Genomic DNA, 230,686 nt, shown 5'->3' on the forward strand with positions numbered 1-230,686 from the left:
CGTGGTGATCGCCCTCAAGGCGCCGGATTTTGCCATCCCCTGGGACGAGGTGGCCGCCCGCATCACCCCGCGCACCCGCATGATAGTGCTCAACACCCCCCACAACCCGACCGGCACCGTCTGGCAGGCGGCGGATCAGGAGCACCTCGCCCGCCTGGTGCGCGGCACCGACATCCTGATCCTCTCGGACGAGGTGTATGAGCACGTGGTGTTCGACGGCGCCCTGCACCAGAGCGTCATCCGTTACCCGGAGCTGGTGGAGCGCTCGGTCGCCGTCTTCTCCTTCGGCAAGACCTTCCACGTCACCGGCTGGCGCGTGGGCTACTGCGTGGCCCCCCGCCCCCTGATGGAGGAGATCCGCAAGGTGCACCAGTTCGCCATGTTCGCCGCCGACACCCCCATGCAGTACGGCTTCGCCCACCTGTTGCAGCAACCGGCCCACTATCAGGGGCTGGCGGCCTTCTACCAGCGCAAGCGCGACTTGCTGACCTCGGCCCTGGCAGAGTCGCGTCTGACCCTGCTCCCCTCCGCCGGCAGCTTCTTCATGCTGGCGAGCTACGAGCGCATCAGCGACGAGTCCGACAGCCTGTTCGTGCAGCGGCTGATCCGCGATCACGGGGTCGCCACCATCCCCGTCTCCGCCTTCTATCACGACGGCACGGATCAACGGGTCATCCGCCTCTCCTTCTCCAAGGATGACGACACCCTGCTGGCGGGCGCCGAGCGCCTGTGCCGCGTCTAGGAGGCCACATGGACAGCGTACGCGTCGCCGTGCTGCAGATGGTCTCCGGGGATGACCTCGACCACAACCTGACCCAGGCCGAGGCGCTGCTGCGCCAGGCGGCGGCCGAGGGGGCCGAGTTCGCCCAGTTGCCCGAGTACTTCTACCTGATGCCAGAGGATGAGCGGGCGCGGGTCGCCCTGGCCGCCCCCGTCGGCGATCACCCCCTGCTGGCCTGGGTACAGGGGCTGGCCCGGGAGCTCGGGATCTGGGTCCTGGCCGGCACCCTGCCGCTGGCCAGTCACGAGCCCGGCAAGATGCACAACAGCAGCCTGCTCGTCGACCCCGAGGGCCGCCTGGCCTGCCGCTACGACAAGCTGCATCTGTTTGGCTTTTGCACCGGGCAGGAGCAGTATGACGAGGCAGCGACCATGACCCCGGGGGAGACGGTGGTGAGCCATCCCCTGCCCTGGGGACTGCTGCGCCTCGGGATCTGCTACGACCTGCGCTTCCCGGAGCTGTTCCGGCTGGGGCCGGCCCCCGACGTCATCGCCCTGCCCGCCGCCTTCACCCACACCACGGGGCTCGCGCACTGGGAGCTTCTGCTGCGGGCCCGGGCGGTGGAGAACCTGGCCTTCGTGTTGGCCTCGGCCCAGGGGGGACACCACCCCGGCGGGCGCCGCACCTTCGGCCACAGCATGATCATCGACCCCTGGGGCCGGGTACTGGCCCGGGTCGAGGAGGGTCAGGGCATGGCCATCGCCACCCTGGATCTGGCAGCCCAGCGCACGGTGCGCAGCCAGCTGCCGGCCCTCGCCCATCGCAAGATAGCCGTCGGCCCCTAGGCCGACACCCGTTACGACCATCGACATGACGCCACACTCAAGGGACTGATTATGAAACTCAACACCGCAATGATGCTGGTGGCCCTGGCCACCACAGGCCAGGCCGCCGCCAAACCCCTGGTGATCGCCACCGACGCCACCTATCCCCCCTTCGAAATGGTCGACAGCAGCGGCAAGCTCGGCGGCTTCGAGGTCGAGCTGGCCTACGCCCTGTGCGAGGCCATGAAGACCGAGTGCGAGGTGATCAACCAGCCCTGGGATGCCCTGCTCCCCGGCCTGCAGGTGCGCAAGTACGACGCCATCATGTCCTCCATGAACATCACCGACGAGCGGCGCCAGAAGGTGGACTTCAGCCAGGTCTACTACATGATGCAGAACCGCTTCGTGGGGCGCAGCGACAAGGCCGCCGACTTCGCCGACGAGCCGGCGCACTTCAAGGACAAGGTGATCGCGGTGCAGGAGGGCACGCCCCAGGACAACTTCGTCACCGCCCGCTACGGCGACGTGGCCAAGATCAAGCGCTACGTCAACGCCCAGTCCCCCATGCTGGATCTGCAGTCCGGTCGCGCCGACTACACCTTCGGCAACATGGTGCAGTTGAAGGTGGGCTTCCTCGACAAGGATATGGGCAAGCAGTTCGCCTTCGTCGGCCCCCAGTTCAACGGCACCCAGGACAAGATCCTGGGGGAAGGGGTGGCGGTGGCGCTGCGCAAGCACGACGACCAGCTCAAGAGCCAGTTCGATGCCGCCATCGAGAGCGTCAAGGCCGACGGCACCTTCGAGCAACTGCTCAAGAAGTACCAGCTCGAAGATCTGCTCTAAGCGCTCAACTGGCGGACCCTAGGCCACAACTTGCCATGCCGGTCGGGCAACCCGACTGGCATGGTCTTTTTGGGAGTGCTCACCGCCCCTCAATGCCGTGGCAAGCGCAAGACATGCCCGCAGGCAACATTCGCCGTTGCAGATGGTCAGGACGCCCTGCCTGCCGACACTCCCAAGTACCTCCCCCATTTTCCCCCTGCCGATTAAACCAGCGGACAATTCCCCCAAGCTTCGCTCTGGCGGCACTATGGTTTACCATGCAGGCAATTGTGGTGCCTGGCACCGCCCACCCTGGCGCCAGGCGCCGCCGTCACCGGATACCCCATCTCGAACAACATGAGCAAGACAGCGCACCCGGGCAGCGAGCCCACCTTTTACTTTCACGATTACGAGACCTTCGGCATCAGCCCTGCCAGGGACAGACCGGCGCAGTTTGCCGGCATTCGCACCGATGCGGATTTCAACCTCATCGGCGAGCCGCTAGTGATTTATTGCAAGCCACCGGCGGACTATCTGCCGCAACCAGAGGCTTGTCTGGTGACCGGCATCACGCCGCAAAAGGCGATGAAGGATGGGCTCTGCGAGGCGGACTTCATCCGCCAGATCCACGAGCAGTTTGCCACCCCGGGCACCTGCGTGCTGGGCTACAACAGTATCCGTTTCGATGACGAGGTGACCCGCTACACCCTCTATCGCAACTTCTACGACCCCTATGCCTACAGCTGGCAGAACGGCAACTCCCGCTGGGACATCCTCGACATGGTGCGGGCCTGCTATGCCCTGCGCCCGGAGGGGATCGAGTGGGCCTTTGACGAGGAGGGCAGGCCGAGTTTCCGACTCGAAAAGCTGACGGTGGCCAACGGCGTGGCCCACGCCAACGCCCACGACGCGCTCTCGGATGTGCTGGCCACCATAGAAATGGCCAAGCTGGTGAAAAAAGCCCAGCCCAAGCTGTTTGGTTATCTGTTTGACCTTCGCAACAAGAATAAGGTCAAGGCGCTCATCGACGTGGTGACCATGAAGCCGCTGGTCCATGTCTCCGGCATGTTCTCCCCCTGGCAGGGCTGCGTGAGCTGGGTATCGCCGCTCGCCTGGCACCCCACCAACCAGAACGCGGTGATCATGGTGGATCTCACCCGTGACCCCACCCCGCTCATCGAGCTCTCCAGCGAGGAGATCCGTGAGCGGCTCTACACCAAAAAAGAGGAGCTGGGGGATCTGGCCGGCATTCCGGTCAAGCTGGTGCACATTAACAAGTGCCCTGTGCTGGCACCGGCAGCCACCCTGACGGCAGAGCGCGCCGATGAGTTGGGCGTCAATCGGGAGCAGTGCCGCAAGAGCCTGGATCTGCTGCGCGCCCACCCCGAGGTGCGGGAAAAACTGGTGGAGGTGTTCAATCAGGAATTTGCCAGCAGCAATGACGGCGATCCGGATACCCAGCTCTACGCCGGTTTCTTCGGCCATGGCGACAAGTCCACCATGGATCTGGTGCGCGCCACCCCGCCGGATCTGCTGGGGGAACGGGAGTTCGCCTTCAGCGACGCCCGTCTGCCGGAGATGCTGTTCCGCTACCGCGCCCGCAACTGGCCCCATACCTTGAGCGAAGCGGAACAGAAGCGCTGGCGTCTGCACTGCAGCGACTACTTCAACCATCATCTGCCTGATTACGCCCCTCGCCTCGAAGCGCTGGCAGAACAAAATCAGGGTAACGAACGGAACTTTGCGATTCTCAAGAGTCTCTATCGCTATCTGGAAGAGTTATGAGTTGTGAGTGATTTCACATAAATCTCCCCCACGGTTCCCCTTCATCGCGCAATAATGACGAAGGGGAATTTTCCTCAAGTACCAATATCTTGTGAACGTCTCGCCTTGATGGCGAGGCACGGTCAACCGGATACCTGTCTGCCTATGCCTTCTTTGCGCACGCTGTCTGGATTACTGGCTCTGCTGCCCCTGTTTGCCCAGGGCGCCTATCGCTTCGAGATGCCGGACTACCTTGCCCGACTGCCGGAGCAGACCTATCAAATCGTGGCCCACAGCTTCAACACCCTCTACGAGAAGACCGATTTTACCCCCCAGATCACCAACAGCTACTTCAACGACTCCCCCCTCTACAAGTTTGTCGGGGTGCCGCTGGCCATCAGCGCTCACTCGGGCTTCCAGCTGGAGGTGTTCGGGCAGGCCTACAACCGTGCCTCCCAGGCCTATGTGCACCTGAGCGAGGACATGTCCCTCTATCGGGTGATGCGGGTGGATTTGATCGGCAACCCCAACGATCAGCTGGCCATCGGCTTTGGCCTCGGCGTGCCATTAAGTTCGCAACTGACCCTCAAGGCCATCGTCTCCAACAACGATATTCCGGGCTATGGCTCCGCCAATTACGCCGTCGGTTTTGAGTGGCATTACTGACCCCATTGCAACCCTCATAGGCAAATCAGGCTCCGTGAGGAGCCTGATTTGTTTGTCACTGCGTCTTGATCAGAGGTAGCGGATCACCCGCCCCTCGCCCCCTTGCAGGATGATCGAGGTGCCAACCGGTTGTTCATCCCAAAAATCCACCCCGCCTTCTGGCAGCAAAAACTCCTGGGGCAGTGCTTCCCAGTTGAACAGGCAGAGCAAAGTCTCGCCACCTGGCAGGCTCACCTCGCCGCAGGCAAAGTCCATCGCTTCGAAACGGGCGGAAGGGGCGCAGGCCGCACACAGGGCCAGCAACTGCTTGAGCTGCGCCGCCTGCGCCTCGTCGAGATCCTGCAGCCTGTCTCCCGCCAGCATCATGCCGCCGCTTGCCACCAGCGCCGCCAGATGGAAGTGGTAATCGGTGGCGCTGGCCTGCTGACTCGGCAGATCCCGCAGGCAAATGCAGTCGGGATCCAGCGCCCACAGCCGGTCGTTTTGCCAGGCACGGCAAAACGCCTCGCGGGCTATCTGGCGAAAACGGGGGCCGTGGCGCTCCACGTCATCGCTCACCCGCATGCCGTGCACCAGCCCCAGACTCGGCCAGATGGGGGCGTTGCAGCCGAGCAGGAAGGCCCCCTCGCCCGCCCCGCGCAAGATGGCGGCCATGCCGCGCCGATAGGCTTCAACCCGGGTGGCGGACGGGTCGTGGAACTGGCCGCCGTGAATGGCGCCCCAGAAGTTCGCATCGAGCTTGAAGTAGTGGATGCCCCACTGCTCGCGCAGGGTACGAAACACCCGTTCGAGATGGGCCTGCACCTCGGGATGGGTGCCGTCCAGCACATACCAGGGAGTGCAACGCCAACCGCCGTAGGTGACCCGCTCGGAAGGCAGCGGCAAGCCGTCATCTCCTTTCACGAACCAGTCGGGGTGATCCAGAAAGACCTGCGAGGTGGGCTCGGCGATAAAGGGGGCGACCCAGAGGGCTGGCTCGCAGCCGGCGGCGCGGATCTCTGCGGCCAGCGCCGCTACCCCTTGTTCGAATTTCGCGGAAGGGGTGAGCCAGTCCCCCATTTTGGCCTGATAGCCATCGTCTATCTGCACGTGGCGCAGGGCCGGAAAGCGCTCGGCGCGCACCGCCAGGTTCTCGCGAATGTCGGCGGCGCTCACATCGCTGTAGTAGTGATACCAGGAGCACCAGCCGCTGGGGCGAGTGGTGACCTGGCCGATCAGCGATCCATGCTCAGCCTCGATCAGAGTCGCCAGCTCGGCCAGCAGATCCTCACGCTCCGGCCCTTCCAGGCAGATCAGCGCCTCGCTCTGCCAGTGCTGGCCGGCAGGCAGCAGACGGTCCTCGCAGTTCATCAGGATCTGCAGGCGACCATCGGGATAGAGGCGAAACTCGCCGCCAAAGCGGTGGCAGCTGGCAAAGGCGAGCAGCAACCAACCCTTGCCGTGCTCTACCAGCAGCAGGTTGTGCACAGTGTGAAAGCCTTCGTCATCGGTGATGCGATAGACGCTGGCATCGGGGCAACGCCCCACCGGCTGCGGCGATTGCCAGCTGCCCATGGTCTGGGCCAGCATCTGGAATCCCTCCCCATAGATGGAGACATCGGGCGAGAGGCCGAGCTTGCCGTCAAACAGCACCCAGCGCCCCACCGGGGTATCGTCACGCCCCGTGTTGTCGAGGCGCACCCGGCACAGGGGGCCATCCCATTGGCGGGTTTGCAACAAGTGCGCGGGCAGATCATTATCGGTCGCCAGCTGGCGGATACGGGACAAGAGGGATGTCATCACTACTCCTTGTAGTTCGAAAAGGGTTCTATCAGACAATTTTCAAAAACGAAACTTCAATTAAATCAGCTTCAAACGAACTGATTTCAGCTGTTATTGTTTTAATGCCGCGACCCGGCCTCTCTGGTAAACTGCGCTTTTCTTCACAGTTACCAAGAAGGGGCTCACGTGATCGCGCAACGTGCCTTGCTATACCTTCGTGACTTTATGGTCATCGTCGCCTGCCTGCTGGCAGGCAAAACCGTGGCAGCCATCCTGCCCTTCGCCTTCCCTGGCAGCATCATCGGCATGCTGCTGCTGTTCGTGCTGCTCTCGCTGCAACTGGTGAAGTTGCAGTGGGTCGAGCTCGGTGCCGGTCTGCTGCTGCGCCATATGGGGGTCCTGTTCGTGCCGGTGGCCGTGGGCCTGGTGGCCTGGCTGGAACCCCTGCGCCAATCCCTGGGCCTCATCATGCTCTGCATCGTGGTGGGCATAGTGCTGATCCTCGGCACCGTCGGGCACCTTTATCAGAGGATGAACAAATGATCTTCTGGCTCGCCATTCCTCTGACCCTGGCACTCTATTTTGCCACCCGGGCGCTTCATCGCCGTCTGCCCTGGCCCATCATCAATCCGGTGCTGGTGCCCACCACCGTCATCATCGGTCTGCTGCTCTGGCTTGACCTGCCCCTTGAGCAGTACGAAAGCGGCACCCGCCCCATCACGGCGCTGCTGGAGCCCGCCGTGGTGGCGCTGGCCCTGCCGCTCTATCAGCAGGCACGCCAGATCCGGGCCAGGCTCGAGCCCATCCTAGTCTGCACCCTGGCCTCGGTATTGATCTCGGTATGTACTACCTTGCTGATCGGTCATTTTATGGGCGCCGACCCGGCACTACTTGCGTCCCTGATCACAAAATCCATCACCACGCCACTGGCCATGAGTGTGAGCCAGTCCCTCGGCGGCATTCCCGCCATCGCCGCCGCCGTGGTGGTGGTGGTCGGGATCATCGGTGCCCTGATTGGTTATCCGCTGCTCAAGCTGATGCGGGTCACTGACCCCGAGGCCCAGGGGCTGGCTGTGGGCGCCTGTGCCCACGCCATCGGCACCGCCACCTCCGCCGAACAGGGCATAGTCCAGGGGGCCTTCTCGTCGCTCGCCATGGTGGTGTGCGGCATTCTCACCGCCGCCGTCGCGCCACTCCTGTTCACCCTCTATCACTGGCTGAGCTAAGCCTTCATCAGGCGGGCCTGCTGGCCCGCCCGTGCGACCTGCCGCACAATTTGCACAAGACAAACGTTTCCATTACTATCCCGCTCCGTTTGCCCGTCAGGGCGTGAGCAAGCTCACACAATTCACCGCGCTTGCTCCCTACAATGGCCCCCCAATTGGCCTTTGAGGACACACTATGCATCCCCGTTTTGCCAAGCCACTCGATACCCTGCCCGCCCCGCTCAAAGCGGCGCTGCTGCCCATGCTAAACCCTGCCGACGGCAGTGCGTTCAATGCCCGTTTTACCCCGGATCAGGTCGCTACCCTGAAAGCCGCCAGCGGCCTTGATGATCGCGCCCTGCGCCTGGTTCTGCTGCCACTGGCCGCCGCCTGCTCGGTCGCCCCTATCTCCAAGTTTTTTGTCGGTGCCATCGCCTGCGGCCTGAGCGGCACCTGGTATTTCGGCGCCAACATGGAGTTCGCAGGCCAGGGGCTGTTCCACTCGGTGCATGCTGAACAGTCCGCCATCTCCAACGCCTGGCTGGGTGGCGAGACCGGGCTCTCTGAAATCACCGTCAACTACACCCCCTGCGGCCACTGCCGCCAGTTCATGAACGAGCTGAGCACCGCCAAGACCCTGCAGGTCTCTCTGCCCGATGATCTCAGTGCCCTGCAATCCTTCCTGCCCCACTCCTTCGGGCCGGCAGATCTCGACATCACAGATGCCCTGATGAGCCCGCAGTCCCACGACGAGCTGGCCCTTGAGAGTGAAGATCCGCTCTGGCAGGCCGCACTGGCTGCTGCTCGCCAAAGCTATGCTCCCTACAGCCAGGGTTATGCCGCGGTGGCACTGCAATTTGCCGATGGCCGCCTCTTCTGTGGCCGCTACGCCGAGAACGCCGCCTTCAACCCCAGCCTGCCGCCGATGCAGATGGCCTGCGCCCATGCGGTGCTGAACGGTGCGGATCTCGCCACCATCCGTCGCGCCGTGCTGCTGGAGAGCAAAAACGGCCAGATCAGCCAGCGCGATGCTGCCCAGTCAACCCTCAAGGCACTGGGATCGGTCGAGCTGGAGTACCTGGCTGTCTAACCGGCTACCTTGACCTCTATTGCCAAGGCCCCCGCATCCCGGATGCGGGGCTTTTTTTATCTCGATCCGCCCCCTTTGATACTCAACGAACTCCGTTGATCCTTATGCCCGGAGTTCAACTTAATTGCCGCCACGGCGGGTATCGCACGCCTGTTCCGGCCACTTGCAAGTGACGCCATGCAAAGGCACCCAACTTGTCGCACTAAATGCCAGAAAACCAACAATCAGCAACATTGAAAACCAGTTAAATAAATGTAAATAGATATTTATACCAATTATATCTTACCCAGTTGAATATACTGTGGCGGCTGATTAAGGTGGGGGCCTTATCAAGGCATCAGTCAAGGAAAGACGTATGGAGATAGTGGTACTCGGGGGTGGCGTCATTGGTGTAACCAGCGCTTGGTATCTGGCAAAAGCGGGCCATCAGGTGACCCTGCTGGAGCGGCGAGAGGGGGTGGCGCTTGAAACCAGCCACGCCAATGCCGGCCAGATCTCCCCCGGTTACGCTGCCCCCTGGGCGGCCCCCGGCATTCCCCTCAAGGCGGCCAAATGGATGCTGCAAAAGCATGCACCCTTCACGGTGCGTCCCACCGCCGACCCTTTCCAGCTGCGCTGGATGCTGAAGATGCTGGCTAACTGCACCCCGGCGGCCTATGCCACCAACAAGGGGCGCATGGTGCGCCTGGCCGAGTACAGCCGCGACTGCATGAAGGTGCTGCGCGATGAACTGGCACTCGACTACGAGGGGCGCCAGCTCGGCACCCTGCAACTGTTTCGAAGCCAGGCCCAGCTGGATGCCAGCAAGCGCGACATCGAGGTGCTGGAAGAGTATGGCGTCCCCTACCAGTCGTTGGATGACAGCGGCTGCGAGGAGGCCGAACCGGCCCTGGCACGGGTGCGCGGCAAGATAGTGGGCGGCCTGCGCCTGCCTGGCGACGAGACCGGCGACTGCTTCCGCTTTACCAAAGCGCTGGCGCTGGAAGCACAGAAACTCGGGGTCAAATTCGTCTTCAACTGCGATATCGACGAGATTGAGCTGGGCCGTGGTCGTGAGAGTGGCCGCGCCGTGGCGGTGCGGGCGGGCGAACAGCGCTACCGTGCCGAGGCCATCGTCTGCGCCCTTGGCAGCTACGGCACCGGCTTCCTGCGTCCGCTGCTGCGCCCGCTCGGGCTGGAGCTGCCGGTCTATCCGGTCAAGGGCTACTCCCTCACCCTGCCGATGACCAATCCGGATGCGGCCCCCCGCAGCACAGTGCTGGATGAAACCTACAAGGTGGCCATCACCCGTTTTGACGAGCGGATCAGGGTCGGCGGCATGGCAGAGCTTTCGGGCTACAACCTGGTGCTCAACCCCAAACGCCACGACACCCTGGCCATGGTGGTGGGGGACCTCTTCCCCGAAGGGGGGGACATCAGCCGCGCCGAGTTCTGGACCGGGTTGCGCCCCATGACGCCGGACGGCACCCCGCTGGTGGGCCCAAGCCCCATCCCCGGGCTCTGGCTCAACACGGGCCACGGCACCCTGGGCTGGACCATGGCGGCAGGTTCTGGCCAACTGCTCTGCGATCTGATTAGCGGCAGTGCAACCGCCATCAGCGACGAAGGGCTGACCCTGGCTCGCTACGCCTGAGTCGCCCCAGGCTCCATCGGCAGGCCACCTTATGCAGGTGGCCTGCCTGTTTTTTCATCTCCGCCTCTCCCACCTCTTTTCTGCGCCGCTTTTTCCGCCTCCCTACGGTGTTCGCGCCGCTGGATATTGCAGCGAACGACACAGAATATTGCGCAATTCGACTTGCGCCCGCCGCCACAATCCGTAATGTGGACAGACACATTTTTCGCAACTCGTATTTTGTAACCAGCTTGTAAATGGCCGGCGCCATACAAGGGGTCACGGGATCCACAACGCATTATTAAGCAGCTATCCAGGGTAGGACATTATGAAAAAAGTAGGTTTGGTCGGTTGGCGTGGCATGGTGGGATCGGTTCTGATGAGCCGGATGCAGGAAGAGCAGGATTTCGCCCATATTCAACCTACCTTCTTCACCACTTCCCAGGCCGGTGAAGCCGCCCCCAACTTCGGCGTCGATGCCGGCACTCTGCAGGACGCCTTCGACATCGAGGCACTGGCCAGGCAGGATATCATCATCACCGCGCAAGGCGGCGATTACACCAAGGATGTCTATCCGCGCCTGAAGGCCGCCGGCTGGCAGGGTTACTGGATTGACGCCGCCTCTTCCCTGCGCATGGAGCAGGACGCCGTCATCATCCTGGATCCGGTCAACGGTGACGTCATTGAGCAGGCGCTGAACGATGGCATCAAGACCTTTGTTGGCGGCAACTGCACCGTCAGCCTGATGCTGCTGGCCCTGGGCGGCTTGTTCAAGGCCGATCTGGTGGAGTGGGTGAGCGTGGCCACCTATCAGGCCGCCTCCGGTGGCGGTGCCCGTCACATGCGCGAGCTGGTGACCCAGATGGGGATCCTGCGCGACGAGGTGGCGGTAGAGCTGGCAGACCCTGCCTCCGCCATCCTCGATATCGAGCGCAAGATCACCGAGAAGACCCGCTCTGGCACCCTGCCGGTGGACAACTTCGGCGTGCCGCTGGCCGGTGGCCTCATCCCCTGGATCGACACCAAGCTCGACAACGGCCAGAGCCGTGAAGAGTGGAAGGGCCAGGCCGAGACCAACAAGATCCTTGGGATCCAGGATGCCGCCATCCCGGTGGATGGTCTGTGCGTGCGGATCGGCGCCCTGCGCTGCCACAGCCAGGCGTTCACCATCAAGCTGAAGAAGGATGTGCCGCTGGCAGAGATCGAATCCCTGCTGGCCTCCCACAACGACTGGGTCAAGGTGATCCCCAACGATCGCGACATCACCGCCCGCGAGCTGACCCCGGCCGCCGTCACCGGTACCCTCAGCATCCCTGTGGGTCGTCTGCGCAAACTCAACATGGGCCCCGAGTACCTGGCCGCCTTCACCGTGGGTGATCAGCTGCTGTGGGGCGCCGCCGAGCCCCTGCGCCGCATGCTGCGCATCCTGCTGGCCCGCTAATTCGCCGCGTCAATACCAAAAGGGCGGGGAGTCACACTCCCCGCCCTTTTTTACGGCCTCTTGCTGGTGGTTTCTTTGTCTGTCAGTCGCACCAGATGGCACAGGGCAAGCCGCGCCCATCACGTCTTAGCATTATCCCTGTGGGTGTATCCCAGTTCTGTGCCACCCACTCAACGCCAATGTCAGCGCTGAATGTCACTACTGATTCCTGTGCCCATCCTGGCGAAGTGGTCCAGCCCCAAGCCCGCACCTATGCCAGCACGATACGCTGGCAGCCGCTGTAGATCTCGGCGCGTCCCGGACGGCAAAACCCCACCAGGGTGAGACCGGTCTGCTCGGCCCGCGCCACCGCCAGTTCGGTGGCAGCCGAGATGGCGAGCAAGATCTCCACCCCGGCGCTGGCGGCCTTTTGCACCATCTCGAAGCTGGCTCGACTGGTCACCAGGATGGCGCCATCACACCGACCGGTACGACACAGGTGGCCCACCAGCTTGTCGAGCGCAATATGGCGCCCCACGTCCTCGCGAATGGCGAGGATGTTGCCCGCTCCGTCCACATGCACGGCGGCGTGGGTGGCGCCGGTGCACTGCCCCAGCAACTGCAGGGGGCGCAGCCCATCCAGCACCTTGTCGATAAGGCCTATCGCAAAGCGCTGGCTGTCCGGCAAGGGTGGCAAGGTGCGCACCACCTGCTCCAGGCTCTCGCTGCCACAGATGCCGCAACCGGTGCGTCCCGCCAGGGTACGCCGCTTCTCTTTCAGGCGATAGATGCAGCGGTTGGCCAGGGTGATGTGTAGCTCGATGCCCTGACAGCCATTGACCTGCTCGATGTCGTGAATGTCGTGCAGGCCGTCGATGATCCCCTCAGAGAGGGAGAAGCCGATGGCGAAATCTTCGAGATCGGCGGCCGAGCACATCATCACGCTGTGGGCGATGCCGTTGTAGACCAGCGCCACCGGGGTTTCGCAGGGCAGCTGCATGGCGCTGTCGGTGGTCACCTCACGCCCTTGATAGTGCACCACCTCGCGCGGTGCCGCGCACCGGAACACGTCACTCTCTTGCCACATCTTGTTGCCGCCTTATTCGATGATCCTGGGATCCTTTGCCGAAATACCGAGCCGCTTCATTTTCGAGAGCAGGGTGGTGCGCTTCATGCCAAGACGCTGGGCCGCCCCCCGGGCACCGGCGACGATGCCGTTGCTCTCCTTGAGCGCCGCGATGATCGCCTCGCGCTCATCCTCCGGCCCCTGTCGGAACAGGGGGGCATCGGGCTCGTCATAAACCAGGGTCTCAATCTTGTGATAGCCCTTGAGAGGCAACAGCTCGTCGGGGGAGAGATTGAGCACCTGACCGCGGGTCATCACCACGGCCCGCTCTATGATGTTCTCCAGCTCGCGAATATTGCCGTACCAGGGGAGCGACACCAGCATCTTCATGGCATCTGCCGGAATGGCGGTGATGGTGCGGCGCATCCGCTTGGCGATCTTCTTGATAAAGAAGTTGACCAGCAGCGGTATGTCTTCGCGCCGCTCGCGCAGGGGTGGCAGCTCGATGGGAAAGACGTTGAGCCGGTAGTAAAGGTCGCTGCGAAAGCGCTTGTTCTTGACCATGGAGAGCAGATCGCAGTTGGTGGCCGCCACCAGCCGCACGTCCACGGCGATCGGATTGCTGTTGCCCACCCGCTCCAGCTCGTGCTCCTGCAACACCCGCAACAGCTTGGGTTGCAGATCGATGGGCATGTCCCCCACCTCGTCGAGAAAGAGGGTGCCCTTGTGGGCCCGCTCGAAGCGGCCGATGCGCTGGGTCAGGGCGCCGGTGAAAGCCCCCTTCTCGTGGCCGAACAGATCGCTCTCGATAAGGCCGGTGGGAATGGCGGCGCAGTTCACCTTCACCATCTCCCGGCTGCTGCGGGCACTGAGTTGATGAATAGCCTGGGCGATCAGCTCCTTGCCGGTGCCCGTCTCCCCCAAAATCAGCACGGTGCAGTCGCTCTCGGCCACCAGCCGCACCTTCTCCATTACGCTCTCCATCACGGGGCTCTGGTAGATGATATGGGAGAACTCTCCCCGCACGGCGGGTTCGCCAATGCGAAGGGTCTTCTCTTTCGCGCCGTTGGTGTTGGAGATTTCCTGCTGCGACTGCACGTTGTTCATGGCGATCGCCGTGCGCGCCGCCACCTGTTCGAGCAGAGAGATGTCGATATCGACGAAGAAATCCACCTCCGGGTGGGAGAGGATCAGCACCCCCAGCAGGTTGCCCCGGTAACGCAGCGGCAAGATGCAGGAGCTGTTGGCCTCGGGGGGCAGGATCTGGGTGGCGAAGCGGCAGTGGGCATTGCAGCCGTGACCATGCTCGCGATAGATGAAATAGGGTTCGCTGTGACCCAGGGCCCCCTGCAGGCAGTTCTTTTCGAAACAGGAGTGGTCGATGATGCCGGGCTGCTCGCTCTGGCTTTCGTTCACCAGATAGCTCTTGAAGCTGTCGGAGGTGGCATTGTATTCGGCAAGACAGAGGCTGCTGATGGCAAAATGGTGCTGCAGGATGGCAAACAGGCTTCTTGGCAGCTCGGCAATGCGCACCTGTTTGATCACCGCATTGGTCACATCCACCAAAATCTTGCAGCTGTCGCGCTCAAGGCGCAGGGAGTGGGCCTGCTCCAAGGTGCGCTCCTTGTCCTGCACGTTCTCCAGCGCAATGGCGATGATGGCCGCCAGCTGGGTCAGTTTGGCCAGCACCTCCATGGGAAAGGCGCGAGCCTCGCGGCTGATGAACTCCACCCCGCCCAGGTGGCTGCGAGCGGTGGTGATGGGCAGTTGGCAGTAGGATTGCAGGTCATCATAGACGGGGGTGCTCGCCAACAGGGCGCAGCGGTTTTCAAAGCGGGCGGCGGGCAAGATGATCGCCTGCTCCCTGGAAAAGTGAAGGTCTGCCTTGCGGCAGACGAGGTGCCTTGGGCCCCTCTCCCCCATGTAGCAGAAGATGGCCTCCTCCCCCGTCCCCTGGTTGAGGATCAGGTTGACCCGGATCACGCCGTCGAAACAGACGTCTATCTTGTTGAGTTTCTTGATGAAGTCATCGAGCGTCACGGCCGACAGCAGGCTTTTTGAGAGCAGGAGGAAACCGTCATCCCAGATGGGGGAGATCTCGTCCAGCGGGATGGCACTCACATTCAGCATTACGGCCTCACATTGGATCAGTGTCAGTCACAGAGCCGGCCTGCCATGCCGTGGCATACTGATTCGCCATAGCGACCGGATATAACAACAAGGGGTCGCCCTCATGCTGCTGACAAATATTGAATGGCATGATGCTTTATCAAATGTTGCAATTCAAAACGGGCACGTAACGAACAATAACAAAAGATAACATCGTCAGCGTCGATATATTCAAAGCTGGCGTGCCATCATAATGAAGCGGCGGGTTCATTACAAATCAGGCTGAATATTTTCTCGCGCATTCGTCCACATTTAATCAAGCCCGCGATTAAATAACTGATAATTAATTCAAGAGTGCCGCCCGAATTATTTGACGCAGAACAATCTGGCTCACTGGCACTGATCACCCTGGCCCTGCTGCCACTGCAGATGTCCGCTTTTCAGCCCACCCAGGATAAAGAGCGCCGAACAGCCCTGAAAGGCCATCAGCAGCCAGCTGGCGTTGTCGGCCATCTCCTGCGCCACCGTCCGGTGCGTAAGGTAGACCAGCAAAGTGATCAGCCCCAACAGCATAGCGTTGATCAAGGTGGTCGAGACGAAGGCGATCAGCCAGGCGATGGTGGTACTCAGTGCGGAAAATACCCCGAGCATGGCCAGCCGCGCCGCCATGAAACAGCCGAAAAAACCAAAGCCCAACAGAAATATCATCTCGTCTTGCCAGATATAACAGCCAATACCCAGCAATATTGCGACGAAATAGCCGCAAATATAAAAGATACCGAATAACCGGTTGATATCATGTTGCATGATCTCACCCATATTGAAATTTAACCAAGACAAGGGTGACCGACTCACAAGATGAGTCGGTCCCTTATTTTTTATCTCCCCGAAGAGAGTGGTTGCCAATTACCCTTTGGCGGCGCTGCGCAATTTTGCCTTGAGCGCGCTGTACTCGGTCTGGACGTAGACTTCTGCCTCGGCCTGATCCGCGATGCGCTCAATTTTTACCGCGCAGTACTTGTACTCCGGGGTGTAGGAGACGGGGTCAAGGTGCTCGATGGTGAGCTCGTTACAGGCCCCGATCCACCACTGGTAGGTCATGTAGACCACCCCGGCGTTGACCCGGTCGTTGTAGTTGGCCCGGGTAATGACCTTGCCGCGCCGCGACGAGATCCAGACCAGCGCCTGATCCTTGACCCCGAGTTTTTGGGCATCGCTCGGGTGGATCTGCACATAGCCCGGCTCATCGGCCAGGGTCTGCAGCGCCGAGCAGTTGCCGGTCATGGAGCGACAGGAGTAGTGGCCGACTTCGCGCACGGTGGAGAGCACCAGCGGGTACTCGGCGCATGGCTGCTCCCGCGGCGGCCGCCACTCGGAGGCAATCAGCTGGCCCTTGCCGCTCGGGGTGGTGAACACATTCCCCTCGAACAAGGTGCTGGTGCCCGGGTGATCCTCGGTCGGACAGGGCCACTGCACGCTCTTGAGATCGGCCATCTTGTCATAGCTGACCCCGGCGTAGATCGGGCAGAGTCCGCGCAGCTCGTCCCAGATCTGCTCGGTGTCGCGATACTCCATGGGATACCCCATGGCGGTGGCCATCAGCGAGAAGATCGCCCAGTCGGGCTTCACGTTGTCAGGCGGCGTCACCGCCTTGTAGAAGCGCTGGAAACCGCGATCCGCCGAGCTGTAGACCCCCTCGTGCTCGCCCCAGCTGGTGGCGGGCAAAATGACATCGGCCATCTCGGCCGTCTGGGTCATGAAGATATCCTGCACGATCACCAGCTCCATCCCCGCCAGGGTACGGCGGAACTGACCGAGGTCTGCCTCGGTCTGGGCCGGATCTTCGCCGAAGATATAGAAGGCCTTGCACTTGCCCTCCTCCACCTTGTGGCCCAGCTCGGTCAGGCGATAGCCGGGCTTCTGGGAGAGCGCATCAACCCCCCACGCCCTGGCGAACTTGGCGCTGATGGCAGGATCGCTCACCGACTGATAACCCGGGAACTGGTGGGGCAGCATCCCCATGTCGCAGGTGCCCTGCACGTTGTTCTGGCCGCGTACCGGCCCGCAGCCAGTGCCACGGCGACCGAAGTTGCCGGTCAGCAGCGCAATACCCGCGAGCCCCTTGACCACGTCCACCGCCTGACCGTACTGGGTCACCCCCATGCCCCACAGGATCATGGAAGCAGGCGATGCGGCATAGGTGCGAATGGCGGCGCGGATATCGGCGGCTTTGAGGCCGGTGATCCCCTCCACATATTCCGGGGTGTACTTGGCCACAGTCGCCTTGAAGGTGTCGAACCCTTCGGTGTAGTTGGCGACGAACTCTTTGTTGTAGAGGCTCTCACCTATCAACACGTTGGCGAAGGCGTTGACCAGCGCCATGTTGGAACCGTTTTTGAGCGGCAGCCACTGATCGGCGATGCGGGCGGTCTCCACCATGCGGGGATCACACACAATCACCTTGGCCCCGTTGGCCTTCGCCTTGAGAATATGGCGGGCGACGATGGGGTGAGAGTCAGCAGCGTTGTAACCAAACACCAGCAGGCATTGGGTCTCTTGAATTTCGGGAATGGCGTTGCTCATGGCGCCGTTGCCTACTGTTGTCTCCAGACCGGAGACTGAGGGTGCGTGTCACACCCTCGCGCAGTGGTCGACGTTGTTCGTCCCAATCACCGCGCGGGCAAATTTCTGCATCACATAGTTGGCTTCATTGCCGGGGCCACGGGCAGAGCCGGTGGTCATGATGGCGTCCGGGCCATATTTCGCCTTGATGGCAGAGAGGCGGCTGCTGGCGAACTCGATGGCCTCGTCCCAGGAGACGGCTTCGAGCTTGCCACCGCGCTCGCGGCGGATCATCGGGCTCTTGAGACGGGGGGTCAGCAGGTTGGTGTCGTTCAAGAAATCCCAACCGTAATAGCCCTTGAGGCAGAGTTGCCCCTCGTTGGTTCGGCCGTTGGCGCCTTCGGCCCCCACCACCTTGTCGTTTTCAACCAGCAGGTTGATCTTGCAACCGGTGCCGCAATAGGGGCACACGGTAATGACTTTTTTCATGACTCACACTCTTTTATTAACGAAAAATGTTCGGTAAAGCCCGCTCAGACCAGCGCCGGAACATGGCCTGCCAGCAGCGCCTCAGCACTGGCCAGCTGCTTTTGCCGGTTGAGGGTCTCAAGACTCTCCGGGGTGACCAGTCGCAGTGCCTGGGTCGGACACACCTCGACACAGGCCGGGCCCGCCTCGCGGTGACGGCAGAGATCGCACTTGAGCGCCTGCGCCTTGGTCTGCGGCCGCTTGAAGAGCGAATCGGCAGCGGGGGCCACCTCTTTGACCACCACCGCCATGGCGCCGTAAGGACAGGCCACCACGCAGGACTTGCAGCCGATGCAGCGCGCCTGCAGCACCTTGACGCAGCCATCCTCGGTGACGATGGCGTTGTTCGGGCAGGCCATGGCACAGGGCTTGTCTTCACACTGGCGGCAGAGCACCGGCGTGGTCACCTTGCTGCCCACGATCACCTTCAAGCGCGGCTGAAAATGGCTGTCCTTGGAGACCAGATGTCCATCCTCGATGGCAAGATGCAGGCCGCCCTCCCGCGCAAGGGTCCCGCTGCAGGACCCTGACTGGTGTGAAACGGCACACGCCACCTCACAGGTACGACACCCAATACAGAGACTGGGATCTGCAATCACGAAGCTGTTCATAGAGAGGGATCCTAAATGGTTCGTTACACCCGACCGCCCTCACCCACCTGGCGGGCAAAATGCGGCCAGCCCCCACTAGGCATTTATCAGGCCAAAACGGGCCAATGGTGCGATAAAAACTCGCAAGCAACTGAAAATAAAAGATTAATTAGAAATAGCTGTGTGCTGTTGATCACCTCTGACGAGGGTGATGAAGGGGTGGGAAGTGTGATCGACACGACAAAAGTGACGAGCTCGACACTTGGTTGTATGGGAGCGATTCTCTTGCCCGATACGCAAAACGACTCTCAATGACTAGTTTGTTGATTTAGGGCAGATTTTTCTTCGATGACTCTTCTCTCAACTAATCCAACTGGATATCATGTTCCAGTTGGCAACCAGCTCCGCTGGGGGGCATTCACATGCTGCCAAGCAATGAAATCATGCAGGTTAAAAACAGTACATTAGGAGCTGTAACCTAGGGGCGGTAGCGTGGAAAAGATCTTACAACAACCAACTCAAGAATGTTAATTCATATAAATATTCCAGCCTTTTGATTATTACTTATGTTAAAAACATAATATATATTGTACACCACAATATTAAGCTAACCATTTACAAATAAATAATTTTAATGTTACGTTTTAGGAGTTAAAGGGAAATTTAATGAAAACCTCAACGATTAATTACGTAAAGATAGAAAAACTATATGGCCATAAGAGCTTCAATGTTGAATTGATTGACAACCAACTGATTATTGTTGGTGAAAATGGCTTGGGGAAAAGTACAGTTATTAACATACTTTTTTATACCTTAACAAGCCAGTGGCAAAAGCTTCTTAAATATCAGTTTCATAAAATTGAGGTAGGAGTTAATGGTAAGAGCTACTCATTTACCATGGATGATATAAATAGTGTTTTTGATAAAGTAAATGAAAACTCTTACATTAATCTTTTGTTTAAACTAAAGAATCATAATTTAACGGCCAAACAAGCATATCTTAGCTTTAGCTCGGATATATATAGAAAACTTAGAAATGATAGTTTTAGTGAGCCGGCAAGGTTACGAAGAGCACTAATGGAACTTGCTGATAATAAACTCACTCTTGACCATTTACCAAAAAGCTTACTTAAATTAGAATCGGCATTAAATTTTCATGTGTTATATCTACCAACATATCGAAGAATTGAAAGAGACTTAAAGCAAATTTTCCCTTCACTAGAGGAAGATCTTCAAAAATACAACAGATATCACTCCAGCATTAGTAGAAATCGAGAGCATGTTGAGCTTGTTGAATTTGGAATGCAAGATGTCCAGTCGATGATTTCTTTAAAAATGAATCAGCTTGAGAATGAATTCAGATCATCTTTAGAACGTCTAACAAGTGGTTACCTTCGAGTAATATTACGAAAAGAATACAAAGAAGAGAGTGCATTACCAGAATATAAGTTCAATGATCAGGAACTAGATTCTATATTTGAAAAGATAGAACGAGACGGATCATTTTTCTCTAGGGATGATTTAAAAAACCTTCGAAATACTGCGCATGCACTAAACGAAGGTAACTTATCATCAGATATCGACATGTTGTCAGCTCACTTGATTAAGCAATTATTAAACCTTCACAAAAACCAATTAAATAAAGAAGACAAAGTCAGAACGTTTGCAAAAATAACTAACAGCTACCTTAAAGGCAAAAAGTTTGATTTTAACAGCAAAGAATTTAGACTTCCATTAGTACCAGACTTTGAAAATGAAGATTATGTATTATGTAATTCCACTGATGAAATCGACTTGAGCCAATTATCATCAGGAGAAAAGCAAATTGTCTCTCTTTTTGCACATATGTACTTGTCTGATTTTGACGACTTCCTAGTCATCATTGATGAACCAGAGCTGTCACTCTCAGTTCCTTGGCAAAAAAGGCTACTCGTTGATATCACCTCCACAGAAAACTGCAACGGATTAATTGCAGTTACACACTCACCTTTTGTTTATAACAACAGCTTAAAAAGCAAAGCTAAATCATTAATGGAGTTCTATATTTAAGCCATGGACCTTCTCGCATATCTTAATGATGAGCTCTCAAACAACAACATTGAGCACCACCATTTTTTAATAAGCTACAACCCTCAAAATAAAATAATTCATTGTTTTTTTGAGGGTAAAACCGATGAATCTTTCTATGGCACAACTATTCGCAACCTGCTACCTGATGGCTATAAACTAAAAACTTATACTTGTGGTAAAAAAGATAACGTTTTATTTCACTATAACGAATTAGGGAATAGAACGAGTAAGAAACAACCTCTTTTATTTTTCATCGATAAGGATATTGACAACATAATACCCGTCGAGATAGTGAAATCAGAATCTATATATGAGACTGATTATTACTCTATAGAAAATTATATTGTAACAAGTTCTAGCCTCTTGCAACTATGGGCGGAAGTTTTCAGACAATCATCGGGTACAGCTGTTGCTGAAAAACTAGAGACGCTTTTCGAGCAAGCCCACAATGAATATAATAAAATTGCATTACAATTTATGGCATGGGTTCTTCATCATCGGAGAAAGGGAGGGGGAAGACTAAACCTAGACTGTATCAAAACCAATGAGTTATTCACAATTGATGATAATTTAAAATTAACACCATCTTTTACAGAATTATCTGATTTATATAATTATTTACTCCAAAAAACAAAAGTTGAAACTCAAGCCAATGAATATGAAAACATTCAGAAGTGTCTACATGAATTATCTTCTTTTGAAATAAAGAAGATATCAAGAGGACATAATGAAATGGACTTTTTTATTGAATTTTGCAAAGCTCTGAAAAAAATATCCACTAACGTTGAGACAGTTAAGATAACAACTCAAGTAGATATTAATTGTGCGAACGCTATAGATATTATGGGTCCGAGAATTAAACCCCATCAATCTCTGTTGTCATTTTTAATGACTCATTTTGAAAACACATCCATATCCACAGGGAAAACCATAACTGTATAATACATTTGATGGATCATGTCTGGGGTTTTAAATACCAACTATACAATACCAAGCCTTTATATTTAGTGGCCCTTTCAAAGGGCCATTTTTTATACAATTAACTCTCGTTTAAAAAAACCATCGCTGCCTAATCCCCTCCCCTTTGCCACCCTGCCAGCAATTAATTAGTCACTATTTTATCGTCTGTTTTTCACCCGCATCGGTAAAAATAGTGGCCAAACCGCTTCCCCAGATAAAACAAACGGTTGTCTGCAGAGTGCGTGGATATTTCAATCGGTGTCTAATTAATAATTTCGTTATCCACCCCTTTTTGATTATTTATACCTGAGCATAAACCCACGATGGGTGTGTCATTATACCCTTAATGGCAGATGAACAGACTGTGTCCCATGATGAGCCTCTTTATATCCAGTTAGCTCCCTTTCCCATCGCAATCCATTTATGCGTTCCTGCGGCACCTGCCGCACGCCCGATAGACGGGGGCGGCCCGTGCTGGCCAATCGTCACCATCAAACTGACAGACAACTTCATGAACGGTAATCACAAACAAGCCCTGTCCGGCGTTACGCTGGCGGCGATCGGCGTGGTCTATGGCGACATCGGCACCAGTGCCGTAGGGTGCAATAAGCGCAACGCATTGCACCGCTTGAAGATCTTTTGAGAAAGGGTGTAATTCACTTCGTTCATTGCACCCTACCCTTATCTCCCGTTTCGCTATCAGTCCCACGCGCAGACCCTTCCTATTGAGACTCCCTGTGTCGATCACTGCTTTTTCCCTTCGTCACAAGTGACGAACGTCACAGTTCGACATCTACCAGCCTTCTTGCTGCGCTCTCACCTAAAAATAAATTTATTTAAAAACATAAGCTTATAGTGATAATTCACGCCAAATCCATATTGGCCCGCATTTTGCCATCCAGCGCCTACTCCATTCCTTCGCGACACGACAAGGTAGGCTATGAACCGCTTCGTTATCGCTGACCCCAAGCTTTGTATCGGCTGTGGCACCTGTATGGCGGCCTGCAGCGAGGTACACAAAGCGCAAGGTTTGCAACAAGCCCCCCGTTTAACCGTTATGCGACACGAGCAGGCAACCATGCCGGTTCAGTGCCGTCACTGTGACGATGCCCCCTGCAGCAAGGTGTGCCCGGTCGAGGCAATTCGCCAGACCGGCGATTGCGTGCAACTCAACGAGTCGCTCTGCATCGGCTGCAACCTCTGCGCCGTGGCCTGCCCTTTTGGCGCCATCCAGAGCGGCGGCAGCCGTCCGGTGGCCGTAGCCACCAGTTACGACACCTATATCCCCTGCTCCATCCGCTCCAGCAACCCCTCCACCTCCGCCGGCCTGCGCTGCTTTGGCGAGGATCTGCTGAGCTGGGAGCCGGGGGTGCGCAGCATCGCGGTCAAGTGCGACCTCTGTGAATTTCGCGCCGATGGCCCGGCCTGTGTCGATGCCTGCCCCTCCCAGGCACTGACGCTGGTCAATGACGGCGACACCGAACACGCTGCCCGTATCCGTCGCCAGCAAGCGGCCGACACCAACCCGCAAGGGGCCTCTGCCTTCTCGGCGCCCGCCAAGGCAACCCCAGCCTCCGATCTATCCACCACAGAGGGAACGTGCTGATGTTGTCCCCCCTTGTTATGGCCACGCTTCTGCTCTTTTTGCTGGGCGCTGCCGCCGGTTTGCTGCTGCAAAAGCTGCCCGCACTGGCCAACCGCCTCAACAGTGGCTTTGCCCTGCTGGGCTCGCTCGCGGGCCTGGTCGCCGCCATCCAGATCTTTGCCCAAGGCACGCCCGTCGACGGCCAGCTCTGGCTGCTGGGCTCGGTTCATCTGGATATGCTCTCCGCGCTCATGCTGCTGGTCATCAGCACCGTCGGCGTCGCCGTTGCGCTCTACTCCTTTGCCTATATCCGCGAATATCAGGGCAAGGGCGATGTAGCCATCGGCGCGCTGATGAACCTCTTCCTGTTTGCCATGGTGGGCATGGTACTGGCCGACAACGCGCTCGGTTTCTTGCTCTGCTACGAGCTGGTGACCCTCACCACCTACTGGCTGGTCAAAACCAACCCGGAAGCCGCCAAACAGAGCCGGCTTTACCTGGTGATGAACCATATCGGCATGGCGCTGGTGCTGATCGCCTTCTGGCTGCTCTGCCGCGACAGCGGCTCGCTGGAGTTCGCCGCGCTGCGCGAGCACCATCTGGCGGGTGCATTGGCCTCTCTGGTGTTCCTGCTCGGCTTCTGCGGTTTTGGCCTGCGCGCCGGTTTCGTGCCGCTGCACGGCTGGCTGCCGGTGGCCGAGCCCGTCGCCCCCTCCCATATCTCGGCGCTGATGTCCGGCGTGATGGTGAAGCTGGGTCTCTTTGGCATCTTGCGGGTCAGCATCGATTTTCTCGGCGCCAGCCAGCTCTGGTGGGGCTATGTGGTGCTGATCTTCGGTGCCTGCTCGGCAGTGCTCGGGGTGCTGTTTGCGCTGGCCGAGCACGATCTCAAGCGGCTGCTCGCCTACCACACGGTGGAGAACATCGGCATCATATTGATGGGGATGGGGATCGGCATGATCGGTATCGCCAACCAGCAACAGGCGCTGGTGGTGCTGGGGCTGCTCGGTGCGCTTTATCACCTGCTCAACCACGCCATCTTCAAGAGCCTGCTCTTTATGGGCACCGGCTCGGTGATGTTCCGCCTGCACACCCGCGACATGGACAAGATGGGGGGCCTGGCCAAACTGATGCCCTGGACCGCGCTGGCGTTCCTCATCGGTGCCATGGCCATCTCGGCGCTGCCGCCGCTCAACGGCTTTGTCAGCGAATGGTTTATCTATCAGTCGCTCCTTTCCATGACCAGACTCGGCACCTCTGTCGTTGCGCCGCTCGCGGTAGTGATGCTGGCGGTAACCGGCGCCATGGCAGTGATGTGTTTCGTCAAGGTGTATGGCATCTGCTTCTGCGGCGCACCGCGAAGCGAGAAGGCGAGCCACGCCCGCGAAGTGCCGCTTCCCATGATGGCAGGCACCCTGCTGCTGGCCGCCGTCTGTCTGGTGCTGGGTCTGGGCGCCCCCTGGATTGCCCCCCATATCGCCAGCTATGGCCAAGCCTTGGTAAGCGGCCAAATGAACGTGGCCACTGGCGCCACCCTGCTGCCACTGGATAGCAGCCAAGCGATCCTCTCCCCGCCCGTTATCGCCATCACCTTGCTGGGGCTGTTCCTCATTCCGCTGCTGGTACTGGCCATCTTCAAGGGGCCCAAGCTGGGTCGTCGTCACGCCGGCACGCCATGGGCCTGTGGTTATGTCTATGAGGAGCGCATGAGCCTCACCTCTGGTGGTGTCACCCACACCTTGCGCCAACTCTGCGCGCCGCTCTATCGCAAGCAGCCGCAGCTCGATCTGGCCAGCGCCCTGCACGGGGTGAGCGATGCCCCCGGCAACACCGGCTGGCTGCTGCTCTCTTTAATAAATGGCATTGTGCTGGCGCTCTTTATCCTGATGGCTGTAGGAGTCTGATATGCCTGTTCTTGAAATGCCGAGCTGGGGCATGGTTGCCCTCGCCCTGACCCAGGCCATCGCCATGCTGGCGCTGGCGCCGCTTGCTACCGGTTTCAACCGGGTGTTGCGGGCCAAGATGCACTCCCGTCAGGGGCCGGGCCTGCTGCAGGATTACCGGGATATCGCCAAGCTCCTGCGCCGTCAGGAGGTGACCCCCGAGCCTGCCGGCATCCTCTTCAACCTGATGCCTGCACTGCTCATTGCCGCCCTCTTGCTGGTGGCGATGGCGCTGCCGACCCTGACTCACGAGTCCCCCTTCCCCATCGCCGGGGATCTCATCACCGACATCTATCTGTTCGCCATCTTCCGCTTCTTCTTTTCGCTCTCGGGGCTGGACAGCGGCAGCATGTTTGCAGGTATTGGTGCCCGCCGCGAGTTGACGCTGGGCATTCTGGTGGAGCCCATTCTGGTGCTCGCCTGCTTCATCATGGCGATGATGGTGGGCAGCTCGGATCTGGGCAACATCAGCAGTTATGTGGCGATCCAGCCGCTGGCCGCGCCGATCGCCACCCTGCTGGCGGGTGCTGCTTGCGCCTTCGCGGTGTTTGTCGAGATGGGCAAGCTGCCCTTTGACTGCGCCGAAGCCGAGCAGGAGTTGCAGGAAGGGCCGCTCACCGAGTATTCCGGTGCGGGCCTGGCCCTGCTCAAGCTCAGCATGGGCCTCAAGCAACTGGTGGTGGTGCAGCTCTTTCTGGTGATTTTCCTCCCCTTCGGCAAGGCGGCCAACTGGAGTCTGCCGGCGCTCATCGGCGCGGCGCTGATCCTCGCCTGCAAGCTGCTGGTGGCCTTTTTGCTGGCAGGCATCATCGAAAACGCCATGGCCCGTACCCAGTTCGTGCGCACCCACAAGCTCACCCGCTACGGGTTGGGGCTGGCCCTGCTGGCGCTGCTCGCCTATCTGGTCGGGATCTGAGCCATGCCCGCCAGCACAGCGACTTTTTCCGATTTTATCATTTTCGAATGCTCATTCCCGAACATTAAAGTGAGAACTGCATGACCATCGCCATTTCGGATCGCATCGGCTGCGACTACATCCAGCAGGTGCGAGCACAACTGCCCCACGCCATTGTCGACGAGGAGTGGCAAACCGCCGATCAGGCCACCATCACCGTCAAGCCCACCAGTCTGGTCGAGACGGCCAGCCTGATCTTCCATCAGCTGGGGGGCTGGCTTCCGCTCTCCTTTGCCAATGACGAGCGCAGCCTCAACGGCCACTTCGCCGTCTACCACGTCTTCTCCATGGAGGGTGACACCAAGTGCTGGCTCACAGTCCGGGTGCTGGTGGATGCCGATACCCAGGAGTACCCCTCCATCACCCCGACCATTCCGGCGGCGGTGTGGGGCGAGCGGGAGATCCGCGACATGTACGGCCTGCGTGCCGTCGGCCTGCCGGACGAACGCCGTCTGGTACTGCCGGATGACTGGCCGGAGGATATCCACCCGCTACGCAAGGACGCCATGGATTATCGCCAGCGCCCGATGCCCACCACCGACACCGAGACCTACCCCTTCGTGAACGACTTGGGCAGTGATGCCAACCGCATCGTGCCGGTCGGCCCGCTCCACATCACCTCCGATGAACCGGGCCACTTTCGTCTGTTCGTCGATGGCGAAGACATCATCGATGCCGACTACCGCCTCTTCTATGTCCATCGCGGCATGGAAAAGCTGGCAGAGACCCGCATGGGCTACAACGAAGTGGCGTTTCTGACCGACCGGGTCTGCGGCATCTGCGGCTTTACCCACAGCGTCGCCTACACCACCTCGGTGGAGAACGCCATGGGCATTGTGGTACCCGAGCGGGCCAAGATGATCCGCGCCGTGCTGCTGGAGGTGGAGCGCCTGCACAGCCATATCCTCAACATCGGCCTGTCGAGCCACTTCACCGGTTTCGACACCGGCTTCATGCAGTTCTTCCGGGTGCGGGAAAAATCCATGACCCTGGCCGAGCTGCTGACCGGCGCCCGCAAGACCTACGGCCTCAACCTGATTGGCGGGGTGCGCCGCGACATCTTCAAGGAAGATCGCATCAAGGGTGCCCAGCTGGTGCGGGAGCTCCGTGATGAGCTCAAACCCCTGGTGGCCATGCTGCTGGATACCGCCAACATCTCCTCCCGCCTCATCGGTATCGGCAAGCTCGACCCGCAAATTGCCCGCGATTTCAGCTGCGTCGGCCCCATGGTGCGGGCGAGCGGCTTCAAGCGCGACGTGCGCCGGGTCCACGACTTTGCCGGCTACCGCGAGCTGCCGATGGAGATCCAGACCAAGGCGGGTTGCGACGTGCAATCCCGGGTGCTGGTGCGCATCCACGAGCTCTACGACTCCCTCGACATGATTGAGTTCGGCCTGGAACACCTGCCACAGGGGCCGCTTTTGACCGAAGGGTTCACCTACCAGCCGGGCAAGTTTGCGCTGGGCTTTACCGAGGCGCCCCGCGGCGAGAACGTCCACTGGAGCATGACCGGGGACAACCAGAAGCTGTTCCGCTGGCGCTGCCGCGCCGCCACCTACGCCAACTGGCCTGCTCTGCGTTACATGCTGCGCGGCAATACCGTGGCGGATGCGCCGCTCATCATCGGCAGTCTGGATCCCTGCTACTCCTGTACCGACCGGGTCACCCTGGTCGACCCCAAGAAGGGCAAATCCACCGTGGTCTCCTACAAGGAGATCGAGCGCTACGGCATCGATCGCAAAAACTCTCCGCTGAAATAAGGGGTCATCATGATCAAGCTGTTCAAGACCATCCTCAAGGCTGGCACCCCGACCGCCAAGTACCCCTTCGCCCCTTACGAGGTGAACCGGGATTTTCGCGGCAAACCGAAATATCAGGCGGATCAGTGCATCGCCTGCGCCGCCTGCACCAAGGCCTGCCCGGCCAATGCGCTGGTGATGGAAGTGGACATGGAGACCGGCGAACGCCGCTGGGAGATCTCCATGGCGCGCTGCATCTTCTGCGGCCGCTGCGAGGAGGTCTGCCCGACCCGCGCCATCGCCCTCTCCCCCGAGTTCGAGCTGGCGGTGACCAACAAGGCCGACCTTTATGAGGAGGCCCGCTTCGCGCTGGCCCCCTGCACCCTGTGCGGCACCTACTTTGCCCCGAGCAAGCTGGTGGCGCTGGTGGAGGACACCCTCAAGCAGGCAGGCACGCCGCTCGCTACCCCGGAACGACTGCACCACTGCCCCGACTGCAAACGAAAACAGAGCATGCTGAGCCAGCCTGACTCGGCCCTGAGCACACCGGTAGCCACACCGATGGCCGCACAAAAGGAGTGGATGTGATGAGCAAGATCAAAGGCATAGAACCGGTTGTCGGCCATGCCCATACCCGCGCCGTGCCGCTGGCACAGGATCCCGAGATCACCAAACTTAAAAAAACTCTGCTCAAAGACATTCGCCGCTCGGCCTATGTCTACCGGGTCGATTGCGGCGGCTGCAACGCCTGCGAGATCGAGATCTTCGCCACCATCACCCCGCTGTTTGATGCCGAGCGTTTCGGCATCAAGGTGGTCGCCTCTCCCCGCCACGCCGATATCCTGCTCTTTACCGGCGCGGTGACCCGGGCAATGCGGGTACCGGCCCTGCGCGCCTACGAGGCGGCGCCCGATCCCAAGATCTGCATCGCCTACGGCGCCTGCGGCTGTGACGGTGGCATCTTCCACGACCTCTACTGCGTCTGGGGCGGCACCGACAAGATCGTGCCGGTAGATGTCTATATCCCCGGCTGCCCCCCCACACCGGCAGCCACCATCTACGGCTTTGCGGTGGCGCTCGGTCTGCTTGAGCAAAAACTCAAAGCCACCAGCCACGAGGTGCAACCGGGTGAGCGGGTCGAGCTGCGCCACACCGGCATCCCCAACGAAATTCGGGTGATGATCGAGCGCGAAGCGCGCCGCATGGCCGGTTACCGGCAGGGGCGGATCATCGCTGACGAGTTCATGGCCCTGCTCGAAGGGGCGACCCGGCAGGATGTGGATCTGCGTATCCAGAGCTACCTCGATCAGCACGAGGATCCGCGCCTGGCGGAGATCGTCAACAACCTGGCAAACGCCTGCCTCAACCGGGCGGCCGGCAAGGGAGAGGCGGTGCATGGCTGACGAGGTTTTCTTCTATCGACTCTCGCGCAAGTTCGTCGACGAGCAGTTCGACGTGCCCCCCGCCTCAGCGAAGGAGATGGGGCAAGCCAAGGAGGTGATCTACTACAGCCTCGCCATCGGCCACCACCTCGGAATCGTCGATTGCCTGCGAGCTGACCTGGTCTGCTCGCTGACCGGTTATCGCGACTGGGTAGCCAAGCTGCCAGAGGGGAGCGAAGCGCGCCGCAAGATGGAGGGGTTTCTCACCTTTGGCGAGATCACCATCTATCGCGAGCACTGCCATATGCTGGCCTGCGCCTTCGACCGACTGCGCAAAACCGACAATCTGCTCGATGAGCAGGAGCTGGGCTGGACCAATACCTTTATGGATCAGCTCACCGCCCTCTTTAACGACCCCCATATGTACCTGATGGTAAGGAGCCGCTGATGGGCTGCAATCTCGTGTTGACCGTGGGCAATGCCATGATGGGGGACGACGGTGCCGGCCCCTATCTCGCCGACAAGCTGCAGGCCGCCCCTCTGCCCGGCTGGATCCATATCGACGGCGGCATCGCGCCGGAAAATGTGGTCTACAAGGTGCGGGAGTTGCAACCGGAGCGGGTGGTGCTGGTGGATGCCGCCGAGATCGGCGAGAAGGCGGGTACCCTGCAGGTGATCCCCCCCGAGACCATCGCCGAGATGTTTATCTTCTCGACCCACAATATGCCGCTCAATTTCCTGATCGACGAGCTCAAGACCTTTGTCCCCGAGGTGATCTTTGTCGGGGTACAACCGGCCATCGTGGCGTTCTCTTTCCCGATGACCGAGATGGTGAGCGAGGCGATGGATTATCTTTATCAGCATCTTGATTGCGCCCGGGATAGCGGTTTGTTAATAAATCAACTGGCTCAGTGGAATATGGCACAGGATACCGCTTGAATATTTAACGGAGTGTTAAAAGACACCTGCCACAATATTTAATCAATGCCCGATGTTAAATGAATGACATCGGGCTAATTGTCCTGTTTTTGATATAAAACAATTCAATCTGAAATTTGCAAAATATTGTCTCACCACGACCAGAAAAGCATTGCCAGCACGTACAGATTGGCACAGAATGGCGGCCGACGCGGAAGTTGATGGGGTCTGGTGGCCCCCTCGGTCTTCAAAACCGATGTGAGCCGAGAAGGCTCTGGCAGGTTCGATTCCTGCCTCTTCCGCCACTCTCATATATTAAAATCATATATTAGGTAAATCGAATCAACACCGCTTGCCAATATCATTCCGGGCAGCTTCAATTTGACCACCCATTAATTTGTCAGAATATGTCGCATCATTAATATTCTGAATCATTTGGCTGCGTCAATATATCCATCTTGCCTGGTTCCCCTATCGGTGAAGCGTGTGTATCCCAGCCACGCACTCTTCGGGGGACTCCCATGCTAGACCATGCTTTGACTCATGCCGCCTTCGACGATTCGTTACCACGCCATCAGCAGCCGACCCATCGCCTGCCCCAGGTGGAGCAACTGCTGCAGCAAGCCTTTCTCGTCCCCCATATCGCCTGCTTGAGCCGGCCACTGGTGACCCGGGTGGTGCGCGAAACCTTAAACGAAGTGCGCCAGAGCGAGGCATTTCGCCAGCACGGGGTGACCCCCGCCCACCTTGAGACACTCATTGCCAAACGCTGCCAGCAGCAAGTGCGCCGGCGCCAGACCCGGGTGATCAACGCCACCGGCACCCTGATACACACCAATCTGGGGCGCTCGCCGCTAAGTAGCGAACTGTGGGACGAGGTGCGCGATCTCAACACCGGTTATAACAATCTCGAACTGGAGCTCGCGACCGGCAAGCGCGGCGGGCGCAAGGGGCTGATCGCCACTTTGCTCACCTGCCTCACCCAGGCCGAGGACTCCTTGGTGGTCAACAACAACGCCGCCTCCCTCTTCTTGCTGTTGCAGGAGGTGGCTCGCGGGCGCGAGGTGATCGTCTCCCGTGGCGAGCAGATCCAGATTGGCGGCGGCTTTCGCATTCCCGATATTCTGGCGCTCTCGGGCGCCAAACTGGTGGAGGTGGGCACCACCAATATCACTACGGCCAGGGATTACCTCAACGCCATCACCGATGAGACGGCCATGGTGCTGATGGTGCACAGATCGAATTTCGCCATTCGCGGCTTCACCGAATCCCCCGATATCGGCGAGCTGGCCCGCGCCCTGCCGGATCATGTGGTGCTCGCGGTGGATCAGGGCTCGGGCTTGACCTGCGAGGAGTTTGCGCCGGATGAAACCCCGGTGCGTCAATACCTCAAGGCGGGGGCGGATCTGGTCTGCTACTCCGGCGACAAGCTGATGGGCGGGCCCCAGTGCGGCATCATCAGCGGCCGGGCAGACCTTATCAAGCGGCTGGAAAAACACCCCATGATGCGCACTTTCCGCCCGAGTCGCATCATCCACTCCCTGCTGGAACGCCTGCTCATTCACAAGCTCAACAAGTCTCCCCTTGGCGAAGGGATAGCCCAACGCACCCTTGCCGATCCTGCCGCCATGCAAGTTCGATCCGACCGGCTGATGGCCGCCCTGCCCGATTGTTTTGACGCCCTGCCCGCCCAGCTGGTGGTGGGGGGCGGCACCCTGCCGGACGAGTTCTACCCCGCCCCTGCGCTGGCCTGCCGGGATCCCCGTCCAGCCCAGCAGCTGCTCGATGCCCTGCGGGAACTCCCGGTGCCGGTGATTGCCACCGTGCGCCAGCAGAAGGTGCTGCTCAATATGGCCACCCTGCTCGAAGAGGACATGGGGCCCCTGATTGCCCAGCTGACCGATCTGCTCACCCCTGCACCACGGGAGTCCTGATCCCATGACCTCCTATCGCGCCGTCATCGGCCTCGCCGGTCACGTGGATCACGGCAAGACCCAGCTTATCAAGGCCCTCACCGGCATTACCACGGCCCGCGCCCACGAGCAGGCCATCGGCATGACCCAGGATCTCGGTTTTGCCCATTTTGACGATGGCCAGGGCAACACCATAGGCGTTATCGATGTGCCGGGTCATGAGCGCTATATCCGCAACATGGTGGCGGGGCTCTGGAGCCTGGATCTGGTGCTGCTGGTGATCGCCGCCGACGAGGGGTGGATGCCGATGACCGGCGAACACCTGCGCCTGCTCAGGGCCATGGGGGTACCACGCCTTGTTGTCTGCATCAACAAGTGCGATCTGGTGAGCGCCGATGAACTGGCGCTGCTGGAAGAGCACCTGCTGGAGCGAGTGATGGACGAAAGCGGCATGGTGCCCGATATCGTCAGCGTCAGCGCCAAAACCGGTGCGAACATGGCTGCCCTGCACGCCGCCATCCTGCGCCAGCTTGCCGATCTGCCAGCATCGCACGCGGCTCACGATCAGGATGCCCCGCGTCTGTATGTAGACCGGGTCTTTACCGCCAGCGGCACCGGCACTGTGCTTACCGGCACCCTGCAGCAGGGCAGCCTCAAGGTGGGGGAGAAGCTCCTGCTCCAGCCTGCCGGCCGCGAGGTGCAGGTGCGATCCCTGCAGGCCTATCACCAAAACCTTGATGAGATCGGCGCCGTCTGCCGGGTAGCGGTGGGCCTGAAAAAGGTTCCCCACAAGGAGGTGGCCCGCGGTCACTGCCTCACCCGTGCCGATGGCCAGTGCGAGGCGGCCACTCATCTTATCGTGCGACTTGAAGAGGTTGGCACCGATATCCGCGAGCTGCGCTCCCCTCTGCACAACAAAGAGGTGGAAGTGGCTCTCGGCAGCTGGCATGGCCGGGCCCGTTTCGTTCCAATCAAGGATACTCGGCTGGCGCGGCTTATCTTCGCCGATCCCATCCCCTGTTTCTTTGGCCAGCCGCTCGCCATCATCCGCCACGGCAGCAGCGAGTTGCTGCACGGCGGCCGCATCCTCTGGTGCGGTGATATTCACCCCGCCAGACGCAAGGCACTGCACGCCCTGCTGGGCAACCTGCCGGATGAGCTGACCGACTATCACCCCGCCAACCTTGAGCTCGGGCTCAGCGGCTATGTGGCAGCCAGCCGTTTTCGCACGCTTCCCGTCGATCTTCCTGCCCATCTTGTGCAACTGGGCGACTGGGTATTGGAGCGCACCTGGCTGGCCCAGCACCGTGACAAGCTTCTTGGCACCCTGGCAAGCGAGCCCTTGAGCGCCGCCGAGCTGGCGACCCGCTTTGGCATCGCTCAGCCGGTTATCCAGGCCCTGTTGCAACAACTCAAAACCGGGCAGCTGGTGCGCCTTCATCACGACAAGTGGCAGCCGGGCAGCGGTGAGTCGGAAGATGATCTGGAAGAAGAGGCACAGTTGGTGCTCAAACTGGTGCGAGATCAAGGCAAGGAGGGGTATGAGCCCGGTAAACTGGGTCCCGGCGGCGTGACGGTGGATCCACTGCTCTCCCTGCCAGCCAGTTTGCGCCAGCGCCTGCAACAAAAGGGAGCGCTGCAAAAACAGCTGCGCAATCTGGCCAGACTCAAGTATCTGGTGCAGCTGGAAGGACCCATCTACTACGACGCTGCGCTTTACAACCAAATGGTAGAAACCGTGCTGGCTGGCCAGCAGGTGGGAGATCTGATCGACATGGCGTCACTCAAACAAGTCACCGGATTGTCGCGCAAATACGCCATCCCGTTTTGCCTGCGCATGGAGATGGACGGCTGGGTGCGCCGGGAAGAGAACGATCGCCGGGTATTGCGCATGCCAGCGCGTGCTCACGAGGTGCCGGCATGACGGCGCAACCCGACATCCAGACCACCGCCCGCCAGCGCCTTGAGTTTCATCTCGACGGTATCGTGCAGGGGGTCGGCTTTCGCCCCTTCGTCTATGGCCTGGCCCTGCGCCACCGCCTCACCGGCTATGTCTTGAATGACGCAAGCGGCGTCACCATTGGCGCCGAAGGGTCGCCCGAGCAACTGGCCGCTTTTGCCCGCGAACTGCGGGAGTTGGCGCCGCCGCTCAGCCGGATCGATCACTTCAGCAAGCGAGCCCTGCCCCTTGACGATGACCCCGACCATAATTCCGACTACGACGGCCAGTTTCATATCAAGGCGAGCGAGCAGCAGAGCGCGGCCACAGTCGCCATCTCACCGGATCAGGGGATGTGCGAGGCGTGCGCCCGGGATGTGGCCAACCCCCTTGATCGCCACCACCGCTACCCCTTTACCAACTGCACCCACTGCGGCCCGCGCTACACCATCATCCGTCGCCTCCCCTACGACAGGCCCCATACCGCCATGGCGGGCTTTGCCATGTGCCCGCGCTGCGCGGCAGCCTACGAAGATCCGCTGGACCGGCGCTACCACGCCCAGCCGGTAAGCTGCCCCGAGTGCGGCCCGCACCTGACTTGGCGCACCGGCACGGGGGATGCCCTGGCCGAGCGCGAGGATGCCCTGCAAGCCGCCGCCCGCGCCCTGCAAACGGGGTCGCTAATTGCAGTCAAGGGGATGGGCGGCTATCACCTGATATGCGATGCCCGCGATGAAGGCGCCGTGGCACGGCTTCGCCGGCTCAAGCTGCGCGAGCGCAAGCCCCTGGCGGTGATGATGGGCTCCCTTGCCGAGGCCCAATTGCATGTCACTGGCAGCGAAGAAGAGTGGAACCTGCTCGCCTCCCAGGCCAGGCCCATTACCCTGCTGCGCAAGCGCACCAAGGATGATCGGCCATCCCAACAACCAGCGGTGCCGCTGACCGAGGGGATAGCCCCCGGCATCCCCTATCTCGGGGTCATGCTCTCCTATACCCCGCTCCACCAGCTGCTGCTCGATGCGTGCGCCATCCCGCTGGTGGCCACCAGCGCCAATGGCCGTGGCAGCCCCATCCTTGTCGAATGCGTGGCGGTGGTGCGCGAGCTGGGGCATCAGATCGACGGCATCCTGGATCACAACCGCCCCATCCTGCACCCCTGCGACGACAGCCTGGTGCAGTGGGCGGGTGGTCGGCGCCAGACTCTGCGTCTGGCGCGGGGCTATGCCCCCTGCACCCCCAGCCTGCAGGAGGCGGTAAAGGTGCCGATGCTGGCGGTCGGGGCCCAGCAGAAAAACCAGCTGGCGCTGGCCTTCGCTCGCCAGCGTATCTACAGCCCCTATATCGGCGATCTGCACAGCCTGCCGATGCAGGATCACTTCGAACAGACCCTCGCCACCTTTCAGGGGCTGTACGATCTCGTACCCGAGCTGCTGGTCTCGGATCGCCACCCCGGTTATCTCAGCCACCAGTGGGCCAGGGAGTATTGCCGCGAACACAACGCCACTCACCTTGAGGTGCAGCACCACCACGCCCACTTGCTGGCGGTGATGGCCGAGCACAACCTGACCGGCCCCGTACTGGGCTTTGCCTTCGATGGCACCGGCCTTGGTGATGAGGGGGCGCTCTGGGGTGGCGAGTTGCTGATCGCAGACGTGCAGGGATTTGAACGGGTGGCACACCTCAAGCCATTTCGGCTGATCGGCGGTGAGGCTGCCATCCGCGAGCCGGTGCGCCAGCTGCTGGGGCTGCTGTTTGAGTCGTATGGCGTGGATGAGATCAGACAGCTCGATATTCCGCAGATCAACAAACTGCCCATAGAGCGGATCAGCAACCTGCACCAGCTCTGGCATCTCGGTCGCAATGCGCCCCACACCAGCTCCATGGGACGGCTGTTCGACGCCGTCGCGGCGCTGCTCGGCCTTGTCGATACCCCGGATTACGAGGGGGAAGCGGGACTCCTGCTGGAGGCGGCGGCGCTAAGGCTTTCGCCGCACGAGCAGCCTTGGCCGCTCCATTTTAAGCTGACGGAGCAGCCCGATGGTCCACTTCTGATCGACTGGGCGCCCCTGGTCGATGCGCTGATCAAGGCCCGGGAGCGCACCACGATTGCCAACCTAGCCGCCGGCTTTATCCGGGCCATCAGCGAGCTTGTCGTCGCTCTTGCTAAGCGCTTTGCGGGCTACCCGGTGGCGCTTGGCGGCGGCGTGTTTCAAAACCGGGTGCTGATGGATGCCCTCATTCCCCGTCTCGAAGAGGCCGGATGCGAGGTGTTGACCAGCGAGATCCTGCCGCTCAACGACGGCGGCATCGCCGCCGGTCAGCTCTGGTTTGCCATCCACCACAGGGCGGCGCAAACCGGTGTTGCCAGCCCTGCCGAAGGCGCCGCCCGCCCTGATAAGTGAGATCCGAGAACGAGCACCCGATGCGCCTTTTCCTTGTTCACCCCCCTCTTCACGACAAGCGCGAGCCCGACGCGCGCACGGCCCGCATCGCCGTGCCGCGGGCCCGTCGCCTTGCCTTCACCCGTTGCATTTCGGAGTCCTGATATGTGCCTTTCCATTCCCTCCCAGGTGGTGCAACTGCACCCCGAAGACAACTGTGTCACCGTCGACACCCTGGGGGTACAGCGCCGGGTCAGCTGCATGCTGCTCGATGAACCCCTCGGGATCGGGGACTATGTGCTGCTCCACATCGGTTTTGTGATGAGCAAGATTGATGAAGAAGAGGCGCAGGCGAGCCTCGAGAGTTTCCGCCAGATGGTGGCCCTGATGCCCGAGCAAGAGACGCTGCCATGCTGACCTTGAATGATCTGTTCCAAGGCTTTCGTCAGCCCCAGGTGATCCGCGCCCTCGCCGCGCAAATTACTGAACTCGCAAAAGATCTGCCCGAACCGCTGCGGGTGATGGAGGTGTGCGGCGGCCATACCCACACCATCATGAAGTACGGCCTGCACCAGCTCTTGCCGGCGAACATCGAGTTCGTTCACGGCCCCGGCTGCCCGGTCTGCATCATGCCCAAGGAGCGCATCGATCAGGCCATGGCGCTGGCCCGTGAGCCCAACGTCATCCTGGTCACCCTGGGGGACATGATCCGGGTACCGGGCTCCAGGGGTTCCTTGGCCCAGCAGCGGGCCAAGGGGAGCGATATCCGCCCCGTCTATGACCCCCTCGATGCCCTGCGCATCGCCAAGGAGAACCCGGACAAAACCGTGGTCTTCTTCGCCATCGGGTTCGAGACCTCCACCCCCATGACCGCCGCCTTGCTGGCGGCCGCTGAAGCTGAGGGGATTGAGAACCTGCTGTTTCATATCAACCATGTGCTGGTGCCCCCCGCCATCCACGCCGTGATGGCCGACGGGGTGGCCCGGGTCAACGCCTTTATCGGCCCCTCTCATGTCAGCGTCATCACGGGCGCCGATATCTATCTGCCCATCGTGGAGCGCTACCGGGTGCCGGTGGTGGTGAGCGGTTTTGAGCCGGTGGATGTGATGGAGGCGCTCTTGATGATGGTGCGCCAGAAAGTGGAGGGACGCTGCGCCCTGGAGGTGCAGTACAGCCGGGCAGTGACCGCCAGCGGCAATCAGGCAGCCCAGCGGCTGGTCGAGCGCTATTTCGAGACCCGTGAGCACTTTCGCTGGCGGGGTCTTGGGGATATCAACGCCTCCGCCCTGCGTCTGCGCGATGCCTTCACCAAGCGTGATGCGGAGCGTCATTTCCAGCTCGATCAGACCCCCATCGACGATCACAAGGCGTGCCAGTGCGCCGATATCCTGCGCGGACTGGCCAAGCCAAGCCAGTGCAAGGTCTTTGGTCGTGGCTGTACCCCGACCCAACCCATGGGCAGTTGCATGGTGAGCTCGGAGGGGGCCTGCAATGCCTATTACCGATATATGGGGATCCAATCACGATGAGAGAGAGTCAGTTAAGCCACGGCGGTCGTGTGAGCGGTCGAGATGATCCCGTCTGTTTCGTCAATCTTGTAGAGAGCCAGCCCCGATGAGAGAAATTCAACTTAGCCACGGCGGTGGCGGGGTGGAGATGAATCAGCTGATAAACCAGCTCTTCTTCCACCACTTTGGCAACGAGATCCTGCTGCGCGGCGAAGATGCCGCCCTGCTGCCGGTAGAGGGTCCCGTTGCCTTCACCACCGACAGCTTCACCGTCTCGCCGATCTTCTTTGAAGGGGGGGATATCGGCAAGCTGGCCATCGCCGGTACGGTCAACGATCTGGCCATGATGGGGGCCAAGCCGGAATACCTCAGTTGCAGCTTTATCATCGAGGAGGGCCTCCCTTACGCCGACCTCGTCCGCATCGTGGAATCCATGGCCCGGGAGCTTGCCAAGAGCGCTGCCCGCATCGTCTGCGGCGACACCAAGGTGGTGCCCAAGGGGGCGGCGGACAAGATCTTTATCAACACCAGCGGGGTCGGCAGCTTCCCGCTGCCAGAACAGAGCCGGGGCATCTCGGTGCGCAATATCAAGGCCGGTGACGCCATCCTGGTGTCGCGGGATATCGGCAGCCACGGCGCCTGCATCCTGATGGCCCGTGACGCCCTGCAGCTGGGATCTGATCTCAAGAGCGACTGCACCACCCTCTGGCCGCAGGTAGAAGCGCTGCTGAACGCGGGCCTCACCCCCCACGCCCTGCGCGATGCCACCCGGGGCGGCCTCGCCGCCGTGCTCAACGAATGGAGCAGCGCCTCCCAGGTGGCCATCGAGCTGGAAGAGTCCGCCATTCCGGTGTGCGATCCGGTGCGCGGCCTGTGCGAGCTCTACGGCTTCGAACCCTATGATCTCGCCAACGAGGGGACCATGGTGCTGGCCCTGCCAGCCGAGCAGGCGCAAGACGCCCTGGCCATCTTGCAGCAATTCAACCCCTCCGCCAGCCAGATTGGTGTGGTTCAGGCAAGCGAGCAGCACAAGGTGATCCTGAGCAACCCCTGGGGCAGCCGCCGTTATCTGGAGCTGCCGCAAGGGGAACTGCTCCCGCGGATCTGTTAAGGAATCCCTATGCACGAAATGTCTCTGGCCATGGCCGCCATCGATCTGGCGGCCGAGCAGGCTACCCAGCGGGGCTTTCACAAGGTCACCGCCCTCTGGCTCGAGATCGGCAGCTTCTCCTGTGTCGATCAGAGCACCATTGCCTTCTGTTTCGAGGCCGCCGCCAAGGGGACCGTCGTCGAGGGTGCCCGCCTGCATTTTCAGCACAAGACGGCAGAGGGCTGGTGCTACGACTGCAGCAAGACGGTGCAGCTCACCGAGCGGGGCCAGCCCTGCCCCGACTGTGGCGGATACAAGTTACGCGTCGCGCAGGGCGATAGCCTGCGCATCACCGATATCGAGGTAAGTTGAAATGTGTAGCGTATGCGGATGCGGCCAGGCGCGGATCGCCGGTCACGAACATGAACACGACCATGAGCACCATCACGACCATGCTCACTCCCATCACCATGAGCACGATCATCACCCTGCCCACGGCGACCATCACGAGCATGATCACGGACAAGATGCACCGCGCACCCTGATCGTTCACCACCACTACCACCATCAGGGGGATGTCCATCACCACTACCACGGTGTGCGCTCCCCCATGGAGCCGGTGCCTCATGATCATGGCTACGGGCACCCTCATGATCACGACTATAGCCATCACCATGATCATGCCCATCTGCACCATCATGCTCACCCCCATCAACATCACAGTCACTCTCACGAACATGAGCATGAGCATGAGCATGAGCATGAGCATGAGCATGAGCAGGGTGATCTGCACTACGGTAAGGGGGAAGCGGGGCTGTCAGTGCCCGGCATGGGACAGCGCCAACTGATCGCCATCGAGATGGATGTGCTGGCCAAGAACAACCTGCTGGCGGCCCACAACCGCGAACACTTCGAGGCCGCCAACCAGCTGGTGCTGAATCTGGTGTCGAGCCCGGGCTCGGGCAAGACCACCTTGCTGTGCGAGACCCTGCGCCAGCTGGCGGACAAGCGCCCCTGCGCCGTGATCGAAGGGGATCAGCAGACAAGCGCGGATGCCGATCGCATCCGTGCCACCGGTGTGCCCGCCATCCAGATCAACACCGGCAAGGGTTGCCACCTGGATGCCAAGATGGTGCACGACGCTTGCCACCAGCTGCCGACCCTGGATGGCGGCCTCCTCTTTATCGAGAACGTGGGCAACCTGGTCTGCCCCGCCAGCTTCGATCTCGGCGAGAAGTACAAGGTGGCGATCCTCTCCGTCACCGAGGGGGAGGAAAAGCCCCTCAAGTACCCGGACATGTTCGCCGCCGCCCAGCTAATGGTGATCAACAAGATTGACCTGCTGCCCTACGTGAGCTTCGATGTGGCCCGCTGCATCGAGAACGCCAAGCGGGTCAACCCCTATATCCAGGTGATCCAGGTGAGCGCCACCACGGGCGAAGGGATGGAAGCCTGGTTAAGCTGGCTGGCCAGCGCCTGAGTGCTAGTCGGTTAAAAACCGCCGATAAAAAAGAGAGGGAGGCTAATGCCTCCCTCTCTTTTTTATCGCGCTGCCAGTAGTCCTCCCTCACCCTGGCCCTCTCCCCGGGGAGAGGGAACCCTTTTGTGGATGCCAATAATGCCCTGCCATTATCCAAATACGCCGAGGCAAATCTTGCTGGCGAATCGCATATTTACGCCCTTCTCCCCTTGCGGGAGAAGGGCCGGGGATGAGGGGGAACGCGGCCACTCAGGCTGCCTGATGGGCTCTTTGTTCTGCCAGCGGCTGCTCCTCGCCAACCCGGATGATGCGATGGCAGATCTGGCGCAGCAGCGCTTGCTGATGGCTGAAGATCAGCATGCCGAGCCCCCGGTTCTCGCACTCGCGTATCAGCTCACGCCAGATCTGGCGTTGCAGCCTGGGATCGAGCTGGGCGGTCACTTCGTCGGCGATCAGCAGCCGGGTTCGGGGATCGAGGGCACGCAACAGGGCGATGCGGGCCAGCTCACCGCCTGAGAGCTGGCCGGGTTTTCGGCCAAGCCATTCGGGGTTGACCAGAAAACGGGCCAGCATGGCCTCGTCGGGGCGCCACACATCCCACAGCGCCTGGCCCGTGCTGCGGTGGGGATTGAAGGTGAGCTCGGGGTGCTGGGGCACCAGCTGGATGGGGTGGTAGCCCTTCCATTGCCGGGGAAGCACCTTGCCATCGAGCAGCAGGGTCCCCTCACTCGCCGGCTGCCAACCCGCCAGCACCCGCCCGAGGGTGGTCTTGCCATGGCCGCTCGGGGCGGAGATCCCCACTCTCTCCCCGGCCTGGATGGTGAGCGTCATATCCTGCCAGAGCGCGCGATCCCCCTGTCGCACGGTCAGGTCTCGTACTTCAAACATCAGGATGCCTCCGGCGCAGAAAAGAGCGCGTTGAACTCAGGCAATGCCTGCCAGTGATCCCGCAGCATCTCGCTCCCTTGCCCCTGGCGCAGGTGGTGGCTGCTCAAGGTATCGCTCACCCGCCCCCGATGGAGCGCCACGATGCGATCGGCAAAGCGCGAGGCCAGCGCCAGATCGTGGGTAACCCAGAGGATGCCGCTGCCTTGGCTGGCGATCTCCCGCAACTGTGCCAACAGCTGACAAGCCAGCTCCTCGTCGAGCCAGGCGGTGATCTCGTCCGCCAGGATAAAGCGGGCGCCGCTCAAGGCCGCTGTGCAGGCCAGGATGCGCTTGGCCATGCCACCGGATAGCTGGCGCGGATAGCGCGCCAGGGTCGCGGGGGGCAGCTGGTAGCGCGCAAGCTGCGCGCCAAGCTGCTCACGGGAACCGCGCTGGCCGCACAACCTGGCCGCACGGCCCAGCTGGCGCTCCACCGTCAGCAGCGGATTGAGGGCACTCACCCCCTGCGGTACATAGCAAAGGGTGTGACCGCGCAGGCGGGCCCGACTCTCGTCGCACAGGAGATCGCCGTCGAGGGCAATGGTGCCGCGCATGCGCAGGTTGTCCGGCAGCAGGGTGAGCGCACTTTGCAGCAGCAGGCTCTTGCCCTCGCCGCTTCCCCCCACCAGCGCGACGATTTCGCCGGGGGCCAGTTGCAGGCTGATATCGGTCAGCAGCGGCCGCCACTGGCGCCGCCCCCACCAGGAGTAGTGGGCCGCCTCTATGGTCACCTTGTCGAAGGTCAGCATCGTTTACTCCCAAAAACAGTTGGATGGTTGCCCTGCCACCCTTTGATCAGGGCGAGGTCGCACAACGGGATCAGCATCCCTCCCCCCCGAACCAGAGCCGCTGCAGGGCGCGGGTAGCTTGATCAAACAGCAGCACCAGCAACAGCAGCATCAGACCGGGGAAGAGGGCCAGCCACCAGCCGCCCCCGGCGAGATAACGCAGGGCATCCGCCAGCAGCAGACCCAGCGAGGCCTCGTGAGCCGAGAGGCCAAACCCGAGAAAACTCAGGGCGGCGCTGTGCAGCACAGCGTGGGGGAACATCAACAGGGTGCCGATAAACCACTGGGGCAAGAGTCCCGGTAGCAGGTGGGCCCGCCAGCGGCGCCAGGGCCCCATCCCCTGACAGCGAGCCAGGATCATATAGTCGCTGCTGGCGATGCGCCGAGCCTCAGCGCAAAGAATGAGCGCCAGTTTGGGCCAGTGGGTCAGCGCCACCGCCAGGATCACCCCGCGCATGCCGCCCCCCACGGTGAAGCAGATAAGGATCAAGAGCAGCATATGGGGCAATGCCAGCATGGCGTCGATGATCATCCGCACCGCCACATCGCATCTGGGGTGAATGAGTGAGAGGCTTGCCGCCACCATGGCCAGCAGGCCGCTGCACAGGGCCGTGCCAAGACCAAGTTCGAGACTGGTGAGGGTGCCCTGAAAGGCGCGTTGCCAGAGATCCCTCCCCATCTGATCGGTCCCGAACCAGTGGGTCAGCGACGGCGGCTGATGGCGGGCCAGCAGATCCATGGGCACCTCGTGGGCCGAGAGCCCCCAGCCGTAGCCGGCCAGCAGCGCCAGGGCGACCAGCGCAAACCCCAGACGCAGCAAGGAGGGAAGCGGATTAAACAGCATGTTCCCCCTCCCAGCCGACATTCATGCGTGCCACCAGCAGGCGGGCGGCACTGTTGCCCAAAAAAACCAGCAGGGTGCAAAAGAGCACTATCCCCATCAGCAGGGGGATATCCCCCCGCAACCCCGCATCCACTGTGGCCTGACCGAGCCCCGGGTAAGCGAAAACCTTCTCCGCCAGCAGCGACCCGCCAATCAGCTCGCCGAGCGAGGCAAACTGCAGGCAGAGGGCCGGGGTCAGGGCGTGGCGCAGCACGTGAAAGCGCAGCATGGGCCAGCCGCCATCCCCTTGCGCGCGGGCATAGCGGATAAAGTCGCTCTCCAGCACCTCGGCCACCCGCCCCCGGGTGTGCAGGGCGATATTGCCCATCCCTAGCAGGGTCAAGGTCGCCACCGGCAGCACCAGATGCCGGGCTCGCATGGCCCAGTCCACCTCATCAGCCGACAGACCCGGCGACCAGGCGCAGCAGACCGGAAGCCAAGGCCAGTGCACCGCAAACAGCGCCAGCAGCAAGAGACCGACCCAGAAGGTAGGCAGGGAGGCGAGCAGGTAAGCAAAACGGCAGATGAGGCGATCCGGCCAGCGGTTGAGGTAACGACCGGCACACAGACCCAGCAATATGCCCAGCGAGCCCGACAGCAACCAGGCCCCCCCCAACAGCAGGAAAGAGGCGGCAAAGCGGCTGCCGATCACCTCACCCACAGGCGCGTTGTAGAGCATGGAGTAGCCCAGATCCCCCCGGAGCACCTGGGTAAACCAGTGCCAGTAGCGCTGCCACAGGGGCTGATCCAGCCCCCAGCGGGCGGCGATGCGGGCGTACTGCTCGGGGGGCACGTGCAACAGATCATTGCCGATATAGGCCTTGACGGGATCGATGGGGGAATAGCTCAGCAGTACGAAGGTCCCGAGCGATACCAGACACAGGAGCCCTGCCAGACGCAACAGGGCTTTGCTCGCCATTTTCAGCATGGCAAACGAACTTAGCGGCACGTCCACCGCCAATCTTGCAGGTTGCCCAGCAAAGACCAGCTGCCGTGGATCTCCGGCGCCCCCTTGCCAAGGTCGATGCAACTATTGGCGAGATAGGTGTGCTGCACATTGAGCAGCCAGGCCCAGGCGGCATCCCCCTGCACTCCGGCGCCGGTTTTGCCATCCCACTCCACCTGCTGCCAGAACGGCACCGCCGCCTGCCAATCGGGGGCATCCAGCGCCTGTTTGAGGTGAGCATCCACCACCGGATTTTGGTAATAACCCGGGTTGTAGAACTCCACCCCGGCAGAGGCGCTCTGGTAGTGGTGATAGAGCTCCATGGGATCCAGACTCCCCCACCCCATCAGCACAGGATTGGCGTGCATCTCGCGCTCCACCTGCTCCCAGCTGCCGGACTTGAGGCTCACTTCGAGGCCGATGGGTTTGAGCATGGCCCGCACCGCCTCGGCCAGATCCCGGCGGGTGCTGTCGCCGCTGGTATACCAGAGAGTAAAGGCGGCGCGCTGGGAGCCCTTGCGGCGAATGCCGTCTTCTCCTACCTGCCAGCCAGCCTCATCCAGCAGGGCGTTGGCTCGGGCGACATCCCCATCCTTGAAAGCGGTCGCCTTGCCCTGCCAGGGCAGCCCCTCCACCGCGCTGTAGGCAGGGATGGCGTGCCCTTCCAGCAACTGATCGGCGAGCAGCTGGCGATCGATGGCGTAGTTGATGGCGCGGCGCACCGCCACATCCGAGGTCACGTCGTTGCCGACGGGGTTGCCATTGGCATCCTTGCTACCCGCAGGCGGAATGGGGAAGACGATGCCGCGGTTCTCCACGCTCGGGCGCACCCAGAGCTTGAGGGTGTCGGGCACGGTGGGGGCCAGCGAAGGAGCGATGCGCACCAGGTCAAGCTGACTGCTCCGGGCGGCGGCATAAGCGCTCTCTTCATCGATAAAGACAAACACCAGCCGTTTGAAGTCGTTGTTGCCACCGGCGTAATAGGGGTTCGCCTCCACCACCAGCTGCTGGCCGGGCAGGAAGCTCACCAGCCGGTAGGGACCGGCGCCGACGGGATGGCGGGCGTAAGCCTTGGGATCGTAATCCTTCTTCGAGACGATACCCAAAGAGCCCAACACGTTGACGAAGGTACTCTGGGGGGCGCTCAAAGCAATCTCCACCTGGGTGGGCGACACCACTTTGGCCGAGACGAAGTTGCCCATGTCGATCTTGCCGCCGCCTTTGGCCGCGCTGTTGTAGGTGAAGGCCACGTCCTCGGCGGTGAGCGGCGCGCCGTTGGAGAATTTCAAGTTGGGTTTCAAGGTGACGAGCCACCCCTTGCCATCCTTGCTCGGGGTCACCGACTCGGTCAGTACGCCCTGCCAGCTCAAGTCCGCATTCTGTTTGAGCAGCGGGCTGTGCAGCAGCAGGTAGCTGCCGTGGCTCCAGCCAAGCAGGGGGTCAAACCCTTCGGTTGGCTCAGCCCCGATAGCGAGTTTGAGCTCGGCGGGGACGGGTTGTGAGGCAGCCAGGACGGCCTGAGAGCCAACCCCCAGCAACAGGGCCAACAGGGCGGCTGCGCCGCGACGCAAACCGCTGACCTGACTATAACCTTGCATTGTCATGTGATCCCTTCTCTGTTTTGTCACTCATCGCGGGCAACAATTCGCCGGCGAAAGATGCGAGTGAGGGGCCAAAACGGCCCCTATTCTAAACCTGATGACGGATGAAACCTAACGCTCGGCGCCAGCGGCACCCGGCAGGCGCCGGCCACCAAACAGCCGTCGGCGCCCCAGATCCACGGCGCCACCGCCCTGTTGTACCGGCAGCGAGAGCAGCATCTTGAGGGTGCTGCTCACCAGCGCCTGCCCCTCCTCGGCCCCCAGGTGAGGATCGAGGGGGGACATGAGCGAGCAGGCCAGCAGCTGCCCCGTCTCGGGCAACTCCCCCACCATAAAGGTCATGTTGCCGCAGGGCAGTTGCAGCGCCAGGCGCGAGGCGACGGGGCGCAGCGGCCAGAGCTGTTCGGGCCCGGGCAGCACCACCACGCTCAGCATCCAGGGGGTGAGCACGCAGCCGAGCCACTGCCCCTCAAACGCCACGCACTCGGCCACAACCGGTATGCCCTGGCGATAAAAGGGCAGTGTCTGCATCTCGTCCCGGGCGATGCGCTGGTACTGGGCCACCAGCAAGGGAGCCGGGTTTTCGGCAAAACCGGCAAACTCGGCCACGTCGGCGGGCGCCTCGCTTATTAAATGGGACTGCGCCATAGGCCCTCCTTGTGCATCTCTGCCCGCTCCTCTTCAGATAGCGCTATGGCCGGGGTACCGAGCTCGGCCAGCAGGGTCAAAATCCGCCCCTTGGCCTCCTCCATCGCGGCCGTCACCACAGGGGTGAGGCCGATATGGGGTTCGAGGGACTCTGGTTCGACCCCGATCAGGGTGAGCCGCTTGGGCGACTCCCCCGTCATGTGCAGTGCCGAGAGCACATCCGCCAGCCCCAGCTGATGGGGGGAGATCTTGCGACCAAACAGGGTCGGGATCTCCTCATCCTTCAGGGTCACCACGGTGCCGGGCGGATTGCCGCTTCGCACCGCATCCGCCAGTATGATGTGATCGCGGCTCGCCATGGCCTCCAGCAGCTCCATGCCGGCGGTGCCGCCGTCGAGCAGCTCGATGCCGGGGGCGAAGCGGTATTCGCGCCCCAGCGCCTCGACGATGCGCACACCCACCGCCTCGTCGCTCAAGAGCAGGTTGCCCACTCCCAGGATCAGGGTATTCATCACAGCACCTTCACCCGGGTCACGTCGCCATTTTGGGCATCCACTACGTGGACCGCGCAGGACATGCAGGGGTCAAAGGAGTGGATGGTGCGCACCACCTCGAGGGGCTTGGCGGGATCGGCCACCGGGGTGCCCACCAGGGACTGCTCGTAGGGGCCGGGCTCATCGTTGAAGTTGCGCGGCCCCGAGTTCCAGGTCGAAGGCACCACCGCCTGATAGTTGGCGATCTTGCCCTCCTTGATGACCACCCAGTGGGAGAGCATGCCACGCGGGGCCTCTTCAAAGCCCACGCCACGAAACTCCTTGTCCGCCGGGATCTCCGCCTTGATGTAGGCGGTGGTATCCCCCTTGCCGATGTTCTCCACCAGCGCCTGCCACTGGTGGGCCAGGGTGTCTTTGAGCACGCAGCAGCGCACCGCCCGGCCTATGATGCGGCCCATGGTGGAGTGCAGTTGCTCGGGCTTGATGGCCGCCCCGGTGAGGGTCTTGTAGACACCATTGAGCTGATCAAAATGCGCCACTGTGTCCGGGTGCTTGGCCGCGAGTTTCACCAAGAGGTCTGCGAGCGGCCCTACTTCCACCACCTTGCCGTAGAAGGTGGGGGATTTGACCCAGGAGTACTTGCCGTCATCCTGCCAGCCGGTGTAGTTCGGCTCGGTCTTTCCCTCCCAGGGCTTGAGGGGTTCGTCATCCTGGTACCAGGCGTGCTTGTTGCTCTCGGCGATGCCATCCATCAGCCAGGCATCTTGGTGACTCTCGATGGGGCGATAGTTCGCCAGATCGCCGTTCTCGATGTAGCCGCCCGGCATCAGGAAGCTGCCGCCGTTGCCGTCGGTGGGGAGCTCAGGCACGCTCAGGTAGTGCTTGGCCCCCTGCCCCAGGGTCAGCCACTCGGGATAGTGGGCGGCGATGATGGCGGCGTCCACCTTGTAGACCTGCTCGATAAACTCGCCGAGGCGATCGATGAAGCTCTTCACATACATGAGGCGCTCGAGGTTGAGCACACTCGGCGCATCCAGGTTGATGGGGTTGGCGACACCGCCCACCGCCAAGTTCTGGATGTGGGGGGATTTGCCCCCCAGGATGGCGACGATGCGGTTGGCATCGCGCTGGCACTCCAGGGCTTGCAGGTAGTGGGCCACGGCGATGAGGTTCACCTCCGGGCTCAGTTTCATCTCCTTGTGACCCCAGTAGCCGTTGGCAAAGATGCCGAGCTGGCCGCTCGCCACCAGGGCGCGGATCTTGTCCTGCACCTTGGTCAGCTCATCGGCGCTGTTGAGGGACCAGGTCGATACCCCCTTGAGCATGTCCGCCGCCTTCTGCGGGTTGGCCTGCAGGGCCGCGGTGATGTCCACCCAGTCCAGCGCCGAGAGCTGGTAGAAGTGGACGATATGGTCGTGAATGTTGTGGGCCGCGATGATGAGGTTGCGGATGTACTGGGCATTGACCGGCACCTTGGCGCCGATGGCATTCTCCACCGCCCGCACCGAGGCGATGGCGTGGATCGAGGTGCAGACCCCGCAAATGCGCTGCACTATCATCCAGGCGTCGCGCGGGTCGTTGCCCTTGACGATCTCTTCCATCCCGCGCCACATGGTGCCGGATGACCAGGCTTTGGTCACTTTTCCGCCTTCGATTTCACAGTCGATACGCAGGTGCCCCTCGATGCGGGTGATGGGGTCTATGGTGATACGTTGGCTCATACGTTGGCTTTCCCTCGGGCCTGATAATCTTGGTGAACACGTTCAAGTGATGGCAGTACCGGCAACAGCCGGATCAGCAGCAAATAGGCACACACTTCGATGGCAACGAAGCCAAGGGAGATCAGCACCTCCTCGGTGCTGGGGAAGTAGTGATAGCCATTGCCGGGGTTGAAGGCGAGCAGGGAGTAATCCAGTCGCCAGAGGGCCGAGCCCAGCAACATGCTGAGTGCCCCCAGGAACAACATGCGCGAGTCGCGGCGGCTCTTGTCCCAGTGGAACACCAGCAGCGGGAAGATCATCAGCGCAATCTCGCTCCAGAACATGATGGAGTAGCGGCTCCACTCGGAGAGGTACTCCGACTTGTCGTGGATGACGATCTCCGCAAAGCGCAGGGCCACAAACAGGATCAGGAAGATGTCGATCACCTGGGTCAGTTTGTAGAAGAGCGGCTTCTCGTTGGGGCCCCGCCCCGCCAGTCCCGCCTGCACCAGGGATCCTTCAAACACGACGATGGAGAAGCCCATGATGAAGGCGGTCAGAAGCGAGAAGACCGGCAGCAGCTCGTAGCTTTGCCAGAGCGGATGGATCTTCTCCCCCGCCACTATCATCAATGACCCCATGGAGGACTGGTGCATGGTGGGCAGCAGGGCCCCGAGCGCCAGGATGAAGAACATGATCTTGTTAAGCCGCGCCATGGAGGTCTTCCAGCCGAACTTCTCCAGCAGCACGGGGGCGAACTCCAGGGCCATCACACCGATGTAGATGGTCATGCAGACCGCCGTCTCGAACAGCACCGAGGAGGTGTTGAAGTGACCCGGCAGGTAGAAGTACGGCAGGTTCCAGTAACGTCCCACGTCGATGGTGATGGAGAGCCCCCCCAGGGAGTAACCAAAGAGGCTCGCCAGCAGCGCCGGACGCACCAGAGGGTGATACTCGCCCCGGTTGAAGACATAGACGGCCCAGGCCAGCGCCCAGCCACCGCACGCAAAACCGGTGCCGATCAACAGGTCAAAGGAGATCCACAGACCCCAGGGGTAGCCCCCGTTGAGATCGGTAACCGAGCCCAGCCCGAAAAACAGCCGCTTCAAGATCAGCATGCCGCACAGCACGGCGAAGGGCGCCAGCACCAGCACCGGCCAGCTGACCAGCTTGCCGCCGAGCGGATGCGCCTTGTGATTACTCATGATCCTTGCCTCCCTTGTCACTACCCTGATCGTGGCCTGCATCATGGTGGTGATCGTGGCCGTTCTTCTTGGTATTGCGGCGGATCAGCACCGAGAGGCCGGTCAGCACCACCATCGGCAGCACCATCCCCTTGTAGAGGGTGTGCTGGATATGTTCGGAGCGGGCGCCGGAAGAGAGCTCCGGTAGATCGGGCATGTCGAGCTTGGTGTAGGGCACGCCGGCCAGCACCAGCACCTGGGTGCCGCCGCCCTCTTTCTCGCCATAGACGTAGGGCTGGTAGTTGGGCACTTCATGCAGGTAAGGGTCATTGGCCTGCAGGGTCTGGCGCGGATAGGCGTATTCGCTGCCGGGGGGCGCCAGCAGACGGCGCTTGGCCTCGGCCAGCAGCTCTTCACGGGTGCCGAAGATGACGGCGCCGGTGGGGCACACTTCGACACAGCCGGGCAGTTTGCCCTGATCGATCCGCTCAAGTCCCTTCTGGTTGCACAGCTCGCACTTGTGAATGGCGCCCAGGGGGTTGTCGTACTCGTATTTGGGTACGTCGTAGGGGCAACCCACCATGCAGTAGCGACAACCGGTACAGACGTCCGGGTCGTAGTGGACGATGCCGGTCTTGGGGTCCTTTTTCAGGGCCTGCACCGGGCAGACGGAGACACAGTTGGGATCGACGCAGTGCATGCACTGCTTCTTGATGTAGGCGTAGCCATCCACCAGTTGATCCTTGTGCTCGCCGGTGCCGCTTCGCCACACCTGAATGATGTTGTTGGTGTAGGGGGTCAGCTTGTCGTTGTTGGACCAGATCTGATCGCCGGCCGGATTGGCCGGGTTGCCGTTCAGGCGCTGGCACTCCGCCACGCAGGCCTGACAGCCGACGCAGAGGGTGGAGTCATACAGCATGCCCAGCGCCCCGGGTATGGGCGGGTTGTTCTGGGCGCCCGCCAGAGCGTTGCCGGAGACGGTTGTGCCCGCCGCCAGTGCACCGACGGAGGCAAATTTGAGGAAATTGCGTCTGTTCACGGTTACTCCTCCCGTGATGGGTGCTGCCCGGCTTCGTGGCGCTTCTGCTGGCGACCGAGTTCACGCACCGTCATCAGACTCACCCCGACCAGCACCCCGAGGGCGCCACCGATGAGACCGCTGGCCGTCGGGGTGATGTGTCCCCCTTCCTGGATGGCCACATCGGGCTTCTCTGCCCGCGGAGTGGGATTTTCCACCTTGGCGAGCTGGAAGATCCCCTTGCTAAAACCCACCCCCTGCTCGTTGCAGCCGTAGCAAGGGTGGCCGATACCCACCGGCCAGATGCCGCCGCCGATGTCGCAAAACTCCAGGGTCGAGCAGTTGCCGTAAGTTTCGGGGCCCTTGCAACCCAGGTGATAGAGGCACCAGCCCTGACGGTGACCCTCGTCGCCAAACTCCTTGGCAAAGCGGCCGGCATCGAAGTGGGGGCGACGCTCGCAGTTCTCGTGGATGAGCCGCTCGTAGGCAAACAACGGGCGCTTCTTGGCATCCAGCGCCGGCAGCTTGCCGTAGGTGATGTAGTAGGCCACCGTGGTGAGGAAGTTGTGGGGATTGGGCGGGCAACCCGGAATATTGATGATGGGAGTGCCGATATTGCCGAGGGCCTCTTCCAGGCTCACGGCGCCGGTGGGGTTGCCACCGCTGGCGGGTACCCCGCCCCAGGCGGAGCAGGAGCCGATGGCGATGACGGCAGCCGCGTCGGCTGCGGCGCGGCGAATGTGATCGACGATGGGTTCACCGGCCACCATGCAGTAGATGCCGCCATCCTTGAGCGGAATGGAGCCATCCACCACCAGCACGTACTTGCCCTTGTAACGCTCGATGGCGTTGTGCTTGTTCTGTTCCGCCTGATGACCGAAGGCCGCCGAGAGCACCTCGTGATACTCGAGCGAAATGGTGTTGAGGATCAGGTTCTCTATGGTGGGGTGAGTGGCACGGAGCAGCGATTCGGTACAACCGGTACACTCCTGCGCGCCGATCCAGATCACCGGTGGCCGCTCGGGGCTGGTGAGTGCCGTGGCCATCTGGGCCACCGCATGTTGACTTAATCCCAGGGTTGCGGCCATCCCGGCGCACAATTTCATAAAATCACGGCGACTAATTCCATGAGCCGATAAAAAATTATCCTCGACCATTCTTCTTATTCCCGTTTGTGAGCACTTGTTTAAATGCTTAGTAACGGAAATGCTAAGGATTCACTCCCCCTGCTATATTGATCTCCATCAATTCCCTTGGGGTTACCCATATATTCCGGGCGAGTTACATCACAAATAACCTTATTTACCCCCAAAGGGATACTCAATGCCTCGTGGTTTTTATAATTTTAATTGGATATTAATTAATTAATCAAAGAGGCAAAACCTATTCTTTTTTATTTTATTTAACACATCGTGAAGTGGTTCAAACAGGCTTATTTAACAGACTGTTTTCTTGCCATAACTGGCTACTGATATATACCTTTAGCCATTATGCTGCATATATGCCACCGCCCCCAGTCAGGGCTTGCACCGCCTCACTCCATGACTGAAGGACAGCGCCGCAGACCTTGCCAAACCTGGCGTTTATAGCATCCTGGCACGACTTCCCTCCCTCTAACAAACTGCTCAAGATGAGGGCGACAACCATGAATAGTAGATATTAAGAGGCAGCCACAAGGGATCTCATCGGCAATAAAATGCATCAACATTCAAATTTTCAGTGTGAATAAAGGCTGGCCTGCGGGAGATCAGACAATCATTTAAACTGATTTATAACCTGGTCGTTAACCATTGAAAAACACTGATGTTAACACCTGAAACAGAAACATTTACCTTCACGTCACCTTGCCGGATTGACCAGGGCGTAAATAGATAGAGCGCCCCTCATGATATTGATAATAATTCTTGTTTCATGGGGCATACACTATTAGCGGATTGCACTTGCGCCCCCTTTAAATATGTTGCGCAACAGCACGCTGATTGCTTTTTATCAGCGAAGCAACCTCTCCCAGCCGTCCACCACGCTGGCGTAAGCCTGCCCCGCGCGATAACCGGCACCTGCCAGCTGGCGGGCATTGGCACCAAGGGCGCTGACCCGCGCCGGATCCGCCTGCAGGGCACCAAGGACCCGGGCCAGATCCTCCGCATCTCCCGGCAGGTATTTGCAGCAATGGATGCCATCACCAAGCTGCCTGTCCCACCAGGCCCCGTCGGCGGGGATCACCACGCACAGGCCGGCAGCCATCGCCTCCAGAATGGAGAGACCGAACGGCTCCTGATGGCTGGTCGAGACGAAGATGCCGCAGCGGGCGCGGATCTCGTCCAGATTGGCGGGATTGGCATGCCAGCGGGTATCGGGCAGATCCGGTCTCGGCTGGCTGCAGGGCTGCAAGGTTCCCTTGGGCTGCAGGTAGCAGACCTCCAGTTCGGGGCGCCGCCCGCTCATGGCCTGATGGGCCGCCAGCATGGTCTCGAGCCCCTTCCAGCGCAGCAGGGAAGCCGCCCACAGGATGCGGGGACCGCCCCGGGTGGCCGTCGGCCACTGCTCATCACTGAGGCCATTGGTGAAAGATTGCCAGTGAGCGGGAAACGCCGACTCGCCGAGCCGGTTCAATAGTGCCCCGAGGGAGGGGCGGCAGCTCTCGAGATAGCAGACCTGACTGGCTCGCCGCAACGCGCGCGCCGAGAGGCCGGAGCAGCCCACCGGGCCGTGGATAAGCTGCACCACGGGAATGCCGAGCACCCGGGCCGCCCAGTAGCTGCACAGATCCACCCCGGGGCCGGAGGCCGCCAGCAGGCAGCGCACCTGCCCCAATCGCCAGCAGAGAGCCAGGATCATCAGGGTCTGCCAGCCCTGCTTGAGCAGATAACCGGCCCCGGATTCGCGCCCCCGCAGCCAGGAAGGGAGCCAGAGCCTGTGGTGCCGGCAACGGGGCCAGGAGTCGGGATCCAGGGTCAGCACATGGCAGGTCAGCTCAGAAAATCGCCCGGCCAGCTCATCCAGCATCACCTCGGTGGCCACCTTGGAGCCGCCGCGAAAGGAGATGGGATCCACCAGCACTATCTTGCCGCCCTTGCCAACCTTGCCCTCTTGGTTACCCTTGCCGGCAGCCGCATCCTGGTGCTGGGTCATGATTGCACTCCTTCGTCCGATTGGATGGCCGCGGCCCGGCCCCCGGCCAGCGCACCTTCCCCCGCAAGGCCCACCCTGGCCAGCAGCCGCTGGCCGAGCCAGCGCACCATGCGTCCGTAGGGGGGGAGCTCGGGGCTATCCCAGCGCCCCGCCAGCGCCGCCGACCAGAGCTCGCTCACCTTCTCCACATAACGCCGGACAGTGAACAGCTGGTTAGCCCGAGTCTGCCCTGCCCTCCCCAATCGGCTGCGCAGGGCGGGATCGCCAAATCGCTGCCAATGAGCCGCCATCTGGCGCCAGTCACCGGGATCGGCCAACAGGCCCGTCACCGTGTGTTCCACCACCTCGGGGATCCCCCCCACCCGATAGGCGCTGACCGGCAGCCCCAGCATGCCCGCTTCGGCCAAGGTCAAACCAAACACCTCCTCACGGGCGCCGGAGACCAGCAGATCCACCCCGCCGCGCAGGATGGCGGCGCTGTCGGGACGCTCCCCGAGAAAGTGCACCCGCCCGGCCACTCCCAGCTCAGCGGCCAATGCAGTGAGCGCTGCCAGCTCGGGGCCGCTGCCAATCACCAGCAGCTGTGCCTCCTCCCCCTGTCGGGTAATTTCTGCCAGGGAACGGATCAGCAGGTCCACCCCCTTGCGCTTGATCAGCGACCCTATGGTGGCCAGGATCAGATCCCCCGGCGGCAGCTCCAGCATGCCGAGCACGGGCCAGTGGCGCCCCTCGCTCAGGCGCGCGCCGTCCACCCCGTTGGCGATATGAACCAGCCGGCTGTGCTCGCAGCCATCTTCCCGCCAGGGGGCCAGCACCGGCTGGCTCACCCCGATCAGCACGTTGGCCTGATGCACCCGGAGGGTAAACCTGTCTCTGGGCTGATAACGGGCGTGCAGATGGCACACCAGCGGCACCTTCATCTTTCGGCACACCCCGGCCAGCCACTGGCAGGGGGCGGCGCTGTTGGCGTGCACCAGGGTGATGCCATGCTCCTCGATTAGCGCCTGCGCCCGCTGGCACAAGGCCCGATGGGCGGCCAGATCGAAGCGGGGAGCTTGCCAGCCCAGCAGCAGGGTAAAGGGCTCGACCAGCGCCTTCACCCCGAGCAGGGCGGCCTCCTGCGCCAACAACTGACTGTTGCACCAGAGCAGGGGGGCAAAACGGCTGCGATCCAGGTGGGCCAGCAGATCCAGCAGGCAGCGCTCGCTGCCACGGATCCAGTTCTCGCCGTAATGCACCAGCAAAATGGGGGTTGCGCTCATGACTCTGCTCCCTTTTCCTGTTTATTCCGCTCCGCCTCGGCCATGGCCATTTCCACTTCTCTGGCCTGCCGGACATATTTGATGGCTGCCACCGCCAGCGACAGCTCCAGATAGATGGGCCAGGTAAAGCCCTGGGTCAGGAAGGATCCCGAGATGACGAACCCCACCATGCTCGCCATCACCCCCTGCATGGCTGTGACTACTGCAGGAGGCATGCCATCCAGTGAGCAGCGCCAGGTCCGGTAGAGGGTGACCACCACCATGCCGATGAAGATGAACAGCCCCACGAAGCCGGTTTCCGCCAGCACCCCGAACCAGGTGGAGTGCACCGCGTGGTTGAGGCCGTCCCAGTGGGGGCTGAAGAAGAAGTAGTTGTAGTAGAAATTGGAGAGCCCCACCCCGATGAGCGGATGGGCCAGCGCCATGCCCCAGGCGGCCTGCCAGGCGTAGAGGCGGCCCATGGCCGAGGCATCCACCCCGCTCTCCGCCGCCCCGCCGGAGGCCCTGTCGCTTATCCCGGCAGCGGCAAACAGCACCAGCAGCGCCAGGGTGCCGCATAGGATCAGCACGGTTTTCGACTGCACCCGCTGCCAGGCAAAGAGGCCGCTCACCGCGCAGATCCCGAGCAAACCGCCGCGACTCTGGGTGGCGATGATGGCAGCGGCCACCAGCACGAAGCCCACCGCTCCCAGGATGCGCCCTCCCAGGCCATTGCCCCGGTTGAGCAGCAGACTCAGGGAGAAGCCGGCGGGAAACAGCAGCACCAGCGCCAGATCGTTGGGATCCCCCAGCACCGAGCCGAGCTCGCGCCCTATGGTGACCCGGGTCCCCTCCACCAGCCCGATGCCGCTGCTCTTGTTGTAGAGCGCCACCAGCGCCACCATGCAGCCGGCCACCACGAAGGCCCGCACCGCCAGGGCGAAGTCCTCCGGCCTGCGCACCAGCCAGGCGGTGGCGAGCGTCATCAGGTAGATCTTGCTGTAGCTGCCGGTCCAGGTGGCGATCGCCTCCCCCCGGTTGCTGGCAAACAGCACCCCGATGGAGACCATTACGAAGAAGGCGGTCAACCAGCTGAGGGGCTGGCTCCAGTAGGGCCTGATGCGGCCGGTCAGCAGGGTGTGCCAGATCAGGGCGCCAATCGCCGCCAGCGAGAAGAGCAGCGGGATCTTGAGGGGATAGAGCTGGGGAAACACCTCGTGCAGGCGGAAAAACGAGAAGGTGACGAACCCCAGCACCATCAGAAACGGCCAGCGCAGGGCAAACCAGATGGCGGGAATGGCCAGCCCCAACACCGGCAGCAGCAGCGGGTGCGGCAGCCGCCACCAGAGTCCGGCCACCAGCAGGGTGGCAGTCAGCCCCCAGAGGGCGTGGCTCAGGCGGCCCATTGCCCTGCCCACCACTGGCCGAGCCACATCATGGCAAGGGAGCCGGCACCGCTCGCCCACAGCGCCGAGAGGCGATATGGCAAGGGCAGCAACCGCTGGCTCACCAGATAGAAGGCGAGCGCCCGCACCAGATAGACCAGCAGCAGGGTCCAGATCACCCCGGCCACCCCGAAACGCGGAATGGCGAGCAAAAAGCCAAGGACGCCGAGCAGACTGCATCCCAGATTGATAACCATCTGGGCCTTGCTCTCCTCGCCGCTGAAGCAGCCAACATTGAGCAGGTCAGAGACGTTGCGCACCGCCATCCCCAGCACCAGCAGCGGGATATAGGCGATGGCCCCGTGATAGCTCTCGGGAGTAAGCCCGCGAATAAGCAGAGGCGCGGTGAGCCCCACCACCCCGGCGGTGGCAAACCCCAGCACGGAGCCCAGCACACTGTAGTGGGCGTTGAGACGCAGGCCGTCCGGCTCCTTGAGCAGCATGAAGCGGCGCGGATACCACCAGAGGGCGAAGGGTTGTAGCAAGAGCCCCACCGCCAGCGCCAGCTTGCCCGCCACCGCGTAGTAGGCCAGCAGCGCCTCGCCGACGTGCTCGGCCAGCAGCCAGCGATCCAGCCCGCTCAGGGCAAAACCCGCCAGCCCGCTCACCACCAGCGGCAGGCCGTAGCGCAGCAGGGGGCGGTAGTGTTGCCAGTCAAAGCGGATGCCGCCATCACGCCACTGCCAGAGGCTCAGCAGCAGCGCCAGCCCAACGCAGGTGAGGGTGCCGGAGGCAAGCACCCCGCTCACTCCCCAGCCAAGCCAGAGCCACCAAGCGGTCAGCAGGGACTGGATCACCGCCTTGCCGGCGGTGGCCACGAAGAAGAGACGGGCCTGATTGCGCATCCGCAGCCAGGCCAGCGGCACCCCGATCACCCCCTCGAACGGCAGGGCGCTGAGCACCCAGCGCACATCGGCAAGGCGGGTTTCGGTTGGCAGCAGCCGCTGCACCAGGGGTGCCAGCCACCAGAGCAGCACCAGGCTGGCCAGGGCGATGATCCAGACCAGGCCGAACACCCGCGCCACCACCTGCTTGCGCTCGCCCTCATCTGCCGCCATCCCGGCGAAACGATAGAGGGCGTCAACCAGCCCGAACCCCAGGATGAGGGAGCCCAGGTTGATGATGGTCAAGAGCACCTCCAGCTGGCCATACTCCCGGGGCGCCAGCAGGTGGGTCAGCACCGGCAGCATCAGCAGGGAGATCCCCTTCATCAGCAAGAGGCCGGCGGCGTAATAGAGCATGGCTATCTGGTTTACTCCGAGTCTCATATGGCCTCCCAGCCACCAGGCAACGGATCTTGGGTCATCTGGGGTCAGCCAATGCAAGGGGCACGCCAGCCGGTGCAATTCCCCGTGTTGCCCTGTATGTCGCGCTCTCGCCCTTCACAGCAATGCACATTAGGCCCAAAATGAATCTGATTTTTTGCGTTTTGCAGCCCGGCCGGCGCAATTTGCACAGCGCCTTGCCACCCAACCCCCTTGCTGGCGGCCGGCGCGAGCCAGCAGCGTGCTGAGCGTCAGTTGGCCCGATCCCTGCTAGTGCCTGACAGGTCGGCCATGACGGCGGCAGAGCCAAGGGAGAGCACACCATGAACAGCATCAGCCTGTACCGGATGAAAACCTGGGCCAAGCAAGGGGAGACGCCTCTGGCCCGCCTGTTGTGGCGACTCGCCAAGGGGGCCCGCAGCTGGAGCTTTCCCCTCATCCCGCCCCTGCACGGCCTGCTCTATCGCCTCTACCGGCTGGCAAGCCAGACACTCGCCACCCTGGCCCGCACCCTCTGGTGGACGCCGCTGTTCCAGTCCCGCCTGCGCGCCCCCGCTCCCCGCCTCTATCTCTATGGCGGCATCCCCTTTATCAGCGGGCCCGTGTCGATTGCGGTCGGTGCGGATTGTCGCCTCAGTGCCGCCATGACCATCAGTGGCCGCCCGTCGAGCAAGGGGCCCGCACTCAGGATTGGCAACAACGTCGGCATCGGCTGGCAGACCACCATCGCCGTGGGCAGCCAGGTGGTGCTCGGCGACAACGTGCGCATCGCCGGGCGCGCCTTTCTCGCGGGCTACCCTGGCCACCCGCTGGATGCCCAGGAGCGGGCCCGGGGGCTGCCGGATCGGGACGAGCAGGTCGGCGACATCGTGCTCGAGCACGACGTCTGGCTCGGCACCGGTGCCATGGTGATGGCGGGGGTGACCATAGGGGCCGGTACCGTGGTCGCCGCCGGCAGTATCGTGACCCACAGCCTGCCCGCCGGGGTGCTGGCCGCCGGGGTGCCGGCCCGGGTGCTGCGCCCCCTCGATGCGAAAGATTGCCACGACGCGCTGGCAGAGAACGCCGCCAGCCGCCTGAGTGAGGAGAAGCAGCCATGAAACCGTCGAGCGCACAGCCCCAGCTGGTGGTACTGGGGGAGGACTGGGGTCAGCACCCCTCCAGCACCCAGCACCTGATCAAACGCCTGCTGCCGGACTATCGGGTGCTCTGGGTCAACTCCATCGGCCTGCGCCGCCCCCGCCTCAACGTGCGCGACCTTGGCCGGCTCGGCCGCAAGCTGGGGGCCGTGCTGCGCCGCCCGGCCAAAGGCCAGGCCCAGTCAGCCGCCATCCAGAGCGGGCCGACGCCCCAGGTGATGCCGCCGCTGGCGCTGCCCCTGCCCGGCAGCCCGTTGGCGGGGCGGATCAACGGCCACTGGCTGGCGGCCCAGATCCGCCGCCAGCTGCCCGAGCTCGACAGGCCGCTGCTCTGGATCTCCCTGCCAAGCGCCGTTGATCTGGTGGGCAAGCTCGGCGAGCGGGCGGTGATCTACTACTGCGGCGACGACTTCTCGGCCCTGGCGGGGGTGGATCACGCCGCCATCGCCCGCTGCGAGGCCAGGCTGGTAGAAAAAGCGGACCTTATCCTGGCCGCCAGTCCGGCGCTGGCCAGCCGCTTCCCCCCCCACAAGACCCGGCTGCTGAGCCACGGGGTGGATCTCGGGCTCTTTATGCCACCCCAACCCAGGCCGGCTGATCTGCCGAGCGGACGCCCCATCGCCGGGTTTTACGGCAGCCTGAGCGACTGGATAGACGTCCCCCTGCTCGCCGAGACCGCCCGCGCCCTGCCCCACTGGGATCTGGTGCTGATAGGACCGCAGCAAACCGATTTGAGCCCGCTGGCAGGATTGCCGAACGTGCACCTGCTCGGCCCCAGACCACACCACACCCTGGCCGCCTACGCCCAGCACTGGCAGGTGAGCCTGCTGCCCTTTGTCGACAATGCCCAGATCAGGGCCTGCAATCCCTTGAAACTGCGCGAGTATCTGGCGACCGGCCGGCCCGTGGTCAGCACCGATTTTCCGGCGCTGGACGGCTATCGGGCGCTGGTCCATCTGCCCCGCCCGGGCGACAGCCTGGCCCAGGCCATCCAGCGCGCCGCCCTCGACGCCCCCGGGCAGGACTGGTTCCTGCGCTACGAGTGGGAGGCGCTGACCCGGCACGAGGGAAAAGCGCAGCGCCAGCAGGCGGTGGCACAGCAGAGCTGGGATCACAGGGCCGATGAACTGAAAACCTGGCTGGCGGGGCTGGCTTGATGGACTGGCTGGCGGCGCGTCTGCACAAGACGCTCTGGTTGCAGGTCCTCGGCCTGCTGACCCTCAGCCTGCTAACAGGAAGCACAGTGCTGGCGGCAAGCCGCCTTGATGGCCCCACCCCCTTGCCACTGAGCGGCGAGCAGACGCCCCAGCGGCTCACCTTCGAGCGCCTGCCCTGGCCCGTCGGGGCGGATGACGAACTGGTGATCGAGGGTCACAATCCCGCGGCTGGCCCCCAGACCCTGATCCTGCGGGTCGACGACGCCGCCTCGGTCAACTACCGCAGCCGGGTCAATCTGGAGCGGATCATCCCCCCAGGTCCTTTTACCCTGCGCTTTTCGTTAAGCGACTGGCGCACCGCCCAGCCCAGGGCCCTGGCTCTCGACCAGCTCACCAAGCTCTATCTCTTTATGGCTGACGGGGCGACACCGCTCACCCTTACACGCTGGTACTGGTCCCCCGGGCTGACCCTGCCCGCCGGCACCATAGCCCTCGATCTGGGGGCGAGCGATGCCCCTCGCTTTACCGGTTTCGAGACCCTGGCACAGGGGGATCCGCGTCTGCTGGGCCACCCCAGCCCCATCTTGCGCCCCTCCGGCGATGCGCTGATCCGCGACGGGCTGCGCAACCTCGACGGCGTCAGACTGAACGCACCCAAAGGGCACTACCAGCTCACCCTCTGGCTCGACGATCCGGGCGAGTGGGAGTACCTGCCCCATCCCCTCGAGCGCAGCGTGCTGATCGACGGCGAGCCGGTCTGGGCCGAGCGGTTGCAGCCGGACGAGTGGCTGGCCCAGCGCTATCTCGCCGGTCAGCAGCAGGAGGCGCTGCCCAATCCAGACCCCTGGCTGCTGTTTGGTGCCCGCCAGGGGGGGCCGGTCAGCCTGGTGCTCGAGCACCCTGGCGGCCCGCTCACCCTCACCCTGGGGGGCAATTCGCCGGATGCGAAATTTCTCTCCGGCCTGCTGCTGGCCCCCTATCCGGCGGCGGACAAGCAGGCTGACGCCAAGACGGACGCTCCTGCGCTGGCCGAAGCCACCCGACTGGTGCTGGCCAAGCAGCGCCAGCTCTTTACGGAGAAGTGGGCCCTGGCCCCCTATTCGCTGCCAGAATCCCCCGCTCGCCTCACCCTGACCCCCATCGCGCCGGGGCAGCCGACCTTGAGTGCCAGGGCCAGCCCGGCAGCCCCCGCCACTCCCGTACTGGCCGCCCAAGGCAGCCAGCTGCTGCTGGAATTCATCATCGAGACGCCCGAGGATGACGCCGCCCCCCTGCTGGTGATCCAGCCGCCGGCGGCCAATGGCGTCACCCTGCCGCTGACCCCCTACCACGGCCAGTGGCATCTGGTGCGCCCCCAGGCGAGCGGCACCCTGCTGCTCCCCTCGGATCAGGAGCTGGTGGAGGGGGTGGCGGGGCTCACTCTCAAGCGCCGGGTACCAAGGCGCCTGGTGCTGCATCTTCCCATCCCGCGAGATGCACCGGCTGGGCGCTATCAGGGCAATATCCAGCTGCTCAGCCACCAGCAGCTGGTGCAACTGCCGTTAGAGGTCGAGGTGCTGCCCCTGATCCTGCCCGCCGCCGGCAAGCCGGTCGGCATCTACCTCGACACGCCCCCCTACCTTGGCTGGTTCGGCCAGGGCCCGGAGCTGGCCAGCGCCCAGCTGGCCGCCAGTCGTTGCGATCTGGCGCGGCTTGCCGGGCTTGAGATAAGCGGCGTTGCCCCCGCCCTGCCCCAGGATGAAGCCGGGATGCGCACTACCCAGGAGGAGGCCATCGGCCTTGGTTTTCACATGCCGCTGCTGGCCTACGCTTCGCTCAAGCGCTGGGGCAGCGATACCAACAGCCGGCTCGATGCCTGGCAACAGCGCCAGGCGGCCTTTCGCGCCCAGGGGCTGCCGCCCCTGGCCTGGAGCCTGTTTGACGAGCCCGATCTCGGCGCCCTGCCCGCCATTCAAGCCATGGCCCGCGAGATGAAACGGCGGGATCCTGCCGTGGTGCGGGCCGGTCACTTCAACCACCCCGCCCAGGCGCCCTTGCTGGCCGAGGTGGAAATAGCCCTGGTCAACGCAGGCTTTGGCGCCGACAAGGCCGATGTGGAACGGGTGAGGGCCGCCGGGGCTGCCCCCTGGTTTTACAACCTCGACACCCCGCGCGCCGCCGGCTTCTACCTCTGGCAGAGCGGGGCCGAGGGTTATCTGCAGTGGCACGGACGCATGCCCACCGCCCTGCCCTACGACCCCACCGACGGGCGCGAGAGCGACTTTCTGCTGCTGGGCCCGCAGGCCTGCGAGGCCCATCGCCTCTCCTATGATCTGCTGTTGCTGCAACAGGGCATCGAGGATCTGCGCTGGCTCGCCTGGCTCGAGCAGGCGGCGCGCCAACAGGTGGAGGCGGCCCTGCTGCTGCAGCGGCTGCGCGAGGCGGTGCCCAGCCGCTGGCAGCAGGCCGAAGCACTCCCCGCCAGCCGCTGGGCCAGCTTTCGCGGCGAGATTGAACAACTGGCCAAGCGCTTGAAAACATTGCAAACTGGAGCCAATTCATCCCCCTGACTGGCCAGCTTATGCCGCATCAGAACGTCACCAACATAAAGGCTTTTGGGCGCCAGAGTGCCGGGCGTCGTCCCCGCCACATCAAGCTTGTCGCAGGCTTGCTGCTCTCCTTGCTACCCTCTTTGCTACTCACTGGCTGTGCCCGCCAAACGCCCACCGAGGATCCCTTCCCCATGCTGGCTCAGTTGCGCCAGCAGCAGCTGGCCGAGCAGGCCCAGCTGTCGCTGACTTATCAGGAGGAAGCGGTGATGTTGGCGGCGGATCAGGAGCAGCAGTTGCACCAGTTTCTCGGCCAGCGGGATCCGGCGAAGATAGCCCTTATCAGCGGCCCCGGGCCGCAGACCGACATGCTGGAGAGTGCGCGCCTTGCCAGCAGCCGCCTTGGCAAGCTGGCCAGCCTGCTCAGTGCCCGCGCCATCGAGCTCGAACCACGTTACGACCCCATGCTGGCCCCGAACAGCCTGCTGATCAGGGTGCTGCCCGCCAATGCGGCCAGCACCCTCAGCGAGGCTCGCCAGGCGCAATAAGGGCAAGACAGGCCGCAGGCAGCGCGACCCGATAGAGGGGGGCCGGCGCGTCGCCCCACAGCTTGTGCCAGCCCTGATTGAGCCGATACGCCAGCAGTGGCGGCTCCGGGTGCCACTGCCCCCGAAACATCACCCCCTGCAGCTGGCCTTTGCCTGCGAGTCGCACCGACATGGCCTCCCGATCCGGGGCCACCGCCATCGCCTGCAAGACCCCGTCACAATCGGGGTGGCGCAGCCGGTAGCCGACATAGGTGCCCCCCAGCAAGGGGCTGGCCCCCTGCCGCAGCCAGCCGAGCTGGCGGAGCTCCTGCAGCATCTGGCCAGTGCCATCCACCGGTTGGCGGTGCTGATAGCGCCACCCCATGGCACCGGTGGAGGCCAGTGCCAGCAGCACCAGCCAGAGATAGCCCCTAATCGGTGGTGACATGGCGCCTCCTGCTAAACAGCTGTGTCATCAGCAACAGCAGCACCAGCCACTGGTAGAGCTGGGCAAGCGTGCCGGTATGCAGCCAGCCGTACCAGCGCAGATCCAGGCTCATCAGCACCAGCCGCAGCTGGTTGCTGCCGATATAGAGCAGCAAGACCAGCCCCAGCAGGGGCAGCTGACGGTGCAGCGCCCGCCCGGGGGCGAGCCAGCAGGAGGAGACCAGCCAGGCCAGCGCCACCAGATAGAGCTGGGAGAACGAGGAGCAGCCCTTGAGCACGATCAGGGCGTGCCCCCCCACCCGCTCGATGCGATTGCCGCTTTGCACCGTCTCCCACCCCAGCAGTTGCAGCCACTGGCCCACTCCCCAGGCATCGAGCGCCAGCACGGGGCCGGAGCAGAGGGCAAAGAGCTGCTGCCCCCACAGCACGGCCAGGGTGAAAGCCACCACGATGTGCAGCGCGGCGCGCTCGTCCCAAGGCTGCTGGCGCCGCCACAGGCTCGCGGCCAGCAGCAGGCAAGCCAGCGCCTTGCAACTGGCGCTCGGGATCAACAGCAGCAGCGAGAAGAGCAGCAGAGCGGCGCGGCCAGGTTGCCAGGCTGGCGCAACCCGCGATGCAATTTGCCACCAGATGGCAATCAGCAACACCACCAGCAGGTTGAAATGGCCCGTATTGAGCCACACCATGGCCCACTGATTGACCAGCCCCAACAGCAACCAGTTGGGCGCCCACTGCCAGGGACGGATCTCCATCGCCTCACCCCGCACTTGTTCGTTTTCATCCTGTTTGCAGACCGCAAATTTCATGCCTGCTGCTGATACCTGCAAAGTGGCACGCTTTATTCATTCTCCCCATCGGCACTGAGGATCAGGGCCAGGCCCCAAGGAGAAGGAGCGAGCAATGAGACTAAAACCGTTGGCAGGGCTGGTGGGGATGCTGCTGGTCAGCGCCCCCGCCTACGCTTTGACCGAAGTGGATACCGAGCTGCAACTGCTGATGGACGTGTCAGGCAGCGTCAGCGCGTCCGAATTCAACCTGCAGTTGCAGGGCTATGTGGATGCCTTTTACAGCCAGGCGGTGCAAGACGCCATCCTGGATACCAGCGACGGCAAGCTGGGCACCATCGCCGTGCAGATGGTGATGTGGAGCGGCTCGACCCAGCAGGCGGTGATGACCGACTGGTTCTACCTCTATGACATGACCTCCATCAACGAGTTTGCCGCCACCCTTGACGCCCTGACACGCCCCTACTCGGGGATGACGGCACCGGGCTCGGCCATGGAGTTCGGCGCCCTGCAGTTCGATACCAACGACTTCACCGCCACGCGCCAGGTGATGGATGTCTCCGGTGACGGGATCCAGAACGCCGGACTCGACACCGCCACGGTGCGGGATCAGCTGCTCGCCTCCGGCATCGATACCATCAACGGCATCACCATAGGCCAGGACTACCCCGATGGGGTGCTGCAGGATTGGTATCTGAACAATATCGCCGGCGGCGAGGATGCCTTCGTCATCAACGCCACCACCTTCGCCGATTTTGGCAGCGCCCTGGAGCTGAAGCTCGCGGCCGAGATTGAGGGGGGTATTATCCCGGAGGGTGCACTGGCGGCCCCCATCGAAGAGATCCCGCTGGCGGCCCAGCTGCTGCTCGGCATGCCCTTGCTGCTGGCCTGGCGTTATCAGCGCCGTGCTCAAGGCCGTAATCAGCAGAACGCCGGATGGCAACGGATGCCGATCATCGGTTAGCAGTTATTCGTTGTTGAACCATTCATAGCATACAGGGAGCCATGGCTCCCTGGGTTAAAACGATCATAATACCTCAAATATCCTTTCAGATTTTTACGTCCGTGCGTGTTGACTTGTCATGCTTGAAAATCAATTAACAGCTGGCCAGGTTTGAATGGCCCATTTACAAAACTCTTTGTTTTGATTTTCAATCTGCGCAATATTCCACTTTGCTTTAGCACTGAGCTTTTGAGTAACTTTCCAATTAGAGCCCTTGAAAGCTTTTCGCTTCTCCGACCAGTCTATATCTTTTATTTTTGAATTCTGCCCTTTGGTTAACGGTGTTAAATTACCAATAGAATTAAGATGATAATTATGCTCTGCAACTGAAAAGTCTACTGCCCAATGTCCTATTCTATTTTTTGGCATTACATGTTCAACTGAAAAATCATTTATTGCATTGTCATAGCCATTCTCCTGATTCATGATCACCTCACGCTGAATCATCAAGTACTTAGTGATTTGTCGGCTATACATGTTGTCTTTTACAAGAGCATTCATTACTGCTTCATCATCGGGACAGCGAATAGTCGTTGTAATTATTTTTTCAGAAAGCTTTTTTTTATCTGCGCCGGCCTTAATCCACAACCCCTTAAAAACAGCATGCAACCCAGTCGGTTCTAAACCAACGATCGCTCTTCTTACTAAAAATGATTCCACTAGTGACAGGCACTCCAAAACTTGTTTTTTGGATGACTTATTTCTTCTTAGAGAATCAATCAACTGAATCAAATATGGCCAAGTTACTGTTGTTTTTGGCATAAAGCTAAAGCGTTTCAATGCATTATTCACCTGGGAGTCAAAATCACTGATAGGACTATAGTCCACCAAGGATATATATATATCCGCCAGTTTCTTCATATCTGTGATAATGGCCTCTGGCTTCATTTTTTCCCATGACTTCTGTAACTCAGGGAAAGACTTACTCTTGGAGATGTCCCCCTTGAATTTAATAGTTGAATATATTGTGATATATTGTTCGAAAGATTTCTCTGGAAATGATTTTTCAAATGGCTTCCAGTGTTTCTCGTAAAATTTATCTAAGACATCTGTCTTGTCCTCATTCAACCGCGAAAAAACATCATTTCTGACAAGATCTGCTATCGTTAGCGGTTCCCCCATAAAATTAAGCTTAGAAAATGCTGTATTAGCATCATCGTTTGGTTCTAGAGTTATCTGCACATACTCAACATGATGAAGAAGCTTTTCTTGAAAATTATCTACAGCGTCTTTCAAAAAAAGACCTTCTTCGTTAAAGAAGCTCTCTTTAAAATGCTTTTTGATATTTTTCCATTGATTTGAAATGCCTGTTTTTCTTGACGCAACATCCCTATTAATTTCACTTAAGTTCCAATCCAAACAATCTATTTCATTTTCTAGGATATCAAAAAGCTGGTGTCGATCTTGCAAAGTTGGTAGTAACTTCGGCATTCCAGCATGCTTTCCCGCAGAAAACGCAAGATACGTTTCGGCTAGAGTTTTAGCGTCATCATTCTCCTTCCCTTCGCTATAGGTCCAGACAAGACCTGCGATTAAAAGGTAGATTGTTGTAAGCCTCTGTTGACCGTCAATAATAAGATATTCATTTGGTGACTTAGTCCCCCCACGTTTTCCATAGTCTTGAACGACTGTCGCTCCAATGAATTGCACAGAATTTTCATCAGTAGCATTTTCTATATCATCAAGTAATGCTTGAAGGTTATCGTAACTCCAAACGTAATATCGTTGGTAAACTGGCGCAGAATATCTAACTGATCCATCGAAGGTCTCGTGAATATTATTCTTATCTGGATTCTTCACTCTCTTTCCTTAAAATTAAAGTTGTGGATAGAATCCACCAATAGGAACTTCCATCTAACTCCGCTCTACCACATCTCACTACAATCAACGAATAACTTTAAAATCAACACATTAGCAATCAGCTTATGACTTATATGCGAATTGTTAATTAGCCACAACAGTTCCACTTGTATCACCGTGATAAATCACAGTCAAGAAACGGAATCAGAAACTGCCACCAGACTTGATCGCCGTAATCACATCCCAATTCGATGCAAACCATAGTCGTTGGTCAAGACGCTATCTGAGTGACATAAAAAAGGCCTCATTACGAGGCCTTATCAGAAATATTCGGGTTCAGAGTAGTGGCCTGCCTTGATGGCCATGGGTGAATATCACCCCGGCACCTCCACCAGCGGCGGCTGGGCATGGGCTGCCTGGCCGCTGTGGGCATGCACGGGTTCGCAATAGGGAATGCGGCTTAGCACCGGCGCCTTGATAAGCGCTGCCAGCTGATCGGTGCGGCGCAGGCTGGTATCCGCCAGTTCAATTAGCAGCGCCAGGCCGCAGCCAAGCCCGAAGCCCCCCACCATGCCGGCGATCAGAAACAGCCAGAGCGGGTAGTTGCTGGGTTTGCTCGGGGCGAAGGGCCTGTCGATCACCTTGATCCGCTCGCCGGGCTCGAAGCTGCCAAGCGCCCCGGTCACCTTGGCCTTCTCGTAGCGCAGCAGCAGATCCTGATAGAGGGAGCGCTTGACCTCGAGATCGCGCTCCAGCTCCGCCAGCTGGCTCTCCGTCTCGCCCTGGGAGGCCACCACCTTGTTCAGATCGTCGAGCTGGGCCTGCAGCGCGGCGGCATTCTGTTCGGCCTCGGCCAGCTGGGCCCTGGCCTGATCCCACTCGGGCCCGACCGCCACGCCGGGTTGGCTCTTCTGCTGTTCCAGCTCCTGTTGCAACTGCTCAATCTGGTAGCGCAGGCTCTGCACCTCGCTGTGCTGATCGCTGTAGCGCACCCGCAGCAGGGCCAGCTCGGTTTGCATCTGCTGCAGCTTCTCCTCCAGGCTGCGGGTCGTGGCCCCCTCCTGGCCGTGGGAGAGCTGCTCAACCCGGGTCTTGGCCTGCTGCAACTGAAGCAGGCTCTCGGCATGGCGATCTTTCAGGCCGTAGAGCCGGGCGGCGTTGGCATTTTGCTGATCCGGCAGGGCGCTGGCATGCTCGCGCTTGAAATCCGCCAGCAGCTGTTCGGCCCCTTGCAGCTCGCTGCGCCGGCTGTCGAGCTGGCTTTGCAGGAAGCGCTCGGAGGACTCGGCCGACTGGCGCCCCTTGTTCAGCAGGTTGAAGAAGAAGCGGCGCGAGACGGCCTCCAGCAGGCCGGCGCTGCTCTCTGCCGAGTCGGCTTTGACCTTCAGCTCGATCACCTCGTCCCCGATAAGACGGATGGAGACGGACGCCGAGAGCCAGTCCATGATGGCGTCGCGCTTGGCGGGCGGGGTGTTGTCATCCACCAGCTTGCGGTCCCGCGCCACCCCGTCCATCACGTAGCGACTGCGCAGCATGGCCTCCAGCACCGCGAAGCGATCCTTGAGGCTCTCCTGGGTGATCAGATCCTTGAGGGTCGGCGTCTGGTTGGAATCCTGCGGCACCATGAAGGTGGTGCGGCTCTCGTACACCTTGGGGCTGAGCACGCCAATCCCCACCCCCACCAGCGGCATGACCAGGGCCGGCATCAGGATGAGATAACGGCGCCGCCAGGCGGCGAAGAGGATGATGTAGAGGTTGTAGTAGAACTGGACCGGCATGGCGTCACTCCCCACAAGACAGGCATGGCATAGGGCCACAGGCAGGGACACTGCAAGGGCAATGCCAGACATGAAGTACCGTTCGACGCCGAACTCCGGCGCGGGTGGTACAGGATTCGCATAGCCATGGTCACGGAGCTCAGGCTCCCACGCCCAGGATGGCCCAGCGAATGTCCAGAGGAGAGCACCATGCCAATCCCAACGTCCGTCTCTGCCAGCACCGCTATCGTGCAAGTCGTCCAGCATCTGCAGCCAGGGGGGCTGGAGACCATGGTACTCAACCTCAGCCAGGCCAACGAGTGCCACCAGCCCATGCACATCGTCTCCCTGGAGGGGAGCAAGGAGGCGCTGCTCGCCGCCTGGCCCGCCCTGCATCCGTTCGCCGCGCGGATCCACTGTCTGGACAAGCCCGCCGGCTGGTCGCTGACCACCCTCTATCGCCTGATCCGCCTGCTGCGCCAGCTGCGTCCGGCGGCGGTGCACACCCACCATCTGGGCCCGCTGCTCTATGGCGGGCTCGCCGCCCGGCTGGCCCGGGTGCCCACCCTGGTACACACCGAGCATGACGCCTGGTATCTCGATGACCCCCGCCAGCGCAAGCTGGCGGGGCTGGGGCTGCGCACCTTCAAACCGACCCTGGTGGCGGATGCCGCACCGGTGGCTAACCAGTTACAGGTGAGGCTTGGCGCCCTCTCGGCCAAAGTGATCCCCAACGGCATCGACGAGAGGCGCTTTGCCCCCGGCCCATCCGAGCTGGCGCGCCAGGCCCTCCGGCTGCCCCTGGGAGTGAGGCTCATCGGCTGCGCCGCTCGCCTTGAGACGGTCAAGGGTCACAGCCTGTTGCTGGAGGCCATGACGCACCTCTCCCCCGAGGTGCATCTTGCACTGGCCGGGGTGGGCAGTTTGCAAAATGCGTTGCAGCAGCAGTGTCAGCAGCTGGGAATTGCCCATCGGGTCCACTTTCTCGGCCTGGTGGAACAGATGCCCCGCTTCTATCAGGGGCTGGATCTCTTCTGCCTGCCGTCACTGGCGGAGGGGATGCCCCTGTGCGTGCTGGAAGCCCAGGCCTGCGGCGTGCCCGTGGTGATGAGCGCGGTGGGTGCCGCTGCCGAGATCGTCTGCCCGGCCAGCGGCCAACTGCTCGAAAAACGGGATCCCGTCCTGCTCGCGCAACTTCTGGCACAGGGGTTGCTCGACTCCCATGGCCTGCGCGCCGTCACCCGTGCCTTTGTCTGCGAGCAGGGCAGCCTGAGTCGGATGGCGCAAGCCTATCAGGCGCTGTACGCCCGCTGAGGCGATGCCACCGACACGCGAAGAGACAGCAAAAAGGAGCCTCCCATGGAATGGATCATGATCGTGTTCTGGTTGTGCGCAGCCCTGGTGGTGTACCACCATGTCGGCTACCCCCTGCTGCTCAAGTACTTCGGCAAACGGGTACGCGCACAGCTTCACCAGCCGGCGCCGCGCCAGCGCGGGTTTCGGGAGGAGGCCGGCGACGTCCAGCTTCCCACCATCACCCTGGTGATGCCCATCTACAACGAGGCGGCGACCCTGGCCGCCAAGCTGCAGAATCTGGCCAGCCTCGACTACCCGGCCGACCGGCTGGCGGTGCACCTCCATTTCGATGGCTGCACCGACGACAGCTACCCCATTGCGCTGTGCCAGCTGGGAGATCCGGCCCTGCTGCAACTGCAGATCCGGCTGTTCGACCACCCGCGCAATCGCGGCAAGGTGGCCGTGCTCAACGAGGCGATGACCCATATCGACACCCCCCTGGTCGCCTTCAGCGATGTGTCGGCTCTGCTGCCCATCGACAGCCTGCTGCTGGCCGCCGCCCACTTTCAGGATCCCGTCGTCGGCGTGGTGGGCGAAGCCTATCGCTTCTGGCAGCCAGGCTCCCAGGGTGAGGCCAGCTACTGGCGCTATCAGAGCCAGATCAAGCTGTGCGAATCCGCCCTTGGCAGCATGCTGGGGGCCCACGGCGCCTTCTATGTGATGCGCAGTGACTGCCTGGCGCCGCTGGCGCCCGATACCATCAACGACGACTTCATCCTGCCGATGCAGGCCATCGCCAGAGGCTACAAGGCGGTCTATGACAATCGCTGCGCCGCCCTTGAGCTGGAGGTCTCCGATGCCCAGCTGGAGTCCAAGCGCCGCCAGCGCATCGGCGCGGGCAACACCCAGCAGCTGCTGCGCCTGCTGCCTCTGCTTCATCCCAAATTTGGCTGGGTGGCGTTCAACTTTGCCAGTGGCAAGGGCTTGCGGGTACTCATGCCCCTCTGCCTGACCCTGCTCTGGCTGTGCACCATTCCGCTGGCCATCCACTCGCCCCTGTTCGTGGCGCTGCTGGCCGGCCAACTGCTGGGCTACGCCCTGGTGCTGCTGATCCAGCTCACCCCGATGCACAACTGGCCCGGTCTGTTTCGCAAGATCCACTATCTGGTCCTCGGACACTGGTACAACGGCATCGGCACCCTGCGCTACGGCCTGCGGATGCTGGCGCGCCCCACCGCACAGGAGAGAGCAGCATGAAACACCCCATCCCCAAAGCGACCCTGGTGATCAAGCGCACCATGGATCTGGTCGGCGCCAGCCTCGGCTTGCTGCTGACCCTGCCCCTGTGGCCCTTCATCATGCTGGCCATTCGCCTCGACAGTCCGGGCCCGGTGTTCTTTCGCCAGCTGCGCATTGGCCGCAGCCACGCCAGCCACACCGAGCTCTTCTTCATGATCAAGTTTCGCACCATGCGATCCGATGCCGAGGCGGGCACAGGGCCTGTCTGGTGCGGCAAGGCCGACAGCCGGATCACCCGTTGCGGCAACTTTTTGCGCAAGACCCGGCTCGACGAGCTGCCCCAGTTCCTCAATGTGCTCAAGGGGGAAATGTCGCTCATCGGGCCGCGGCCGGAGCGCCCCGGCATCGCCAACCGGCTGGAGGATGCGGTGCCCTTCTTTATCGAGCGCACCTATGAAATCGCCCCCGGCATCACAGGGCTGGCCCAGGTCAATCAAGGCTACGACGAATCCCTGGACGATGTGCGCAGCAAGCTTGCCTTCGATCTGGCCTACTCGGTCGCTCTGCTCCACCCCTGGCGCTGGCTGCTGCAGGATGTGCACATCATCGGCAAGACGGTCGCCATCATGGTGGGCAAGAAGGGACGCTGATCCTCACCTTCTGCCGTCTCTCGGGCCACTGCCAGGGCAGTGGCCCGATGCTTTTCACCCCTCATGCTGATCCTGCCTGCAAAGCCGGCATCCCCTTGTGACCATTGCCGCTTATGAGCCGCCGACAATGGCTGACCAGCAGGCGGCTTTACTGGTTTTCATCTCCCTTGGTTGGCCAACAACAGCGTTCGCATCAGGGCCGAGCTTGGGTGGCGATAGATCGAGTGGCGATAGATAAGCATCCTCCCCTGGCCCTTACCATGCAGAGCAAGCGCTGTTTGCAGGTACTCCTATTGGCCTAGGCCCCCTTCGCCGGGATCCGCGACGGCCCGGCACCCAGCGTTCAGGCCCATCACGGCCAAGGCAGAAGAGCAGGCCGCGTGGTTACCAAGACTTTCGCCTGTGGCAGATAGAGACAACTGGAAAAGAGAGATTCGCGGCAAGGCTTGCACCTGAATGACAGCCCCAAGGCCATAAAAAAAGCGAGTGGCCTGGCCACTCGCTTGCTTGCTTGCTTGCTTGCTTGCTTGGCAGAGGATGGAGATTCAGGCGGTATAGACCGCTAGGATATCGCTCACCCTGTGGTTGACGCTGTAGCCCCGGGCGATGGTCTGGCGGGCCGCCCGGCTCATGGCCCCGCGCACCCGCTCGTCACTGCGCAGCCAGTAATTGACGATATCCGCCATGTCGTGCACCTGGCCAGGTGCCACCAGCCAGCCGTTGGACTTGTTGTCGATAAGGGAGACCAGCCCCCCTACCGCGAAAGTGCAGACCGGGATGCCGTGAGCCATGGCCTCAAGGGCCACCAGGGGCAAGCCTTCGAAGCGGGAGGTGATGCAGAGCAGATCGATCTGCTGCCACTCATCGGCCATCTTGCGAAAGCCGTGAAACGCCACCCTGTCCCCGTATTGCATGCTGAGATCCCCCATGAGTGGGCCTTCGCCATAGAGGTGAAAATCCCCCCCGGGGCAGAAGGCAGCAAGCTGGCAGAACGCCTGCGGCCCCTTCTCGGGAGAGAGACGGCCGACGAAGGCGATGCGGTTGCCCGCCACCGCCGCGGGGGCTGCGGGCAGGGGCACAAAGTTGCTGATGACGGTGCTCGGCACAGGCAATCTGCGAGCGATGGGCTCGCTCACTGCAATGCACTTCGCAAAGCGCGCCGTGATCCGGTCGAGCCAGCTGTAGAACTTCAGCCACCCCTCCCCCTCGTCACCGCTATGAAAGGTCGAGACCACCGGCTTGCCGCTGCACCAGGCGGTGAGGCGCCCCAGGATCCCGGCCTTGTAGCCGTGGGTGTGCAGCAGCACGAAGCCGGGCTGGCGGGCCAGCACTTGCACAAAGTCCCGGCTGTTGCGACAGACCCGGTATGGCAATCCTTGTTGCCTTAGCAGGGCGACAAAGGGAGTCATGCCGTGATCGGCCACCAGCACTATGGTGACCTCCAGCCCCCTTGCCAGCAGATCGCTGGCGAGGTGGGTGATGTGAACCTCGATCCCGCCGACCTGGCGGGCATCGATGGCGAGCCAGACCTGATGTGTGGGCAACATGGGCAACCTCCTCTCGTGGCACCAGACCAGGTGCAGCGGGATGTTGCATAGAGCGGGCCAGACAGGCCGTGGTGACGAGCTTTCAGTCGGCGGGAAAGGCCACCAGCAACAGGGTCATGTCGTCCGGAGCGCTGTCGGCCCTGTCATCAAACCAGTTGGCGATGCGCTGGGCCAGCCGGGCAAGGTCGGGCTCGGGGGCAAGACAGATCTGCTGCAATTGCGCCTCCCACAACTGGCGCTCGGCACTATCCCGGCTCTCCAGCAGGCCATCGGTCCAGAACAGCAGGCGCTCACCCGGTTGGAGCAGATGCTCGCAGGTTTCGAATTGGGGATCCGGTCGCAGGCCGGGCAAGGGCCCGGTGACGCCGAGCTGGCGCATACCGTCCGCCCCGATCAGCCAGGGCGCCGGATGCCCCGCGCTGGCCCAGCGGATCCGTCCGCCCTCTCCCAGCTCGATGCAGAGGGTGGTGAGCAGGGTCGCCCCCAGCAGAGGGTCGCTGTGGACGGCGGTGGAGAGGGTGGTCAGCAGGCTGGCAGGCGATCGCTGCTCGCTCTGGGCGGTCAGCAGGCCGCGCAGATACCCCGCGTAGGCATGGGCGAAGAACTTGGCCTCGGCGTCGTGCCCCATCACATCCCCCAGCCAGAGCACCCGATCCCTGGCCAGCAGAAAATCCCCCCCGCCCACGGCGGCGGCACGGGTCTGCAACGCCAGCTGATAGCCGTGCAACTGGTCGGCCGGCAGCAGGGGGCGCAGGGCCGAGGTCATCCGCTGATCCAGCTGATCCCCCCACTGGGCCTTGAGCTGGGCCGAGCGTTGCAACACCCGGGAGACCGCCAGTTGCAGCGCCTGCTTGGTGATGGGCTTGACCAGAAAATCATCGATGCCGAGGGCGCCGGCCCGGCTCTGGGTCCATTGATCCTGATGGCCGGTCAGGAAGATAAAGGGCACGCCGCGCATCTTGGGATCCTTCATCAGCTGCTGGCGCAGGGCGAAGCCGTCGATCCCCTCCATCTCGATGTCGGAGAGCACCAGGGCCGGCGGCTGGCGGCCGAGCGCCTGCAGGGCGGCGCAGGGGTCGGCATAGCTCTCGACCCGGTAGTTGTCGTGCAGATAGCCGGTGAGCAGGGTACGCATCACCTTGTCATCGTCGATCACCGCCACCACGGGCGCCTGCCTGGCACAACCGCGGGCCCGCAGCATCACCCGGTTGCGATCCCCCTCACGACTGAAGCGCACCTCATCAAACAGCTGGTGCACCAGCGCCAGACCATAGCCCCCCTCCTGCAACTCGTCCGGCAGGGGCGTGGCAGCCAGTACGGGCTGGGGCCCGCCGTCGTCATCAAGCAGCAGGCTCAGACCGGACTCGTCCTGCTGCAGGGTGAGCCAGAGGTGGCTCGCCGGCGGCGAGCCATGGCGCACGATATTGGTGGCCAGCTCGCTGAAACAGAGCAGCCAGTTGGCCTGCTCACGGGAAGGCACCTGAAACAGCGCCAACCCCTGGGCCAGGCGGGCGCGCAGGTCGCGCACCGACTGCAGGGTGGCGGGGGCAGATCGCAGCCACTCTTCCATCGCGTCTCCTTCAGATCCGGAAATTGAGCAGGGCGCTGCGCCGGCACCAGCGCTTGAGCCACTCGGTCAACCGGTTGCTCGGCAGCCGGTTGAGTTCGCGCAGGATCTCGCTGGCCAGCCCCGGGTTGACCCTGTCGTTGAACACAGCCCCCAGCAGGTTCGCCTCGGCCCGGGTCAGCTTCTCCACCGCGCTCTGCACCATGGTGGTCGGCGTCACCCCGGCCAGCACCACCAGCAGGGCCCCCTCGCAGGCGGCGCACACCAGATCCGCCGGGATATTGCCCCGGTTGAGGGCGTTGAGGGGGGAGGTATCGAACAGCACCACGTCATAGTGTTCGAGCCAGCGCACCAGCAGCTGGCGCAGGGTCTCCTTGTTGCGAAAGGCCATCAGATCCTTGCCCGGTGCAGGCAGCACCGCCAGGGTCTGGCCCTGGCTCAAGGGCTCGGGCACGTCGTTCGGCCCCCAGGCCTGGCCGGCGGGCCGGCCCGGGTGGTAGAGATTGAGATCCACCAGCAGGGTTTTGAGGCCGTCCGCCTCGGCGCGCCTGGCCAGCGCCTCGCAGATGGTACTGACCCCCTCGCCCCCCTCGGCCGAGGTCACCGCCAGGGAGCGGATCCCCCGCGCCAGGGTCGAGGCGTAGAGCGACTCCAGTTCCAGGTACTGGATTGGGATGCTCATCTCACAGGGTTCCTATCAGGGCGACCACCGAGATGGTGGTAAGAATGTCCCGCATCCCGTCCATGAAGATGGCCCAGTTGCTGCTCTTGCTGTCGGGGATGAAGACGGTGTCCCCTGCCCTGAGCACCGGCAGCTTGCTGAAATCGGGCTCCTTGGCAAAACCGTCCAGATCGAAGGTGCGCGCCTGATCCCCCTGCCCGCTGGCCGCCATGTTGATCACCACGATTTTCTTGATGTAGGCCGAGCTGGTCGGTCCGCCGGCTTCTGCCAGCAGATCCAGCAACGTCATGGAGGAGTTGAAGCGATAGCGCCCAGGCCGGGCGATGGCCCCCAGCACCCTTATGGTGTTCTCCTTGGGCTCGTCGAGCCAGGGGCGGTTCTTCTCCGGCAGGTAGATGGAGTCCCCCGGCAACACTTTTGGCAAGAGTGTCTCGTCGCCGGTCTCGAAGTAGAGAGCCAGATCCAGCTTGCTTACCCGCGCCGTGCTGCCGTTGCGATGGGCGATGCGCACGTTGCGCAAATCCGCCGCAGCGGTGGGACCATCGGCGGCGGAGAGGATGTCGATAAAACCCATCTGATCGTTGAAGGCGTAGCGGCCGGGGGCGCCGACCTGGCCGAAGATGTAGATGGAGCTCTCCGGTGACTGGCGCACCCACTGGGACTTGTTGTCGCTGGGATCGGTGGGCAGCTCGGGGATCATGATGGTGAAACCGGCGTGGATCTTCGGCAGGCTGCCAAGGGCTCCCCCCTGATGGAGAAACTTGTCGAGATCGAAGAGTGTGGGCGTCGCCATTCCCCCGTCCGAGGTCAGGATCTGCACCTTGGCGATATCGGCCCGCTCGCTCGGGCCGCCGGCGTGGGCGATGAGATCGAGCAGGGACATCTCGTCAGACCATTCATAGCGGCCGGGAATGCGCACCGCCCCCATCACCATCACCGCCCGCCCCGGCGCCACCTTGAGCCAGGACTTCTCGTTGATGTCGGTCTTCTCGGGGATAAAAATGGCGTCCCCCGGCCTTATCTGGGGCAGCGCCTTCTGCATCCCCTCGGTATAGGCCTGCAGATCGATGGGTTCGACGGTGCCATCGGTGCGCAGCAAGCGGATCTGGCGGCTCTCGGCATAGCGGGTCGGACCGCCGGCGTTGGCCAGGATGTCGAGGAAGGAGTCCCCCTCCCGCCCCTCGTAGGCGCCGGGTTTGAACACCTCCCCCATGATGTAGATGGTGCGCGCCCCCCGTTTGATCTGCTCCTCATCCTTGGGCACGAAGATGGTGGCTCCGGGAGCCAGGGTGGGCAGCAGCTTGTTGTTGCCCGAATCGAGGTAGGCCTTGAGATCAAACAGCTCGGGGGCATCGCCGTTGATCACCCGGATCCGCTCCACCCCGGCAAAGCGGGTCACCCCGCCGGCCCGCATCAGCAGATCGACGATGGAGTTGCCGCTCTTGAAGCTGAAGGCGCCCGGACTGTTCACCTCGCCAAACACCTTGATCGCCTTGCCGGTGTCGCCATCGCCCCCGGCCGCCAGGGTGGCGGCATCGAAATCAATCTGGACGTTGCCGATGAGGGGGGATGCGGGCACGAACACCACGTCGAGGGATTGCAGCGGAGGCAGCAGGCTGGCGTCACCGGTATCGAGATAGCGCTTGTAGTCAAAGCTGGAGACGCTGTCGCCACGGCGCACCTGCATGTTGTTGAGCTGGGCCCCCGGCACCAGACCGCCGGCGGCATCGAGCGCCATCTGGATGTTGCCGTCGGGGGCGAGATCATAGCTGCCGGGCTTTTTCACATACCCCATGACGCTGATGAGCAGGCGTTTTTCCAGAAGCGTGACGGTCAGTTGGGAGAGGTTATTGTAGACGGGTTTGAGGGCGGTGCGGATGATAGCGTCGGCCTCTGGGAGCGTCTTGCCCCCGACCACCACGTCCCCTACCTCGGGCAGTTTGATCTCCCCCTGCTTGTTGATCTGGAAGGGCTGATCGAACGCCGCCTCCCCCGGTTGCACTATCGCCAGTCGATCCCCGGGCGCCAGCAGGGTACTAGCCAGCAGAGGGTAGGTAAACAGCAAGAAAACAAGACCAATCAATCCGTTGATAGCGCCCCGATTCATAGAGATCCTTTTTGTTCGCTACGTTTGCCCCCACTGGCGCAAGGGGAGTCCCGACCAGTCGGCACGACAGCCCTCACGGCTTGTCTGCTCCAGCTGCAAACGTACCTGTTGTAATGATTGTGCCAGCATGGCCTGACGCCAGGCGACCTCTGACCAGAGCCGACCATGCATATCCCGTACGATGTCAACTCGTTGAGATTGTAGTAGTTTCAGCCCGGCAGGCATACAGTCGCGCAAATGGGCTTGCTGCAGGGTAGCCAGTTGCTGATCGAGCTCCTGTTGACGCTCATCATACCCTGACCAGAGGCGACGTTCATCCTCGTTCACCGGCAAACGGGTGGGCCTGACCTCGGCCAGCCCGCCATACCCTTGTGGCGGCCACTGGGTACAACCGGCGAGCAGCAGGCAGGTCAGCAACAGGCCCCACCCCTTCATGATGCGGCCGCCATCATGCCGCGAGTGCGCATATAGGCTTTCACGCTATCATGGCAGGGGATCACCTTGTCTATATGTAACATTTCCAGCAGATCATGGGGTTGACCCGGCCCACAAATCAGCGCCAGCTGATGCCCATTCATGATCAATCGCTTGTAGAGAAAGACCAGCGCCCCGATCCCGGACGAATCGATGAAGTGGACATCGCTGATGTCGGCGAGCACGTTGCCCCCGTGCAGCGACAGTTTCTCGAACAGGGGACGCAATTCGGTGACGGCCATCGCATCGAGTTCACTCTCCAGAACGACGACCTGGGTATCGTTGATGGTGTAGGTCATGCTTTCCATGGTTACGCTCCTTGTCTCTGCCAGATATGCCAGGGTGGCTCACTTGTCACGACAGTGGGGACAATGCAAGGGCCATGCCTGGACAAATCGGCCCCATAAGATTCCCTGTTATCCCTCGTTAGCCTCTCTATTTGAAGCACCTTGCACCGGATTTCGTTGCCAATTTGCAACTTGATCCGACCGGCCCATTGCAAAGTGCAATGAAAATGGGTTTGATGAGCGCCCTTTTCGCTCGCAAGGCCCGCCAATAGGGGATCTGACCGTTCGGCCCGCTTCTTGCTTTACCCTCTCTGCCGGTGCTTGCCGTTGCCCTGGTGTCAGCTTCGAACGGATTCATGGAGGAAGGTATGAGATTCACTTTGTATGTGGCACCGCTTCTGGTCGCCCTCTGCGGGGCCGCGCAGGCCACCCCCTCTCCCGACAGCGCCCTGCTCAAGGTGGAAGGCGCCATCACCCAACCCAACTACCAGCAGCTGGCCCTGTGGGACAGCGCCATGCTGGATCAACTGCCCGAATACGAGATCAGGACCCACACCCCCTGGTATGACGAAGAGAAGACCTTCCGTGGCCCGCGCCTGAGCGATCTGCTGGCCAAAGTCGGCGCCAGCGGCAAGCAGCTGACCATCACCGCCCTCAATGACTATTCGGTCCAGGTCCCCACCAGCGATGCCAGGCAATACGAGGTGATCCTGGCCCGCAGCATCAATGGCAAACCGCTCTCGGTGCGTGACAAGGGGCCGCTGTTTCTGATCTATCCGTTCGATCAGTACCCGGAGCTTCGCAACAAGCTCTACTACGGCCGGGCCATCTGGCAGATCAGCCAGATCAAGGTGGAGTAACCCCATGCGATCCATGGCTGCGAGCCAGCGCTCCCTGTTCGTGGTGCTCTGCGTCCTGCTGTTGGCCTTTGCCGGTATCGGTACCATCCAGTATCGGCAATTCCAGGATCTGCAGCGCAGCACCAGCCAGGGTGAAGACAACGTCATGTGGAACTATTTCCAGCTCTACAACGAGGCGCTGCGCTTTCAAAACGCGCTGCGCCATGACTCGCAAGCCAAATTCCAGCTCAGATATGACATCCTGGTCAGCCGGATGGAGTTGGTGCTGGAGAGCAAGGACCGCAACCTGTTGCAGCAGACCCCGATTTACCAGCAGGCCAGCAAGGGGATCCGCCGTTATATCGCCCTCGCCGATCTCTGGCTCGGGCCGGGTCAGGACAAACCGCTGGATCAGGCCGCACGTCTGCAGCTGAACCAGCAACTGGAACAGCTGATCCCGCAGCTCCATCAACTGACCCTGGAGGTCAACGAGCAGGCAACCCTGTTTGACGTTGCCCGTCGCGATGGGGTTCGCAAGCAGATCATCACCACCACCCTGATCGCCACCCTGCAGTTTGCCTTGCTGTTCGTGCTTGCCCTGCTCATCTGGCGGCAGATGAATATTTCGTTCCTGCAGCACAAGATGATGCAGCAGCTCAACGAGAAGCTGATCCGGGCCAACCGCGAGGCCGAAGCGGGCAAGCGGGCGAAAAGCAGCTTTTTGGCCAACATGAGCCACGAGATCCGCACCCCGATGAACGGCATCCTCGGCATGCTCTCCCTGCTGGCCGATCGCGAGATGGATCCCAGGGAGCGGGACTATCTGGACACGGCCCGTGAATCGGCCAACCACCTGCTGGGGCTGCTCAACGACATTCTGGATATCTCCAAGCTCGAAGAGGGACGAATTGAGCTGTTACTGGCCCCCCACCATCTGCCCCAACTGCTGGAAGACAGCCGGGCACTGATGCAGAGCAGTTGTGACGAGAAAGGGATCCGCCTCAATCTGACCCTGGCCCCGGATACACCGGAGTGGCTGATGATTGATCCCCTGCGGGTGCGCCAGATCCTGTTCAACCTGCTGAGCAATGCCATCAAGTTCACCCACCAGGGCGAGGTCAATGTCAGGGTGGACAGCCAGCCGCTGGACAAGGATCGCCACGCCATCCGCATTGCCATTCAGGACACGGGGATCGGCATGAGCCAGCACCAGATAGAGAACCTGTTTCAACGCTTCTCCCAGGCCGATGCCTCCATCACTCGTCAATATGGCGGCTCGGGCCTGGGCCTCGAGATCTCCCGCAACCTCGCCCGCCTGATGGGAGGGGACATCTCGGTCGAGAGCCGGGAGGGATGCGGCAGCACCTTTACCTATACCTGGCCGGCCCAAGCCACCACCCCCTCCATCGTCTGCCTCCCCGCCAAACCCGTGGTGCAGGAGAGCTATCGCATCCTGCTGGTGGATGACAATGCCACCAATCGCAAGGTGATCGGCGCCATGCTCAACTCCGTCGGCCATCAGGTCACTCTGGCGGTTCAGGGGGAAGAGGCCCTGGCCAAACTGGCACAAGCCACTTTCGATCTGGTGCTGATGGATGTGCAGATGCCGGTCATGGACGGGCTGGCGGCCACCACCCATATTCGCGCCTCACGCCAGCACTGGGCCAACATTCCCATCATCGCCCTGACCGCCGACGCCATGCCCGAATCGAAGCAGTACTATTTGTCCCACGGGATGAACGGCTATATCACCAAGCCCATCAACAAAGAGACGCTGCTGGGTGAGATAAACAAATATGTGGCGCGCGACCAGCGCCAGCGCGCCATGTCCATCGGCAACCCGGCCTGAGGAAGCGCCGCTGCGCCAGATTCAGCACCGGTGCTCAGCGGCTTGATGGTTCAGTATTTGGTTCGACAAGACGGGCGCCTTGCTGGGGCGCCCGTTTTCACTCTTGAGCCGGCCATGCCTCAATCCCGCCACCAGGGGCTGCCACCATGGGGAGACAGAAAGGACAGAGGCTCGCCCATCATGGGGGTGGTCAGCGGGATCTGCTGCTCGGCCGCCAGCCGGGTGATCTGCTCCAGCGGCTCATCCCATGGGTGCATGGCAAGATCGAAGGTGCCATTGTGGATGGGATAGAGCCAGGTTGCGCGCAGATCGTGAAACGCCTGTGCGGTCTGGGCCGGAAACATGTGCACATGGGCCCAGCGCTCGTTGTAGGCCCCCGTCTCGAGGAAGGCCATGTCAAACGGGCCATGGCGCTCCCCTATCTCCTTGAAACCGGCGAAATAGCCGCTGTCGCCGCTGAAGAACAGCTTGCACTCATCGCTGCGAATGACCCAGGAGGCCCACAGGGTCTGGTTGCCATCGCTCAGGCCGCGGCCGGAGAAGTGCTGGGACGGCGTGGCGATAAGCTCAATGCCATCGACCCGGGTCTGCTGCCACCAGTCCAGCTCCCTGATCTTGTGCGCCGGCACGCCCCAGGCGCGGAGCCTGGCCCCGACGCCGAGCGGGGTGATGAAGTGCGCCACCCTGCCCTGCAGTGCCACTATGGTGGCGTGATCCAGGTGGTCATAGTGATCGTGGGAGAGGATCACCCCTTCAAGAGGCGGCAGATCGGCCAAGGCAATGGGCGGTGCGTGCCAACGCCTGGGGCCGAGCCATGAGAGTGGTGATGCGCGCTCGCTGAAGACAGGATCGGTCAACCAGAACTTGCCGCGCAATTTGAGCAGCAGGCTGGAGTGGCCCAGCCGCCAGACGCTGAAATCTGGAGCCGCCATGACACCTGCAAGGGTCATCGCCTGCACCGGGATGGCGCGATCAGGCAGGGTGCCGGCAGGCTTGCCAAACAGGAAGTCACGCCAAATCCCGACCCCTTCCCAGAAACTGCGCTCCGGAGGCGCCACCAGATTGTGAAACCGGCCCGCCCGATACTGGGTTGAGTCCTGGTGTTCGGGCAGACCCGATTGCAATACAGACGAGATAATACCGGCCATCGCGGCTCCTGTGAGTCATAACAACATAAGGGCCCCGGCGAACCGGGGCGACGCGAGCGTTGCCAAGACACGCGGCAGTGGCCGGGTGCCTTGCTCGGCTCGCTTTCAAACAGGGCCCCTTAGCGCCCCACCAGTTTTCCCAGGTGCGCCGGGTAGCGCCCCCCTTCCAGCTCGATGCCTGCCACGGCGGCGTCAATGTCAGCCAGCTCGCTGCTGCCGATCCTGATGGCGGCGGCCCCCAGGTTCTCTTCCAGCCGGTGCAGCTTGGTGGTGCCCGGAATGGGCACGATCCAGGGTCGCTGGGCCAGCAGCCAGGCAAGCGCAATCTGGGCCGGCGTCACCCCCTTGCTGGCGGCCAGATCCCCCAGCACCTCCACCAGGCGTAGGTTGGCCGCGCGGGCCTCCTCGGCAAAGCGCGGCACTATGCTGCGAAAATCGGTCGCCTCGAACCGGGTATCGGCCTTGATGGCCCCCGTCAGAAAGCCCTTGCCGAGCGGGCTGAACGGCACGAAACCTATCCCCAGCTCGTCGAGCAGCGGCAGGACCGCCTGCTCGGGCTCACGCCACCAGAGGGAATATTCACTCTGCAGCGCCGCCACCGGCTGCACCTTGTGGGCACGGCGGATGGAATCGACGCCGGCCTCGGACAGACCGAAGTGGCGCACTTTCCCCTCGCGGATCAGATCCTGTACGGTGCCGGCCACCTCTTCCATCGGCACCTCGGGATCGACGCGGTGCTGGTAGAAGAGATCGATGACATCGGTGTTGAGCCGGCGCAGGGAGGCCTCGGCCACGGCGCGGATATTCTCCGGCCGGCTGTCCAGCCCCTCGGGCACCTTGCCATTCTTGAAGCCGAACTTGGTGGCGATCACTACCTTGTCGCGAAACGGGGCCAGCGCCTCCCCCAGCAGCAACTCGTTGTCGCTCGGGCCATAGGCTTCGGCGGTATCGAAGAAGGTGACCCCGAGCTCATGGGCACGCCGGATCAGGGCGATCGCCTCCGCCTTGTCGGTGGCGGGGCCATAGCCAAAGCTCAAGCCCATGCAGCCCAGACCGATGGCGGATACCGTCAGCCCGCTGTTACCCAATTGACGTGTTTGCATGCTTGCTCCTTTTCTCACAATGCAGCCGAAACTGCCCTGGTAACCATGGATACACAGCCCCTTGTCTCAACCAACCCGAAGGGGAGTCAAGCGCTAAAGGCTGGCGCGGTCGATGGACGAACTATAGAGATGGGATAAACATCGAACTAGACGGTAAATGGCGGAATCAGTTACAACCAAATGATGTAAATCCATGAGCCAGACCATGATCAACGAATTGCGTTCCATCACCACCTTTGTACACACGGCCGAGCTGGGCAGCCTTAGCAAGGCGGCCGAGGCCCAGCAGATCTCTCCCCAGGCCGCCAGCAAGGCGCTCGGGCAGCTGGAAAGCTATCTGGGGGTGCGCCTGTTTCATCGCACCACCCGCAGCATGTCGCTGACCGAAGAGGGGCAACGATTTCTGGAGGCGGCGCAGCCTGCCCTGCTCGGCCTGCAGCAAGCCCTGACGGCGGCGCGCCAGACCCGTGAGGAGTTCGCCGGCCCGCTGCGAATAGTGGGCCCGCGCTCCGTGGTGCAGACGGTCATAGGGCCGCTGCTGGAGGAGTACTGCCGGCGCTATCCCGATGTGCAGCCGGATATCCGGCTCGATGACAGGGTCGGCAACTGGGTGGAGGAGCGGGTCGATGTGGGGCTGCGCATCGGCATCTCGCCCCAGGAGGGGCTGATCGCGCGCCGCCTGTTCCCCATGCAGCTCATCATCTGCGCCGCCCCCGCGTATCTGCGCAAATATGGCGTGCCCCTCACCCTGCACGATCTTGCCCTGCATCGCTGCAGTGCCTTTCGCCACGCGGGCAACGGGCGCCTGATCCCCTGGTACGTCAAGATGGGGGACGAACTGCAGGAGCATCCGGTGCGCCCGGCACTCTCCACCAACGACGAGATGGTGGAGCTGGGGGCCGTGCTGGCCGGCGATGTCATCGGCCAGCTGGCCGGGCCGACGGCGGCGGCGCATATCCGCGCCGGCCGCCTGGTGCCCTTGCTGCTCGAGCACATGACCCAGAGGCTCGGCCTGTTTCTCTACTACGGCAGTCGCGCCGCCCAGCCCGCCCGGGTACGCCACTTCATCGATCTCGCAATAGCCCGCCTCGCGGACAACCGGGAATATGTGCTCGACCTGGATGAACTGGAGCAGGCCCACCGGGTCGGCACGGCCTTGCCATACGAAGAGTCGCCGACCAGGGATTAACGAGATGACCGGTGCTTCGATGGCTGCGGTGGATAACCGTGGTCCCCTTCCTCCACAGCACACGGCTTTTGTGCCCTCGAGAACAGGATCTATCCCACCTCTTTAGTCCCCCTTTCAGGAGGGCTGAAATCAAACAGCTCCGTTTCCTGCCAGCTACGGGTTCTCTCCAGCTTGCTGATAGATAGAGCAGTTAATGCTTTGTTGATGGCGTTCACCAAATTGCAAAAAACCGTTGAAAGCTCAAATGATAATTAATATCATTTGTTCGTTTGCAAGGTAGCGAGAAAGAGGATGGATCCTGATAGCAACCGGCTCGACACGGATCATGTACCCACGTGGTTAGCTCCGCCTTATCTGTGATTGCACCTGCTCTCCATTTTAGTTATGGAGCGCCAGTCGGAACCGGTTATGCGCAGCAATGATGACAGTCACTTTTATCCATGCGTGTTTGCCGAGCGCTCGAGATATTCATATTCCGCCGAGTGGCTGTCCGGTATTTGGCTCTCATGAAGACTCTTCATATGCATTAGTGCTCACTCGAAATCAGTTTGATGTGCTTGCTTTTAATCACCTACAAATGACATGGAAGGATATTTATAAAACACGTATTTGTGAATAATCACCTTGCAAAACAGGCGGGTATCCATTGCCCATATAGAGTCTGTTATTTACCTAACGCCTGAACTTAAAAAATACAACCGAATGGGTAATTTAAACGGCTCTGAGTTGGCACTGCCAAAAATTATTTTTAGATAAACACACTGCTTATCATCAGTGTAAAACTGATTTTTACGGATTTATTACTATAAAATAGGGAAGGAAATGAAAGTCAATAATGAAAAATTGCGCTTATCCACAGCCGCATTAGCGGTAGCAAGTGCACTCCTAACGACTCCTGCTCTAGCATCAGAGTCCACCTCGTTCGATGAAATGGTCGTCGTCTCAAGTCGCACGCCAAAAGCCATCAGCGATATTCCCGGTACAGTCTGGTATATCGATTCAGAACGCATCGAACAGGAGTACCGTGGTGGTAAATCCTTAGGAGAAATTCTGGCATCATCGATTCCTTCCCTGGATATCAGCAGCGGAGCACGAACCAATTACGGCCAAAACCTGCGCGGGCGCAAGATGCTGGTGATGATTGATGGCATTTCCCTGCAATCATCCCGTCAAATCAGCCGTTATATGGACTCTATTGATCCATTCAACATTGAGCGCATTGAAGTGTTGTCAGGAGCCACCTCTATCTATGGTGCCGGCGCGTCTGGCGGGGTGATCAACATCGTTACTAAAAAAGCAACGAATGAAGAACTCGAGTTTGAATCCTATGTCGGCACCACCTCCGGATTTAACTCGGGTGAAGACCTTGACTACAAGCTCGCCCAATCTATTTCTGGAGGAAATGACAAGGTAAAAGCACGCACCTCTGTCGTTTACTCGGAATCACAAGGCTTTTTTGATGCCGATGGCGAGATCATTACGCCGGATATTTCGCAAGGTTCACTGCAGTTCAATCAGACCGTTGATTTCTTGACAACTGTGGGTATCAACCTGTCAGATACCAAACACCTTAACCTGCTGGGCCAATACTATGACAGCCAACAGGACTCCCCTTATGGCCTATATATTGAAAATGGCGACTTTATTGACGTAAGAAAAGGCTTCGACTCGGATCGCGAACATGGCACGACGCGGGTAATGCTCAGCACATCTTATATTGATGATAAGTTTTTGGGTCACCAGCTGATCACCGAAGCGTCCTATCGCAAGGAAGATCAGACCTATACCCCTTATTTCAGCTCATCGGGACAGCAAATTAGCGACGTTTTTTCGGTAAAGGCTGCATTGGCGAAAAAATTTGACAAACTCAACCTGGTATATGGCCTTGATGCATACCAGGACAAACTGGAAAGCAATCAGGCGCTCTATGACCCTGTCCTTGCAAATAATACGGGGAACCTTCTCAACCGCACCTACGCACAAGTCGGCCGCTATCCGGGCATTGAAGTGGGCTCGGTGGCCGGTTTTGTGCAGGCAGACTACGCCATCACTGATGACTGGATCGTGGAAGGCGGCTTTCGCTATCAATACATGACCAATAAAATCGATGATTTTGTCGGTTATCAGCAGCAGCAGAGGATCGCCGCAGGTAAAGGCTCTTCCGCAGACGCCGTGCCCGGAGGCGAGACAGACTACAGTGTTGGCTTGTTCAACCTCGGCACCATTTATCATCTGAACGATAGCTCGCAGGTATGGGCAAACTTCTCGCAAGGTTTCGATCTTGCCGATCCGGCCAAGTACTATGGTCAGGGGGAATATACCCGGGTCGGCGATCACTGGAAGCTCAACAAGAGCATCAACGTCAACGACTCCAAAATGTCCGGTATAAAGACCAATAGCGTTGAACTTGGCTATCGCCTTGATCAGGGTGATTTCAATTTCCAGACTGCTGCCTACTACTCTCACTCGGACAAGTCAGTGGAGTACAACAAAAAGACCCTGCTTATCGAAGAGCTGGAAGACAAGAAACGCGTGTATGGCCTGGAAGGCATGGCTTCCTACTGGGTGCATGACAACATCCAGCTGGGGGCAGCTGGCCACTATGTTGTCTCTGAAATCAAGGGAGGTAACGGCTGGCAAGATATGACCGCCGGTGAAGCCAGTACCTCAAAAGCCAGCGCCTGGGCAGGCTGGTATGGTTCAGCCCTCTCGCTTAAGGTCCAGAGCCAAACCATGTTTGACTACGAAGACAGCGAACAGAACAAGTTGAATGGTTACACTATGTTTGACTTGTTGGGCAGCTACCAACTTCCGATCGGGAGCCTGGGTTTTGGCGTCCAGAACCTGTTTGACCGGGACTACACCACCATCTGGGGACAACGAGCCCAGATTGTCTACTCGGCTCACTATGAACCGGCCGCCTACGACTACAAGGGTCGTGGCCGAACCTACACATTGAACTATCAAGTGAAGTTCTAAACCTCACGCATATAAAACCGCCCCCGATGGGCGGTTTTACTCTTTTTTTGCTCCTTCGCGTGCCATTCAATCCGGATACTTTACCAAGTCGATGGCTTTTTTGATTGCCCAGTGCTTTCGGTTCCCTGAGCAACGCTTTCTCGTTCAACCAGAGATCGCTGAGTTCTGACTACTATCCAGGTTGAGCGAGTGCTACTGACCGCGGCAATGGGCAATGGGGAGAATGACGGCTGGATAAGTACAAATACGCACCACGACGAGCACAATGAAGCCACTGGATCAGCTTGCGGTAGTTGCCAGAGATCATGCAAAAGGAACGGTAGAGTCGCCAGGAAGCGTGCTTAACTATCCACACAAAGTGGATAACCAAGAGGTCTGAAGGGGGGGATTAGCTGTAACTTATTGAATTGCAGAAACAAGTGGTGGCCCTACCAGCCACATCCCGGCACTCGAGTCCCCCGCCTTGGCTGCTACCTTCCGGTCCTGACCAGGTCGACGGGTTATCAATGCGAGAGGACCAATAGGACCACCGGCGAGGAGAATAGGCAAACTGGCGTATCAATGCAACGGCTTTCTGCACCTCGGCAGTTCGTTTGCCTTATTTTTCAACAATCTGCCGAACAGATCAGCTAAACAGCATAAATTTCGCCCCCACCAGCAGCATCAACAGGGCAAATGCCTGCTTGAGGCGCTGGGGCGAGAGGCGGTGCGCCAATCTGGCCCCAACCCTGGCAAACTGGGTACTGGTGAGCACGATGCCGACGAGGGCCGGCAGATAGATGTAACCCAGACTCCACTCGGGCAGATCGGGGTTACCCCAACCGGCATAGAGATAACTGAGACTGCCTGCAAAGGCAATTGGCATGCTGCAAGCCGCAGACGCTGCCACCGCGTTGCGCATCGGCACCGAGTTCCAGCTCAGATAAGGCACGGTGAGCGAGCCGCCACCGATGCCAAACAGCGCTGACATCCAGCCGATGATGGAGCCCGCAATGCCGGTGCCCACAGGTCCCGGCATTTGACGCTCCGCTTTGGGCTTTAGATTGAGCCCCATCTGCAGCGCCATGGTCCAGGCGAAGCAGCCGATGATGATGTTGAGGGTGCTGGCGCTCAGCAGGTTGGCGGTCATGCCACCAAACCAGGCCCCCAGCAGCATGCCGACGGCGAGGTGGCGGATCATCACCCAGTCCACCGCGCCCGCTTCCTGATGCGCCCGCAGAGAACTGAAGCCGGTGAAAATCATGGTGGGCAGCGAGGTACCGAGAGCCAGGTGGGTCACGATGTCGGGCGCCACCCCCTGGGCATGAAAACTGAGTACCAGCACGGGCACTATGATGAGACCGCCGCCGATCCCGAACAGCCCCGCCAGCATGCCGGCGAAGGCCCCCAGCAGCAGATAACCCATAAACAGCATAACGATTCCTTACGAAACGGCGCAGCCACGCACTGGCTCATGCTGCGCATAAAAAAAGAGATGGCCATCAGGCCATCTCTTCATTGTGCCGTTTAATTGAGGGGAATGGTACCGTCCATCACCTTGTAGAAGGCCAGCACGGCAAACCCGAGCAGGGCCGCCGTCATCCCCTGCTCCAGCCGGTTGAGGCTGCGCAGGGCATGGTGCTGACGGGCTTTCCAGTAGATGAAGATACCCGGGCTGTAGAGCAGCGCCACCAGCAGCAGGTACTCCACCCCGGCGGCATAGACCAGCCAGCAGCCGTATACGGTAGCGACCAGCGCCAGCAACATATCACGATTGCGCTGATGAGGCTGGCCCTCGTAGGTCTCCCCCTTGAGCGCCAGCTTGAGGCCGTAGGCACCGGAGAAGACATAGGGCACCAGGGCGGCCGACGTGGCGATGTTGACCAGCGCCAGATAGGTACTGCTCTGGAAGTAGATGATGATGAGGAAGATCTGCACCAGACAGGTGGAGCACCAGAGCGACACCTGGGGCGAGCCGTTTTTGTTCTCCTTGGCGAACCAGGCCGGGAACACGCCGGTCTTGCCCGCAATGTAGGGCACTTCGGCCGCCAGCACGGTCCAGCTCAACAGCGCCCCCATCACGGAGATCACCAAACCGATGTTGATGAGCCAGGCCCCCCAAGGACCGACGACTGCTTCCAGGATCATGGCGGTGGACGGGTTCTTGAGTTGGGCCAGTTGGGGCTGGTTCATCACCCCCAGGGAGAACAGGGTCACCATCACGTAGAGCGCCAGGGCACCAAGCAGGGCCAGCACGGTGGCGCGCCCCACATCCTTGCGATGACGGGCACGGGCAGAGACCACCACGGCCCCCTCGATCCCGATGAAGACCCAGAGGGTGACCTTCATGGTCGATTTGACCTGTTCCATCACTGAGCCCAGTTCGGGATTGCCCTGCCCCCAGATATCCAGGTTGAAGGTATCCAGATTGAAAGCCAGCAAAATGGCGACGCAGAAGACGATGAGAGGTACCATCTTGGCGATGGTGGTCACGATATTGACCAGCGCGGCAACCTGGATCCCGCGCAGCACCAGAGCATGCACCGACCAGATCAGGATGGAGGCGAGCGTGATGGCCAGCGGCGTGTTGCCGTCACCGAAGATGACGTTGTCCGGCGTATCGAAGAAGTAGCCGAGCGCACTGAATACCACGATGGCGTAGGAGACGTTGGCCAGCAGCTGGCAGAGCCAGTAGCCCCAGGCTGCGTTGAAGCCGATGAAATCACCGAAACCCGCCTTGGCGTAGCTGAAGATACCGCCATCGAGATCCGGGCGGCGCATGGAGAGGTTCTGATAGACCAGCGCAAGACAGATCATGCCGATGCCCGTGATGGTCCAACCCAGGGCGACGGCCCCGGCACTGGCGTGGGCGGCGATGTTTTGTGGCAGACTGAAAACCCCGGCGCCGACCATGGAGCCGATCACCAGCGAAATGAGGGCGCCCAGCCCTAGTTTCTTGTCCATCTCAATCCTGTTTAATTAGGCGGCGGCAGAGCGTCCCTATTCATACTGCACGCGATATGGGAGGGGCGAGAAATCCATACCCCGTGAAAAAGGCGGCAACTATATTGCATGATTATTCCGGCCGCAATCCTTCGTGCCATCAATCATGCGCCACCTTGACCGCGCGCAATTTTACAGCACTGACCATGAGTGCCTGTGAGCTGAGTCAAATTAAGCAAGACCCATTGATATTTATGATAATTTGGCAAAACAAAAGGGACTCGAACTTATCTATTCAGCAGTATGCAGTCGCCTCGGTTTCGACCTGGCTGCATAAAAAATCCCCGGCTACCAGACCGGGGATTTTTCTGCTCGCCGTTACAAACGCAGGCCGCCGTCGAGCTCGATCATCCGCCCCGACAAGTAGTCATTGGCGAGGATGAACTGCACCGTCTCGGCCAGCTGGCGCGCCTCCCCCAGCACACCAACCGGTATGGCCTGCTGCATGCGGGCCATCGCCTCCGGTTTCATCGCAGCCGTCATGTCGGTGGCAAACACCCCGGGGGCGATCCCCATCACCCGGATGCCGTGACGGGAGAGTTCCCGCGCCCAGGTCACCACCAGCGAGGCCACCCCCGCCTTGCTGGCGGCATAGTTGCTCTGGCCGATATTGCCGGCGCGGGCGATGGACGAGACGTTAATGATGACGCCCCCCTGCCCCCTTTGCGCCATCAAGGCTGCCCCCTCTCGCCCGCACAGGAAGGTGCCGGTCAGGTTGACGTCGATGACGCTCTGCCACTGGCTCAGACTCATCTTCTCCTGCAGTACTCCCTCCTTTACCTTGATCAGCATGCCGTCCCGCAGGATGCCGGCGCAGTTGATGAGGCCATGCAAGGCGCCGTATTGCTCCTTGATCGCGGCAAAGGTCGCCTCCACCTCGGGTTCGCTCGCCACGTTGCAGACGAACAGGCCACACTGGCCATCCCGGCTGCGCAGTTCGGCCTCGGTCACCTCCAGATCGGCGCGGTTGACGTCGATAAGCGCCAACTGGGCACCTTGCTCTGCCAGACTCAGGGCGATGGCCCGGCCAAGTCCTCGCCCTGCCCCCGTGATGGCGATGACCTTCTGCTTGATATCCATGCATGCTCCTTGTGTTGTCACTGGGTTATTCGGGTGATGGCGACACTAGCTGCTTTTCTTGTCCAGATAGAGCTCGACGATGCTGGAAAAATCTCGCGTATCCTGCCCCTGCGTCGCATGCAGGTTGAACAGGTTGCGAGCGAGCGCCCCCATGGGCACGGCGCTATGGGCATGTTCGGCCAGGGCCATGGCCAGCCCCAGGTCCTTCACCATCAGCCGGGTCATAAAACCTCCCTGATAGTTACGGGATGCGGGGACATTCTCCATCACCCCGGGCCAGGGGTTGTAGCGCTCCAGACTCCAGTTGTTGCCCGAACTCTTGCCCATGATGGTGGAGAGTACCGCCGGATCCAGCCCCTCCTTCACCCCGAGTGCCAGGGCCTCTGCGGTGCCCGCCATGTGGATGGCGAGCAGCATGTTGTTGCACATCTTGGCGATCTGCCCCGCCCCGAGGACACCGGCATGGAACAGGTTCTGCCCCATGTGGGCGAGCACGGGTTTGGCGGCCTCAAAATCGGCAGGCTCGCCCCCCACGATAAAGGTCAGCGTTCCGGCCGCCGCGCCTGCCACGCCCCCCGATACAGGGGCATCGATAAAGCGGATGCCGCGCGCCCTGGCCGCCTCCCCTACCTGGCGAGCAGAGGCCACATCTATGGTGGAGCAGTCGATGACCAGGGTGCCTGCCGGCAAGGCCGCCAGCAGATCCTGACAGCCCCCCTTTCCGGCATCTTCGCCAAGCCAGAGGGCCCGCACATGTTCCCCTGCGGGCAGCATGCTGATCACCACCTCACAGTCGCTCACCGCCTCCCTGGCATCTGCGGCGGCGATGCAACCGGCGGTGATCGCCCGGGTCACGCTTTCGTGCACCAGATCAAACACCTGCACCCTGTGCCCCGCCCGGGCCAGGTTGGCGGCCATGGGCGCCCCCATGTTGCCAAGCCCGATAAATCCAATCCTTGTCATCCTTTGCTCCTTGCGTTGTCCCTTGTCCGGCGCGCCCCGGCATCTTGATGAGGCTAGCCCTGAAGGGGATTTGTCCCTTCTGGCCAGCGATAGAAGGCATCCTGCCACGCCTCCCCCGTTTGGGCTGGCTGCCAGCGGGGGGATTTGTCCTTGTCGATAAGTAGCGCCCGCACCCCTTCCACAAAATCTCCCTTGAGCACGCAGTTGACCGAGAGGGTCAACTCATCGGCAAACACCTCGGCGAGCGACTGGCGTCGAGCCTGCCAATATTGGCGCCACAGGATGGCGCGGCTGATGGGGCTGCCGCTGCGACAGGTATCGCGGGCCTTCGCCAGGCTTCCCTCACCGGACTCGAGATCGAAGCTGGCATCGAACAGGCGATCCAGTACCCCTTGCAAGGTACGCCCCGCCAGCAGGGCATCAATTCTGGCTTGATGGGGCAAAACCACTGGCTCGGGGAGCGCGGCAAGCACCTCGCGATGCAGCCCTTGCAGCAGTTGATCGACCTGATCGCGGGGATCCCTGGCTTGGGACCAGTCGAGCGCCGCGAGCCGGGGCAGTAGCGCCTCCCGCTCACGGCTGGCGATGGCGTGATCCGCGAGCCCCAGAGCAATGGCATCCTGGCCATTGAAGCGGGCGCCGGTGAGGCCGAGCCAGAGCCCGAGGCGCCCCGGCATCCGGCTCAAGAACCAGCTGGCCCCCACATCCGGATAGAGGCCGATGGTCACCTCCGGCATGGCGAACAGGCTCTTCTCGGTCACCACCCGAAAATCGGCGCCGGCAAAGAGGCCAATGCCGCCCCCCATGCAGATGCCATCCGCCACGCAGACAAGTGGCTTGTCATAGCAGTGGATCAGGTGATCGAGCCGGTATTCCTGCTCAAAAAAATCGCGGGCATAGCCAAACAGTGCCGACTCGCTCGCTTCCTGCTTGCGGTAATAAAAAGAGCGGATATCGCCGCCGGCGCAGAAGGCCTTCTCACCCGCCCCCTGCAGCAGGACACCGACGATGGCGGGATCCTGCTGCCACTCTACGAGAGTACGCTGCAGGATCTGGATCATCTCAAGGCTTAACGCATTGAGCGAGGCGGGACTGTCGAGGGTCAACACACCAATCTGCCGACCATCGCTAGTGGGATAACAACTGACCTTGACCGGTTCACTCATGAGGGGCTCCATCTTGGGCATTGGGTGAAACGCCGGCAGAGGCGCCGTAGTGCCAACGGGGTGGCCGTTTCTCCAGGAAGGCAACGACCCCCTCACGCTGGTTGGCGTCGGCAAACAGCTCGAGAAACAGGCTGCGCTCAAGGGGCAAGGCTGCATCCCGGGGGCCGCTGCGCCCCTGATTGATGAGGGTCTTGCAGGCGCGCAGGGCGCTCGGGCTCTGACGTTCCACCAGCTGCGCCATCTGGTGGGCGGCTTCCCAGGCGTGGCCGGTTTTCACCACCTCCTCCACCAGCCCCATCTCGTAGGCCAGGGTGGCATTGACCTTTTCGCCGCACAGGATCATCCGCTTGGCCCAGCCCGGCCCCACCAGCTCGGTGAGCCTCTGAGTGCCGCCGGCGCAAGGCAACAAGCCCACCGAGGCCTCTGGCAACCCCAGCAGGGCCTGCTGCTCGGCGATGCGGATGTCGCAGGCCAGCGCCACCTCCAGCCCGCCCCCCATGGCATAGCCATTGATGGCGGCGATGCTGACGCCGTGGAACCGGGTCAGTGCCTCGAACGCCTTGCCAAACGCCTCGGCCACCTCGCGGGCATGCTCCACATTGCCGTCGGCAAACATCTTGAGATCGGCACCGGCGCAGAAAAACTTGTCCCCCGCCCCGCGGATCACCAGAGCCACCACGTCGGGACGGCTGTCGAGCTCCACCATCATCTGCAAGAAGGCCTGCAGGCTGGCGAGGGTCCAGGTGTTGGCGGGGGGGTGATCCAGGGTGATGTAGGCGACGTGGCCATGATATTCGAGCCTGATCCTTGTCATTGCGTTGTCCTTGTCAAAAAGCCTGTCCCATGATGACAGGGTTGCATGGCACCAAACCGGGTCTGGTTCACAAAGCGATCCCGCACGCCGGGAGCATGCCCGTCACCCCAGCGCCAGACCGGCGTCCGCCAGCAGACGGCGGGCGATGATGAGCCGCATCACCTCGTTGGTCCCTTCCAGAATGCGGTGTACCCGGGTATCACGCAGGTAGCGTTCCAGCGGATACTCGCGGATATAACCATAGCCGCCAAAGAGTTGCAGAGCCTCGTCGCAGACCCGGTAGCCCACATCGGTGGCAAAGCGCTTGGCCATGGCGCACCAGGCGCTCTTGTCCGGACTGCCCCGATCCAGCTTGTCAGCGGCCTGGCGCACCATCAAGCGGGCGGCGGCCAGTTCGGTGGCCATGTCGGCCAGACGAAACTGCACGCTCTGAAATTCGCTGATCGGGCGCCCGAATTGCTGGCGCTGCTGGACATAGGCCAGCGCGTCATCGAGGGCTTGCTGGGCTGTGCCCACCGAACAGGTGGCGATATTGATGCGCCCGCCATCAAGGGCCTGCATGGCGAACCTGAAGCCTTCCCCCTCTTGGCCCAGCCGGTAGCTGGCGGGGATGCGCACGCCGTTAAAGGCCACCTCACGGGTCGGCTGGCTGTTCCAGCCCATCTTCTCCTCCGCCTTGCCATAACTTACCCCGGGCGTGTCCGCCGGTACCATAAAGGCGGAGATCCCCCCCGCCCCCTCGCTGCCGGTGCGCGCCATCACCACCAGTACATCCGTGCTGCCCGCCCCCGAGATAAACACCTTGTTGCCCTCAATGAGATAGCTATCCCCATCGCGCACGGCGCGGGTCTTGAGGGCCGCGGCATCGGAGCCCGCCCCCGGTTCGGTGAGACAATAAGAGCCCAGCAGCTCGCCACTGGCGAGCCTGGGTACCCACGCCTCGGCGACATCGGCTGGTAGCCAGCTGCCCAGCATCCAGCTCACCATGTTGTGGATGGTGAGATAAGCCGTGGTGGAGGTGCACCCCATGGCGAGACGCTCGAAAATAAGGCTGGCATCGAGCCGTGAGAGCGCGAGACCGCCATATTGCTCCTGGGTGTAGAGGCCGCAAAAACCCAGCTCCGCCGCCTGCTTGATGGTGGGGATGGGGAATTCGTGCTCCCGATCCCAGCGGGCGGCATGGGGTTTGAGCGCCTCGTTGGCAAAGGCGGTCGCCGCCTCGACATAGGCCTGCTGATCGTTTGTCAGGGTAAAGTCCATCTGCTGTTTGCACTCCCTTTCACGTTCTTGATGGGCACGACCGGCATGGCCCGCCACTATTCGTTCATCCATCCGGCACGCGCTCCCGACCAGAAAGGCCAGCAGGTTTGCCGTCGCCCGGATTGGGTTTTACCTTAGACTAACAATTGATTTACGTTTACGCTAACGTAAACTTAGACGCAAATGGACTGACCAGTCTGGCGCTGCCACTCCCGGGGAGCCACACCAGCAGGCCAGTTTACCCACCGAAGGAGAGCAAGGATGCATGCAGTGATGGATGAGACCCTCTGCGCCCTGACCGAGCAGGTCGCGGCCTTCTGCCAGAAAGTGATCGCGCCGCGGGCCGGCGAGATCGATCAGAGCAACGCCTTTCCGCGCGATCTCTGGCCCCTGATGGGGGCGCTGGGGCTGCACGGCATCACGGTGGCAGAAGAGTATGACGGGGTGAACCTTGGTTATCTTGCCCATGTGCTGGTGATGGAGCAGGTGAGCCGCGCCAGCGCCTCGGTCGGTCTCTCCTACGGCGCTCACTCCAACCTCTGCATCAACCAGATCCACCGCCACGGCACCCCTGATCAGAAGGCGCGCTACCTGCCTGATCTGGTCAGCGGCAAGCATGTGGGGGCGCTGGCCATGAGCGAGCCGGGAGCCGGCTCCGACGTGGTCAGCATGCGCCTCACGGCCGAGCGCGATGGCGATCACTTCGTGCTCAATGGCAACAAGATGTGGATCACCAACGGCCCGGATGCCGACACCTTCGTCATCTATGCCAAAACGGATGCCAGCGCCGGGCCCAAGGGGATCTCCGCCTTTATCGTCGAGGCGGGCACAAAGGGCTTCACCACCGCCCAGAAGCTCGACAAGCTCGGCATGCGCGGCTCCAGCACCTGTGAGCTGGTGTTCGACAACTGCCGCATTCCGCAAGAGAGCCTACTCGGCCCATTGCACGGCGGCGTCAAGGTGCTGATGAGCGGTCTCGATTACGAGCGGGTAGTGCTGGCGGCCGGCCCCCTTGGCATCATGCAGGCCTGCATGGACGTGGTGCTGCCCTATGTGCGCGAGCGCAAACAGTTCGGCCAGGCCATCGGCGAGTTCCAGCTGGTGCAGGGCAAGCTCGCCGATATGTACACTCGTCTGGCCAGCAGTCGGGCTCTGGTCTACTCGGTGGCAAGCGCCTGCGACGCCGGTCGCACCAGTCGCAAGGATTGCGCCGCCGCCATCCTGTTTGCCGCCGAAAACGCCACCCAGATGGCGCTCGATGCCATCCAGCTGCTGGGTGGCAACGGTTACATCAACGAATACCCCACCGGCCGCCTGCTGCGGGATGCCAAGCTCTATGAAATTGGCGCCGGCACCTCGGAAATTCGCCGTTGGCTCATCGGTCGCGAGCTGATGGGAGACAACGCATGAACCGCCTCGCTCCAGACACCGCCACAGCCATCGGCAGTCATTTGCAACTGGGAACAGACGCATGAGCAGACTTCACTCCCGCCTCGATACCGCAAGCCCGGAATATGCGACCAATCGAGCCGCCATGCAGGCGCTGGTCGACGATCTCAATGCCCGTCTGGAGGAGATAGCCCAGGGTGGCGGCGCCACCAACAACGCCCGCCATCAGGCCCGCGGCAAGCTGCTGCCCCGCGAGCGCATCAACCAGTTGCTGGACCCGGGCTCCCCCTTTCTCGAACTCTCGGCGCTGGCCGCTTTGCAGGTCTATGACGAGCCGGTGCCCGCCGCCGGCATCATCACCGGCATCGGGCTCATCTCGGGCAGGCTCTGCATGCTGGTGGTGAACGATGCCACCGTGAAGGGTGGCACCTACTACCCGCTCACAGTGAAAAAGCACCTGAGGGCCCAGGCGATCGCCGAACGGCTGCGCCTACCCTGTCTCTATCTGGTGGATTCCGGCGGCGCCTTTCTGCCGATGCAGGACGAGGTGTTTCCCGACCGGGACCATTTTGGTCGTATCTTCTACAACCAGGCCCGCATGTCGGCCCAGAACATCCCCCAGCTGGCGGTGGTGATGGGGCTCTGTACCGCAGGCGGCGCCTATGTACCCGCCATGGCTGACGAGTCCATCATGGTCAAGGAACAGGCCACCATCTTTCTAGCGGGCCCGCCGCTGGTCAAGGCGGCGACCGGCGAGGAGATCAGCGCAGAAGCCCTCGGTGGCGCCGAGGTGCATTGCGCCCACTCAGGGGTGGCCGATCACCTGGCCCGCGATGATGCCCATGCCTTGGCCATCGCCCGCACCCTGGTTCACAACCTGGGGGCAAGCGATCCGGGCGAAGACCCGTTTCCGGTGTCGGGTGTCGCTTCGCGCTCCCCAACCTTTGAAGAACCCGGCTATCCGGTTGAGGAGTTATACGGCCTGGTGGGCACCAGCCTCAAGCGTCCTTACGATGCCCGCGAGCTCATTGCCCGCCTGGTGGATGGCTCCGAATTTGATGAGTTCAAGGCACTGTTCGGCACTACCCTGGTGACCGGCTTTGCCCGGATTGCAGGCATGAAGGTGGGGATCCTCGCCAACAACGGCGTGTTGCACAGCGATAGCGCCCAGAAAGGAGCCCACTTCATCCAGCTTTGCAACCGGCGCGCCATCCCGCTGCTCTTCCTGCAGAACATCACCGGGTTTATGGTAGGAAGCACAGCGGAAAAAGAGGGGATCGCCAAACATGGTGCCAAACTGGTCACCGCCGTGGCCTGCAGCCGGGTGCCCAAGATCACCCTGATCGTCGGCGGCAGCTTTGGCGCCGGCAACTATGGCATGTGTGGGCGCGCCTATGAGCCAGACTTTCTCTTTAGCTGGCCCAACAGTCGCATCTCGGTGATGGGGGGCGAGCAGGCTGCCGGGGTGCTGGTGCAAGTGCGACGGGACAAGCTGGCCGCGGAAGGAAAAACCCTGGGCGAGCAGGAGGCTGCCGCCATCCGCGCCCCGGTGATCGACCAGTATGAACGACAGGGCCATCCCTATTACGCCAGCGCCCGCCTGTGGGATGACGGCGTCATCGACCCCGCCCAGAGCCGCACCGTGCTGGCGCTGGCACTGGCTGCCTGCCAGGGGGCCGAGACGGGCCCGGAACAGTACGGCATCTTCCGGATGTAAGGAGTTCGACATGTCCGACCCAATCTGCAATGACCCCCTGGCCGGTTTTCGCCTGGAGCGGCACGGCCCGCTGATCGAGCTGATCCTAGCGCGTCCGGCCCGCCACAACGCCTTTGATGACGATCTCATGCTGGGTCTGCTCGATTGCCTCGACGATCTGGCCCATCGCCACGGGCAATCCCTCGCCGAGCGACCTCACGCCCTGATCCTGCGGGCGGAGGGCAAACATTTTTGCGCCGGCGCCGATCTCAACTGGATGCGCAATCTGGCCCACGCGGATTTCGAGCACAACCGGGAGGATGCCCGGGTGCTGGCGCGGCTGATGCAAACCCTGGACGAGCTCCCCTTCCCCACCATCGCCCTGGTGCAGGGCGCCGCCTACGGCGGGGCGCTCGGCCTTATCTGCGCCTGCGATCTGGTGCTGGCGAGCGACGATGCCCGCTTTTGCCTCTCCGAGGTAAGTCTGGGGCTGGTGCCTGCGGTGATCAGCCCCTACGTGGTACGTGCCATGGGGATGCGCCAAGCCCGCGCCTACATGCTGAGCGCCGAACCGTTCGATGCCATCACCGCCTGCCGGCTCAATGTGGTACATCGGCTCAGCAAACCGGAACAACTGCTGCACGACGGGCGGGCTCTGGCCCTGCGGCTGTGTCGCAACGGCCCGGAGGCGATGAAGGAGACCAAGCGACTGCTGGCCGCCATCGAACACCACGCGCCCGCACTTCATGAAGAGAGAACCGTCGAGACCATCGCCCGGGTGCGGGTCGGTCTCGAAGCCCAGGAGGGGATGCAGGCCTTCTTCGACAAACGGCCCCCCACCTGGCGTCCCCGTTTCAAGGATGAAACATGACTCATATCAGCCCCATCAAACGACTGCTCATCGCCAATCGCGGTGAAATCGCAGTGCGCATCATCAAGACCGCCCGCCGGCTCGGCATCCATACCATCGCCCTCTACTCGGATGCAGATACCCGCGCCATGCATGTGCGCGAAGCCGACGAAGCCTGGCATCTGGGGCCCGCCCCCGCGCGCGAAAGCTACCTCGACACCGCCAAGGTGCTGCGCATCGCCAAAGAGGCAAACGCTGATGCCATTCATCCGGGCTACGGTTTTTTGTCGGAGAACAGCGACTTTGCCCACGCCTGCGAGCAGCAAAACCTGCGCTTTATCGGGCCAAGCGGCGCCGCCATCCTCGCCATGGGAGACAAGTCCGGCGCCAAGGCGCTGATGCAGGCGGCAGACGTGCCCGTGCTGCCGGGCTACCACGGTGCGGACCAGTCACCCGAGGTGTTGCGCGAGCAGGCGCGACTGACCGGCTTTCCGCTCCTTATCAAGGCGGCCAGCGGCGGCGGCGGCAAGGGGATGCGTCGGGTCGAGCAGATAGAGACCTTCGACGAGTCGCTGGCGGCGGTGAAACGGGAAGCATTGGCCGCCTTCGGCGATGATACCGTGCTCCTTGAGCGCTATCTGACCAAGGCCCGCCATGTGGAGGTGCAGGTGTTTGCCGACAGCTTTGGCAACGCCATCTATCTGGGGGATAGGGACTGCTCCTTGCAGCGCCGCCACCAGAAAGTCATTGAAGAGGCTCCCGCCCCCGATATCTCCCCTTCCCTGCGCCGCGCCATGGGCGAGGCGGCCGTGGCTGCCGCCCGGGCCATCGATTACCGGGGCGCCGGCACCATCGAGTTTCTGCTGTGCGGGGAGGAGTTCTTTTTTATGGAGATGAACACCCGATTGCAGGTGGAACACCCGGTCACCGAGTGCATCACCGGCCAGGATCTGGTGGCTTGGCAACTGGCAGTAGCCGAGGGAAAAGCGCTGCCGCTCACCCAGGAGGAGGTACGCTTGCAAGGCCACGCGGTGGAGGCACGCCTCTACGCCGAGGATGTGGCAGCCGGTTTTTTGCCCGCCAGCGGCCCCATCGAGTGGCTCAACTGGCCGAACGGGGTACGCATCGACACCGGCGTTGCTGCCGGCGATGCGGTGAGCCCCTATTACGACCCTATGATCGCCAAGCTGATCGCCCACGGCCAGAGCCGCGCCGAGGCTTTTGCCAGCCTGGCCGACGCCCTGGCGGCGCTGGAGCTGGGTCCTCTGGTGCACAATGGCTCTCTGCTGCTGCGCCTGTGTGAAGAGCCCGAGGTGCTGGCGATGCGCCACCACACCCAGTGGCCCATTCCGACCGAGTCACAGGTCATTCCAGAGCTCGCCTGGCCGCTCGCCGCTCTCTGGCTCGCCAGTCGCCCCACCGGCCCCTCGCCCTGGCAACAGGCCGTCGGCTTTCGTCTGGGACAGACCAAAAGCTTTACGGCTGCGGTGCGAATTGGCGACGAGGCCAGGGTGCTGACCCTGCATGAGCGTGCGGGCACCTTGTTCTGGCAAGAGGAACCACACGCCTATGAGGTGGGCGACGCTCATATCCGTCTTCAGCAAGGGGGGGGCTGGCAGCGCTACCCCGTCCACTCGCTGACCGGGGGCGATTATGTGCTGCAGCTGGCCGGTCAACGCATTCGCTTCTCGGTCGATGATCAACGCCATCAACACCACCATGATCAGGGTGTGGACGCCGCCAGGGGCGCGATTGCCCCCATGCACGGCATCGTGGTGGCGCTGCAAGTCGAGGCAGGCCAGCACGTCAATAAGGGGCAACCCCTGCTGGTGCTGGAGGCGATGAAGATGGAGCATGTCTTGCGGGCTGATAGGGACGGGATGATCGAGGCCCTGCAGTGCAAGCAGGGGGAGCAGGTGAGCCAGGGAGCCATGCTGGTGCGATTTGCCGGGGATCAGTCAACGGACAGTCAGGAGAGCAGTCGATGACGAGGGAACATGACGTGAGGGATGACAGGGTCAGCCTGGTGGAGATGGGGCCGCGGGACGGTCTGCAGAATGAAGCCAATACCCTGTCTCTGGTGCAGCGGCTGGAACTTATCCAGCGGCTGGCCGAGAGCGGCCTGCAACGGATCGAGGTGGGGGCCTTCGTCTCCCCGAAGAAGGTGCCCCAGATGGCGGACTCCGCCGCCCTGTTTGTGGCGCTGCCCCGCAAGGGTCCGACCCGCTATGGCGCCCTGGTACCCAACCTGCAGGGATTGCAGGCGGCCATTGCCGCCCGCGCCGACGAGATTGGCCTCTTCACTGCCTGCTCGGATGGATTTACCCGAGCCAATATCGGCATCAGCGTCGAGGAGTCGCTGGTGCGCTTCGCGCCCCTGGTGCAGGAGGCGCGCCAACTTGGCATCAAGGTGCGCGGTTATCTCTCCACCGTGATCGCCTGCCCGTTCGACGGCCCCACTCGACCAAAGCGAGTCGCGGCCATGGCCGAACGCCTGCTGGATCTCGGCTGTCACGAGATATCCCTGGGCGACACCATAGGAGTCGGCACCCCGGGCACGGTTGCCCCCATGCTGGATGCGGTACTGCACGAGATCCCGGCTGGCCGGCTCGCGGTGCATTTTCACGACACCTATGGCCAGGGACTGGCCAACCTGCTGCCAGCGCTGGAGCGCGGCATCCGCACTATCGACTGCTCGGTCGCCGGGCTCGGCGGTTGCCCCTATGCACCGGGGGCCTCCGGCAATGTCGCCTCGGAGGAGGTGATCTACCTGCTGCACGGCCTTGGCATGAGTACCGGAGTGGATCTCGACAAGCTGGCCGCCACCGGTCAGTGGGTGAGCGAGCGGCTCGGTCGCCCCAACGGCTCCCGGGTCGGTCAGGCCCTCCATGCCAATGCCGAGCGGTTGCGAGCACGGCTTTGCCAGCCATCCCCTCACTAACTGGAGTCCATCACCATGGCCAATGCCCTGCCCGGCAAGGAGATCACCTACAGCATCTCCGAGCTGGCCCACGAATTTGACATTACGCCGCGCACCATCCGCTACTACGAAGATGAAGGGCTGCTCACCCCGACCCGGGAGGGACAAGCCCGCATCTACCGCCACAAGGACAAGATCCGCCTGAAGTTGACCCTGCGTGGCAAGCGGCTGGGCTTTACGCTGGCGGAGATCCGCGAGCTGTTCGACATGTATGACACCGACCGCTCGAGCAAAAACCAGCTCAACTCCATGATCCAGCTGATCGATTCCAGGCGCCAGGTACTGCGCCAGCAGCTCGAAGATATCCAGATGGTGATGGCCGAGCTGGACGCGGCCGAGCAGCGCTGCGTTAATTCCCTTAACGGCTTGAAAACCAGCGCAGATTAACCGAATCTGGGATCATTTCCCCCTTTCGGGACATCCCATGACACGCTGGTGCTGGTTACTGCTGTTGCTCTGCTCTACGGCGTGGGGCCATCCCCTGATCCGGGTCGGTGGCTACCCCTACGCGCCCTTCGTGGTCAAGGAGGGAGAAAACCGCTACAGCGGACTGACGCTGGATCTCATCGCACTGCTCAACAAGGCCCAGCAGGAAGTGCATTTCGTCTTCGTCCCCACTTCCGCCGTCCACCGCAGCCGGGCCATGGCCCTTGGTCGCTACTCCCTCATCCTGTTTGAAGAGATCCGCTGGGGTTGGGATGCCGGCGCAGTGCGCATGACCCGGCCACTGCTCCTGGGCGGCGAGAAGTATGTCGCCCTGAGGGAACCCAACCGGGATCAATCCTTTTTCAAGGATATCGCCAGGCGCCAGCTGATCGGCGTCAGCGGTTATCACTACGGCATCGCCGATTGGAATGCCTCGCCGGAAGAGCTCAAACGCCGCTTCAACATCACCCTGGTCAAGGACAACATCAGCGCCCTGCAAGGGCTCTTCAAGGGGCGCGGTGAGGTGGTCATTCTCAATTTCTCCTACCTGAACCAGTTCCGTATCCAGTACCCGGAGCAGGCGGCGCAGCTTTTCTATTCCGACAAATGGGATCAGCACTACCTGCTCAGGGCCCTGCTGAGCCCCACTGCGAGCATCACTACGGATCAACTGGAAACCTGGCTGAACAAACTCGAGAAAAATGGACAATTGACCCGACTCTGGACAAAGTACGGCGTGCAGCATCAAGTGGCACCATGATTGAGCCCCGACAATTTGTTATCCTGTGCGCATCAATTGGAGACCCCCATGCCCAAGCCCCTGCGCCCCCGCCTTCTACGCTACGCCCTCTATCTGTGCGCCGCCCTGTTCATCGCCCTTGGCATCCTGCTTTGGCAGGCGCCGACCCTCACCCAGCGTTACTTGCCTGGCTGGCTGGCCACCCACTACGGCCTGAACCTCACCCTGGGGGAGATTGACGTCACCCTGCGCTCCCCGTCACTCACCATAGGCCCCTCGGCCCTGCTCGATGACAAGCAGCACCCCATCGTCGCCTTCGAGCGATTGCAGGTCATACCGGCCTTCGGCGAAAGCTGGCGCCAGCGCGCCATCATCCTGAGCGATGTCACCCTCACCAAGCCAACCGTCACCCTGGTGCGCCTTGCCGACAACAAGGAGGGAGTCCGCTTCAACCTGACCGACGCCCTCGCCCGGGTCCTGAGCCCCAGCGAAACGGCTGCTGACAGCGGCGACACCCCGCTCGTCCTGCAAATAAATAAGTTGGCGGCGCACGAGGGAGATGTCGTTTACCAGGACAGCCGCAAGTCCAGCGCGCCTGGCTGGGTGCCCACCCTTGCACTTGGTGGCATTGACTTGCAGTTGCCAGGCTTCACGACAGCAACGGAGGGCGCCAACCACTTTCAGCTGAGCGCTACCCTCAACAAACAGAGCCCGCTCAAGGCGAGCGGCCAGTTCGATCTCTTGACCGGGGCCGGCAAGGGGAACGTCAGCCTCGGCAAGCTGGTACTGGCCCCCTTCGCCCCGCTCTGGGCTCCCTATCTCAAGGTCAATCTGTCCAAAGGAAGCGCCAGCGCCGAATTTGATTACCGCCTCGACCAGAGCAAACAGGGGCTGGGCTGGCAGCTGAGCAAGGGCAAGCTGCAACTGGACAACTGGCAGTTGCAACACCCGAAAGGGGCCGAATTTGCCCGCTTCAAGCGGCTGGCTCTGAGCGGGATCGCGCTGGATGGCACCAAGCAGTCGTTCAAGGCTGATCGACTTGCATTGAGCGCCCCGTCCCTCACCGCCAATCTCAATGCCAAACAGGAGCTGGATCTGGCCGCGCTGCTGATCCCGCAGCCTGCCGCCAAACCGGCAGGCAAAAAGGCAAGCAAGCAGGCCGAAGGTGGCAAGCCCTGGCAGTGGGCGCTCAAACAGAGCAAGATCACCCAGGGCAACTTCAAGCTAACCGAATCGAGCAGCGGCAAGCCCTTGCAGCGAGATCTCGCAAACCTTGATCTCACTCTCGGCCCGTTGGGCAGCGAGCGCGCTCAGCGCAGCCCCCTCACCCTGCTGGCAACCCTCAATAGCCAGGGCACCAAAAACCCGAGCACGCTGGGATTTGACGGTGCCCTGACCCTTGACCCCTTCAGCCTCGACGGGGAACTCAAGCAACAAGGACTCCCCCTCAAATGGGCCCAGCCTTATCTGCAAGATCTGCTGCGCATCAGCGTACGTGACGGCCTGCTCGCCAGTCGCACCAAGCTTGCCCTGGCCACCGATGCCAAGGGAGATCTCAGCAAGCTTGAGGTGCGCGGCAGGCTCGACATCGAGAGGCTCAACGTGCTGGATCGGGCCGACAACCAGCGTCTGCTGCAGATTGAGAGCCTGCAACTGAGCGGCCTACACTATGACGGCATCCGCCAGCAGGTGAATATCGAGGATATCCTGCTGCGCAAACCCTTCGCTCGCATCGAGATCAACGAGGATCGCGTCACCAACCTCCAGCAACTGCTGCTGCCACAACCGGCCGGCGACAAGCCCGACAACGGCCCGGCCCCCCGCATCACCATAGGCCAGATCCGCACCGAGCAGGGCAACCTGCGCTTTGCCGATCGCAGCCTGAGCTCGGATTTTGTGGCAGATATTGCCTCCCTCAACGGCCAGAGCCGCCATATCAGCAATATCCCGGGCCAACGCTCGGAGCTCTCTTTTAACGGCAAGGTGGATCGCTACGCACCTGTCACCATTCGCGGGGGCACCAACCTGCTCATCGAGCACCCGGTGCTGGATGTGGCCGTCACCTTCACCAATCTGGAACTCACCACCTTCAGCCCCTACTCCACCACCTATGCCGGTTACGCCATCGACAAGGGTCAGCTCTCCATGAAGCTCAACTACAAGCTGCAGGGCAGCAAGCTGGAAGGTGACAACGACATCACCATCAAGAAGCTCCAGCTGGGTGAAAAGGTGAAAAGCGAGCAGGCCAAGGATCTGCCGCTGGGGCTGGCCGTCGCCCTGCTGAGCGACGCCAACGACGTCATTCAGATGAACCTGAAAGTCAAAGGGGATCTGGATCAGCCCGACTTCAGCCTCGGCAACATCTTCTGGAACGTGCTCGGCAACACCCTGAGCAAGGCCATTACCTCCCCCTTCTCCCTGCTGGCTTCCCTGGCGGGGGGCACGAAAGATCTGGACGAGCTTCCCTTCCTGCCCGGCAGCCCCGAGCTGACCCCCACCCAGCAAGCGAAGCTGGCCAAACTGGCCCAGGCCCTCAAGGAGCGTCCCAAGCTCAGCCTGAACATTCGTGGCAGGGTCAATTTCAATGAAGAGCGTCCCATATTGCAGCGCCAGAAGCTGGAGCGGGTGCTGGCCAAGATCACCGGCAACCCGGTCGACCTCAATCTGCTGGAGCAAGACCCCGCCATGCAGGCCGCGCTGGCCGATGCCTACGAGGCGCGCTTTGACGAAGATCTGGGGGAGCTGGCCGATCGCCTCCATATGGACGAAGAGAGTGCCCCCCTGCGGGCCCAGGCGGTGATCCTGCTGCGGGATCAGCAACTGATCACCGCCAAATCCCTGCGCAATCTGGCCATGCGCCGCGCCCAGAATACCAAGGAGTTTCTGGTCGATAACCAGGGCATAGCACCGGAGCGGTTGTTCGTGCTCGACAGCCAGGTCAAGGAGGAAGACAAGGAGGCCAAGGTGGTGCTGACCCTGGATGAGTAAGCCGGGCATGCAAGAGACCAGTGCGTAAGAAAAATACAGCCAATCAACTATTTTGACACCTTTTGCTCACAAAACGGGCTAGCCTGGTGAGCAATTGTGCCGACATGCAAAAAAACACGTAATTTTTTTACTGTTTATCTTCTTTTCCCCCTTGCGATGGGCTGCCAGCCTGCCTAAAATCGCGCGTCTTTTGTTAACCCCCACCTCTATTTTTTGGAGAACGCTACGTGAGCGAAAAATTGGCCAACCCTGCCCCCCTGGGTCTGATGGGTTTCGGTATGACCACCATTCTGCTGAACATCCATAACGCAGGTTTCTTCCCCATCAGTGCCATGATCCTGGCCATGGGCCTGTGCTATGGCGGTCTGGCCCAGATCATTGCCGGCATCATGGAGTACAAGCGTGGCAACACCTTCGGTGTCACCGCCTTCATCTCCTACGGCACCTTCTGGTGGAGCCTGGTGTTCCTGATGGTGATGCCGACCATGGGTCTGGCCGAAGCCACTCCGCACGCCTACATGGGCTGGTACCTGCTGATGTGGGGTGTGTTCACCCTGTTCATGCTGATCGGCACCGTCAACTACCCGCGCGTGAAGCAGTTCGTGTTCGCCTCCCTGACCGTGCTGTTCTTCCTGCTGGCCGCCCGTGACTTCACCGGCAGCGAGCTGATCGGCACCATCGCCGGTTTCGAAGGCATCATCTGCGGCGCCAGCGCCATCTACCTGGCCATGGCCACCGTACTGAACGAGCAGTATGGCCGCACCATCCTGCCCATCGGCGATCACAAGAAAGCCGCTGCCATGCAGCTCAAAGCCGCCGCCTGATTGCGCGCAGCTTGAAATGAAAAAGGCACCTTCGGGTGCCTTTTTGCTATCTGTACATTCTCGTATTTGCCTGGCTCAGACGGGCGATTCCCCTTCGTGGCTTCCCGCCAACAGGCGCGTGGCCGGAAAGCGCGCCGCAGGATCCTGACCAAAGAGCTGTTCCAGTTGTTGATAGACGACCGGATAAACGCTGCGCAAGCGCAGCGGATCGGTAAAGAAGCTCTCGCAGCAGACGGCGAAAAATTCGGCCGGATGCTCGGCGGCATAGGGATCGATGGCCGCCTCTTCCCCCGCGTCCAGCTGCCTGTTCAATGCATCAAACGCCCCCTGAAAGGCCTGCTGCCACTGCTGATGGTTCATCTTGCCCGGCAATGGCGGCGCCCCGTCGGCCTCCCCACCCAGCATGTCGATTTTGTGGGCCAGCTCGTGAATAACGAGGTTGAAGCCATCCCAGTCCCCGTCCTGCTGCAGCTCGCTCCAGGCCAGTACCAGCGGCCCCTGGGGCCAGGACTCACCAGCGTTATCTTCTTCCACTTCACTCACCAGGCCAAACTCGTCCTGCACCTCCTGGCGGCGGGTGACCGGTTCCGGGATCAGAATGATTTCGTGAAAGCCGCGATACCAGTCAAGGCCCAGATGCAGGATGGGCAGCACCGCCTGCAGCGCCAGCACCGCCTGCTGGCGCGCCGTGAGCTCGACCCCAATCTGGGTCAGGGTCTTGCGCTTGAGCAACTGGCGCCCCATCCGGATGAGCCTCGCCTGCTCCTCATCACGCAACCCTTGCAAGATGGGGACGGCTGCCAGCGCCTGCTCCCAGATCTCCGCACCTTCATGGTGTTGCGTCCCTGCCGGGCGACGCAACCATTTGAACAATCCCAGCACGCCTGCTCCTTCTCTTTGCGTTACAACTGCTTGACGAACCGCTTGGGTCGTTCCTGATAATTCTGCGCCAGATAGAAACGGTGGGCCCCCTCCCGTTTCAGACTGCTGGATAGCTCCAGCTGGCTGCATCCCGTCACCCGGGCCTGGGCCTCGGCGTGCGCCAGCAAGCCGGCCCCAACCCCCTCTCCCCTTGCCCTCTCTTCGACAACCAGCGCCGAGATCAGGCCCCATGCTGGTGCAACATGCAGGGGTTGCAGCCGGTGCCACACCAACACACCGACCACACTGTCTGCCAGGATGGCCAACAGGACAGAAGTGGCCGAGTCCGGATGCAGCAGGCGCACCACCAGCTGATCACCGTCGGCAGGATACCCCAATTGCACGAACAAGGGGGCAAGGGCTGCGCCATCAGCGGGCTGCGCCGAGCGAAATTGCAGGTTTTCAACATGATTTGTCATGGTTGGCCTTATGTTTGCTTATGTCTGGCTCTCACTACACATATCAACAAGGAGAGCGTCATCTTTACTCACATAAATCACTGCCTGCCATCATCCGGCCACTGGTGTCAATTCACAAATTTGCAACAAGGCGGATTTTTTTGCTGGGCAGAAATACGACAAATAGATATGTTACATCCCACGCAGACCGTGGTTTTTTCCACCGTCTGACAGAGTGTCACTCTATCCCGTTTGCTAACTAGCTTATTAACAAACTGGACATAATAACGACAGGGAGCGAGGCAGAGACCTCGCCAAGACAGCGCAACAAAGGAGTTGTTGTACATGAATGAAATCGTCAATGCCATCAATGGCGTAATCTGGAGCCCTGCGCTCATCTATCTGTGTCTCGGGGTCGGCCTCTACTTCTCCCTGCGCAGCCGTTTTTTGCAAGTGCGTCACATCAAAGGCATGATCCGCCTGATGTTCCAGGGCAAAGGCAACGAAGCGGGCGTCTCCTCCTTCCAGGCGCTCTCCATGACCCTGGCAGGCCGGGTCGGTACCGGTAACATCGCCGGTGTCGCCACCGCCATCACCTTCGGTGGTCCGGGTGCCCTGTTCTGGATGTGGATGGTAGCCTTCCTCGGCGCCAGCTCCGCCTTCGTGGAGTCCACCCTGGGTCAGGTCTACAAAGAGAAGCTCAACGGCGAGTATCGCGGTGGTCCGGCCTTCTACATCGATAAAGGGCTTGGCATGAGCTGGTTCGCCTGGATCTTTGCCATCGCCACCATCTTTGCCTGTGGTGTCCTGCTGCCGGGCGTACAGGCCAACTCCATCGGCTCCAGCCTGCAGACCGCCTTCGCCATCGATCCGAACGTGACGGCTGCCGCGTTGGCGCTGCTGCTCGGTTTCATCATCTTCGGTGGCGTGAAGCGGATCGCCAACTTTGCCAGTACCGTGGTGCCCTTCATGGCGCTCGGCTACATCATCGTTGCCTGCGTCATCATCGCCCTCAACATCGGCCAACTGCCCTCCATCATACTGCTGATCTGGAAGAGCGCCTTCGGTCTGGACGCCGGCTTCGGCGCCATCCTGGGTCTGGCCATCATGTGGGGGGTAAAACGTGGCGTCTACTCCAACGAAGCTGCCCAGGGGACAGGCCCGCACGCCTCCTCCGCTGCCGCAGTGAGCCACCCGGCCAAGCAGGGTCTGGTGCAGGCGTTCTCCGTCTACATCGACACCCTGTTCGTCTGCTCCGCCACCGGTTTCATGCTGCTCATCACCGGCCTGTACAACGTACAGGGTCCGGAAGGTGCCGCCCTCTACACCGGTATCGCCGGCGTGGCCGCAGGCCCGGGTTACGTACAGACCGCCATGGAGAGCATGATGCCGGGCTTTGGCAACTACTTTGTCGCCATCGCACTGTTCTTCTTCGCCTTTACCACCATCGTCGCCTACTACTACATCGCCGAGACCAACATCGCGTTCGTCAATCGCAAGATCAACCGTCCCTGGCTCACCTTCCTGTTGAAGATCGGCCTGATGGCGGCGACCGTCTACGGCACCGTCAAGACGGCGGATCTCGCCTGGGGTCTGGGTGATATCGGTGTGGGTCTGATGGCCTGGCTCAACATCATCGCCATCCTGCTGCTGCAAAAAACCGCCTTCATCTGCCTGAAGGACTATGAAGCCCAGCTGGCACAAGGGATCGACCCGGTATTCCACCCCGAAAAACTGGGGATCAAGAATGCCGACTACTGGATCGACAACCGCGCCGAAGTCAACCTGATGCGCGAGAATACCGGCCACCCGTTCGAAGCGGACGTGGATACCGTCGCCAAGTAAACGCAGACATGACACAACAAAATGGCAGCCCAGGCTGCCATTTTTCTTTTGTACTTTTTGCTATTCAAAAGTCGCTGTGTCACAGGGCATTGCGTCTGGGCCCAAACGGCAAGCGCCAGCGAAACAGGCTGTTGAGGGTGGCGCGCCACTGGTTGGGGCGCCCCAGGATCTGCTTTTGCAAGCGGGTCTCCTCCTTGAGCATCGCCTCGTCGCTGCGCGCCCACGCCTGACTGTAGAGCTGCTTGATCCCCGCGAGCGCATCAGGGGACTTGGTGATGAGCGTTCTGGCAAACTCTCGCGCCTCCCTCAGAGGATCTGGGCAGACCCGGCTGACCAGACCGAGGCCTTTCGCCTCCGGGGCTAGCAGCTCGCGGCCCGTCATGGCCAGCTCCATGGCGCTGTCCACTCCCATCAGGTTACGCATGGTGACGCTGCCGCTCATGTCGGGGATGATGCCCCACTTGATCTCCATCACCGAGAAGCGGCAATCCGGCGTGCTGAAGCGAAAATCGGCACCGAGCGCGATCTGCAGGCCGCCACCGAAACAGACTCCCTGGGTCACCGCAATGACAGGCACAGGTAACTGATGCCAGCCATAGGCCACCCGCTGGGCCAGGTTGGTGGCGTCGTCCGCCTCGCGCCTGAGGATCTCGAGGGCCGCCACCGGCTGCTTGAGCATGGACTTCACATCAAGCCCGGCACAAAACGCCCGCCCCTCACCATGGAGGATCACCGCCCGCAAGCCCTTGTGCCGCTGCAACTGGCCGAGCGTCTCGTCGATGGCACTGAACATGGCCCTGTCCAGCGCATTGAGTTTGTCTCCTCGCGTCAACATCACCTCGGCGATGCCGTCCCGGATCTCGCACTTGACCCTTGGTTTCTCCATTTCCCTCTGCCTCTCCTGAGTATCAACTGGTCATACCACAACGTTATCAGAGTGTTACCACCAGGTACAGGGAGCCCGCTATTTTCCTGCCCGGGAGTGCGTGCGAGCGCTCAGTGCGACTAAAGTCGGCTGGCTGCCCCCCGGTCACTTTGTCAGACTGAGTCCATATCACTGGCCAGGGATCGCCATGACCACACTCTTCAACTTCGCCCGCCCACCGTTTGACAATCTGGCCGCCGACGCCCACCAGCGGCTCGAGCAGAGCCTCTCAATCTGTTACTTTCGCGCCGGTGAAACGGTACTCAGCGCAGGCGACACGCCCCCCGGTCTCTATCTCATCATCAAGGGCGCGGTGGAGGAGTCTGCCCCTCATCATCAGTTCGGTGACTATGGCAGCGATGATCTGTTCGATGTACGGGCCCAGTTTGATGGCCGCTGCCGCCACACCTTCATCGCTCTGGAAGATACCCTCTGCCAGCTGATCCCCAGGCAAACCTTTCTGGCCCTGTGCGAGCAGGATCCCGCCTTTGCCGGCTACTTCACCGCCAACCTGGCAGAGCGTCAGCGCCAGCAGGAGCAGCGTGAGCAACTGGGCCAGAAGAACCTGGCGGAGTTTATCCTGACCCGGATCGCCCCCGAACACCTGCAGCCGCCTCTTGTCGTCGACAATCGCCTGTCGCTGCTGGCAGCTACCGAAGCCATGGTGGCCAAGGGCACCGACTGCCTCATCTATCCTGCCCGGGACGGCAGCCTGAGCCTTGCCACCCGCAAGACCCTGTTGCACGCCCTGACCCTCAAGGGGCTGCCCCTGACGGCGCAGCTCTCCCTGCTGACACCAGCCCCCCTGATCGGCCTGCCGCAGGAGAGCTATCTGTTCGATGCCCTGCTGCTGATGACCCGTCATCGCATCAAGCGGTTGGTGATCTGGCATCAGGGAGAGGTCGCCGGGATCCTGCAACTCACGCAAGTGCTGGGGCTCTTCTCCACCCACTCACACGTATTGACCCTGCGCATCGCCCGCGCCGATACACTCCCTGCGCTGGAGGCGGTGGCCCGCGAGCAGCAACAGCTGACCCGTTCCCTGTTTGCTCAGGGCATTCACACCGCCTTTTTGATGAAGCTCATCGCCACCGTCAACGAGCAGCTGATCGCCAAGGCGTTCGCCCTGGTGATCCCGCCCGAAGTGCAGGAGAAGGTGTGCCTGCTGATGCTGGGTTCGGAGGGGCGCGGCGAGCAGATCCTCAAAACAGATCAGGACAATGCGCTGATCCTGCCCGCCGATCTGCACTGGCCCGGCCAAGAAGCAGATCTGGCCGCCTTCAGCGCCCTGCTGGAGCGCCTCGGCTATCCTCTCTGCCCCGGCCAGGTGATGGTCAACAACCCGGAGTGGGTCAAAACGGGGGAGCAGTGGCAAAGCGCCATCACCCGCGCCTGCACCATGGCCAGTGAGGCAGAGCTGCTCTGGCTTGCCACCCTGGCCGATGCCCATCCCATTGCCGGGGATCGCACTCTGCTCTCCCCCATTGCCCGCACCTTGCGGGAGCAACTGGGAGACAGGCGGGATCTGTTGGCGGAGATGGTGAGGCCGGCGGTAGCCTTTCATGCTCCCCTCACCCTATTTGGCAGGCTGGAGCGTTCGGCCGAGGGGCTGGATCTCAAGCGGGGCGGACTCTTCCCGCTGGTGCACGGGATCCGCATGCTGGCGCTGGAGACAGGCATACTGGAAACCGCCACCCTGGCACGCATCGATGCCCTGGTGGCGGCCGAGCGCATCAGCGCCGAGTATGGCAGCAACCTGGCGGAGGCATTCCGGCTGTTTATCCGCCTGCGCTTGCGCAGCCAGCTCAAAAATGGCGACAGCCGGGTACAGGTCAATGAGCTCAGCCACAGCGAGCGGGATCTGCTGCGCCATGCTCTGCATCAGGTGAAGAAGTTCCAGCAGTGGCTCACCTTGCACTTTCGTCTGAGGCAATGAGCATGCTGGACTGCCTGCGACGCTACTGGTATGGCCGCGCTTTTCGGGATGGGGAGTTTGCCCCGCTCTTTGCCGCGCCGCCACAAGATGAGCTGGTTGCCCTCGATTTCGAGACCACCAGCCTGGATCCCGCCCGCGCCGAGATTGTTGCCATCGGCGCAGTACGGCTCCAGGGTAACCGGCTGCTGACCGGCGAGGCGCTTGCCATCAAGGTGCTTCCCCCCGCCAGCCTGACCGCCCAGTCCGTGACCATCCACGGCTTGCGCCACCAGGATCTGCAACAGGGCATGCCGCTGGAAGCCGCGCTGCGCCAGCTGCTGGCCTTTATCGGGCCACGCGAACTGGTGGGTTATCACATCGCCTATGATCTGCGCATCCTCAACCTGGCCTGCCAGAAACAATGGGGCTTGACCCTGCCCCAACGGGGCATAGAGGTGAGCCGTCTCTATCACGACAACCTCTATCGGCGTTACCCGGATGCAGTCATCGATCTGCACCTGGCCGCCATCTGCCATCATCTGGCCCTGCCTGCCCTGCCCGTCCACGATGCCCTTGCCGACGCCATCACCGCGGCCCTTATCTATCTACGCCTCACCCGGGGCGGGCCACTGGCTTATCCCAAAGTCTAATTGTCCGCAAATAACATTTAATTCACATTTTGATCACATGAGCAGCCTTGCTGCTCGTCAGGGCAACCCCCTTTATCCACCGCTGACACTCATGTCATGGAGAACTGCAATGGAACAGCAAAGCTATCTGAGGATCCAGCAAGATCCCAACTTCCAGGAGCTGGTCGCCAAACGCCAGCGTTTTGCCTGGGCCCTCTCGGCCTTGATGCTGGGGCTCTACCTGGCGTTTATCCTGCTTATCGCCTTTGACCCTGCCTGGCTCGGCACCCCGCTGAGCGAAGGCTCCAATATTACCCGCGGCATCCCGGTCGGGGTGGGGCTGATCCTCGCCTCCTTCCTGCTGACCGGCATCTATGTGTTCCGTGCCAACGGCGAGTTTGACGAGCTGAACCAGAAGATCCTCAAGGGAGTGCAATCATGAAAGGCAAGTCTTTGCTGCTGTTGGCCTCTCTGGCCTCTTCCCCCCTGCTGGCAGCCGATGCGCTGACCGGCGACGTCCAGCGCCAGCCCCTCAACATCCCGGCCATCGTGATGTTTGTGGCGTTCGTGGCGGCGACCCTGTTCATTACCTACTGGGCCTCCAAGCGCAACCGCTCGGCCTCCGATTACTATGCGGCGGGCGGACGTATCACCGGCTTCCAGAACGGTCTGGCCATCGCCGGTGACTATATGTCCGCCGCCTCCTTCCTCGGCATCTCCGCCCTGGTTTATACCTCGGGCTATGACGGCCTCATCTACTCCATCGGCTTCCTGGTGGGCTGGCCTATCATCCTGTTCCTGATCGCGGAGCGGCTGCGTAACCTCGGCAAGTACACCTTTGCCGATGTGGCCTCCTACCGCCTCAAGCAGACCGAGGTGCGTACCCTCTCCGCCTGCGGCTCTCTGGTGGTGGTCTCCCTCTACCTGATCGCCCAGATGGTGGGTGCCGGCAAGCTCATCGAGCTGCTGTTCGGCCTGCAATACCACATCGCCGTGGTGCTGGTCGGCATCCTGATGGTGCTCTACGTGCTGTTTGGCGGCATGCTGGCCACCACCTGGGTACAGATCATCAAGGCGGTGATGCTGCTCTCCGGTGCCAGCTTCATGGCGCTGATGGTGATGAAGTCGGTCAACTTCGATTTCGGCACCCTGTTCTCCGAGGCAGTCAAAGTGCACGCCAATGGCGCCGCCATCATGAGCCCGGGTGGTCTGGTCTCCGACCCCGTCTCCGCCATCTCGCTCGGATTGGCATTGATGTTCGGTACCGCCGGTCTGCCCCATATCCTGATGCGTTTCTTCACCGTGAGTGACGCCAAGGAAGCGCGTAAATCCGTGTTCTACGCCACCGGCTTCATCGGCTACTTCTACATCCTGACCTTTATCATCGGCTTTGGTGCCATCCTGCTGGTCAGCACCAACCCGGCCTTCAAGGACGCCACCGGCGCCCTGCTCGGCGGCACCAATATGGCCGCAGTCCACCTGGCCGACGCCGTGGGTGGCAGCCTGTTCCTAGGCTTCATCTCTGCCGTCGCCTTTGCCACCATCCTGGCGGTTGTGGCAGGCCTGACTCTGGCGGGTGCCTCTGCGGTCTCCCATGACCTCTATGCCAGCGTGCTGAAGAAGGGCAAGGCCAACGAAGCCGACGAGTTGCGCGTCTCCAAGATGACTACCCTGGTGCTGGGCGTGGTCGCCATCGGTCTGGGGATCCTGTTCGAGAAGCAGAACATCGCCTTCATGGTGGGTCTGGCCTTCTCCATCGCGGCGAGCTGCAACTTCCCGGTGCTGTTCCTCTCCATGTTCTGGTCCCGTCTGACCACCCGTGGCGCCGTCTACGGTGGCTGGCTGGGTCTGGCGAGCGCAGTCACCCTGATGGTGCTGGGCCCGACCGTGTGGGTGAAGGTGTTGGGTCATGCCCAGGCCATCTTCCCCTACGAGTACCCGGCGCTCTTCTCCATGGGGCTGGCATTTGTCGGGATCTGGTTCTTCTCTGTTACCGACAAGTCCCAGGCTGCCGCCGACGAACACGCCAAGTTCCTGCCGCAGTTCGTCCGCTCCCAGACCGGGCTCGGCGCCTCTGGTGCGACCTCCCACTAACAGTCAAGGTCTTGAGACAAGCCGGCCCAGTGCCGGCTTTTTCTTTTCCTTTTGTCATTGCCGTTCATAAACTCGTTTCCCAACCCTCACTGACGTCTGGTCGGCAACCCAGGTTGGATTTTGCGTGCAAATATTATCAACCGTCATGCCGCTCATGACCTGGTAAGCCGCATGGATCAGCGAATACTCGGGTTTCACCGCATCGAGAGGCGCCTCCCAAAACATGACGCCACCCAGTTTCGTTGATAATGCAAGCTCGGTTTTCTTAATAATAAGGGGGAGCCCATTATAATAATTGGTTTTGGTTTCGGCTGGCTTGGCCACATCAGGTATAAATTCAAAGCTATTTCTGCACGCATTCACGACGCTGTAGCCCTGCGGAGAGACAAGCTCGCCAAATTCATTCTGGTTCCAGCTCGACGTATCTTCATTTTCCTGATCCGGATGTTGTAAAGTGATGTAGCTCCAATCTTGCCAATTGTTTCGGCTATAGACGGGCAACCCCAGCATTACTTTCTGCGGTGGTACTTTTCTTTCGTTCACCCAGTAATCAATACTGTCTATCGCATGTTGAAAGGTACTGTGATTTTCAAATTCCATGTCGTATGCCATGAGATTGATACTATCAAAATCTTTTAACGTTGAATCCAGATATGCGTCGGCATTCCCGCTATCTGTCATCTTATCTCTGGTACCAATGACTGCTGACGACAAATACTTATTCCGTCTATGTAATTCATTGGCAAGCTCTCTGACAAATAAAGCGTATTCGTCTGCAAATTGCACCCTAGGGTATTCCCAGTCAATATCAATACCATCAACACCATACTCTTCAACCAGTGCCATTATTTCAGAGATAAATAGCTTTCGTTTTTCAACATTGCGCGCTATCTCTTCAAACACCAGATCGAAACCGTCATCATCCCCTCTCCAACCGCCTATCGCGATATATATCCTGGCATTCGGATTGGATTCCTTTCTATAGGCAACCAGCTTATCCAGATCTTGTTTCTGGGCTGGCGTCAATGACTCCAACTCACCCGTAGCAACATCTCGTGGATTAACAAAGGCGACCACATAATCAGTTATCTCTTTTCCTCTGGCCTGTACATTCTGCATAAATGTCTTTTCATAACGGCCAATTGACAGGTACACAATATTACGCGGTGTTGTTATCACATCAGGCCCGGCAACAGCCTCTGGTAGTGCAATCGAACTCGGTTTTTCATCAACATACCTGATGTCACTCTTGCAACCAGAAAACAGGCCTATAACGATAATGAATAATAACCATATTTTTGACATATCACTCCTCTCCCTATCTCCCTTGTTCTCTTCATCACCTCTAAAATTCGCTATCGCCAAACCAGACACGACGGCACTATCGCTATCCAAACTCGCGTCATCATGTTCCGGAACAAAAGCAATCTTCCCGAATATCAGGATCGCAGATTTTATTTTATCGTCCTTCCAATCCATACAGGCAGAAGAACATTAATATATCGATCAGGTTATTAGCCATGCAGTTCATATACTGTCACTGACTTTCTGTATCATTGAATTTCAATTTACTGCAACGCCCAAGATACTGCCTCTTCAACGAGTGCCTCTGTTGATATTCATGCCTTCCTTGGCTCGCTATTGGTGTAATGTAAAACATCTTAATCAGCAGAAAAGCTCCCTAACATTATCATTCAAACATAATGAATGACGTACGTTTCATATAAAAACCATTCTCACTCCCTATTTCATATTAGTGATTTTTTTCATAAGTCAACTGAACAAGGTGAGACTTAAGTGCCTCATATAAATATGCATTAGCAGAAAAAATCAATTTTCCACTATGTCCTTTTAATCCCAGCACAAGATAAGGTGGTTTTGATAACATAACAAATCCCGACGTCCCATCGTTTAGCTTGAATGTCCCTGCATTATATCCAAACAAGCCAACACCATTTTCTCTAAGAACAGGCCTGAAACTAGCTGGCAAAGAGGCCTCATGTAGACCAGAGGTTAGTTCAACATCTTTAAGCATTGTCTTATTGGTATAAACAAGGCTTTTCAGTATCAGGGAGTCATCATTAAGAACGACTTTCGACGTGATAATTTGTATGACACCAAGAGTGAAGAACACTAAACCTATAATAACGACAAAAGATGTCACACCAAGCGTCAGTTTCTTTGTGAAAAGATACTCAGCACCACAAGTAAGAACAATAGGAGCAACAAACAATATAGTTGCTGAGAGTAATATAGTATGGATGGTAAAGGGGACCTCATAATTCATTCAGCACCTCCATAAATACCTTTATTACAATCACAGCATTAGCACAGTTAACTTGTGTATTGTTACCTTGTGACAATTGTCAGCATTTGAGCGTATAGAGTCACCCGCATGTATCTTACTGCCCTGAGCCAACCCTCCCAGAAGCGTTGTTGACATCGTTATTGGTATTGTGGGAATGGTGGATTTCCGTCAGACGGCGCATCAGCGGTAATACTGTCAGCGCAATAACGGTACAAACCAGTGCTGCAATTCCCAGGTTGAAGAACAGGTTGGTGTAAATAGGCAGGGTTTCAAGCGGATTTGTAATGTTCTCCGGCACACTGGCAAAGTTGGCAACCACGCCACCCAGATACTGAGAAATACCCAAAGCCACAAAGTAGACTCCCATCATAAAGCCACCCATGCGCTCGGGAACATAACGGGAGATCATTGCCAGGCCCAGACCACTGACCAGCAGCTCGCCAAGCGAGTAAGCCCCGTAACCCCATATCATCACCCAGGAAGAGGTCTTGCCATTGATGGCAAACATGCCGGCAAAGCTGTAGATAAAAAATCCCAGCGCCACGACGGCAAAGCCCAATGCGAATTTGGCGGCAATAGAAATATCCTTGTTATTGCGTCCGGCAGCAGCATAGACCCAGGCCAGCAGCGGACTTAGCAACATAATCCAGATAGGGTTCAAAGCCTGGAACTGGGCCGGTGACCAAGTCCACAGCGGTACACCGAGGGCCTGGAAGTTCCAATCGACGTTACGCAAGGCAAACAGCGCCAACGAGGTAGACATCTGCTGATAGAAAATAAAGAAGAAGACTGTTTGCAGCGTCAGCACCAAGGCGGCAATCAAACCGGCCCGCTCACTGGTTTCACTGTTGCGGATAAGGTAGAAGAAGACTCCGAGTCCCGCAACGCCCGCTGTATATACGAAGGCGCGAGCCACATCTTCATATTCGAGGATAAAGGCCGACGCTACCACAGACAGCACAATCAGTAACAATATGATCAGCAGCTTGTTCATCTCGACGGGGCGGGTATCCGGCTCTGAACCATAATTGACCAGCGTTTTACGCATCATGGCGTAATTACCCAACCCCACCAACAAGCCAACGAAGCAAACAGCGAAGGCGGCATGCCAGCCGAGCTCGTTGCCATAGTTGGCATTGACGTAGTCTTTAATCCAAGGAGTGAGCAACATGGAGAAGGTTGAACCGACGTTCACCGCCATATAGTAGATGGTAAAGGCGCTGTCTATCTTGGAGTCGTCCCCTTCATAGATCTTGCGTACCAGGTTACCGGCATTGGGTTTGAACAAGCCGTTACCGACAACGACAACCCCGAGGGCCAAGAACAGAAACCAGGTGTTTTCTGTCGGTACTGTCATCAACGCATAACCGAGTGACAAAATGCCGGCACCGAGCAACATGGTGCGCTTGGTACCGAGAATCCTATCCCCGACCCAACCGCCGATCGCCGGCGATACATATATCAATGCGGCACAGGCGCTCCACACCAGGTTGGCCCGACTGTCTCCAAAGCCAAGACGCTGTACCATGAAGTACACGATAAGCGCCTGCATACCGTAATAACCGAAACGTTCCCATAACTCGATAAGTGACACTGTCATAAATGAATGTGTCTTGCTTACCTTAAGAGGTTCTAATGTCATTTTGCTTACTTCCATCTTGATTTGAAATAACTTCAGACGAGTAGAGGACTGCTTGACACTGTTTGATTCATCGATATTTTGCCAACTATACTGGGGTATGTTCTGGTAGCTGTGACAAGCGTCAATTTTTTCAATACCCAAGTCGTAACATCAGATTATAGATTGATAATTCATCATTAATTTTGTCGGGTGAAACGACCTGAAAACACAGAGCAAATAGGCTCCATCAATGCCATATTAATCTAAAAAACAACGCATTATATATGCGCGCACATGCATGACGATATATAGACATGAGAATTAAATATCATTTTTCTTATTTCAAATAAGTCTAACAAATCACTCCCCTCCTCTTTATTAACCACCAACACAGTAAATAAATATCTGGTAAAACACGCTCATAGGTGATTGTATAGGCTCAAATAAAAAATATCCCCCTGCCCTGCCGATGGCAAGCATTTAGCTATCATCAGAAGAAAAATGGGAGTGCGTCATATAAAATAACAAATCACGCAACAAAGAGCGACAGAACAACAAGAAATAACGCGGAAGATATATGGCCAACCCCTATCGTGTACTTCTGACAAATTCTGACGCCATAGTATTAGTCATCACAAGTTCAGTAGCACGCCTACCACAGGCAATGCTCAGCATAGGCATCATTACCATGCTGTTACAGCAAGGTAGCCTCTATTGGCTAGCCGGTGCGATCGCAGGCACATTTACATTAGCGAATGCTGTTATAAGTCCACAGGTGTCAAAATTAGTTGACCAATATGGTCAAAGCAAGGTACTACCAATTATTACCACCTTCAGTATGATCATGCTGTTGGTACTGGTATTTGCTGCTTATGTGAAAGCACCTGCACCATTTCTTTTCATTCTTGCAATGTTATCTGGTTCAATACCTAATATTACCGCTTTGGTACGAGCGAGGTGGGCAAAGCTTTATCGTGACAATCCATTACTACATACTGCTTACTCGCTCGATGCAGTTCTTAATGAATTGTCATATATTATTGGCCCTCCACTGGCGATCGGCTTGAGTACTAGCCTATTCGCCGAAGCAGGGCCATTGTCTGCGATATTATTGCTGACTCTCGGTATGAGTGCATTTCTTCTACAACGCCGGACTGAGCCAGAGGTTATGGATAGTGTCCATCACCAAGGCAGCTCCACCTTAAAAATACCCAGCCTACAGATTTCTGTTTGATTTTCCTTGGCATGGGTATTATTGGGGGAGCACTTGATGTCGTAGTTATTGCTTTTGCCAATGAGCAAAACTGGCCTGCTTCTGCCAGTTTTATTTTGGCCATCTACGCACTCGGCTCCATGATTGTTGGGTTGGCATTCGGCTTGGTTAGAATTACCGCACCTTTAGAAAGACAATTTCTGGTAGGAGTCATAATAACTGCAGCGACAATTATATTACCCGCCCTTTCTTCAAGCGTTTTTATTATGATGGGTGCGATTTTTGTGGCAGGTATGTCTTTTGCCCCCACCATGATCATTGTGATGAATCTAAGTACCATTATTTTACCACCGGCAAAACTCACCGAAGGGCTGACCTGGATAACAACAAGTATTAGCCTTGGTATCGCGCTCGGTGGAGCAATAACGGGTCTTATCATCGATACCTATGGTGCACGAGCAGGTTTCGGAGTAGCCGTTGCAGCAGGACTAGCTATGGTTGTCATCGCGATGCTCGGTCAACCCACTCTTCAAGCGGCTTTGGCAATGAAAGGCAAATGAGTGGCATTGTCAGCCCATAACTCTTGCAGCACTGAGGATGTTACCCATCTTCAGTAGTCAGCAGATGAGTCAAAAACAACAATCCCGGAACGGCAACTATTGAGCATTCCATGCAAACAGCATCACCCCACCAGTTGTAGTCATCCATCAGGTAATAGCAAATATCCCGCTTCGCTTCCCGCAGTGTGCCACAGCGTTCGGATTGAAGCTGCTGAACCCGGCGGCGAAGTACGGTTTCACCGACATCCAGTGAACGGCTGGCTTCGGGAACTCAATATTCCTGGTCGAGCGCCAGGGATGCGGCTTCCAATTTGAATTCGGCAATAAATGAGCGACCGCAATCTTGTCATTGAACACCTCAGGTCAGGGTAACGACTGTACCACCTAAAACGGTGTCCGGGATGATTAGACCACTACTGTCAAAGGCGCACTTTCTGACGCAGAGATTGACATGCACATATCAGGTGGCATGATCGTGCGCCAAACATTGCACCCAGTATTTCGCCCAACCAACGTAGTGCCGGGGAGCCACCTTTCTAGCCCGCAGTATTCCTGGTGGCACCACGGCGGGCTGCAATCCAACAGTCGGGGGGTCGCTATCGACGGGTCTGCCAACTTCGGCGTGCTTTTGTCACTGGAATATGACTGCCTACGGGGATTTGGCATCATTGCCGAACAAATGGGCCACAATTCTGCAGAGATGTTGCAGAAGGTTTATGGAAAGTGGATTGAATCAGCTGGTCAGAATGGGGTTGATTCGATCTGGAGTGCAAAGAACGGACACTTGCCCCAATAGCGCCCCCGAATTTTCATTAAGTGCAATAATGCACTGATTACTAAGGAATTTCCAAACACACTATGCTTAGCAGCAATAACATCACCATGCAGTTTGGCGCCAAGCCGCTGTTTGAGAACATCAACGTCAAGTTTGGCGGCGGCAACCGCTATGGCCTGATCGGCGCCAACGGCTGTGGCAAGTCCACCTTTATGAAGATCCTCGGCGGCGATCTGGAGCCCAGCGGCGGTAATGTGAGCCTGGACGTCAACGAGCGTATCGGTAAGCTGCGTCAGGATCAGTTCGCTTACGAAGAGATGCGCGTACTGGACGTGGTCATGATGGGCCACACCGAGCTGTGGGCCGCCATCGCCGAGCGCGATGCCATCTACGCCAACCTGGAAGCCACCGACGAAGATTACATGAAGGCTGCCGAGCTGGAAGGGCTGGTCGCCGAATATGACGGCTACACCGCCGAAGCCCGCGCCGGCGAGCTGTTGCTGGGTGTCGGCATTCCGCTGGAGCAGCACAACGGCCCCATGAGCGCCGTGGCGCCGGGCTGGAAGCTGCGGGTGCTGCTGGCCCAGGCCCTCTTCTCCAACCCTGATATCCTGCTGCTGGACGAACCGACCAACAACCTGGACATCAACACCATTCGCTGGCTGGAGCAGGTACTGAACGAGCGCGAGAGCACCATGATCATCATCTCTCACGACCGTCACTTCCTGAACTCCGTCTGTACCCACATGGCGGATCTGGACTACGGCGAGCTGCGGGTCTACCCGGGCAACTATGACGACTACATGCTGGCCGCCACCCAGGCGCGCGAGCGTCTGCTGGCCGACAACGCCAAGAAGAAGGCCCAGATCGCCGATCTGCAGTCCTTCGTTTCCCGTTTCAGCGCCAACGCCTCCAAGTCCCGTCAGGCGACCTCCCGTCTCAAGCAGATCGACAAGATCAAGATTGAGGACGTCAAGGTCTCCAGCCGCCAGAACCCCTTTATCCGCTTCGAGCAGGACAAGAAGCTCTATCGCAACATCCTGGAAGTGGAAGGCGTCTCCAAGGGTTATGGCGAGGGTCCCCTGTTCAAGGGCCTCAACATGATGCTGGAAGTGGGCGAGAAGGTCGCCATCCTGGGTACCAACGGGATCGGTAAATCCACCCTGATCAAAACCCTGGTAGGCGATCTGGCACCGGACAGCGGCACCGTCAAATGGTCTGAAAACGCCCAGATCGGTTACTACGCCCAGGATCACGCCGAAGACTTCGACACCGATCTCAATGTGTTCGACTGGATGGCCCAGTGGAAACAGGAGAACGAAGACGAACAGGCGGTGCGCTCCGTGCTCGGTCGTCTGCTCTTCTCCCAGGACGACATCAAGAAGCCGGTCAAGGTACTCTCCGGTGGTGAGCAGGGTCGCATGCTGTTTGGCAAGCTGATGATGCAGCGCCCCAACATCCTGATCATGGATGAGCCGACCAACCACCTGGACATGGAATCCATCGAATCGCTGAACATGGCGCTGGAGCTCTATCAAGGGACTCTCATCTTCGTCTCCCACGACCGTGAGTTCGTATCCTCCCTGGCGACCCGCATCCTGGAGCTGACCGAGAATGGCATCCGTGACTTCGGCGGTACCTATGAGGATTACTTGCGCACTCAGGGCGTACAATAACCCCCTCCTCTGCTCGACAGATAAAAGTCAAAACCGGCACTCGATGCCGGTTTTTTTATGCTGGCCTGTGGGCCGATTGCATCAATTGGCGAATGGCAGATAACAAAACGGCTCCATCAAGGAGCCGTTTGCAATATGGGGAGTACCTTGTCGATTACTCGACGGTCGCTTCCACGCTGGTGAAGTACTCGATCTTGGCTGATTTGCGCAGCTCTTCGATCAGGGACTTGTAATCGGCCTGTGCCCGACCCTGACCCAGCTGGCCTTGCAGCAGACTGACCATCTGGGACGGCGCCGCCGGGACATTCACCTTGTCCAGTGCGACGACCACGCGATCGCCGTTAGTCTCGGTAACCAGCGCCACGCTCGGCTTGCCATCTTTCGGATGGGGCAGCATGAACACCTGGGCAACCAGGTTCTGATCCAGCTGGCGATCGAAGCGGGCAATCCCCTTGTGGGTCTCGACCTTCAGATCAAGCGCCGCCAGATCAGCCTTGATGTCGTCGCCGGCTTTCAGTTTCTCCAGCAGGCTCTGTGCCTTGCCGCGGGCCACTTCGCTCGCCTTGTCGTGCTTGATGGCGGCAATCACCTGATCTTTCACCTCGGCCAGCGGCTTGGCCGCTTTCGGCTGATAACCGGTGATATGCAGCACCAGCGCCTTGCCATCGGAGAGTTCGATCACGTCGGAGTTGGTGTTGTCATCGCGCAGCTGTTCGGAGAAGGCCACGGAGAGCACCTTGGGATCGTTCAGCGGAGCCGGGGCATTGACCTGGCTGAAATAGTCGGAAGACACCACCTTCATGCCCATGGCGTCGGCGGTCAGATCCAGCGAGTCCGGGTTCTCGAAGCTGCTGTCAGCCATCTTCTGCTGCTCGGCGAAGAACTGCTCCTTGGCCTTGTCGGTTTGCAGACGGGCGATGGTCTCTTCTTTCACATCGGCAAACGGCTTGGTCTGGGCCGGTTCAACCGCCAGCAGCTTGATGATGTGGAAACCGAACGGGCTCTTCACCACGCCAGAGAGATCGCCTGCCTTGGTCAGCGCAAAGGCAGCCTGTTCAAACGCCGGATCCATCACCCCTTTTTCGAACCAGTCCAGTTCACCGCCCTTCTTGGCGGAGAAGGTGTCGGAGGAGTTGGCCTTGGCCAGCGCGGCAAAGTCTTCTCCACTCTTGGCCTTGGCCAGGAGCTCGTCGGCCTGCTTCTCGGCCGCCTTCTCATCCTTGCCAAACGGGATCAGGATGTGGGCAACCTGGCGACGCTCGGGACGCTGGAACAGATCCTGGTGCTGATCGTAGTAATCCTGGGCATCCTGCTCGGACACTTTGATGTTTTTGCCGAGGTTGGCAGCATCCAGCAGCAAATAGTCCACCTTGACCTGCTCGTCGTTCATGAAACGGGCGCTATTGGTCTTGTAGAACTGCTCCAGCTCGTTGTCGGAGACCTGGACATCACCCATATAGTTGGCGGCAGCCAGACGCACCAGACGCAGATCACGGGTCTGGTTGTAGAGCTTGTCGATCTGCTCGGCTTCACCCTTGAGGGTAAATTCGGTCCCGACCAGGGCACCCATCAACTGTTGGCGCACCATGTCCTGGCGCAGGGACTCGCTGAACATCTCCGGGGTCATGCCGGCGCGGCGGATGAGTTGCAGGTAGCGGTCATTGTTGAACTTGCCATCTTCGGCAAACTCGGGCATGGCGACGATCGCCTGCTTGATCTGCTCGTCACTGACTCGCAGACCCAGTTCATGGGCCTTGCTGTCCAGCAGCGCCTGATCGATCAGTCGGTCCAGCACGCCGCGGCGGAACTGTTTCATGTACTCGGGATTGGCGGCCAGCTGGCTGAAGGCTTCTCCCATCTGGGATTCCATGCGGGCGCGCTCGTTGCGGTAGGCATTTTCCAGTGCGGCAGCACTGATATCCGTGCCATTGACGGTAGCGGGGGCGGTACGGGCCGGGCCGTTCAGGTAGCTGCCTACACCAGCCAAGGCAAAGGAGAGAATGATCAGGCCCAAGATAACCTTGGCTACCTTGCCCTGCGCCCCTTCGCGTAGTTTATCCAACATCATGTTTGTACTTATGCTCCCGAACTCGATGGGCGTAAATAATAAAAAGGCGCACCGATTGCGATGCGCCTTGGTCAATCAGTATGAGAGAAGACTCTCTAACTTGTCTGGTCTGCGACCAAGGACGGTAGCCGACGTATATCAGCGTCCGGCTTAGTTAACAGCGTCTTTCAGTGCCTTACCGGCTTTGAAGGCAGGAACTTTACCAGCAGCGATTTCGATGGTCGCGCCAGTTTGCGGGTTACGGCCGGAACGGGCAGCACGCTCGCGAACAGCAAAAGTACCGAAGCCAACCAGAGCAACCTGGTCACCCTCTTTCAGGGCTTCACCAACAGCATCAATGAAGGCATCCAACGCACGGCCAGCAGCAGCTTTGGAAATATCGGCACCGTCTGCAATCTTGTCAATCAGTTGAGATTTATTCACTCTTATTTTCCCCTATTATCGAACACCGCTGCGGCGCTGATTTCCCTGGCCACAACAAGTGGAGGTTTTATAGCAAGCCTCCTGACCAGTTGCAAGTGACAATCTGGCGCAAACCCGCGCCACATAACGCATTGCGACTCATCACGAGTACCCGATCGGTGGTCAAGGCTACTTCCGTTGCCGGACGCATGCAAGCCTTAACCACCGCCTGAATGCGCCAAATTTGCGGCGCATCAACATTTACAGGGTAGAAACCCGTTCAAACCCTTGCGGATTGTCCTGCAATGCCAGTTCCAACACCTCGTCAATCCAGCGAACCGGATAAATTTCAAGGTCTTGTTTGACGTTTGCCGGGATCTCCTCGAGGTCCCGTTCGTTCTCTTTGGGGATCAGCACGCGTTTGATGCCACCACGATGGGCCGCCAGCAGCTTCTCCTTGAGACCACCGATAGGCAGTACCTCACCCCGCAGGGTGATCTCCCCAGTCATGGCCACATCAGCACGAACCGGATTGCCGGTCAAGCTGGAGACCAGGGCGGTACACATGGCGATACCTGCGCTCGGGCCATCTTTCGGGGTCGCCCCTTCCGGCACGTGCACGTGGATGTCGCGCTTCTCGTAGAAGTCTGCATTGATGCGAAGCTTCTCGGCGCGAGCCCGCACCACCGTCATGGCCGCCTGGATGGACTCCTGCATCACGTCCCCGAGAGACCCCGTGTAGGTGAGCTTGCCCTTGCCCGGCATATTGGTGGTTTCAATGGTGAGCAGATCGCCCCCCACTTCAGTCCACGCCAAGCCACAAACTTGACCAATCTGGTTCTGATCGGTCGCCTTGCCGTAGTCAAAGCGCTGAACCCCGAGGAACTCCTTGAGGTTCTCCTGGTTGACCAGAACATGTTTGATGCTCTTGTCCAGCAGGATGCGTTTGACCGCCTTGCGACAGATCTTGGAGATTTCGCGCTCCAGGCTACGTACCCCCGCCTCGCGGGTGTAATAACGAATAACGCCAATCAGGGCGGAATCCTCGATGGTGATCTCGGACTCTTTCAGGCCGTTGCGCTGGATCTGCTTGGCCACCAGGTGCTGCTTGGCGATGTTGAGCTTCTCGTCTTCGGTGTAACCGGACAGACGGATCACCTCCATCCGGTCCAACAGCGGCCCCGGGATGTTCATGGAGTTGGAGGTGGCCACGAACATCACGTCCGACAGGTCATAATCCACTTCCAGATAGTGATCGTTGAAGCTGTTGTTCTGCTCCGGATCCAGCACTTCCAGCAGCGCAGAGGCGGGATCGCCGCGCATGTCCGAGCTCATCTTGTCGATCTCGTCGAGCAGGAACAGCGGGTTCTTCACGCCAACTTTTGCCATTTTCTGGATGAGCTTGCCGGGCATGGAACCGATGTAGGTACGGCGGTGACCACGGATCTCCGCCTCGTCACGCACTCCCCCTAAGGCCATACGCACGTATTTGCGACCGGTGGCCTTGGCGATGGACTGCCCCAGGGAGGTCTTGCCGACACCGGGAGGGCCAACCAGACAGAGGATCGGGCCCTTGAGCTTGTTCACCCGCGCCTGTACCGCCAGATACTCGAGGATCCGATCCTTGACCTTTTCAAGGCCATAGTGATCGGCATCCAGCACCTCCTGCGCTTTGCCAAGATCTTTTTTGACCTTGGAGCGCGCCTTCCAGGGCACCTGCACCATCCAGTCGACGTAGCTGCGAACCACGGTGGCTTCGGCAGACATGGGGGACATCATCTTCAGCTTGGCCAGTTCGGCCTGCGCCTTCTCGCGGGCGTCGGCGGGCATGCCGGCCTCTTCAATCTTGCGATTGAGGGCTTCGAATTCATCCGGGCTGTCTTCCAGCTCGCCCAGCTCTTTCTGGATGGCCTTCATCTGCTCGTTGAGGTAGTACTCGCGCTGGCTCTTCTCCATCTGCTTCTTGACGCGGGTACGGATGCGTTTCTCGACCTGCAAAAGGTCAATCTCCGACTCCATCATCGCCATCAGGAATTCGATGCGCTCGGAGACGGAGACGATTTCCAGCACCTTCTGCTTGTCTTCAAGCTTGAGCGGCATGTGGGCGGCCATGGTATCGGCCAGGCGCGCCGCATCGTCGATCGCCGAAATCGAGGTGAGCACCTCGGGCGGGATCTTCTTGTTGAGCTTGATGTAACCTTCAAACTGACCGATAGCCGAGCGAACCAGGACTTCCTGATCCTTGTCGTCAATGGCCTTGGAGGGAATGTACTGGGCCTCGCAGACAAAGAAATCCTTGTCGTCGATCATCCGCTCCAGGCGAGCACGCTGGCCCCCCTCTACCAGCACCTTGACGGTGCCGTCGGGCAGCTTGAGCATCTGCAGAATATTGGCCACTGTCCCGACGGAGAAGATCTCCTCCACCGTCGGCTCATCGGTTGACGCATCCTTCTGGGCCACCAGCAGGACTTTCTTGTCCTGCTCCATGGCCGCTTCCAGACAGCGAATGGATTTTTCCCGCCCCACAAAGAGTGGAATGACCATGTGGGGGTAAACCACCACGTCACGAAGAGGCAGGACGGGAATCTCGATGCGTTCTGAACGCTCTAGGTTCATATATGTCCTCTCGGCTTGTTATACCGTTGGCAAAGCGCTTGGCTGAGTATATGGGGGCGCTTAGACGAGATTCAATCGCCGAAACCGTAAAAAGCATGAAAGGGGCAAAAAGCCCCTTTCATTTGATTAAAAATCAGACAGTTATTCTGATGCGGCTGCCTGGGTCTCGGGATTTTCGTAGATCATCAGGGGCGCGGAGTCCCCCTTGATCACGGTCTCGTCGATGACCACCTTGCTGACCCCTTCCAGAGAAGGCAGGTCATACATGGTATCGAGCAGCACGGCTTCCACGATGGAACGCAGACCACGGGCACCGGTTTTGCGCTCCATCGCCTTGCGGGCAATGGCGTGGAGTGCATCTTCACGGAACTCGAGCTCGACCCCTTCCAGATCGAACAGGGCTGCGTACTGCTTGGTCAGCGCGTTCTTCGGCTCTTGCAGGATCTGGATGAGGGCAGCCTCGTCCAGCTCGGTCAGGGTCGCGACCACCGGCAGACGACCGATGAACTCGGGGATCAGACCATATTTGATCAGATCTTCCGGCTCCACCTTGGCAAAGGTCTCGCTCAGGGTAGCCTTGGCATCCTTGGATTTGACCTCGGCGCCAAAACCGATCCCGGTTCCCTTGACGGAGCGCTGCTCGATCACCTTGTCCAGACCGGCAAAGGCTCCGCCGCAGATGAAGAGGATCTTGGAGGTATCGACCTGCAAGAACTCCTGCTGCGGATGCTTGCGACCACCCTGCGGCGGCACGGAAGCGATGGTACCTTCGATCAGCTTGAGCAGGGCCTGCTGTACCCCTTCCCCGGACACGTCGCGGGTAATGGAGGGGTTGTCTGACTTGCGGGAGATCTTGTCGATCTCGTCGATGTAGACGATGCCACGCTGGGCTTTCTCCACATCGTAGTCGCACTTTTGCAGCAGCTTCTGGATGATGTTCTCCACGTCCTCACCCACGTAACCGGCTTCGGTCAGGGTGGTGGCATCGGCCATGGTGAAGGGGACATCCAGCAGACGAGCCAGGGTTTCGGCCAGCAGGGTCTTGCCGCTGCCGGTCGGGCCGATCAGCAGGATGTTGGACTTGCCAAGCTCCACACCACTGTTTTCGCCGCTGTTGCGCAGACGCTTGTAGTGGTTGTAGACGGCAACGGCCAACACCTTCTTGGCGTACTCCTGCCCGATCACATAGTCATCGAGATGAGCACGGATCTGATGAGGGGTCGGCAGCTCGTTACCATCGCGCTTGGGAGAGATCTCGCGGATCTCCTCGCGGATGATGTCGTTGCACAACTCGACACACTCATCACATATATAGACGGAAGGGCCAGCGATCAGCTTGCGCACTTCATGCTGGCTTTTGCCGCAAAAAGAGCAGTAGAGCAGCTTATCACCCTCACCCTTGCGTTTCTCTGTCATTCAGCAACCTCGTTTTATCAATAGAGGACGGCCTGTTGAGTTTACAACATACCGGAATTCCCTGCTCAGCCGCGCTGGCTCAGGACACCGTCAACCAGACCGTAGGCCACCGCCTGCTCGGCAGACATGAAGTTGTCACGATCGGTGTCACGTTCGATGGTAGCCATGTCCTGACCGGTATGGAAGGCCAGTCGTTCGTTCAGGGTATTCTTGATCTTCAGGATCTCCTGGGCATGGATCTGAATGTCAGACGCCTGGCCCTGGAAGCCGCCGAGCGGTTGGTGGATCATCACGCGGGCGTTGGGCAGACAGAAGCGTTTGCCCTTGGCACCACCGGCCAGCAGGAAGGCCCCCATGGAGCAGGCCTGGCCCATGCAGACGGTGCTGACGTCCGGTTTGATGAACTGCATGGTGTCATAGATGGACATGCCGGCAGTCACCGAGCCACCCGGAGAGTTGATGTAGATGTAGATATCCTTGTCCGGATTTTCGGACTCAAGGAACAACAACTGCGCCACCACCAGATTGGCCATCTGATCTTCGACCTGACCGGTCAGGAAGATCACCCGCTCTTTCAACAGACGGGAGTAAATATCGTAGGAACGTTCACCCTTGGCGGTCTGTTCGACCACGATGGGCACCAGCGCATTGTTGGGAGAATCGGTCACATCGTTATAGTTCTTGTACATAAGGCATTGTCCCTAAAATAAAATGGCCCGAGTGGAGATCACACGAGCCATTATACTTAACAGTCTTGACCTTAAGTCAAATGTTCTTAGGCAGCGGCACCAGACTTGTTGATCACTTCGTCAAAGGCAACTTCTTTCTCGGTCACTTGCGCTTTGGACAGGATCAGGTCGATGGCTTGATCTTCGATAGCCAGGTTACGAACACCGTTCAGCATCTGCTCGTTCTTCTGGTAGTACTCGATCACTTCCTTCGGATCTTCGTAAGCGGTTGCCATGGATTCGATGATGCTGTTGACGCGAGCGTCGTCAGCCTTGATCTCGTTGGTGCGGATCACGTCACCCAGCAGCAGACCTACGCGTACACGACGCTCGGCCTGAGCCTGGAACAGCTCGGCCGGCAGTTCCGGCGCATTGCCGCCCTGGAAGCCACCGAAACGCTGCAGAGCTTGTTGACGCAGGGTGTCGATTTCCTGGGCAACGGCAGCTTTCGGCAGATCGATTTGGTTGGCTTCAACCAGACCGTTCAGTACCTGCTCTTTCACGCTGTTTTTCAGAGCCTGAGCCAGTTCGCGCTCCATGTTCTTGCGCACTTCGGCTTTCAGCTCTTCAACGTTGCCGCTTTCGATGCCGAAACGCTTCACGAACTCTTCGGTCAGCTCGGGCAGGATCTGCTCTTCAACCTTGTGCAGCTTGGACGCGAACTTGGCGGCCTTGCCTTTCAGGTTTTCGGCGTGGTAATCAGCCGGGAAGGTCACGTCGATGGTGAACTCGTCGCCCGCTTTCTTGCCCATGATGGCGTCTTCGAAGCCAGGGATCATGCGACCGGCGCCCAGTACCAGGTTGAAGCCTTCGGCCTTGCCGCCGTCGAACTCTTCACCGTCGATGGAGCCTACGAAGTCCATGGTGACACGCATGCCGTTGGCGGCTGCGGCATCAACCTCGGACCAGGTGGCGTGCTGCTTGCGCAGGGTGTCGATCATGTTGGCCAGATCTTCATCCTTCACGGAGGCAACCGGCTTCTCTACCTTGATGGACTCGAGGCCTGCAACTTCAAACTCCGGGTACACTTCGAAAGTGGCGGTGAACTCGAAATCCTGACCTTCTTTGATCTCTTTCGGATCCATGGTCGGGGCACCGGCCGGGCTCAGTTTGTTCTCGATGATGGCCTTGATGAAGTTGCTCTGCATCATTTCATCGGCAACGCGGGCGTTAGCCATGGCGCCGAACATCTTCTTGATGATGGCAACCGGAGCCTTGCCAGGACGGAAACCGTCGATGCGACGGGTTTTGGCCAGGCCATTCAATTCTTTGCGCACGGCGGCGTCAACGGTAGCGGCCGGTACGGTGATGGTAAGACGGCGTTCCAGACCCTGGGTTGTCTCTACAGAAACTTGCATTCTTCTACCTCGTTCAACTCAGCACTGTGTGCTGACCCTTTATTACCCCTGGGCAAAGCCCGGAGTCTTCCTGTTTATAAAGACAACGATATGTCTTTGTGATGAGAAAATATGACGCGGCATTATAGCGGCGCACTTTGGTCGAGTCGAGCCACACATCCCCCGGATTGGGCTGAGTGCAAGCACAATTCGTGCAAAACTGTCCTTTATATGGGGAGAACCTGGCCCGACTTCAACCGGCAAGGAGCAATAATTTTGCGTTTGCTCACCTTTTTTCATTCGAATGCCGATTTGTTGCTCATTTTCCAGGAAATAGAAGACCGCCAACCGATGATTGTCACGGTCACGACCCGAATTGTCCGGTCAAACCGGGGGGAAACCAATCAATGATTGCGTCCCCTGCCCTCCCTCGCTATGGTGGCTGCCAAATCGATGTATCTGGAGTTACCACATGGCCTTTTTCCGCTTCTTGTTCAATCTGCTCTGGTTTGTACTGGGGGGCATCTTTATGGGACTGGCCTGGTGGCTGGCCGGATTGCTCTGTTTCGTGTCCCTCATCGGTATCCCCTGGGGACGCGCCTGTTTCGTCATCGGCACCTTCACCTTCTTCCCGTTTGGCAAGCAGGCGGTGAACCGCAAGACCATGACGGGGCTAAGTGACATCGGTACCGGGACCATGGGCCTGATTGGCAACATCCTTTGGTTCGTGCTGATCGGTGTCTGGTTGGCCATCGGCCACATCGCCTCGGCGCTGGCCTGTTTCGTCACCATCATCGGCATCCCGTTCGGGATCCAGCACCTCAAGCTGGCCCTGATCAGCCTGGCCCCCATCGGCCAGATGATAGTGACCAACCAGGAGGCCGAATCGGGCCGTTATATCCGCTGAAGCTGGTAAAAAGCGGGAGCAGGCGATGCCTGCCAGCGAAAAAAAGGGCAGACTAGGGTCTGCCCTTTTTCATTGTCCGTTGCCGAGGCTCATCATGTTACCCAGCCATTTTTTCGCCAATCTCGCCCGCATGAAGCTCATCTACCGCTGGCCATTGATGCGCAATATCCAGTCCGAAAATATCGCTGAGCACAGCCTGCAGGTGGCCATGGTGGCCCACGCCCTGGGGCTCATCAAAAATCGCCTTTTTGGCGGCCAGGTGGATGCGGATCGCGCCGCCGTGATGGCGCTCTATCACGATAGCAGCGAGGTGCTGACCGGCGATCTGCCCACCCCGGTCAAATATTTCAATCCCGAGATCGCCCGCGAATACAAGAAGATAGAACTGGCCGCCGAACAGCGCCTGCTCGCCATGCTGCCCCCGGAACTGGTGGAGGATTTTCGCCCCCTGCTGGACTCGGGTGCCCAGGACGGCGAACTGGCCAGACTGGTGAAAGATGCCGATACCCTCTGCGCCTATACCAAGTGTCTGGAGGAGATCAACGCTGGCAACCGGGAGTTCGAACCGGCCAGAAAACGCCTCGAGGCCATGCTGGAAGCGCGGATGAGCGAGGAGATGCGCTACTTTATCGACACCTTCGTGGCCAGCTTTTCCCTGCCGCTCGATGAGCTGAACGCCCACTGAGCATCAGGCATCCCGATAGACAAAGGGCCCGCCGGTTTGCACCGGCGGGCCCTTCTCTTTTCACTTTCGTTCACACAGGCTGGGGATCAGTGGCCCAGCTCGCGGGACGGCACCAGTCCGCTCGCCCGCCAGGCGGGATAGAGGGTCGCTACTAGGCTCATCAGGATGGCGGCACTGGTCACGATCACCAGATCCTGCATATGCAGCTCGGTGGGCAGGAAGTCGATGAAGTAGATGTCGGGGTTGAGGAAACGATGACCGATCACGCTCTCGATGACCCTCATGATCTGGGTCAGCTTGCTGGAGAGCAGGCCGCCAAGCAGTGCCCCCAGCAAGGCCCCCGCCACCCCATTGACCATGCCCTGAATCACGAAGGTGAGCCGGATCTGACCGGGACTTGCCCCCATGGTCTTCAGGATGGCGATTTCGCTGCGCTTCTCGTTCACCGCCATCACCAGGGTGGAGACGATATTGAAGCAGGCCACCGCCACTACCATCAACATCACCACATACATGACGGTACGCACCATCTGGATGTCCTGATAGAGGTAACCCTGGCTGTTCATCCAGCTGCGAATGTAGACGTGGTAGGGGAACTGCTGGGCGGCGGCCACCGTGATGGACTGCGCCTTGAGCACGTCGCTCACCCGCAGGCTGAACCCCTCCACGCCGCTACCCATGTCGGTGATGGCCTGGGCATCTTCCAGATGCATGAAACCGAGCAGGCCATCAAGCTGGCCGCCTATCTCTAGCAGCCCCACCACCGTCAGGGCTTCCCGTCTGGGATTCTTGATGCCCGCATCATCCCCGCCCTGAGGCAACAGCAGGGCGACCGAGTCACCAATGTTAACCCCCAGCTTGTCGGCGATGGTCTTGCCGAGAATGACCCCTCGCTCGCCGGGCTGCAGATCGCGAAGGCCTCGTCCCGTCATGTATTTGCCCGCATCCGACAAATTGGCCTCAAGCTCCGGCAGCACGGCGCGCAGTTGCACCCCTTTAAGGGCTGTGCCGTGCTCCAACAGGCCGTTGAGGCGGATCACCGGTGCCGCAGCCTCGACACCAGGCTGAGCCAGCAGGTAATCGCGCAGGCGGGGCCAGTCCGGCAACGGCCGCTCGACAGCATCCAGCTCCCCTTGCGGCACCACGGAAAGCACCCGGTTCTTGAGCTCGCGCTCGAAACCGTTCATGGCGGAGAGCCCCAGGATCAGCGCCATCACCCCGAGGGCGATCCCGATGAGGGATGAGGCCGAAATAAAGGCGATAAACCCGTTGCGACGACGGGAGCGACTGTAGCGCAGGCCCAGAAACAGGGGCAGCGGTTTGAACATCAGGCAACCTCCGCCATCACGCCGCTCACCAAGGTCACCCGGCGATGGAGTTTGGCCGCCAGGCTCAAATCGTGGGTCACCACCACAAACGCGGTGCCAAGCTCGCGGTTGAGTTCACAGAGCAACTCATAAACGGCGGTGGCACTGGCGTGATCCAGGTTGCCGGTGGGTTCGTCCGCCAACACCAGGCTCGGCTCGTTGACCAGGGCGCGGGCGATGGCCACCCGCTGGCGCTCGCCGCCGGAGAGCTCGGAGGGGCGATGGTGCAGGCGGTGGGAGAGCCCCACCCGACTCAGCATGCGGGTCGCTTTTTCGGTGGCCACCGCCACCGATTCACCGGCGATGAGCAGTGGCATGGCGGCATTTTCCAGCGCGCTGAATTCGGAGAGCAGGTGGTGGAACTGATAGACGAACCCCAGCTCGCGGTTGCGAAATCTCGCCTGGGTACGGCTGTTCCAGCGGTGGATATCCTCCCCCTTGAACAACACGGCACCGCTGGAGGGATTGTCGAGCGCGCCCATCAGATGCAGCAAGGTGGTCTTGCCCGACCCCGAGCTGCCCACCACCGCCAGCATCTCGCCGGGTGCAACACAGAGATCAATCCCCTTGAGGACCTGGGTCTCCAGCTCGCCCTCTTTATAGACATGGTTGAGGGCCTGGCAACGCAGCAGAGGCTCACAGGACAGGGCTTCATTCATAAACGGGGCTCCACTTACACCAGTGACCACACCGGCAGTAACAACAGAAGATGAATCATTCATAACGCAGCGCCTCGGCCGGCTTCACTCTGGCCGCACGGGCTGCAGGATAGAGGGTGGCGCTGAAACTGAGCAGTACAGCCCCAAGCAAAATGGTGATGACCTGGGCAGGCTCCACGATCACCGGCAGGCCACTGCCGCCCGCCGCCATATAGAGGTTGAGCCCGAGGGCATTGAGCAGGGGGTTGAGTCCCAGGGTCAGGGCCAATCCAGCCAGCGCGCCGAACAGGGCGCCGATCACCCCGCTGGAGGCGCCAAGCACCATGAAGATCTTGACTATCCCTGCCTCGCTCATGCCCATGGTGCGCAAAATGGCCACCTCCCCTTCCTTGTCGGTGACCACCATCACCAGGGCGGAGAGGATGTTGAAGGTGGCGACCGCGATGATCAGCACCAGCATCAGCCCCATCATCCGTTTTTCCATAGCTACCGCCTGGAACAGCTCGCCCCGCTCACGGCGCCAATCCTGCCACTGCAGACCGTCGGGCAGCGGGGTCTTGATCACCTGATCGGCGGCGAAAGGATCATCGAGCCAAAGGCGAATGCCACCGACCGTTTCTGTCGGCAGCCGCAGCAGGCGCTGGGCATCCCCCAGCGCGATCAGGGCGATCTGGTTGTCCACGTCGGCCCCGACCCCGAAGATACCGGAGACGGTGAAGAGGCGCTGGGCCGGGACACGACCGAACGGGGTGAAGCGGGTTCCCTCGGTCAGGATCAGGCGAACCTGGTCCCCGATGGAGACGTTGAGGCGACGAGCCACCCCCTGCCCCAGCACGATCCGGTATTGACCGGCCTGCAGGGTATCGAGGCGCCCCCCCAGCATCTGACTGTGGAGGATATCCCCCTTGGGCCAGCGGGCGGGATCGATCCCCTGCACGCTCACCCCGGTCAACTGGCCGGGGCTTTGCAGCATCCCCTCGCTGTCGAGCATGGGGGCCGTGGCCACCACATGGGGCAGCTTGGCGAGATCCGGTAGGCCCTGGGGCGCTGCATCGATGCGGCCGGCCTGATTGGTCACCACCACATGAGGAATCACCCCGAGGATGCGCCCCTTGAGCTGGCCTTCGAATCCGTTCATCACCGAAATGACCACCATCAGAGCCGCGACTCCGATGGCGATGCCAAAGGTGGAAAACAGGGAGATAAATGAGACGAAGCGGTTGCTGCGCTTCGAGCCCGCATAGCGCAGGCCGATGGCCAGCGAAAGGGGCTGAAAAAGTCCGGTCTTCAAGGATATGTACGTTGCCAACAAAATAAGATACCGGATAATAAAGGGAAACCGTCTATGACAACAAGGGATAGCCTCCATGCAGGAACAGTTCTTCAGCGTCACTCATGCCACGCCGGTCAATGTGATCCCCATGCCGGCCGACTTTCAGCTGCCTTCACTGGAGGAGCTGGACGCTGAGCTGCCGGAGCCCTTTCGGATCGCCTCGGCCATCACCTCCATCGATCTGGTGACCACCCGCTTGCTGCGCAACCAGAATGATTCGATGCACGACCTCCTCGAGATCGTCAATCAGCAATCCCGCAAGATCGACATGATCATGAGCTATGTCCTCTCCTTGCAGGATCATCCCGAGCAGCGCTTCCACACCCTGCGTTTCGGTGCCGGCCAACTCACCTATCTGCACCCCTACCACGGCCATGGCGATGTCCCTCAGCCACACCAGATAGTGCGCCTCAAGATCTTCTTGCGCGACGAGGCTGCCGCCATCTACTGCTATGGCCAGGTCAAGCAGGTCGAGGGGGGCGAGCACGGCAATCACGTGGTGCTCGACTATGTGCGGATCCGTGAAGATGACCGTGAGCTGCTGGTACGCGCCAGCCTGCATGTGCAATCAAAACAACTCAAGCTGCGCGCTCAGGAGCGTCAGCGTTAACCACAACGAACGTCAGCGCTAACAACCGCCAACGTTAAAAGAATCGAATGATGCCAATGACTCTCCCCGCCTTGCCCGCCAAAGCGGGCCAAAAAATCACGCTTGGCCAGCTGGTCGGCAGCAGCCTCTCGCTGTTCGCCGCCCGCATCACGGGGGCGGCAGACCGTCCCGTCCTGCTGGTCACCGCCGATACCCCGAGCGCCCTGCGCCTCGAACAGGAACTGCAATACCTGCTGGCAGATGAGGGATGTCCCGTGCTGCTGTTTCCCGACTGGGAAACCCTGCCCTACGACACCTTCTCTCCCCATCAGGACATCATTTCCCAGCGCCTCGAGACCCTCTACAAGCTGCCGCAGATGAGCAAAGGGGTGCTGATCGTGCCCATCTCGACCCTGATGCTGCGCTGCGCCCCCCGCGCCTATCTCGACAAGTACAGCCTGATGGTGACAAGCGGCCAGCGCCTCAACCTGCAGCAGCTGCGCGGACGTCTTGCCGAGGCGGGCTACGTGGCGGTGGATCAGGTGCTGGAACACGGCGAGTTTGCCGCCCGCGGCTCCTTGCTCGATCTCTTCCCCATGGGCAGCAACACCCCCTATCGCATCGACTTTTTCGATGACGAGGTGGACTCCATCCGCCCGTTTGATCCCGAGACCCAGCGCTCCAGCGAGCCGGTCAAATCGGTCAGCCTGTTGCCGGCCCGAGAGTTCCCCACCGACGAGAGCGCCATCGAGCTCTTTCGCGGCCACTATCGCGAACAGTTCGAGATCTCCCGCGCCGAGGGCTCCGTCTATCAGGAGGTGAGCAAAGGACGCTGGCCGGCCGGCATCGAATACTATCTGCCGCTCTTTTTCCAGGAAACCGCCAGCCTGTTCGATTACCTGCCACAGAGCACCTTGCTGCTCACCGTGGGAGATATTTACCCCGCCGCCCAGCGCTTCTGGAACGACATCGGCCAGCGTTATGAGGAGCGACGCTGGGACAACACCCGGCCCCTGTTGCCCCCCCAGCAGATCTATCTGCCGGTGGAGCAGCTGTTCGCCGAGCTGGGGCAATATGGCGCGGTGCGGCTGCAGGAGGCCGCCACCGGCGGGGAAGCCGGCCAGCGGGATCTGCCCATCGCCCCCCTGCCCGACCTGCAACTCGATCACAGCAAGGAGCAGCCCCTGCTGGCGCTCAGCCAGTTCCTGCAAGGGTTTGCCGGTCGCACCCTGTTTGCGGTGGAGTCCGAGGGGCGACGCGAGGTGCTGGGCGACTTGCTGGCCCGCATCAATGTGCAGCCCAAAGAGTTTGCGTCTCTGGATGCCTTCGTGGCGAGCCGGGATCGCCACGGCCTGTTGGTGGCCCCGCTCGAGCGTGGCTTCCTGCTCAGCGAAGCTGGCCAGGAAGAGCTGGCCCTTATCACCGAGAGCGAGCTGCTGGGCGGCAAGGTGCGCAGCAAACGGGCGCGGGAGAAGAACAAGAATTTAAGCTCGGATGCGGTGATCCGAAACCTGGGCGAGCTGACCCAGGGCCAACCGGTGGTGCATCTTGATCACGGTGTCGGCCGCTATCTGGGGCTCGAGACCATCGATGCCGGCGGTCTGCCCACCGAGTTTTTGACCCTGGAGTACGCCGGCGGCGACAAGCTGTTCGTGCCGGTCACCAGCCTGCACCTTATCAGCCGTTATACCGGATCGGATAACCCGCCCAGCCATAAATTGGGGGGCGAGGCCTGGAGCAAGGCGCGACGCAAGGCAGCCGAAAAAGTGCGTGACGTCGCCGCCGAACTGCTCGACGTCTATGCCCATCGCGCCGCTCGCGCCGGTTTTGCCTTCAAGCACGACAAGGAAGCCTACCGCCAGTTTGCTGCCGGTTTCCCGTTCGAGGAGACCGAGGATCAGCTCAATGCCATCAATGCGGTGCTTGGTGACATGTGCCAGGCCAAGAGCATGGACAGGCTGGTGTGCGGCGACGTGGGTTTTGGCAAGACAGAGGTGGCAATGCGCGCCGCCTTTGTCGCCGTGCACGGTGGCAAGCAGGTGGCGGTGCTGGTGCCCACCACCCTGCTCGCTCAGCAGCACTACGACAACTTCCGCGATCGCTTCGCCAACTGGCCGGTGCGGGTCGAGGTGCTGAGCCGCTTTCGTTCCGCCAAGGAGCAAAACGCCGTCATGAAGGAGCTGGCCGAGGGCAAGGTGGACATCATCATCGGCACCCACAAGCTGCTGGGCTCCGATCTCACCTTCAAGGATCTGGGGCTGCTCATCGTCGACGAGGAGCACAGATTCGGGGTACGCCAGAAGGAGAAGATCAAGGCGCTGCGCGCGGACGTGGATATCCTCACCCTCACCGCGACCCCCATTCCGCGCACCCTCAACATGGCGATGTCCGGCATGCGGGATCTCTCGATCATCGCCACTCCGCCCGCCAAGCGCCTCGCCATCAAGACCTTCGTGCGCCAGCACGAGCCGGCGGTGGTGCGTGAGGCAGTGCTGCGGGAACTCAAACGCGGCGGTCAGGTCTACTACCTGCACAACGACGTAGAGAGCATCGAGAAGTGCGCAGCGGATCTCGCCGAGCTGGTGCCGGAGGCGCGCATCGGCATCGCCCACGGCCAGATGCGCGAGCGCGAACTCGAGCGGATCATGTCAGATTTCTACCACCAGCGCTTCAACCTGCTGGTCTGTACCACCATCATCGAGACCGGCATCGACGTACCGAGCGCCAACACCATCATCATGGACAGGGCCGACCATCTGGGTCTTGCCCAGTTGCACCAGCTGCGCGGCCGGGTCGGGCGTTCCCACCACCAGGCTTATGCCTATCTGCTCACCCCCCATCCCAAGCTGATGACCAAGGATGCGGCCAAGCGGCTCGAAGCCATCGCGTCGCTGGAAGATCTCGGCGCCGGCTTTGCCCTGGCCACCCACGATCTGGAGATCCGCGGCGCAGGCGAGCTCTTGGGAGACGATCAGAGCGGCCAGATCGAATCGGTGGGCTTTACCCTCTACATGGAGATGCTGGAGCAGGCGGTCGAGGCACTGAAAAATGGCAAGGAGCCGTCGCTCGAACAGCTGATGAGCCAGCACACCGAGGTGGAGCTGCGCCTGCCCGCGCTGTTGCCGGACGACTATATCCCGGACGTCAACATGCGTCTCTCCATGTACAAGCGGATCGCCAGCGCGGCGGACGAGCAGGAGCTACGCGAACTGAAAGTGGAGCTCATCGACCGCTTTGGCCTGCTGCCGGAGGCGACCAAAACCCTGATGGAGTTGGCCGCCTTCCGCCAGCGCGCCACCGCCCTTGGCATTCGCCGGGTGGAGATGAGCGAACGCGGCGGTTATCTCGACTTCACCCAGGAGACCCGCGTCAACCCGACCTATCTGGTCAAGCTCCTCTCCGAGCAACCACGCATCTACAAGATGGATGGACCGACCCGGCTGCGCTTCCAGGTGCCGACCCAGGATCGCGCCATGCGGCTCAAACTGGTGGATGGCTTGCTGGCGGATCTCGCCAACCACAGTCAGTGATCAGGCCACTCGGCCAATAAAAACGGGAGCCCTTGCGGCTCCCGTTTTTATTATCTGCGGTTGGCTGCGCTTTGCCTCGCATCAGCCCTGATTGGCAGGATCCTCGTGGGCGGAAAACTCCCGCATGAAGGCCTCTGCCCGCTCAACCATCTTGGTGGACCCGACGAAATAAGGGGTGCGCTGGTGCAGCTCGGTAGGTTTGATGTCCATGATCCGGCCAAAACCGTCGGAGGCCTTGCCGCCGGCCTGCTCCACCAGAAACGCCATGGGGTTGCACTCATAGAGCAGGCGCAGCTTGCCGTTCGGGGAGTTGGTGCCGGACGGATAGATGTAGATGCCGCCCTTGAGCAGGTTGCGATGAAAATCGGAAACCAGGGAACCGATATAGCGGGAGGTGTAGGGTCTGTGGGTCGCTTCGTCCCGCTCCTGGCAATATTTCAGGTACTTCTTCACCCCGTCCGGGAACTTGATGTAGTTGCCCTCGTTGATGGAGTAGATCTTGCCTTCCTGCGGAATGCGAATGTTCTCGTGGGAGAGGCAGAAGCAACCGATGGAGGGATCATAGGTAAAGCCGTTGACGCCAAAGCCGGTGGTGTAGACCAGCATGGTGGAAGAGCCATAGACCACGTAACCGGCGGCGACCTGACGGTTGCCCGGCTGCAGGAAATCTTCCAGGGTCACCGGGCCGCCCTGCGGGCTGACACGACGGTAGATGGAGAAGATGGTCCCGACCGAGACGTTGACATCGATGTTGGAAGAGCCGTCGAGCGGGTCAATCAGCACCACATATTTGGAGTTCTTGGAGAGCGGCGAATCGAAGGCGACGAAGTCCTCTTCTTCTTCCGACGCCATGCCGCACACCTCGCCACGGGCTTCGAGGGCAGCCTTGAAGCGCTCGTTGGCATACACGTCCAGCTTCTGCTGCACCTCGCCCTGCACGTTCTCGGAACCCACGGAGCCGATGATATCCGCCAGCCCCGCCTTGTTGATCTCCCGGTTCACCACCTTGGCCGCCAGGCGGATGGAGCTGAGCAATGACGTCAGCTCGCCGGTTGCGGTTGGGTAATCCGCCTGCTTTTTGACGATGAACTCGCCCATGGTGATCATGTTTCGCATTGTTGGTCCTTTAAGGTCGTTCCCGTTGGCGTTGAAAACGTTTGCAAAGATCGAAAAAAAAAGAAGCCGATCCTCGGCCGTGTTGTTTTGTAACCTAATGTAACGTCTGTTTTTTGTTTTTGCAGCGAATTAAGCGGGCTATTAAAACGCCAGCACTTGACAGAAAGTGGTGTCGCGAGTGCGAAAAAGCCAGGTCAACTGACCAATTTCGGCCTCTTAATTCGTGATAGAAAACCGTCAGTGTGCGTGCCACAGGCGCGATAAAGCAGGGCTCTTTTGACTCACTCCCATCATGACGGCCCCGTATCGGCCTGCCTCTTGAGATCCCGCCTTCAATCCCGCACACTGGCTGCGCTTTGGAAGCAAAAAAACATAAGGATATTCAATGAAAAGGACTCTCATTGCCGGCATGGTTGCCGGTTTGTTCACCCTGGCGGCCCAGCCTGTGCTGGCTGCACACGTCTCGGCCGGCACCAAACTGCTGCCCGATGCTCAGCAGATCTACGTGACCAATATCGGCACCGAACCCACCACTATAGACCCCCAACTGGTGGAAGAGAGTGCGGGCAGTGCCATCGTCAACGATCTGTTCGAGGGGCTCTACACCCTTGATGACAAAGGCAAGCCCCAGCCTGCGGGCGCGCTCGGCTACGAGCTCGACAGCACGGGGACTGTCTACACCTTCCAGCTAAGGCCCGAGGCCAAGTGGTCCAACGGCGAGCCCGTCACCGCGGCCGACTACGTCTATGGTTGGCAACGGGCGGCGGATCCCAAGACCGCCTCCAACTACGCCTGGTTTATCGAGCTGACCGGTGTCACCAACGCCAGCGAAGTGATCCAGGGTAAGAAGACGCCGGACGCCCTGGGGATCAAGGCCCTGGATCCCCATACCCTGCAAATTACCCTGAAGAATCCGGTCCCCTTCTTCCTGAAGACCCTCTCCCACTACACCACCTTCCCGGCTCCCAGGGCCACCATCGACAAATATGGCAAGGAGTGGGTCAAACCTAACAATATCGTCTCCAACGGCGCCTTCGTGCTCAAGGAGTGGACCCCCAACGAGCGCCTGACCGCCGAGCGCAATCCCCACTACTGGGATAACCAGCACACTGTCCTTAACAAGGTGATCTATCTGGAGATCGTCTCGGAGACCGCCGCCTACAACCGCTATCGCACCGGCGAGCTGCACTACACCACCTACCCGCTGGAGCAGTACAAGCACATCAAGAGCCAGAGCCCAGAGGAGCTGGTCAACGTCCCGATCCTCGCGACCTATTACTATGTGTTCAATACCCAGCGCAAACCGTTTGATAACCCCAAGGTGCGCAAGGCGCTGTCCCTTGCCATAGATCGGGAGACCATCACCGACAAGATCCTGGGTCAGGGCCAGCTGTCCGCTTTTAGCCTGACGCCCCCCATTGTCGATGGCTTCGAGCTGAAAAAACCGGCCAGCGAGCTGATGAGCAAGGAAGAGCGGATCAAGCAGGCCAAGACACTGCTGACCGAAGCGGGTTATGGACCGGACAAACCGCTGGAGGTGGATATCCTCTACAACACCAACGAGGGCCACAAAAAGATTGCCCTGGCCATCTCCTCCATGTGGAAACACAACCTGGGGGTCACGGCCAAGCTCAACAACATGGAGTGGAAGACCATGGTGTCGGTGCTCAATGAGGGGGATTTCGGGGTCAGCCGCTATTCGTGGAACGGGGATTACAACGATGCCTCAACCTTCCTCGACATCATGACGTCCAGCAGCAGTGCCAACAGCGGCAAGTGGGTCAACAAGGAGTATGACGCCCTGCTGGCCAAGGCGCACGACTCCCAGGATGGCGCAGAGCGTAACCGTCTCTATCAGCAGGCAGAAGCCCTGATCGAGGCAGAGGCCCCCTTGGCGCCCGTCTACTTCTACGTCAAATCCAGGCTGCTCAAGCCGTTCGTCAAGGGCTACCCCTACCAGAACCCGCAAGATATCGTCTACAGCAAGGATATCTACCTGGTAGCCCAGTAATCTCTCTTCTGACAAAAACGCCTGCAGCTGTGCAGGCGTTCCTTTTTTAGTCTGTGTTTGCCCTGACGATCAATCTTCCTGACAGGCCGCCATAGCCAGCGGAGCACGTCGCCTCAACACCACGGGTTTGAGCAACAATTGCGCCAGCAAGACACCGAGCAGGGTGAGACCTCCGCCGATCAGGTGATAACTGGTCAGGCGTTCCCCCAGCAGAGTGATGGCAAGCCCCGCGGTCATCACGGGCAACAGGTTCATGAAGATGGCGGTACGGCTAGCCCCCAGCAGGGAGATCCCCTGCATCCAGAGCCAGGGCGAGAGTGCCGAAGTGGGGATACCGGCATAGAGAATGAGCCACAGGGCCTGACTGTCCGGCCACTGGCCATCCACCAGCAGATAGAAAGGCGTCAGGAGCGCCACGCTGCAGAGCACCTGGCCGTAAAGCATGGACCAATTGTCGAGCCCCAGATCCCACTTCTTCAGCAGCACGCTGTAAAGGGCATAAGTGCCCGCCGAGAGCAGCATATAGAGGGAGCCGATATGGATGCCCTGGGTAAACAGCCGGGCAGGATCCCCGTGTCCCAGCAGGATCGCCAAGCCCAGGAGGGAGAGCACTCCCCCCAGCACCGCGCCCCAGGTTGGACGCTCGCGCAGCAGCCAGATGCTGAGCAATACGGTGAGCAAGGGGGTCAATCCCATCATCAGGCCGATCTCGGTGGCCCCCAGGGTCTGCGCTGCGTAGTAGCCGAAGGTCTGGTTGAGCACCATGCCAAGCAGAGCCAACGTCGCCAGTTGCAACCAACCGGCGCGCAGGCGGTCCCGGACACGCCACACCCGACGCGCCAGAAAAGGCGTCAAAATGCAGGCGGCCACCACCCAGCGGGACCAGGCAAGTGCAGCCGGCGAGAGCACGCCAACCGCCAGTTTGCTGACAATGCCATTGCCAGCCCAGATGGCAATGCAGGAGAACGGAAATACAAAGGCAAGGGGCATCACAATATCCAGAAATGGCAGGATGGAGATGATAAGTCGGGTGTGGAGTATAGAGTGCGACAAGGGATAAGCAAGGCCCGAAAACGAACATGCCCGCAGGAGTGCGGGCATGGGATCACAGAAACCTATTCAGAAGCGGGTCACGCCGCATCCATGTGAAGTCTGGAGATGAGCTCGTTGACTTCAGTCACCGTCTGGCGATGGGGAATGTCAGCCTGGCTCGGCATCAATAACAACCCCGACTGGAAATCAAACCGCCCCCGACCATGGATGTAAATCCGACCTTTAAAGAAGGTTTTGACGTGCTTTGCCACCATCAGTGGCAGGTACTTCTTGAACACTCTCATCGTTTGCAACCTCTTGCAGTTGTATCCGTATGACAGCAGCTTCTGCGAAATAATTCCGTTAACTAACTATAAAAATCCGGAAAAATCGCTTCTCTCTTCCCTAAAAATTCATTCGTTAATTATTTGTTAACTTTTAGCGTATTGTATGCGGCCCTTCGAGCCAGAGCAAGTTTCCTTTGCCCTCGCGCCATTCGATACAGGCAATGCCCGAGGTGGCAAACATGGGCGCCCCCGCAGCCGGAGAGAGACTCTGCACCAGATACCCCACCAGCGGCAGGTGGCTGACCAGCAAGATCTGCTCATGCTGTTCGGCCAGCGCGGTCAGGTAGCTGGCGACGAAAGCGGGATCCCCGTAGGGGGTGATATCGCCACTCTCTTCCACCACCTTGGCGTCTGGTAATTCACTGCATATGGTCTGCCAAGTTTGACGAGCACGCAGGTAGTTGCTGTGGATCACCCGATCGAACGGACCGGCCAGCTGAGGCGACAACCAACGAGCCATCTGAAGTGACTCTTCGATCCCCTGCTCGGTCAATGGACGCTGTTCATCTGTTTTCGCATTCATGCCAGCCTGGCCATGACGCATGATATAGATCTTCATTACTACCTCGCCCAACGGGCCTGTTTTAATAGCCGGAGGATCTTACCCCGCCGTGCCGGGGGAAACAATTGCGCGACCTCTCAGAAAAGGGTTTGCCTGACGGGATAGCGAGGTCGATAATCATGTTTAAATTCAAATAAATCCTACAAGAGTCGACCCTAATGAGCCCATATGCCAGTCCCAACGACCACCGGCAATACCACTATCTGGAGCTGGAAAACCGGCTCAGGGTCTTGTTGATTTGCGATCCCGAAACCGACAAATCGGCAGCATCGCTGGCGGTCAACACCGGTCATTTTGACGATCCGGTGGACCGGCAGGGGATGGCTCACTTCCTCGAACACATGCTGTTCCTTGGTACCTGCACCTACCCAAGACCCGGTGAGTACCAGCAGTTCATGAGCCGTCACGGCGGCAGCAACAACGCCTGGACCGGCACCGAATTCACCAACTTCTTCTTCGAGATCGACAACGGTTTCTTTGAAGCGGGGCTGGATCGCTTCTCCCAGTTTTTCATCTGCCCCACTTTCGATCCCGAGTGGGTGGACAAGGAGCGCAACGCGGTCGACTCCGAATACCGGCTCAAGCTGCAAGACGATATCAGGCGCAGCTATCAGGTGCACAAGGAGACAGTCAACCAGGCACACCCCTTCTCCAAATTTTCGGTGGGCAACCTGGATACCCTGGCCGACCTGCCCGGTCGGGATCTGCGATCCGACCTTATCCAGTTCTACGAAAGCCATTACAGTGCAGATCGCATGGCCCTGGTCATGATGTCGCCCGAATCCATCGACACCCAGCTGGCCTGGTGCCGTCGCTATTTCGCTCCCATTTTGAATCGCAATCTGGGAACACCGACTCTGGAGGCTCCCCTCTACCGACTCGACGATCTGGGGATCCGCATCCGCATCAAGCCGGTCAAGGAGACGCGCAAACTGGCGCTCACCTTCCCTTTGCCCAATGTGGACGAGTTCTACGACAAAAAGCCCCTCACCTTCCTGAGCCACCTCATCGGTTATGAGGGGGATGGCAGCCTGCTCTCTCTGCTCAAGGGCAAGGGCTGGGTCAATCAGCTCTCCGCCGGCGGTGGCATCAGTGGCGCCAACTTCAAGGATTTCGGGGTCAACTTCGGCCTGACGCCTCTCGGGCTGGCCCATGTAGACGAGATAGTCGCCGCCCTGTTTGGCTACCTCAAGCTGATCGCACGGGAGGGGCTGGAGGCCTGGCGTTACGACGAGAAGCGCACAGTGCTCGAATCGGCGTTTCGCTTTCAGGAGCGAGGCCGGGCGCTCGATACCGTCTCCGGGCTGGTGTTGAACCTGTTCAGTTATGCCCCGGAGGATCTGCTCTACGGCGATTACATGATGCGCGAGTATGACGAGGGGCTGATCCGCCGTCTGCTGGCCAAACTCACCCCCCACAATCTGCGCATCACCATCACGGCGCCGGAGCAGTCCACCGATCGGCTGGCCCGCTGGTACCAGACCCCTTACAGCGTCGCCACCATTACAGAATCAGAAAAAGTGCACTGGCAGCAGAGCGAGCCGGATCCGGCCCTCGCCCTGCCCAAACCGAACCCCTTTATCACAGAGCGGCTCGATCCCCGCACACCCGAGCTTGCCGCCGACATGCCGGCCTGCCTCATCGATCGGCCGGGTTTTCGCCTCTGGCACCTGCATGAGCACCAGTTCAGCGTGCCCAAGGGCAACATCTATATCTCCATCGACAGCGAACATGCGGTGAAAAACCCGCGCAACATCGCCATGGCGCGCCTCGCGGTAGAGCTGCTCACGGATCACCTCAACGCACTCACCTACCCGGCGGAGCTGGCGGGGCTCGGTTATCAGATTTATGCCCATCAGGGGGGCTTTACCATCAACCTGAGCGGCTTTGCCGACAAGCAGCCCCTGTTGCTCGACATGATCCTCGGCAATCGCACCCTGGGGTACCCAGATCCGCGCCGCTTTGCCGAGATAAAAGAGCAGCTCATCCGCAACTGGGAGAACCAGTCCAAGGCGCGCCCCATCTCCCAGCTATTCAACCAGCTCACCAGCTTGCTGCAGCCCAACAACCCGCCGTTCGAGCAGCTGCTGCGCCATCTGCGCACGGTAGAGCTCACCGAGATGCCGGATTTCGTGGCCCGGCTGTTTGGCGAAGTCCATGTGGAGACCCTGGTACACGGTGACTGGACCGCGACCGAAGCCTTGGCGCTGGCGGCCCTGCTGGAGCGCCACCTGGCGCCCCACAGCCAGCCCGGCAGCGAGACCCGCCGCCCGCTTATCTCCATCCAGGACAGGGGCACCCTCATTCGCGAGCAGGGGTGCGAACACGAAGACTCGGCGCTGCTGGTTTACTACCAGTCCCGCACCACCCGGGCGCAGGATCTCGCCTGCTTTACCCTGGCCAACCACATCATGTCCTCCACCTTCTTCCATGAGCTGCGCACTCGCCAGCAACTGGGCTATGTGGTGGGCGCCGGCAACCTGCCTCTCAACCGTCATCCCGGCCTCATCTTCTATATCCAGTCGCCGGTGGCGGGGCCGCAGATCCTGCTCGATGCGGTGGAGGAGTTTATCGATCTCTTCCCGCTCGCCATGCTCGAACTCACCGAGCAGCAGTGGCAGGACAGCAAGGCGGGGCTGCAGGCCCAACTCAGCGAGCGAGATGCGAATCTGCGCAGTCGCGGCCAGCGGCTCTGGGTCAGCATCGGCAACAAGGATCTCGGCTTTGATCAGCGGGAGCGGGTCTGTCAGGAGGTGGGAAGGTTAAGCCGCGCCGATCTGGTGCGCTTTATCACCCAGTTGCGCTCTCGTACCTCAGATCGACTGATCCTCTGCAGCTATGGCCAGGGGCACGAACATGACGAGCGCATCACGGGCCAGTTCATCGACGACCCCAAGGCATTTCGCCTCAACGCCGCCACCTTCGAGGCCTGAGCAGGCTTCTTTCCCCACCTGCAGACAATATCGCGGGCAATAAAAAGCCGACCCATCAGGGTCGGCTGGAAAGACCATAACAATTGCGACCAAAGCCGCCAAAAGTGAACATGAGCGTGAAAATCAGACACTGAGTTGATGGTCGGCAAGCGGGATCAACCTCGGCTCGCCTTGCAATGCCAACAGTGATTGAGAAACAGCCTCATATTAGGCACTCCCCCTCATGCTCACGTTGATCTACGTCAAAGGAGGTATCAAAGAGTCCAACTCCGTCTCCCTTGTTGGCACACATCCCCTCTTTTTTACCCTCAATCGCGACGGATCAACCGGTAAGCCACCTCATCGAAGTAAGAGAGCTGGCCACTGAGCACCCGCGGGTGATCCGGCTCGGCGGCCCGCCCCAGCACCTCCACCCTGAATTCCCGCTCAAAGAGGGAGCGCACTTCCAGCTCCCCCACCGAGAAGGGTGGCTGCACCTGCTGCTCGGGTTGATACTCCAGGGTTACCAGCAGGATCTGGCCCCCCGCCTCCACCAGTCGGCTCATCAGGGCCGCATATTGACGGCGCATGGCCGTCGGCAGGGCGATCAGCGCCGCCCTGTCATAGACCAGCCGATAACGGCGACCGAGCTCCGGAGCGGCAAAAAAATCCCCCTGATAGATGCGCAGGTTATCGTGCTGATGGCACTGATAGGGCCCCACCTCACTCACCGTTTCGGCGAGCCCGTTTTCGCTGAAAAACTGGCCGATGGCGAGCTCCGAGAGTTCGAAACCATCGACCGGGTGCCCCTGCCCCTTGAGCCAGAGCATGTCGCGGGACTTGCCGCACAAAGGAACCAGCACGGGTTCATCCGGTTGCTGGGCCGACCACCAGGATTGCAGCCAGCGGTTGAAATCTGCCTGATGAAAGCCAATCCGGTTCTCTTCCCAACGTTGATGCCAAAACGCAGCTTCCATCGTCATTACCCTTGTTACTTAAAGATGCTTCAATATCACAACTTAACCGGCGCGGTGCAAGCCCGGGCACGGTTGCCCGCCCCCTTTTTGCCTGATAACCGGCCGCCAAACAAAAAGAGGCAACAAGGCCTCTTTTTCAACGTTTTCATGATGTTTGGCGGCGCCGGAATACAAACCCGGGAGAAGATGACAAACACAGCGCCTGGGGCGATATTCCCGTCGGCGCAGCGCTTATTCTCTCGCCTTTTCCCGTTAGAGCTCGACCTCATCCAGCACGGTGCAGATGTGGGCAAAATCCGGCCTGGTCTCGGGCAGCTCTGCCAGACAGGCAGCCTTGAGGCGATGCAGGGAGGCGAGCCCCGCCTCATCGGCTTCACAACGTGCGAGCAGCTCTTCAAGCAGGCAACCAAAGGCCCGCACCTCGAGCCGCTCCAGCCCGAAGGCCCGCGTCTGATCGGCACGCTCATAAAAAGAGGCCGCGCCAAAATCGGAGAGCAACACCCGCACCTCCTCCTCACATGGCCCTGTGGCATAAAGCATATTGTGGCCATAGAGGTCCCCGTGCATGATGCCGGCGCCGTGCAGATGGCGCGCCACCGAGGCTATCCCCCGCACCAGTGCCATCATCCCGGGCAAGGTAAAGCGCAAGTCGGCGGCATAGATATCGCGAGTACAGGATTCCAGGCTCGGCGGCCCCGCCAGATTGGTAAACGCGGGATCTATCAGCCCCATCACCAGCGCCGGAATGCCGGAGGGGTGATCCGCCACCCGCCCCACTACCTCGACCAGGTTGGGATGATTGCCCGCCGCCAGGGATGCCGTCATCTCACAGCGCGGCAAACCATCGCTGGTCACGGCCCCCTTGAAGAGCTTGACCGCCACCGCCTGACGCTCGCCCCCGTTCCAGCTCGCACCATGGATGACGCCGGAGGCCCCCTGCCCTAACGGCTCACCCAGCGCCAGCTCATGCCAGCGGATATCTGCCACCTGCGCACTCGCCGCCATGCGCGACTCCAGCGCATCGCTAAAGGGGTTGCCGGAATAGGCGAGCCAGGTGAGGCGCGGCAGCGACAGCAGCCATTCGGGAAACGCCTCGAGCCGGTTGGCTGCGATACGCAGCAGCTCCAGACGGCGGCAGTTGGCAAGGGTCTCGGGGAGCGCAGTAAGGCGATTGCCCGCCAGCATCAGCTTTTGCAGGCCGTCGCACTGGCCCAGCTCATCGGGCAGGCTTTCAATTGCGTTGTCGGTCAGGATCAGCCAGCGCAAACTCGCCGGCAGCGATTTGGCCGACACGCGAGCAATCCGGTTGGCCTTAAAACCCACCATGGTGAGCGCCGGACAGCGTCCCAACACCTCGGGCAGTTCGGTAAAGCGGTTCTCGGAGCAGAAGATAATGCGCAGTTTGCCAAACCCGGCCAGCTCGTTCGGAAGTGTGCTTAGCTGGTTGCCGGTCAGATCCAGCACCTCCAGCGTCTCTTTCAGGCTCAGGATCTCGGGTGGGAAAACCGCCAGGTTTTCAGAAAGCTTCAGATGGCGGGCACCGCGCAGTTCACCCGCGCGCAGCTGTTCCAGAGTATGCATAACCGTTTCTCAATCCTGGTGATCTGTCTGATGGCGCAACGCGGCCATCAGAGCGCGCCGGACTTGCGTCCAGCGGTTTTAAAGGGGGGCATTATAAAGAAATCGGGGCGCAGATCGCCCCTTTTGTTGCTTTGCCGAGGCATGGCGCTCAGCAACGCCACCCCAGCGGATTAACGAAACAGGTAGGATGCAATAAACGCTGTGCATTGCACCGTTTTCAGAGCGGCTTTTGTGCAAGGAATGAGGAACAAAAGTAGAGGTGCAATTTCATTGCACCCTACGGACTTGAAACAGACGGTTTTTATTCAAACCGCTGCTCGTGTTCCATATCCTCCCGCTGCTCTCGTTCTTTTTGGCGCTCGATTAGCTGAACCAAGTTTGCAGAGACTGTTTGAGCCGCAGTCGAAATATCTGCTCTTTCATGTTCAACCAACTTACGAATTACCTTCGCTCTGGACTGCATTACTTCGACTCGACTGCCAGACCAAGAGGAAGGAGTGACACGCTCGGCGAATATTTCCAGAACAATAGCTGGCTCAGGAGATGACTCAAGCAGCCTGAGAGCTAGCTCTGACATCTCAAGTTCTTCAATCTCTTCATTCTTCTTCCACAAATTAATACCAGCAGCCACAGACTCCCATACATTTATATTGTCTCTAGCTCGGCACCACTCTATCAATACATCCATATCGATCTTGGAGAGAGGAGACTGTAGCAATCCTCTATGGCGGATAAAAAACAACCGCCTACGCTGTTGTTCTTCCGTACCCTCCAAAATACGATTGAGAAATGCTTCTGGCATCAATCCCGCTGTTGTATTAATGGCACGGTTGAAAGCATGAATGTAGCCATGGTGCTTCTCAACAACAGCAAAGATCGTGTCCAACCACTCCAGCTTTTCAGCCTCATTACCATCAAAACGCAGTGCAGCCTGAATAACTAGATCCATACGATAATCAAAAGACCCACTATAGTTATGGTCTTTTCTTGTAATAATCTGGATTGCAGCCCTTAGACCTATCCGCCGAAGATCAGTTCCGAGAACATCCCTATCACGTTCTTTATCACGTAATCTAATGCTTAGAGCATGCACAACAACATCATCACCGTTAGGTTTACTTAGAAGCTGTAGAGCAAGATCAAGAACGCGCTCTCTGGGCAAATGAGCATACTTATCCTGCCAAAGGATTGGCCCATACATGCTGAGAGGAATATCAAAATCATCCAGAAGTACCATACAACGGTTTAGATCAGTTTCTGTGAACTTCCGCTGAGAATGTAGACCCACCAACACGCGTCTAAGATCAGGATGTTGGGCACAATACTCAAGCATCTCCTCAGCTAGCGACGGATTGATAGATTCAACCTCTCCGATGAAACCGCCAAAGACAGCAAAATCCCTGCAAGTTTCAGGCTGCTTTTCGAGTTGCTCAACAAGTTTCAACCAACCAGCTTGTAAGTCATGGGCTCCTCTCGCCAACCCTCTCCCGAATGAAATGCGGTATGGCAGCCAATCGTTGGAAAACAGCTTAGGACATAGCTCATTTAGCCCATATTCAGATGCAGCAAACGCCTCACCCAGCCTAAATGCCCTTGCTTCAAGTTGATTCTCAGATTCTTGAAATACATCGGTGTCACTATATTCAAAATCAGTTTCTTGCACACAAGAATCAAGTTCCGGACTTAGTACATAAATCATGATATTTGGAACCAAACCTTGGGGCCTCAGCGCCCTCTCCAATGCAGCAAGATTGTCTGGTAGAGGTTCGACATCACTCTCACCTTCTAGATTGATATGGTCAAAATAGATTGTTGAACGAATTGCAATCCAACCTTCCCCCCAAGGGTGATGAGCGTGTAACTTGTACGCAGCATCGACTAATACGATTCTCATCGCTTCTTCACCCCACATATCACGAAATGCATTTGCTAGGATATTCCGCGCAGAGCTTTCAAGATTTGGATCTCTGGAAGTGCCCAATTTGACTGCAATATCGATAAAATCTTGGCGCCACTCAGATAATTCATCCTGACTGGGGTTAAATCCATTGTCTCTTGGCCGAGCACCAAACTCATTCATTCCAAAGCAAGTCCAATGAGCCTCTAAGGCAGTCGAAAGCATCCTGAAACCCAACGCTCTACGTCGAGCAACGCCTGATGTAAGACATTCATTCATAATTGAAATACGTTGCGATAAGGAAGCATGCGTACCTGACAGATATGCTTGATAAAATTGTGTAATCTGATTTCTCACCGAGTTGTTATCGTTGTATTCCTCTTCATAGTCCGCTAATTGAATGAGAAGTCTGATACACCGCTCGAAGGCTTTCGATTCATATGCCAGTAACTGCAAAAGATTGATAATTGATGTTCGACGAGAATTATAACCTGGCATCATGCCTTCAAAATCAGAAGCAATAAGAACAGTTTCAATTCTGTCTAGCAATGCTTCTGGAGCAACCGGTGCGATATAATTCAGTATTCTGTCAGATATATCGCTTAATTCTGTTAACCGTCCCAACAACCCGTCAGGCTGAAGCCAACACTCAACAATTTCTTTCGCCACGGGATGATCGTGCAACAGCCCTAACCTGTGCGCGAAAGACATGAGTAAGCGTTGACGACCGGTGGCTTCAAAGGCCGCCCTGAGTTGATCAACTGGAATGCTATCAAGTGCCAATGCAGCCAGCCTATTGGCAACGGCATGAGGCAAAATGGCCCGCCAATGGGCCCTCTTTTGTACGATATGGCGATCTGACAACTTGCTTGTTGCTCGGAACAACTGGCTTACGGAATACCCCGAGATAGAGCCCAATACCTCCAGTTCGTTTTGCCCTTCCTCAGCCGTTGAGACCGAAAATGAATAGACTAGAGACAATATTTCAGCCTGCTCCCGTAGACCATTATCCGGATTGTTTCGCTGTTCGAACAAACGGTTAAATAACTGTGCATCTGAAAGCTGGGCCAGACTTTCACCTTCCTCAACTCTCTCAGCGATAGCTAGAGAAACCCGCGCATTACCATCAGCAAACTCTGCTATTCGGCGGGCGTTATTTCGACCGATATTGGGAAAACGACGTAGAACAAGCTGTTCGGCAACCTCAGGCCCTACCGCTTCAATCTGGATGACCTCTGTAGTCTGAGGCTTGTCATCTCTAATGTCATACTCAACGGTAATAAGGCTGATCGTACCTTTGGCCGCTACTTTACTGGCTAGAAGAGTGTGCAATTCAGAAGGACAATTATCGAGGATCATAATGGCCCGTCGTCCCTCAGCGATCAGTCTATCCAACATTGCTGTTGCAGAGGGTTCCGGGTTTTCACCGGTATCAACATAAACTGCGATAGTCCGATCGAGCGCATCTGTTCCGACTGATTCATCGAAAAGAGCCTGTACAATTCGGGTTTTTCCAACACCGGATAATCCCGTAATGCGAACAGCTTTATTGGTTGAGCGAATCAGCTCACGCATTGGCCCGATAGCATCCTGAATGGCTAGCTTTTGCCCTTTTCCTGATGGCAGAGTAATTGTCACCCCTGGTGCTGAAATCAAGGTATCTTCTGACCCCTGAGGTGGATTGCTCCATCCCCCATATGGCTGCCAACCAGAATATCCCTGACCAAGTATTTTTTTGGCCCAGAGCATGACTGACGGATGCTGCCGCAGCCATTGCACCAGTTTCGAGCGGTCGTAAAAATCCAAGTGAATATTGGATCGGTTAGGATCATCCGCTACCGCATACTGCATTGCTTGCAGGCGATCCTCTTTCATAAGAGGAGAGCAATCATCACTTAAGCTGATGATGATATAGCTACCTCCCTTTGCCGCTAACTCTGCGATAGCGCGTGATAATTTTCCTGCGGGGGCCATTTCCTTGCTGATTGCCGATTTCGGCATACCGTGTATTTTGGCCTGAAAGACCGTATCAGGTCTTTCAATAAAGCCCGTGATCATGTGCTCGACCGGCACTTGAACATGAACATCAATACCGCCATCGGGAGCATTTATCGAGCCAGACCAGTGTACATAGGCAGGGCTATGACCATGGGCTGCAATTTCCGCCTCGGCAAGGCGCGCTGTTAACTCTTCAAGCTGGGTATCAGAGAGTCGGAGTAAGTCGTCTTTCTCAATATCAAAAATCGCCACGATGCCCTCTGATGCTTCCGAGTTAGAAGGCCACTATGTTATTCACATATAAATCAATTATCTACTTGTACAGAAAATGGTGTGACCTATATCGGGAGGTGATTGCATTTCGAACAAAAAATATCTATCCACGTCAATAATCGTATGAGTTTCATTCCTCCACTGTTTCGTTGTCCGAACAAAATTGACATACAAACTCCAGCAACAAGAAAGACGCCCTAAAGCGTCTTTCTTATTTTCAGGGTTTAGAGCAAACAGGTTGGAGGCCATTCCCCTCCCCGCCTTGCCCCGCAACCTAATCAGATCGGGGTAATGGAGGTGATATGGGCCGACCCATCCAGAGACTGGAAGATCTGCACCACGGCTTCGCCGTGGATCGGTTTGGCAAGTGGCACTGTGCTCTTGCACTTGACGCGGTAGTTGGTGCCAGCCACCACCTGGGTGGAGACTTCAAAGGGTACGTACTGCACCCCGACAAATCCTTTCAGCGCCTGGTCAAATACCGCCTGATCCTCGGCGGTCAGCTTGTGATATGCGGTCCATCCACCCACCAACACTGCTTGTTCTGACATATCAAACTCTCCGTGCTCTATGGTCCCGACTCGTTTGGCTGTTCGGGCTGCGCCCCGTTGATTCAAGTGGTTTCCGGTCTCCACCGGGGTGTCATCACTGCCGGTTGGCGCGATGACGATAGGCAAATTTACGCAGCTATCTGCAACTGGCTCAGCCCTCCCCCTTGCCACAAGCCGCTGTTGACAGCGGGCTCAATTGGCATGAGAGAGCCTAGTGCGAGATGGCAAAAATGCCCCTGTCACATATGACAGGGGCAAGGTGGCTAAAAAGCTGCTCGAAAAAAGAAGATGTGTGCCGCAAACGATTGAGAAAAGAAAAGACGCCGCAAGGGCGTCTTTTTTTCATTTTTATGCTTGAAGGGCGCAAGGGCGTTAGCCGCTTATTCCCATTCGATGGTTGCGGGCGGCTTGCCGGAGACGTCGTACACCACGCGGGAGATACCGTTGATCTCGTTAATGATGCGATTCGACACGTGGCCGAGGAAGTCATACGGCAGATGGGCCCAGTGGGCGGTCATAAAGTCGATGGTCTCGACGGCGCGAAGCGCAATGACCCAGTCGTATTTGCGACCATCGCCCATCACGCCAACGGAGCGCACCGGCAGGAACACGGCGAATGCCTGGCTGACCTGGTTGTAGAGATCGGCCTTGCGCAGCTCTTCAATAAAGATGGCATCAGCCTTGCGCAGCAGATCGCAGTACTCTTTCTTCACTTCGCCAAGCACGCGCACACCCAGACCCGGGCCCGGGAACGGGTGACGGTAGAGCATGTCGTAGGGCAAACCCAGCTCGAGGCCAACGCGGCGCACTTCGTCTTTGAACAGTTCGCGCAGCGGCTCGACCAGACCCATCTTCATCTCTTCCGGCAGGCCGCCGACGTTGTGGTGGGACTTGATGACGTGGGCCTTGCCGGTCTTGCTGGCGGCAGATTCGATCACATCCGGATAGATGGTGCCTTGCGCCAGCCACTTGGCGTTTTTCAGCTTCTTGGCTTCATCGTCAAACACCTCGACGAAGACACGGCCGATGATCTTGCGCTTGGCTTCCGGCTCGTCAACACCGGCCAGGGCAGAGAGGAAGCGCTCTTCTGCTTCAACCTTGATGATGTTCAGACCAAAGTGATCGCCAAACATCTCCATCACCTGCTCGCCTTCATTCAGACGCAGCAGACCGTTGTCCACGAAGACGCAGGTCAGGCGATCGCCGATGGCGCGGTGCACCAGCATGGCAACCACAGAGGAGTCGACACCGCCGGAGAGGCCGAGGATCACTTCATCGTCACCCACCTGCTCGCGGATGCGGGCAACGGCGTCGTCGATGATGGTGGCCGGGGTCCAGAGGCATTCGCAGCCACAGATATCTTTGACGAAGTGCTCCAGCATGCGGGCACCCTGACGGGTGTGGGTCACTTCCGGGTGGAACTGCACGCCATAGAAGCGCTTGGCTTCGTTGGCCATGGCCGCGTGCGGGCAGGTCGGGGTCTGGGCGATGGTGGTGAAGTCGGCCGGAATGGTGGTGACCTTGTCACCGTGGCTCATCCAGACATCCAGCAGGGCATTGCCGTTGTCGGCGATGGCATCTTCGATGTTGCGCAAGAGCGCGCTGCTCTTGCCAGCTTCGCCCAGCACTTCCACCTTGGCGTAACCGAATTCACGCTCGGTGGAGGATTGCACCTTGCCACCCAGCTGCTCGGCCATGGTCTGCATGCCGTAGCAGATGCCGAACACAGGGACACCGGCGTTGAACACATACTCGGGGGCGCGCGGGCTGCCCGCTTCGGTGACGGACTCGGGGCCGCCGGAGAGGATGATGCCGCTCGGATTGAATTCGCGGATCTGCTCTTCGGTCACATCCCAGGCCCACAGTTCGCAGTAGACGCCGATTTCGCGCACACGGCGGGCGATCAGCTGGGTGTACTGGGAACCGAAGTCGAGGATAAGGATACGGTGCTGGTGAATGTCTTTAGTCATTTTATTCCTGCATCAGGCTGATGTTGTCACAAAGGGCACGGGATAAAAAAAGGGTGGAAAAACGGGGCGCAGGGCCCCGTTTTATCAGCCCATCCGATAGTTGGGGGCTTCTTTGGTAATGGTCACATCGTGGACGTGGGACTCTTTCATCCCGGCGCCGGAGATGCGCACGAACTCTGCCTTGGTGCGCATGTCGTCGATGGTGGCGCTGCCGGTCAGGCCCATGGAGGAGCGCAGGCCGCCCATCTGCTGGTGGATGATCTCTTTGAGGCGACCCTTGTACGGCACGCGACCTTCGATGCCTTCCGGCACCAGCTTGTCGGCGGCGTTGTCGGTCTGGAAGTAGCGGTCGCTGGAGCCCTTGGACATGGCGCCCAGAGAACCCATGCCACGGTAGGATTTGAAGGAGCGGCCCTGGTAGAGCTCGATCTCGCCCGGCGCCTCTTCGGTACCGGCGAACATGGAGCCCACCATGACGCAGCTGGCGCCGGCGGCGATGGCCTTAGCCACGTCACCGGAGAAGCGGATGCCGCCATCGGCAATCACCGGGATGCCGGTGCCTTCCAGCGCGTCGACGGCGTCGGAGATGGCGGTGATCTGGGGCACGCCCACACCGGTCACGATACGGGTAGTACAGATGGAGCCCGGGCCGATACCGACCTTGACGGCGTTGACGCCGGCAGCGGCCAGCGCCTTGGCGCCCGCGGCAGTAGCCACGTTGCCGCCGATGATCTGCAGATCAGGGTAGGCTTCACGGGTCGCCTTGATGCGATCCAGTACACCCTGGGAGTGGCCGTGGGAGGAGTCGATGAGCAGGACGTCGACACCGGCTTCCACCAGGGCGGCGACGCGCTCTTCGTTGCCGGCACCGGCGCCGACGGCGGCACCGACCCGCAGGCGACCCTTGTCGTCTTTACAGGCGTTGGGCTTGCGCTCGGCTTTCTGGAAGTCTTTGACGGTGATCATGCCCTTGAGTTTGAAATCGGCGTTGACCACCAGCACCTTCTCGATACGGTGCTTTTGCATCAGGGCAACCACCTCTTCGCGAGGGGCTCCTTCACGCACGGTCACCAGGCGCTCTTTCTGGGTCATGATCTGTTCGACGGTCAGGGAGAGATCGGTGACAAAACGCACGTCACGACCGGTGATGATGCCCACCAGCTGGTTGCCGTCAGTCACCACGGGGTAACCGGCGAAACCGTTCTTGTGGCTCAGCTCCTTGATCTGGGCAATGGTCATGTCGGGGCGCACGGTCACGGGGTCGGAGACCACACCGCTCTCGTATTTCTTGACCTTGCGTACTTCGGCAGCCTGCTGCTCGATGGACATGTTCTTGTGGATAAAGCCGATACCGCCTTCCTGGGCCAGTGCGATAGCCAAACGGGCTTCGGTCACTGTGTCCATGGCAGCGGAGATCATGGGAATGTTCAAGCTGATGGAAGAGGTCAGCTTGGTACGCAGATCGGCAGTATTGGGAAGAACTTCGGAGTGGGCGGGAACCAACAATACATCGTCGAAGGTTAACGCTTCTTTGGCAATCCTGAGCATGGCAATATCTCACCGTTAGGGAAGTGGGGGTGTAAAATATTGCCGACGAAGTTTACTCACGGATTGGTCACTGGTAAAGAAGTTTTTTGAATTTTTTATGGCGTAGCCCTCTTTTGGTACGCCAAGAGGCCAAAAAACCAAGATTATCACTCTGGAAATGACCATTCTGGGACAAAAGAGCGATCAGTTTGCTGTTTTATGCAAATTGCCATTGTTGCCCCTCCCCTCCTTCCCAACCTCAATGACACAACATCACTTCATTCAACGAGATGGCTCTCGTTAGGCAGTAAATAGGCGACGACGCTATATGACAATAAACATAATAATGATGGGTTTGATGGCCTTTAAGCCTCGTTGGACCAACATAAACATGCGGTAAAAAGTGTTACGTTACGGCGGTTCCACTCTCTCTTCGCCCGGCATCACATTCACAGGAAAAATTCGCTGCCGGGCGATGATCCAACGTGATACAACTAGGTCTGTGATGACAGCTGTGCCATCTCGTTTTGGCTCGATTACCAGGAAGGTTATGTATGTCGCGATTCACGTCTGTCTGGATATGCCTTGGACTCTTGCTCGCCCCGGTCCTGCTCGTATTGCTGCTCAACCCCCTGTTGACCTCCTTCGTCTCCTATCATCTGCTGAAGACCAAGAGCCAGGAGCTATTGGAATACCAACTGGAGCGCAACAAGAATCTGGAGCAGAACATTCTGGCCCAGCTTTCCCACTTCAAGTTTGACTGCGGACCAGAAGATGTCGCCCTGCTGCGTAATCCCGATTATTACAGTCGCCATATTCGCCTCGCCGGCCTGCACCCGAGCCAGGGAGGTGGCTGTTCGACCCTGGGGTTTGATTTGCCCGTGCTGACCGACGTCCAGGAGAGTGATCAGGCTGCAACGCTTCATTTTGCAACGACCCAACATTCTGCCAACAGTGAACCCGAGGTGCTGATCTATTCTAGGCAGGCCGGCAATCTGGCTTATTGGGTTCTGAACAACAGCTGGGCCAATGAATTATTGGCAGTCCCCTGCGAGGATTGCTTCTATGTGGAATTTCGCCGCGATAATGACGCGATAATGGAGCAGCTGTTATTGCCTCGCGGTAATAAAGCCATCACCCAGCAGCCCAATCCGCTCTCGCTGACCGATTACGACGAATACAACAAAGTCAAACAGACTATCTGGGGGGGCAACGAACTTCGTTATTATGCCAGCCAGCAGACTTACTATTATGGCCTGATATTTTCGTTGCTCTTTGGCCTTCTGTTGGTAGGTGGCTACTGGACCCTTAGAAATTATCGAAACTCTCTCGATGGATTACTGAAAATGGGGCTGACCAGAGGTGAGTTTATTCCTTTCTATCAACCCATCGTCGATAGCCGGAATAATGAAGTCGTGGGTTATGAGGCATTATTGCGCTGGCGCCGGGGCGATACCTTTATTTCCCCCGGGATGTTTATCGAATATTCGGAAAACCAGGGGCTGATCCTGCCGATGACGACCCAGATGGTGCGCCAGATTGTGGAGGATCTCAAAAAACTGCCCGACTCCCACTGGGTCAGCGTCAATCTGGTTGCCGCCCATGTCGAGCAGCAGACCCATCTGCAGGACATGCTCAAACAATTGCGCTGGCCCGATCCCGACCGTCTGACCTTCGAGCTCACCGAACGCCTGCCCATTTCGGACGTCAAGCATGCGGCTCGTGAAATGGCCAATCTGGGGCTGCGGGGGTATCACTTCAAGATCGATGATTTCGGCACCGGTTATGGCGGCTTTGCCTATTTGCAGCAACTGGGGATCCGCAGCATCAAGATAGACAAGATGTTTATCGATACCATCGGCACTTCGGATCTCAAGCGCAATGTGCTCGACGCCATCATCGCCTTTGGCCATCAATCCAAAATGGAGATGATCGCCGAGGGGGTCGAGAATCAGGCGCAACTGGACTATCTCACCGAGCATGGAGTCTATCTGATCCAGGGTTATGTGTTTGCCAAGCCCATGTCGCTGGACGAAGTACTGAAATGGCGCGTACCCGACCATCAGGGTGAAACTGCAGAGGCGATATAAGGGCCACCAGACCCGGCGGCGTGGCCAGCCTCTGCTGACACGCCGCTTCAACTCTTCTGCCCCCTCCCCCACGGAGGTAAACCCTGTTCCCACCTTCCGCAGCGCCACGTTTACCAATATGGTTCACGATGCCCCTTGCTCAACAAGTGGCAAACAGGCGACCAATCCCCTTCGATTTGCACGGCACAAGGCCCCTCTTGCTCCTCCCGGCGGCCGTTTCAGGTTAAGATAGCCACCATTGTTTTCCCTCTGGCCCGGCCTGAGACAATCACAGGATCCCCCTTGAACCGATTTAGCCCATCCAGTGCGGCCAATAGCCGCGAGCAGCAGGTCTTTACCGTTACCCGCCTCAACAGCGCCGTGCGCATGATCCTGGAGCAGGATCTGGGGCTGGTGTGGCTGACCGGGGAGCTCTCCAACCTGGCAATGCCAAGCTCGGGCCACTGGTATTTTTCGTTGAAGGATCTCAGCGCCCAGGTGCGCTGCGCCATGTTCAAGGGCAACAACCGCCGGGTGGCGTTTCGCCCGCAAGATGGCATGCAGGTGCTGGTGCAGGCGCGGGTCTCCCTCTATGAACCGCGCGGCGACTACCAGCTTATCATCGAATCGATGCAACCCGCCGGAGATGGCGTGCTGGCTCTGCGCTTTGAAGAGCTCAAGCGCCGCCTTGGCGCCGAGGGGCTGTTTGACGAGGGCCGCAAACGGCCACTCCCCCGCGAGCCGCGCGCCGTGGGGCTGGTTACCTCTGCCACCGGCGCCGCCCTGCACGACATGCTGACGGTCTTGAAGCGCCGCGCGCCGGATCTGCCGGTCTTTATCTACCCGACCCAGGTTCAGGGGAGCGCCGCCACCAGTCAGATCGTCTCTGCGATTGCCCTGGCCAATCGCCGCGCCGAGGTAGATGTGCTGATCGTCGGTCGCGGCGGCGGCTCCCTTGAAGATCTCTGGTGTTTCAACGAAGAAGCCGTCGCCCGGGCGATCGCCCGCTCAACCATTCCCGTTATCAGCGCAGTGGGTCACGAGGTGGATGTGACCATCAGCGACTTTGCCGCCGACCTGCGTGCCCCCACTCCGTCGGCCGCCGCCGAACTGGTGGCGCCCGATCAAAGTGCCCGCGCCCAGCGCCTCGTTCATCTCAGGCAGCGGCTGGTGCAGGCCATGAACCGCCATCAGACTGCGGCCCGTCACGGTTTTGTGTTGCTGCAAAAGCGGCTCGACCATCAGGATCCCAAGCGGCGGCTGGAACAGCAATCCCAACGCCTCGACGAGCTCTCCGCCCGTTTGCAGCAACTGCTGCGCCAGCGCCTGCATCAGGGGGAACGGCGGCTTGCCAGCCTCGAGCTGCGCCTGCAGGGCAAGAGTCCGGAGCGGCTGCTAGCCGCCGGCAAACGCCGCCACCAGTTGGCCGAGGAACGCCTCCATGCGCTGATCGCCAAGCGCCAGGATCTGGCGAGCCATCGCCTCGCCATGCTCACTGCCCGTCTTGACGGGGTGAGCCCGCTCGCCACCCTGGGGCGCGGCTACTCCATCACCCGCACCCCACGCGGCGAGGTGATTAGCAACGCCGCCCAGGTGAGCGCAGGGGATAGCCTGGTCACCACCCTGGCACAAGGCCGCTTGCAGGTGTTGGTTGAAAAGATAGAGGGGTAATCCTCGCCACTGACGAGATTTACGCGCGAAGCTTGCGCCGTCAGCTATCAGATAAAAAAATCCCCGCCGGTTGGCGGGGATGTTTATTTTGGTGAGCGTGGCGTTTGCCTTAGCCGGCCTTGCGCAGGATCTGCTCAAGGTAGTGGGCAAAATTGTGACCGTGATGCTCCAGCAGTTTCGGGAACATGGAGATGGAGGTCATGCCCGGGAAGGTGTTGATCTCGTTGAGCAGGATCTCCCCCTCTTCGGTCAGGAAGAAGTCGACGCGAGAGAGGTGGGTCAGGTTGAGCTGACGGAATGCCTTGAGGGCGTACTCGTGGATGGCGTCAGCCTGCGCCTGGGTCAACCCTTCGGCACGCAGGGCCGTCTCGGTGTGGCTCGCGTTGCTGTACTTCTCTTCATAGGTGTAGAACTTGTCCTGCGGCACGCAGATCTCGCCAGGATAGGTGGCCACCAACTCGTCACCGTACTGGTACACCGCCACTTCCAGCTCCCGCGGCTTGACCGCTTTTTCGATCAATACCTGCTCGGAGTAACCGAAGGCGTCCTTGATGCCCTGCACCAGGTCGGCTTCGTTGCTGGCGGAGTAGCACCCCACGGAAGAGCCCTGGGAAGCGGCCTTGATAAAGACCTTGCCCCACTTGGCCAAGGCTGCCTTGGCCTCGGCCAGGCTCGCCTCGTTCTGTTCGGTCAAAAACAGATAGGGGGTATTGGGGATACCGAGAGCGGAGAGCCACAGCTTGGTGCTGATCTTGTTGAAGCAGATCTTGCTCGCCTCGGCATCGCAACCCAGATAAGGGAGGCCGGCCAGCTCCAGGAAGGATTGCAGATCACCGGTCTCGCCCGGGTAGCCGTGAATGCAGGGCACCACGTAATCCACCGGACGGGCCACGCTGTCAAACGAGAGCAGCTTGTCCAGCCCCAGCTTGCACTCGCGACCATCGGCACTGAGCCAGCGGTCGGCAAACATCTCGACCCGGGTCACTTCGACACCAGGCAACAGGCCGAGTTGTTTTTCGAGGAAATTGGCGCTGCGCAGAGAGACTTCGTGCTCTGAGCCACCGCCGCCGCACAGCAGCAAGACATGCATGTTCTTCATTAGATGTGATCCCTTGGGAAAAGCGGCTTCGCCATCACCATTTAAAATCCAGTCGCATTAAAAAACGGACGAAGCCAGATACGAACATAAGTGCGCGCCAGTGTAGCAAGGGAGACAAAGCCTTGTCAGCTGATGGGGCCGCCACGGCCCCCTTTCTGGCCGCAAAAAAGCGACCATGTGTCAAAAATGGGGAAAAAGAGCTCAGCGCGGCGGGTCGACCCGGCCCACGCCGTTGCCATTGACCCGAAACCAGCCAGCGATGCTGAAGCGCTCGCGATTGGCGGGCAACACCTCGTGGGGGAACTCTTCGGATAAAAACAGCACCAGCCGCCCCCCCTTGGGGGAGACATCCATCAGCAACTGCTCGTCGTTGTCATACATTCGCAGCACCCCGCCCGCCTCTGGCTGCCAATCGTTGTTGAGATAAAAGACAGAGGTGAGCCGCCGGTTGGAGCGACCGGCGAAGGCGTCGCGATGGGTGGCATAGAAATCGCCGCTGCGATAGCGGGCAAAGTGGGCCTCGTAATCGAACAGCCCCAGCATCAGCATGCGATTGGCAGCCAGACGCAAGGACTCCATCCGGGCGAGGTAATCGGCCACGGGCGCGCCGAGGGAGGGCTCCAGCCAGTGGATCTGATCCCGGCGAATGTCCCGGTTGCCCTGATGCTGCGCTTCGCGCCCTATGCCCGCCGGTTGCCACTCGTCTGGCAGACAGGCCTTGAGGGCATCCACCTCGGTGGCGGTTAAAAAATCATCCACTATCACCCACCCCCGGGTGTAAATGGCATCCATGACGGCTTGATAGTCCAAGATTGACTCGCAACAAGTGGAAAAGAGAGCGCTTTTTAGCGACTTCCCAGCTGGCGCACAAACCGGTTTGCTTATCTTGAGAAGTCCCATCATCAATACGTGTTCTGCCGGATTTCGCGCGCCTTTTTTGCGCCGGTTGTGATCCCGCCCCGCATCGACTCAAGGCCAGTGCCAAAAATGTGATGACGGCCGCATGCCTCGGCGCCGCCCGGTGCAGCCACTTGCCCCAGGCAGAGTCGCCCGATACCGTAATCCCCATTCCAGTTTGCAATCCACACAAGGAAGATGCCATGCCCCTGCCCGACCTTACTCTGCAACGCCTCGACGGCAGCCCCTACCCGCTGGCACAGCTGGCGGGCAAGGTGATCCTGGTGGTCAATGTCGCCAGCCGCTGCGGCTTTACCCCCCAGTACACCGGGCTCGAGGCCCTCTATCTGGATCTGGGCCCGGCCGGGCTGGAGATCCTGGGCTTTCCCTGCAACCAGTTTGGCCAGCAAGAGCCGGGAGATGCCGAGGAGATCGCCCGCTTCTGTTCTCTCGACTATCCGGTCACCTTCCCCATCATGGCCAAGTGCGAGGTCAACGGCGAGCAGGCCCACCCCTTCTACCAGTGGTTGAAGAGAGAAAAGCCGGGCTTGCTCGGGCTGGAAAACATCAAGTGGAACTTCACCAAGTTTCTGATCGACCGGGATGGAAACGTGGTGGACCGATTCGCCCCCACCACCAAGCCGGAGAGCCTGACCGAGCAAATCCGCTCTCTGCTCTGACGCCTACCTGCCTGCTTGGCATGACGGCCGGTGCGACAGCTACTGCGCAGCGGCCGCACTTCTGCTATATTGCGCCCCCGTTATCGTTTCTATCTTGTGGCGGGTGCCAAGGCACCGGCCATCCGTTGAGCCAGGCGCTCACCAGAGGAGTTTCTCTCGAACATGTCATTCAATGAACTGGGTCTGTCTCCGCACATCCTGCGGGCCGTCAAGGAGCTGGGTTACGAACAGCCAACCCCCATCCAGCAGCAAGCCATTCCGGCCATTCTGGCCGGTCAGGATGTGCTCGGCGGCGCCCAGACAGGCACAGGCAAAACGGCCGGCTTCACCCTGCCCATGCTCCAGCGCCTGCTGGCCAATCATGGTCGTGGCCGCCGTCAGGTACGCGCCCTGGTGCTGACCCCGACTCGCGAGCTCGCCGCCCAAGTGGGCGAGAGCATCATCAAATATGCCCATCACCTGCCGTTTCGTACCCTGATCGCCTACGGCGGCGTCAGCATCAAGCCCAATCTGGACGCCATCAAGCTTGGCATCGACATCCTGGTGGCGACCCCGGGCCGTTTGCTGGATCTGCTGACCCAGGGCGCTCTGACCCTGAACGAGCTGGAAGTGCTGGTGCTGGATGAGGCGGATCGCATGCTCGATATGGGCTTTATCCACGACATCCGCCGCATCATGAAGGCGCTGCCCGCCGAGCGGCAGACCCTGCTCTTCTCCGCCACCTTCTCGGATGACATCAAGGCGCTGGCAGACGATCTGCTGAACGACCCGACCCTGATCGAGGTCGACCCCAGCAACACCGCCGCCGAGCAGGTGACCCAGCGCATCATCCAGGTCGACCGGGAACGGCGCCGCGAGCTGCTCTCCCACATGATCGGCCGTGGCAACTGGCAACGGGTATTGGTGTTCGTGCGCACCAAGCAGATTGCCGACAGGCTCGCCCACCAGATGCAAAAAGATGGCCTGGATACCGTCGCCATCCACGGCGACAAGAGCCAAGGTGCCCGCAACCGGGCGCTGGCCGATTTTCGTGAAGGCAAGGTGCGGGTGCTGGTCGCCACCGACATCGCCGCCCGTGGCCTCGACATCGATCAGCTGCCCCATGTGATCAACTTTGAATTGCCCCAGATGGCGGAGGACTACATCCACCGCATCGGCCGTACCGGTCGCGCCGGTCGCGGCGGCGAGGCCATCTCCCTGGTGAGCCAGGACGAGCTGGGCCAGCTCAAGGCTATCGAATCCCTGATCGGCCAGTCCTTGCAAGTGGAGATCCTCGACGGGTACGAGCCCAGTGGCAAACCGAGCCGCCAGACTCTGCCCGGCAGCAAGCCGGTACAAAACCCGCCCCGTGCCCGTAGCGGCGCCAATGCCAAGGGTGGCAAGGGCAAACCCGCCGCAGGCAAAGCCAAGGGGGATGGCAGCAAGAAGCCGGCTCAGTCTCCTCAAAACAAGTCTCGCAAGCGGGAAGTGGTGGGCGAGGATGTCGGGTTCGCCCCCATGCGCCGACTGCCCAAGGCCCAGCGGGACAGCTATCAGGAGAGCGACGACGAGTAATTCGTCCCGCGTTGCCATGCTGCTGAGTCAAACAAAGGGAGCCAGTTAGGCTCCCTTTGTGCTTTCTGACGATCGGGCAAAGGCCCCTACACCAGGGAATGGCGTACGCCGCCGGGGTGCTTGCCCGGGTGCTTGCCAGGATGACGTGCAGGCTGGCTGCCATCGAGCGGGCGATGCTGCAAAAACTCGAACAGCCCCGCCTGCAAATTGACGTTCCAGAAGCGCCCGGCCAGAGTCAGCGCCAACCGCTCGTCCGTCAAGCTGGCCAGCCCGTTTCGCTGCCACCCCTCAAACAGTGGCTGCAGATGTGCACGCAGCGGCGCAGGCAGGCTCGCCAGGGCCAGCCAACCGCGGTCGAGGGCGCCGCGCAGCAGTCCGTCTATCCGGGCGTCAGGGTTGCGGCTCATCACCATGCCTGGGGCCCGCTCACCCTTGGCCAGTGCGTCGTGCCAACCGTCAAGATCGCGGCCATTCATCACCCCGTGACCATGAATGCTGCCCCCCGCACCCGCGCCAAAGGGGAGGATCTCGGCCCCGCGCTTGGCCATCTGGTTGTAACGACTCTGCTCAGTATGGCTGCGTCGCCAGTGGCTGCAGGAGAGGCGCTCCCACCCCTGTTGCTCCAGCTGGCTGGCACCATAGGCATACATGGCGGCCCGCTGCTGACCATCGGCCGACCAGCCCAGCTTGCCCTTCGCCTCGGCTCGCTCGAGATTGGTGCCCGTCATGGCGATGAGCTGGTAGAGATCCACCCCGTGCACCCCGCTTGCCATCACGTCGCGGATGTCCTGGCGCCATACCTCGTCATCCTGCCCGGGCAGGCCGAAGATAAGGTCGGCCACGATCACAGCGTCGTTGTGACGAGTCAGCTCCCCCAGCCGGGTCAGCAGGGTCTCCCTGTCATCAAAACGGGCCGCCTGCTGGCGCACGCCGGTATCAAAACTCTGTACGCCAAACGAGAAACGGTTGAAGCCCCCTGCCAGAGCGGTCTGCCACTTGGCCTCATCAAACCCGTTGAGACGCCCCTCCAGGGTCACCTCCGCATTCGGGGTCAACGGAAAGCGCCCAATGGCATTGGCCAGCCGGGCCAGATCCTCTAACGCCATATCGGTGGGGGTGCCCCCGCCCACATAGACGGCAGAGAAAGGTTTGCTTTGGCCTAACGGGGTCTCGGCAGCCGCGTTCAGACTGGCACACAGGGCCGCCATATAACGGCTCATGCGCGCCGGATTGGCGCCATTTTCAAAAAAATTGCAAAAACTGCAGCGCTTGCGACAAAAGGGGATGTGGATGTAAAGGGCCCGCTCGTCGGCTTCACTCTCTTGCTGCCACCAGGCTTGCCAGGCGGCTTCGTCGAGGGACAGGGGGCGCACACCACCCCGGCTGGCATGGGCCGAGGTTTTGCCACTGAAGGCAAATTTAAGGGGATCGGGAGTCGCCATGCCGATCATGGTCGGCGTCAGATCGCTTGTCATCGTTGCAGGATTACCATCTGAAATAATGCAAATGATAACCACTATCAATTAACTTCAGGTTTGTGCTGGATCAACTCAGGGTCAGAGAGCCCTGATTTGCTACCTGTCATTAACTGCTAATGTCGATCCAATTAACAGATAAGTTACTCAAGATGAGGTAGGGTGGGCCGATAGAAAGTCATCTCCCCCTCTCGACCATGATTCATCGGGGAAAGATGCCAATCATTGACGATCGCTTACCTGTGCATGGACTCTGCCAACGATGCAAAACCTGTCTCTCAACTGGAAAATGTTCCTCCCCCTCACCCTGGTCATCGGCTGCACATTTGCCCTCAGTTTTGAACTCTCCGCCTGGTTGCAGCGGGATCTCGCCATCCGGCTGGCCGGTGAGAAAGTGGAGAGCGCCGCCAACACCTACATGGATCAGCTCAACGTCCTGATGATGACGGGAGGCATGGCCAACCGGCAAATAGTGCAGACCAAGCTCAAGAGTGAACAGGGCATCGTCGAGGCCAGGGTCATTCGCGCCCCCGCCGTGAGCGATCTGTTCGGGGCGGGTCATCCGGATCAGAAAATCGCGGATGCGTTGGACGATCGCGCCATCAAGCAGGGCGAGGTCATCTTCGAGCAACAGGGCAACCAGCTCACCCTGATAAAACCCTTCAAGGCCTACAAGGAGTATCGCGGTACCCAGTGCACCACCTGCCACCAGGTGGCGGAGGGAACCGTCATGGGGGCGGTGCGGATCAGTTACGATCTCAGTCATACCTTCAGTGAAATTCATCGCAACAACCTGATCCTGAGCGGCAGCCTGGCCGCCGTGTTCAGCCTCGGCTTCGGCCTGCTCTGGTGGGTGCTGCAGCGTTACATCAAGCGCCCGGTTCGTCATCTGCAGCTCAATATGACCCGCATGGCCAAGGAGCGGGATCTCTCCCTCCCCCTCATCAATCGCAGCCAGGATGAGCTGGGCCAGATGACCCGTGCCGTCAGCGACATGGTGCAGGGGTTTCGCCACAGCCTGCAATCCGTCGAGAGTGCCACCCATCAGCTCTATCAGGAGTCAAACCAGATAAGCGAGGTCGCGACCCGTACCGAAGGAGCGGCCCGCCAGCAGGAGAGCATGACCACCCAGGTGGCCGCCGCCGTGAGTGAGCTGGCCGCCAGCTCCCACGAGGTACGCGAACATGCCCGCAAGAGCGCCGAGCTCTCTGCCCTCACCAATCAGGATGCCGCCGAGACCAGTCGCCTCGCCCAGCGCTCCATCACCGATATGGACGAGATGTCGGAGGAGATAGAGCGGGTCGACAAAGTGATCCAGCAGCTCGACAACCGTTGCCTCGCCGTCGACGGCGTGCTGGAGGTGATCAAGGGGATCGCCGATCAGACCAATCTGCTGGCCCTCAACGCCGCCATCGAGGCGGCCCGTGCCGGCGAGCAGGGACGCGGCTTTGCGGTGGTGGCGGACGAGGTGCGGGCCCTCTCCAACCGCAGCCGCGCCGCCAGCGAGGAGATCTCCCAGATGATCGCCGCCCTGCAAAAAGAGGCGCAGAGCGCCGTTGTGGTGATCGGGGATGCAAAAGCCAAGGCAGACGAGAGCATTCACAAGACCGAGGCCACCCTGGCGGCCATGCAGAACATCATTGGGCGCATCGCCAGCATCAATGATCTCAATGCCCAGATGGCGCAATCCGCCGAAGAGCAGGACAGGGTCTGCAGCGAGGTCGATCGCTCGGTAAGCGACATTCGCAACAGTGCCAACGATACCCTGGGCCAGGCCCATGCCGCCAACCTGGCCAGCCGCCAGCTGGTCGAGCAGTGCAAGACGCTGGAGCAGTTGCTCAAGACCTACCGCTGGTAGCCCGATGGAAGGCAGCAAAAAGCGCGACCCGGGTCGCGCTTTTGTATTGCCTTGGTGCTTGCCAGGATAGAGCCGGCAAGCGTCAGAGGTACAGATCAACCAGCATTGCGGGTGGCTACCGCATCGGCCAGGTTACGCAGCAGGCTCTCGGTGTCGGCCCAGCCGATACAGGCGTCCGTGATGCTCTGGCCGAAGGTGAGTTCGCCCCCGTCCACCAGATCCTGGCGTCCTTCCACCAGATGGCTCTCCACCATGACGCCAAACACCGCCTTGCTACCGGCACGCAGCTGACCGGCCACGTCCTCGGCTACCAGCATCTGGTTCTTGAACTGCTTGCTGCTGTTGGCATGGCTGAAATCGATCATCACCTTCTGCGGCAGCCCCGCCTTCTCCAGCCCCTTCACCACCTCGCTGACGTGGGCGGCGCTGTAGTTCGGCTCGCGGCCACCGCGCAGAATGATGTGGCAATCCGGGTTACCGGCGGTCGCCACTATGGCGGAGTGACCGTACTTGGTCACCGACAGGAAGTGGTGCGGCGCACTGGCGGCGCCAATGGCGTCGATAGCCACCTTGATGGTGCCGTCGGTGCCGTTCTTGAAGCCCACCGGGCAGGAGAGTCCGGAGGCCAGCTCGCGGTGCACCTGGGATTCGGTGGTGCGCGCCCCGATGGCGCCCCAGCTCATCAGATCCGCCACGTATTGCGGGGTGATCATGTCGAGGAACTCGGAGGCGGTCGGCAGCCCCATGTCGTTGAGATCCAGCAGCAATTTGCGACCCAGGCGCAGGCCGTCGTTGATCTGGCAGCTGTTGTCGAGGTAGGGGTCGTTGATCAGCCCCTTCCAGCCCACAGTGGTGCGCGGCTTCTCGAAATAGACCCGCATCACGATCTCGAGCTGATCTTTGAGCTCGTCACGCAGCGCCTTGAGGCGCTTGCCGTATTCCAGCGCCGCGACCGGATCGTGGATGGAGCATGGGCCAATCACCACCAGCAGGCGATCATCGTCACCGGTCAGAATGCGGTGAATGGCCTGGCGAGATTCAAACACCGTATTTGATGCGGTCTCGGTGGCCGGAAACTTCTCAAGCACCGCAACCGGGGGCAATAACTCTTTGATTTCACTGATACGAACGTCGTCGGTTTGATGCTGCATGACAAGGCTTCCTGCTAGATGACTGCGATAATGAAACTTCAATCTAGCCCTCGACAGAGGCGGTGTAAATAGAAAATTACATAGACAGCAAAACTATTTCACCAAGCAATCTTGCAAGTTACTGAAATGATGCTAGCGCGAATATCAAAGACAACAAGGCCCGCACAATGGCGGGCCTCACGGGTACAAATCAATCAGTAACGCTGACTGATGCTGGCCAGCTTGTCGAAGTAATCCGGGAAGGTCTTCGAGGTGCACTTGGGATCATTGATGGTCACCGGCGTATCCGACAGCGCCACCAGGGAGAAGCACATGGCGATGCGGTGATCGTTGTAGGTATCGATCGCCGCATGGTTGAGTTGGGCCGCCGGGGTCACAGTGATGAAGTCGTGCCCCTCCTCCACATCGACACCCAGCTTGCGCAGCTCGGTCGCCATGGCGTGCAGACGGTCGGTTTCCTTCACCCGCCAGTTGTAGATGTTGCGAATAGAGGTCGGCCCCTCGGCAAACAACGCCGCCACGGCGATGGTCATGGCCGCATCCGGGATGTGGTTCATGTCCATGTCGACCCCGTGCAACGTCCCTTGCTCGGCCTCGATGAAGTCATCGCCCCAGGTGATACGGGCCCCCATCTTCTCCAGCACGTCTGCGAAGTGGATGTCCCCCTGGATGCTGTGCTTGCCGATGCCGGTGACCCTTACCTTGCCCTTGATGGCGCCTGCCGCGAGGAAGTAGGAGGCGCTGGAGGCATCCCCCTCCACCAGGAAGTCACCCGGGCTGACATAGGTCTGGTTGCCCTTGATGTAGAACACCTTGTAGTTGTCGTGTTCGATGACCACCCCGAACTGCTTCATGATGTGCAGGGTGATGTCGATGTAGGGTTTGGAGACCAGCTCCCCCTTGATGTGGATGCGGGTGTCGCCAGCCGCCATGGGCGCCGCCATCAAAAAGGCGGTCAGGAACTGGCTGGAGACGGAGCCATCCACGTGCACGTCACCACCCCAGAGCCCCTTGGCATCTACTACCAGGGGCGGATAGCCGTCTTTTTTCAGGTACTGGATATGGGCGCCCGCCTCGCGCAGGGCATCCACCAGATGGCCGATGGGACGCTCTTCCATGCGCGGCTCGCCCCCCAGGGTGTACTCCCCGGAACCGAGGCACAAGGCCGCACACAAGGGACGCATGGCGGTGCCTGCATTGCCGAGGAACAGATTGACCGGTTCTTTCACCGCAAAGCTGCGACCCAAACCATGTACGGTGCACTCGGTCTTGTCGGCAGAGAGCTTGTATTTGACGCCAAGCTGGGTCAGCGCCGCCAGCATGTGGCGGATATCATCGCTGTCGAGCAGATTGGTCAGACGGGTGGTGCCGCGAGCCAGCGCTGCCAGCAGCAGGGCCCGGTTAGAGACACTCTTGGAGCCGGGCAGATTAACTTCGCCAGCCACTCGGGAAATGGGTTCCAGACGCAACGAATTCATAGACTTCCTGTACTATCTCAAAAAAACACCTGTCCGGACGTTAACAGCCCGCGCCCAGCTCGGCAAGGGTACTTTCGGGGTAAATATGGCGGCGGGCGCCGCATTCAGGACAAGCAGAAAAAGACGCCGGGCTCGGCCCGGCGTCTGACATCAGCAGGGAAAAACTCAGCCGTGGCGCTTGGCAAAGCCGTCCATGAAGCTGACCAGCGCCTTGACCCCTTCCAGCGGCATGGCGTTGTAGAGGCTGGCACGCATGCCACCGACAATGCGATGGCCCTTGAGCGCCAGCAGGCCAGCCGCTTCCGATTCGGCCAGGAACAACTTGTCCAGCTCGGCATTTTTCAGCTGGAACGGGATGTTCATGCGAGAGCGGCAGCTGGCATCCACCTGGTTGCCATAGAAGCTCGACTGATCAAGATAGTCGTAGAGGAAATCGGCCTTCTCCTTGTTACGCGCTTCCATCGCCTCAAGGCCACCCTGCTCTTTCAGCCACTCGAACACCAGACCAGCCAGATACCAGGCATAGGTGGGCGGGGTGTTGAACATGGAGTCGTTCTTGGCGGTGAGCTGGTAATCGAAAATCGAAGGCACATCGGCGCGCGCCTGGCTCAGCAGATCGTCGCGCACGATGGCAATCGCCAGGCCGGAGGGGCCAATGTTTTTCTGGGCGCCGGCATAGATGATGCCAAAACGGCTCACATCGAGAGGACGGGAGAGGATGGTGGAGGAGAGATCCGCTACCAGGGGCACGTCGCCGGTGGCCGGGATGTCGAACATCTCGATGCCATCGATGGTTTCGTTCGGGCAGTAGTGCACATAGGCCGCATCGGTGCGAAACGCCGGGGTCGGCAGCAGCTGGCTAATCCCCTGCTCATTCTTGGCAACCCCCTGATAGGTCTGGATGTCGCCGTACTTTTTGGCCTCATCCACGGCGCTCTGGGACCAGACGCCGGTCAGCAGAAAGTCAGCCTTCTTATTGGCACCACCCAAGAGGTTCATGGGCACGGCGGAAAACTGGCCGCGACCGCCGCCGTGCATGAACAGCACCTTGTAGTTGTCCGGCACCGCCAACAGCTCGCGCAAGTCTGCTTCGGCCTTCTCGGCAACCGCCATGTAGGGCTTGCCACGGTGGGACAGCTCCATGACCGAGGCTCCCAGCCCCTGAAAATTACAAAATTCGCGCTGGGCGCGCTCCATGACTTCGACCGGCAACATGGCGGGGCCGGCGCAGAAGTTGTAAATCTGTTTGCTCATGACGCTTTCCGTGAATGGATGAGAGTGATCGATGACTTGTCAGGTTTTACACAAGAGAGGCTTGCTGATCAAAGGCTTTTTGGGATCTGGCGCACTCTTTTCAGTCATGATGCAGCGTCGGGCAGAAGAGAAAAAGCCCTGAACGGGTCAGGGCTTGCTGAGAACATGCGCAGAAATGGTCGCGAGTCCGCATAAAACGCGAGTCACTGCCTTTTCTGACAAATTTACACCTTGGCGGTGAGCTCCGGCAGCAGGGTGAAGAGATCCCCCACCAGACCATAGTCCGCCACCTGGAAGATGGGGGCCTCGCTATCCTTGTTGATGGCGACGATCACCTTCGACTCCTTCATGCCGGCCAGATGCTGGATGGCCCCCGAAATGCCGACCGCGATGTAAAGCTCGGGGGCGACCACCTTGCCGGTCTGCCCCACTTGCAGATCGTTGGCCACAAACCCCGCATCCACCGCGGCGCGCGATGCTCCGACAGCGCCACCCAGCTTGTCCGCCAGCGCCTCGATGAGGGCAAACTGCGCCTTGGAGCCGAGCGCCCGCCCGCCGGAGACCACCACTCGCGCCGCCGCGAGATCGGGCCTGGCCGAACGAATGGCCTGGCGCTCGACCAGACGGGTACGGCACTTGAACTCGGGCACCGACAAGGCTTCGACGGGCGCGGACGCCCCCTGCTGCCCCGCCTTGGCAAAGGCGGTCGGACGGACCGTCATCACCTTGACGGGGGCCGAGCTTGCCACCCTGGCGATGGCATTGCCGGCATAGATGGGACGCAGGAAGGTATCGCGGCTCTCGATGCCGATCACCTCGGCAATCATCTCCACCCCGAGCCGGGCCGCCACCTGGGGCAGCAGCGCCTTGCCCGTGCTGCTGGCCGCCATCAGGCAGTGTTCATACCCTCGGGCATGAGTGGCCAGCAGCTTGTCGACCCCATCCAGCAAGCCGTCTGCCAGCATGGGATGCTCGGCCAGCAATACCTTGTCGACCCCTTCCAGTTGCGCGGCCTGCGCCGCCGCCTCGCTCAGCCCCTGCCCGAAGAGCAGCAGATGGATGTCGCCCCCCAGTTGCCCTGCGGCCGTGACCAGCTGCGCGGCGTTGTCGGCCAAGTGGCCCTGATGATGTTCGGCAATGATCAGCACGCTCATGGCAGCACCTTCGCTTCGTTCTTGAGTTTGTCTACCAGCTCGTCCACCGAGCCGACCCGGATCCCGACGGCGCGCGCAGGGGGCGCCATCACCCCGAGCAGCCGGGTCTGACCGGCAGGCTCGACGACAAGGGCGGCAAACGGTGCGCTATCGAGCGGTTTGCGCTTGGCCTTCATAATGTTGGGCAGCGAAGCAAAGCGCGGTTCGTTGAGCCGCAGATCGACACTGACGACAGCGGGCAACGGCATGCCGAGGGTCTCAAGACCGCTGTCTATCTCGCGGGTCACCAGCAGCTCCCCCCCCTCAAGCTTGATCGCGCTGGCACAGGTAGCCAGCGGCCAGTCATTGAGGGCCGCCAGCATCTGGGCTACCTGGTTGTTGTCTGAATCGATGGACTGCTTGCCAAGGAGCACCAGATCCGGCTGCTCCAGCTCGCACACCTGTTGCAGGGCGCGGGCCACAGTGAGCGGCGTGAGCGTCTCGTCCGTCACATAGTGGCGGGCCCGATCCGCCCCCAGCGCCAGGGTATGGCGCAGCTGTTCGGCAGCGGCCTCTGGCCCGAAGGTCACCACCACCAGCTCGCTTGCCACCCCGGCTTCCCGCAGTCTGACGCCCTCCTCCACCGCTATTTCACAAAACGGGTTGATACCCATCTTCACGTTGGCGAGCTCAACATCCGAGCCGTCTCCCTTGACCCGGATCTTGACGTTGTAATCTACTACCCGTTTGATCGCGACCAGCAGCTTCATGGGGTCATGCCTCATCTGTTTGGGTTGAATTCATTGACCAGTCCTTGCACTTTTTTGTTTGATTTTTTACTTACAAGAGCTTTACGTTTACGTAAACTACCAGCACTACCCTAGGCCAACTAGAGCGCAGAGGCAAGATGGAACGGGAAGCAATGGAATTTGATGTCGTCATCGTGGGTGGCGGCCCGGCGGGGCTCAGTGCAGCCATCGCCCTGAAACAGCACAACGCCGATCTGTCGGTCTGTTTGCTGGAGAAGGGAGCCGAAATTGGCGCTCACCTGCTCTCCGGCGCCCTGTTCGATCCCGTTGCCCTCAAGGAGTTGCTGCCGGATAGCTGGCAGGAGGCTCCCCTCGGCATACCGGTCAGCGACGATCAGGTGCACCTGCTGCAAAATGACAGCCGGGCACTGCAACTGCCCCACTGGGCGGTGCCGCCACGGATGCACAACGCGGGTTGCCATATCCTGAGTCTTGGCAACCTCTGCCGCTGGCTCGCCCGGCAGGCGGAAGCACTGGGAGTCGAAATATACCCGGGCTTCACCGCCAGTGAACTTATCATGGAAAATGGCCGGGTCAAGGGCGTGCTCACCGGCGATCTCGGGCTGGATCGGGCCGGTAACCCCAAGGCGGATCACGTCCCCGGCATGGCACTGCTCGGCCGCTACACCCTGTTTGCCGAAGGGGCCCGCGGCCATCTTGGCAAGCAGCTCGTCGCACAGTTCGGACTGGAAAACAGCGCCCAGCCGCAACACTATGCCATCGGCTTCAAGGAACTGTGGCAACTGCCGTCCGGCCAGAGCCATGCTGGCCGGGTGTTGCATGGCAGCGGCTGGCCCCTTGGCAAGGAAGGGAGCAATCACAGCCACGGTGGCTTCTACCTCTATCATATGGAAGGGGATCAGGTGGCAGTCGGCCTTATCGTCGATCTCAACTACCAGAACCCCTGGCTCAGCCCGTTTGACGAGTTCCAGCGCCTCAAGCACCACCCGCTGATCGCCGAAGTACTCAAGGGAGGCGAGCGCATCAGTTATGGCGCCCGTGCCATCACCAAGGGAGGCTGGCACTCCCTGCCCCACATGCATTTCCCCGGCGGTCTGCTGATTGGCTGCGACGCTGGCACCCTGGATTTCTCCCGTATCAAGGGCATCCACACCGCCATGAAGTCGGGGATGCTGGCAGCCAAGACCGTCGCCATGAGCCTCAAGGGCGGGGATGAAGGGGGACGGGATCTGGCCGAGTTTGGCGATGCGTTGCAGCAAAGCTGGCTGGCCCGTGAGCTGAAAACGGCGCGCAATTTCGGCGCAGCCCTGCATCGCTATGGCCCCTGGCTCGGTGGCGCCTTCAACTGGCTGGAACAGCGACTCTTTCACTCCCGCCTCTTCAGGGAAGGTTCGCCCTTTACCCTGCTGGACAGGGAGCCCGACTACCGTCAGCTGCGCATGGCCAGTCGTTGTGAGCCTATCGACTATCCCAAGCCGGATGGCAAGCTCAGCTTCGACAAGCTCTCATCCGTCTATCTGGCCAACACCAGCCACGACGAGGATCAGCCCTGTCACCTCAAACTGCAGGATGAACAGATCCCGGTCGAGGTCAATCTGGCCACCTGGGCCGAACCCGCCCAGCGTTACTGTCCGGCCGGCGTTTTTGAGATCATTGAGGCTGAACGCGAGCCACGGCTGCAGATCAACGCCGCCAACTGCATTCACTGCAAGACCTGCGACATCAAGGATCCCAGCCAGAACATCACCTGGACACCGCCGCAGGGGGGCAGTGGGCCCAACTACCCCAATATGTGACAGGGTCTTATACGACAGGGCCTTATATTGAGGAATATTGTGTTGAGGAGCATTTGCATGCAGACCCGAGATGGCATGGATAACTAGCGCCTCACGGCTGTAGCCCAAGGGGAGATGGCCCCAACTGCCCCTAAGGTGAAAGAGGCTTATCCCTCATCCGGTAAGTGGCAAAGCAGATGCCTCCGGGCTGACCACTTTCCAGCCAGATCCGATGATCCGACCTCGCTGTTTTTTTGAGCGAACAGGCTGAACCCAGCATGAATAAGCCCTGACAAGCGCGGCCCGCCCCTGTATAGTTCGCCGCATTCAGGTTTTCCATCGGCCCGTTCAGCTTGTCCACGGGATCGCTTTCTACGCGCTCTAAGGCCGCATGACCTGTGCAACCATCCCTGATTACCCATGACTTTTTAAGGGGGGACAGATGATCACCGCCTACATTCTCAATAACAAGGTACTGGACATAGTCACGCTCGGGCCTGACGACATAGTGCCTGACAACACGGTCTGGCTGGATGCCTACAAACCGGACACGGCGGAGCGAGAATGGTTGACGGGCCTGTTCCTGGAAGAAGTGCCCGACAAGGAGGAGCTGGACGACATCGAGGCGTCGGCCCGTTTCTACTGGGACACCGACGGTCTGCACATTCACTCCCTGTTTCCCCAGCGGATCGGTCGTGACACCAAGGGTGTCCATGTCTCCTTTACCCTGCGCAACAACCTGCTGATCAGCATCCGCGAGGATGATATCGGTCTGGTGCGCCTGCTGCGCCACTATATGCGCCAGGACAGGCTGGAGGTGGAGGATGCCCTCGACATCCTGCTGGAGGTGCAGAACCTGAAAGTTGAGTACCTCTCCGACCTTATCGAGGATGGTTACAAAACCTTGGAAAACACCGCCGATCAGATCTTCGAGCCGGATCAGATCAACCCCATGCTTAAAGAGTTGATGGCGCAGGAAGAGGCCAACGGCCAGATCCGTCTCTCCCTGCACGATACCCGGCGCGCCTTGCGTTTTTTGAAGCGCAGCCTGCGCCAGCGCATGAGCCTGGAGCAGAACAAGTGGATCGACGAGATGCTGCACGACGTGGAGTCTCTGTTGCCCCACACCCAGTTCCTGTTCGACAAGATCAACTTCCAGCTGGAGGCCTCCATGGGGGTGACCAATCTGGAGCAGAACAAAGTGATCAAAATCTTCTCGGTAGCAGCAGTGATCTTCCTGCCACCGACGCTTATCGCCAGCATCTACGGCATGAACTTCGGCCGCATGCCGGAGCTCGCTTGGGAGTACGGCTATCCCCTCTCCCTGGTGCTGATGGTGATGTCATCGCTCGGCACCGGCCTCTTCTTCAAGCGCAAGGGCTGGCTGTAACGCCACCTCAGTACTCAATGACAAACGCGGATTGGGGGGCATGGCCCCCCGATTAATTCCTCTCTCCCCCCGCGCCTTGCAAAGGGCCCTGTCCCGCCCCATATCTGCCACATCCTTCATCCAAGCGGATCACGGGCCTTATGACCCTCTACCCCGAACACAGATATGACGATCACGGCCAGTTGCGACCCCCGCTCTGGTTTTGGCCCATTGCCCTGTTGCTGACCCGCTCGGTTTGGCTGTTTCTGATGGCGGGGGTCAGCCGGGAGAGCGGCAGCGACATTCTCGCCCTCTTCTATCCGGACAAGACCAGCATCTATCTCAGCCTGCTGACCGACGTGCCCGCCATGCTGGCGCTGCTAGCCTGTGGCGGCACCTACCAACAGACCAAGAGTGCACGGGCATGGCTCAGGCGCCACAGCCGGGGCCTCTTGCTCTGCTCTGCCGCAAGCGGCCTGATGATGCAGCTCCACAGCCTCAATCTGCAGAAGTGGAGCTTCAGCTGGCCCACCGCCCTGGTACTGATCGCCAGCCTGTGGAGCCTCTGGTATCTGTTGCGTAGCCGCCAGCTACGTGAATACGCCGCCGACCAGCCCCATTAAGGGAGTGCTCCTGCCTATTGGCGGGTGACCCGGATCTGCAGGGTCTGGCGATCGTGCTGGTTGCTACCCCCGGCCTGCAGTTGGGTACCCAGGCTGCTGCCTTGCCGGGCCGAGCTGGTCGAAAGCTCCCCCACCGTCAGCCACTGGCCTGGGGCACCGCTCACCTCGGTGGCGCTCTGCCCTCTGTTGATGGTGCCCTGCTCCAGCCTGGCCTGCTCGCTGCTGAGCGCTATCTGCACCCTGTCTCCAATCATAGTGGCGGTGGCATAGAGGCCGTTGACCAGCGGCATCAGCCCCACCACCTGGCCGCCACGCCACTGATAGAAGGTCACTGGTTGATAGGATCCCATCTGCAGCAATACGGGTCGCCCCGACAGGCCGCGCACCTGCCAGTTGTCGTTTTGGCTCTGCTGGTATTGCCGGGCGTTGCCATCCAGCAGCCATTGCCGTTTGGCCTCATCGCGGCCAACCCCGACACCCAGCTGCTGGCCACTGGACGTGCCATCGACCCGCCATTCGATGAGCAGGCTCTGGGGCGGTTTGTTGAGCTGGGCCAGGGTCGTCTCGGCTTCCTGCAACTGGGCCGGGGTACCACTCAGCACCAGCTGGTTGCCCATGGCGCTTACCCCGAGATCCGGGTAGATCTCCCTGAGAGTCTGCACCGCAGCGCCGGCATCAAAGACCGGGATCACCTTCACTTCGGCGCGAAGCAGCCCACTCCAGAGCCAGACCAGAGTGCAGAGCAGCATCCCCAGCCAGCGACCGCCTTTGTCCATCTTGTTCATCGCCCCCTCCTCGCTCCCGCATCTATCGCTTTCACTATGGCAGCCTGCTCCTTGCTGATGATGGCCCCTCGCCCCACCCGAATACAAGGGTAAGCAGGGCTCCCGCCCAGCACGGATTATCGCGTAAGATAGCGACATCTTTTTACCAAGCGGATCCCTTCATGTTGAAACAGTTGTTATTGCTCCCCCTCGTCCTGTTGCTGGGTGCCTGCTCGCTCACCCAGTACAACGTCAGCGAGGCCGAAATCAACCAATACCTCAAGGATCAGGTCTCCTTTGAAAAACAGCTGGGGATCCCCGGCATCATGTCGAGCAAGATCCGCCTCGATGACATGCAAAGCCGCATCGGCCGCAGCCAGCCGGATCGCATCGAGCTGGATGCCGCCGGCGATCTGCAGGTACTGAGCCCCCTCGGCAACCAGCAGATGAAGGTCCGCTTTGCCCTGCGGGCCCGTCCGGAATACCTGGCGGATCAGGGTGCCATCTATCTGCGCGATCTGGAGCTGCTCTCTGTCAAGACCGAACCTGCCGACATAGGCGCGGCGCTCACGCCGCTGCTGCCCACCTTCAACCAGTCGCTCTCCCTGTTCCTGTCCCAGACCCCCGTCTACCGGCTCGATGCAAGCCGCCAGAATGAGGCGAGGATCAAGGAGAAGGTCGAGGCCCTCAAGGTGGAACCTGGCCGCCTGGTGATCCCCTTCAAGGTGTTCTAAGCCCGCTCCTAGCCATCGCCCTCTGCGCGATAACCGTGATCACCACACCCACCGCCCGCCTTGTGTCGTTTGCACTGGTCGGGGCGGTTTTCACTTCTCAACGCCGTTCAAATCACACATAATGCGCACCATTCTCATTTAGATTCATCATGAGAAGCGTCACAATAAACCTGATAATAAAACCAATGGTGAGAAGGGACATGAGAAAAACCGTACTGGTACAGGCAATCGCCTGCGCACTGCTGGGTAGCGCCGCGCACGCTGCCGTCAAGGTGGAAGACAAGACATTCAACACCGCCGCCAACATGCTGGCCTACACCGAATTCGAGCTCTCCGGCGAGCCGCTGGCCGAGGCCCTGGGTCTGGATCTGGACGTGCTCGATGCCAACCGCACCGACGAGCCAACTCCGTTCGACTTCGCCGCCGGCATCGAATCCTATGAGTACTCCGAAGAGGCGATGTACGCCCTCAACTACCAGTCCGGCATGGGCCCGCACCTGGTGAACGGGCCGCAAAACTTGGCTCGTGGCGGCACCCTGGCAGATCTCGGCAAGCGAGTGCTGGCCATGGCCGACGCCGTCGGCTTCCCGGCCGATGAAGTGCCCCAGGGCATGTATCCCCTCTCCTTCCCCTATGCCGCTGCCAATCCGGAGTTTGCCCAGGCCGTCAACACTACCCCGATCAACGGCGACGAGATCACCATCAAGACCGCCAAGGGCAACGAGAAAACCGTCAAGACCCAGGTGCCGGCCTACTTCCGCGACTACGCCACCCTGCGCTGGAGCGGCAGCGACAACCTGCTGGTACCGGCTGCCGTGGGCGGCATCCTGCTCAAGGAAGTGATGTGGTCCCAGGACTTCCTCGGCGGCATGCACGTGGCCGAGAGCGATGAAGAGGTGGAGGCCGCCTCCGCCACCATGGATCAGGACGGCAAGCACAAGCTGGGGGTCTCCGCCGCCGATGGCTTCAATGGCATGATGCTGACTGAACAGTCCATCGACAAGCTGGCCATCCTGCAGGGCCAGCTCGGCTTTGATGGCAAAACCCTGGGCGCCAAGATCACCCCGCAATACGATCCGGCCAAGGGCGTGATTTACTTCCCCCATCAGGTGAAGGTGACCGAGACCAGCAAGAACGAAGTCGGTGCCATCGGCAAGCTGGAAGTGGTCGACGGTTCCGCCCAGCTGCGCGATGCCTGGATGATGCTGTGGCCGCTCTCCGAGTTCTACGCCTTCAGCGATCAGCGCAGCGCCAACACCAACCAGAACCCGGCCTTCCACGCCGTGTTTGACGGTGCGCCGTTTGCCGCCGCGCCGGCTGCCAACAAGGCCAATGATCTGGCCAAGGCAGTGGCAGGCGACGACGCCTTCTCCCTGGCCCTGAACCTCTCCAACCTGACCTTCAAGAACCTGGCCGCCCTGCACTTCGAGCCCAAGGCCGGCACTCTGGTCGACAGCTGGCAGGATGGCAAACAGGCCAAGCACGTCACTACATTCGACGCCGCCTACACCCTGGTCGCCCTGCAGATCTTCCAGCGCGCCCAGGATGCCCTGCCGGTCGGCTACGCCGCCGGTGACAACGGCGAGCTGAACCTCAAGACCAAACAAGGGCAGGAGGCGCTCGCGCTTATCACCAAACAGGCCGACTTCATCCTCGCCAAACTCAAAGGTAGCAATGGTCTGGTGCACGACGGTCTGACCCTGGGTGGATCCGTTGACGCTGGCCAGTCTGTCGAGACCCAGTTTGCCGCCATTCGCGGCCTGACCGCCGCCTTCCTGGCGACTCAAGACGTGAAGTACCGGACTGCGGCGCGCGAGCTCTTCATCGCCACCGACAGGGCCTACTTCAACGCCAAGGCGGGTACCTGGCTTGCCGGCAAGCAGGGTGAATACACCCCCTGGACCCAGGCCGCCATCTCCGGTGCCCTGCGCTCTGCCATGCTGAACCTGCGCAACGAAGGGGCCGAGAAGGCGCCCGAACTGGAGCTGGCCAAGCTGACCACCCAGTACGTCAGCTGGTTCCGTGGCACTGTCAACGGCGGCATGCAGATGGCCGAGTGGATCGGTGACTCCGGTGAGAACATCATCGCCGGCGCCGGCAGCGATACCGATGAAGATGGCGTCCCGCAGGTCACCGCCGCCGGTGGCAAGCACGGTACCGCCATGGTGATGGCAGGCAAGGCCGCGATCAGCGAATAAGCCACAGGTCACATCATGCAAAAGGGAGCCTTAACGGCTCCCTTTTCATTATTACGTCGGGCAAGGTACGGGCTTACGCCAGCTTCTCCAGCATTCCCTTGGTGACCAGCACTATGCCTTGTTCTGAGCGGTAGAAGCGACGGCTATCCTCGTCGGCATTCTCTCCCACCACCAGCCCATCGGGCAGCACACACCCCTTGTCCACCACCACCCGACGCAAACGGCAGCCCGCTCCCACTTCCACCCCGGGGAAGATCACCGCCTGATCCAGGGTACAGAAGGAGTGAACCCGCACATTGGTAAACAGCACAGAGTTGAGCACAAACGACCCGCTGACGATGGTTCCGCCGGAAAACATGGAGTTGATGGTCATGCCATGCTGGCCGTTTCGGTCCTGCACGAACTTGGCGGGCGGTGTCAGGGTCTGGCTGGTCCAGATGGGCCAGTTTTCGTCATAGATGTCGAGCTCCGGTACCACGGAGGCGAGATCCATGTTGGCCTCCCAGAAGGAGTCCAGGGTCCCCACATCACGCCAGTAAGGTTTCTGCCCCTCCTTGGCCCCGACGCAGGACATGCTGAAGGGGTGGGCAAACGCCTTGCCCTCCCCCACGATGCGGGGAATGACGTCCATGCCAAAATCGTGCTTGGACTCCTGGTTGAGGATGTCCTCTTCCAGCAGCTCATAGAGATACTCCGCCTCGAAGATATAGATGCCCATGGATGCAAGGGACTTGTCTTCGCAGCCCGGCATGGCCGGCGGATTGGCGGGTTTCTCCACGAAGGCGCGGATCTTGCGCTGCTCGTCGATGTCCATGACTCCGAAGGCGGAGGCCTCAGAGCGGGGCACCTCGATACAGGCTACCGTCACCTTGGCGCCAAGGCGCACGTGATCGAGCAACATGGCGGCATAGTCCATCTTGTAGATGTGATCCCCCGCCAGCACCACTATGTACTTGGGACCATAGTCACGAATGATGTCGACGTTCTGATAGATGGCGTCGGCAGTACCGCGATACCAGTGCACCTCGTCCACCCGCTGCTGAGCGGGCAGCAAGTCGATAAACTCGTTCATCTGGTAGCGCAAAAAAGACCAACCCGATTGCAGATGTCGCAGCAGGCTGTGGGATTTGTATTGCGTCACTACCCCCACCCGACGGATCCCCGAATTGATGCAGTTGGAAAGCACAAAATCGATGATCCGGAACTTTCCTCCGAAATGCACCGCAGGCTTGGCCCGGTTGTCGGTCAGCTGCTTCAGGCGGCTGCCACGTCCTCCCGCCAGTACCAGCGCCATACTCTGATTCAACAACTGCCGTGCTTTGGCACTATTCCCTGGCTCTAACAACATGATTCACCTCTGCCTCGTTTGATCCATTTCGAATTCATCTTCGCCGGATTTCAAGCCCGTGAAAGTGGTTTCACTCACAATTTATTCAATCCCGAACGACACATTTACACCAAGTTGCGAGGAACAGCATGGTTTGCCGAACGGGGTCGGTTAGAATCCCCAAGTAACCGCAGCCACCTCAAGGATGACAAGATGGTTCAAAAGCTTGGACGCTCCCTCTTTCTCATTGCCACCATAGTGAGCATACCCTTGCTGCTCCTGCAAGGGTTTTGGTTGGCACTTCAAAGCACACCGGTGACCCTGGTCATCATTTTGTCGACCACCCTGCTTGGCATGGGGCTGCTGTTGCTGCTGGCATTGCGCACCCTGACCGGCATGCAACAACATCAGGAGCTGGTCTGGGTCAAGGCGCTCACGGAGCGGGACCCCGAACTGCTGGACGATCCCGCCTCCCGGGAAGCCCTGCAACAGTTGTTGCTCCAGTTTGAGAGCGATTCGCAGCATGCCCATCGCCAGCTGACCGAGCTGAGCAATCTGGCTACCACGGATGAGCTGACCCAGTTGCTCAATCGCCACGCCTTTCGCCGTGACGTGACGGAGCTGCTGCAGCGGGATCAGGACACCCAGACCGCCACCCTGGTGCTGATCCGTGCCACCGAACTTGGCAAGATCAATACCCAGCGCGGCTTCCAGTCCGGTGATGCCTACATCAAGGACATGGCGAACCTCATCAAGCAGGTGGTGAGCCGCTTTCCGGGGAACCAGGTCTATCGCATCTCGGGGGCCGACTTTGCCGTACTGGTGCAACCCGTGGTCAATATTCCGCCTCACCTGCTGGGGCAGGATTTGAAGGTGGCCTTCGACAATTACCAGGAGCAGCACGAGCTGGAGAGTGCCGCCTACTCGGGCCTTACCCGGCTTAGCAGCGGCCAGAAGATCGAAACCGTGCTTGCCAGAGCCGATCTGGCGCTGGCGCGGGCCCAGACCGAAACCATCAATGGCTGGGCCATCCAGCATGAGGACAACATCACCGATCTGCAGGGCCAACACCACTGGCGCGAGGTGCTGGGGGAAGTGCTGGCCCAGGAGCGTCTCACCTTTACCTATCAACCCATCCAGCCTCTGCATCGCAGCATGATGGCCTACAACGAGATCTACACCCGCTTTTGCGGCAGCGATGGTACGGCCCTGCCGACAGACACCCTGTTTGCCATGGCCCAGCGGCTCGATATGGTGATGCGATTGGAGCAACTGGTGATCGTCCACGTGATGCGCCAGTACCGGGCATTTGGCTCCAACCAGAGTCGCTGGGGGATCAACCTCTCACCCAATCTGCTGCAAAACAGCGCCCTGCTGATCTGGCTGGACAGGCAGCTGCTCAAGGATCCCAACACCAGCGCCAACCTGGTGTTCGAGCTGGACGAGGAGCATCTGGAACGCAATCCGACCGGTGCCAAGCGGGTGTTCGAGCTGCTGCGCCGCAATGGCAGCCGCTCTGCCATCGCCAACTTTGGCAAGGGCATCGGCTCCTTCAGCCTGTTTCGCGAGCTCAAACCCGATTACATCAAGCTCGATCCCGCCCTCATCACCGGGCTGGAGCAGGATCAGACCAACCAGCAGTTTGTGCGGATGATTGTCGACGTGTCACACCGGATGGGGTGCCAGGTGATCGCGGAAGGGGTGGAACAACTGGGCCAGAAGCAGCTGTTGCAAGGGATGTATGTGGATGGCCTGCAGGGTTATCTGATCGCCCGGCCGCAGCCTTTGCGACCGGATATCAGCCAGTTGGGCCTGTTCAGTGAGGATGCTTCAGCTTCAGAAGGGTCAGAATGATGTCGTTGAGCTGGCGGTAGCGCTCCAGCTCCTTCTGATCATAACGGGTCGCCAGACTGGAGGGGTTATGGCGATGCTTGAGGTACCGGTTGATCTGCAGCCGGTTGAAACCCGCCACATGATAGACCTGGCCCAGCAAGGCATTGAGCTCCTCGCTGGGTAGCCCGGCCCGGGCAAGATAGTCGTCATCGGCCGGGCTCTCAATCTGATGACTCCACTTGCCGATGCGGCCGCTCTCCTGCAAATAGCTGAGCCATTGTTCGAGATGGAGGGGCTTGCATCCGGAGAGCAGGGTAAAGAAGCCCACTGCATCGCAGCGGCAATCTCTCAGCAGCACCAGTGCCAGCTGATCGTCATCGCACTGGAACGTCACCGGCCCGGTCTGTGTCCAGTCCAGCGCCTGTATCCGGATGCTGGCCCGCCCACCCTCTATGCCTGTGACGTCGAACAAAAACATGGCTATCCCCCCCCTGGCAAAAGGTTGATGATGGACCATCGCCTGCGCGGGTGCAAAGGCAAATCCCCCTTTGGCCCTCATTATGCCCACGGGATCATAAAAAAGACCGGCATCCTCGCGGATACCGGTCTCATCATTGCTTTGCTACGACACCGGATGTCGGCGTCATCAATGGAGGCGCCTTCAGGCGTCCAGTTCGACCAGCGCCTTGGCCAGCTCGATGGGCTCCAGCTCCTGGCCTTCCAGATCGGCATTCCAGTTCGGGCCCACCAGCACATCGTCATCGTCCAGATCGTTGATCCAGATGTCGAGAAACTCTTCCAAGTCGATCACTTCCGGCTCATAGTCGGCCCACTCGTCCACACAGTGCAGACGGGCATCTTCCTCGGCGGACCAGAGCGGCATCACATCAGCATCTTCAAATTCGGCAGAGCGGCAGACCACCCAGTCTTCACCGTAGCGCAGACCCCAGACCTGACCCGACTCGCGGACTTGTTCAACAAACAGCTGGAAATTGGCGTCAAGATTGTCAGTTAATTTGCTCATGGGGCTCTCTCTTACAGGCGGCTGGCCAATACGGACCAAGAATGGGGCAGATGGTGTCGCAAAAGCCCCCCAGACTCAAGTCAAATCCCTAAAAAGACGGGGGATATCCCCATCAAGTACGATATCGCACCACCAGGGTACTCAACTCATCGCTGGTTTGCGACAAGGAGCCGGCCGCCTGACCGGTACGCCGGTTCTCCACCAGGGCCTCGCTGGCCAACTGGGTAATGGCTGACAGGCGCTGGGTGATCTCCTCGGTCGAACTGCTCTGCTCACCGGCCGCCCCGGCAATTTCGCTGTTCATCGCCAATATGGTGCTCACTGCCTCGTCAATATTGCCGATGGCTCCTTCCGCATCCCCGGCTTTCTGCGCCGTCGAGCGCGACAGTCGCTGCAACTGTTCGATGCCGGTCGCCACCTTGCCGGCGCCCTCCTGCAAGCGCTGGATCATCTGCCGGATCTCGTCGGTAGAGCTGTGAGTGCGAGTGGCCAGGGTACGCACCTCATCGGCCACCACCGCAAAGCCCCTTCCCTGCTCACCGGCGCGGGCCGCCTCAATGGCCGCGTTGAGGGCCAGCAGATTGGTCTGCTCGGCCACCCCGCGGATCACATCAAGCACGGAACCAATCTGCTGCGAGTCCTGCTCAAGGCGCGCCACGGCCTGTACCGTCTCCTCCATCTCGTCCGCCAGCTGTCCTATGGTGGTGATGGTCTGGGCCACAATCTCGCGGCCATGCTGCGCCAGCTGGCGTGCCGATTCTGCCGCCTGGGCTGCTTGCTCGGCATTGAGGCCGATGGCACGGCTGCTGCCGGTGATCTGCACCATGGCCGCCGCCACACGCTGGGTGTCCTGTTCCTGATCGGTCACGATGGCACTGGTGCGTGCCACTACTTGCTCGAGCTGCCGGGCCGCATCCTTGTTGTGGCTGGTGATCTGCTGGGCACGACCGATCAGCTGGGCCATCTGGTTGGCAAACTGATTGAAGTTGGCCGAAAGCAGGCTGAGTTCATCACGACCGCTCTCGGGCAGGCGAAAACGCAGGTCCCCCTCTCCCCTGGCCATGTCACCCAGGGCAGACACCGACTGGGACAGGGGCATCACTATGCTGCGCCGGATCAGGGTCGCGGCCGCGAGCAGCAGCACCGCCAGCAGGGCGCCTATGCCCATCAGGGTACGCAGTACCTGCTGGTATTGCGCCTCCACATCATCCACATAGATGCCGGTGCCGATGATCCAGTCCCAGGGGGCAAACTGCTTGACGTAGGAGATCTTGCGCACCGGCTCGTCGACGCCGGGTTTGGGCCAGTAGTAGGCCACCTCGCCGCTCCCGTTTTGCTGCTTGACCCGCTCGACGAAGGCGACAAACAGCTTGAGCCCCTGCTTGTCCTCCACCCCCGAGAGATCCTGACCATCGAGCTCGGGCTTCATGGGGTGCATCACCATGGTGGGATGGCTGTCATTGATCCAGAAATAGTCGTTCTGGCCATAACGCAGTTTTTGTACGGCGGTCAGCGCCAGTACCTTGGCGTTCTGTTCGTCCAGCCTGCCCTGGCGCACCTGTTCTTCATAGCTGGCGACCAGGCTATAGGCCGTCTCCACCTGTGAACGCGCCTGGTTGCTCTTCTCCGCCATCAGCCCCTGGTAATAGACGCGCAGGCAAGCGAACAGCAACAAGCCCAGCACGGCGACCACCATCAACACCATCAGCATCAAGCGATGGCCAATACTCCATTGCCTCAACATATCGTCATCCTGACAAAATACATTTTGTTAACAAGGTATGCTGACGGCTTCATCCATGTCCATGGTCATCACCAAACGACATCTAAAAACTTGATCCATCTCGAAAAAACAAAAGGCGCCTGATGGCGCCTTTGCATTCAATACGGTGGGAAGATCAACGCTCCCAGTACACCTCTTCCAGGCTGTCCTCTTTCTCCGGCAGACCGCGGGAGAGACGGGGGCTGCTCTGGGCCAGCACCTCGTAGCTGACCCGGTTGGCGTATTTGCACACCTGGGCCAGGGAGGAGTAGGTGAGGAACTCGGAGATGTGCTTGGCGGAGTTGGGCACGTTCATCCGGTGGTAGGAGTTGGCTACCATGTCGTGCAACACGGCGGAAAGGGCACCGTCCCCCGCACCGTTGGTGTTCTTGATCTTCTCCGGGCCACCCATGTAGGGGGAGATGTGGGAGTAGATCCGCATCGGCTTGCGGCATTTGCTGCGTGCCATCGGGCGGCTGAACTCATACATGTTGAACTCGGGGATCACCCCCGGCAGCAGGGTATGAGTGGTCTCGCGCTTGTAGTCCTCGTCGGTGTAGCTCGCCATGTAGAGGCCGATGGGGCCGGCGGTGCAGAGCACCATGTCAGCCCAGTCGAGGGCCTTGTCGGCGGCACCAAGGGGATCGGCGATGCCGGTCAGGGCCTCGCCCTCGTCCTCGTTCATCGCCAGCACGGTCACGTTCTCGGCGATGAATTCGCGCCACCACTGGGGATTCTCGTCGATGACGAAGCGGGTACCCAGGGTCAGTACCACGGGGATGTCGGCCTCACGGGCATAACGCACCGCCGTCATGGCTGCTTCCTTCATGGGGTCGCCATCGTCACCGCGTACCAGATAGGCAGTGATCACCAGAGCTGAGGCCCCCTTGATCACCTCTTCGGGGATGTGGCGCACGTCCAGCTGATTCATCTTGCCGGCATTGATGCCGAAGCTGCGCTCGCCACACTCGGTGATGAAGGTGAAGCAACGACCGATGGGGCCGTCCACCGGCTGCAGATAGTCGAGGTTGACGCGAGAAGAGGTGTTGCACAGATAACGGTAGGCATAGCAACCGATCCGGATATCCTGGCTCATTACCCCCAGCAGGATGGAGTGGGAGTCGGCCAGTACCGAGTAGTTGTGGACCGTGTTGCCGATGGTACCGCCGGCAAATTCGCTCACCACCATGTTGTTGGCCTTGAGCTCGTCGTAGATGCGCTCGGCCACCTCGTCGGTGATCACCACAGAGTGGCCCTTGCTCAGACCATAGCGAGCCAGAAAGTCATCATCCACATGGGCTTCGATGTCAACCAGGGTCTGATCGATACCCACGACATAGGCTTTGCCCAGTTCGGTGAGTTGGGCGCTTTGCGAGATCAGGGGATCACGGCGATCGACAGGGAAGTAGTGTTTGGACTTGCGCTGACCGGGAAATTTCATGGCAATGTTCTGTGCTCTGGGGAAAAGAGGGGCGGGATTTTAACACAATCAGCCGTCCCGAAAAGTCGCCCTGATTAAATTATGGGGTCAGTATAGACAAGGGCTGCAGGGGAAAACGTTTATTCTTCGTCCAACAAAAAACCACCTCGTCGGGAGGTGGTTTTTGTGTATCCAAGGAGGCTCTTTTCAACTCGCCGACAGCAGCAGCGCCAGCACCGAAAAGAGTCCCAGGGACAGCCAGAACAGCAGGGTACCAAACAGCCGCGGCAGATTGGGGGCCTTGGGGATCTGCATGCCGATGGCATGGAGCACCCGACCCGCCAGCAGCATGCCGCCGCCAAGATGAAGCCACAAGGCCCCCGCCCCGGCCAGCTCGCAGAGGGCCATCAGCAGCAGGGTCAAAGGAACATACTCGGCAAAATTGCCGTGGGTGCGGATCGCCGCCAGGAGCTCTGGCGCCTCCCCTTCCCCTATCATCACCTTGAACTGGGCCCGGCGTTTGACCACCCAGAAGGAGAGCAACAGAAACAAGAGCCCCAGCAAGCCTGCATAGAACAGGGTGATATGGATCATGCGATCGCTCCTCGTTGATGCATCCTAATACCAACCCTCCTCACGCCAGCTCGCGACAGATGAGAGAGACCATCATGCGGATATGGGCCTGATCGCTGTTGAGGGCAGGAATATAGGCAAACTGCTCGCCACCGGCTTCCATGAAGGCCTCGTGGTTTTGTACCTGGATCTCCTCCAGGGTTTCGAGACAGTCGGCGGCAAAGGCCGGGCAGATCACATCGAGCCGCTTGATGCCGCGACCCGGCAGGCTGGCGACCGTTTCATCCGTGTAGGGCTTGAGCCACTCCTCCTTGCCAAAACGGGACTGGAAGCTGGCCGTCCACTGCCCCTGCTCCAACCCGAGCGCCTCCGCCAACAGGGCGGCTGTGGTACGGCACTGCTGGCCGTAAGGGTCCCCTTCCTGCTCGTAGCGCTCGGGGATGCCGTGAAAGGACATCAGCAGATGTTCCCCCTGACCGTGCTGCTCCCAATGACGACGCACGCTCATGGCCAGCGCCTGGATGTATTCCGGGTGAGCGTGGTAATCACGAATGAGCCGCACCACCGGCAGGTTGCGCTCTTTTTTCATCGCCTTGGCCCAGGCATCGAACACGGAAGCCGTGGTGCTCACCGAATATTGCGGATAGAGCGGCAACAGGATCACCCGGTTGACCCCCTTGGCCTTGAGCGCCTGCCAGCCATCCGTCATGGAGGGAGAGCCATAGGTCATGGCCAGCTCCACCGGCACATCCACCCCTTCCCGCTTGAGCTCCTGCTCCAGCGCGGTGCGCTGCTGCTGGCTGATGACCATCAGGGGTGAGCCCTGATCGGTCCACACCTGCTGGTACAACTTGGCCACCTTGGGCGAACGGGTCGGCAAGATGATGCAGTGAAGCAGCGGGCACCAGAGGTAGCGAGGCAGATCGACAACCCTGGGGTCATGGAGAAACTGGCTCAGAAAGGCTTTGACGGCGGCGGTAGTGGGGGCGGCTGGGGTGCCCAGATTGACCAGCAAGATGCCTGTTTTCGTGGTCACATTGGCTTCCTGTCTATCTGTCGTGATGCAAAAAGGGCCCATCAGGGCCCTTCTCTTAAATTACCTGATGGTACAGGGTGTCATCGACCGGGCTCAGCCCAGGATGGCGGCGAGCTGCTGGCTCACCAGATCAACCGGCTGGGTGCCGTCGATCTTGACGTAACGGGTGTTGCCCGCTTCCGCTTCCTTGCCGTAGAAACCGATGAGCGGTGCAGTCTGCTGATGGTATACATCCAGACGCTTGCGCACTGTGGTCTCTTCATCGTCGGCACGGATCACCAGATCTTCGCCGGTCACGTCATCCTTGCCTTCCACTTTCGGCGGGTTGAACACCACGTGGTAGGTACGGCCGGAGCCGGAGTGAACACGACGACCGCTCATGCGCTTGACGATCTCTTCGTCCGGTACGTCGAACTCCAGCACGAAATCAACGGACACACCGGCATCCTTCATGGCTTGCGCCTGGGGAATAGTGCGCGGGAAACCGTCCAACAGGAAGCCTTTGGCACAATCGGCCTGGGCGATACGCTCTTTGACCAGACCGATGATGATGTCGTCAGAGACCAGTTGACCTGCATCCATCACAGCCTTGGCTTTCAAGCCGAGCTCGGTGCCCGCCTTGATTGCGGCACGCAGCATGTCGCCAGTGGAGATCTGCGGAATACCGTGTTTTTCCATGATGAATTGAGCCTGGGTACCTTTGCCGGCGCCCGGAGCCCCCAACAGAACAATGCGCATACACGCTCCTATTGATTGGTTATTCAAATCTTGCGAAGGCAAAAAAGTACACGGTTTCGCCCGCTTCTACAAGGGTGCCCCGCCTGAATGAGTAATTAATCGCCTTAAAAATGCAGGGCATACGCCGCCAGGCTGAACCGTAGGCCGAAAGGTAAGTGATTAAACATTCACCATGGGTGCTGGATGGAGAGGAAAAAAACAGATAAAAAAATCCCGGCTAGGGGGCCGGGAATTGCGCTCAAAGAATACTACTTGTCGCTCGTAGTAGGAACGAGGCAATAGTAGTTGGCCCCCGTTGCGTCAACAACTGTCAGAAGTGACAGGAAGACCGCTATGAAACCGGAACTGGGGATCCGGCGAGCAGATAAGGTCGGCCTCCAGCCTGCCGAAAAAGGCCACCCGCTCGCTGATGTCCTCTCCTGCATAGAGTTCGGCCAGCGCCAGATAATCCTGATAGTGGCGCGCCTCGGAGCGCAGCAAGGAGACATAGAAGCGACCCAGCTCCTCATCCAGATGGGGGGCCAGCTTGGCGAAACGCTCGCAGGAGCGGGCCTCGATATAAGCCCCGATGATCATCTTGTCGACAATGGTGGCAGGCTCGTGGGTGCGCACGTGTTGCATCAGGCTGCGGGCATAGCGGGAGGCGGTCACGGGCCCGTAGGGGATGTCGCGGGCCGCCATGATCTCCAGCACCTGCTCGAAGTGGTGCAGCTCCTCCTGAATGAGGCGCACCATGGGAAACAGCAGCGGATTGCGCGCCAGCTCCTCGAACACGGTGCGATCGGACTCCCCCATAGTACGTTTGCCGAGGATCTCTGCCTTCTCGGGGATGGCGTCCAGCTCGCGGTAGAATTCCAGCTTGGGCAGCAGGTGGCGCTTGCCCTTGGGCAGGCAGTAGCGGCGCACCAGGCTGTGAGCGGTGAGCGCAGCCTTGTTCTCGCAGTTGGCATGATCGATGAGCAGGGTCGGCAGGTGGGCGGGATCCCGCGCCATCTCCACCCACTCATCCGGGGTCTCACAGTGCAAAAACTGGCGCACGGGGGCTAGCAGATCATCCATCTGAACTCTCATCTGATCGGAAAACATGGCAGGCGCCTATGCTAGCGGATCCCGCCGTCACCGCCCACCCCTGCACGCATAAGCGCCGCTTTTTCAAACAAATATCCCCTGCCCTCCCAAGTTGCAGAAACAACAATGGGGGCCAGGGCCCCCATATCATCATCTTTAGCAACGGAGAAAACGTTTAACTGCCTTCGTTAAAAATTTCCAGATTGCTGGTGCCTTCGTGCCACTCGCGTACCGCCTTGCTGTCATCGTTGCGCAGGGCGTTCAGGTGGTCCAGATAGGATTGATCCACGTCGGCGGTGACATAGTGGCCGTTGAACACCGAGGTCTCGAAGTGGCGCAGCTCCGGGTTGATCTCCCGCACCGCGGCTTCCAGATCTTCCAGATCCTGGAAAATCAGACCATCAGCACCGATCAGGGCACACACCTCTTCCACTTCCCGACCGTGGGCGATCAGTTCGTTGGCGGTGGGCATGTCGATGCCATAGACGTTGGGGAAGCGGATCTCGGGGGCGGCGGAGGCAAAGTAGACCTTGGCGGCACCGGCTTCCCGCGCCATCTGGATGATCTGCTCGGAGGTGGTGCCCCGCACGATGGAATCATCCACCAGCAGCACCTTCTTGCCCTTGAACTCGGAGCTGATGGCGTTGAGCTTGCGACGCACCGACTTCTTGCGCTGGGTCTGGCCAGGCATGATGAAGGTACGGCCAATATAGCGGTTCTTCACGAACCCCTGACGGTACGGCAGATCCAGGGTGTGGGCTATCTCCAGCGCCACGTCGCAGGAGGTCTCGGGGATGGGGATGACCACATCGATGTCGAGATCTTCCCACTCGCGGGCGATCTTCTGGCCCAGCTTGCGACCCATGTTGAGGCGGGCGGCGTAGACCGAAACCTTGTCGATGAAGGAGTCGGGACGGGCGAAGTAGACATATTCGAAGATGCAGGAGCTCATCTGCGGGTTCTCCGCACACTGCTCGGAGAAGAGCTGACCCTGTTCGGTGATGTAGATGGCTTCGCCCGGGGCGACGTCACGCACGGTTTCAAAACCGATGGCGTCGAGCGCCACACTCTCGGAGGCGAGCATGTACTCCACCTGACCCTGTTCGTCCTGACGACGGCCGAGGATCAGCGGGCGGATGCCGTTCGGATCGCGAAAACCGATGAGACCGTGGCCAATCACCAGGGAGACCACCGCATAGGCACCGCGGATCTGCTGATGGGTCTTGCGCACCGCGGCGAAGATGTCCGCCGGAGCCAGCGCCATCTTGTCACACAGATCCAGCTCGTGGGCCAGCACGTTCAGCAGCACTTCGGAATCCGAGGTGGTGTTGATGTGGCGACGGGCCACCTTGAACTGCTGCTCCTTGAGCTCCTTGGCATTGGTGAGGTTGCCGTTATGGGCCAGCACCATGCCGTAGGGGGAGTTCACATAGAAAGGTTGGGCTTCTGCCGCACTGGAGCTGCCTGCGGTGGGATATCTGACATGACCGATGCCGATGTTCCCTTGCAGACGCTGCATGTGGCGCACTTCAAACACGTCCTTCACCAGGCCATTGGCCTTGCGTTGCCGGAAGTTTCCACTGTCAATGGTTACGATCCCGGCGGCATCCTGTCCCCTGTGCTGCAACACCGTCAAGGCGTCGTAGAGGGCCTGATTGACCGGAGTGGTGCCTACAATACCGACAATACCACACATGTCTTTGCTACCTCGAAGTCACTATACCTGTTTAAGAAAACTCGATGAGTTCAGCATGAACCCGAAAAACCACTGGATGACCGGCTTGAACTCGGGCACCAGTTTGGAGGCCTGCCACCAGTCGCTCTGGGAGAGGCTGGTGAAAGTATCCATGAAAAAAAGCAGGGCACTGACGATCAGTACCCCGCGAATTGCACCGAAGCAGACCCCCAGCACCCGATCGGTACCCGAGAGGCCGGTCTTGTCCACCAGCAGGCCCACCACATAGTTCACCACGCTGCCGAGGATCAGGGTCGCCACGAACAGGGCGGCAATGGCCAGGCCGTTGCGCACCAGGGCATCGGAAAAGGAGGTGAAGTAAACGGCGAGATCAGGATAGAAATGGCTGGCAATGAAGAAGGCGACAAACCAGGTGACGAGTGACATGGCCTCCTTGACGAAGCCGCGCACCAGGCTGATGAGGGCAGAGAAACCGACGATACCGACGATGGCGTAATCAATCCAGACCATAGAAAAAGATGTCCTGCGAAATTGCGGCGCAGTCTAACAAAAACGATTGCGCAATGCTTGATAAAATTGTGTTACATGTTCAAAGAAGCGCCGGTTGCGCAGATTTATTCACGATAAAAACGGTTGACCGGCGCCAAAATGCACAACGCCATGGCATGGCCATGGCGTTGTCGTTACCAGCGCGAACTTAACCTATGTGGGTCAGACCGCCCATGTAGGATTGCAGCGCAGCCGGGATGGCGATGCGACCATCTTCCTGCTGGTAGTTCTCGAGCACGGCCACCAGGGTGCGGCCCACCGCGAGGCCGGAGCCGTTCAGGGTGTGGATCAGCTGCGGCTTGCCGTCGATGCGCACGCGGGCCTGCATACGGCGCGCCTGGAAGTCGGTGCAGTTGGAGACGGAGGAGATCTCGCGGTAGGTATTCTGGGCCGGCAGCCACACTTCCAGATCGTAAGTCTTGGCGGCGCAGAAACCCATGTCACCGGTGGAAAGAGCCATCACGCGATACGGCAGCTCCAGCAGCTGCAACACCTTCTCGGCGTGGCCGACCATCTCTTCCAGTGCATCCCAGGATTTCTCCGGGTGAACCAGCTGGACCATCTCGACCTTGTCGAACTGGTGCATGCGGATGAGGCCGCGGGTGTCACGGCCGTAGGAGCCCGCTTCGGAGCGGAAGCAGGGGCTGTGGGCGGTCATCTTGATGGGCAGTTCCTGCTCGTCGAAGATCTCGTCGCGGGCCATGTTGGTGAGCGGTACTTCGGAGGTCGGGATCAGGGAGAACTTGCGCACCTTGCCCTCGTCTTCCCCTTCTCCACCGATGCCGGTGTTGAACAGATCTTCGGAGAACTTGGGCAGCTGACCGGTGCCGTACAGGCTGTCCGGGTTGACCAGATAAGGCACGTAGCACTCGGTGTAACCGTGCTGCTGGGTATGCAAGTCCAGCATGAACTGGGCCAGGGCGCGGTGCAGACGGGCAATCTGGCCCTTCATCACCACGAAACGGGCACCGGAGAGCTTGACGCCGTTCTTGAAGTCAACGCCCTTGGCCGCTTCGCCCAGATCCACGTGATCGCGCACCGGGAAATCAAACTCGCGCGGGGTGCCCCAACGGCGCACTTCCACGTTGTCATTCTCGTCGCGACCGACCGGGGTGGTCTCGCTCGGCAGGTTGGGGATCATGTCGGCGATGGTCTTGAGCTCGGCCAGCAGGGCCTCCAGCTCGACCTTGCTGGTTTCCAGCTCTTCGTTGATCTTGGTCACTTCGGCCTTGAGGGGAGCAACATCTTCACCACGACGGGCAGCTTCACCGATGGATTTGGAGCGGGCGTTGCGCTCGGCCTGCAGCTCCTGGGTACGGGACTGCAGATCCTTGCGTTTCTCTTCCAGAGCATTGACAGCCGCTACGTCCAGAACGTAGCCACGTGTCGCCAGACGAGCGGCAGCTTCTTCAATGTCGCTGCGCAGATATTTGGGATCCAGCATGGTTTACCTACTTTTTTAAAATGGGATCTGAGCCTGGGTCATCATGACGGGCTTGGAAACAGATCCGGAAGTTAACATCGGTTGGCATACCCCAATCGTCTTCAGAATCGGACCCGGAGGATCGGGTCGTCGAAATCAGGAAGATGGCACCAAGCCAAGACAAACGGGGTCAGAGGGGCAGTGTAGCAGACCGCCCCCCTGCCCGAACAGGGACTATTTACCTCGTTTTCGCGACGGATCACGCCAAGGGGCCCAGATTATTCAAGGGGTTGGCCAATTTTCAGACAATATGCTCCCGCAGGGGTCAGGGGCGCCGTTTATTGGGACTCTGTCGGTCCAGATCATGGAGATAATCGAGCTTCTGGGCGATCTGCTTCTCAAGGCCGCGATCGGTGGGCTGATAGTACCGTTTGCCGGCAAGCTCGGGCGGGAAATACTCCTCGCCGGCGGCATAGGCACCGGGCTCGTCGTGGGCATAACGGTATTCGGCGCCATAGCCGAGCTCGCTCATCAGCCTGGTCGGGGCGTTGCGAAGGTGCACCGGCACCTCGAAATCGGGCAGATTCTTGGCATCCACCAGCGCTGCCTTCCAGGCGGTGTAGACCGCATTGCTCTTGGGCGCGCAGGCGAGGTAGACGATCGCCTGGGCGATGGCCCGCTCCCCTTCCGCCGGTCCCACGCGATGAAAACAATCCCAGGCGGACAGGGCCACCTGCATGGCGCGCGGATCGGCATTGCCCACGTCTTCTGAGGCAATCGCCAGCAGGCGGCGGGCGATGTAGAGGGGATCGCAACCGGCGCTCACCATGCGGGCATACCAGTAGAGGGCCGCATCGGGGGCCGAACCGCGGATCGATTTGTGCACCGCTGAGATGAGGTCGTAGAAGTGGTCGCCCTTGTTGTCAAAGCGCGCTACGTGCTCCCCCACCACGGCGGCGAGCAGAGCGCTGTCGATCTGCTTGTGGCCGCTAGCGTCCTGTTCGGCCATGTCGGCCAACAGCTCCAGATAGTTGAGGGACTTGCGCCCGTCCCCATCCACCGCCTTGGCCAGTGCCTCCTTCACCCCGGGGGCGAAGGTGAGCGCCGGATCATTGAGACCACGGGGATCCGTCATCGCCTGATCGATCATGGCGAGGATGTCATCCTCTTCAAGCCTTTTGAGCAGATAGACCCGGGCCCGGGAGAGCAGCGCGTTGTTGAGCTCGAACGAGGGGTTTTCGGTGGTGGCACCGATGAAGGTGATGGTGCCATCTTCGATATGGGGCAGGAACACATCCTGCTGGCTCTTGTTGAAGCGATGCACCTCATCCACAAACAGGATGGTACGCACCCCGCGCCAGCTGTTTTCTTTGGCCTTGTCGATGGCGGCGCGGATCTCCTTGATGCCGGAGGTGACAGCCGAAACCCGCTCCACCTCGGCCTGGCAGTAGTGGGCTACCAGTTCGGCCAGGGTAGTCTTGCCAGTCCCGGGCGGCCCCCACAGGATCATGGAGTGGCAGTGGCCCGCCAGGATCGCCTTGCGCAGGGGCTTGTCGGGCCCGAGGATATGCTGTTGGCCGATATACTGGTCAAGGTTTTGCGGCCGCATCCGGGCCGCCAGCGGACGAAAATCCGACGAGAAATCCAGCGACAGATTGCTCATCAGCGTTGATCGTCCAGCTCGACCCCCTTCGGGATCTTGAACACGAACTCGTTGCCCTTGAGCACCGGCTTGCGGTTGAAGCTGCTCAAAGTGAACTCGCTCCACTGCCCCTGTGCCTCTTTCACGTCGAAGCGGCTGATGTTGTCCTGGCGATCGAAAGTGACGCGGAAGGAGGTGATCAGCTCATCCTGGTTGCGGCTGGTGACGGTATAGACATCCCCCTGCCGGGTCACGTCATAGTTCTTCCAGAATTTGTCGTCATTGCCCGCGATCAGGATGAAGGGGGTATTGAGCACCGCATCTTGCAATTTGAGGGCGGTGACCTGTTCGACGAAGGGGTCATAGACCCACACATCCTTGCCATCAGCCACGATCAGACTCTCGTCCGGTGAGGTGGTGTGCCAGTTAAAGCGATTGGGGCGCTGCACCAGCAGGGTGCCGCTGGCCTTTTGCAGCTCCTTGCCCTTGCTGTCGTAGACGGTCTGGGCAAACTTGGCGGAGAAGAGACTCACCCCCGCCAGTTTCTGCTTGAGATCGCTGGCCGCATCGGCCCACGCCTGGCTGCTGGCCACCAGCAGCACGGTTCCCATCAACAGTTGTTTTTTCATCAGGCTTTTCATAAGACGCTCTCGATAAAAGGCCACGCCCGGTGAGGGCATGGCCAGGATTGTAGGATGAGACTCAGTCACGTACCGGTGGTGGCGCCAACACGTCGCGCTGGCCATTGCCACCCGGCGAGCTGACGATGCCCTGGTTTTCCATCTGCTCGATGAGACGGGCCGCCCGGTTGTAACCGATCTTGAACTTGCGCTGTACGCTGGAGGTGGAACCGCGGCGCGACTCCACCACGAAGGCCACCGCCTCGTCGAACAGGGGATCGAGCTCTTCGTCGCCACCACCGCCATATTCGCCGCTGCCACCTTCGCCGCCCGACTCTCCGGAGAGGATCTCGTCGATATAATCCGGCTCGCCGCGCAGTTTCCAGTCCGCCACCACCTTGTGTACCTCGTGGTCATCGACGAAAGCGCCGTGAACCCGGGTCGGGTTGGAGGTACCGGCCGGCATGTAGAGCATGTCGCCCATGCCGAGCAGGGATTCGGCGCCCCCCTGATCCAGGATGGTACGCGAATCGATCTTGCTCGATACCTGGAACGAGATGCGGGTCGGAATGTTGGCCTTGATAAGACCGGTGATCACATCCACCGACGGACGCTGGGTCGCGAGGATCAGGTGAATACCGGCCGCCCGCGCCTTCTGGGCGATACGGGCAATGAGCTCTTCCACCTTCTTGCCGACGATCATCATCATGTCGGCAAACTCGTCCACCACCACCACGATGTGGGGCAGTTTTTCAAGCTCGGGCGGGGTTTCGTCCATGGAGTCACCCGGGCGCCACAGCGGATCCAGCAGGGGATCGCCCGCCTCGATGGCCGCCAGTACCTTGTCGTTGTAGCCCTTGAGGTTGCGCACCCCGACCGCCGACATCAGCTTGTAACGACGCTCCATCTCGCCCACACACCAGCGCAGGGCATTGGCGGCGTCCTTCATGTCGGTGACCACCTCGGTCAACAGATGGGGAATGCCTTCGTAGACCGACAGCTCCAGCATCTTGGGGTCGATCATGATGAAACGCAGATCTTCAGGTGATGACTTGTAGAGCATGGAGATGATCATGGTGTTCACCCCCACCGACTTGCCCGAGCCGGTAGTACCGGCCACCAGCAAGTGCGGCATCTTGGCAAGGTTCACCACCACGGGGGAGCCGGCGATGTCCTGGCCAAGGCCCATGGTCAACGGATTGTGGCTGTCGCGGAAGGCTTCGCAATCGAGGGTCTCGCGCAGGTATACGGTCTGGCGTACCCGGTTGGGCAGTTCGATCCCCACATAGGTCTTGCCCGGGATCACCTCGACCACCCGCACGCTGCTGGCCGACAGAGAGCGGGCCAGATCGCGAGACAGGTTGGTGATCTTGCTCGCCTTCATGCCAGGGGCCAGATCCAGTTCGAAACGGGTGATGACGGGGCCCGGATAGACGCCGACCACCTTGGCCTGCACGTTGTAGTCGGCGAGTTTCGCCTCCACCAGACGGCCCATGCGTTCCAGCTCGTCCTTGCTCATCATCTGGGTTCTGGCAGGGGGACGATCCAGCAGCTCGAGACTCGGCAGTGGCGGCAGGTTGGCCTGCACGCGGCGCTTGGGTTTGCCGGGCGTGGCGGCAACCGGCGCGGCCGGCTCCTCGTCATCCCCTTCCGCCCAGGGCAGGTCGAGATCATCATCGCCATCGGCCATTGCCAGCGCGGGCTGACGACGGGCATTGGCGGCGACGCTGCGCTTGGGCTTGGGTGCAGGTTCATCTTCATCATCAAACCGGGGTTCGAACTCGAAGGTGTCGTCATCGAGCTCCGGCAGCCACTCTTCCTGTGACGCTTTCTGGTGTTTCCCCTTGGGACGACGACCCCAGTTGCTGTGCGGCTCGGCGTCGTCCTCCTCATCAAAGGCGATGTTGCCGACATTCCCTTCCAGCAGTGGATCCGGCCCCTCGTTGCGAGGCTGGCGCCAGCCGCCGGTCAACCAGCGACTCAGGGTCGTCGGGAAGTGATAGATGGCGCCGACCGACCCGGTGCAGGCGGCACCGATCCGCTCCACGATGGTGAGCCAGGACCAGCCGGTAAACAGGGTGATGCCGGTCGCCACGAAACAGAGCAACAGCAGGTTGGCCCCGACGCCGCCAAACAGCGGCACCACGGCGGTGGCGATCACATCCCCCACCAGACCACCGGCGGAGAAATTCTGCATGTCATTGAAATTCATGCTGGCAATGGCCGACATGCCGAGCACGGTGAGGATGAAACCGATGACTCGCACCCCCAGGGTGAGGTAATCCACATCGAGCAGACGACTTGGGCGCCACAACAGGCTCCAGCCCAGCAGCACAACCAGAGGAGGAACCAAGTAGGAGAAGGCCCCGAAGGTGAACATGGTGATATCGGCCAGCCAGGCCCCGGCGCTACCGGCGAGGTTTTTCACCTCCCCTTGCCAGGAGGTTTGGGACCAGCCGGGATCGGCAGGGTGGTAGGACAACAGGGCAAGCAGAAGATAGGCAGCCATCAGGGTGATGGCGATCAAGACGGCTTCGAAGATCCGTTGTGTACCTGATAAAGGAGTAAACAGCTTTTTATCGGCCAAACTCCGGCTCCTTTCTGAAAACATGTAATGCAGGAAATAAGGGGGGCTAGTATCCCCGAAAAGCCCACCGATTGTCAGCCCGTGTCTGCTATGGGCACGCCATCTTTGCACGCCGTGCAACAAGAAGAAACGAGCGGACCGGCCGCTCGTTTCTGACTGTTATGGTGTCTCATATGGATAAGATACCACAGCATAACCTGCTTTATCGGGTGCTGATCACCAGACGACTGCTCTGTTTGACCTCTTCCATCACCACGTAGGTGCGGGTGTCGTTGACACCAGGCAAGCGCAGCAGGGTCTCCCCCAGCAGCCGGCGGTAAGCCGACATGTCGCTCACCCGGGTCTTGAGCAGATAATCGAAATCACCGGATACCAGGTGACACTCCTGGATCTCTTCGAGCACCTGAACGGCCTTGTTGAACTGTTCGAACACATCGGGCGCCCCACGGTTGAGGGTGATCTCGACGAAGACCAGCAAAGAGGCATCCAGGTAGTGAGGGTTCAGAATGGCGGCATATCCTTCGATATAACCCTGTCGCTCGAGGCGACGAACCCGTTCCAGACACGGTGTGGGACTCAGGCCAACTCGTTTGGACAACTCAACGTTCGAAATCCTGCCATCCTTTTGCAGTTCATTCAGAATGTTGCGGTCAATCCTGTCCAAATCCTTTAGCCGACTCTTAGCTTCCATCATTTTATTCCATCCTTTGGCTATTTTTTGGTAAGAATCACCAGTCATTTTATAATTATGGTCACAAATCCTGTCAATACCTGAATATACTAGGCGCAAATGTTATTAACATTTAAGCAACATAAAACACCAATCGATAGACGAGGGATAGCATGATTATCGGTGTACCGAAAGAGATAAAAAACCATGAATATCGCGTAGGCATGGTTCCGGCCAGTGTACGTGAACTGACAGCACGAAACCACACTGTTTTCGTCCAAAGCGGTGCCGGAAACGGCATTGGCTTTAGCGATGCAGATTATATGGCTGCCGGCGCCGATATTTTGGCCACTGCCGCCGAGGTTTTCGCCAAGGCCGAGATGATCGTCAAGGTCAAGGAGCCCCAGCCAATCGAGTGCGCCATGTTGCGCCCGGGTCAGACCCTCTTTACCTACCTGCATCTGGCGCCGGATCTGCCACAAACCGAAGCCTTGCTGAAAAGTGGTGCCATCTGCATCGCTTACGAGACGGTCACCGATGGTCGTGGTGGCTTGCCCCTGCTGGCCCCTATGTCGGAAGTCGCGGGTCGCATGTCCATTCAGGCGGGCGCCCAGGCACTGGAGAAATCCCGCGGTGGTAGCGGCGTGCTGCTCGGTGGCGTGCCCGGCGTAGAACCGGCCAAGGTGGTGATCATCGGGGGTGGTGTAGTGGGTTCCAACGCGGCCCGCATGGCCATCGGCCTGCGCGCAGATGTCACCATTCTTGACAACAACATCGATGCCCTGCGCCGACTCGACAACGAGTTCCAGGGATCAGCCAAGGTGGTCTACTCCAACAGCGAAACCCTGGAGCGTCATCTGCTGGCAGCGGATCTGGTCATTGGTGGCGTGCTGGTGCCGGGTGCTACTGCGCCAAAACTTGTCAACCGTGACCACATTGCGCGCATGAAGCCGGGCTCGGCCATCGTCGACGTGGCCATCGATCAGGGCGGCTGCGTGGAGACCTCCCACCCCACCACTCACGAAGATCCCACCTTTATCGTCGATGACGTGGTGCACTACTGCGTGGCCAACATGCCGGGCGCCGTGGCGCGTACCTCGACCGTAGCCCTCAACAATGCCACCCTGCCCTTCATCATCAAACTGGCGCAGCAAGGGTATCGTCAGGCGCTGCTGGCAGACTCCAATCTGCTGCATGGTCTCAACGTGATGGAAGGCAAGCTGACCTGCAAGGAGGTCGCCGTGGCTCATGGCCTTGTCTACACGGATCCCCTGACCCTGCTGAACTGATCTGCTCGATTTTCCCAAGAGACGATGAGTGAGAATCCGCCCGCGATGGGCGGTTTTTTTTATTTCCCAAACCCGCCCCGCCGCTCATACGTGCACGATTAAAACAATCGACTCACTGGCCTTTGACCCCTTATCACGAATTACCTACAATCGCGCAAACTCATTACGTCTCGGAAATTACATCATGAGCCAAGTCACTCACAGCAAACTGCTGATCCTGGGCTCCGGCCCGGCCGGTTACACCGCTGCCGTCTATGCCGCCCGCGCCAATCTCAATCCCCTGCTCATCACCGGTATGCAACAAGGCGGTCAGCTGACCACCACCACAGAAGTGGAGAACTGGCCTGGCGATCCCGAAGGCCTCACTGGCCCTGCCCTGATGGAGCGCATGAAAGAGCATGCGGAGAAGTTTGATACCCGCATCCTGTTCGATCACATCAACGAGGTGGAGCTGACCCAGCGCCCGTTCCGTCTCAAGGGTGACAACGGCGAGTACACCTGCGATGCCCTTATCATCGCCACCGGTGCCTCCGCCAAGTATCTGGGCCTGCCCTCCGAAGAGGCGTTCAAGGGGCGCGGCGTCTCTGCCTGCGCCACCTGTGATGGTTTCTTCTATCGCAATCAGGAAGTGGCGGTGATCGGGGGTGGCAACACCGCCGTGGAAGAGGCGCTCTATCTGGCCAACATCGCCAAGAAGGTGCACCTCATTCACCGCCGCGACGAGTTCCGTGCCGAGAAGATCCTGATCAAGCGCCTGCATGACAAGGTAGCCAGCGGTAATATCGTACTGCACACCCACCAGACCCTGGACGAAGTGCTGGGCGATCAGATGGGGGTCACCGGCGTGCGCCTGCGCAACACCCAGGACGACACCACCTCCGAACTGGCACTGATGGGCGTCTTCATCGCCATCGGTCACCAGCCCAACACCCAGATCTTCGACGGCCAGCTGGAGATGCAAAACGGCTATCTGAAAGTTCGTGGTGGCCTCGACGGCTTTGCCACCCAGACCAGCATCGAAGGGGTCTTTGCCGCCGGTGACGTGGCCGACCACACCTACCGTCAGGCCATCACCTCCGCCGGTACCGGCTGTATGGCGGCCCTCGATGCAGAACGCTATCTCGACGCACAATAAACGCGCTCCATATGTGATATAAGGCATACCCTCGGGTATGCCTTTTTCATATGTAGGAGTCTAATGAAGCAGAAGATATTGATAGTCGAAGACAGCCTGACCATACGTCGCATGCTGACTCAAGCCATTGCCCAGCAAACCGGTCTTGAGATTGATGCCTTCGACACCCTGGAAGGCGCCCGTCATTGCCGGGGAGAAGAGTATGTGGTGGCGTTGGTGGACTTGACGCTGCCGGATGCCCCAAGCGGAGAAGCCGTCAGCGCACTGCTGGCCCGTGGCCTGCCGGTGGTGATCCTCACCGCCGACATCAGCGAGGACAAGCGCAGCGCCTGGCTGGAAACCGGGGTGCTGGATTATGTGATGAAGGATTCGCGCCACTCGCTGCAATATGCGGTCAGCCTGGTGCATCGCCTCTATCTCAACCAGGCCATCGAGGTACTGGTCGTCGATGATTCGCGCACCTCCCGCCATCGCACCATGACTCAGCTGCGCAAACAGTTGCTGCAGGTTCATGAGGCGAGCCACGCCCGTGAAGCGCTGACCATGCTGGAGCAACACCCGGGCATTCGCTTGGCGCTGGTTGACTACTATATGCCGGATATCGACGGGATCAGCCTGGTACGTATGCTGCGCGAGCGCTACAGCAAGCAGCAACTGGCCATCATAGGGATCTCGGTCTCCGACAAGCGGGGGCTGTCAGCCCGCTACCTCAAGCAAGGCGCCAACGACTTCCTCAACCAGCCGTTCGAGCCGGAAGAGCTGCAGTGCCGGGTCAGCCACAATCTGGAGGCGCTCGAGCAGTTCAACAGCATTCAGGAGTCGGCCAATCGCGACTACCTGACTGGCCTGTACAACCGGCGTTACTGGTTCAATGAAGGGCAGAAATGGTTCGAAGAGCATCAGCGCCAACAGACCCAGCTCGCGCTCTGTGTACTCGATGTGGATCACTTCAAACAGGTCAATGATCACTGGGGCCATGCCATCGGCGATCAGCTGCTCTGCCACCTCACCCGCTTGATGACCCAGTTCTTCCCCGATGCCATGATTGCCCGTTTTGGGGGGGAAGAGTTTGCACTCATGGTCCCGCACTGCACCGTGAGTGTCCTTAACAAACGGCTGGAAGGGCTGCGTCAGCAGTTGCGCCAGCAACCTCTTTCCAAGGAGCATCCCCTCTTCGTGCGCGCCAGTTACGGCGTGATCAATGTCGGGCGGAGTTCCATGGACGAGGCACTGAGCGAAGCGGATCGCCTGCTGTACCAGGCGAAAAATACCGGTCGCGATAAAATCGTGTCTCAGGACCCAGCTGCCTGACCGGCAAGCAGTGAGTCCCGTGTGTTACCGCCCGACAGATTTTCTCTCCGAAAATCTGTCGGTTGTTTTTCAGCCCCTCTCTCAAAACGTCTTGTCGACCCGCACACCGTCATCGAAATAGAGAATGCGGACCTTGTCCCCCTTCATGAACACCATGGCGGGATCATAATCCTGGATCACGTTGACCAGCCCATTCTGTTCATTGCGAATGAGCAGTTCCACCAGCTTGTTTTCCACCACGCTGCCATCGGACGACTGATACTGCTGCGCCATGGCGGCCCCCGCCAGCGCCCCCACTGCAGTCGCAATTTCCCGGCCATGGCCGCCGCCAAACTGGTTGCCAAGTAGCCCACCCAGCACGGCGCCCCCCAGGGTTTTCCAGCCGGAGTGCTCGGATTCCAGGATCTGGCGCTGGGTAATGTTGCGCACCGTATCCACTTCGCCAAATACCACCTGATTCACGGGCCTGGCGCTATTGCGCTCATACACAGCAGCCCAGGCTGGCGCAGTGACAAACCAGATCAAGCTGGATACTATCAGGATAATGCCCTTCATCTGTGAACCTCGTTGCCTAATGTCTCGCTATCTTACCCAACTGGATGATGAGCTCTGCTGGTTTCCCGACCCAAAGCATGCCCTGGAAGAGCCCAACGGCCTGCTGGCGATTGGGGGCGATCTCTCCCCGACGCGCTTGCTGGCAGCTTACCACAAGGGGATCTTCCCGTGGAATGAGCCCCACCAGCCGACGCTCTGGTGGTCACCGGATCCCCGGGGGGTGATCCGGCCAGAGCAACTGCACATAGGACGCACCCTGCAAAAAGTGCTGCGCCGCACGTCATTCGATATTTCCGTCAATCGCGCCTTTAATGAGGTAATCACCGCCTGCGCCGCACCGCGGCGCACTGCCGATGAGACCTGGATCAGCAGGCCCATGATCGAGGCTTATCAGCAACTTCATCGCCTGGGTCATGCCCACTCCATCGAGATCTGGCAAGAAGGACGGCTGCAGGCGGGATTGTACGGACTCTCGATTGGCCGACTGTTCTGTGGCGAGTCCATGTTCAGCTACATCGACAATGGCGCCAAACTGGCCATGGTGGCCCTCTGTCGTCACTTTGCTCGTCATGGGGGTGAACTTGTCGATTGCCAGATGCAGAACCCGTTTCTCGCCACTCTGGGTATTGAAGAGTGGCCAAGAGCCCGCTTTCTGAAAGCACTGGCAGTACTGGAGCAACAAACATTGGCGGCGACATGCTGGCACAAGGGGGAGATCAGCCTATGACGGAAGAAGTGATCCTCAAAGTAGGGCTCACCCCGAAACACCCTTGCAGTTATCTTGACAAGGAGCAGGAACAGTTGCTGGTGCTGATGGACCACTCCCTGCTCAATGCCAGCGGCTATGAGCGCCTGCTGACCGCAGGATTTCGCCGCAGTGGCAACGACATCTATCGCCCCCACTGCCCCGCTTGCCATGCCTGCCAATCTCTTCGCATTCACAGCGAACTGTTTCGCCCCAGCCGCGGGCAAAAGCGGATCCGCCAGCTCAACAGGGATATCGACATCGTGTTGAGCTACGATGACAAACCCGAATATTACCTGCTCTACGAGCGCTACATCCGGGAGCGCCACCGCGATGGCAGCATGTATCCCCCCAATCGCAACCAGTATCGCGGTTTTCTCCACTGCGACTGGATGCCTCCTCTTTTTCTGGAAATGCGCAAGGAAGGGCGGCTCATCGGGGTAGCCACTACGGATCTGCTGCCTCACTCCCTGAGCGCCATGTATACCTTTTTCGACCCCGATTACGCCGACCGCTCTCTGGGCACCTTTGCCATCCTGAGCCAGCTCGATCTCGCCAGACGCACGGGGCGTAACTGGCTCTATCTTGGCTATCTGGTAGAAGCGTGTCGCAAGATGAATTACAAGCGCAATTATCTGCCCCATGAGGTGCTAATCCAGGGAGAATGGAAAAATATCGACAGCAAGCCCGAGTAAACTTTACACATAGCCTTAAATCCGGCATGATCCAGCGGTTTTTTGTTGTGGCTTATCAAGAGGATTCAATGGCTAAAGAAGACAGTATTGAGATGCAGGGCACTATTCTCGAAACCCTGCCCAATACCATGTTCCGTGTGGAACTGGAGAATGGTCACGTGGTTATCGCTCATATTTCCGGCAAGATGCGCAAAAACTACATTCGTATCCTGACTGGAGACAAAGTAACGGTAGCACTGACTCCCTACGATCTCTCCAAGGGACGTATTGTTTTCCGCTCTCGCTAAGCCAGGAATTCAGCAAAAAACCCCAACCTTTCGGTTGGGGTTTTTTGTCGTTCTCTAATCACAGATGCTTAGTGGGAAACAGCTTCAACATTGACCTGAAAGTCAAAGCTGAGGCTGTCATCAACCAGCTCAACCTTCACGACCCCACCATCGACCAATGAGCCAAACAGGATCTCGTTGGCCAGGGGTTTCTTGAGGTGCTCCTGGATCACCCTCCCCATCGGTCTGGCCCCCATGGCTCTGTCATATCCCTTCTCGGCCAACCAGTGACGAGCACGTTCTGACACCTCGAGAGAGACTCCTTTCGCATCCAGCTGAACCTGCAACTCGACAATAAACTTGTCGACGACCTGGTGGATCACCGTCATATCCAGATGGTTGAACCAAATGATGTGGTCGAGACGGTTGCGAAACTCCGGGCTGAATGTCTTGTTAATCACCGCCATGGCATCGTGGCTCAGATCCTGCTGCTGGAAACCGATGGACTTGCGTTGGGTTTCCTGCACCCCGGCATTGGTGGTCATCACCAGGATCACATTGCGAAAATCAGCCTTGCGCCCGTTGTTATCGGTCAGGGTCCCGTTGTCCATCACCTGCAGCAACAGGTTGAAGACATCCGGGTGTGCCTTCTCAATCTCGTCGAGCAACACCACTGAGTGAGGGTGCTTGATCACCGCATCGGTCAACAGGCCACCCTGTTCAAACCCGACATAGCCGGGAGGCGCACCGATCAGACGGGAGACTGTGTGGCGCTCCATGTACTCCGACATGTCAAAGCGCAGCATCTCCACCCCGAGGGCCTTGCCCAGTTGCTGGGTCACCTCTGTCTTGCCCACCCCGGTCGGACCGGCAAAGAGGAAACAACCCACTGGGCGACGCTCGTTACCCAATCCCGAACGGGACAAACGGATCGCATCCGTCAGCACTTCGATGGCTTTGTCCTGGCCGAAGACCACCATCTTGAGATTACGCTCCAGATTTTTCAGCACCTCCTTGTCGGAGGAGGAGACTGATTTTTCCGGGATACGGGCAATCTTGGCCACGATGGCTTCTATTTCCTGCACATTGATCACTTTCTTGCGCTTGCTCGCCGACAACAACCGCTGCCCAGCCCCCGCCTCGTCGATCACATCGATGGCTTTATCCGGCAAATGACGATCGTTGATGTATTTGGCCGACAGCTCCACCGCAGCACGGATCGCTTTGACGGTATAACGCACCCCGTGGTGTGCCTCGTAACGACTCTTGAGCCCCATCAGGATACGTGTGGTATCGTCAACGCTCGGCTCGACGATATCGATCTTCTGGAAGCGGCGTGCCAGAGCACGGTCTTTCTCGAAGATCTGGGCATATTCCTGATAGGTGGTTGAACCAACACAGCGCAGCAAACCGTTGGAGAGCAGCGGTTTGATGAGGTTGGCCGCATCCAGCTGGCCACCGGAGGCTGCACCGGCACCTATGATTGTGTGGATCTCGTCGATGAACAGGATGGCCCCTTCCTGGCGTTCAATCTGCTTGAGTAGCACCTTGAGGCGTTTCTCGAAATCGCCGCGGTATTTGGTTCCCGCCAGCAAAGAGCCCATATCAAGCGAGTAAATGGTGCTACCGGCAATCACCTCGGGCACATCCCCCTTGACGATCCGGTAGGCCAGCCCCTCGGCGATGGCGGTCTTGCCGACACCGGCCTCCCCCACCAGCAGAGGATTGTTCTTGCGACGACGACACAACACCTGGATGGTGCGATTCAACTCCTGATCACGACCGATCAGAGGGTCAATGCGCCCCTCCAGCACCAGCTGATTCAGATTGGTCGCAAAACTCTCGATCTGGGCAGCAGATACGTCGTCATCAGACTCAGGATTGCTATTGCTGCCAAGGTCCGGCTTGCTCTCCTTGCGAACGCCATGGGAGAGAAAGTTGACCACGTCGAGACGACTGATCTCGGCTTTTTTCAGGAAGTAAGCAGCTTGCGACTCCTGCTCACTGAAAATGGCGACCAGGACATTGGCACCACTGACTTCGGTGTTGCCCGAAGATTGTACATGGAATACCGCACGCTGAAGCACTCGCTGGAATCCCAGCGTCGGCTGGGTTTCACGATCTTCATCGTCACGGGGAATAAGAGGGGTTGTTTGATTGATGAATGCGCGGATCTCTTTGCGCATCTGCTCGACATCGGCACCACAAGAACTCAGCGCCTCATGGGCTGAGCTGTTATCCAGCAGGGCTAACAACAGGTGCTCGACGGTCATGAATTCGTGGCGCTCGTCACGGGCCAGTTTAAACGCCTCGTTCAGCGTCTTTTCCAGATCTTTATTCAACATAGGCACCTCCCCTAGTACAGCTACAATGTGGTGTCACACTCGCCATCAAGTCATCAGATTCAAGCCTTTTCCATAGTACATAGCAGTGGATGTTCGTGGTTACGTGAATAGGTGTTGACCTGGACTACTTTGGTTTCGGCGATCTCTGCGGTAAACGTGCCACAGATCCCCTTACCACTATAATGCACGCTCAGCATGACCTGAGTTGCCTTGTCCAAATCCATACCAAAGAACTTTTGCAGCACCTCCACCACAAATTCCATCGGTGTGTAGTCATCATTGTTCAACACGACCTTGTACATGGGGGGCGACTGCAGCTTTGTCTTCTCTGCTTCTGCAATCTCTTCATTAGCAAAGAGTTCTTTCTGCTTGCTCATAAGCGCGCTTTGGTACCTCTAGATTACTACCGTCTAACACAAGCTTGTCAATAGACTTGTTAACCAGATCACATCAGCTGTTAACAACTTCTTGACTCGCTCAAAAGTTGGACTAGATTGGTTACTTGCTAATCTGTGCCCGTCTGCTACGGGCTTATGTCCTAGTTATAATGGGCTGGCGCAGGTTACTCAACGACTTCTGGGTAATCAATAAAAGGATGTAGAAGTATGGCAACCGGCACAGTTAAGTGGTTCAACAACGCAAAAGGATTTGGGTTTATCTGTCCGGAAGGAGGTGGTGAAGATATCTTCGCGCACTACTCCACGATTCAAATGGAGGGCTACAAGACCCTGAAAGCGGGTCAGGCCGTCAATTTTGAACTGCAACAGGGGCCGAAAGGAAATCATGCCTCTGTTATTGTGCCAAACGAAGCACAAAATATTTAAAACCATGCGTTGGATAAATAAAAAACCGGTTTCTCCCAGAGAAACCGGTTTTTTATTATCTATACCTGCGACTTCTGTGCTCCACGACTGCCTAGTGCTCTGATCACGGACACCTCATCGGCTGCCTTCAGTCGTGATAGTCGTTACAGGCGATCAGGGTGTTCTCCATCAGGCTGGCGACTGTCATCGGTCCGACACCACCTGGCACAGGCGTGATAAAAGAGGCATGACTGCGCGCCGTTTCAAACTCAACGTCCCCTACCAGAGAGCCATCCGCCAGACGATTGATGCCCACATCGATCACCAGCGCCCCCGGCTTGACCCACTCCCCCGGAATGAAATTGGGCTTGCCGACCGCAACCACCAGCAAATCAGCGCGGCGCACCTGCTCTTCCAGATCGCGGGTAAAACGGTGACAAGTGGTGGTCGTGCACCCCGCCAGCAGCAGCTCCAGGGTCATGGGGCGTCCCACTATGTTGGATGCTCCGACCACCACCGCATGCAGACCATGGGTCTTGACTCCCGTGGTTTCAATCAGTGTCATGATCCCCTTCGGCGTGCAGGGGCGCAGTGCCGGAATACGCTGTGCCAGACGCCCGACATTATAGGGGTGAAAACCATCGACATCCTTGTCGGGGCGGATCCGCTCCAGTACCAGGGTCGTATCGAAGTGGGCCGGCAGCGGCAACTGAACCAGAATGCCATCGACATGAGTATCGTCATTCAGTTGGTCGATCAGCGCCAGCAACTCTTCCTGAGTGGCCGTCGCACTCAAGTCATAAGAGCGGGAGATAAACCCGACTTCTTCACATGCCCGGCGCTTGCTGCCGACATAAACCTGAGAGGCAGGATCCGCCCCCACCAGAATGACGGCCAGCCCCGGCGCCCGTTTCCCTGCTGCCAACCGCTGTTGGACCTGCGCCGCGACCTGGCTGCGAATCGTTTGCGCAACCTGTTTTCCATCTATGATTTTGGCAGACATCGTACTCCACTCACCATGTGTTCAACTGCCGCGCATTGTCGCATTTTTTTAGCCGGGATGTTAGCGGCACAGATAGGTCGCATGACCAGAGGGCAATAAGTAGGCACTTGAATTTACTGGGGGAAAAAGTCGTTGACGCTGGCTCCAACGCTTGGGTATGATGCCCGCCCGTTGCCCAGTACGACTCTTGTCGAGTATGCTGGACGCGGTTTTTCGGTGATTAGCGCAGCCCGGTAGCGCATCTGGTTTGGGACCAGAGGGTCAAAGGTTCGAATCCTTTATCACCGACCAGGTTTGTCAACTTGCCTGCATGGCGGGTTGAGATACGCGCCCTTAGCTCAGTCGGATAGAGCAACGGCCTTCTAAGCCGTGGGTCGCAGGTTCGAATCCTGCAGGGCGCGCCATTGATTCCCCTCTCATAAGGAAGATGGAAATCAATGACAGTTTTAGTGGTGGCTGTAGCTCAGTTGGTAGAGTCCCGGATTGTGATTCCGGTTGTCGTGGGTTCGAGCCCCATCAGCCACCCCATTATCTCTCTGCTCTCGCAATTCATAGCGAGCAGAACGCTCTTCAGAGTGAAACAAAAAAACCGGCCTATGCCGGTTTTTTTTTTGTTTTTGCCCTTCTGCAAAATCAAAGGACTAAGCCCGTTCTTTGCTCTATGTATTCCACCTCATAAAGACACAAAATCATCAATACTCTGAATCTTGTTTCGTTTTTGCTTATAACTCAGAATTATTTGTTGTTTATGTTTTATTACGCAAAACGGTAACCTCTCCCATTCTCACCTACTTCCTATTACCGGACTCGCTATCCCGTCGCTAACTGCACTGCTGCAGCCCATGAACCTGCACTGATGTTCCTGCAGTTCGCAACATCACGCAATCAAGGTCAGGCATTCAAGCCCCATGACTATGCCCAACCGCACTGGTTGTCCTTGACCTTGCCAATCAGGATAGAGCGAGGAGCAAACAAACCATAGACGGACTTCGAGCAACTTGGCTTGCCAACCATAATCACACCTGAATATCTGTGCCAGTTTCTGGCGACCACGGAGTAACACAATGAAATTCAAGACCATGAGCGTGCACAGCGGCCAGCGAATCGATCCCCAGACCGGCGCCCTCACCACCCCCCTCTACCAGAGCAGCACCTTCAGCTACTTCAATGCCCAGGCGGGCAAGGAGCGCTTTGCCGGCCAGGCTCCCGGGTTCATTTACAGCCGCTTTGGCAACCCCACCACTGCCGAGCTGGAGCAGAAGCTGGCAGCGCTGGAAGGCGCCGACGAGGCGCTGGTGGTGGCGAGCGGTATGGCGGCGGTGAGCGCCATCATGTATGCCCTGGCCGATTGCGGCGATGAGGTGGCCTACATAGGCCCCCTCTACGGCGGCACCGATGCGTTTCTCAAACAGACCTTCAGCCGCGCTGGCATCAAGGTCACCGCCTACGAGAGCGATCAGGATCTGCTGGCCAACATCCGCCCCGCCACCAAGGTCGTGTTGTTCGAAACCCTGACCAACCCCACCCTCAAGGTGGTGGACCCGCGAGTGGTGGTTGAGGCGGCCCGCAAGGTGGGCGCCATCAGTGTGTGTGACAACACCTTCCTCACCCCCTATCTGCTGCGCCCACTGGAGCTCGGTGTCGATATCGTGATGCACAGCGGCACCAAATACCTGGGCGGCCACGGCGACATCATCGCCGGTGTGGTGGCCGGATCCCACGCGCTGATGAAATCCATCCGCACCGTGGCACTCAAACATATCGGCTCCCCCATCGGCCCACAGGAGGCCTACCTGCTGCAACGGGGAGTCAAGACCTTGCCGCTGCGCATGGATGCCCACCTGCACAATGCGCAAAGAGTCGCCGAATTTCTGGCCGCTCACCCGGCAGTGAAGAAAGTGATCTACCCGGGGCTGGCCAGCCATCCGGGCCACCCTGCCCTTGGCGCCTTCGCCAGCGGCTTTGGTGGCATGGTGAGCATAGAGCTGGAAGGAGGGTTTGAGCGCTGCGCCACCTTGCTCGACAACTTGCAGCTGTTCGTGCAGGCGGTGAGCCTCGGCGATCTCGAGAGTCTGGCCTGCCATCCGGCCAGCACTACCCATGCCGCCATGGACGAGGCGAGCCGCCTCGCCGCCGGGGTCAATGACGATCTCATCCGCTTCAGCATAGGAGTGGAGGACGCGGACGATCTCATCGCCGATCTGGCGGCGGCGCTCGCCCTCCTTTAACTCTTTTACCTAAAACAAAAACGGCGGCCATCATGGCCGCCGTTTTCACAACGCGATCAGGCGATGTCTGACATTACTCTTCCCACACGATGGAGCGTGAAGGCCACTGCTCGCCGATATCGGCATATTTTTGCTCCAGCAAGTGGCGGCGGATCTTCATGGTGGGAGTGAGCACGCCGTTCTCGATATTCCAGGGTGTCTTCACCACCAGGATGCCACGCAACTTGGCATGAGCCTCCAGCTGATCGTTGACCCGGTTGCGGGCCGCCTCCAGCTGGGCCTCAACCGCTCCCCTGTCCCCCTTCATGGCGCTTTCGGCGAGCTGCACCAGGGCGATGGGTTGCGGCATGCCATAACCAATCACGCACAGCTGCTCGATGATGGACTCCTGCCCAAGCAGCCCCTCGATGGGGACAGGCGCCACATACTTGCCCTTGGCGGTCTTGAACACATCCTTCATCCGCCCCGTGATGGTGAGATACCCCTCCCTGTCCAGCTTGCCCATGTCGCCGGTATGGAGCCAGCCATCCGCATCGATGGCCTCGGCGCTGTGCTCGGGATCCTTGTAGTAGCCCAGCATCATGCCTTCGCAACGACAGAGGATCTCCCCTTCATCGGAGATCTTGATGGTCACGCCAAGCCCCGCCTTGCCGACGGTACCGATCTTGTCGGCCCTGAACGGATAGTTGATGGTGGAGTAGGCATGGTTTTCAGTCATGCCCCAGGCTTCGGTAACATTCAGGCCGATGCTCAGGTACCACTCAAGCAAGGCCGGTGACACAGGTGCCGAGCCGCAGCCCAGCACGCGCGCCTGATCCAGCCCCAGCCCCTTTTGCAACTTGCTCTTGATGAGGCTGGAGACCAACGGGATTTTGAGCAACAAATCGAGTTTCTTCTGTGGCAATTTCTCGAGGATCTTGATGCGGAACATGGCCCACAAGCGCGGCACCGAGATGAACACGGTGGGACGGCAGCGCTTGACGTCATCGATGAAAGTATCGAGGGATTCGGGGAAAGCGATGGTGGCGCCGCCAAACAGGCTACCGCCATAGATGTAGACCCGCTCTGTGATGTGAGCGAGGGGCAAATAGGAGAAGCCGCGATCGGCCTGGGTCAGGCCAACCGTTTCCACCAGCTTCTCGCAAGACCAGGCGTAGCGTTCGACGCTCAGCATGGCCCCTTTCGGCTTGCCGGTACTGCCGGAGGTGTAGACCAGGCTCAGCAAGGAGTCCGGCGCCTGCACCGGGCTGTCGGGAATGGGCTCGTGCGCCTCCAGCAGGTCGTCCCACTGGTGGCTGGCCGGCATGGTGTCATAGGGAAAGGCGATACGCAGCAGATCGGCGGGGACGCCGGCCTCCTGGCTCTTCCAGTCATCCAGCTTGCCGACGAAGATGGCCTTGGCTTCGCTGTGGCGCAGCACATATTCGATGGTATCGACGTTGGCGGTGGGATAGATGGGCACACTCACATACTGCCCCATCTGCATGGCGAGATCGGCGATGAACCACTGGGCACAGTTCTTGGAGAGCAGCGCCACCTTGTCGCCAGCAACCAGCCCCAGATGACGCAGGGCCGTCACCATGCGCCGCGCCTCTTCCGCCACTTCACCCCAGGTGAAGTCGACATATTCGCGGTTGATGGTTTGTCGCAGATAAATCCGATCAGGACACTGCCGCTCCCAGTGATAGAGCATCTCGAGCGGCAGTTTCTTGGCAATATGTGATGTGGAAGCCATAGTTTAATCCCTGAAACAAAAGGCGATACTTATTATTAACCTTTTGATAACTATCAGGGAAGCAGAAACTCATACTTCCGTTTGAAATTTGTTTTTGATCAAGCTTCCGCTTGTTGCTGCAGGCGTTTCCACATGGTCTGCACCAGCTCTTCATCCTGCTCGGAGAGCTCCCCCTGCAAGATGGCCTCGTTGAGACTGCGCAGCACATAGCTCTTGACGTCGCGCACCAGGGTCTTGCCTTCCAGCTCGGCCCGGGCCACCGCCAGCGAGATATGCCCCCGCAAGTATCCTCCGGCAAACAGCTCATCGTCTGTCGCGGTGGCAACCATGTCGTCGATCAGTCCCAACAACTTGTGCTCAAAATCGTGAATCGTCATGTAACGCAGCCTCATTTCCGGGGTTGCCGGCAAAATAATTCGGGGGTATGGAACCGCAATCCGGTTGATTGCGGCTCTCTGGCGCCAGGCCAGCGGCTTCCTTGACGTCCTATTCCGGGTTGGCCACCGGGTAGATGACCTGATCCTTGTATCCCGTGGTGATCCGCAGATAACCACTCAACGCCCGGTTCAATTCGGGATCATCGGTATCCACCAGCAGCGGTCGGCCCTCAAGCGCGGCCAACTTGCTCTTGGTCGCCAGCACCTGGATATTTTCCAGCCCGGCACACCGAATCACCTCTGGACTCAATTGCTGATTTCCGCGCCCGAACAGATGTCCCTGACCGCCTATCAGGGTAATGATCAGACGGCAGCGACGGCCGCAAATCCGGGTCAGGATCTCGGCGGCGGACAGATCCTGCCCGATAAGCCGGCCATTTTCCACCAGATCCACACCGAGCAAGGTATTTTCCAGGCCAAGCTCCGCCATGCAGGCAGCCACCGTGCTGCCAGACCCCATCAGGTAGAGAATATCGGGTTCCATTTGCTCCACAAAACAGGCGGCCAGATCCGCCAGCACCAACTCTTCGGACTCCTTGCCCCCCTGCTTGACCGCCTGTACGTAACGCAGATCGCCTGGCACCAGCAGCTGGCCATAGTGACGGGCACGTACCTTGCCCGCTCGAAATGCCTCTTCATCTATGTCCATCACCTCGGCATCGATAAGGCTGAGCAGCTCCCCTGCGATCATCCGTGCCGCCACCCTGCCCGTCGCGGCAGGGGTCACCCCGTAAACCCCCGAGTGGATCTTGCAGCCCGCCGGAATGCCGAGTACATGGCACGACTCCCCCACCGCCGCACAGATATCCCGCGCCGTGCCATCGCCGCCGGCAAACAGCAACAGATCGACCCCGGCGTCGCGCATCCGCTCGGCCGCCTGACGGGTGTCGGTGGCGCTGGTGGCCTCCCCTTCGGGGTGGTAGACAATCCGGCAGGGCAAGCCAAGAGAATGGGCCAGCGCCTCCCCCATTTCGCCGGCGACCGTCAGCAACTCGAACCGCTCAGTCAGCTCGCACAGTGGCAACAGGGCCTGCCGTGCCCGCTCTTGAGCCTTGGGCACGGCGCCACGAGCAAGCGCCTCTTCCACTACGCCATCACTGCCCTTGAGAGCAACCGCCCCGCCAATGCCGGCAACCGGATTAATGATGAGTCCTAATCGAAACATGCGTCCCTCCCTTGCGATGGCGACCATTCTTATCTTTTCGCCACACTGGGACAAGCGGTCTCCCCCTGTTAAAATGTTCCGTTTCGTTTTTCCCTATCAAGGTGCAATTATGTTGGAATGGGTTCTTGACCCCTCAGCCTGGGTCGCTCTCGCTACTCTTACCCTGCTCGAAATCGTACTTGGCATTGACAATATCATCTTCATCTCCATCCTGGTCGGCCGCCTGCCCGAGGCCCAGCGCCAGAAGGCGCGCATTCTGGGACTGGCACTCGCCATGGGCACCCGCATCCTGCTGCTGCTCTCCCTGGCCTGGGTGATGCGCCTCACCAGCCCGCTCTTCACCGTGCTGGGCGAGGCCATCTCGGGACGCGATCTGATCCTGTTGCTGGGGGGCCTGTTTCTCATCGGCAAGAGCGCCCACGAGATCCACGCCACTCTGGAGGGCGTGGCCGAGCCTGAGAGCACGACGGCCGTCGCCTCCGGCTTTGTCAGCACCCTGCTCCAGATCGCCATCCTCGATATCGTGTTCAGCCTGGATTCCGTCATCACAGCGGTCGGCATGGCGGATCACGTGCCCGTCATGGTGCTGGCCATCATGATCGCCGTCTTCATCATGATGTTCGCCGCCAAGGCCATCGGCGATTTTGTCGACAGCCACCCCACCATCAAGATGCTGGCGCTCTCCTTCCTCACCCTGGTGGGCTTCGCCCTGATGGCGGAAGGGCTGGATGTGCACATTCCGAAGGGGTACATCTACTTCGCCATGGCCTTCTCGCTGGTGGTGGAGATGATCAACATTCGCCTGCGCAGCCACACGGCTGCCAACGGGCAGAAATAGCCATCACGATCGCAGGATCAAAAAGAGCGCCTCCCGGGGCGCTCTTTTGCTATGTACACGACATGTCTGGCTGGCTCTTGCCTTATTCGTTGGCAATCACGATGGCCACCCGACGATTGTCTGCCCGTCCGGCCGAGGTGCGATTGTCGGCTACCGGGGCCGTATCACCACGCCCGCGGACCTCGAGGTTGGCCGGCTTCATCCCCACCGAGACCAGCACATCCGCCACCGACTGGGCCCGTTTCACCGAGAGCTGGCGGTTATAGGCGGCGTTACCCGTGTTGTCGGTATGACCGTCTATCCTGGCCTTGTCGAGGCCCACCTCCAGCAGGGAGCTGCCCAGCGTTTCCACCGCCTGGCGGGTCTGTGGCGTAAGCTTCCCGACGTTGTTGGCAAACAACACCCGGTTGGCAAAATCCAGCGTCCAGCCTTCATCGGTCAGATGAAAACCTTGCTCCTTCAATACCGTCACTTGTTCTTCGGTCAATCCCCTGGGCGGACTCTGACAGCCAGCCAGCAGGGAAAACAGCAGGCCAAGCACGGCGGCCTTGAGGGAGAGGGACATCTTCATTGTTACGACTCCTTAACGACTTCCATTCACGCCGTCCTGGCGGCATCAACCTCCTCTCGACGGGCGCGTTTTGCCAGATACATGGCACTGTCAGCCAGCGCACAAAGCTCGCTGGCACTTGTCCCGGGATGATGGATGGCAAACCCTATGCTGATCCCGGCGACCAGCTGCTGCTCATCCCGCAATACCACAGGATCCTTCATCGCCTGCTGAATACGAGTGATCACCTCTTCCACATCCATAGCCTGATGGGCGGGACTCAACAGTATGGCGAATTCGTCTCCCCCGAGGCGGCACACCAGATCCTGCGGCCGCAGCTGGTGCTGCACACGCTTGGCCAGGGTCACCAGCACATCATCGCCGGCGTTGTGCCCGAGGGAATCATTGATCTGCTTGAAGCGATCACAATCAAGGTAAAGCAGTGCAAAGGAGCTACCCTCCTGCTCCACCTCTATGATGGCCTGCTCCAGACGAGCCTCGAACAGTGCCCGATTGGGCAGCCCCGTCAAGGCATCGTGAGTCGCCTGATGCAACAGGCTGGCATTCTCGCGAGCCTGATGCTGCTGCCAGGCCTGCAACTCGTCGAGCAGGGAGTTGAAATCCTCCCCCAACTCGTTGAGCTCAACGATGGCAGCGGGGCTGGCGCGCATCCCAAGGGTGCGCTGGCGGCGCACCGAGTGGGCAACTTGCGCCAGATCCCTTAGCGGCCCGATGATCGACACCTGCATTCGTCCTGCCACATAGAGCGCCCCCATGGCACTGAGCAGCAGGCAGACCAGCATCACCAGCAACACCGCCAGCAAAAACAGCAACAGCGACTGTCCGTGTCCCCTGACCCGCACTTCGGCGATCACTTCCTTGCCCCGCATCATGGACTCCCGGGCAGGCCCCGGCAGTATCCGTTCGGCCAGGTAGTTCTCCAGCCCCGCCAGGGGGGTATTCGTGGCTCGACGCCAGTTTGCCAGCAGGGTGCCATCGGGCAGATAGATCTGCGCTTCGGCAACCTCTTCACGCTCGGCGATGGTTCTGAGCGCCTCGTTGGCCGCCTCCTCATCCCGGAACACCACGGCCGCCTCTGCGGTATAGCTGATGGCTCGGGCCACCAACTCCAGATTGTGCTCCGCATGGAACCGCATGGCCAGCAGGGCGATCAGGGTGAGAAAGATCCCCACTACGCAGGCCGAGGTGAAGGCGGCCATCAGGTGGGTACGTCTGAGGTTTTGGTGCAGGGTCAGTCGTTGATCACGGGAGCCTGGCCAGGCCGTCATGGAGCCCCCCTATTCGCCTTGGCAAGCTTGAGGACGGCGGGATGGACCCGCACACCGCTCAGGGCCAACGCATCCAGGTTGACGTCGAAGCGAACCCGCTCGCTCGCGGGATCCGGCTGTAAACAAAAGACCGCACTGGCACTGCACTCGGCGTTCTGTTCACTGATGCTGAGCACGACCCGGCCTTTCAGGCGGGAAAAGAGGTCGAGCCGGGTCGTCTCATCCACCACTCCCAGATAGAGGACATCACAGTGATCGCGGATGGCAGGATCCGTCACCCCGTAACGATTGACGCTCACCGCTCTCCCATTGCTCTGCCCCGTGATGGAGAAGAGGGCGCCGGCATATTCGGTCGGCGCCACCACACACAGACGCAGCACCTCGGGCTCCACCGGCCAGCGGGTGTAGCTCATGATATCGAGCACCAGCTCCTTGACGGCACTCGCCCGCACCTCGGCAGTCGTCTTCGCCGCGGCGATGGTCCCCGAAGGAAACACCAGCCCCAGTACCAGCAACAGGAGTGACAGGCGGACAACAACGCCGGGGGAAGGAAATAACATCAGGATAAAACCGCCTCTCTATATCACCGCCATCGTGCGGTTTCGGTACATGAACTGGAGAGAGTAAGGGGCCCGGCAACCCCTTGACAAGTCCGGATCCGGTCCCGATGGTCAGGTCGTACAAATAAAAACGGAGCCCATATTCCAATGGACTCCGTTGGATGCAAGGGGTGGGAGGAGATTACTTCTTGCCGATCCCGTATTCCCGCAACTTGTTGGCGATGGCGGTGTGCGACACACCCAGCCGTTTGGCGAGCTGGCGGGTCGACGGGAAGGCCGGATAGAGCCGTGCCAGCAACTGGCTCTCGAAGCGCTTCACCGCATCGTCGAGATCCCCCTCGAACCACTCGTCGATGAGCGGCATGGCCTCGGCGGCCACCGGCACATCGATCTGCTCGGGACCCAGCTCATCCCCTTCCAGCAAGGTCATGGCCCGATAAAGACAGTTGCGCAGCTGGCGCACGTTGCCGGGCCAGCGATAGGCGGTCAGGTAATCGGCCATGTTGCGGGTAAAGCGCGGACGCGGGCGCTGCAACTCGCTGGCAAAGCGGGAGACAAACTGCTGGGCCAGCGCCATGATGTCCGCCTTGCGCTCGCGCAGGGGAGGCAGACCCAAACTCAGCACGTTGAGGCGATAGTAGAGATCTTCCCGAAACTTGCCTTCATGCACCAGATCCAGCAGTTGCTTTTGGGTGGTGCAGATGAAGCGCACATTGACCTTCACCTCCTGCTCGTCGCCCACCCGGCGAAATACCCCGTCCTGCAGCACCCGCAGGAACTTGGTCTGCAGATGGGGAGACATGTCGCCGATCTCGTCCAGCATCAGGGTGCCGCCGCTCGCCAGCTCCAGCACGCCGCGCTTGCCCTCGGTGTTGTTGCCAAAGGCGCCGGGGGCATAGCCAAACAGCTCGCTCTCGGCCACGTTGTCCGGCATGGCGGCGCAGTTGAGAGCCATGAAGGGGTGGCTGGAGCGCAAGCTGGCGCCGTGACAGGCACGGGCCAACAGCTCCTTGCCGGTACCGGTCTCGCCGACAATGAGCAGCGGGGCATCCTGCATCGCCAGCTTGCGGGCCTGGGCCAGTACCTCTTTCATCTTGGGGCTCTCGGCCTGCAGATGCTCAAAGCCCCCCACTTCCACCGCATGAAGGGCGCTGAAATGCATGCCGACCCGACGGGCGGACTTGAGTACCACCACGGCGCCGGCCAGGGCCTGTCTGCCCTTCTCCTCGGCCACGAACAGCGGCATCAGATCCGCCAGATACTCCTCGCCATGGATGGTGAGTTTGCAGGTCTGGGGCTTGATCTCGCTCGCCTCCAGCCAGCGACCGAAGGAGAAGCCCTTGACCAGGGAGCCCAGCGCCACGCCGCGCACCTCCTCCACCGGCAGGCCGAGGGTGGTGAGCGCCGACTGGTTGGCCTGGGTCACCTTGCCCTTGCTGTCGAGGGAGAAGACCAGATCCGGCAACGCCTTGAGCAGCGCCTCGATCTCGTGGTGTTCCCGTTCGGAGGGCATGTAGGGGATGGTCTTGACGTCATAGACGCCGGGAATGCGGCGGATCTCCGGCATCAGGTGCTGGAAATCACGAAACTCCAGCTCGGGAAAGTTGAGATAGATGATGCCTGAGGTATCGATTTCGATGCCGCGCAGATCGATGTTGTGCTCCACCAGGCGGTCGAGCAGTTCCCGGGTCAGGCCCAGGCGGTCTTCACAGCTGACTTCAAGACGCATTCGGGACACACTTCCTAGCTAACTCTATGAATGACGGGATAATACAGACTCGCCCCCCCCAGTGCGAGCGCCAGCCCATAAAAATGCGGGCCTACCCCGCTTTCGCCGGGTAGGCCCTGGTCAACCCATGACGCTTATTTGAGCAGCTGATCGGTGCGCGCCGCCATGATGAAATCGTTGCGGTGCAGCCCCCCAATTTTGTGGATCCACCAACTCACGGTCACCATATCGCCCACTCGATGGGGGGTGGCGTCTTCACTTCAGCAGCTCATCCGTGCGTGCCGCCATGATGAAGTCGTTGCGGTGCAACCCGCCGATCTTGTGGGTCCACCAGCTGACAGTGACCTTGCCCCACTCGGTCAGGATGGCCGGATGGTGAAACTCCGCCTCCGCCAGCTCGCCGAGCCGGTTGGTGAAGGCCAGCGCCTCCTTGAAGTTGCGAAAGACGAATTCGCGCCTCAGTTGCAGCGCCCCCTCCACGACCAGCGGCTGCCAGTCGGGGATGAGATGCATCAGCTCGGCCAGCTCCTGATCGCTGACTTTGGGGGCATCGGCGCGGCACGCTTCACACTGCTGGCTCGCCAGTTCGGACATGGGACTCTCCTTGTTGCTCTCTTGATGGGGATCACGAAAAACGGGTGACGTTCAGCTCGCCTGCTTGCCCGCGGCGGGGGCAAAGCGTGGCGGGCGCAAGCCAAGGCGCTTGGCCTCGGCCAGCGCGGCCATGATCTCCTCCCCGGTCAGCCGGTAGAGGGTATCGAGGCTTGGCAGCACAAAATAGGTGGGCTGCATGATATCGATGCGATAAGGGGTGCGCAGTACCTCGAGCAGGTCGAAGGGTTGCAACAGCGGCTGGCCCGAGAGGGCATAGGCGGTCTCGCCGATGGAAGAGAGAATGCCGCCGCCGTAGATCCTAAGCCCCGCCGGGCTTTCGATCAGGCCAAACTCCACAGTGAACCAGTAAAGACGCGCCAGAAAGACCCGCTCCTCCTTGCTTGCCTTCTGCCCCAGCTGGCCATAGAGATGAGTGAAGTGAGCAAAGGCGGGATTGGTCAGCATGGCGCAGTGACCAAAGATCTCGTGAAAGATATCCGGCTCCTGCAGGTAATCGAGCTCGTCCCGATGGCGAATGAAGGTCGCCACCGGAAACTGGCGATTGGCCAGCAGGGCGAAGAAGCGATCGAACGAGATGAGGGCAGGTACCGCGGCCACCGACCAGCCGGTGGCCTCTTGCAACACGGCGTTGATCTCTGCCAACTGAGGGATGCGATCCCGGGGCAGACCGAGGCGGGCCAGCCCCGCCAGGTACTCATCGCACGCCCTCCCCTCCAATGCCCCGAGTTGGCGGGCGATCAGGATCTGCCAGGTGCCATGATCTTCATCCGGGTAGTGAATGACGCCCCGGGCATCCGGCTGATATGCGGTGTAAAGCGTTGTCATAGCGGTTCCATCCCTCGGCCCGGTGCGGGCTCCCTGACACTCTCTGGATCACTGTAACGTTTCGCCCCGCAAAAAAGCAGCCGACCCGAGGGTCGGCTGGCGGCAACAAATGTAAATAATTTGTGACAACCATTCTAGCTAGGCTACTAGAGCTTGACCATGATGTGGTGCGGCACCGTGTAGTCCTCCAGGGCGTAGAGGGAGAGATCCTTGCCGTAGCCGGACATCTTCATGCCGCCGTGGGGCATCTCGGAGGTGAGCATGAAGTGGGTGTTGATCCAGGTGCAGCCGTACTGCAGGTGGCTGGCCACCTTGCTGGCAAGGCCGAGATCCCGGGTCCAGACCGAGCTGGCGAGGCCGTAGTCCGAGTCGTTGGCCCACTGCACCACCTGCTCGGCGTCGCTGAAGCGGGTCACCGACACCACGGGGCCGAACACCTCCCGGCGCACAATTTCATCCTCCTGACGGGCATGGGCGATCAGGGTCGGCTCGAAGAAGAAGCCGTTGCCGGGGCGGATCTTGCCCCCCGCCGTCACCTCCACGTGACCGCTGCTCTGGGCCCGCTCCACGAAGCTGGCCACCCGGTTGCGCTGCCGGTCCGAGATGAGCGGCCCCATCTCCACCCCCTCCTCGCGTGGGCCGCCCACCTTGATGGAGGCCACCGCATCCGTCATGGCGGCGACGAACTTGTCGTAGATCTTGCCCTGGGCATAGATGCGGCAGGCGGCGGTGCAATCCTGGCCGGCGTTGTAGAAGCCGAAGGTGCGAATGCCCGCCACCACGGCCTCCAGGTCCGCGTCGTCGAAGATGATGACCGGCGCCTTGCCCCCCAGCTCAAGGTGGGTGCGCTTCATGGTTCGGGCGGCGCTCTGCAGGATCTTCTGGCCGGTGGCGATGTCACCGGTCAGAGACACCATGCGCACCAGCGGGTGCTCCACCAGCGGCGCCCCCACGCTCTCGCCCCGGCCGCAGACGATGTTGATGACGCCGCGCGGGAAGAGCTCGCTGGCGAGCTCCGCCAGGCGCAGGGCGGTGAGGGGGGTCTGCTCGGAGGGTTTGAGCACTACCGTATTGCCGGCGGCGAGCACCGGGGCCATCTTCCAGGCCGCCATCATCAGGGGGTAGTTCCAGGGGGCGATGCTGCCCACCACCCCGATGGGATCGCGGCGGATCATGCTGGTGTGCCCCTCGATATACTCCCCCGCGAGCGGCCCCTGCAGGCAGCGGGCCGCTCCGGCGAAGAAGCGGAAGCAGTCCACCACCGCCGGCAGCTCATCGTTCAGCACAGCCAGATAGGGCTTGCCGCAGTTGAGGGATTCCAGGGCCGCGAACTCCTCGGCGTGGCGTTCGATGGCATCGGCCAGGCGCAGCAGCAGGGTACTGCGCTGGGCTGGAGTGGTGCGGCTCCACTGGGCGAAGGCGCGTTGGGCGCCGTTCACCGCCCGGTTCACCTGCTCGAACGAGGCTTCGGGCACCGAGGCGATCAGCTCACCGGTGGCGGGGTTGAGGATGGGCTCGGCCTGGCCGTCACCGGTGACGAACTGACCGTCGATCAAGAGTTGGGTAGATAGTTTCATGGTTGCATCCTTGCGCACGCGTTGAGTCGTTATTTGCCACTGCCGGCGACGTCCTGGCCGTCGTGGGTGAGGTAGTAGGCAAGCAGAATGGGAATGGTGGTGAAGGCCACTATGATGAGCGCCACCACGTTGGTGACCGGCCTGTCCCGTGGCCGGATCAGCTCCTGATACATCCAGATCGGCAGCGTGGTCTGCTGGCCGGCGGTGAAGGTGGTGACGATCACCTCGTCAAAGCTCAGCGCGAACGCCAGCATGCCCCCCGCCAGCAGCGCGGTGGCGAGGTTGGGCAGGATCACGTAGCGCAGAGTCTGGAAGCCGTCGGCGCCGAGATCCATCGACGCCTCGATAAGGCTCTGGTTGGTGCGGCGAAAGCGCGCCAGGGCATTGTTGTAGACCACCACCACGCAGAAGGTGGCGTGACCGATGACGATGGTCCAGAAGCTGAAGGGGATCTCCATCACCCCATAGGCGGAGCGCAGCGCTATGCCGGTGACGATGCCGGGCAGGGCGATGGGCAGCACCAGCAAGAGCGACACCACCTCTTGGCCGAAGAAGCGGCTGCGGGCGATGGCTCCCGCCGCCAGGGTGCCGAGCACCATGGCCACCAGGGTGGCGAGCCCGGCCACCTCCAACGACAGCTGGATGGCGCGCCACACATCGGGACGGTTGAGGGTCACCTCGAACCACTTGAGGGTGAGCCCGGGGGGCGGGAACTGGTAGCTCTTGCTCTCGCTGGTGAAGGCGTAGAGGAAGATGAACAGGATCGGAAAGTGCAGGAACAGGAGACCGCCGATGGCCGCGTACTTGAGCAGGCCGGAGGGCTGGCTGCTATGGTCCCGTTTCATGGAAGTATTAGAGCGCATCGAAGGCCCCCAAGCGTTTCGCTGTCGTCAGGTGAATAGCCATGATCAGGATGGGCACCTGCGAACGTGTGTGGATGAGTGACATATGGGTATCAAAGCGCATCGAAAGCCCCCAGACGTTTCGCGATGGTCAGGTAGATGGCGATGATGAGGATCGGCACCAGCGAGAAGGCGGCGGCGAAGGGCAGGTTGCCCGCCGTGCCCTG

General features: G+C 59.9%; 192 protein-coding genes, 4 tRNA genes, 1 other RNA gene and 1 pseudogene (2 of these 198 only partly in view). 89 read left to right on the plus strand and 109 right to left on the minus strand.

From position 1 onward, the window contains the following. The 5 genes from LA321_RS16780 to LA321_RS16800 all read left to right on the plus strand — a co-directional run. On the plus strand, positions 1–742 hold the 3' portion of the coding sequence (locus LA321_RS16780) for a methionine aminotransferase (RefSeq protein WP_042069461.1). It extends 410 nt beyond the left edge of the window; only the last 742 of its 1,152 coding nucleotides appear in the window; its start codon lies beyond the left edge, outside the window; the stop codon is at positions 740–742. 8 nt (positions 743–750) lie between these two features. Further along, positions 751–1,566, plus strand: coding sequence for a carbon-nitrogen hydrolase family protein (locus tag LA321_RS16785; protein ID WP_042069462.1), 816 nt, complete (start codon positions 751–753; stop codon positions 1,564–1,566). 51 nt (positions 1,567–1,617) lie between these two features. After that, complete coding sequence (locus LA321_RS16790) at positions 1,618–2,388, plus strand: transporter substrate-binding domain-containing protein (protein WP_042069463.1); 771 nt, start codon at positions 1,618–1,620, stop codon at positions 2,386–2,388. Positions 2,389–2,724: 336 nt separating this feature from the next. Continuing rightward, positions 2,725–4,152: an exodeoxyribonuclease I gene (gene sbcB / locus LA321_RS16795; protein WP_042070021.1), complete on the plus strand. Its 1,428-nt coding sequence runs from the start codon at positions 2,725–2,727 to the stop codon at positions 4,150–4,152. A gap of 144 nt (positions 4,153–4,296) precedes the next feature. Then, positions 4,297–4,797, plus strand: a complete 501-nt coding sequence (locus LA321_RS16800; RefSeq protein WP_042069464.1) for a hypothetical protein — start codon at positions 4,297–4,299, stop codon at positions 4,795–4,797. Positions 4,798–4,866: 69 nt separating this feature from the next. On the opposite strand, the gene LA321_RS16805 is transcribed toward LA321_RS16800, so the two are convergent. Next, a complete protein-coding gene (locus tag LA321_RS16805) occupies positions 4,867–6,576 on the minus strand; it encodes a glycoside hydrolase family 36 protein (RefSeq protein ID WP_042069466.1) in 1,710 nt (569 codons plus the stop codon). A 168-nt stretch (positions 6,577–6,744) separates the two neighbouring features. Between LA321_RS16805 and LA321_RS16810 the strand changes: the two genes are divergently transcribed. The 5 genes from LA321_RS16810 (at position 6,745) to asd (ending at position 11,906) form a co-directional block, all read left to right on the plus strand. Then, positions 6,745–7,101, plus strand: a complete 357-nt coding sequence (locus LA321_RS16810) for a CidA/LrgA family protein (RefSeq protein WP_026457331.1) — start codon at positions 6,745–6,747, stop codon at positions 7,099–7,101. Then, positions 7,098–7,784 carry an LrgB family protein gene (locus LA321_RS16815; protein WP_042069467.1) on the plus strand — a complete coding sequence of 229 codons (687 nt, stop codon included), beginning with the start codon at positions 7,098–7,100 and terminating at the stop codon, positions 7,782–7,784. Before LA321_RS16810 ends, LA321_RS16815 begins: the two co-directional genes overlap by 4 nt. 175 nt (positions 7,785–7,959) lie before the next feature. Further along, on the plus strand, positions 7,960–8,853 hold the full coding sequence (gene cdd / locus LA321_RS16820) for a cytidine deaminase (protein WP_042069469.1): 894 nt from the start codon (positions 7,960–7,962) through the stop codon (positions 8,851–8,853). A 355-nt stretch (positions 8,854–9,208) separates the two neighbouring features. Then, entirely contained in the window at positions 9,209–10,486 is a 1,278-nt protein-coding gene (locus tag LA321_RS16825; protein WP_042069470.1) for a D-amino acid dehydrogenase, read from the plus strand. Positions 10,487–10,793: 307 nt separating this feature from the next. After that, the gene (gene asd, locus LA321_RS16830) at positions 10,794–11,906 is read left to right on the plus strand and encodes an aspartate-semialdehyde dehydrogenase (protein ID WP_042069471.1); all 1,113 of its coding nucleotides are present in this window, start codon (positions 10,794–10,796) and stop codon (positions 11,904–11,906) included. Positions 11,907–12,156: 250 nt separating this feature from the next. On the opposite strand, the gene fdhD is transcribed toward asd, so the two are convergent. The 5 genes from fdhD to LA321_RS16855 form a co-directional block, all read right to left on the minus strand. Next, positions 12,157–12,972, minus strand: a complete 816-nt coding sequence (gene fdhD, locus LA321_RS16835) for a formate dehydrogenase accessory sulfurtransferase FdhD (protein WP_042069472.1) — start codon at positions 12,970–12,972, stop codon at positions 12,157–12,159. Between the two features lie 12 nt (positions 12,973–12,984). Next, the gene (locus LA321_RS16840) at positions 12,985–15,081 is read right to left on the minus strand and encodes a sigma 54-interacting transcriptional regulator (RefSeq protein WP_042069475.1); all 2,097 of its coding nucleotides are present in this window, start codon (positions 15,079–15,081) and stop codon (positions 12,985–12,987) included. Between the two features lie 369 nt (positions 15,082–15,450). Continuing rightward, positions 15,451–15,768 (minus strand): hypothetical protein, encoded by a 318-nt coding sequence (locus LA321_RS16845; protein WP_224212222.1) that lies wholly within the window; start codon positions 15,766–15,768, stop codon positions 15,451–15,453. Between the two features lie 198 nt (positions 15,769–15,966). Beyond that, on the minus strand, positions 15,967–18,111 hold the full coding sequence (gene fdhF / locus LA321_RS16850) for a formate dehydrogenase subunit alpha (RefSeq protein WP_082043344.1): 2,145 nt from the start codon (positions 18,109–18,111) through the stop codon (positions 15,967–15,969). Positions 18,112–18,155: 44 nt separating this feature from the next. Continuing rightward, on the minus strand, positions 18,156–18,761 hold the full coding sequence (locus LA321_RS16855) for a 4Fe-4S binding protein (RefSeq protein ID WP_042069478.1): 606 nt from the start codon (positions 18,759–18,761) through the stop codon (positions 18,156–18,158). 15 nt (positions 18,762–18,776) lie between these two features. Between LA321_RS16855 and LA321_RS16860 the strand changes: the two genes are divergently transcribed. From LA321_RS16860 to hypB, 21 genes are all read left to right on the plus strand, one after another. Then, positions 18,777–19,055 (plus strand): hypothetical protein, encoded by a 279-nt coding sequence (locus LA321_RS16860; protein ID WP_156140835.1) that lies wholly within the window; start codon positions 18,777–18,779, stop codon positions 19,053–19,055. 351 nt (positions 19,056–19,406) lie between these two features. Then, positions 19,407–20,789, plus strand: a complete 1,383-nt coding sequence (locus tag LA321_RS16865) for an AAA family ATPase (protein ID WP_082043345.1) — start codon at positions 19,407–19,409, stop codon at positions 20,787–20,789. A 3-nt stretch (positions 20,790–20,792) separates the two neighbouring features. Continuing rightward, complete coding sequence (locus LA321_RS16870) at positions 20,793–21,752, plus strand: DUF4435 domain-containing protein (RefSeq protein WP_082043346.1); 960 nt, start codon at positions 20,793–20,795, stop codon at positions 21,750–21,752. A gap of 382 nt (positions 21,753–22,134) precedes the next feature. Then, the gene (locus LA321_RS16875) at positions 22,135–22,413 is read left to right on the plus strand and encodes a hypothetical protein (RefSeq protein ID WP_156140836.1); all 279 of its coding nucleotides are present in this window, start codon (positions 22,135–22,137) and stop codon (positions 22,411–22,413) included. Between the two features lie 297 nt (positions 22,414–22,710). Further along, the gene (locus LA321_RS16880; protein ID WP_042069481.1) at positions 22,711–23,376 is read left to right on the plus strand and encodes a 4Fe-4S dicluster domain-containing protein; all 666 of its coding nucleotides are present in this window, start codon (positions 22,711–22,713) and stop codon (positions 23,374–23,376) included. After that, on the plus strand, positions 23,376–25,259 hold the full coding sequence (gene hyfB, locus LA321_RS16885; RefSeq protein WP_042069482.1) for a hydrogenase 4 subunit B: 1,884 nt from the start codon (positions 23,376–23,378) through the stop codon (positions 25,257–25,259). The genes LA321_RS16880 and hyfB overlap by 1 nt, the downstream gene beginning before the upstream one ends. Position 25,260: 1 nt before the next feature. Then, complete coding sequence (locus tag LA321_RS16890) at positions 25,261–26,214, plus strand: respiratory chain complex I subunit 1 family protein (protein WP_042069483.1); 954 nt, start codon at positions 25,261–25,263, stop codon at positions 26,212–26,214. 80 nt (positions 26,215–26,294) lie between these two features. Continuing rightward, positions 26,295–28,013, plus strand: coding sequence for a hydrogenase large subunit (locus tag LA321_RS16895; protein ID WP_042069484.1), 1,719 nt, complete (start codon positions 26,295–26,297; stop codon positions 28,011–28,013). 9 nt (positions 28,014–28,022) lie between these two features. After that, the gene (locus LA321_RS16900) at positions 28,023–28,580 is read left to right on the plus strand and encodes a formate hydrogenlyase complex iron-sulfur subunit (RefSeq protein ID WP_042069485.1); all 558 of its coding nucleotides are present in this window, start codon (positions 28,023–28,025) and stop codon (positions 28,578–28,580) included. Then, entirely contained in the window at positions 28,580–29,395 is an 816-nt protein-coding gene (locus LA321_RS16905) for an NADH-quinone oxidoreductase subunit B family protein (RefSeq protein WP_042069487.1), read from the plus strand. The genes LA321_RS16900 and LA321_RS16905 overlap by 1 nt, the downstream gene beginning before the upstream one ends. Continuing rightward, positions 29,388–29,822 carry a formate hydrogenlyase maturation HycH family protein gene (locus LA321_RS16910; RefSeq protein ID WP_042069488.1) on the plus strand — a complete coding sequence of 145 codons (435 nt, stop codon included), beginning with the start codon at positions 29,388–29,390 and terminating at the stop codon, positions 29,820–29,822. The genes LA321_RS16905 and LA321_RS16910 overlap by 8 nt, the downstream gene beginning before the upstream one ends. Then, a complete protein-coding gene (gene hycI / locus LA321_RS16915; protein WP_042069489.1) occupies positions 29,822–30,313 on the plus strand; it encodes a hydrogenase maturation peptidase HycI in 492 nt (163 codons plus the stop codon). Before LA321_RS16910 ends, hycI begins: the two co-directional genes overlap by 1 nt. 192 nt (positions 30,314–30,505) lie before the next feature. Beyond that, positions 30,506–30,597 (plus strand) — tRNA-Sec (locus tag LA321_RS16920). A 216-nt stretch (positions 30,598–30,813) separates the two neighbouring features. Then, complete coding sequence (gene selA, locus LA321_RS16925) at positions 30,814–32,226, plus strand: L-seryl-tRNA(Sec) selenium transferase (RefSeq protein ID WP_042069491.1); 1,413 nt, start codon at positions 30,814–30,816, stop codon at positions 32,224–32,226. Positions 32,227–32,230: 4 nt separating this feature from the next. Beyond that, positions 32,231–34,129: a selenocysteine-specific translation elongation factor gene (gene selB / locus LA321_RS16930; RefSeq protein ID WP_042069492.1), complete on the plus strand. Its 1,899-nt coding sequence runs from the start codon at positions 32,231–32,233 to the stop codon at positions 34,127–34,129. Continuing rightward, positions 34,126–36,546 (plus strand): carbamoyltransferase HypF, encoded by a 2,421-nt coding sequence (gene hypF / locus LA321_RS16935; protein ID WP_042069493.1) that lies wholly within the window; start codon positions 34,126–34,128, stop codon positions 36,544–36,546. Before selB ends, hypF begins: the two co-directional genes overlap by 4 nt. A gap of 144 nt (positions 36,547–36,690) precedes the next feature. After that, positions 36,691–36,942, plus strand: coding sequence for a HypC/HybG/HupF family hydrogenase formation chaperone (locus LA321_RS16940; protein ID WP_026458475.1), 252 nt, complete (start codon positions 36,691–36,693; stop codon positions 36,940–36,942). Then, positions 36,936–38,054 (plus strand): hydrogenase formation protein HypD, encoded by a 1,119-nt coding sequence (hypD, locus tag LA321_RS16945; RefSeq protein ID WP_042069494.1) that lies wholly within the window; start codon positions 36,936–36,938, stop codon positions 38,052–38,054. Before LA321_RS16940 ends, hypD begins: the two co-directional genes overlap by 7 nt. 85 nt (positions 38,055–38,139) lie before the next feature. Then, positions 38,140–39,144: a hydrogenase expression/formation protein HypE gene (gene hypE / locus LA321_RS16950; protein ID WP_042069495.1), complete on the plus strand. Its 1,005-nt coding sequence runs from the start codon at positions 38,140–38,142 to the stop codon at positions 39,142–39,144. 9 nt (positions 39,145–39,153) lie between these two features. Continuing rightward, positions 39,154–39,495, plus strand: a complete 342-nt coding sequence (hypA, locus tag LA321_RS16955; RefSeq protein ID WP_026458218.1) for a hydrogenase maturation nickel metallochaperone HypA — start codon at positions 39,154–39,156, stop codon at positions 39,493–39,495. A 238-nt stretch (positions 39,496–39,733) separates the two neighbouring features. Further along, complete coding sequence (gene hypB, locus LA321_RS16965; RefSeq protein WP_209418280.1) at positions 39,734–40,603, plus strand: hydrogenase nickel incorporation protein HypB; 870 nt, start codon at positions 39,734–39,736, stop codon at positions 40,601–40,603. A gap of 249 nt (positions 40,604–40,852) precedes the next feature. Here hypB and LA321_RS16970 read toward each other — a convergent pair whose 3' ends face one another. From LA321_RS16970 to LA321_RS17040, 15 genes are all read right to left on the minus strand, one after another. After that, a complete protein-coding gene (locus LA321_RS16970; RefSeq protein ID WP_042069498.1) occupies positions 40,853–41,491 on the minus strand; it encodes an ATP-binding cassette domain-containing protein in 639 nt (212 codons plus the stop codon). Then, a complete protein-coding gene (locus tag LA321_RS16975; RefSeq protein ID WP_042069499.1) occupies positions 41,491–42,279 on the minus strand; it encodes an ATP-binding cassette domain-containing protein in 789 nt (262 codons plus the stop codon). The genes LA321_RS16970 and LA321_RS16975 overlap by 1 nt, the downstream gene beginning before the upstream one ends. Before the next feature lie 70 nt (positions 42,280–42,349). Continuing rightward, positions 42,350–43,162, minus strand: a complete 813-nt coding sequence (locus tag LA321_RS16980; protein WP_042069500.1) for an ABC transporter permease — start codon at positions 43,160–43,162, stop codon at positions 42,350–42,352. Continuing rightward, positions 43,152–44,156, minus strand: a complete 1,005-nt coding sequence (locus LA321_RS16985) for an ABC transporter permease (protein WP_042069501.1) — start codon at positions 44,154–44,156, stop codon at positions 43,152–43,154. Before LA321_RS16985 ends, LA321_RS16980 begins: the two co-directional genes overlap by 11 nt. Then, complete coding sequence (locus LA321_RS16990) at positions 44,141–45,745, minus strand: ABC transporter substrate-binding protein (protein ID WP_407929441.1); 1,605 nt, start codon at positions 45,743–45,745, stop codon at positions 44,141–44,143. The genes LA321_RS16985 and LA321_RS16990 overlap by 16 nt, the downstream gene beginning before the upstream one ends. Positions 45,746–45,859: 114 nt before the next feature. Further along, positions 45,860–46,396, minus strand: a complete 537-nt coding sequence (gene hybE / locus LA321_RS16995; RefSeq protein WP_042069503.1) for a hydrogenase-2 assembly chaperone — start codon at positions 46,394–46,396, stop codon at positions 45,860–45,862. Beyond that, positions 46,378–46,908 carry a HyaD/HybD family hydrogenase maturation endopeptidase gene (locus tag LA321_RS17000; RefSeq protein ID WP_042069505.1) on the minus strand — a complete coding sequence of 177 codons (531 nt, stop codon included), beginning with the start codon at positions 46,906–46,908 and terminating at the stop codon, positions 46,378–46,380. Before LA321_RS17000 ends, hybE begins: the two co-directional genes overlap by 19 nt. Next, positions 46,908–48,611, minus strand: a complete 1,704-nt coding sequence (gene hybC / locus LA321_RS17005) for a hydrogenase 2 large subunit (protein ID WP_042069506.1) — start codon at positions 48,609–48,611, stop codon at positions 46,908–46,910. The genes LA321_RS17000 and hybC overlap by 1 nt, the downstream gene beginning before the upstream one ends. Continuing rightward, positions 48,608–49,795 carry a Ni/Fe-hydrogenase cytochrome b subunit gene (hybB, locus tag LA321_RS17010; protein WP_026457707.1) on the minus strand — a complete coding sequence of 396 codons (1,188 nt, stop codon included), beginning with the start codon at positions 49,793–49,795 and terminating at the stop codon, positions 48,608–48,610. The genes hybC and hybB overlap by 4 nt, the downstream gene beginning before the upstream one ends. Then, a complete protein-coding gene (hybA, locus tag LA321_RS17015) occupies positions 49,788–50,813 on the minus strand; it encodes a hydrogenase 2 operon protein HybA (RefSeq protein ID WP_042069508.1) in 1,026 nt (341 codons plus the stop codon). The genes hybB and hybA overlap by 8 nt, the downstream gene beginning before the upstream one ends. Before the next feature lie 2 nt (positions 50,814–50,815). Next, a complete protein-coding gene (gene hybO, locus LA321_RS17020) occupies positions 50,816–51,949 on the minus strand; it encodes a hydrogenase 2 small subunit (RefSeq protein WP_042026457.1) in 1,134 nt (377 codons plus the stop codon). An 832-nt stretch (positions 51,950–52,781) separates the two neighbouring features. After that, a complete protein-coding gene (locus tag LA321_RS17025; RefSeq protein ID WP_082043347.1) occupies positions 52,782–53,924 on the minus strand; it encodes a glycosyltransferase family 4 protein in 1,143 nt (380 codons plus the stop codon). Next, the gene (locus LA321_RS17030; protein ID WP_042069509.1) at positions 53,921–55,186 is read right to left on the minus strand and encodes a glycosyltransferase family 4 protein; all 1,266 of its coding nucleotides are present in this window, start codon (positions 55,184–55,186) and stop codon (positions 53,921–53,923) included. Before LA321_RS17030 ends, LA321_RS17025 begins: the two co-directional genes overlap by 4 nt. Next, a complete protein-coding gene (locus LA321_RS17035) occupies positions 55,183–56,571 on the minus strand; it encodes an O-antigen ligase family protein (protein ID WP_042069511.1) in 1,389 nt (462 codons plus the stop codon). The genes LA321_RS17030 and LA321_RS17035 overlap by 4 nt, the downstream gene beginning before the upstream one ends. Beyond that, positions 56,559–57,878: a lipopolysaccharide biosynthesis protein gene (locus LA321_RS17040; RefSeq protein ID WP_042069512.1), complete on the minus strand. Its 1,320-nt coding sequence runs from the start codon at positions 57,876–57,878 to the stop codon at positions 56,559–56,561. The genes LA321_RS17035 and LA321_RS17040 overlap by 13 nt, the downstream gene beginning before the upstream one ends. Positions 57,879–58,198: 320 nt before the next feature. Here LA321_RS17040 and LA321_RS17045 point away from each other — a divergent pair, with 320 nt between their 5' ends. Genes LA321_RS17045 through LA321_RS17060 form a run of 4 tightly spaced genes read left to right on the plus strand, consistent with a single transcriptional unit; the run spans position 58,199 to position 63,247 of the window. Continuing rightward, on the plus strand, positions 58,199–58,975 hold the full coding sequence (locus LA321_RS17045) for an acyltransferase (RefSeq protein ID WP_042069513.1): 777 nt from the start codon (positions 58,199–58,201) through the stop codon (positions 58,973–58,975). Beyond that, positions 58,972–60,171, plus strand: coding sequence for a glycosyltransferase (locus LA321_RS17050; protein ID WP_042069515.1), 1,200 nt, complete (start codon positions 58,972–58,974; stop codon positions 60,169–60,171). The genes LA321_RS17045 and LA321_RS17050 overlap by 4 nt, the downstream gene beginning before the upstream one ends. Beyond that, positions 60,171–62,720, plus strand: a complete 2,550-nt coding sequence (locus LA321_RS17055) for a hypothetical protein (protein WP_224212276.1) — start codon at positions 60,171–60,173, stop codon at positions 62,718–62,720. The genes LA321_RS17050 and LA321_RS17055 overlap by 1 nt, the downstream gene beginning before the upstream one ends. A gap of 11 nt (positions 62,721–62,731) precedes the next feature. Beyond that, positions 62,732–63,247: a hypothetical protein gene (locus LA321_RS17060; RefSeq protein WP_224212225.1), complete on the plus strand. Its 516-nt coding sequence runs from the start codon at positions 62,732–62,734 to the stop codon at positions 63,245–63,247. Here the strand turns inward: LA321_RS17060 and LA321_RS17065 are convergent. Next, the gene (locus tag LA321_RS17065; protein ID WP_042069516.1) at positions 63,222–63,674 is read right to left on the minus strand and encodes a hypothetical protein; all 453 of its coding nucleotides are present in this window, start codon (positions 63,672–63,674) and stop codon (positions 63,222–63,224) included. The two genes, LA321_RS17060 and LA321_RS17065, sit on opposite strands and share 26 nt — an antisense overlap. Then, positions 63,658–64,479 carry a hypothetical protein gene (locus tag LA321_RS17070; RefSeq protein ID WP_042069517.1) on the minus strand — a complete coding sequence of 274 codons (822 nt, stop codon included), beginning with the start codon at positions 64,477–64,479 and terminating at the stop codon, positions 63,658–63,660. The genes LA321_RS17065 and LA321_RS17070 overlap by 17 nt, the downstream gene beginning before the upstream one ends. 94 nt (positions 64,480–64,573) lie before the next feature. On the opposite strand from LA321_RS17070, the gene LA321_RS17075 reads away from it, so the two are divergent. Further along, complete coding sequence (locus LA321_RS17075) at positions 64,574–65,422, plus strand: DUF1194 domain-containing protein (protein WP_042069518.1); 849 nt, start codon at positions 64,574–64,576, stop codon at positions 65,420–65,422. Positions 65,423–65,551: 129 nt separating this feature from the next. On the opposite strand, the gene LA321_RS17080 is transcribed toward LA321_RS17075, so the two are convergent. Further along, positions 65,552–67,261, minus strand: a complete 1,710-nt coding sequence (locus LA321_RS17080; RefSeq protein ID WP_123246227.1) for a DUF262 domain-containing protein — start codon at positions 67,259–67,261, stop codon at positions 65,552–65,554. Positions 67,262–67,635: 374 nt separating this feature from the next. Then, on the minus strand, positions 67,636–69,039 hold the full coding sequence (locus tag LA321_RS17085; protein WP_042069520.1) for a GumC family protein: 1,404 nt from the start codon (positions 69,037–69,039) through the stop codon (positions 67,636–67,638). A 195-nt stretch (positions 69,040–69,234) separates the two neighbouring features. Between LA321_RS17085 and LA321_RS17090 the strand changes: the two genes are divergently transcribed. The 3 genes from LA321_RS17090 to LA321_RS17100 are packed head-to-tail and all read left to right on the plus strand — an operon-like array spanning position 69,235 to position 72,203. Further along, a complete protein-coding gene (locus tag LA321_RS17090) occupies positions 69,235–70,332 on the plus strand; it encodes a glycosyltransferase (RefSeq protein WP_407929456.1) in 1,098 nt (365 codons plus the stop codon). A 45-nt stretch (positions 70,333–70,377) separates the two neighbouring features. Further along, on the plus strand, positions 70,378–71,571 hold the full coding sequence (locus tag LA321_RS17095) for a glycosyltransferase family 2 protein (RefSeq protein WP_042069522.1): 1,194 nt from the start codon (positions 70,378–70,380) through the stop codon (positions 71,569–71,571). Beyond that, on the plus strand, positions 71,568–72,203 hold the full coding sequence (locus LA321_RS17100; protein ID WP_042069523.1) for a sugar transferase: 636 nt from the start codon (positions 71,568–71,570) through the stop codon (positions 72,201–72,203). The genes LA321_RS17095 and LA321_RS17100 overlap by 4 nt, the downstream gene beginning before the upstream one ends. Positions 72,204–72,748: 545 nt before the next feature. Here LA321_RS17100 and LA321_RS17105 read toward each other — a convergent pair. The 6 genes from LA321_RS17105 to LA321_RS17130 all read right to left on the minus strand — a co-directional run bounded on the left by LA321_RS17105 (position 72,749) and on the right by LA321_RS17130 (position 78,888). After that, complete coding sequence (locus tag LA321_RS17105; RefSeq protein WP_042029115.1) at positions 72,749–73,750, minus strand: glycosyltransferase family 4 protein; 1,002 nt, start codon at positions 73,748–73,750, stop codon at positions 72,749–72,751. Between the two features lie 82 nt (positions 73,751–73,832). Next, a complete protein-coding gene (locus LA321_RS17110) occupies positions 73,833–75,320 on the minus strand; it encodes a SpoIIE family protein phosphatase (RefSeq protein WP_042069524.1) in 1,488 nt (495 codons plus the stop codon). A gap of 10 nt (positions 75,321–75,330) precedes the next feature. Then, positions 75,331–75,999, minus strand: a complete 669-nt coding sequence (locus LA321_RS17115) for a CpsD/CapB family tyrosine-protein kinase (RefSeq protein WP_042069526.1) — start codon at positions 75,997–75,999, stop codon at positions 75,331–75,333. 1 nt (position 76,000) lies between these two features. Beyond that, on the minus strand, positions 76,001–78,106 hold the full coding sequence (locus tag LA321_RS17120) for an SLBB domain-containing protein (RefSeq protein WP_042069527.1): 2,106 nt from the start codon (positions 78,104–78,106) through the stop codon (positions 76,001–76,003). Positions 78,107–78,124: 18 nt separating this feature from the next. Beyond that, positions 78,125–78,541: a hypothetical protein gene (locus LA321_RS17125; protein ID WP_042029119.1), complete on the minus strand. Its 417-nt coding sequence runs from the start codon at positions 78,539–78,541 to the stop codon at positions 78,125–78,127. Then, complete coding sequence (locus LA321_RS17130) at positions 78,538–78,888, minus strand: STAS domain-containing protein (RefSeq protein WP_042029120.1); 351 nt, start codon at positions 78,886–78,888, stop codon at positions 78,538–78,540. The genes LA321_RS17125 and LA321_RS17130 overlap by 4 nt, the downstream gene beginning before the upstream one ends. A 347-nt stretch (positions 78,889–79,235) precedes the next feature. On the opposite strand from LA321_RS17130, the gene LA321_RS17135 reads away from it, so the two are divergent. Together LA321_RS17135 and LA321_RS17140 are read left to right on the plus strand one after the other, a co-directional pair. Further along, on the plus strand, positions 79,236–79,727 hold the full coding sequence (locus LA321_RS17135) for a molybdopterin-dependent oxidoreductase (RefSeq protein WP_042069528.1): 492 nt from the start codon (positions 79,236–79,238) through the stop codon (positions 79,725–79,727). 4 nt (positions 79,728–79,731) lie between these two features. Beyond that, positions 79,732–81,555, plus strand: a complete 1,824-nt coding sequence (locus tag LA321_RS17140) for an ATP-binding protein (protein ID WP_042069530.1) — start codon at positions 79,732–79,734, stop codon at positions 81,553–81,555. Between the two features lie 119 nt (positions 81,556–81,674). Here LA321_RS17140 and LA321_RS17145 read toward each other — a convergent pair whose 3' ends face one another. Together LA321_RS17145 and LA321_RS17150 are read right to left on the minus strand one after the other, a co-directional pair. Continuing rightward, the gene (locus LA321_RS17145; protein ID WP_042069531.1) at positions 81,675–82,703 is read right to left on the minus strand and encodes an MBL fold metallo-hydrolase; all 1,029 of its coding nucleotides are present in this window, start codon (positions 82,701–82,703) and stop codon (positions 81,675–81,677) included. A 119-nt stretch (positions 82,704–82,822) separates the two neighbouring features. After that, a complete protein-coding gene (locus tag LA321_RS17150; protein WP_042069532.1) occupies positions 82,823–83,806 on the minus strand; it encodes an aldo/keto reductase in 984 nt (327 codons plus the stop codon). A gap of 193 nt (positions 83,807–83,999) precedes the next feature. On the opposite strand from LA321_RS17150, the gene LA321_RS17155 reads away from it, so the two are divergent. Together LA321_RS17155 and LA321_RS17160 are read left to right on the plus strand one after the other, a co-directional pair. Next, a complete protein-coding gene (locus LA321_RS17155) occupies positions 84,000–84,995 on the plus strand; it encodes a LysR family transcriptional regulator (RefSeq protein WP_082043348.1) in 996 nt (331 codons plus the stop codon). Between the two features lie 822 nt (positions 84,996–85,817). Next, positions 85,818–87,974 (plus strand): TonB-dependent receptor, encoded by a 2,157-nt coding sequence (locus LA321_RS17160; RefSeq protein ID WP_042069533.1) that lies wholly within the window; start codon positions 85,818–85,820, stop codon positions 87,972–87,974. A 426-nt stretch (positions 87,975–88,400) separates the two neighbouring features. Here the strand turns inward: LA321_RS17160 and ffs are convergent. From ffs to LA321_RS17200, 8 genes are all read right to left on the minus strand, one after another. Continuing rightward, positions 88,401–88,497: signal recognition particle sRNA small type (gene ffs, locus LA321_RS17165), an RNA gene on the minus strand. 102 nt (positions 88,498–88,599) lie between these two features. Next, complete coding sequence (locus tag LA321_RS17170; protein WP_042069535.1) at positions 88,600–89,388, minus strand: sulfite exporter TauE/SafE family protein; 789 nt, start codon at positions 89,386–89,388, stop codon at positions 88,600–88,602. A 92-nt stretch (positions 89,389–89,480) separates the two neighbouring features. Next, positions 89,481–90,917 (minus strand): arginine-ornithine antiporter, encoded by a 1,437-nt coding sequence (arcD, locus tag LA321_RS17175; protein WP_026458072.1) that lies wholly within the window; start codon positions 90,915–90,917, stop codon positions 89,481–89,483. Between the two features lie 357 nt (positions 90,918–91,274). Beyond that, the gene (locus LA321_RS17180) at positions 91,275–92,036 is read right to left on the minus strand and encodes an SDR family oxidoreductase (protein WP_042069536.1); all 762 of its coding nucleotides are present in this window, start codon (positions 92,034–92,036) and stop codon (positions 91,275–91,277) included. Between the two features lie 45 nt (positions 92,037–92,081). Beyond that, positions 92,082–92,999: a 3-hydroxyisobutyrate dehydrogenase gene (gene mmsB / locus LA321_RS17185; RefSeq protein WP_042069537.1), complete on the minus strand. Its 918-nt coding sequence runs from the start codon at positions 92,997–92,999 to the stop codon at positions 92,082–92,084. 53 nt (positions 93,000–93,052) lie between these two features. Next, positions 93,053–94,165: an enoyl-CoA hydratase/isomerase family protein gene (locus LA321_RS17190; protein WP_042069538.1), complete on the minus strand. Its 1,113-nt coding sequence runs from the start codon at positions 94,163–94,165 to the stop codon at positions 93,053–93,055. Further along, positions 94,158–94,979 (minus strand): enoyl-CoA hydratase, encoded by an 822-nt coding sequence (locus LA321_RS17195; protein WP_042069539.1) that lies wholly within the window; start codon positions 94,977–94,979, stop codon positions 94,158–94,160. Before LA321_RS17195 ends, LA321_RS17190 begins: the two co-directional genes overlap by 8 nt. Positions 94,980–95,081: 102 nt before the next feature. Next, a complete protein-coding gene (locus LA321_RS17200; RefSeq protein WP_042070031.1) occupies positions 95,082–96,239 on the minus strand; it encodes an acyl-CoA dehydrogenase family protein in 1,158 nt (385 codons plus the stop codon). Positions 96,240–96,500: 261 nt separating this feature from the next. On the opposite strand from LA321_RS17200, the gene LA321_RS17205 reads away from it, so the two are divergent. From LA321_RS17205 to LA321_RS17245, 9 genes are all read left to right on the plus strand, one after another. Continuing rightward, the gene (locus LA321_RS17205) at positions 96,501–97,649 is read left to right on the plus strand and encodes an isovaleryl-CoA dehydrogenase (protein ID WP_042069540.1); all 1,149 of its coding nucleotides are present in this window, start codon (positions 96,501–96,503) and stop codon (positions 97,647–97,649) included. A gap of 61 nt (positions 97,650–97,710) precedes the next feature. Beyond that, a complete protein-coding gene (locus LA321_RS17210) occupies positions 97,711–99,345 on the plus strand; it encodes a carboxyl transferase domain-containing protein (RefSeq protein WP_042069541.1) in 1,635 nt (544 codons plus the stop codon). A 10-nt stretch (positions 99,346–99,355) separates the two neighbouring features. Continuing rightward, positions 99,356–100,195, plus strand: coding sequence for an enoyl-CoA hydratase-related protein (locus tag LA321_RS17215; protein WP_042069542.1), 840 nt, complete (start codon positions 99,356–99,358; stop codon positions 100,193–100,195). Next, on the plus strand, positions 100,192–102,162 hold the full coding sequence (locus LA321_RS17220; RefSeq protein ID WP_042069543.1) for an acetyl/propionyl/methylcrotonyl-CoA carboxylase subunit alpha: 1,971 nt from the start codon (positions 100,192–100,194) through the stop codon (positions 102,160–102,162). The genes LA321_RS17215 and LA321_RS17220 overlap by 4 nt, the downstream gene beginning before the upstream one ends. Further along, a complete protein-coding gene (locus LA321_RS17225) occupies positions 102,159–103,115 on the plus strand; it encodes a hydroxymethylglutaryl-CoA lyase (protein WP_042069544.1) in 957 nt (318 codons plus the stop codon). Before LA321_RS17220 ends, LA321_RS17225 begins: the two co-directional genes overlap by 4 nt. 15 nt (positions 103,116–103,130) lie before the next feature. After that, positions 103,131–103,541 (plus strand): MerR family transcriptional regulator, encoded by a 411-nt coding sequence (locus LA321_RS17230; protein WP_042069545.1) that lies wholly within the window; start codon positions 103,131–103,133, stop codon positions 103,539–103,541. A gap of 37 nt (positions 103,542–103,578) precedes the next feature. Continuing rightward, a complete protein-coding gene (locus tag LA321_RS17235; protein WP_042069547.1) occupies positions 103,579–104,340 on the plus strand; it encodes a substrate-binding periplasmic protein in 762 nt (253 codons plus the stop codon). A gap of 48 nt (positions 104,341–104,388) precedes the next feature. Continuing rightward, positions 104,389–107,307, plus strand: a complete 2,919-nt coding sequence (locus LA321_RS17240; protein ID WP_042069548.1) for a DUF748 domain-containing protein — start codon at positions 104,389–104,391, stop codon at positions 107,305–107,307. 227 nt (positions 107,308–107,534) lie between these two features. Further along, the gene (locus LA321_RS17245; protein WP_042069549.1) at positions 107,535–108,131 is read left to right on the plus strand and encodes an acetate uptake transporter; all 597 of its coding nucleotides are present in this window, start codon (positions 107,535–107,537) and stop codon (positions 108,129–108,131) included. Between the two features lie 75 nt (positions 108,132–108,206). Here LA321_RS17245 and LA321_RS17250 read toward each other — a convergent pair whose 3' ends face one another. Both LA321_RS17250 and LA321_RS17255 read right to left on the minus strand, forming a co-directional pair. Beyond that, a complete protein-coding gene (locus LA321_RS17250) occupies positions 108,207–109,004 on the minus strand; it encodes a M90 family metallopeptidase (RefSeq protein ID WP_224212277.1) in 798 nt (265 codons plus the stop codon). 29 nt (positions 109,005–109,033) lie between these two features. Further along, positions 109,034–109,471 carry a GNAT family N-acetyltransferase gene (locus LA321_RS17255; protein ID WP_042069551.1) on the minus strand — a complete coding sequence of 146 codons (438 nt, stop codon included), beginning with the start codon at positions 109,469–109,471 and terminating at the stop codon, positions 109,034–109,036. A 324-nt stretch (positions 109,472–109,795) separates the two neighbouring features. Here LA321_RS17255 and LA321_RS17260 point away from each other — a divergent pair, with 324 nt between their 5' ends. Continuing rightward, positions 109,796–111,295, plus strand: a complete 1,500-nt coding sequence (locus LA321_RS17260) for an alanine/glycine:cation symporter family protein (protein WP_042069553.1) — start codon at positions 109,796–109,798, stop codon at positions 111,293–111,295. A gap of 79 nt (positions 111,296–111,374) precedes the next feature. Here the strand turns inward: LA321_RS17260 and LA321_RS17265 are convergent, their stop codons facing one another. Next, on the minus strand, positions 111,375–112,181 hold the full coding sequence (locus tag LA321_RS17265) for a crotonase/enoyl-CoA hydratase family protein (RefSeq protein ID WP_042069554.1): 807 nt from the start codon (positions 112,179–112,181) through the stop codon (positions 111,375–111,377). Positions 112,182–112,368: 187 nt separating this feature from the next. Between LA321_RS17265 and LA321_RS17270 the strand changes: the two genes are divergently transcribed. The 4 genes from LA321_RS17270 (at position 112,369) to LA321_RS17285 (ending at position 116,858) form a co-directional block, all read left to right on the plus strand. Beyond that, the gene (locus LA321_RS17270) at positions 112,369–114,156 is read left to right on the plus strand and encodes a putative nucleotidyltransferase substrate binding domain-containing protein (protein WP_042069556.1); all 1,788 of its coding nucleotides are present in this window, start codon (positions 112,369–112,371) and stop codon (positions 114,154–114,156) included. A 2-nt stretch (positions 114,157–114,158) separates the two neighbouring features. Then, positions 114,159–114,785: a 3'-5' exonuclease gene (locus LA321_RS17275; RefSeq protein ID WP_042069557.1), complete on the plus strand. Its 627-nt coding sequence runs from the start codon at positions 114,159–114,161 to the stop codon at positions 114,783–114,785. Between the two features lie 109 nt (positions 114,786–114,894). Beyond that, complete coding sequence (locus tag LA321_RS17280; protein ID WP_026458310.1) at positions 114,895–115,206, plus strand: DUF485 domain-containing protein; 312 nt, start codon at positions 114,895–114,897, stop codon at positions 115,204–115,206. Then, positions 115,203–116,858 (plus strand): cation acetate symporter, encoded by a 1,656-nt coding sequence (locus tag LA321_RS17285; RefSeq protein ID WP_042069558.1) that lies wholly within the window; start codon positions 115,203–115,205, stop codon positions 116,856–116,858. Before LA321_RS17280 ends, LA321_RS17285 begins: the two co-directional genes overlap by 4 nt. Before the next feature lie 54 nt (positions 116,859–116,912). Here the strand turns inward: LA321_RS17285 and LA321_RS17290 are convergent, their stop codons facing one another. The 3 genes from LA321_RS17290 to LA321_RS17300 all read right to left on the minus strand — a co-directional run bounded on the left by LA321_RS17290 (position 116,913) and on the right by LA321_RS17300 (position 120,949). Continuing rightward, positions 116,913–118,337 carry a glycoside hydrolase family 18 protein gene (locus LA321_RS17290; RefSeq protein WP_042069560.1) on the minus strand — a complete coding sequence of 475 codons (1,425 nt, stop codon included), beginning with the start codon at positions 118,335–118,337 and terminating at the stop codon, positions 116,913–116,915. Positions 118,338–118,611: 274 nt separating this feature from the next. After that, positions 118,612–119,145: a hypothetical protein gene (locus tag LA321_RS17295; RefSeq protein ID WP_042069562.1), complete on the minus strand. Its 534-nt coding sequence runs from the start codon at positions 119,143–119,145 to the stop codon at positions 118,612–118,614. A gap of 115 nt (positions 119,146–119,260) precedes the next feature. Then, complete coding sequence (locus LA321_RS17300) at positions 119,261–120,949, minus strand: peptide MFS transporter (protein ID WP_209418271.1); 1,689 nt, start codon at positions 120,947–120,949, stop codon at positions 119,261–119,263. 415 nt (positions 120,950–121,364) lie between these two features. On the opposite strand from LA321_RS17300, the gene LA321_RS17305 reads away from it, so the two are divergent. Beyond that, the gene (locus LA321_RS17305; protein ID WP_201941226.1) at positions 121,365–122,021 is read left to right on the plus strand and encodes an MFS transporter; all 657 of its coding nucleotides are present in this window, start codon (positions 121,365–121,367) and stop codon (positions 122,019–122,021) included. A gap of 11 nt (positions 122,022–122,032) precedes the next feature. Then, the gene (locus LA321_RS17310) at positions 122,033–122,560 is read left to right on the plus strand and encodes an MFS transporter (RefSeq protein ID WP_201941225.1); all 528 of its coding nucleotides are present in this window, start codon (positions 122,033–122,035) and stop codon (positions 122,558–122,560) included. 184 nt (positions 122,561–122,744) lie between these two features. Here the strand turns inward: LA321_RS17310 and LA321_RS17315 are convergent. Next, positions 122,745–122,910: pseudogene (locus LA321_RS17315) on the minus strand (transposase); the annotation flags it as partial. Positions 122,911–123,418: 508 nt separating this feature from the next. Here LA321_RS17315 and LA321_RS17320 point away from each other — a divergent pair. Next, positions 123,419–125,011, plus strand: a complete 1,593-nt coding sequence (locus LA321_RS17320) for an ABC-F family ATPase (RefSeq protein WP_042029158.1) — start codon at positions 123,419–123,421, stop codon at positions 125,009–125,011. A gap of 154 nt (positions 125,012–125,165) precedes the next feature. On the opposite strand, the gene ppiD is transcribed toward LA321_RS17320, so the two are convergent. From ppiD to tig, 6 genes are all read right to left on the minus strand, one after another. Then, positions 125,166–127,079 (minus strand): peptidylprolyl isomerase, encoded by a 1,914-nt coding sequence (ppiD, locus tag LA321_RS17325; protein ID WP_042069563.1) that lies wholly within the window; start codon positions 127,077–127,079, stop codon positions 125,166–125,168. A gap of 150 nt (positions 127,080–127,229) precedes the next feature. After that, entirely contained in the window at positions 127,230–127,502 is a 273-nt protein-coding gene (gene hupB, locus LA321_RS17330; RefSeq protein ID WP_005315375.1) for a nucleoid-associated protein HU-beta, read from the minus strand. Between the two features lie 240 nt (positions 127,503–127,742). Beyond that, positions 127,743–130,097: an endopeptidase La gene (gene lon / locus LA321_RS17335; RefSeq protein ID WP_042029160.1), complete on the minus strand. Its 2,355-nt coding sequence runs from the start codon at positions 130,095–130,097 to the stop codon at positions 127,743–127,745. A gap of 141 nt (positions 130,098–130,238) precedes the next feature. After that, complete coding sequence (clpX, locus tag LA321_RS17340) at positions 130,239–131,513, minus strand: ATP-dependent protease ATP-binding subunit ClpX (protein ID WP_026457097.1); 1,275 nt, start codon at positions 131,511–131,513, stop codon at positions 130,239–130,241. A 65-nt stretch (positions 131,514–131,578) separates the two neighbouring features. Beyond that, entirely contained in the window at positions 131,579–132,202 is a 624-nt protein-coding gene (gene clpP, locus LA321_RS17345; protein WP_042069564.1) for an ATP-dependent Clp endopeptidase proteolytic subunit ClpP, read from the minus strand. 86 nt (positions 132,203–132,288) lie between these two features. Beyond that, the gene (tig, locus tag LA321_RS17350; RefSeq protein ID WP_026457098.1) at positions 132,289–133,599 is read right to left on the minus strand and encodes a trigger factor; all 1,311 of its coding nucleotides are present in this window, start codon (positions 133,597–133,599) and stop codon (positions 132,289–132,291) included. A gap of 451 nt (positions 133,600–134,050) precedes the next feature. Here tig and LA321_RS17355 point away from each other — a divergent pair, with 451 nt between their 5' ends. Beyond that, a complete protein-coding gene (locus LA321_RS17355) occupies positions 134,051–134,485 on the plus strand; it encodes a YccF domain-containing protein (protein ID WP_026457099.1) in 435 nt (144 codons plus the stop codon). Positions 134,486–134,579: 94 nt separating this feature from the next. Further along, positions 134,580–135,170 (plus strand): 5'-deoxynucleotidase, encoded by a 591-nt coding sequence (yfbR, locus tag LA321_RS17360; protein ID WP_026457100.1) that lies wholly within the window; start codon positions 134,580–134,582, stop codon positions 135,168–135,170. 86 nt (positions 135,171–135,256) lie between these two features. On the opposite strand, the gene lolE is transcribed toward yfbR, so the two are convergent. The 3 genes from lolE to LA321_RS17375 are packed head-to-tail and all read right to left on the minus strand — an operon-like array spanning position 135,257 to position 138,487. After that, positions 135,257–136,498, minus strand: coding sequence for a lipoprotein-releasing ABC transporter permease subunit LolE (gene lolE / locus LA321_RS17365; protein WP_042069566.1), 1,242 nt, complete (start codon positions 136,496–136,498; stop codon positions 135,257–135,259). Continuing rightward, positions 136,498–137,196 (minus strand): lipoprotein-releasing ABC transporter ATP-binding protein LolD, encoded by a 699-nt coding sequence (lolD, locus tag LA321_RS17370; RefSeq protein ID WP_042069567.1) that lies wholly within the window; start codon positions 137,194–137,196, stop codon positions 136,498–136,500. The genes lolE and lolD overlap by 1 nt, the downstream gene beginning before the upstream one ends. A 55-nt stretch (positions 137,197–137,251) precedes the next feature. Further along, positions 137,252–138,487: a lipoprotein-releasing ABC transporter permease subunit gene (locus LA321_RS17375; RefSeq protein ID WP_042029165.1), complete on the minus strand. Its 1,236-nt coding sequence runs from the start codon at positions 138,485–138,487 to the stop codon at positions 137,252–137,254. A 76-nt stretch (positions 138,488–138,563) separates the two neighbouring features. On the opposite strand from LA321_RS17375, the gene LA321_RS17380 reads away from it, so the two are divergent. Then, entirely contained in the window at positions 138,564–139,139 is a 576-nt protein-coding gene (locus LA321_RS17380; RefSeq protein WP_026458638.1) for a PilZ domain-containing protein, read from the plus strand. A 47-nt stretch (positions 139,140–139,186) separates the two neighbouring features. Then, positions 139,187–142,648 carry a transcription-repair coupling factor gene (gene mfd, locus LA321_RS17385; RefSeq protein WP_042069569.1) on the plus strand — a complete coding sequence of 1,154 codons (3,462 nt, stop codon included), beginning with the start codon at positions 139,187–139,189 and terminating at the stop codon, positions 142,646–142,648. Positions 142,649–142,729: 81 nt separating this feature from the next. Here the strand turns inward: mfd and fbp are convergent, their stop codons facing one another. Further along, on the minus strand, positions 142,730–143,764 hold the full coding sequence (gene fbp / locus LA321_RS17390) for a class 1 fructose-bisphosphatase (protein ID WP_042069570.1): 1,035 nt from the start codon (positions 143,762–143,764) through the stop codon (positions 142,730–142,732). Positions 143,765–144,149: 385 nt separating this feature from the next. Here fbp and LA321_RS17395 point away from each other — a divergent pair, with 385 nt between their 5' ends. Then, on the plus strand, positions 144,150–145,775 hold the full coding sequence (locus tag LA321_RS17395) for a peptide ABC transporter substrate-binding protein (RefSeq protein ID WP_042069571.1): 1,626 nt from the start codon (positions 144,150–144,152) through the stop codon (positions 145,773–145,775). Positions 145,776–145,844: 69 nt separating this feature from the next. On the opposite strand, the gene LA321_RS17400 is transcribed toward LA321_RS17395, so the two are convergent. The 3 genes from LA321_RS17400 to sixA all read right to left on the minus strand — a co-directional run bounded on the left by LA321_RS17400 (position 145,845) and on the right by sixA (position 147,713). After that, positions 145,845–146,765, minus strand: a complete 921-nt coding sequence (locus LA321_RS17400; protein WP_042069572.1) for a DMT family transporter — start codon at positions 146,763–146,765, stop codon at positions 145,845–145,847. 140 nt (positions 146,766–146,905) lie between these two features. Further along, positions 146,906–147,112, minus strand: coding sequence for a DUF1107 domain-containing protein (locus LA321_RS17405; protein WP_026457339.1), 207 nt, complete (start codon positions 147,110–147,112; stop codon positions 146,906–146,908). Positions 147,113–147,245: 133 nt separating this feature from the next. Continuing rightward, positions 147,246–147,713, minus strand: a complete 468-nt coding sequence (sixA, locus tag LA321_RS17410) for a phosphohistidine phosphatase SixA (RefSeq protein ID WP_042069574.1) — start codon at positions 147,711–147,713, stop codon at positions 147,246–147,248. A gap of 161 nt (positions 147,714–147,874) precedes the next feature. Here sixA and LA321_RS17415 point away from each other — a divergent pair, with 161 nt between their 5' ends. After that, positions 147,875–150,649 carry an insulinase family protein gene (locus LA321_RS17415; RefSeq protein WP_042069576.1) on the plus strand — a complete coding sequence of 925 codons (2,775 nt, stop codon included), beginning with the start codon at positions 147,875–147,877 and terminating at the stop codon, positions 150,647–150,649. 308 nt (positions 150,650–150,957) lie between these two features. Here the strand turns inward: LA321_RS17415 and LA321_RS17420 are convergent, their stop codons facing one another. The 6 genes from LA321_RS17420 to guaB form a co-directional block, all read right to left on the minus strand. Next, the gene (locus LA321_RS17420; RefSeq protein WP_042069577.1) at positions 150,958–151,605 is read right to left on the minus strand and encodes a thiopurine S-methyltransferase; all 648 of its coding nucleotides are present in this window, start codon (positions 151,603–151,605) and stop codon (positions 150,958–150,960) included. 252 nt (positions 151,606–151,857) lie between these two features. Further along, complete coding sequence (locus tag LA321_RS17425; protein ID WP_042069578.1) at positions 151,858–153,186, minus strand: leucine-rich repeat-containing protein kinase family protein; 1,329 nt, start codon at positions 153,184–153,186, stop codon at positions 151,858–151,860. A gap of 301 nt (positions 153,187–153,487) precedes the next feature. Further along, on the minus strand, positions 153,488–157,333 hold the full coding sequence (locus LA321_RS17430; RefSeq protein ID WP_042069579.1) for a hypothetical protein: 3,846 nt from the start codon (positions 157,331–157,333) through the stop codon (positions 153,488–153,490). A 299-nt stretch (positions 157,334–157,632) separates the two neighbouring features. Continuing rightward, positions 157,633–157,905, minus strand: coding sequence for a hypothetical protein (locus LA321_RS17435; RefSeq protein ID WP_042069580.1), 273 nt, complete (start codon positions 157,903–157,905; stop codon positions 157,633–157,635). Positions 157,906–158,285: 380 nt separating this feature from the next. After that, positions 158,286–159,875, minus strand: a complete 1,590-nt coding sequence (gene guaA / locus LA321_RS17440; protein WP_042069581.1) for a glutamine-hydrolyzing GMP synthase — start codon at positions 159,873–159,875, stop codon at positions 158,286–158,288. Between the two features lie 84 nt (positions 159,876–159,959). After that, the gene (gene guaB, locus LA321_RS17445; RefSeq protein ID WP_042069583.1) at positions 159,960–161,423 is read right to left on the minus strand and encodes an IMP dehydrogenase; all 1,464 of its coding nucleotides are present in this window, start codon (positions 161,421–161,423) and stop codon (positions 159,960–159,962) included. A 533-nt stretch (positions 161,424–161,956) separates the two neighbouring features. Here guaB and LA321_RS17450 point away from each other — a divergent pair. Next, a complete protein-coding gene (locus tag LA321_RS17450) occupies positions 161,957–163,492 on the plus strand; it encodes an EAL domain-containing protein (RefSeq protein ID WP_042069584.1) in 1,536 nt (511 codons plus the stop codon). A gap of 282 nt (positions 163,493–163,774) precedes the next feature. Then, entirely contained in the window at positions 163,775–165,142 is a 1,368-nt protein-coding gene (gene xseA / locus LA321_RS17455; protein ID WP_042069585.1) for an exodeoxyribonuclease VII large subunit, read from the plus strand. A 109-nt stretch (positions 165,143–165,251) separates the two neighbouring features. On the opposite strand, the gene LA321_RS17460 is transcribed toward xseA, so the two are convergent. Further along, positions 165,252–166,241 carry a D-alanine--D-alanine ligase gene (locus tag LA321_RS17460; RefSeq protein ID WP_042069586.1) on the minus strand — a complete coding sequence of 330 codons (990 nt, stop codon included), beginning with the start codon at positions 166,239–166,241 and terminating at the stop codon, positions 165,252–165,254. A gap of 201 nt (positions 166,242–166,442) precedes the next feature. Continuing rightward, complete coding sequence (locus LA321_RS17465) at positions 166,443–167,051, minus strand: 2OG-Fe(II) oxygenase (protein ID WP_042069587.1); 609 nt, start codon at positions 167,049–167,051, stop codon at positions 166,443–166,445. A gap of 290 nt (positions 167,052–167,341) precedes the next feature. Between LA321_RS17465 and LA321_RS17470 the strand changes: the two genes are divergently transcribed. Both LA321_RS17470 and LA321_RS17475 read left to right on the plus strand, forming a co-directional pair. Then, positions 167,342–167,818: a glutathione peroxidase gene (locus LA321_RS17470; RefSeq protein WP_042069589.1), complete on the plus strand. Its 477-nt coding sequence runs from the start codon at positions 167,342–167,344 to the stop codon at positions 167,816–167,818. A 162-nt stretch (positions 167,819–167,980) separates the two neighbouring features. After that, entirely contained in the window at positions 167,981–169,372 is a 1,392-nt protein-coding gene (locus LA321_RS17475) for a DEAD/DEAH box helicase (protein WP_042069590.1), read from the plus strand. A gap of 86 nt (positions 169,373–169,458) precedes the next feature. Here LA321_RS17475 and hutW read toward each other — a convergent pair whose 3' ends face one another. Beyond that, complete coding sequence (hutW, locus tag LA321_RS17480) at positions 169,459–170,847, minus strand: heme anaerobic degradation radical SAM methyltransferase ChuW/HutW (protein WP_042069591.1); 1,389 nt, start codon at positions 170,845–170,847, stop codon at positions 169,459–169,461. 262 nt (positions 170,848–171,109) lie between these two features. Here hutW and LA321_RS17485 point away from each other — a divergent pair, with 262 nt between their 5' ends. Then, positions 171,110–172,705, plus strand: coding sequence for a methyl-accepting chemotaxis protein (locus LA321_RS17485; protein ID WP_042069592.1), 1,596 nt, complete (start codon positions 171,110–171,112; stop codon positions 172,703–172,705). 95 nt (positions 172,706–172,800) lie between these two features. Here LA321_RS17485 and aroG read toward each other — a convergent pair whose 3' ends face one another. The 5 genes from aroG to LA321_RS17510 form a co-directional block, all read right to left on the minus strand. After that, entirely contained in the window at positions 172,801–173,856 is a 1,056-nt protein-coding gene (gene aroG / locus LA321_RS17490) for a 3-deoxy-7-phosphoheptulonate synthase AroG (RefSeq protein WP_042069593.1), read from the minus strand. 194 nt (positions 173,857–174,050) lie between these two features. Next, positions 174,051–175,334 (minus strand): 3-phosphoshikimate 1-carboxyvinyltransferase, encoded by a 1,284-nt coding sequence (gene aroA / locus LA321_RS17495; RefSeq protein WP_042069594.1) that lies wholly within the window; start codon positions 175,332–175,334, stop codon positions 174,051–174,053. 165 nt (positions 175,335–175,499) lie between these two features. Then, complete coding sequence (serC, locus tag LA321_RS17500; RefSeq protein ID WP_026457084.1) at positions 175,500–176,588, minus strand: 3-phosphoserine/phosphohydroxythreonine transaminase; 1,089 nt, start codon at positions 176,586–176,588, stop codon at positions 175,500–175,502. Positions 176,589–176,812: 224 nt separating this feature from the next. Further along, positions 176,813–177,742 carry an electron transfer flavoprotein subunit alpha/FixB family protein gene (locus tag LA321_RS17505; protein WP_042069595.1) on the minus strand — a complete coding sequence of 310 codons (930 nt, stop codon included), beginning with the start codon at positions 177,740–177,742 and terminating at the stop codon, positions 176,813–176,815. Beyond that, a complete protein-coding gene (locus LA321_RS17510) occupies positions 177,739–178,491 on the minus strand; it encodes an electron transfer flavoprotein subunit beta/FixA family protein (RefSeq protein ID WP_042069597.1) in 753 nt (250 codons plus the stop codon). The genes LA321_RS17505 and LA321_RS17510 overlap by 4 nt, the downstream gene beginning before the upstream one ends. Before the next feature lie 137 nt (positions 178,492–178,628). On the opposite strand from LA321_RS17510, the gene LA321_RS17515 reads away from it, so the two are divergent. The 3 genes from LA321_RS17515 to LA321_RS17525 all read left to right on the plus strand — a co-directional run bounded on the left by LA321_RS17515 (position 178,629) and on the right by LA321_RS17525 (position 182,258). Next, positions 178,629–180,287, plus strand: a complete 1,659-nt coding sequence (locus tag LA321_RS17515) for an electron transfer flavoprotein-ubiquinone oxidoreductase (protein ID WP_042069599.1) — start codon at positions 178,629–178,631, stop codon at positions 180,285–180,287. A gap of 421 nt (positions 180,288–180,708) precedes the next feature. Continuing rightward, positions 180,709–181,656, plus strand: coding sequence for a magnesium/cobalt transporter CorA (gene corA, locus LA321_RS17520; RefSeq protein ID WP_026456618.1), 948 nt, complete (start codon positions 180,709–180,711; stop codon positions 181,654–181,656). Positions 181,657–181,796: 140 nt separating this feature from the next. Further along, complete coding sequence (locus LA321_RS17525) at positions 181,797–182,258, plus strand: DUF2919 domain-containing protein (RefSeq protein ID WP_042069600.1); 462 nt, start codon at positions 181,797–181,799, stop codon at positions 182,256–182,258. Between the two features lie 14 nt (positions 182,259–182,272). Here the strand turns inward: LA321_RS17525 and LA321_RS17530 are convergent, their stop codons facing one another. Next, the gene (locus tag LA321_RS17530; RefSeq protein WP_407929457.1) at positions 182,273–183,034 is read right to left on the minus strand and encodes a hypothetical protein; all 762 of its coding nucleotides are present in this window, start codon (positions 183,032–183,034) and stop codon (positions 182,273–182,275) included. Positions 183,035–183,204: 170 nt separating this feature from the next. Here LA321_RS17530 and LA321_RS17535 point away from each other — a divergent pair, with 170 nt between their 5' ends. Then, the gene (locus LA321_RS17535; RefSeq protein ID WP_026456621.1) at positions 183,205–183,756 is read left to right on the plus strand and encodes a lipoprotein; all 552 of its coding nucleotides are present in this window, start codon (positions 183,205–183,207) and stop codon (positions 183,754–183,756) included. A gap of 200 nt (positions 183,757–183,956) precedes the next feature. Beyond that, the gene (locus tag LA321_RS17540; protein WP_042069603.1) at positions 183,957–185,954 is read left to right on the plus strand and encodes a hypothetical protein; all 1,998 of its coding nucleotides are present in this window, start codon (positions 183,957–183,959) and stop codon (positions 185,952–185,954) included. A gap of 73 nt (positions 185,955–186,027) precedes the next feature. Here LA321_RS17540 and glgC read toward each other — a convergent pair whose 3' ends face one another. Further along, complete coding sequence (glgC, locus tag LA321_RS17545) at positions 186,028–187,302, minus strand: glucose-1-phosphate adenylyltransferase (RefSeq protein ID WP_042029202.1); 1,275 nt, start codon at positions 187,300–187,302, stop codon at positions 186,028–186,030. Positions 187,303–187,494: 192 nt separating this feature from the next. Here glgC and LA321_RS17550 point away from each other — a divergent pair, with 192 nt between their 5' ends. Beyond that, complete coding sequence (locus LA321_RS17550; RefSeq protein ID WP_042069604.1) at positions 187,495–189,135, plus strand: EAL domain-containing protein; 1,641 nt, start codon at positions 187,495–187,497, stop codon at positions 189,133–189,135. On the opposite strand, the gene LA321_RS17555 is transcribed toward LA321_RS17550, so the two are convergent. The 15 genes from LA321_RS17555 to lrp form a co-directional block, all read right to left on the minus strand. Beyond that, positions 189,098–189,592, minus strand: a complete 495-nt coding sequence (locus tag LA321_RS17555; protein WP_026456411.1) for a hypothetical protein — start codon at positions 189,590–189,592, stop codon at positions 189,098–189,100. The genes LA321_RS17550 and LA321_RS17555 overlap by 38 nt on opposite strands. A 183-nt stretch (positions 189,593–189,775) precedes the next feature. Further along, positions 189,776–190,138, minus strand: a complete 363-nt coding sequence (locus tag LA321_RS17560) for a DUF2750 domain-containing protein (RefSeq protein WP_026456412.1) — start codon at positions 190,136–190,138, stop codon at positions 189,776–189,778. A 112-nt stretch (positions 190,139–190,250) separates the two neighbouring features. Then, the gene (locus tag LA321_RS17565) at positions 190,251–191,882 is read right to left on the minus strand and encodes a methyl-accepting chemotaxis protein (protein WP_042069605.1); all 1,632 of its coding nucleotides are present in this window, start codon (positions 191,880–191,882) and stop codon (positions 190,251–190,253) included. 154 nt (positions 191,883–192,036) lie between these two features. Beyond that, entirely contained in the window at positions 192,037–193,341 is a 1,305-nt protein-coding gene (locus tag LA321_RS17570; protein WP_026456414.1) for an inosine/guanosine kinase, read from the minus strand. A gap of 186 nt (positions 193,342–193,527) precedes the next feature. Further along, a complete protein-coding gene (locus LA321_RS17575; protein ID WP_026456415.1) occupies positions 193,528–193,914 on the minus strand; it encodes an MAPEG family protein in 387 nt (128 codons plus the stop codon). 40 nt (positions 193,915–193,954) lie between these two features. Next, a complete protein-coding gene (hemH, locus tag LA321_RS17580; RefSeq protein ID WP_042069607.1) occupies positions 193,955–194,929 on the minus strand; it encodes a ferrochelatase in 975 nt (324 codons plus the stop codon). A 93-nt stretch (positions 194,930–195,022) separates the two neighbouring features. After that, positions 195,023–195,667, minus strand: a complete 645-nt coding sequence (gene adk / locus LA321_RS17585) for an adenylate kinase (protein ID WP_042029209.1) — start codon at positions 195,665–195,667, stop codon at positions 195,023–195,025. A gap of 300 nt (positions 195,668–195,967) precedes the next feature. Continuing rightward, positions 195,968–196,726 carry a tRNA isopentenyl-2-thiomethyl-A-37 hydroxylase MiaE gene (gene miaE / locus LA321_RS17590; protein WP_042029277.1) on the minus strand — a complete coding sequence of 253 codons (759 nt, stop codon included), beginning with the start codon at positions 196,724–196,726 and terminating at the stop codon, positions 195,968–195,970. Between the two features lie 184 nt (positions 196,727–196,910). Then, complete coding sequence (gene purF, locus LA321_RS17595) at positions 196,911–198,431, minus strand: amidophosphoribosyltransferase (protein WP_042069608.1); 1,521 nt, start codon at positions 198,429–198,431, stop codon at positions 196,911–196,913. 21 nt (positions 198,432–198,452) lie between these two features. Next, a complete protein-coding gene (locus LA321_RS17600) occupies positions 198,453–198,941 on the minus strand; it encodes a CvpA family protein (protein WP_042069609.1) in 489 nt (162 codons plus the stop codon). Between the two features lie 187 nt (positions 198,942–199,128). Continuing rightward, positions 199,129–200,424 carry a serine--tRNA ligase gene (gene serS / locus LA321_RS17605; protein ID WP_042069610.1) on the minus strand — a complete coding sequence of 432 codons (1,296 nt, stop codon included), beginning with the start codon at positions 200,422–200,424 and terminating at the stop codon, positions 199,129–199,131. A gap of 304 nt (positions 200,425–200,728) precedes the next feature. Further along, positions 200,729–202,066: a replication-associated recombination protein A gene (locus tag LA321_RS17610; protein WP_042069611.1), complete on the minus strand. Its 1,338-nt coding sequence runs from the start codon at positions 202,064–202,066 to the stop codon at positions 200,729–200,731. Continuing rightward, complete coding sequence (gene lolA / locus LA321_RS17615; protein WP_042070035.1) at positions 202,066–202,674, minus strand: outer membrane lipoprotein chaperone LolA; 609 nt, start codon at positions 202,672–202,674, stop codon at positions 202,066–202,068. The genes LA321_RS17610 and lolA overlap by 1 nt, the downstream gene beginning before the upstream one ends. Before the next feature lie 73 nt (positions 202,675–202,747). Continuing rightward, complete coding sequence (locus LA321_RS17620) at positions 202,748–205,252, minus strand: DNA translocase FtsK (protein ID WP_042069612.1); 2,505 nt, start codon at positions 205,250–205,252, stop codon at positions 202,748–202,750. 202 nt (positions 205,253–205,454) lie between these two features. Then, on the minus strand, positions 205,455–205,946 hold the full coding sequence (lrp, locus tag LA321_RS17625; protein WP_005300047.1) for a leucine-responsive transcriptional regulator Lrp: 492 nt from the start codon (positions 205,944–205,946) through the stop codon (positions 205,455–205,457). A 149-nt stretch (positions 205,947–206,095) separates the two neighbouring features. Between lrp and ald the strand changes: the two genes are divergently transcribed. The 3 genes from ald to LA321_RS17640 all read left to right on the plus strand — a co-directional run bounded on the left by ald (position 206,096) and on the right by LA321_RS17640 (position 209,657). After that, positions 206,096–207,211, plus strand: coding sequence for an alanine dehydrogenase (ald, locus tag LA321_RS17630; protein ID WP_042069613.1), 1,116 nt, complete (start codon positions 206,096–206,098; stop codon positions 207,209–207,211). 184 nt (positions 207,212–207,395) lie between these two features. Next, positions 207,396–208,346: a thioredoxin-disulfide reductase gene (gene trxB / locus LA321_RS17635; protein WP_026456807.1), complete on the plus strand. Its 951-nt coding sequence runs from the start codon at positions 207,396–207,398 to the stop codon at positions 208,344–208,346. A 63-nt stretch (positions 208,347–208,409) separates the two neighbouring features. Then, positions 208,410–209,657 (plus strand): diguanylate cyclase domain-containing protein, encoded by a 1,248-nt coding sequence (locus LA321_RS17640; RefSeq protein ID WP_042069614.1) that lies wholly within the window; start codon positions 208,410–208,412, stop codon positions 209,655–209,657. Positions 209,658–209,738: 81 nt separating this feature from the next. On the opposite strand, the gene LA321_RS17645 is transcribed toward LA321_RS17640, so the two are convergent. Then, entirely contained in the window at positions 209,739–210,212 is a 474-nt protein-coding gene (locus LA321_RS17645; protein WP_042069615.1) for an outer membrane lipoprotein, read from the minus strand. 19 nt (positions 210,213–210,231) lie between these two features. On the opposite strand from LA321_RS17645, the gene aat reads away from it, so the two are divergent. The 3 genes from aat to infA all read left to right on the plus strand — a co-directional run bounded on the left by aat (position 210,232) and on the right by infA (position 211,939). Next, positions 210,232–210,939, plus strand: a complete 708-nt coding sequence (gene aat / locus LA321_RS17650; RefSeq protein WP_042069617.1) for a leucyl/phenylalanyl-tRNA--protein transferase — start codon at positions 210,232–210,234, stop codon at positions 210,937–210,939. Then, complete coding sequence (locus tag LA321_RS17655) at positions 210,936–211,652, plus strand: arginyltransferase (protein WP_042029221.1); 717 nt, start codon at positions 210,936–210,938, stop codon at positions 211,650–211,652. Before aat ends, LA321_RS17655 begins: the two co-directional genes overlap by 4 nt. Before the next feature lie 68 nt (positions 211,653–211,720). Then, positions 211,721–211,939, plus strand: coding sequence for a translation initiation factor IF-1 (infA, locus tag LA321_RS17660; protein WP_005300033.1), 219 nt, complete (start codon positions 211,721–211,723; stop codon positions 211,937–211,939). A 68-nt stretch (positions 211,940–212,007) separates the two neighbouring features. Here infA and clpA read toward each other — a convergent pair whose 3' ends face one another. Continuing rightward, positions 212,008–214,263, minus strand: a complete 2,256-nt coding sequence (clpA, locus tag LA321_RS17665) for an ATP-dependent Clp protease ATP-binding subunit ClpA (protein ID WP_042069618.1) — start codon at positions 214,261–214,263, stop codon at positions 212,008–212,010. Positions 214,264–214,322: 59 nt separating this feature from the next. Beyond that, positions 214,323–214,640, minus strand: coding sequence for an ATP-dependent Clp protease adapter ClpS (clpS, locus tag LA321_RS17670; RefSeq protein ID WP_042069619.1), 318 nt, complete (start codon positions 214,638–214,640; stop codon positions 214,323–214,325). A 228-nt stretch (positions 214,641–214,868) separates the two neighbouring features. Here clpS and cspD point away from each other — a divergent pair, with 228 nt between their 5' ends. Then, positions 214,869–215,087 carry a cold shock-like protein CspD gene (gene cspD / locus LA321_RS17675; protein WP_010674510.1) on the plus strand — a complete coding sequence of 73 codons (219 nt, stop codon included), beginning with the start codon at positions 214,869–214,871 and terminating at the stop codon, positions 215,085–215,087. Positions 215,088–215,214: 127 nt separating this feature from the next. Here cspD and folD read toward each other — a convergent pair whose 3' ends face one another. Beyond that, positions 215,215–216,069, minus strand: coding sequence for a bifunctional methylenetetrahydrofolate dehydrogenase/methenyltetrahydrofolate cyclohydrolase FolD (gene folD / locus LA321_RS17680; RefSeq protein ID WP_042069621.1), 855 nt, complete (start codon positions 216,067–216,069; stop codon positions 215,215–215,217). Between the two features lie 214 nt (positions 216,070–216,283). Here folD and LA321_RS17685 point away from each other — a divergent pair. The 4 genes from LA321_RS17685 (at position 216,284) to LA321_RS17700 (ending at position 218,297) form a co-directional block, all read left to right on the plus strand. Next, positions 216,284–216,360: transfer RNA gene (locus LA321_RS17685), tRNA-Pro, on the plus strand. Positions 216,361–216,396: 36 nt separating this feature from the next. After that, positions 216,397–216,473, plus strand: a tRNA-Arg gene (locus LA321_RS17690). A 48-nt stretch (positions 216,474–216,521) separates the two neighbouring features. Beyond that, a tRNA-His gene (locus tag LA321_RS17695) sits at positions 216,522–216,597 on the plus strand. 536 nt (positions 216,598–217,133) lie between these two features. Further along, the gene (locus LA321_RS17700; RefSeq protein ID WP_042069622.1) at positions 217,134–218,297 is read left to right on the plus strand and encodes a trans-sulfuration enzyme family protein; all 1,164 of its coding nucleotides are present in this window, start codon (positions 217,134–217,136) and stop codon (positions 218,295–218,297) included. Between the two features lie 73 nt (positions 218,298–218,370). On the opposite strand, the gene LA321_RS17705 is transcribed toward LA321_RS17700, so the two are convergent. The 3 genes from LA321_RS17705 to LA321_RS17715 form a co-directional block, all read right to left on the minus strand. Next, on the minus strand, positions 218,371–220,032 hold the full coding sequence (locus tag LA321_RS17705) for an AMP-binding protein (protein WP_042069625.1): 1,662 nt from the start codon (positions 220,030–220,032) through the stop codon (positions 218,371–218,373). A 98-nt stretch (positions 220,033–220,130) separates the two neighbouring features. Continuing rightward, entirely contained in the window at positions 220,131–220,409 is a 279-nt protein-coding gene (locus LA321_RS17710; protein WP_042029226.1) for a YfcL family protein, read from the minus strand. A 109-nt stretch (positions 220,410–220,518) separates the two neighbouring features. Further along, positions 220,519–221,634 carry an ATP-NAD kinase family protein gene (locus LA321_RS17715; RefSeq protein ID WP_042069626.1) on the minus strand — a complete coding sequence of 372 codons (1,116 nt, stop codon included), beginning with the start codon at positions 221,632–221,634 and terminating at the stop codon, positions 220,519–220,521. A 109-nt stretch (positions 221,635–221,743) separates the two neighbouring features. Between LA321_RS17715 and LA321_RS17720 the strand changes: the two genes are divergently transcribed. Beyond that, complete coding sequence (locus LA321_RS17720) at positions 221,744–222,472, plus strand: TerC family protein (protein ID WP_042069628.1); 729 nt, start codon at positions 221,744–221,746, stop codon at positions 222,470–222,472. An 82-nt stretch (positions 222,473–222,554) separates the two neighbouring features. Here the strand turns inward: LA321_RS17720 and LA321_RS17725 are convergent, their stop codons facing one another. The 10 genes from LA321_RS17725 to LA321_RS17765 all read right to left on the minus strand — a co-directional run. Next, on the minus strand, positions 222,555–223,043 hold the full coding sequence (locus LA321_RS17725; protein WP_042069630.1) for an OmpA family protein: 489 nt from the start codon (positions 223,041–223,043) through the stop codon (positions 222,555–222,557). A gap of 26 nt (positions 223,044–223,069) precedes the next feature. Beyond that, a complete protein-coding gene (locus LA321_RS17730; protein ID WP_042069632.1) occupies positions 223,070–224,311 on the minus strand; it encodes a diguanylate cyclase domain-containing protein in 1,242 nt (413 codons plus the stop codon). After that, entirely contained in the window at positions 224,308–224,877 is a 570-nt protein-coding gene (locus LA321_RS17735; protein WP_082043351.1) for a YfiR family protein, read from the minus strand. The genes LA321_RS17730 and LA321_RS17735 overlap by 4 nt, the downstream gene beginning before the upstream one ends. A 175-nt stretch (positions 224,878–225,052) precedes the next feature. Further along, complete coding sequence (gene tyrR, locus LA321_RS17740; RefSeq protein ID WP_042069635.1) at positions 225,053–226,600, minus strand: transcriptional regulator TyrR; 1,548 nt, start codon at positions 226,598–226,600, stop codon at positions 225,053–225,055. A gap of 134 nt (positions 226,601–226,734) precedes the next feature. Continuing rightward, complete coding sequence (locus LA321_RS20210) at positions 226,735–226,827, minus strand: 4a-hydroxytetrahydrobiopterin dehydratase (protein WP_342012052.1); 93 nt, start codon at positions 226,825–226,827, stop codon at positions 226,735–226,737. 28 nt (positions 226,828–226,855) lie between these two features. Then, the gene (locus LA321_RS17745) at positions 226,856–227,194 is read right to left on the minus strand and encodes a 4a-hydroxytetrahydrobiopterin dehydratase (RefSeq protein ID WP_042069638.1); all 339 of its coding nucleotides are present in this window, start codon (positions 227,192–227,194) and stop codon (positions 226,856–226,858) included. A 51-nt stretch (positions 227,195–227,245) separates the two neighbouring features. Further along, on the minus strand, positions 227,246–228,040 hold the full coding sequence (gene phhA / locus LA321_RS17750) for a phenylalanine 4-monooxygenase (RefSeq protein ID WP_042069639.1): 795 nt from the start codon (positions 228,038–228,040) through the stop codon (positions 227,246–227,248). Positions 228,041–228,186: 146 nt separating this feature from the next. Beyond that, positions 228,187–229,617 (minus strand): gamma-aminobutyraldehyde dehydrogenase, encoded by a 1,431-nt coding sequence (locus tag LA321_RS17755; protein WP_042069640.1) that lies wholly within the window; start codon positions 229,615–229,617, stop codon positions 228,187–228,189. Positions 229,618–229,646: 29 nt separating this feature from the next. Further along, on the minus strand, positions 229,647–230,462 hold the full coding sequence (locus tag LA321_RS17760) for an ABC transporter permease (RefSeq protein ID WP_042069641.1): 816 nt from the start codon (positions 230,460–230,462) through the stop codon (positions 229,647–229,649). Positions 230,463–230,572: 110 nt separating this feature from the next. Continuing rightward, on the minus strand, positions 230,573–230,686 hold the 3' portion of the coding sequence (locus tag LA321_RS17765; RefSeq protein WP_052445704.1) for an ABC transporter permease. Its footprint extends 855 nt past the window's final position; only the last 114 of its 969 coding nucleotides appear in the window; its start codon lies beyond the right edge, outside the window; it ends in the stop codon at positions 230,573–230,575.

Source organism: Aeromonas enteropelogenes (assembly GCF_020097295.1).
GTDB lineage: Bacteria > Pseudomonadota > Gammaproteobacteria > Enterobacterales > Aeromonadaceae > Aeromonas > Aeromonas enteropelogenes.

Bases quoted from the DNA above. Each gene is read 5' to 3' on its own strand.
- miaE (WP_042029277.1), bottom strand. From the start codon at position 196,726: ATGGATGATCTGCTAGCCCCCGTGCGCCAGTTTTTGCACTGTGAGACC.
- LA321_RS17640 (WP_042069614.1), top strand. From the start codon at position 208,410: ATGAAGCAGAAGATATTGATAGTCGAAGACAGCCTGACCATACGTCGC.
- LA321_RS17030 (WP_042069509.1), bottom strand. From the start codon at position 55,186: ATGAGCGCAACCCCCATTTTGCTGGTGCATTACGGCGAGAACTGGATC.
- LA321_RS17505 (WP_042069595.1), bottom strand. From the start codon at position 177,742: ATGAGCGTGCTGATCATTGCCGAACATCATCAGGGCCACTTGGCCGAC.
- LA321_RS17515 (WP_042069599.1), top strand. From the start codon at position 178,629: ATGGAACGGGAAGCAATGGAATTTGATGTCGTCATCGTGGGTGGCGGC.
- LA321_RS17460 (WP_042069586.1), bottom strand. From the start codon at position 166,241: ATGAAGAACATGCATGTCTTGCTGCTGTGCGGCGGCGGTGGCTCAGAG.
- serC (WP_026457084.1), bottom strand. From the start codon at position 176,588: ATGAGCAAACAGATTTACAACTTCTGCGCCGGCCCCGCCATGTTGCCG.
- LA321_RS17575 (WP_026456415.1), bottom strand. From the start codon at position 193,914: ATGATCCATATCACCCTGTTCTATGCAGGCTTGCTGGGGCTCTTGTTT.
- LA321_RS16870 (WP_082043346.1), top strand. From the start codon at position 20,793: ATGGACCTTCTCGCATATCTTAATGATGAGCTCTCAAACAACAACATT.
- LA321_RS17155 (WP_082043348.1), top strand. From the start codon at position 84,000: ATGAGCCAGACCATGATCAACGAATTGCGTTCCATCACCACCTTTGTA.
- LA321_RS16840 (WP_042069475.1), bottom strand. From the start codon at position 15,081: ATGCTGAATGTGAGTGCCATCCCGCTGGACGAGATCTCCCCCATCTGG.
- LA321_RS17265 (WP_042069554.1), bottom strand. From the start codon at position 112,181: ATGGAGAAACCAAGGGTCAAGTGCGAGATCCGGGACGGCATCGCCGAG.
- LA321_RS17255 (WP_042069551.1), bottom strand. From the start codon at position 109,471: ATGACAAATCATGTTGAAAACCTGCAATTTCGCTCGGCGCAGCCCGCT.
- LA321_RS17200 (WP_042070031.1), bottom strand. From the start codon at position 96,239: ATGGACTTTACCCTGACAAACGATCAGCAGGCCTATGTCGAGGCGGCG.
- LA321_RS17215 (WP_042069542.1), top strand. From the start codon at position 99,356: ATGTCCGACCCAATCTGCAATGACCCCCTGGCCGGTTTTCGCCTGGAG.
- lolD (WP_042069567.1), bottom strand. From the start codon at position 137,196: ATGAATGAAGCCCTGTCCTGTGAGCCTCTGCTGCGTTGCCAGGCCCTC.
- LA321_RS16990 (WP_407929441.1), bottom strand. From the start codon at position 45,745: ATGCAAGGTTATAGTCAGGTCAGCGGTTTGCGTCGCGGCGCAGCCGCC.
- LA321_RS17510 (WP_042069597.1), bottom strand. From the start codon at position 178,491: ATGAAGCTGCTGGTCGCGATCAAACGGGTAGTAGATTACAACGTCAAG.
- hutW (WP_042069591.1), bottom strand. From the start codon at position 170,847: ATGACAAGCGATCTGACGCCGACCATGATCGGCATGGCGACTCCCGAT.
- LA321_RS17110 (WP_042069524.1), bottom strand. From the start codon at position 75,320: ATGGAAGAGTGGCTGCGATCTGCCCCCGCCACCCTGCAGTCGGTGCGC.
- LA321_RS17065 (WP_042069516.1), bottom strand. From the start codon at position 63,674: ATGTCACCACCGATTAGGGGCTATCTCTGGCTGGTGCTGCTGGCACTG.
- LA321_RS16880 (WP_042069481.1), top strand. From the start codon at position 22,711: ATGAACCGCTTCGTTATCGCTGACCCCAAGCTTTGTATCGGCTGTGGC.
- LA321_RS16940 (WP_026458475.1), top strand. From the start codon at position 36,691: ATGTGCCTTTCCATTCCCTCCCAGGTGGTGCAACTGCACCCCGAAGAC.
- lon (WP_042029160.1), bottom strand. From the start codon at position 130,097: ATGAACCTAGAGCGTTCAGAACGCATCGAGATTCCCGTCCTGCCTCTT.
- LA321_RS17320 (WP_042029158.1), top strand. From the start codon at position 123,419: ATGCTTAGCAGCAATAACATCACCATGCAGTTTGGCGCCAAGCCGCTG.
- LA321_RS17070 (WP_042069517.1), bottom strand. From the start codon at position 64,479: ATGAAATTTGCGGTCTGCAAACAGGATGAAAACGAACAAGTGCGGGGT.
- tyrR (WP_042069635.1), bottom strand. From the start codon at position 226,600: ATGCGTCTTGAAGTCAGCTGTGAAGACCGCCTGGGCCTGACCCGGGAA.
- LA321_RS16975 (WP_042069499.1), bottom strand. From the start codon at position 42,279: ATGCTGACCTTCGACAAGGTGACCATAGAGGCGGCCCACTACTCCTGG.
- LA321_RS17130 (WP_042029120.1), bottom strand. From the start codon at position 78,888: ATGGAAAGCATGACCTACACCATCAACGATACCCAGGTCGTCGTTCTG.
- LA321_RS17400 (WP_042069572.1), bottom strand. From the start codon at position 146,765: ATGCCCCTTGCCTTTGTATTTCCGTTCTCCTGCATTGCCATCTGGGCT.
- hycI (WP_042069489.1), top strand. From the start codon at position 29,822: ATGGGCTGCAATCTCGTGTTGACCGTGGGCAATGCCATGATGGGGGAC.
- LA321_RS17270 (WP_042069556.1), top strand. From the start codon at position 112,369: ATGACCACACTCTTCAACTTCGCCCGCCCACCGTTTGACAATCTGGCC.
- hybO (WP_042026457.1), bottom strand. From the start codon at position 51,949: ATGGTCGAGGATAATTTTTTATCGGCTCATGGAATTAGTCGCCGTGAT.
- glgC (WP_042029202.1), bottom strand. From the start codon at position 187,302: ATGTTGTTAGAGCCAGGGAATAGTGCCAAAGCACGGCAGTTGTTGAAT.
- LA321_RS17115 (WP_042069526.1), bottom strand. From the start codon at position 75,999: ATGAGCATCCCAATCCAGTACCTGGAACTGGAGTCGCTCTACGCCTCG.
- LA321_RS17075 (WP_042069518.1), top strand. From the start codon at position 64,574: ATGAGACTAAAACCGTTGGCAGGGCTGGTGGGGATGCTGCTGGTCAGC.
- LA321_RS17295 (WP_042069562.1), bottom strand. From the start codon at position 119,145: ATGAATTATGAGGTCCCCTTTACCATCCATACTATATTACTCTCAGCA.
- lrp (WP_005300047.1), bottom strand. From the start codon at position 205,946: ATGATGGAAGCTAAGAGTCGGCTAAAGGATTTGGACAGGATTGACCGC.
- guaA (WP_042069581.1), bottom strand. From the start codon at position 159,875: ATGACTAAAGACATTCACCAGCACCGTATCCTTATCCTCGACTTCGGT.
- LA321_RS17125 (WP_042029119.1), bottom strand. From the start codon at position 78,541: ATGAAGGGGTGGGGCCTGTTGCTGACCTGCCTGCTGCTCGCCGGTTGT.
- lolA (WP_042070035.1), bottom strand. From the start codon at position 202,674: ATGAAAAAACAACTGTTGATGGGAACCGTGCTGCTGGTGGCCAGCAGC.
- LA321_RS17565 (WP_042069605.1), bottom strand. From the start codon at position 191,882: ATGTTGAGGCAATGGAGTATTGGCCATCGCTTGATGCTGATGGTGTTG.
- LA321_RS17525 (WP_042069600.1), top strand. From the start codon at position 181,797: ATGACCCTCTACCCCGAACACAGATATGACGATCACGGCCAGTTGCGA.
- LA321_RS16855 (WP_042069478.1), bottom strand. From the start codon at position 18,761: ATGAACAGCTTCGTGATTGCAGATCCCAGTCTCTGTATTGGGTGTCGT.
- LA321_RS17745 (WP_042069638.1), bottom strand. From the start codon at position 227,194: ATGTCCGAACTGGCGAGCCAGCAGTGTGAAGCGTGCCGCGCCGATGCC.
- LA321_RS16800 (WP_042069464.1), top strand. From the start codon at position 4,297: ATGCCTTCTTTGCGCACGCTGTCTGGATTACTGGCTCTGCTGCCCCTG.
- trxB (WP_026456807.1), top strand. From the start codon at position 207,396: ATGAGCCAAGTCACTCACAGCAAACTGCTGATCCTGGGCTCCGGCCCG.
- LA321_RS17610 (WP_042069611.1), bottom strand. From the start codon at position 202,066: ATGAGCAATCTGTCGCTGGATTTCTCGTCGGATTTTCGTCCGCTGGCG.
- clpA (WP_042069618.1), bottom strand. From the start codon at position 214,263: ATGTTGAATAAAGATCTGGAAAAGACGCTGAACGAGGCGTTTAAACTG.
- hybB (WP_026457707.1), bottom strand. From the start codon at position 49,795: ATGAGTAATCACAAGGCGCATCCGCTCGGCGGCAAGCTGGTCAGCTGG.
- LA321_RS17570 (WP_026456414.1), bottom strand. From the start codon at position 193,341: ATGAAATTTCCCGGTCAGCGCAAGTCCAAACACTACTTCCCTGTCGAT.
- hyfB (WP_042069482.1), top strand. From the start codon at position 23,376: ATGTTGTCCCCCCTTGTTATGGCCACGCTTCTGCTCTTTTTGCTGGGC.
- LA321_RS17275 (WP_042069557.1), top strand. From the start codon at position 114,159: ATGCTGGACTGCCTGCGACGCTACTGGTATGGCCGCGCTTTTCGGGAT.
- LA321_RS17645 (WP_042069615.1), bottom strand. From the start codon at position 210,212: ATGAAGGGCATTATCCTGATAGTATCCAGCTTGATCTGGTTTGTCACT.
- clpS (WP_042069619.1), bottom strand. From the start codon at position 214,640: ATGAGCAAGCAGAAAGAACTCTTTGCTAATGAAGAGATTGCAGAAGCA.
- LA321_RS17140 (WP_042069530.1), top strand. From the start codon at position 79,732: ATGCGATCCATGGCTGCGAGCCAGCGCTCCCTGTTCGTGGTGCTCTGC.
- LA321_RS17395 (WP_042069571.1), top strand. From the start codon at position 144,150: ATGAAAAGGACTCTCATTGCCGGCATGGTTGCCGGTTTGTTCACCCTG.
- LA321_RS17180 (WP_042069536.1), bottom strand. From the start codon at position 92,036: ATGGATATCAAGCAGAAGGTCATCGCCATCACGGGGGCAGGGCGAGGA.
- LA321_RS17235 (WP_042069547.1), top strand. From the start codon at position 103,579: ATGACACGCTGGTGCTGGTTACTGCTGTTGCTCTGCTCTACGGCGTGG.
- LA321_RS17405 (WP_026457339.1), bottom strand. From the start codon at position 147,112: ATGAGAGTGTTCAAGAAGTACCTGCCACTGATGGTGGCAAAGCACGTC.
- LA321_RS17170 (WP_042069535.1), bottom strand. From the start codon at position 89,388: ATGCTGTTTATGGGTTATCTGCTGCTGGGGGCCTTCGCCGGCATGCTG.
- LA321_RS17240 (WP_042069548.1), top strand. From the start codon at position 104,389: ATGCCCAAGCCCCTGCGCCCCCGCCTTCTACGCTACGCCCTCTATCTG.
- LA321_RS17470 (WP_042069589.1), top strand. From the start codon at position 167,342: ATGCCCCTGCCCGACCTTACTCTGCAACGCCTCGACGGCAGCCCCTAC.
- LA321_RS17725 (WP_042069630.1), bottom strand. From the start codon at position 223,043: ATGAAGATGTCCCTCTCCCTCAAGGCCGCCGTGCTTGGCCTGCTGTTT.
- LA321_RS17415 (WP_042069576.1), top strand. From the start codon at position 147,875: ATGAGCCCATATGCCAGTCCCAACGACCACCGGCAATACCACTATCTG.
- asd (WP_042069471.1), top strand. From the start codon at position 10,794: ATGAAAAAAGTAGGTTTGGTCGGTTGGCGTGGCATGGTGGGATCGGTT.
- LA321_RS17755 (WP_042069640.1), bottom strand. From the start codon at position 229,617: ATGAAACTATCTACCCAACTCTTGATCGACGGTCAGTTCGTCACCGGT.
- hypF (WP_042069493.1), top strand. From the start codon at position 34,126: ATGACGGCGCAACCCGACATCCAGACCACCGCCCGCCAGCGCCTTGAG.
- LA321_RS20210 (WP_342012052.1), bottom strand. From the start codon at position 226,827: ATGGTGACCGTGAGTTGGTGGATCCACAAAATTGGGGGGCTGCACCGC.
- sixA (WP_042069574.1), bottom strand. From the start codon at position 147,713: ATGAAGATCTATATCATGCGTCATGGCCAGGCTGGCATGAATGCGAAA.
- LA321_RS16825 (WP_042069470.1), top strand. From the start codon at position 9,209: ATGGAGATAGTGGTACTCGGGGGTGGCGTCATTGGTGTAACCAGCGCT.
- ald (WP_042069613.1), top strand. From the start codon at position 206,096: ATGATTATCGGTGTACCGAAAGAGATAAAAAACCATGAATATCGCGTA.
- LA321_RS17145 (WP_042069531.1), bottom strand. From the start codon at position 82,703: ATGGCCGGTATTATCTCGTCTGTATTGCAATCGGGTCTGCCCGAACAC.
- LA321_RS17450 (WP_042069584.1), top strand. From the start codon at position 161,957: ATGTCGCGATTCACGTCTGTCTGGATATGCCTTGGACTCTTGCTCGCC.
- clpP (WP_042069564.1), bottom strand. From the start codon at position 132,202: ATGTACAAGAACTATAACGATGTGACCGATTCTCCCAACAATGCGCTG.
- sbcB (WP_042070021.1), top strand. From the start codon at position 2,725: ATGAGCAAGACAGCGCACCCGGGCAGCGAGCCCACCTTTTACTTTCAC.
- LA321_RS17280 (WP_026458310.1), top strand. From the start codon at position 114,895: ATGGAACAGCAAAGCTATCTGAGGATCCAGCAAGATCCCAACTTCCAG.
- LA321_RS16910 (WP_042069488.1), top strand. From the start codon at position 29,388: ATGGCTGACGAGGTTTTCTTCTATCGACTCTCGCGCAAGTTCGTCGAC.
- hypE (WP_042069495.1), top strand. From the start codon at position 38,140: ATGAGAGAAATTCAACTTAGCCACGGCGGTGGCGGGGTGGAGATGAAT.
- corA (WP_026456618.1), top strand. From the start codon at position 180,709: ATGATCACCGCCTACATTCTCAATAACAAGGTACTGGACATAGTCACG.
- LA321_RS17285 (WP_042069558.1), top strand. From the start codon at position 115,203: ATGAAAGGCAAGTCTTTGCTGCTGTTGGCCTCTCTGGCCTCTTCCCCC.
- LA321_RS17160 (WP_042069533.1), top strand. From the start codon at position 85,818: ATGAAAGTCAATAATGAAAAATTGCGCTTATCCACAGCCGCATTAGCG.
- LA321_RS17095 (WP_042069522.1), top strand. From the start codon at position 70,378: ATGGAATGGATCATGATCGTGTTCTGGTTGTGCGCAGCCCTGGTGGTG.
- lolE (WP_042069566.1), bottom strand. From the start codon at position 136,498: ATGTTCAAACCGCTGCCCCTGTTTCTGGGCCTGCGCTACAGTCGCTCC.
- LA321_RS16860 (WP_156140835.1), top strand. From the start codon at position 18,777: ATGGTTCGTTACACCCGACCGCCCTCACCCACCTGGCGGGCAAAATGC.
- LA321_RS17150 (WP_042069532.1), bottom strand. From the start codon at position 83,806: ATGCAAACACGTCAATTGGGTAACAGCGGGCTGACGGTATCCGCCATC.
- phhA (WP_042069639.1), bottom strand. From the start codon at position 228,040: ATGACAACGCTTTACACCGCATATCAGCCGGATGCCCGGGGCGTCATT.
- LA321_RS16970 (WP_042069498.1), bottom strand. From the start codon at position 41,491: ATGTTTGAAGTACGAGACCTGACCGTGCGACAGGGGGATCGCGCGCTC.
- LA321_RS16900 (WP_042069485.1), top strand. From the start codon at position 28,023: ATGATCAAGCTGTTCAAGACCATCCTCAAGGCTGGCACCCCGACCGCC.
- fbp (WP_042069570.1), bottom strand. From the start codon at position 143,764: ATGCGAAACATGATCACCATGGGCGAGTTCATCGTCAAAAAGCAGGCG.
- LA321_RS17055 (WP_224212276.1), top strand. From the start codon at position 60,171: ATGGACTGGCTGGCGGCGCGTCTGCACAAGACGCTCTGGTTGCAGGTC.
- LA321_RS17100 (WP_042069523.1), top strand. From the start codon at position 71,568: ATGAAACACCCCATCCCCAAAGCGACCCTGGTGATCAAGCGCACCATG.
- LA321_RS17730 (WP_042069632.1), bottom strand. From the start codon at position 224,311: ATGACGGCCTGGCCAGGCTCCCGTGATCAACGACTGACCCTGCACCAA.
- LA321_RS17720 (WP_042069628.1), top strand. From the start codon at position 221,744: ATGTTGGAATGGGTTCTTGACCCCTCAGCCTGGGTCGCTCTCGCTACT.
- ppiD (WP_042069563.1), bottom strand. From the start codon at position 127,079: ATGATGTTGGATAAACTACGCGAAGGGGCGCAGGGCAAGGTAGCCAAG.
- selA (WP_042069491.1), top strand. From the start codon at position 30,814: ATGCTAGACCATGCTTTGACTCATGCCGCCTTCGACGATTCGTTACCA.
- hypD (WP_042069494.1), top strand. From the start codon at position 36,936: ATGCTGACCTTGAATGATCTGTTCCAAGGCTTTCGTCAGCCCCAGGTG.
- selB (WP_042069492.1), top strand. From the start codon at position 32,231: ATGACCTCCTATCGCGCCGTCATCGGCCTCGCCGGTCACGTGGATCAC.
- LA321_RS16895 (WP_042069484.1), top strand. From the start codon at position 26,295: ATGACCATCGCCATTTCGGATCGCATCGGCTGCGACTACATCCAGCAG.
- clpX (WP_026457097.1), bottom strand. From the start codon at position 131,513: ATGACAGAGAAACGCAAGGGTGAGGGTGATAAGCTGCTCTACTGCTCT.
- serS (WP_042069610.1), bottom strand. From the start codon at position 200,424: ATGCTGGATCCCAAATATCTGCGCAGCGACATTGAAGAAGCTGCCGCT.
- LA321_RS17085 (WP_042069520.1), bottom strand. From the start codon at position 69,039: ATGCCGGTCCAGTTCTACTACAACCTCTACATCATCCTCTTCGCCGCC.
- aroG (WP_042069593.1), bottom strand. From the start codon at position 173,856: ATGCAGCATCAAACCGACGACGTTCGTATCAGTGAAATCAAAGAGTTA.
- hybE (WP_042069503.1), bottom strand. From the start codon at position 46,396: ATGGCGCAGTCCCATTTAATAAGCGAGGCGCCCGCCGACGTGGCCGAG.
- LA321_RS17560 (WP_026456412.1), bottom strand. From the start codon at position 190,138: ATGAGCAAATTAACTGACAATCTTGACGCCAATTTCCAGCTGTTTGTT.
- LA321_RS16790 (WP_042069463.1), top strand. From the start codon at position 1,618: ATGAAACTCAACACCGCAATGATGCTGGTGGCCCTGGCCACCACAGGC.
- LA321_RS16785 (WP_042069462.1), top strand. From the start codon at position 751: ATGGACAGCGTACGCGTCGCCGTGCTGCAGATGGTCTCCGGGGATGAC.
- LA321_RS16845 (WP_224212222.1), bottom strand. From the start codon at position 15,768: ATGATATTTCTGTTGGGCTTTGGTTTTTTCGGCTGTTTCATGGCGGCG.
- hypB (WP_209418280.1), top strand. From the start codon at position 39,734: ATGGAGCCGGTGCCTCATGATCATGGCTACGGGCACCCTCATGATCAC.
- LA321_RS17700 (WP_042069622.1), top strand. From the start codon at position 217,134: ATGAAATTCAAGACCATGAGCGTGCACAGCGGCCAGCGAATCGATCCC.
- LA321_RS17060 (WP_224212225.1), top strand. From the start codon at position 62,732: ATGCCGCATCAGAACGTCACCAACATAAAGGCTTTTGGGCGCCAGAGT.
- aroA (WP_042069594.1), bottom strand. From the start codon at position 175,334: ATGAATTCGTTGCGTCTGGAACCCATTTCCCGAGTGGCTGGCGAAGTT.
- LA321_RS17190 (WP_042069538.1), bottom strand. From the start codon at position 94,165: ATGAGTGAACCGGTCAAGGTCAGTTGTTATCCCACTAGCGATGGTCGG.
- adk (WP_042029209.1), bottom strand. From the start codon at position 195,667: ATGCGCATTGTTCTGTTGGGGGCTCCGGGCGCCGGCAAAGGTACCCAG.
- LA321_RS16805 (WP_042069466.1), bottom strand. From the start codon at position 6,576: ATGACATCCCTCTTGTCCCGTATCCGCCAGCTGGCGACCGATAATGAT.
- LA321_RS17435 (WP_042069580.1), bottom strand. From the start codon at position 157,905: ATGTCAGAACAAGCAGTGTTGGTGGGTGGATGGACCGCATATCACAAG.
- LA321_RS17710 (WP_042029226.1), bottom strand. From the start codon at position 220,409: ATGACGATTCACGATTTTGAGCACAAGTTGTTGGGACTGATCGACGAC.
- LA321_RS17025 (WP_082043347.1), bottom strand. From the start codon at position 53,924: ATGACCCAGCACCAGGATGCGGCTGCCGGCAAGGGTAACCAAGAGGGC.
- aat (WP_042069617.1), top strand. From the start codon at position 210,232: ATGTCTCGCTATCTTACCCAACTGGATGATGAGCTCTGCTGGTTTCCC.
- tig (WP_026457098.1), bottom strand. From the start codon at position 133,599: ATGCAAGTTTCTGTAGAGACAACCCAGGGTCTGGAACGCCGTCTTACC.
- LA321_RS17705 (WP_042069625.1), bottom strand. From the start codon at position 220,032: ATGGCTTCCACATCACATATTGCCAAGAAACTGCCGCTCGAGATGCTC.
- LA321_RS17555 (WP_026456411.1), bottom strand. From the start codon at position 189,592: ATGTTTTTGTTCGACGTCACAGGCATAGAGGGTGGGCGGGCCAGCATC.
- hybC (WP_042069506.1), bottom strand. From the start codon at position 48,611: ATGAGCCAACGTATCACCATAGACCCCATCACCCGCATCGAGGGGCAC.
- LA321_RS17600 (WP_042069609.1), bottom strand. From the start codon at position 198,941: ATGGTCTGGATTGATTACGCCATCGTCGGTATCGTCGGTTTCTCTGCC.
- cspD (WP_010674510.1), top strand. From the start codon at position 214,869: ATGGCAACCGGCACAGTTAAGTGGTTCAACAACGCAAAAGGATTTGGG.
- purF (WP_042069608.1), bottom strand. From the start codon at position 198,431: ATGTGTGGTATTGTCGGTATTGTAGGCACCACTCCGGTCAATCAGGCC.
- LA321_RS16905 (WP_042069487.1), top strand. From the start codon at position 28,580: ATGAGCAAGATCAAAGGCATAGAACCGGTTGTCGGCCATGCCCATACC.
- LA321_RS17230 (WP_042069545.1), top strand. From the start codon at position 103,131: ATGGCCAATGCCCTGCCCGGCAAGGAGATCACCTACAGCATCTCCGAG.
- LA321_RS17225 (WP_042069544.1), top strand. From the start codon at position 102,159: ATGACGAGGGAACATGACGTGAGGGATGACAGGGTCAGCCTGGTGGAG.
- LA321_RS17135 (WP_042069528.1), top strand. From the start codon at position 79,236: ATGAGATTCACTTTGTATGTGGCACCGCTTCTGGTCGCCCTCTGCGGG.
- LA321_RS17220 (WP_042069543.1), top strand. From the start codon at position 100,192: ATGACTCATATCAGCCCCATCAAACGACTGCTCATCGCCAATCGCGGT.
- LA321_RS17380 (WP_026458638.1), top strand. From the start codon at position 138,564: ATGCAGGAACAGTTCTTCAGCGTCACTCATGCCACGCCGGTCAATGTG.
- LA321_RS17530 (WP_407929457.1), bottom strand. From the start codon at position 183,034: ATGGACAAAGGCGGTCGCTGGCTGGGGATGCTGCTCTGCACTCTGGTC.
- LA321_RS17355 (WP_026457099.1), top strand. From the start codon at position 134,051: ATGGCCTTTTTCCGCTTCTTGTTCAATCTGCTCTGGTTTGTACTGGGG.
- LA321_RS17535 (WP_026456621.1), top strand. From the start codon at position 183,205: ATGTTGAAACAGTTGTTATTGCTCCCCCTCGTCCTGTTGCTGGGTGCC.
- LA321_RS17290 (WP_042069560.1), bottom strand. From the start codon at position 118,337: ATGGATTGGAAGGACGATAAAATAAAATCTGCGATCCTGATATTCGGG.
- arcD (WP_026458072.1), bottom strand. From the start codon at position 90,917: ATGGACAAGAAACTAGGGCTGGGCGCCCTCATTTCGCTGGTGATCGGC.
- LA321_RS17420 (WP_042069577.1), bottom strand. From the start codon at position 151,605: ATGGAAGCTGCGTTTTGGCATCAACGTTGGGAAGAGAACCGGATTGGC.
- LA321_RS17040 (WP_042069512.1), bottom strand. From the start codon at position 57,878: ATGAGACTCGGAGTAAACCAGATAGCCATGCTCTATTACGCCGCCGGC.
- LA321_RS17760 (WP_042069641.1), bottom strand. From the start codon at position 230,462: ATGAAACGGGACCATAGCAGCCAGCCCTCCGGCCTGCTCAAGTACGCG.
- LA321_RS17310 (WP_201941225.1), top strand. From the start codon at position 122,033: ATGGGTATTATTGGGGGAGCACTTGATGTCGTAGTTATTGCTTTTGCC.
- LA321_RS17035 (WP_042069511.1), bottom strand. From the start codon at position 56,571: ATGGGCCGCCTGAGCCACGCCCTCTGGGGGCTGACTGCCACCCTGCTG.
- LA321_RS17260 (WP_042069553.1), top strand. From the start codon at position 109,796: ATGAATGAAATCGTCAATGCCATCAATGGCGTAATCTGGAGCCCTGCG.
- guaB (WP_042069583.1), bottom strand. From the start codon at position 161,423: ATGCTCAGGATTGCCAAAGAAGCGTTAACCTTCGACGATGTATTGTTG.
- LA321_RS16980 (WP_042069500.1), bottom strand. From the start codon at position 43,162: ATGCTGTTTAATCCGCTTCCCTCCTTGCTGCGTCTGGGGTTTGCGCTG.
- mfd (WP_042069569.1), top strand. From the start codon at position 139,187: ATGATGCCAATGACTCTCCCCGCCTTGCCCGCCAAAGCGGGCCAAAAA.
- cdd (WP_042069469.1), top strand. From the start codon at position 7,960: ATGCATCCCCGTTTTGCCAAGCCACTCGATACCCTGCCCGCCCCGCTC.
- LA321_RS17045 (WP_042069513.1), top strand. From the start codon at position 58,199: ATGAACAGCATCAGCCTGTACCGGATGAAAACCTGGGCCAAGCAAGGG.
- LA321_RS17120 (WP_042069527.1), bottom strand. From the start codon at position 78,106: ATGAATCGGGGCGCTATCAACGGATTGATTGGTCTTGTTTTCTTGCTG.
- LA321_RS17195 (WP_042069539.1), bottom strand. From the start codon at position 94,979: ATGACAAGGATCAGGCTCGAATATCATGGCCACGTCGCCTACATCACC.
- LA321_RS17540 (WP_042069603.1), top strand. From the start codon at position 183,957: ATGAGAAAAACCGTACTGGTACAGGCAATCGCCTGCGCACTGCTGGGT.
- LA321_RS17715 (WP_042069626.1), bottom strand. From the start codon at position 221,634: ATGTTTCGATTAGGACTCATCATTAATCCGGTTGCCGGCATTGGCGGG.
- LA321_RS17550 (WP_042069604.1), top strand. From the start codon at position 187,495: ATGGTTCAAAAGCTTGGACGCTCCCTCTTTCTCATTGCCACCATAGTG.
- LA321_RS16815 (WP_042069467.1), top strand. From the start codon at position 7,098: ATGATCTTCTGGCTCGCCATTCCTCTGACCCTGGCACTCTATTTTGCC.
- LA321_RS17475 (WP_042069590.1), top strand. From the start codon at position 167,981: ATGTCATTCAATGAACTGGGTCTGTCTCCGCACATCCTGCGGGCCGTC.
- fdhD (WP_042069472.1), bottom strand. From the start codon at position 12,972: ATGTGGCAAGAGAGTGACGTGTTCCGGTGCGCGGCACCGCGCGAGGTG.
- LA321_RS17000 (WP_042069505.1), bottom strand. From the start codon at position 46,908: ATGAATACCCTGATCCTGGGAGTGGGCAACCTGCTCTTGAGCGACGAG.
- LA321_RS17205 (WP_042069540.1), top strand. From the start codon at position 96,501: ATGCATGCAGTGATGGATGAGACCCTCTGCGCCCTGACCGAGCAGGTC.
- infA (WP_005300033.1), top strand. From the start codon at position 211,721: ATGGCTAAAGAAGACAGTATTGAGATGCAGGGCACTATTCTCGAAACC.
- LA321_RS17305 (WP_201941226.1), top strand. From the start codon at position 121,365: ATGGCCAACCCCTATCGTGTACTTCTGACAAATTCTGACGCCATAGTA.
- LA321_RS17425 (WP_042069578.1), bottom strand. From the start codon at position 153,186: ATGCATACTCTGGAACAGCTGCGCGCGGGTGAACTGCGCGGTGCCCGC.
- LA321_RS17210 (WP_042069541.1), top strand. From the start codon at position 97,711: ATGAGCAGACTTCACTCCCGCCTCGATACCGCAAGCCCGGAATATGCG.
- hypA (WP_026458218.1), top strand. From the start codon at position 39,154: ATGCACGAAATGTCTCTGGCCATGGCCGCCATCGATCTGGCGGCCGAG.
- LA321_RS16890 (WP_042069483.1), top strand. From the start codon at position 25,261: ATGCCTGTTCTTGAAATGCCGAGCTGGGGCATGGTTGCCCTCGCCCTG.
- LA321_RS17655 (WP_042029221.1), top strand. From the start codon at position 210,936: ATGACGGAAGAAGTGATCCTCAAAGTAGGGCTCACCCCGAAACACCCT.
- LA321_RS17050 (WP_042069515.1), top strand. From the start codon at position 58,972: ATGAAACCGTCGAGCGCACAGCCCCAGCTGGTGGTACTGGGGGAGGAC.
- yfbR (WP_026457100.1), top strand. From the start codon at position 134,580: ATGTTACCCAGCCATTTTTTCGCCAATCTCGCCCGCATGAAGCTCATC.
- LA321_RS17485 (WP_042069592.1), top strand. From the start codon at position 171,110: ATGCAAAACCTGTCTCTCAACTGGAAAATGTTCCTCCCCCTCACCCTG.
- LA321_RS16865 (WP_082043345.1), top strand. From the start codon at position 19,407: ATGAAAACCTCAACGATTAATTACGTAAAGATAGAAAAACTATATGGC.
- LA321_RS17105 (WP_042029115.1), bottom strand. From the start codon at position 73,750: ATGTTGCCCACACATCAGGTCTGGCTCGCCATCGATGCCCGCCAGGTC.
- folD (WP_042069621.1), bottom strand. From the start codon at position 216,069: ATGTCTGCCAAAATCATAGATGGAAAACAGGTTGCGCAAACGATTCGC.
- mmsB (WP_042069537.1), bottom strand. From the start codon at position 92,999: ATGACAAGGATTGGATTTATCGGGCTTGGCAACATGGGGGCGCCCATG.